The organism is Staphylococcus sp. TCBT05, assembly GCF_055179755.1.
The window spans coordinates 519,045-749,730 of sequence record NZ_JBUQDQ010000005.1; the positions used below are offsets into that span (position 1 = coordinate 519,045).

Genomic DNA, 230,686 nt, shown 5'->3' on the forward strand with positions numbered 1-230,686 from the left:
CTCAGATTCAGATGCGGACAGTGACTCAGATGCGGACTCTGACTCAGACGCAGACAGTGACTCAGATGCAGACTCAGATTCAGATGCGGACTCTGACTCAGATGCGGACAGCGACTCAGATGCAGACTCAGATTCAGATGCAGACTCAGATTCAGACGCAGACAGTGACTCAGATGCAGACTCAGATTCAGATGCGGACGCTGATGCAGATTCAGACGCAGATAGTGACTCAGATGCGGATGCTGATGCAGATTCAGACGCAGATAGTGACTCAGACGCGGACGCTGATGCAGATTCAGACGCAGATAGTGACTCAGACGCGGATGCTGATGCAGATTCAGACGCAGATAGTGACTCAGACGCGGATGCTGATGCAGATTCAGACGCGGATGCTGATGCAGATTCAGACGCAGATAGCGACTCAGATGCGGATGCTGATGCAGATTCAGACGCAGATAGTGACTCAGACGCGGATGCTGATGCAGATTCAGACGCAGACAGTGACTCAGATGCAGACTCAGATTCAGATGCGGACGCTGATGCAGATTCAGACGCAGATAGTGACTCAGATGCGGATGCGGATGCAGATTCAGACGCAGATAGTGACTCAGACGCGGACGCTGATGCAGATTCAGACGCAGATAGCGACTCAGATGCGGACGCTGATGCAGATTCAGACGCAGATAGTGACTCAGACGCGGATGCTGATGCAGATTCAGACGCAGATAGTGACTCAGATGCTGATGCAGATTCAGACGCAGATAGCGACTCAGATGCGGATGCTGATGCAGATTCAGACGCAGATAGTGACTCAGACGCGGATGCTGATGCAGATTCAGACGCAGATAGTGACTCAGACGCGGATGCAGATTCAGACGCAGACAACGAATCAAATGCAAATACAGGTAGCGATGTAGATGCAAATAGTGGTTCAAATACAGACATGAATTCTAATAATAATTCAAATAGCGATACTACTTCTAATGACAATAGCCAAAATAATGATCAACAAGATAATGGAAAACAAGATAGCAAATCTTTACCTGATACAGGTGAAACGACTAACCAAAACGGTACTATCTTCGGTTCATTATTCGCAGCACTTGGTTCATTATTATTGTTCAGAAGACGTAATAAAAAGAATGAAGACAAATAATAATTATTATTAATGTTAGGCCGGGCCTTAAGGTCCGGCTTATTTTTTGAAATAAGCAAATAAATTTGTGTTATATTATATACATAATAAATTGTTTGAAACTTAAAAGGTTAATTCATAAATAGATTATACATTTAATTGTGGAAGGTTAATAAATGAATATTGAAAGTAGGATAAAAAAACTTGTAAATCACATTGAGAAGTCTCAAATCTCATTTCAATATGCTTTTTTAAGTTTAGGAAAGCCAAACATTAAAGCGAATGTAAAGTTGCTTAAAAATCCAAGGTATTTAGAACGAGATATCTTAAAACAATGTCAAAAATTCTATAAAAAATCTGGAGAACAAGCAAAATGGGTCAAAGTAGATTTAGTAACTGAAACTGAAAATATATTATTTGATCAAGTCGTTCATCATCTCATTGAGCGACGTAGAAATTATATTGATTATGGTATTGCGCTCGATAAATTTTGGAATCTGACATTTTTACCGGAAGAAATTAATGTTAATGCTTTTGTTCGTCCATCGAAAAAAGTAAAAGGTGAATTTATTTTGTCAGAGGATAATATCAACAATTATTTAAGAAAATATACAAATCAAAAGAAAGCATTCACAATAGACTCTTATCAAGGTAAAGAGATAACAAAGTTTTATACTCAAGGCTTTATTCTAGATGAAAATGACGTTTTTGAACTAGGTGATAGAGGACTAACTAGGGGCTTAAGAAAAGTTGATAATCTACATACAGAAATTGATAAATTGATTGATCGCAGCGTAGATTTTTTAAATGGTATGATGCAAGAAAATGGTAAGTACATCTATGGTTATTTCCCGCATTTTGACAAAAATATAAATTTCTACAATAACTTACGTCACTCTTCATCTACTTATGCATTAATTGAAGGTTTAACTTATTTAAATAAGGATGTTAAAACAGCGGAAAAGGCAATAGAGTATTTAATGCGTCATTATCTATATGAGAAGGATAATGCAGGATATATTTTTGATGATACTAATGATATGAATGAGATAAAATTAGGCCAAAATGCAGCCTTTATCTTTGCTATATGTGAATATCTAAAAGTTAACCCGGGAAATAAATCATATTTAAGTGCTGCACAAAGTGTCGCAAAAGGTATATTTAATATGATTAATCAAAATACTGGTGAAACGGTGCACGTATTAAACTATCCTGAGTTAACAGTTAAAGAAGCAAACCGTATTGTATACTATGACGGGGAAGCAGCATTGGCATTATTACGTTTGTATCAAATTGACCAAAATCCACAATGGTTAGAAACAGTGAAATTATTATTTGAACATTTTATCGCAAATGACTACTGGAAATATCATGATCACTGGTTAGGCTATTGTACAAATGAATTAGTTCAAATTGAACCTGCAGAGAAATATTACCGTTTTGGTATACAAAACGTAAGTGGTTATTTAGATTATATGCAACAGCGTGAGACGACATATCCTACATTCTTGGAAATGCTTATGGCAACATACCATTTAGTTAAAAAGGCAAAAGAAACTGGGTATAATCATATTGTAGAAGAATTACTAGATGAAGAAAAATTTATGAAAACAATTCACATTCGAGCTGATTATGAAAGAACTGGTTTCTTCTATCCAGAAATTGGCATGTACTTTAAAAATCCTGCTAGAATATTAAATAGTTTCTTCATCAAACACCATGGATATCGTGTGCGTATTGATGATATAGAGCACTATGTATCTGGTTATGTACAATATCAAAAGGCATTTAAACCTTCTAATTAAAATTAAGTAATAATTCGATTTTGAGGATGATAGTATGACTGAAAACAATAAACATACAGATGAGCTAAAACAATCAAATCATGAAAAAAGTGAAACAAATGAGCCTGAAAAAAGCGCAATAGACAAAGAGATTGAAGCAGAATTACTCCAGTATTTAGAGGATAGAAAGCAAGGCAAAGCAGAAGAAAAGCCAGAAAAAAAGAAGTATAAGACATTAATGTTTATAGCTCCGCTTGTGATTGCGGCAATTTATATTTACAAATATATTGGTCATCTTTTTTAATGAAAATGTATTATGCATTTGTTAAAGTTTAATACTTATTATGACTGAAAGTAATAAAAATAATTTTTTTTAGAATAAAGCAATACACCTTAATTATAAGATTTATTAATAAAAAGAGAGTTCATCCGTAAATATTGTGGATGAACTCTTTTTTTGAAATCGGATATAATTTTTTAAGTAATATGACTTTAGGTTATTTGGTAATGTGAAAATGGTATTGTTAATTAGCAATGTCATATTTACCTAAGAATAAGTCTTCAATAAACTCGATTGTATTATCATCTACATATTGATTTCTAAGCACTTTTAATAGTGTTGGTTTAGTGTGATTGAAAAAGCGTACGGGTGCGTGTTTCCCTCTTTTTATCATATTTGTATAGCGATTTAAAAATATTGTTAAGTAATTGATTTTTTGTTCATTTGATAATTGTGTTCGACTTTTTACGAAATCATAAACAGCAATATATATTTTGACTGCATCTCTTGGAGGCGTCTTTGTATTTGTTAATGCGACTTCGTCTTGTTGTTCATAAAAGTAATAATTTTTTTCATAACCTAATATAGAAATAGAATTAACTACACTATAAACCTGCATTAAGAACCAATTATCTTCTCTAACGCGAATGTTTTCAGGAAATCTTATACGATGTTGTTCTATAATATCGCGTTTAATTAATTTACCAATAACGTTTAAACTATTATATAATTTTGTATCTTCAAATTTAAGATTACTTATTGTAGAGGGAGAGTAGAATGCCGACCGACTTAATGGTCTGTTACTATTTTTAGCTCTAAAGTATGGTAAGCAAACCATATCATCTTGAGATTTATTTGCTGTGGCTATGGCATCGGCTAATGAATACTCTGTAATATAATCATCTGAGTCAATGAAGAGTATCCATTTACCTTTAGCAATATCAAGGGCCTTATTTCTCGGAACTGAAGCGCCGCCAGAATTAACATCGCTTTCTAGAATAATTAAATTAGGAAGCTGATTAACAAAGGTTTTCGCAACGTCTAATGAATTATCTGTAGATTTATCATCTGAAATGATAACCTCAACACGATTCATATCAAAAGATTGTAAAGAAAGATTATGTAACAACCGTTGTATACCATTTGCCCTATTATACAACGGTATAATAATAGAAATTTCTATAGTGCTAGTCATTGTTAAACCTCCTTAAAATTTAATTTTTGCTTTTAGTTCTTCTAAATCTGTATATGAAGTAAAGATAATTGTTTGTTCAGCACCTCTAATAAAGCCACTTTTATAATTTAAACCAAGAATGAACATATTGTTAAATTTAAACAAATCATATTTATAGGCCTTGTATAATTTAAATAAATCTAAAACAGAGTAACATTGACGTTCTTTCACTCGGAATCTACCGGTTAAATTGATTGCGATAGAATTAGAAAGGTCAAATTTTGAAATCAATGCTTCAGTATAACGTTTACGATTAGCAAAGTTTTTAAATAAGTAATCTACCAGTTCATATGTTTCAGAAGGGTGTGGTGATAAGGTCATGCTTTCTAGTAATGTAAACAAATCAGTTTGTTTGCCAGTATAATGTTTATCATTATTTGTAACCCATTCTTGCATCGTAATCGTCTCATTATCTAATTTATCGTCCATGGCCTTGAGGTAATATAATAATGGTCCCATACCTTCGATAGTTTGCGACTGTTCCACGTTGTGTGAACTTATGATGTCGTTAGTTTTATTATCAATAATCATATAGCTCTGACCAAGATGGCTCATTTCTTCAAAAATATCACCAAAATTATCGGCAAGTTCAAAATGCGTTAAACGTTGTGGCAATGCCTTAGCTATTTCTGGGAATTCAGTACCACCACTTGAAGATTTCAGTAATGCAAGTGAATCTTCATTACAAAGATGCATTAAATCATTCATTAATAAGTCTTTATTTGGATACCATGTGATATGTTTATTTCGAATTTTGTTTACAACTGGGCGTAAGTCATTATCTAAACAAAGTATGTAATCTGCATTAGAATGAGTTAAAACATCTACTAATTCTGCGTGAACTTCGGCAGATTTGTGCCCCAAGTCATTTATTTTACCTAAGGCGATAATTTTATTGCCCGTAAAAAATTGAGTTTGACTATTAAATGCATGTATTGCATTAATCATGGCAGGTAATGATGCATTGTGAGTATCATCAATTAGTGTGACATTATGAGATAATGTTTTGATTGGTTTCATAGCTAAGATTTTTGAAAATGGCTTAAATGATTCTACATATTCAGAATTAATAGGTAAATGTAATTCTTTAAGTGTTAAAAAGGCAGCTAATGCATTTGAAACCATTCCCTCACTGATCGTGTTCAATTTATATTTCTCTATACCTTGTATTTCATCTAATCCTAGTTCAATGTATCCTTTATGGTATTGAATGAATTCAGGAGAAAAATCTGAATCCGCAGTATGTTCTTTATGGTAAGTAAGTACATTTTGCGTGGATTCTAATGCTTTATCCTTTAAATAATCTGCAAACATTGTTTCCCCATTAATAATAGCGATACCGTTGTGATTTAATCCTTTGAAAATACGCGCTTTTAATTCAGCAATTTGTTCTAACGATTGGAAAGTAGAGAAATGAGCAGCTCCAATACCCGTTACGATTGCAATATCTGGTCGTAAATAAATTGCAGTATTTTCTTTATTATTAATTGCATTCAAAGAAGTTTCAATAACTGCATAATCTGGGTTTTTAATTAGCTTTAACATATTAGCGTAAATTGCGGCTCTTATATTATTGTTTCCTCGATTTTCTAATACATGATAATCTTGTAGTAATGAACTAATTAACATTCTGGTTGAACTTTTGCCCATAGATCCAGTTATTGCAATGACTGGGTTATGGAATTGATTTCGAATATGAATGGCTAAAGTTTTGAGCGCTTTAACAGAATCGTCCACAATTAATTGTGGCACGTTATGTTCCATACCTTCTACATAATTTTCAGTAATAATTAATCCAATATTTCCATTAGACTTATCGATTAAGTCATTACCTTCAGGGGCATTCTTGCTTCTGCCTAATTCCTTAGCCCATGTCACTTTATTAGGTGAAAAATAGGCTGTATTTTTACTTTTTACAAAACCATATATAGTTTCAAAATCATTGATGATATGATTTTCTTGACCAACTGCATCCATCAATCTACCTTTTACTATTTCTGCGATTTCCTTTACATACATTGAATAATTGAACCTCCATTTGTATATTACTTAAATTATACAATAAAACATTGTAGTAAGTATAAAAAATATTTAAAACAAACGCACACAATTTATTTATGTATTACTTTACCTGATTATGAGTAAATGTTTTTATTTTTCAAACGATTTAATACCTTTAAAAAGGGTACGTGAGTACCAAAATAGTATTAAGTCACATATTTTTGTAAGCGTTTACTTAAGTGGCGTGATTTATGAGAGATGGGGGAATATCTTATGGAAGATAAGGTAATGATTGTAACAGGTGGCAGCAGTGGCATGGGGAAAGCAATGGCGAAGAAATTTGCGGAAGAAGGAGCGAAAGTAGTTATTACCGGACGTTCGCTTGAAAAGCTAGAGCAAACTAAATTAGAAATAGAAAAATTTGATGGCCAAATATTATGTATTGATATGGATGTAAGAGATCCTGAACGTGTTCAATATACTGTTGATAAAACATTAAAACAATTTGGTCAAATAGATGGTTTGGTAAATAATGCAGCAGGAAACTTTATTTGTCCGGCAGAAGATTTATCTAAAAATGCATGGAACTCAGTAGTAGATATAGTATTAAATGGAACTTGGTATTGCACACAAGCCGTGGGAAAAGTATGGATAGAAAATAATTATCCTGGAAGAATACTGAACATGGTAGCTACATATGCATGGGGTGCAGGACCAGGTGTTGTGCATTCTGCTAGTGCAAAAGCAGGTGTATTAGCTATGACGAGAACATTAGCTGTTGAATGGGGATCAAAATATGGTATTTGTGTCAATGCAATTGCACCAGGGCCAATAGAAAATACAGGTGGTGCTAAAAGGCTAACACTTTCAGAAGATGCTAGACAACAAACGTTAGAAAGCGTACCAATTGGACGAATGGGCCAAGTAGATGAAATAGCCAATTTAGCATACTTTTTATTCTCAGAACATGCGAGTTATATTAATGGTGAGTGTATTACAATGGACGGTGGTCAATGGTTAAACAAAAATCCATTTTAAATAATAGATAAATTAAATAATATATTTATAAACAGAACCACACCTGATTTTGCAGTTGTGGTTCTTTTGTTTTTGTATAAGTGTAATAAGATTTTTAAAATGAAAACAAATAAAATTTATATTGCCTTACAACATTATAATACTAAATTCTAGAAAAACAAATTTTTTATTGTAAGAAGTCTTTTAATTTTAGAATTATGTTGTATAATCATATTTGGAAAAGGAGGAGATCTTTTGAATAAAAAATACGGATTCATTCCAAACAGGTTAAATAAATATTCAATTCGTCGTTTTACAGTAGGGACAGCATCTATTTTAGTTGGAGCAACACTTTTATTTGGTCTAGGACAAGAAGCTAAAGCAGATGAAATTACAGATAGCAACAACGATAAACAATCTACACAAGCAAATTCGAACAATGATACAGCAAATACGACTACAACTAATACTGCTGCAGTAACAGAAGAAAAAGCAGTAGCACCAAGTGAAACTGAAGCAACAGAAGAAAAAGCAGTAGCATCAAATGAAACTAAAGCAACAGAAGAAAAAGCAGTAGCACCAAGTAAAACTGAAGCAACAGAAGAAAAAGCAGTAGCACCAAAAGAAACTGAAGTAACAGAAGAAAAAACAGTAGCATCAAGTGAAGCTAAAACAACAGAAGCACCGAAAACAAATAAAAATTTAGCAACTACTACAAGCTTAAGAAGTGCAGAACCAACTAATCAAGTAATGGCAGCAGAAGCTGTAGGCACTAATGTTAATGATAAAGTAAACGTCGATAACTTTACCTTTGATTCAAAAGATCTCTATCCAAATAACAGCGGATATTCAAATATGAATGCTACATTTAAGGTAGAAGGGACAGTTAGAGAAGGCGACTACTTCACATTTGTATTGCCTCATAATCTAACAGCTGATGGTGATATTGATTATTCAAATTTGAATAATACAATGGTTTTACCAAAAATAACAAATGCTAATGGCGATGTATTAGCGACTGGAACATATAATACAGAAACTAAAGTGGGTACATATACATTCACAAGTTATGTTAATGATAAAGAAAATATCAGTGGCTACTATGCTTTGCCAATTTTTACAGATAGAAAAAACACGCCTGAAAGTGGTAATTACGACTTAACTTTTGATATGGCAGGAGAAACTTACAATTCTAATATCAATATTAATTATGGTAATCCAGTTCAAGGACAACCAGGAAGTTATGGCGCAAATGTAACATCATTTATTACTGAAATTGATACAAAATCAGGTGCAAACGAGTATCAACAAACGATTTATGTTAATCCAAAAGGAAATTACATCTACAATACTAATGTCACGCTACAAGGTTATCATGATGATCCAACACAAAGTAGTACGTTATTAAACAGAGATGCTACACAATTTAAAATTTATGAAGTAGTTGACGCATCAAAATTGACAGATAGTTATTATATCGATCCAAATAGTTCTAATTATATAGATGTAACAAATGATGTTTTACCGTATGTACGAGATAATGGTGATAACACTATTACATTTAACTTTGGAAACATCAATAAAACGTATGTAATTGTAGTTGATGGTCATTATGACGACAGTGGAAAAAATGTTAAGACGCGTGTAATAGAAACAAATACAGATTACTATGGAAACTCTAGAAGTTCATATTATTGGGATAATGAAAATATAGTTAAGAATGGTTCTGCTGGTGGAGATGGCGAAAGTGATGCTGACGCAGATGCAGATGCAGATTCAGACTCCGATGCGGACAGCGATTCAGACGCGGACAGTGACTCGGATGCAGATGCCGACAGCGATTCAGACGCGGACAGTGACTCAGACGCTGACTCAGATTCAGACGCAGATAGTGATGCAGACGCGGACAGTGACTCGGATGCCGACAGCGATTCAGATGCGGACTCAGATGCAGATGCCGACAGTGATTCTGATGCAGACAGTGACTCGGATGCAGATGCCGATGCAGACTCAGATGCCGACAGCGATTCCGACGCGGACAGTGACTCAGATGCAGATGCGGACTCAGATTCAGACGCAGACAGTGATGCAGATGCGGATAGTGACTCAGATGCCGACAGTGATGCAGATGCGGATAGTGACTCAGATGCCGACAGTGATGCAGACGCAGACAGTGATTCAGACGCAGACAGCGATTCAGATGCGGATAGTGATTCAGACGCAGACAGTGATTCGGATGCAGACTCTGACTCAGATGCGGACAGTGACTCCGATGCCGACAGCGATTCAGACGCGGACAGTGACTCAGATGCAGATGCGGACAGCGATTCGGATGCAGACTCTGATTCAGATGCAGACAGCGACTCAGACGCGGACAGTGACTCAGATGCCGACTCAGACTCAGATGCGGACAGTGATTCAGATGCAGATAGTGACTCGGATGCAGATGCAGACAGCGATTCAGACGCAGACAGTGATTCTGATGCCGATAGTGATTCAGACGCGGACAGTGACTCCGACGCAGACAGTGATTCGGATGCAGACTCAGATGCGGACAGTGACTCAGATGCGGATGCAGACTCAGATGCGGACAGTGACTCAGATGCCGACTCTGACTCAGACGCAGACAGTGATTCTGATGCCGATAGTGATTCAGACGCAGACAGTGATTCGGATGCAGACTCAGATGCGGACAGTGACTCAGATGCGGACTCAGATTCAGATGCGGACAGTGACTCAGATGCAGACTCTGACTCAGATGCGGACAGTGATTCCGATGCAGATTCTGATTCAGACGCGGACAGTGACTCTGATGCCGACTCAGATTCAGATGCAGATTCTGACTCAGATGCCGACTCAGACTCAGACGCGGACAGTGATTCCGACGCGGACAGTGACTCAGATTCTGATAAAGAATTACCAGATACTGGTGAAGATAAGAATAATAATGCTACTTTATTTGGATCTCTATTCGCAGCATTTGGTTCATTATTATTGTTTAGAAGAAGAAAAACTAACAAAGAAAATGAATAATAAAGTACTTAAACTGGACCATTATGGTCCAGTTTTTTTATTAAAATTGTAATCAATATCATTAAATGTATATAATTGATGTATGTAGGGAAGACAATAATAACAGCGAATAAGTGTGAGGGGTGTTTATAATGGATGTCAGATTTCCAATAGGTGCATTAGAATTACCAGATAAAATTACATTACGCCATATAGATGAATGGTTAAATGAAATAGAACATTATATAGAAGATTTACGAGCAACCGTAATAGATTTAGATGAAGATGCTTTACAGAAAAAGTATCGTGAAGGAAGTTGGAATGTAAGAGAACTAGTGCATCACATAGCTGATTCACAATTAAATATGTATCAAAGATTAAAGCTGGCATTAACAGATGATAATCCTAAAGTAGTACCATTTAATCAAGATGAATGGATACAAACTAAAGATAATGACTTGCCGGTTCAAATATCTGTGCAGTTATTAGATGGTTTAAATAAAAGAATTGTAGCAGTTGGTAGAACGTTAAAAGAACAACAAATTAATAGAACTTTTTCATTAATTGGAGAAGGACCAATATCAGTTGGTGAAACAATTGCGAAATTATCATGGCATCAATCTCATCATTTAGCACATATCAAAATTGCATTATCATAGATAAATTAAGATACCATTTCTAAAAAGAGATGGTATTTTTAATTATTCATTTTTATATAGTGGAATATTATTTCTATTGAAAATTCCGTACTTTCATATTAGTTTTTTAAAAAAGTAAAAGAAGATTATTTTATTTACATATTACACAAATATTACAATGCACTATCCTAGAATGTAAGCAATTAGAGTTGGCATGAAAGTATTTTGAACTTTATTTGCTGTGTAGTTGAGGAAATTTTATGTAATTAGGATGTAAACTTGTGCCTGTTTTTTTCACCTCACTGTAACCTACGACCCTTTTATAGATGTTAGAGTGTAACTAGCAAATTAATCAAATAACTAATTACCTTATAGGAGGAATTTTTGAAAATGAAAAAAACATTAATCGCATCAACATTAGCAGTAGGTCTTGGAGTAACAGGAGTAGCAGCAGGAAACTCAGCGGACGCTGCTGAACAAGGAATTAATAAAGCAGAATTAGCACAATTAGCTCAATCAAATCCACAACAATTAAATGAATCTCCAATTCAAGAAGGTTCATATAACTATAACTTTACGCAAGACGGTGTAAACTATAACTTTAAATCAGACGGTGAAAACTTTACATGGAGTTACGGTGAAGGTTCAGGAGATAGCTCAAATACATCAGATCAAGCAGCACAAACTCAACAACCGCAACAAGAAGCAGCTCCACAAACTGAACAAACTCAACAACCACAACAAGAAGCAACTACACAACAATCATCAACTCAACAAGAAGCAACTACACAACAACAATCAACAAATAATTCAAGTAGTGAAGAATCAACTGGTTCATCAGTAAATGTAAATTCTCATTTACAACAAATTGCTCAACGTGAATCAGGTGGAGACTTAAAAGCTGTTAACCCATCAACAGGTGCAGCAGGTAAGTATCAATTCTTACAAAGTACTTGGGATTCAGTAGCACCTGCACAATATCAAGGTGTATCTCCAACAGAAGCACCTGAATCAGTACAAGATGCAGCAGCAGTTAAATTATATAACACAGCTGGTGCTTCACAATGGGTAACTGCATAATAATATAAAATATTTTAATATAAATCCCCTTGAACTCAATTAGAGTCAAGGGGATTTTTTTGGAAATTGTGATTTAAGAGGGAAGGGATAGTGCGTTTAATAAATAATGTTAACAAGTAAAAATGTAAATACTGATAAACAAATAGATGTAATAATGATAGCAATCAAAGGTTTGAATGCCCGGTGTCTTAAATCTTTTAAAGAAACATTAAGGCCTAATGCTACCATTGCCATAAGTAAACAAATAGTAGTTAGAAAGTTAACAACGTTCATGATTTCCGTTGGAATATTTATATAGGTGTTTATGATTGCCATTAGTATAAAACCGATTAAAAAATACGGTGTGTCAATACGCTGAGCATGATTAGTAGATTTATCTTTCACTTTCATTATAATAATCAAGATAATACTCACAGGAACTAGTAAGAATACGCGGCCTAATTTTCCTAATAAACCTATTTTTAAAGCAGTTTCACCAGAAAAATCAGCTGCTAAAATCACATGTGCAATTTCATGTAGACTTACACCAGACCACGCACCATAGATTTGTGGGGATATTGAAAATAGAGAATATATTAAGGTGTAACCTAATGAAAAAACAGTACCAATTAAGGCTATAATACCAATGCTGATTGCAGTGTCTTCTTCTTTGGATTTAAGAATTGGTGCAACTGCTGCGATTGCTGCTGCACCGCATATTCCAGTTCCAATACCTAAAAGTAAAGTAAGACTCCGGTCACCTTTGATAAGGCGATTAATTAATAGAATAAATACAATACTCAATATAATCACACCACAATCTATGATTAATAAATGACTGCCGTTGCCAATTATGTCATTTATATTTAGCTTTAAACCATATAAAATAATCGCTAATTTTAATAATCGTTTGGAAGAAAAGGTAATGCCAGAACGGTATGTTTCTGGATAACCTTTAAAATGTCGATAGGCGATAGCGATTAAAATGGCAATTGATAAAGCACCAACATTATTCAGTAATGGTAACTGAGCACACAATAAACTAATAACTGTGATAATCAATGTGAATAGTAGTCCTAAATAAAATGATTTATTATTAATAGATTTCATTTGAATGCGCCTCCTTAATAAAAAGTCTAGCACCATATATCTATAACGTTAAATATATATTATGTATGTTGCTTATAACAAAAGTGTTATAATATATCTGGAATATAGCGATAGAGGTGAGACTATGGATCCATATAAAGTGTTAACAGAAGTAGTGAAAGCACAGAGTTTCACTAAAGCAGCAGAAAATTTATATACTTCACAACCATCAATTAGTAGAGATATCAAACGTTTAGAAAAAAGATATGATATAAAAATATTTGAGTTTAATCATAGTAAGATGAATCTGACTAATGATGGTAGAAAAATTTTTCGATATGCATTAAATCGTGAACAACTGGAAGCGGAACTTTGGCATGATTTAAAGGACCAACCGAATAAAGTGGCAGGAGAATTAACTGTTGGTAGTAGTTACACCTATGGTGAATATAAGCTGTCGCAGCATTTAACAGATTTAGCTTCACAATATCCTGATTTACATATACATGTAAGGTTAGATAATTCTGAAACAATGATTGAAAATATAAAAAATAATACAATTGATTTAGGTATAGTAGAAAAAGAAATTCAAGATCACATGATAAATAGCACGCGCATTGCCAAGGATGAAATGGTACTTATACGTAATCAATCTAAACCATCAAATCGTAATACATGCTTTATTAGAGAAAGAGGTTCAGGTACAAGAGTGTACCAAGAAATTGGTTTGTCTGAATTGGGATTAAAACCATATTTAGTAGAAATTAATAATACGACATTGATCAAGCACATGGTTCATGCGGGGAATGGTTTTGCAATAGTTTCAAAATCCACGTTAACTCCTACAGATTATCAAGTATTAGATATAACACCGCTCAATATAGAACGTTATTTTTATTTGTTAACTCATAAAAATAAATATATCGACATGAATTTAGAAATTTTAATTGATAATTTACAGCATGGTTAATATCTATGAAATATCATAAATGATTTTAAAAGTTACGTATAAAAGTTCGAAATAAAGAGATTATTAGTTCCTAATATAGAGATAATAACTAGTTGTTATCTTGTATAAATTCATTAGGAATCAAAAGTCATAATGATTGACTTGGAGTGTACTCTAAGGAGTATGATAACGATAAATAAAAACAATTTATAATTTGAAGCATGTATAGATGGTAAGATTGATGAAATCTTTAGGTTACATGAATAAAGAGGTAATAAAAATATGATGATATCAGAAGTTAGTAAAAGAATGAATATTAGTGTTGATACGTTACGTTATTACGAAAAAATTGGAATTATACCTAAAATTAGACGCAATGCTAATGGTATTCGGAATTATAGCCAAGATGATTTAAATTGGGTTAAATTAGCAAAATGTATGAGACAGTCCGGATTATCAATAGATGCATTATCTAAGTATATTGAATTATATCATCAAGGTGAGGAAACAAAGGATACACGGAGAGATATATTATATAAAGAAAGAGAAATTTTATTGGAAAATATAGAAGAAATGCAAGAAACTTTAACATTATTAAATACAAAAATAGCTATGTATGATAATGAAAATGTTCGTTTTATTAAAACATCTAAAAATAATAACAAGAACATAAATAAAGTGAATGAACGATAATAACATATAAGTAGTTTATAATAGAATTGACAATACTTTAGCAATCATATACAAAAAAGGTAGACGCTACATTAATTTGTGGCATCTACCTTTTCTTATATTTATAAATATTTATTGAGGAATGATTCTATACTGTTAAATGGTATTTTATCTAAATTATCATATAAATCGGTGTGAACGGCATCAGGAACAATCATCAATGATTTGTTGTCACCTGTTAAGTTACTATATGCAGTTTCACTGAAATATCTTGAGTGAGCATTATCACCGTGAACTAACAAAACAGCACTATTAATTTCATTACTATAGTCTAGTAAGTGAGAATTTAAGAATGATAAAGGCATGGTAATGTTCCAACCATTATTAGAGTTTAGTGAACGAGAATGGTAACCACGATCTGTCTTATAATAATCATGATAGCCACTTACAAATTCTGGTGCATCATTTGGTAAAGGATCCACAACACCACCATCTACGGCATATGAACTATTAACAAAATCAGTGATACGTTGTTGATTTAAAGAATGACGTTTCTTGTCTCGTTGTGCTGCACTATCTTCCTCATCAAAGTAACCATTGGCATTTACACGCGTCATATCATACATAGTTGAAGTGACAGTAGCTTTAATACGTGTATCAATAGCAGCAGCACTCAATGCCATACCGCCCCAACCACAAATGCCGATAATACCAATTCTGTTTGGATCGACTTTATCGTGAACGGATAAGAAGTCTACAGCAGCTTGGAAATCTTCAGTATTGATATCTGGAGAAGCTACATTGCGTGGCGAACCAGTGCTTTCTCCAGTGTAAGAGGGATCGAAAGCTATAGAAAGAAACCCTCTTTCAGCCATAGTCTGTGCATATAGACCTGAAGCTTGTTCTTTTACAGCACCAAATGGACCACTGACTGCAATCGCTGGTAATTTATCTGAAGTTATATGCTGCGGTTCATATAAATCGGCAGCAATCGTAATACCAAATCGATTTATAAATGTAACTTTTGTATGATTTACTTTCGTACTTTTTGGAAAAATTTTATCCCAATCCTGTGTTAATTCTGTATTCTCATTTTTCATATCTATAAACATCCTTTCTTAAATGTCCATGTAAATAGAGTTATTGAATATCCTACAATTTATACTTGTAATAATAAGGGAAGAGAATTGATATGTTAAATGCTTATATTGTAATTGCAGATATGCTTAAAAGGCATTGGCAAACGAATTATAAACGCTGTTTATAACAAATAATCAATGATAGTTTAATTATAAAAATGTATCAGTGGATTGTAATGAAATGTAGTATTATCCAGAAATAAGTTTGAAAGTAAATAAAAGACCTAACCATACATTATTTTACATGGCTAAGTCTATAATTTATTGAGTGAAATATTAATTACTTACAAGTGCTGTTAATTCAGCTTTAAAAACGATTATATCATGTTGATTAAATGTAGTTAACAGTACGGTTAACAGACCGTTTTCTTTCTTTATAGAATGTTTGTGTGTAACTTCAGCAACGACGCGTAAAGTATCATTCGGATATACTGGCTTGGAGAATTTAACATGATTCATCTGTGTCCCAGCTACTACCTCTTCGCCATATTTACCAGTTTCTACCCATAATTTAAAGGATAAGGACATCGTATGCATACCCGATGCGATAATTCCATTAAATCGTCCCTCAGATGCTTTGTTTTTATCAATATGCATATATTGTGGATCAAATTCATGTGCAAATTTTATAATTTCTTCTTCACTAAGTTGATAACTTTTAGTATTAAAGGTATCACCAATTGAAAAATCATCGAATTTCATATGTATACTCTCTTTCTAATATATTTCTGTAACCTAACGTACTATCTATAGTTATACACTTAAAATGAACGACCTTTCAATTTATACGATTGATAGTGCAAACTGATAGATTAAAAATAGATATCTTTAGTAATTATCAAAGTTTTATATTCATAAAGAAGAATAAGTAGTAGAATATAAAACAAGTAATTATTAGAATTTTCAAAAAAAGAGAGGTTTATATATGCATGTATTGATTGTAGGTAGTGGTATCAGTGGTTTGAGATTAGCGCATTTATTATCCGATACTGATGTGACATTTAATATAATTGAAGCACGAGATAGAATTGGTGGTCGGGTATTAACAGAAACACCTTCTAACGAAAATTATTTTGATTTAGGACCAACATGGTTTTGGCCTGAAAAGGAACCTAAAATTGTTGATTTGATAGAAGAATTACAATTATCGACGATAGAGCAATATAATAATGGGCAAAGTTTGTTAGAGTTGAGTGACAATAATCCTGTAAAGTTTATTAAAGCAACTGAGGTTAACAGTTATTGTAAACGAATTGAAGGTGGCGTGAATGCTTTGGTACAAGCAATTTACCAGCGCATACCAACAATCAATATTGACCTTAATACGCGTGCTACTGCTATAAAACGAAATGAGGATCAGACATTTACTGTAACAGCAGTAAACAATCGCACAGAAGACGAGCGAACTTATGATGCTGATGCGGTCGTATTTACTTTACCGCCAAGATTACTATTTGAGAATATTGACTTTACACCTGAGTTACCAGAAACAGTTAAGGTTGATTTATTAAATAAGCCAACATGGATGGGGGCTCAGGCGAAAGCGGTTGTTACATATAATCAACCATTTTGGAGAAAGGACGAACTATCTGGTAATGTTATAAGTTGGCAAGGTCCACTGCGTGAAATTTATGACGTAACCACACCTAATGGAGATAGTGCCTTATTTGGATTTTTTGGTTTAGCACCAGCTGATCGAAAGAGAGAAACATTAGCAAGCATTGAGGATAAAGTAGTCAATCAATTAGTGAGATTGTTCGGTGAAGAAGCGCGAGACTATAAAGCATTTTATTATAAAGATTGGTCGCAGGATGACTATACGGTAACGCCAGGTGACACATTAAATATTGAAAGCTTTCCTACTTATGGGCAGCCACCTGCATACATAGATAATGTATACTTTGCTGGTACAGAATATGATGCAAAAAATGGAGGTCATCTTGAAGGTGCACTCGCCTCAGCTGAACAGACATTTAACAATTTAACACATCAAAGTATGACAAAAGAAAGATAATTTTAAACGACCTATATGAAGTTATGGTGAGTTGAACTTTTACAATTGAAATGTCTACGCAATTATATTACTATGTGTATTTGTGTTGAAAAATTTAATAAGTAAATATCTATTAGAACTTTTTAGTTGTTAGCTAAGAAGTTCTTTTTATGTTAAATAACATAATCATGAATAGACATATGTAACTTTAAACTATAAAGAAAGTGAGGCTTGTGAAGATGGTGTATAGAATACATTTGAAGAATATCTGTTTCTGTATTTTGGGGACATTTCTTATAGCGATTGGCATTAATACATTTGTTATTGCATCTAATTTAGGAGAAGGCGGCACAGTTGGCATATCATTAAATTTAAAGTATACGCTTGGTTGGTCACCAGCTATTACTTCGTTTATTATCAACGTCATTTTAATTATAATAGGGTGGAAATTTTTAAGTAAAACAACGGCAGTATATACATTGATCACTGTAATTTCTAGTTCGTTGTTTATTGGCTTGACTGAGAATCTAACACTTAATATAGATTCAGACTTTATCAATACAGTGTTTTCAGGCGTGTTGATTGGTATTGGTTCTGGTTTTGTAATTTCTGCACGTAGTACGCTTGGTGGTACATCGGTTATTGCCAAAATAATTAATAAATATTCAGAGATTAAGACTTCTCAAGCCTTATTCATTTTAGATACTTTAATCGTTGTATCATTTTTATTAGTGTTACCTGTACAAAACGTACTTTATACAATCGTGATGCTATTTATTGTAGAAAAAAGTATGTCCTTTGTAATAGAAGGATTTAATCCGAAGAAGGCAATTACGATTATGTCAGCTTATAATGCTAAAATAAGTCGTCAAATCAATCAAGAAACAGGTCGTGGCTCTACATTATTAAATGGAGAAGGCGGTTATGGTCAAAAAGAAAGCAAAATTTTATACGTAGTTGTACCTCAAAATCAATTATCACAAATTAAAAAAATCGTTAATATATATGACGAGAATGCATTTTTGGTTATTCATGATGTAAGAGATGTCTTAGGCAATGGCTTTATGAAGGTTCAATAATAAATTTATTAAAATATTGTCTAAGAGATGTCTTCAATAGTAACTGTGACTAACCGTTTTTAAAATTCAGTGAAATCATCTGTAGTAATAAAAAGCTATGAAGAAAGTAAAGATGGTAGACTTTGTTCATAGCTATTTTTATAGATCAAATAATCTAGTCCATAAAATGCTATTTTCAAATACGATAATGAGATCATTTTATGCAAGTGCGTCTAAATTAAGCAATATTATAAATAAAACAGCCAGTAAATAAGTATAGAAGCTTATTTACTGGCTGTTTATTTGATTTTTTAATAGTGATACAAATTATAAAAGTTAGCGATTATTGATTAACTAACGTGTTAAAGTTTTCTAAACGTTTTGCTTTTTCTGCATCGCTAATATTGTGTTTTTTTACATAGCGATTTCTTTCATGAGCAGCACATTCATGTGAACAAGCACCTAAATAGCGTGCTTCGTTTTCTTCAGAAACTAGAATTTGTTTGTTACATTCTGGGTTACTACAGTTGATGTAGCGTTCACAAGGTGTACCGTCAAACCATTCTTTACCGACAACTGTCTTTTCAACATGGTTTACGTCTACACTGATTCTTTCGTCAAATACATACATTTTACCGTCCCATAATTCACCTTGAACCTCTGGGTCTTTACCATAAGTTGCGATGCCACCTTCAAGTTGCGCCACATCTTCAAAGCCTTCTTTTAATAAGAAACCTGAGAATTTTTCACAACGGATACCACCAGTACAGTAAGTAACGATTTTCTTATCCATAAATTGCTCTTTATTCTCTTTAATCCAGTCAGGTAAATCTCTAAAGCGAGTAATGTTTGGTCTCACCGCACCACGGAAATGACCTAAATCAAATTCATAATCATTTCTAGCATCAATAACGATAGTATCATCATCTAATAATGCTTGTTTAAATTCTTTTGGAGATAAATATTTTCCTGTTAATTCATTTGGATTAACATCATCTTCTAGGTCTAATGCAACAATTTCATTTCTTGGGCGCACATGCATTTTCTTGAATGCGTGACCTTCAGCTTCATCAACTTTAAAGGTAATACCTTCAAAACGAGGATCGGCTTTTAAAGTTTTCATATATTTGTCAGTTGCTGCTACAGTTCCTGACACTGTACCGTTAATCCCTTCACCAGATACTAAAATACGGCCTTTTAATTCTAAATCTTTACAAAAATCTAAGTGCTCAGTTGCAAATGTTTCGGGGTCTTCAATTGTTGTATATTTATAATATAACAATACTCTGTAATCCATTTTACATGCTCCTTCTATTTAATTTTTTTATCAATTTATATTAAGATCAGCGTGAATTGAAATTAATTTGATTTATGAAGTTTTATAACTACTTTTTCTATGGAAAAAGTATGCCAACGTTGCAAGTTTGTGTAAAAACACAAAATTCTCCTCAATATATTGTAACAAAAAAGGTGTATTATTCAATTCAAAAATTTTGAAATAGGTAAAGTATCCTTTATATCATATTTTTATTGAGTATTATTTTTTAATAAATAAATATATAAAGCGCTTTAAATATATTGTGGGGTAGTTATTTTCACTTTGGTTTCTCGTTGACATTTTTTGGGCAAAATTACATAATAGATAAAGAATATAATTATCCGAATATTCAAAACATTATAGTTTGGGATGATGTATTGTGCAGAGTACAAGAGAAATATGCAATACGTATACAAATTTAACAGAAATTGAAATTTACAAAGTTGAACAGTTAGCTAAACATTTACCAGAAATAGCGAGCTTAAATAATGCATTTGTATTTATAGATTGTCCGGCTATCGAACCTGATCATTTTATTGTGGTTGCGGAAGCATGGCCTAATAGTAACAATTTGTTATATCAAACATCAGTGTTAGCTCAGAATGTATATAAAAAATTTGAACCAGCCGTTTTTAAGACGTTAGATACTGGAGAATCAGTTTATCAGCATCGAGCGGTATCACAAGAAGGCAGAGTTGTTGAACAAAATGTAACGCCGATTGCTGTGAATGAGCGAATTATTGGTGCACTTATAATGGAGAAAGATGTTAGTAATAAAGTATTAGAAGAAGACAAGTTAAAGGCACTCACAGAAGCAACGGATACATTAAGTAAAATAGTGTCCCAATCAAGTGAAAGTCGAATAGGCTTTCCTGATATGATTGAAGAAAGCATATTTAATATTGATCAAGATTTATATATACGTTATTACAATTTAACAGCAGATGAACTTGTGAAAAAGATATTACGTGTAAATTGTGAAACAGACATGTCATTTATAGAATTATTTCCAAGTATTGAAGATATGCTTACCGATGGTCAGATTATTACTATAGAAGAAAGAGAATTTGAAGGGTGCTATTTTCGTGTGAAGTGTATTAGATTATTTGAACATAATGAAGTAACTGGGCATTTAATTTTGATGCAAGATATTACCGATTTAAAGGAAAAGGAAAAAGAACTAATTTCTAAGTCTGTGGCAATTAGAGAAGTACATCATCGAGTTAAGAATAATCTACAGACAGTAGCTAGTTTGCTAAGATTACAAATGAGGAGAGGCTTGCCTGACGATAGTAAAATATATTTTCAAGAAAGTTTAAATCGAATATTAAGTATTGCATCAGTGTATGAAGTAATTCTTGATGAATCCCATACAGATAAAGTGAATATAGGAAAATTAATTAAAAAAATAGGCAATATGCTAGTATATAACGATAATTCAGAAGCATGTAGAATACATATCTCGTATCATATTAATCAAACGATTCTTTTACCGTCAAATACAGCTGTTTCTTTAGCATTAATTGCAAATGAATTAATATCTAATTGTATTAAACATGCATTTGATAATAAAGATGTTGGTAACATAGATGTAAAGTTAATTTATACAGATAGTGACAATGAAATGATATTGGTGGTACAAGATGATGGCGGGGATAGTTTGGACTTTGAAGAATCGTTTGGTCTCAATATTATTAATACGATAACTGAAAATGATTTGGGGGGATCATTTAAATTGACGAAAAATCGTATTGGCACAATGGGGAAAGTTAATTTTCAACACAAGGGGAGCAATGGTTATGAAGAAAATTATGGTGGTTGAAGACGAATCAATCGTGAGACTCGACATTGTAGAAATGTTGAAAACAGCAAAATACCATGTGGTTTCAGCAGTGAGCAATGGTGAAAAAGCCATTGAAGCTACAGCAGAGACACAGCCAGATTTAATCATCATGGATATTAAAATGCCAAAATTAAATGGTTTAAAAGCAAGTAAGATTATTAGCAAGAAATACGATATTCCTATATTGATATTGACGGCTTATAGTCAAAATGAATTTGTTAATGAAGCAAAACAGTCCAACATAGTTGGTTACATCGTTAAACCTATATCTGAATCACAATTACTACCAGCAGTAGAAATAGCTTTAACTCAGTCGTTTCGCTTAAGTAATTTAAAGCAAGAGGTCGCACAATCATATAAACAAATTGAAAATAGAAAATGTATTGAACGTGCTAAAGGACTTATAATGCAACGATTGAAAATCACAGAAGATGACGCATATCAAAAATTGAGGAAATTGAGTATGGATCATCAAGTTGAACTTGAAAAAGTTGCGGCTAAAGTAATCAAACAATTAGATTCGTAAATAATAATACTTAGAAGTGAATATATTAGAGCAAAGGTGCTTATTTGTAGTAACAAGTAGGCATCTTTTTGTGTTTTTATAGTTTGAAAACAATGGGGTGGAGTAAATGGAACATATTGGTACAGTGATTATTTATATCATTATGATTTGTGCGGTGCTTGGTGCTATTGGAGCGATTAAGGATGCTCAAAGGGGCATTGGTAAAGAGTTTATGGAAGGTATTTACACAATTGGTCCTATATTTGCAAATTCAGCAGGTATAATGGCATCTATACCGTTTATTTCCAAATTTATTGAACATGTATTTGGACCAATGTTCGACAAAATAGGTGCGGATCCAGCAATTGCAGCGACATCAATATTGGCTACAGATATGGGTGGATATCAATTAGCAGATGTTTTAAAAGAGAGCTATGAGGGTTGGATAATGGCAATGATTGTCGGTTTTATGGCAGGGGCAACAATTGTTTTTACAATTCCTTTAGGCTTACCAATGCTTGAAAAGCGTGATCATAAGTATATGGCACTAGGAATACTGTCTGGTTTATTAGCAATACCTTTTGGGGCATTTGTTTCTACTACTATTATGCTGTTCAGTCATATGAAAGTGCGTACTTTCATTGGTACAACAGGTGCAGCGACACACGTATTCTCTATTAGCTTTACGTCAGTATTGTTAAATTTGTTACCGTTAATTATCTTTGTAGTTATAACTGCAATAGGTTTATATTTCTTCTCAGATTTGATGATTAAATTGTTTATTATTTTTGGTAAGATATTGGATACTTGTATCAAACTTGTCTTTGTTTGTTCTGTAGTAGAGATTTTTACAGGATTTTTCACACACGTTTTTGGAGTGTGGGGATTTGATCCAATCATGGCGGATAAAGAGGATAATTTTAGAGCTTTAGAAAATGCTGGTAACATTGCAATTATGTTATCTGGTGCCTTTCCAATGGTTTACTTGATTAGAAAGTACTTTTCAAATGGATTAACACGTGTGGGAGGGAAAATTGGTTTGAGTGAAGCTGGTAGTGCAGGTATAATTGCGACAATTGCTAATATATTAGCAATGTTTAAATTGGTAAAGGATATGCCACCAAAAGATAAGGTGATTAATATATCCTTTGGTGTGAGTTCAGCATTTTTATTAGGAGATCATTTATCGTATACAGCCAACTTCCAACCGACATTGATTCCAGCTGTTCTTATAGGAAAATTAAGTGCAGGTATCCTATCAATAATATTTGCCTACATTTTATGTTTACCAAAAGCGAGAAAATTAGAGAGGATTGATCGACAAGCAGGTATTATTGGATTAGATGAATATAAAAATGAATAATAAATGGCTGCACATCATTGTAATTGATAAATATTATAAAAAACGAATGTTAAAATATAAAAACCTGTCCAACAAACGTTGAACAGGTTAACTTTTGTGTTGTGCTATACTATAGTACATCTCAATTAGAAATAGTTTGCAGTTATACCGCCGTCTACATTGATGTTAGCTCCGTTTGTCCAATCAGATTCATCTGAAGCTAAATATAAGGCACAGTTAACAATATCTTCAGGTTTGCCAAAGCGTCCAGAAGGTTGTCTACCTAAACGCACATTCTTAGCATCTTCATCTGAAACGAGCCACTCCATGAGTAAAGGTGTTTCTATAGGACCAGGGCTTATCGCATTTGTGCGAATACCTTTAGGTCTGAATTGAATTGCTAATGATTTTGTCAGAGAGACTACTGCACCTTTAGACGCTGTGTAAGCATCTTGAGGCACTGAACAACCCATTTCTGCGACAAATGATGCAATGTTAATAATTGACCCAGTATTATGCTTCTCCATTTCTGGAATGACGTATTTAGTCATAAAGAAAATGCCTTTTACATTAATATTCATTACTAAATCCCAAACATCTTCACTTGTGTTAACTACTGAATTGTCTGCCTCTGGCATCACACCTGCATTATTGTACAATACATCTATTTTGCCATATGTTTCGACGGTATCTTGAACGGCTTGTTTTACATCATTTTCATTGGCAATATCTACTTTAAAGAACGAAGCCTGGCCACCGTCTTGAATAATTTCATCAACGGTTTCTTTGCCTGCTGTGCTATCTCTTTCAAAGACTGCGACCTTTGCACCTTCTTTAGCAAATCGTTTTGCAGCTTCTTTACCCATGCCACCACCGGCACCTGTGATGATACAAACTTTATTTTCTAGTCTCATTGTTATTCCTCCATTCATGTTTTAGCTTTGTTCGAAATATCTTGAACGTTCCCAAGTTGTGACATAAGAGTCAAAGTCATTTTGCTCAGATTGAGCAGCGTGTAAATAGTGTTTAGCTACATCTTCGCCCAATACTTCTTTAACTACATCGCTTTCTTTCCAAGTTAAGATTGCTTCATGTAATGATGACGGTATACGTTCGATAGCGTCTTGATTATAAGCATTACCTTTTAGTTCATCAGGTAAAGGGATTTTATGTTCAATACCATATAGTCCAGCACCAATCAACGCAGAATATGCTAAATATGGATTCATATCTGCTCCGGAAATTCGAGATTCGAAACGTAATGAGTTACCACAACCGACCATACGATATCCTGCAGAACGGTTATCTCTACTCCATGCAATACTTACCGGTGCCCATGAATTTGGAGCAAATCGTTTATATGAATTTATATATGGAGCAAACATAAGTGCGAAATCACGTGTATATTTGATAATTCCGGCTAAGAAATGCTTTAATGTATCAGAAATAGGATTTTCAGCATTGTCGCCTGCATAAAAGGCGTTATTGTGTGTTCCTTTTTCCATCATACTAAGATGAATATGACCACTAGAACCGGTCCACTCAGCATAAGGTTTAGCCATAAATGTGACCGATTTATCATTTTGGATACATATTTCTTTCATTCCGTGTTTAAACATGAGATGTTGATCTGCAGCCTTGAGGGCATCTGCGTACTTTAAGTTAATTTCGTGTTGTCCTTTGTATGCTTCACCCTTAGATGATTCAATCGTAATCCCCATTAAATGCATTTGTTTACGTATTTCTTGGTAAATAGGCTCGTTTTTAGTGCCTTGTAATAAGTTATAATCTTCATTTAAGTGACCAGCAGGTTCTAATTTACTATAGCCTTTTTTATTTATATCTGAAAATGAATCATTAAACAGGTAAAATTCTAATTCACTTGCCATATGTGGTGACAATCCATAGCTTTCGGCTTTTTTAATCTGTTCTTTTAGTATGTTCCTTGGAGCAATCTTAATTTGTTCTTCTCCATCAACAGTATACACATCACAGAACACAAGAGCTGTTTTTTCTAACCAAGGTACTACTTTTAAAGTATCCCAATCTGGTTTGGCTAGATAATCGCCGTATCCTTTATCCCAATTCATGTATTCATAACCATCATCGGTATCCATTTCAAAGTTAGTACCTAAGAGATAGTTACAAAAATGAGTTCCTTCTGAAATATCATTTTCTAAGATGAAATCACCAGTAATACGCTTGCCCATTAAACGTCCTTGCATATCGCAAAAACCAAGCACAACTGTATCTATTGATTCGTTTTTTACAAGTTCTAATAATTTTTCTTTCGAAATACTGCCAGTTACATTATTATCATCATGTGTATCGTGAATTTCATTAATCATAATATCTACCCCTTTAGCATTTATTCTTGTAACGATAGTGAGATATATTTTAACTCTAAGAAACCATCTAATCCGTGGTGACCACCTTCGCGACCCATACCACTTTCTTTGATACCTCCAAATGGTGCTTGAGGTACACTAAGTTGGGTACCATTTACACCAATCATTCCAAATTCTAATTGCTCAGATATTTTGTAAATTGTATTAATATTATTTGAGAAGAAGTATGCTGCAAGACCAAACTGTGAGGCATTCGCAATTTCTATTGCTTCATCAATACTCTTAAATGTAATGATAGGTGCAACTGGCCCGAAAATTTCATCTTGAGCAATAGCCATCGAAGGATTGACGTTTGTTATAACTGTTGGTTGATAGAATAATCCATTACTTGAAATTGGAAGTTTGTGGCCACCTACTTTGATATTGGCACCATTTTGAGTAGCATCTGCAACGAGATGTTCAACTTTATCAACAGCAGCTTTATTTATCAAAGGCCCCACCTGTACGCCGTCGTCTGTACCAATACCAACTTTTAATTGTTGAACTCGAGTTGCTATTTTTTCTGTGATTTCATCTTGTATATCTTCATGAACAAGCACTGTATTTATGCCGTTACACATTTGACCTGTGTTTTCGAATTTATTTTCTACGATGGCGTCAGCTGCAATGTCTAAATTGGCATCTGGTAAGACAATAGTTGGCGCATTGCCACCTAATTCAAGTGAAATTCGTTTAACTTGATCAGCAGCTTGCTTCATTAACTGCTTACCTATTGTAGTTGAACCGGTAAATGAAATCTTTCGAATTTTAGGGTTACTAAATAGTGTATTAGAAATCATTGAAGAGCTACCTGTTACAATATTTGCTACACCATTATCGATATCAGTACGCATTAACTCATCAAAAATGGCAATCGCAATTCGTGGCGTTTCACTTGAAGGCTTAACAATAACTGTACAGCCAGCAGCTAAAGCAGGCGCTACTTTACGTGCAATCATCGCACCTGGGAAATTCCAAGGTGTAATGAGTCCACATACACCCACAGGTTGTTTAATTACTGAAATACGTTGTTGTGGTGAAGAAGGTGGAATGATTTCTCCGTAGATTCTTTTTCCTTCTTCAGCATTCCATCGAATAAATTTAGCACAAACACCAATCTCCCCATAAGCTTCTGCATATGGTTTACCTTGTTCTTCACTCATAATATGTGCTAGTTCATCTTGTTTAGAAATTAAATTCTGAGCCCATTGCTCTAAGATGTCAGCCCGATATTCGGCAGTATAGTTCGACCATGATTTAAATGCAGTGTGTGCTGCGACAATTGCATCATTGACTTCATGTTTAGAAATTTTCGGGACTTCTCCTATTACATCACCTGTAGCAGGATTGATGACTTTAATACCATCACTAGTTGTAATTTTATTTCCATTAATCCAGTTGTGATTGTAGTTATAACTCATTTAAACTTCCCCCTTTGAATATAAAAAAAGAGCTCACACAATACGACACGAAATGTCTATTGTATAAGCTCCATTGCTTTATATATATTTACTTTTAAAGAACAATAATTACTTTATGGGTGAAATATCTCCCAAGTTGATTAAATGTTACTAAATTTTCAAAACCTTGTCAATTTTCAGACAATCAATTATACTGTGAGAAAATTTTAACCTTGAAGGAGGTTCGTTTTATGTCAAAGACGATAGACTTATTAACGGATTTAATTTCTTATAATAGTTCGGATAAAGAAACTGCGAATGAAACAATTCAATACTGTTATGATTGGTTGGAAAAAGAACAATTACAGCCAGAAATTTTAACTAATGATGGATATAAAATGTTGTTATGCGAAGTCGGGGAAGGGAAACACAAACTTGTGCTAAATGGTCATGTTGATGTCGTTAGTGGAAGGCCTGAACAATTCACTCCCAAAATTAAAAATGGCAAGATTTATGGACGTGGTTCTGCAGATATGAAATCTGGAGTAAGTGCTATGATGGTAGCAATGAGCGAGTTACAACACATTGATTTAGGAGATACAACTGTTCAATTACAATTAGTTTCTGATGAAGAAATAGGCGGTAAACATTGTGCAGCATATTTAACAGAAGAGGGATTTTTAGGAGATTTTGTTATTTGTGGTGAAGCGACTCAATTAGGTATAGGATTTCAAGCAAAAGGAATTCTTCAGTTTGATATTACATTAAAGGGTGAATCTGCTCATAGTAGTAGACCATGGGAAGGAGAAAATGCTATTGCTAAGGCGCTTAAACTACATGATGATATTCTAACATTACCATTTGCTCAAGAAGCTACAGACATTTATAAAGAGCCTTCAATTAATTTGGCTAAAATAAATGGAGGGGATGTATATAATAAAGTTCCAGATAAATGTAAAGTATCATATGATATTCGATATTTGCCTTCACAAGATTATGAGGAAATACTCTCACAAATTAAAGGTATAACTAATGGAGATATTCAATTACATCTAGTAGGTCCAGCAGTACAGAATGATGTTAATCATAAGTATATAAAGCGTTTGGAAAATACTATAAAAGAATCAATGGATAGTGACAATGTAGCTGTTTTTGGACAGCATGGTTTTGCAGATACAAGGTATTTCTCAAGATTTGATGTACCTGCAATTGAATTCGGTCCGACAGGGGCTGAATGGCATGGTGATGGTGAATATGTAGAGATAGCTTCAGTAGAATCTTACAAAGATATTTTAGTAAACTTTGCTGAACATTTTGCTAAGTAATACTAATATAGATTTGAATAACAATACTAATTCGAGTAAGTTGGACTTGAATTTATATTGTTATTTGAAGATGTAGTTAGAAATTATTTTAAGTTATAGAGGTTAAAGTAGTAATTGTGTATGGGAGGCATAAGTTATGGAAACTATTTATTTAGCAGGTGGTTGTTTATGGGGAGTACAAGCTTTTCTTAAGACATTGCCGGGTGTTGTGGAGACTGAAGCGGGAAGAGTGAACGGTTCGACCAATACCCTAGATGGAGCATATGATGGTTATGCGGAGTGTGTAAAGACAGTCTTCCAGCCGGAGGTTAGTGATGTTGAGCAGTTAATGTCATATTTTTTTGAGATTATAGATCCATACAGTATCAATCAACAAGGAGATGATGTTGGACCTAAGTACCGAACCGGAGTATATAGTGAAAATAAACAACATCTTGAAGCTGCGCAAGCATTTATAAATAATAGGACAGACCATGCAGAAATTGCAGTGGAAGTCTTACCTTTGTCTAATTATGTAAGAAGTGCAGAAATTCACCAAGATCGATTAGATAAATTTCAGGATGACTATTGTCATATCCCACGAAAATTAATGGATAAATATAAATAGGACAGGATATTACAATGGATTTGTTATCAATATAAAATTATATTAAGAAAATATATTTGATGTCTTGACATATAAAAAAGATGAGCGTAATATTTTAGAATGTACATGGGGTGTACTAATTTAAAAGTAGCCCTTTTCGTAAAAAAATAATAAAAGACTTTGTATATCCAATATAGACTACCCTCGATATTGGGTGTCATTTTGCCCTTATGGTACATGGGGTGTACATTTTTAGAAAAGGAAGGTTCAAAATATGTTCAATGAGTTCAAATTTATATTTAGAAATAAGATGTTGATTGTCTCCCTTGTTTCAATTGCATTGGTATCATTATTATATGTTGCCTTTTTTGTTGGTTCAATTTGGGATCCATACGATAAGACTGACCAGTTGAAAATATCTGTAGTCAATCATGATGAATCAGCAAAGATGAATGGTAAAAAGATTACAGTGGGCGATGATTTAGTCGACAAACTTAAAGATAATGATAAGTTTAAGTTCCAAGAAGTTTCTGAAGAAAAAGCACAGAATGAATTAAATAAAGGTAAAAGTGCTGGAACAATCATTATTCCTAAAAATGCTTCTCATAATACTACAACATTATTAGATAAGCATCCTAAGAAAATTAAATTAGAGACACAAGTTAACCCTGGTTCAAGTTATACTGAGAGTCAAACTGCACAAAAAGCACTTGATAAAGTTACAACAACATTGAAAGATGATATTCGTTCAAAATATCTAAATCAATTATTTGCAGGTACTAAAAAATCACAGTCTGGTTATCAAGATACTTCTGATGCATTAGGCAAAATGTCAAATGCAGAATCACAATTAATTAGTGGTAATCAACAAGTAACAGATGGCTTAAAACAATTAGAACCAGCTGTAGGTCAACCAGCACAACAGTTAGAATCTGGTAACCAACAAGTAACAGATGGTTTAAATCAATTAAAATCAAACAATGATCAATTAAAACAACAAATTGACAATTCAATTTCACAACAAGAAGATAAATCATTCGAAAGTAAAAATGAAAAAGCTTTAAATAAAGTGACAAAAATTGACGAAAACAACCCTACAGAAGCGGATAAATACGGTGAAACAATCGTGCCATATATGGCGAGCGTAAGTTTATTCGTTGTGGCAGTTTCGTTTAGTGCAATTTATCCATTACGTAAAACTTTAAGTCGTGATATATCATCATTTAAACAAGCAATAGGTAAATTGTTATTGTATATCGTACAAGGTTCATTAGCAGCGCTATTTATGAGCTGTTGGGTTATCTTCGTTTTCGATATGTCTATAGATAATATCGGCCAATTCTTGATAACAGGAATTTTATGGGCGATTGCAGCAATAACAATTACGACATTCCTAGGCTTGTTCTTAGACAGAATTGGTCTGTTCTTATCAATGATACTGTTGATATTACAATTGAGTGCGAGTGAAGGTATGTTCCCAATTGAAATGTCAGCTAAATTCTTTAGATGGATTCATCCATTCTCACCTATGACTTATGCTATCCAAGGATATAGAGAAGCAATCTTTACAAATGCTGGTCACTTCAACTTTAGCTTTGTAATTGGTGTATTAGTTGGTATTATCGTAGTAATGATGATATTGCAATATTTAATTCTATTATGGTTTAATAAACGAGATAGACTACCATTTTCAATGCAATTTAAATAAGTATTGAAATTAAGGGGAGAAATAAATGGAAAATGTTGATAGCAAGATTGAAGAAGCTATAACAAAATTTCAAATAGTGATGTTGAGACTGAATAAAGAGATTGTTGAAGTAGTGAAGGAAACAGGTGTCAGTAACTTGCTTTCTAGGGAACAAATTGAAGCGATGAGAATTATTCAAACTGAGGGCAAGGTAACGATTAACGAACTTGCTGCGTTACAGAATATATTTAAAACAGCGGCTTCAAAACGCATTGGGAAATTAGAAGAGATGGGCTATGTTCAACGTGCATATTCTGACAATAAGCGAATCAAATTAATTCAATTAAGTGATGAAGGCGCAGAATTTTTACAAGAGGCAACTACGAAAATGACTAAAGCTGTAAAGGAACGTATCGGTGACAAATTCACATTAGAAGAGGTAGAACACTTTGTCGATCAATTATATATGATCGAGAATGCATTCAGTGAGCGTAAGCGTAAAGCATAGTAAATCAAACATTTTTAAGACAAGCTATGGAGCAATTTATGATGATAGATTGCTCCATAGCTATTTTTATAATCATAATTATAGATGTTGAGTATGATGAGCGTGACGTTAGAAGGAGTAAAATGCGTGTCGAGACCAAGAAGCTATCCATCACCTAGATGAGCGAGTAAAGCAATACTCAACTTAAACATACAAAAAATAGATGCAATGATGTCTTTAATTACTTAATAAATAGTAAGTAATGACGTATTATCGGAGATGTGAAATAGACTTCTAGTTTAGAGATTAGTATACTTGAATTAAAGCGTTTTGAAATTTAAATAGCTTATAATTTTGCATTATGTCTTTTTTTGAAATAATTAAATATGGATGTAGGAGGTACTTTATAATGAAAAGAACCGCAGAAAAAATACTCGCTTGGATTGGAGTTGCTTTACAAATTATTGGCGTTATATTTATCGGATTTATGTTCCCTTTAATCGGTACTGATGACTTTAAACAATCTGCAATTAACGCAATGCAACAAGAAGATCCAACGATTACAACGACAAATGCCAATGATGGTATGAATATGTTAGTAGGCATGTTAGGAATCGGTTTAATTTATGCTATTGTAGTGTTAATCATTGCTTTGATTGGTGCAATCTTAATAGGTAAGAAACCTAAAGTAGCAGCAATTTTATTAATTATTGCGGGGGTTCTATCGCTATTAGGAAATTGGATAAACGCAATTTTATGGATTGTTGCCGCAATTATGCTATTAGTTAAAAAGCCGAAACAACCGAATCACTATAATCACACAGCAACAACAGAAGATAATAGTGATTTGTCATCTTTTGAGTCTCTTAATAAAAAAGATTCAGATAATGACTACAAATATTAAAGTGTTTATTTAGCACAATAGTATTATCAAACGTTAAACAGAATCAGTCGCGTTTAACGACTCATATCAAGTGACTTAAAGTTATTAAATGGGCTATGATTAACTTATTCATTGTGGTATTACTCAATGAAACCGTGGGGGAGCAAAATGAAAAAGATGACATTTCGGTCGTGTATTGTAACTGACTGTAGCGTCATTTTTATATTGATCATTACACAGTTTTAAATGAGGTGAGACAAATGATGGTATTAGTAATGCTATCACCCCTTCTAGTAGTTGGTTTTATAGTGATGGCAATTTTAGAAGAGAAAAAAAGAAACCGTAAGAAATAATTTATGGTAAATATATAAATGAAATGCTGCATTTAGAAACTGATATCAGTTTTTTAGATGCAGTTTTTTTATTGATTATACTGTTACTTAGTACATCTATTATTTTGACAGCAATCACCAAGCTTATAATAAATTAAAGGTTAACTAGTGGAGCTTGATGGTTATCATGAGGAGGTAACACTGAGGGTTGTCTAACGTGAGACATGCGAGATGCTCAATAAATGTTGCTATATCAATGTTTTAGAGTTATGAGAAATGAATGATAATGTCGATGCATTATTTAGTAAATGTTTTACATGAAACATTTTTCAAATTATTGAGAAGTAGTATGTATATATTAATTGGTTTTGTCCGGTCAAATTTATGGTTATTAGGTTCCCTTTTTATTACAAACGTAACTATCTCATGTATAATTTTAAGCAAAGGGGGTTATGTTGTGAGTGAAATGTTATATATTTTAGAAACGGTATTATTGCCTATTTTTATTATGATAATTTTAGGATTTATACTGCAGCATAAATTTGATTTAGATTTAAACACTTTAGCAAAGTTAAATATTTATGTCTTTGTACCTGGATTTATTTTTGTTAAATTCTATAAGACTCACTTTGCTTTGAGTTTATTATTTTACATAGTTGTATTTTTTGTATTATACATAATTGTTTTATATATCATTGGGCGATTACTTGCTAAATTTTCAAAAGGTGACAAAGGGGAAGTAACTACTTTGACTAACAGTGTGCTCTTTTTTAATTCTGGAAATTATGGTGTCCCGGTAAATGATCTTGTATTTAAAGGGGATCCATTAGCAATGTCTGTTCAGGTATTGGTGTTATCCATGCAAAATATCTTTACCTTTTCATACGGTGTGTTCGCAATTCAATCATTGCGTATCGGAAAGTTAAAGGCACTATTGGGTTACTTTAAAATGCCTGTACTTTATGCCTTATTATTGGCAATCATCTTGAATTATGCGCATGTTCCCATCCCTAAATTTATCTGGACACCTGCAAATTACGTGGCAGACGCTATGATTGCGATTGCTTTGTTGATGTTAGGTGCACAAATTGCGAGAATTAAATTTAGCTTTAAATGGTCTGCAGCATATGCCTTTATTTTTATAAGACTAGTAATTGGACCAATTATTGCCTGGGGAATTATTGAATTGATGGGACTTGAGGGTGTGATTGCTCAAGCGTTATTCATCACTTCTGCGATGCCAACGTCTGTCAATAGTTCTGTGATTGCCCAAGAATATGATAATCACCCAGAGTTAGCAGCTGAAATTGTCTTTTTATCCACGTTATTAAGTTCTGTGACAGTTGTTGTGGTCATCTACTGCTCAAAGTTATTATTTTAAACCGAATTAATGAACTCATATGCAGTGAATTTATGCTGAATATGCAGTGTTCAAGAAATACTTAAGCATAATCTAACATAGGAATATGTACGAAAAAATGGAGTAGTATCAGTAAATCGATTTGTCCAATCGACATCTGTACTGCTCCATTTCTTTATATCTAAAGCATATGTTTAAGTACAACTTTAGATATTATATTAAAATGCTATAAATTTAAAATTTTACAACAGAATATTGCTTTAATACTTTTTTGAATGGACTTGGTTCACTTTCGCCGCTTTTAATTTTTTTATTCATTTCTTTATGTTCTTCGACGTGTTCAGGTCTTGCTACCCAAGTTTGGAAATCTTTTTTCTCTTGCCACTTACTAACAATGACATATTCAACTTCATCAGCCTTTGATTTCGTCCACACTTCAGCATCAATGAGCCCTTTAACGTTGTCGTTTAATTCAGCTAAATTCTTTTTGGCTTTATTGTATAATCTATCTTCATTTTCTTTATTTGTAGAAAATGCGACTTCTGTAATAAACATGTATTTCCTCCTAAAGTTAAATATTTATTAATGCTAGCACTTTTAAATTTTTTTCTCTAGTAATTTTAATTGAATTTGATTTTTTATTTAAACGTGTTATAAATATGTCGTATAAAAAATTAAAACGTATAACATGCTATTTTTTATCAAAAAAATACTTTGAAAAGGGACGATGCGCGTGATTGATGCAGTATTAGGAATTGATATAGGCACTGGTTCTGTAAAGGTTATAGCTGTAAGTAGGCAAGGAAAGGTCATACAAACTGTGAGCGAAGATTTAAAAATGATTCAACCTCAAGCAGGATATAATGAACAACGACCTGATGATTGGGTAAGTGCGACGATTCAGTGTATTAAAAAAATACTACAAGATCCGGAAATGGCGAATGTTAAGGTACATGGTATATCATTATCTGGTCAAATGCACAGTCTTGTAATACTTGATCAACACAATCAACCTATTCGTAATGCAATCTTATGGAACGATACTAGAACGACTGAACAATGCGTAGAAATAAGGCAGAAATTGGGGGACTATGTGTTAGAAAATCCTGTTTTAGAAGGATTTACGTTAACGAAATTATTATGGATTAAAGCAAATGAACCTGAAAACTGGGCGCAAATTGCTACATTTTTATTACCCAAAGACTATGTTAGATATAAATTGACGGGCAATCTTCATATGGAGTATTCGGATGCATCGAGCACTCTGCTCTTAGATCCTGTGCTAGAAACGTGGTCGAAAGAATTGGCCACGCACTTTACTGTAGATCACATACTTCCGAACCTGGTGGCATCAGAGGATTTTGTTGGCTATGTAACTCCAGAATTAGCTCGGAAATTAGGGTTGGAAGAGGATGTAGCTGTCTTTGCTGGTGGAGGAGATAATGCTTGTGGTGCCTTAGGGGCAGGTGTTATCAAAGACGAACAAACGCTATGTAGTATTGGAACTTCTGGTGTTGTATTAAGTTGTGATAGTAATGCAAAGACTCATTATCGACATAATTTGCATTTTTTCAAACATGTTATCCCTAATCAATCCTATGTGATGGGTGTCACACTTGCTGCGGGTGATAGTCTCAATTGGTTGCGTAGTAATATCTTGTCTGATGTATCATATGAGCAAATTTTTAAAGAGGCAAATGCATCGGATATAGGGAGTAATGGTTTGTTATTTGCGCCTTATTTATCAGGCGAACGGACACCCCATGGAGATTCGAGTATACGTGGTAGCTTTATCGGGCTCAGTGCATTGCACACTAGGGGTGATATGGCACGTGCAGTAATAGAGGGTATCACCTATTCCTTGTATGAGTCCATTTGTCTATTAAGAGCAAAGGGTAAGGCAATATCAGAGGTGGTGGCCATTGGTGGAGGCGCTAAAAATGATTTCTGGTTACAACTACAAGCAGATATGTTTAATGCTAAGGTAAAGCGATTGAAGTATGAGGAAGGGCCGTGTATGGGAGCGGCTATACTCGCGATTAAAGGTCTAAATTGGTATAACAATTTAGATGCTATCATGGAGTCATTTATCTGTTTTGAGCAAGTATTCTATCCGAATCAGAACAACCACGAACAATATCAACAATACTTTGAGGTGTATAAAAAAATATATACACAAACGCGTGAATTGACTTCAAGTTTGTTGTCATTATCAAAAAAATAAAAATTTGTTGCTTGAAAATTAAATTTGAAAACTATAGCATAGAGTTAACTTATAATTTATCAAGTGAATTAAGTTGAACTTGAAAATAAATACATAATGAGTTAAGTTTAAATTAATTATATATGTCATTTACATGTGACGTATGCAAGTTTAAAATTTCATAGAAACCACTGGAAGTGCCTTTATTAAAGGCTGAGACCGATGTAGTGACATAGGGATTCCTTGAACCTGATCCAGTTTGTACTGGCGTAGGAAAGTGGCGTTATAAACAATTAGTATTCGTTCATTCAACGTTATTTTTCTACACAGAAAAATAACGTTTTTTTATTTATTAGAGGTGAAAGGCATGTTTGTAGCGATAACAGCAGATAAATATTTAGCAAGAAAGGATATAATGCATTATTTAGCTATTGAAGCACATATTGATTATTTGATTGTTAGAACTCCAATGTCATCAGACGAATTGGTTGATTGGATTAATATGTTGCTACAGTATCAATTTCCTAAAGAAAAAGTAATTATTCATGAAAATATAGATGTTTTAAATCGTTGTGCTTTAACCGCGATTCATTTTAAAGAACATAATAATCAAGATTTATTTTTTAAACAGCGCTTTCCACATATTCAGGTGAGCAAGTCAACGCATCATAGTAGGATGGTTGCTGAGGCAGCGCAACGTGGTTTAGATTTTGTCTTGTTTAGTCATATCTTTGAAACGAAATCCAAGCCAGGCATAGCACCACGGACAACTGACGAAATTAATGCGGCATTGCAATATGATATTCCAGTGGTCGCGTTAGGTGGCATCAATCATCGAACAATTGCTCAGTTGCCAAATGGCTTTGATGGTATTGCAGGCATCTCACTTTTTGAAAAAGATAATGTTGCACATTTAGATCAATTGAAGGAGGTGTGGCATGCGTATGTATGATGTCATCATTATTGGTTCGGGTGTTATGGGCATGTCGGTAGCGAGAGCATTGAGTGAACATTCGGTCCATGTAGCTATAATTGATCGAGATATACCTGGCATGCATGCCTCGTATAAGGCTGGTGGGATGTTAGGTGCACAAAATGAATTTACTCAAGAATCAGCGCTCTATCATATCGCGCGTAAATCACAACAAATGTTTCCAACACTAGCAAGTGAATTATTGGATGAAGTCGCTTTAGATATTGAATATTTAAACAGTGGCTTAATTAAAATAAGCGCCTCGAAAGCTGATGCGCATGACATTCAATTGCAGTATCAATTTTTAAAGCAATATAATGACCAGATTGAGTTGCTAACGGATTCAAGATTATGTGAATTGACCAACGATAAGGTTATGAACAATGGCAAACAGGCGATGTATATACCGGACGATCATCAAGTCAATGCTAATCGATATACGAAAGCACTGCTTGAGTCTATAAAAAGGCGGAACGTGGAACGTTGTTATCATACGGAAGTGCATCATATTGAATCACTTAAACAAGGTTACAAAGTGAAGACACAGAATGGTTCGTTTTATGGTAAAAAGGTTATCGTCGCTGGTGGTGCATGGAGTGGTAGGTTAGTGTCACCCCACTTACAATCGCATAATGTTACAGGTGTCAAAGGTGAAGCGTTACTCGTAGAACACCCAACATTGAATTTGAATACAACGTTATTTATGACGAATGGTTGCTATATCATTCCAAAGTTACAACACCGTTACATGATTGGTGCTACAAGTTACTTTGATGATTACTCTGTCGGAGTGTCGTCGGTAGGAAGAGATTGGCTCTTACATCAAGCATCGACTATTGTACCTCAATTAAAAGATAGTCAGATGCTACATGAATGGTCCGGAATACGACCTTATAGTAAAGAAGAACGTCCAGTTATGGATGAGGTGGCGCAAGATTTGTTTGTTATCACAGGGCATTATCGCAATGGAATCTTATTATCGCCATATATTGGTGCTTTGATGTGTGAATGGTTATTAACTGGGCAACGTCCAGAAGATTTACAAGATTTTAGAATTGAGAGGAGTGTTGACAATGCAATGCATTATTAACGGTGACAGCTTTAAATTTAGCAAAGAGTTAAATATTCAAGAATTGATTCAAGAAATGGGATTAGATGAAAATCGAATCATCGTTGAACACAATGAAGAATTGATTCAACGACAACAGTTTCCTGTTCAAGTGGTAAGAGATCAAGATTGTTTAGAATTATTAGAGTTTGTAGGAGGCGGATAAGATGATTGAAATTGGTAAATTTAAATTAAATTCGAGACTATTATTAGGTACTGGCAAATTTGAGAATGAGGATATACAACAACAAGCGATACAAGCATCAGAAACTGAGGTGTTAACATTTGCAGTACGTCGAATGAACCTTTATGACAAAGATTTACCTAACCCACTTGCTCAAGTGGATTTATCAAATTTTGTGACCTTCCCTAATACTGCAGGAGCAAAAACTGCACAAGAAGCGGTACGTATTGCTGAAATTGCGAATCATGCTGGTGTATGTGACATGATTAAAGTTGAGGTGATTGGAGATGATGAAACACTGTTACCTGATCCAATTGAGACTTATGAAGCTTGTAAAATATTATTGGAAAAAGGTTATACAGTATGCCCATATATTTCTAATGATGTCGTGTTAGCTAAACGATTAGAGGAATTAGGTGTCCATGCGATTATGCCGTTAGCTTCTCCAATAGGAACGGGTAGAGGCATTAACAACCCATTGAATTTAAGATATATAATAGAACGTACAAATGTACCGGTGATTGTAGATGCTGGGATTGGTTCTCCAAAAGATGCTTGTCATGCAATGGAACTAGGCGCTGATGCAATCTTATTAAATACGGCGATATCAAGTGCAGAAGACCCAGTTAAAATGGCAGAAGCGATGAAGTTAGGTATCAATGCGGGTAGATTGAGCTTTGAAGCTGGAAGAATCCCAGTGAAATATACAGCACAAGCATCTAGTCCGACTGAAGGAATTGGATTTTTATAATGAAAAGATACCAACGTCAAGCGATTTATGCACCATTTGGTAAACATGGGCAAAGTCGACTTGAAAACACTCATATCATGATACTTGGTGCAGGTGCGTTGGGGAGTCACTGTGCGGAAATATTAACTCGGATGGGTGCAGGCAGTCTAACCATCATTGATATGGATGTCGTTGAAACATCCAACCTACATCGTCAAGCGATATTTGATGAAATGGATGCTGAACAATTGCAACCAAAAGTAATTGCCCTTGAAAATAAATTAAAGTTGATTAATAGTAATGTGAAAATCACTGCGCTATATCAAGAGCTCACTAATAACAATATTGAAAATTTATTAAAGACGTATCAACCGGATATCGTAATTGATGGAATGGATAACTTTACAATGCGCTTTCTTATTAATGAAGCATGTCATAAATGCCAAATACCTTGGATATATGGAGCGGCAGTGGGAAGTAAAGGTTCAGTGTATGCCATTGACTATACGGGACCTTGCTTTAAATGTTTATTAGAGACCGTTCCTCAAACAGGAGAGAGTTGTGCAATCAATGGTGTATTGCCACCAGTTATTTATCAGGTTGCTAGTATGGAGGTTTCTGAACTATTGAGGTGGCTATCTGGTCATGGCTTTTCTAAAAAGTTAATCACGATGGATAGCTTTACTATTGATGTGAAGACATTAAATATTAGTGGGTTAAAGCAGCATCAGTGCCCAGTCTGTAAACGACAACACTATGAATATTTAAATCAGCCAAGGACCAAACACGTTGAAAAGCAATGTGGGAATACCTATCTATTGCGTTTCAACCCTTCAGTGTTTAATTATGCAACGCTCTTACCTACTACAATTGTTAAGCAAAATGACTTTGCTAAGTTGATGACCTATCAAGGTTATCAAATGACATTATTTAAAGATGGTAGAATGAACGTTTACGGCTTAGACGAAGAAGCGGATGCACAACAACTTTTCCTTACTTTGAATAAAAGCGTTAAATAATCTATTAAATGATTGTAATCAAAAAATCGAATAGGCATTAAACACTAAAAAGACTAAACTCTACTGCTAATTTCCTATTTTCTAACTTTATGTTTTATAACATAGTGATTAAAGTATGGGAGATTGATAGTACTCAAGTATTTATTTAAATATTGACCGTGAATAATAATTGAGTGCAATCGTAGTGACTTTGTAGATAACTTAGTCTTTTTTTATTATGTAAATAAAAGAAATTTGTCATTGCAACTAAAGTTCAATAATCCTTCATAAAGTTTTGGCAAATTTGTTAACAGCCCTAATCCAGTTTGAAAACACTATATATTGTGTTTTATATTTAACTAAGACACAACATATAGGAATGAGAGGGGATCAAATGAACAAACTTGAACAAGATTTAAAACGATTAATAACAAAGGACCCAACGGTCGTTAACGAAAATGCTAATAAAGATAGTGCAACATTTTCAACAATGAGAGATTTGACGGCAGGTGTAGTCTCTAAATCCTATGCCTTAAATTATTTATTACCTGAAAATGTGGCAACTGCACATAAAAAAGGGGAAATACATTTTCACGATTTAGATTATCATCCGTTTCAGCCATTAACAAACTGTTGTTTAATTGATGCTGAAAAAATGCTGTCAGAAGGCTTTCAAATCGGTAATGCTACTGTGACATCACCTAAATCTATACAGACTGCTTCGGCACAATTAGTGCAAATTATAGCAAATGTTTCGAGCAGTCAATATGGTGGATGTACGATTGATCGTGTAGATGAATTGTTAAGTCATTATGTTATTTTTAATGAGCAAAAGCACCGCGAAACAGCAGAAAAATTTGTTACAAAGGACAATATAGATACATATATCGACGAACAGATTACACGTGACATTAAAGACGCAATTGAAAGTTTAGAATATGAAATCAATACGCTATATACTTCAAATGGTCAGACACCATTTGTAACCTTAGGCTTTGGATTAGGAACAGATTGTTATAGCCGTAAGATTCAACAAGCGATCTTAAATACACGTATTAAAGGATTAGGGAAAAATAGAATTACTGCAATCTTCCCTAAATTAGTATTTTCTATTAAAAGAGGTGTCAATTTAGAGCAACAGGACCCAAATTATGATATCAAACAATTGGCATTAGAATGTTCGACAAAGCGTATGTACCCAGATATTTTAAATTATGATAAAACTGTGGAACTATTAGGTGATTTTAAAGCACCAATGGGTTGTCGTTCATTTTTACCATCTTGGAAAGATGAAAATGGTAACTTTGAAAATAACGGACGTTGTAATTTAGGGGTCGTAACATTGAATGTACCGCGTATTGCTATTGAGTCTAATGGTGATATCGAGACATTTTGGAAGATTTTCCATAAGCGTATGGAAATTATGCATGATGCATTAGTATATCGCATTGAAAGAATTAAACAAGCAACACCAGATAATGCGCCAATTTTATATAAAAACGGTGCATTTAAATACAAATTAAATGATGAGGACACGGTATTTTCGATATTTAATAATAAGCGTGCAACTTTATCTATGGGCTATATTGGTCTTTATGAGGCGGCTACAGTATTTTATGGACCGAATTGGGAAACACAATCTAAAGCAAAGGCATTTACCTTAGATATATTAAAAGCAATGAAGTCATATCAATTAAAATGGACTGAAACTTACGATATATGGTTTAGTATTTATAGTACACCGAGTGAATCGCTTACAGATAGATTCTGTCGTTTAGATCAAGAAATATTTGGTGACATCCCAGATATTACAGATAAAGGTTATTATACAAATTCATTCCACTATGACGTGCGTAAAGATGTGAGTCCATTTGAGAAAATTGATTTTGAACAAGACTATCCAGTTTATGCAAGCGGTGGTTATATCCATTACTGTGAATATCCAAAATTAAATCACAATTTAAAGGCATTAGAATCTGTATGGGATTATGCATACGATAAAGTAAGTTATCTGGGTACTAATATACCGATTGACCATTGTCATGAATGTGATTTTAAAGGTGACTTTAAAACAACAGAAAAAGGATATCAGTGTCCAGAATGTGGTAACGATAATCCAAAAACTGTAGATGTCGTAAAACGTACTTGTGGTTATTTGGGCAATCCAGTGCAACGACCAACAATTGAAGGACGTCATAAGGAAATTTGTGCACGTGTTAAACATTTGAAAGATAAGACAGTATGACAATCTTAGATTTGATCAACGGACAAGGTTATATTGCAAGAATAGAATCACAAAGTTTCGTTGACGGTGAGGGTGTGCGATGTAGTATTTATGTTTCAGGTTGTCCATTTGCCTGTAAAGGATGTTACAACAAGGCGGCTCAAAATTTTAGATACGGTGAAAGGTTTAATGAGGAAGTCCTAGAGGAAATATTAGAAAATTGTGCTCCGGATTATATAGATGGTTTGAGTATATTAGGTGGTGAGCCATTTTGTAATTTGGATACAACATTGCGTTGTGTGCGTGCATTTCGCCAACGTTTTGGTAACAGTAAGACAATTTGGGTTTGGAGTGGTTTCTTATTTGAGTATTTAGCAAGTGGAAATTCCGAGAGACGTGCATTTTTAGAATTAATAGATGTATTGGTAGATGGCCCATTTATGGCGCAGCTTTATCGTTCAAACCTACCTTATAAAGGGTCACTTAATCAACGGATCATTGATGTACAAGCATCATTAACTAACCAACACCTATGTGAATATATAACGACCTAATAACAATGTAATTATAATGAATTGAATCGCTAATATAACGCGTTAATGAAGTGTTTAGCTTTAACATGAATACAAAAAACTGTCGTCAAATCATTGACGACAGTTTTTTTATGCTGCTTAATCGAGTGTTGTTTATTTGCTTAAATGTTTTTTAACTTCTGGTATAATTTTATCTCCGATGAGTTCGATATTTTTCATGATTTTATCGAATGGGACACCACCAAAATCAATCTGTGCCATAAAGCGTTGATGTTGATAAAGTTCATGTTGATAAAGTATCTTTTCGATAATTTGCTGTGGGCTACCAACCATTAATGCATCTCTATAATCTGGTGCCTGTTCAAACTGTTGTCTTGGATAACCTTGACCACGAATAAATGAAATACCGACATTTAAATGTGGATAATATTCATTTAATGCTGCTTGAGTTGTTTCGGCAGTGTAGAATAAACTCGCAGTAGCCACTGGTAATTTTGTTGGCGCAATATCATGACCGCTTTCTTCAGCAGCTGTACGGTAAGCATCTATTGAATCTTTAAATACTTCTGCAGGACCGCCTAATGTTGTAATCATCATTGGAATACCTTGGTGACCGGCTTTAATTGCGCTTGCTTGACCACCACCGACAGCACGCCAAATTGGTAAAGTATTATCGATTGGACGTGGGAATATCTTCATATTATTTAAATTAGGTCTGAATTTTCCTGACCAAGTTATACGTTCAGATTTATTTAATTGACGCAATAATGCGAGTTTCTCTTCATATAATTCATCATAATCATTAATATCAAGGCCAAACAATTCGAATAATCCAGTACGTGATGCACGACCTGCTACTATTTCTGCACGGCCATGTGAAATTAAATCAAGCGTTGCGAAATCTTCAAAGACTCTGACAGGGTCTGCTGCACTAATAATGGATGATGAGCTTGAAATTTTAATATTTTCAGTAGCTTGGGCAATAGCACCTAAGACAACACTGTGCGCTTGTGTTGTGAAATGTTCTTGGTGACTTTCGCCTACTGCAAACACATCCAATCCAGCTTGATCTGCTAACTTACTGGCTTCGATTAATTCTTTAATACGCTGTTCGTAACTTACTTTTGTGCCGTTATGTGGATTTAATAAGTGATCTCCCAAAGAATAAAGTCCAAATTCAAGTGGTGTGTGTTTATTCATTTCTAATTGTGCCATTATAGGTGCCTCCTTATTTTATAATTCGTGCAAATTTGCTTCTATTTCACTGCGTTGATCTTCCATAAAATCAGGTAAATTTAAATATTTACCTAAATCTTCAGGTTTAGTATCTACTGTGAACCCAGGATCTTCTGTAGCAAATTCAAATAGAATACGATTATGTCTATAATATAATGATTTAAAGAAATAGCGGTCAATAATACCTGAATTAGGTTTTGAATGTTGATTGATTGTCTCTAATACTGCATTTAAGTCGTCATCTTGCGGCGTAGTTACTGCAATATGGTGTACATATCCTTGACCAGGACGCGCACGTTCACCTTGTTGTTCTATAATAACGAAATCTGTGTACAGTCCTGCGTCATCTAAAGTCATAACAGTCATATGTGCATCATTACCAATTGTGCGGTGATGATAGTTTAAGTCTTGCGCTAAAAATTCAATCGTCGGTTTACTATCTCTAACCCTTAATTCGACTGGACCCATTCCAAGTATTTGATGGTGTGATGGCACATCTGTGTAAGGATTTCTACGCCACATTGTTGGGAGGGCATAGTCGTCATTTACTAACAAAATTAAATTTAAACCATCAGGATCTTTGAAATTAATTGCAGGTTGAGATAAATAAGTGATTGCTTCCCAGTGGACGTCATTATCATCTAAGCGAGCTTTGTAATAATCTAAAGCAGCTTGATCAGGTATAAGTAGAGACAAACGATAGATTGAGTCAGTACCAGGACGATTTTGTCCAATATTAGGAATTTCAAAGAAACTTAGTAATGTTCCCGGCGCTCCTAATTCATCGCCGAAGAATAAATGATACATCGTTGGATTATCTTGGTTAACGGATTTTTCTACTAATCGTAATCCGAGTATTTGAGTATAAAAGTCTTTATTGATTTGTGCATTTTTTGTATACATTGAAATATGATGATGACCTGTTACATGCATTTGAAAGCCCCCTAAAATTCAACTAATTAAAATGATTTAATTGCCAATTACCTTATTGAAGAAAAACAAAACATTTTATGATATAAAAAGTATACTTGATACATATAATATACTATCGATTTGTATAAAATGCAACACCTGTTGTTTATTGCTATAAAAATAGCACCACATCATCGATATATGGGTGCTACCGTTATATTTATTCTGATTGTTTGAAATCTAAATAGTATAAACTAAACTCTAAATCTTTCTTCAAATGATCCTCCAATAAAGAAACTGCTAGTTCAATGTCTCTGTTGAAAAGGGCATCTACAATTGCACGGTGTTCTTCTATTAGTCCTGGTCGTCGTTTGTTAATTACAGTTTGACTAAAGAGGTAAATAAAACTTTTATATTTTTGATAGGTATCTAATATAAATTGGTTATGTGTAGCATGCATAATTTTTTGATGAAACTTATCATTAATGTCGATAATTTTACTTTCTGCTTCATGCTCTATATCAATATCAGTATAACTCCGCAATTCAGCTAAATCGCTAGCAGTATAGACAATAGCTGCTTTTCTTAATGCATGACTTTCCAACAAGATGCGCATTTCAAATATTTGTCTGTATTCTTCTGTTGTAGGAATAAAAATATATGAGTTTTTAATAAAATATTCCAACTCTAATTGTTTTAACGCTTCTCTAACCGGAGTACGACTCACATTATACTTTTTTGCAAGTTTGGCTTCCGTTATTTTTTCATTTTTACTTAATTCACCTGAAATAATGTCATTTCTAATCTTTTCATAAATAGATAATTCATTTGTATTCAATTGATTCACCTCATCATTCATAGTGTACTATAAAAAATTATGGATTAAAATGTATACATTTTATGACTTTTGGTATACACTAACAACTGTAAGCGATTTCAGAAAGGGTGTTCAATCATGAAAGTAGGCTTTATAGGATTAGGAATTATGGGGAAACCCATGGTTAAAAATTTACTAAAATCAAATGTCACAGTATTTGTGAATGATGTAAATAAAGAAGCAGAACAAGAAGTAGCAAAGCTCGGTGCCAAACCAGTATCTTTAGCAAGCATGGCCAGTGAAGTGGAGCATATCATAACCTCACTACCTAATGGTGCTATCGTAAAGGCTGTGTTATATAGTGGAGAATCAGCATTGTTGAACTATGATGTTACTCATGTGCAATCAATTATTGATACGAGTTCATTAACACCGAATGAATCTTTAGAAATTAGTAAAGTACTTGAGCATAAACAAATTAAATATATTGACGCTCCTGTTAGTGGAGGTGAACCTTTAGCGATAAGTGGTGAACTATCCGTGATGATTGGATGTGATCCTGATGATGTAGCAACTACTCAGCAAGTTTTAGCGCCTATTGCTGCATCCGTAATACGTGTTGGAGATGTCGGTTCTGGTAGTGTCGTAAAATTGGCAAATCAAATCATCGTAAATACAAATATAGCGGCATTGTCAGAAGCAGTAGTGTTAGCTAAACGTTTCGATATTGATTTAGAGCGTATGCACGAAGCAATCAAAGGTGGACTAGCAGGTTCAAGTGTCATGGAAGCAAAGTTTCCTAAGATGATTGCAGAGGATTATCAACCAGGTGGTACATTGAATATTAATCTAAAAGATATGAAAAACGTGACATCGACAGCAGACACAGTTGGTCTTACCCTACCATTAACAAATCAAGTTAAAGAAATCTATAAATCCGAAGTTGCACATGGTAATGGTCTTAACGATCATTCAGGCATCATAAAATATTTTGAAAAAATAAATCATATGTAGGTGAAATGATGTTAACTAATGAACAAATAAACACAACTTTAAATGACCCTATAGACAAAGGATTAATCAATTTCAAATATAAGATTATTGTACTAGATGATGACCCTACAGGAACACAAACGGTTAAAGATTTACCCGTCTATACAGAGTGGTCACAAGAATTAATAGAAGATGGATTCAAACAAGATAATGCAATGTTCTATATATTAACAAATTCAAGAGCTTTAAATGAAGCACAGACGATTGAATTACATCAACAAATTAGCAAAAATATCGAAGCTGTTTCGCAAAAGCTAGACCATCCCTATATCGTGGTGAGTAGAGGTGACTCTACTTTACGTGGTCACTTTTATCTAGAACCTAAGGTGTTAAGTGAAGCGACGGATCAACAATTTGATGCAGTGTTTTACTTACCTGAATTCTTTGAGGGCAATCGCTTTACATATCATGGTACGCATTACCTAAAGGAAGGGGAGCAATACATCCCTGTTGCGCAAAGTGAGTTTGCAACTGATACTACATTTGGTTATACAGCAACAACAATGGCGGACTTCATTGAAGAGCAGAGTTTAGGTGAAATAGCAGCAAAGGACGTATACCATATTGATTTGGATACGATACGACAACGTGATCAAGCTACGATATGGAATGTATTTGACTCAGTTGCTCATTTCGATGCAGTCGTCGTAGATGCTTTGAATGATGAAGATATGAATTACTTTGTCAGTTGTTTAACGGCTTATCTAACTGAACATAATAAGCAATTTATGTTTAGAACTGCGGCATCATTTGTTAAATCAATGTGCCGAACACCAGGTGAAATCATTAATCTCAATGAACATAGTACGAATGATCATGGTGGTATTATTATCGTTGGCTCCCATGTGAAGAAGACTTCTGCACAATTAAGTCATTTAATAGAACATGCAGCGATTAGCAGTATTGAATTTGATGTAACACAAGTAACGAACGATAAATTGTCAGATTATATTCAGAAACAAGTAAATCAAGTGGAAAATTTGATAAAGCAAGGACATGATGTAGTCATCTACACCTCGAGAGATGTCATCAAAACAGAAGATCTTAACAATAATTTGAGTATATCGACAAATATTTCTGATGCACTCGTGGCAATTATTCAAGGATTGACTTTACAACCTCGTTTTATCATTGCTAAAGGCGGTATTACTTCTAGTGATGTGGCGACAAAAGGTTTAAACATTAAGAAGGCTAAAGTAATAGGGCAAATTACACAAGGTGTACCAGTTTGGTTGACTGGTGACGAAGCGAAATACAGTCATATGCCGTATGTTATTTTCCCGGGAAATATTGGCGAGGAAAGTACTTTGACAGAAGTTTATCAGATTAATTCAAAAGATAGAGAGAAATAGAAAGTAGGGGTTCATATGATGGGAGAAATTTGGCCGCTCGTTGCAGTCGTTATAGGTGTAATCGTATTGTTGATATTGATTATGGGATTGAAACTTAATACATTTATCGCTTTAATTATTACATCTATGGTGACAGGTATATTACTTGGTATGAGGCTAGATACAATTGTCACAACAATTGAAAAGGGTATGGGTGACACCTTAGGACACATCGCTATTATATTCGGTTTGGGTTCAATATTAGGGAAATTATTATCCGATGGTGGTGGTGCAACAAGAATTGCAGATACATTGATTAATGTATTCGGTAAAAAGTATGTTACATGGGCAATGATTATTGCTTCATTTATCATAGGTATTTCATTATTTTTAGAAGTTGCATTTGTACTATTGATACCATTGGTATTTACACTTGCGAAACGCATGAAAATATCGAATCTTAAAGTAGGTTTACCTATGGGAACATCGATAGCAGTAACGCATGGATTTTTACCACCGCATCCCGGTCCTGTTGCAATTTCTGAAGCGGTACATGCAAATATTGGTCATGTATTAATGTATGGAATCATTATTGGTATACCATTAGCTGCTATCGTTGGTGGAATCTTTCCAAGAATTGCTCTGAAAATTGCACCGTCTGCTTTCGAACGCTTAGGTAATCAAGCTGCAGTAGGTGAAGTAAAGGTGCTGAAACATGATCAATTACCAAGTTTTGGTATCAGCTTATTGACTGCATTGTCGCCAGTTATATTAATGTTACTCGCAACAGTTGTGCAATTAGTCACTGGTAATGAGGATGGACATGCTAAAGGCCTAGAAGGGTTTATTTACTTTATTGGAACCTCAGTAACTGCAATGTTGATCGCAGTATTATTTGCCATTTATACGATGGGTATACGCAGAAAGCAAAGTATGAAAGAAATTATGGATACAGTAACTAATGCCATTACACCTATTGCAATGTTAATCTTAATTATCGGTGGTGGCGGCACTTTCAAACAAATACTAATTGATGGTGGCGTTGGTGATACGATTTCAGAAATATTTAAAGGCAGTGAGATGTCACCACTGATACTAGCTTGGTTGGCTGCAGCATTATTACGTACTGCTTTAGGTTCTACTACCGTAGCAGCAATATCTTCAGTAGGCATAGTCTTACCTTTATTACAAACAACAGACGTAAATCTGTCATTGGTCGTATTAGCGATTGGAGCGGGAAGTATATTTTGCTCGCATGTTAATGATGCTGGATTTTGGATGTTTAAAGAATACTTTGGTTTAACAATCAAGGAAACTTTTTTAACATGGACATTATTAGAATCAATACTATCCGTTGTTGGTTTGGGCTTTATTTTAATATTAAATTTAGTAATTTAATCATACGCTTTATATTAGTGAAAATCTTTGTACACACATCATTTGAGGTACGAAGATTTTTTTAGTTACCTAGCCGATTACATTGACTTAATCTTCAGAAAATGGTAATTTATTACCTATTAAATCAATCGGAATAATAAACGATTTGGAGGAGTCAAAATGGGGAGAATGAAATTAGGTCTTTTTTTAGCAGGTTACGGGCATCATTTAGCGAGCTGGCGCCATCCAAAGTCAGTAGAACAAGGTCCAGTTGATATTGACCATATTGTAAATATCAGTAAAATTGCAGAACGTGGTAAATTCGATTTAGTCTTTTTATCAGATGCTTTATATATAGATGAAACGGCACATCCAGATTTGATGAGTCGCTTAGATCCATTCACATTAATGACGATTATAGCGAGAGAAACATCAGATATTGGCTTAGCAGCAACGGTTTCGACAACGTATTCACAACCGTTTCACTTGGCGCGTGCATTTAGTTCATTAGATCATGTCAGTGGGGGACGTGCAGCATGGAATATTGTGACTTCAGCAGTCAATAGTACAGCGCAAAACTTTAATGGTACTGTCAATGTAGAACATGGATTGAGATATGAACAAGCAGGTGAATTCGTGGATGTTGCCAATAAGTTATGGCATTCTTGGGAACAGGATGCATTTGTTAAGGACAAGGAACGCGGTGTTTTTGTCGATCAATCCAAATTACAACCAATCAATCATGAAGGCAAATACTATAAAGTGAAAGGTCCACTTAATTTAGAACGTTCACCTCAAGGTAGCCCGTTATTGATTCAAGCTGGTTCTTCATCAGCAGGTACGGATTTAGCATCACGAGTCGCTGATGTAGTATTTACTGCACAAACGAGTGCCGATGAAGCAAAGCACTTTAATGATGGCTTAAGAGATAAAATTGAACAACACGGTCGTAAACAGACAGACGTATCTATTATGCCAGGTCTATTTCCAGTAATCGGTGATACAGAAGAGGAAGCACAAGCGAACTATGAAGAATTACAAGATTTAATCTTACCTGAAGAAGGGTTAAAGTTATTATCTCCATATGTAGGAGATGTAGATTTATCCAAATATGATTTGAAAATCCCATTTGAGCAGGTGGAGTCTTCCGATGGTAACGGTATTAAAAGTAGATACGAATTGATTAAAAAAGAAGCAATGGAACAAAATTTAACATTAGAAGATGTAATGAAGAAAATTGCTGGAGCAAGAGGTCACTTTATGGTGGTTGGGACACCAGAACAAATCGCTGATACTATGCAATATTGGTACGAACAAGGTGCAGCAGATGGCTTTAATATTATGCCACCACTATTACCGACACAATTGGAATTATTTGTTGATAAAGTAGTACCAATCTTACAACAACGCGGGTTAGCACAGACAGAATACGCTGCAGGGACTTTGAAAGAAAAGTTTGGCCTGGAAAACGATTAGCGACCAGATGAAATGACGTATTTGAAAAACGATATCTAATGAATAACGCTCTCACTGCGTATGGCAGTGAGAGCGTTTTTTTGTATGATTAAATTTCAGCTAAACAAAAATCTAGCCAATCAATATAAGATTGTTCACGTAAAAGGGCCTTCTTTAATATCAAAATGTGTTGCAAATCTGATTTAGCATCCAATTGATTGTAAATTGCTTGCAAATGCATTAACTTTTCTTCCTTCTCAATTTTCTTTTGGGTGAGCAATTGATGCTTGCTTTCGTCTTCAAGACTATCAAAAAAGTAAACCTTTATTGCAAAAGGGTCTTTATTACTTTCATCTTCTTCAGCATTTTCAATCCAATGAAATAGTGTTGTTCTTCCTAAATCGGTAATGCTATAAATCTTTTTAGTCACTTTACTTGTCTCATCAATATTTGAAATATAAATATGTTCACTCTGCAGTAATTTTTTAAGCTCATTATAAATTTGACTATGTTTAGCATTCCAAATTTCACCAATGACTTCACTAAATGATTTATAAATTTCATACCCAGTCAGAGAGTGATTATTGAGTAATCCTAAAATTGTATATTGAAGCACATTTTTCATAAAGTTCCTCCTGTGTTCTTTGACAGAATCAGTGTATAGGATTATCATGTAAATGTAAACATGTAATTAATTACATGTTTTAGAAGGAGGAAATGTTTATGAATACACTAAAAGACTTTATTGGAGCACATATGATTTACACATACGACAATGGTTGGGAGTATGAAATGTATGTGAAAAATGAAAACACAATTGATTATCGAATCCATTCAGGTATGGTTGCCGGTCGTTGGGTAAAAGATCAACAGGCGGACATTGTTCAAATTATTGCAGGTGTCTATAAAATTTCTTGGACAGAGCCAACAGGCACAGACGTCTCACTCAATTTCGTTCCAGACCAAAATATTATGCACGGCGTGATCTTTTTCCCGAAATGGGTACATGAACGTCCAGATATCACAGTATGTTACCAAAATGATTATATTGATTTGATGGAAACATCTAGAGAAAAATATGACACATATCCAAAATATGTTGTTCCTGAATTCGCTACAATTACTTATGTTGGACAACCCGGTACCAACAATGAGCAAGTTATTGCTGAGGCACCATATAATGGAATGACTCAAGATATCAGAGATGGCAAATTTGCTATGTTAAATAACTAGAAAGTAGAGTTGTCTACTAATGATGGAAAAAATATTTGAAATTTCAATGCATGTTGAAGAACCAATCGTGGTTGGACAAGATGCACAAGTTGGCAGACGTCAATTGATACCGATAGTCTCAGGTACAGTGAAGAGTAACCAACATTCTGGTCACGTATTGCCAGGTGGTGTTGATAGCCAATGTATTGATCCAACAGGAAAATGTACGTTGTCCGCAAGATATGCTATTCAGTTAAATGATGGTGCGACAATTTATATTGAAAACAATGGTATTAGAACAGTACCTGAAAGTTATAAAGAAAGTGTAATAAATGGTGGATTTGTAGATTCTGAAGTGTATTATTTTCGTACTACGCCCACCTTTGAAACCTATAATACGTCATATAAATGGCTAATGGAAAAGATATTTGTCGGTTATGCGACTAGAACAACAGACCGAGTTCTATTAACGATTTATATGGTTTAATACGACAGGTTGAAATTTTATGATACAATTTCAACTTTAAAACTACATCATAATGTGTTCTATGGGTTACTATATTTAAGGATGATTACAGTGAATGCATAATGTATACGTAGTTAATCAATGAAAATATGGCAATTTCTACTAAAAATATGGTAGAGATTGCCATTTTTTATGTTGAATATTTATGGCGTACATATGAATTTGATAATGATTTATATAATAGGGTATGTGAGAAGAATATTTCTGAATAACAAGTGACAATAAAATTAAAGGTGGCTATTATAATGATTCTAGAAGCGGCAATATTAAATGTAAAAGAGGATAAAATTGGTGGTTTTGAAGAAACTTTTAGAGAAGCATCAAAAATTATCGCGACAATACCGGGTTATATTCAACATACGTTAAATAAATGTATAGAACAAGAAGGGAAATATTTATTACTCGTCGAATGGCAAAGTCTAGAAGACCATACTATTGGTTTTCGAGAATCCGAAGCATACACAACTTGGAAATCATTATTGCATCATTATTATGAACCGTTTCCTAATGTAGAACACTTTGAAAAAGTAGATTTATAAAAGCAATAACTTAATAGATGTACTAGTAACAGATGAAATAACAGGCGAAAGTTTACTCGCGCACAAATATTGACGTTCCGATAAGCATATCGGGACGTTTTTTTGATGTTGTAAAAGCTAATGTATAGGGGGTTTTGGTGGAATTTGTAAATTTAATTAAACATTTATAATTGACAGAAAGCGTTTTCTCGTTTATCTTTTACATAAGTTCTATAACAGAACAAATGTAAAGGGGTTGAGTGTATGTCATTATATTCAGATTTATTAGTCAAAGAGGAAAAGAAAGATTTTATACGTGTAGGTGTTATTGGAGCAGGACAAATGGGCCGAGGATTAATAAGTCAAATATCACAAATACCAGGTATGATTATTGGAGGAATATGTGATATTAGTGATAGTAATATTCAAGTAGCATTAGAAGGTTATCAAAAACGTAATCAACATAATCATGAGGTTAAAACATCGACTGATTTTAAAGAAGTCATAAATAGTGACCTGGTTGAAGTTATAGTAGATGCAACGGGTGTTCCTGAAATAGGCGCACAAATAATGGAGCTTTCATTAGAATCTAATAAGCATTTAGTGTTACTGAATGTTGAGGTAGACATCACAGTTGGATCGATTATGAAAAAGAAATTTGAAGATAAAGGATTAGTTTATACGGGTTCTGCTGGTGATGAGCCAGGAGTACTTGTCGAATTATATGAATTTGCTAAGTCAATGGGGTTAGAAGTTGTAGTAGCTGGTAAAGGAAAAAATAATAAATTACAACCATATGCTAATCCAGATTCTTGTTTAGATGAAGCAAAAGCTAAAAAAATGAATCCTAAGATGTTAGCTGCTTTTCAAGATGGAACAAAAACTATGGCAGAAATGAATTTATTAAGTAATGCTATAGGATTTACCGTTGATATTGATGGTATGCATGGAGTTGAAGCAAATTTAGATAATGTAAATGAAAAGTTAAACTTGAAAGAGTTTGGTGGCGTATTAAATGAATTAGGAGTTGTAGAATATGTAGACGGTTTAGCACCAGGCGTATTTGTTATCGTCAAATCTGAAAATGAAATTGTTGATGAAGAATTGAGATATTTATTAAAAGTAGATGAAAGTCACAATGATCATTACACTCTATATAGACCTTACCATTTAGCAAGTTTAGAAACACCAAATACAATAGCGAAAGTTGCTATGTATAATGATTATTCAATCAAACCTATCAGTGGTCCTATTAGTGAAACAATAGCAAGAGCTAAAAAAGATATTAAAAAGGGTGAAGCTATTGATGGTATAGGAGGTTATTGTGTAAGAGGAGAAATAACAAGTCATGAAAGTATGAAAGAAAAAAATGCATTTCCTATAGGGTTGATTACTAAAGGAACGATAGCACTTAAAGATATAAAAAAGGATGAAATTATAACTTATGAAAACACATCATTAAATAAAGATTCAACTATTTATCGTTTGCGTCAGGAGCAAGATGAGGTGTTTAAATGAGCCTGTTTTTAAATATATTAATTATAATTATGGTTATCCAATTTCTACTAGGGATGCTTCAACTGAGAACAATTAATAAAAAAATAAATGAAATAAAATCAAATTATAGTAAGCAGTACAAAATAAATATTTCAATTGAAAGGAAATTTAAGGTTTTTAAAGTTGTATTGATTACTGTATGGAAAGATGAAAGATTAATTAGCATTTACTCAATAGAAAGTAAAATATTTAAAATAAAAGTTCGTAATAATGAAAATGTTAAGAATAAAAAGATACAAAGCAATATAAATATGTATCTAAGAGGTGATACGGCATGAATATAATTGAATGGCTGGGGAAACACTTTATTGGTTTGTTTGATGAAGGTGGTAAACAATTCACTGAATTATTTACTAGTATCGTTCCTACTTTAGTTGTGTTATTAACATTCACGTACGCTATTATTAAGTTTATTGGAGAAGAGAGGGTAACAAAAGCTATACGTGTAACTTCTAAATATACAATTACAAGATATACAATTATGCCAATGTTATCCGTTTTATTATTAACAAACCCAATGGCATATACTTTTGGGAAATTTGTAGATGAAAAGAAAAAACCAGCTTTTTTTGATTCGCTTGTGACATTTTTACATCCTGTTACTTCACTATTTCCTTATGCTAACGCTGGAGAGCTATTTGTTTATTTAGGAATAGCCAATGGTATTCAAAAGGCTGGGTTAGACACCTCAGAATTAGCAGTAAGATACTTCTTAATTGCAATCGTTATAATGTTGATTCGGGGTATGATTACAGAGCGAATTACTGCGTATCTATACAAAAAAATGTAAACGTTTTCTATAAGGGGTGATTGACATGAGTAATTGTGTCAGAATAAATAAAGGTAATGGTGGTTGGGGTAAGGGTTTAACCATTGAAACATCAGAAGAAAAAGACATTATTCTTTCAGTTACTGGAGGGGGTATACATCCAGTTGCAGAAAGAATTGCTGAATTAACTGGCGGTAAAGCAGTTGATGGTTTTAAAAATAATGTCAAAGATAGTAGGGTAGCTGCAGCTGTGATTGATTGTGGAGGTACTGCCAGAATTGGTGTTTATCCAATGAAAGGAATACTAACTGTTGATTTGTTACCGACCTCACCGAGTGGTCCACTGGCAAAACATATCAATGAAGATAATTTTGTCTCGGGGGTTAAAGTTTCAAATATTGAATTGATAGAAAATAGTGAAGAAAAAAGTAGTGCCACGAAAATTTCTGAGTCTGAGAATGATAGTAGTGATAATTTAGGAAATGTAGAAACATCTAATAATCAAAGTGTAGAAAGTCAGAAAAAAGAATCATTTTTGATCAAGTTTTCTAAAGGAATTGGTAATGTAACAGGAACATTTTATCAAGCAGGTAGAGAGTCTATTGATATGTTAATAAAAAATATACTACCATTTATGGCTTTTATTAGTATGTTAATCGGTATTATTAATTATACAGGCATTGGTCAGTGGTTAGCAAAATTGATGACACCACTAGCTGGTTCTTTAATCGGATTACTAATATTAGTATTTATTTGTACAATACCTATTTTATCACCTGTATTAGGTCCAGGTGCTGTAATCTCTCAAGTTATAGGTGTATTGATTGGGACTCAAATAGGTGCAGGAAATGTACCTCCAGAATTTGCATTACCAGCTTTATTTGCTATAACTGGACAGGTTGGTGCTGATTTTATCCCAGTTGGACTTTCTTTAGGAGAAGCTGATGAAAAAACAGTAGAAGTAGGAGTACCTGCAGTTTTATATAGTAGGATGATTACAGGTGTCTTAGCAGTTATAATTGCATATTTTGCTAGCTTTGGATTATATTAAAAAGGAGAGAGAAAAATGTATAAAACAATAATTAAAGAATTTGGTAGTATGGCTTCAGCTTTCAAGGAAGATAACCTATTTGTCCTATTTGGTACTTCTGCGCCTGAAGAATTGAAAGACATTTCATATATTCATGAAGTTCAAGAAAGTAATACAAATTTTAATTTAAATAAGGTATCTAAATTAATAGTGAATGACAAAGAATTTGAAGTTGAAAAGGTTGGATCTGAAGCGCATGGCAATCTAATTGAATTAGGGCACATTTCTGTATATTTGAATAATAATGATATACTACCAGGAGCAATTTCGATCAAAGGTAGTGAATTACCGGACCTTGATAAAGGTGATATATTAATTTTTGAGTAGGGGTAACAATGTCAATATTAGATGATACACGAATAATGATAAAAATATGTAAATTATATTATCAACAGGAATTAAATCAAAGTAGAATTGCAGAAATCATGGGAGTAAGTAGACCAACTGTTTCTAAGTATTTGACTTTGGCTAAAGAAAAAGGAATTGTAGAAATAAAAATTAACGAGAATGATTTATTAGAATTAGAGACAAAGTTAGAGAATAAATTTAATTTAGAAGAGGTACTTTGCATAAAAAATACTAAACAAATAAAGAGCAAGCTAGGTATTGCTGGAAGTAATTATTTATTAAGAAGACTGTCAAATGATGATATTGTAGCTGTATCTGCAGGTACTACTATAGACCAGATTGCGAAGAATATAAACAGTAATAATAAATATCCAAATGTATTATTTGTTCCATTAGTAGGAGGAATGGGGAATGCATCAATGGACATTCATGCCAATCATATCGCAGATACATTTAGTAAAAGTTTAGGTGCAAAAAATATGTTGTTACATGCACCTGTTGTTGTCGATGATTTAGAAGCAAAGCAATTTATGATGAAACAAAAGTTTGTAAATCAAGTTACACACAAAATGCAACAAGCTAATATCGCATTAGTAGGAATCGGTGCAAATCCTGAAGAATCTACTATGGTAGCCTCTTATCGAAATGAGTTAAGCTTTGAGGATATTGAGGGTCAAGCAGTTGGAGATATAATGTATAACTTTATCGATAAAAATGGGCAGAAGGTTGATTGCGAGTGGAATAGAAGAAACATATCTCTTGATTTAGATGAGTTTAAGAAGATTCCATTAAAAATTGGCGTAGCAGGTGGAGAAAATAAAGCTAATGCTATATTAGCTGCGTTAAGCAATAACTTAATAGATGTACTAGTAACAGATGAAATAACAGGCGAAAGTTTACTCGCGCACAAATAATGACGTTCCGATAAGTATATCGGGACGTTTTTTTGATGTTGTAAATAAGTTTGTGATACTATGCTAAATATTTTTAAAAATTCAATAAATTCAGAAATTATATTGACGCTTAAAAGATAATGACCTATAATTTCATTATTCTTATTAGAATGGTAAGGATTGATAGAGGAGGATACAGATTGATTGAATTTGAGAAGGTAAATAAAGTATTTCATAAGAAAAAAGAACGTATCCACGCTTTGAAAGATATATCATTTACTGTTAATAAGAATGATATATTTGGCGTAATTGGATATAGCGGTGCCGGGAAAAGTACCTTAGTTCGATTGGTAAATCAATTGGAACGCGTGAGTGAAGGTAAGGTTATCGTCGATGGACATGAGTTAGATACATATAAAGAAAAAGAATTAAGAAATGTAAAAAAGGAAATTGGCATGATATTTCAACATTTTAATTTGTTGAATTCCAGTACAGTATATAAAAATATTGCAATGCCATTGATACTAAGCGGAGTAGATAAAGCTGAAATCAAACAAAAGGTCGAAGAAATGCTCGCTTTTGTTAATTTGTCAGATAAGATGTATCAATACCCCGATGAACTGTCAGGTGGACAAAAGCAAAGAGTTGCAATTGCCCGTGCTTTGGTTACAAATCCTAAGATATTACTGTGTGACGAAGCAACAAGTGCGCTTGATCCAGCAACGACGAGTTCAATATTAGATTTGTTAAAGCGTGTTAATGAAACATTTGGTGTAACTATTCTAATTATTACGCATGAAATGGGCGTAATTCAAAAGATTTGTAACAGAGTAGCTGTTATGGAGAAAGGGGAAGTCGTTGAGATTGGCAATGTTAAAGAGGTGTTTAGCCGCCCACAAACGACTACAGCACAAAACTTTGTCTCGACGGTTATTAATACAGAACCGTCAGAGTCTTTAAAGCATACCTTTAATCAACGTACAGATAATAATTATATTGATTATCGATTATTTTTAGAAACTGAACAGATAGAACAACCAATTATTAATGAATTAACACAACGTTATCAGGTAGAAGTAAACGTATTATTCTCATCCATGTCTACCATACAAGACGATACAGTTTGTTATCTATGGTTGCGTTTTGAAACAGATCAACATTTCAACCAGGAAACGATTGAGTCTTACTTTAAAAATAAAGCAATAACATTTGAGGAGGTGTAGTCATATGCTTGGTTCGAGTATTGATAGTGCGCAGTTATTTGAATCTTTATATCAAACCTTATATATGGTTACTGTCTCATTAATTATAGGTTCGATTATAGGTATACCATTAGGCATTTTATTAGTTGCGACGCGAAAAAAAGGTATATGGCCGAATGCAATAGTGCATCAAATTTTAAATCCAATTATTAATATTTTAAGGTCAATACCATTTATCATTTTATTGATTTCTATTGTACCTTTTACCAAATTATTAGTTGGAACTTCTATAGGAACAACAGCTGCAATAGTACCATTAACGGTTTATGTAGCTCCGTATATCGCACGACTTGTAGAAAATTCATTACTAGAAGTAGATGAAGGTATCGTCGAAGCGGCGAAAGCAATGGGTGCATCACCTGTTCAAATTATTTGGCACTTCTTATTACCAGAAGCATTAGGCTCATTAGTATTAGCGATTACAACTGCCATTATTGGATTAGTTGGAGCTACCGCTATGGCCGGTGCTGTTGGTGGCGGTGGTATAGGTGATTTAGCGCTTGTATACGGTTATCAACGCTTTGATACATTAGTCATTATCATTACAGTCGTTGTATTAGTGATTATTGTACAAATTATACAAACACTTGGAAATTACTTATCTAAAAAAATTAGACGAAATTAATGAGGGGGATTTATTAGTAATGAAAAAGTTATTAGTCTTAATTGTTTCAGTATTATTTATATTAGCAGCGTGTTCTGGTGGAAAAGAAAAGGTTACCGTCGGAGTAGCATCAAATGACACTAAAGCATGGGAAAAAGTAAAAGAATTAGCGAAAGACGAAGACATTGACTTAGAAATTAAACAATTTTCAGATTATAACGTACCAAACAAGGCATTAAGTGATGGGGATATTGATATGAATGCCTTTCAACACTTTGCATTTTTAAATGAATATAAAAAGGCTCACAAAGATGCAGATATTTCAGCAGTTAGTACAACAGTATTGGCCCCATTAGGTATTTACTCAGATGATATTAAAGATATTAAAAAAGTAAAAAATGGAGCCAAAGTCATCGTGCCAAATGATGTCTCTAACCAAGCACGTTCATTGAAATTATTAGAAGCTGCAGGATTAATTAAATTAGATAAAAACTTCGGATTAAGTGGATCAATTAAAGATATTAAATCAAATCCTAAAAATCTAAAAATTAAAGCAGTAGATGCACAACAAACAGCTAGAGCTTTGTCAGATGTTGATTTATCAGTTATTAATAATGGGGTAGCGACTAAAGCAGGTTTAGATCCGAAAAAGGACCCTATATATACTGAAGACTCAAAAAATGATGCAGTAAAACCATATATCAATGTCATTGCCACAAAAGATGACAAGCAAAATGATAAAACATACAAAAAAATCATTAAACTATATCATTCAAAAGAAGCACAACAAGCACTTAAAAAAGATACAAAGGATGGAGAATATCCTGTAGATTTATCTAAAAAAGAAATCAAGAAAATTGAAGATAGTTTAGAGAAATAAGTGTAAATTAACGACTTAGAAAATAGTGTGATTAATTTTTTAAACTATAGAATAAGGTCATAAATATATATTAAAAAAAGAGAGCTCATCCATTTGGATGAGCTCTCTTTTGATTATTGTCATTAAAAATGATTGATTAATAATATCTAAAACCAAAGAAATTCATGATGAAATCCATCCACAGTCCTCCTCTCTCTACGTTTTGTGAGTTTTATTATATCATTATATTAAAATATATCAATAAAATTGTATAACAAAATTATAGAAAATGAAGGTGGCTATATCGTGTGATATGAAATTGCCTTTGTGGAATGAATGAGTTTTTTATATAGGTTTATTTTGCCAATAATATTAGTAAGTGAAGACACTAATTCCAAGTAAACATCATAATTTCATACAGTATGCGTCTTGTCAGTAGCATTATTTAAATTAATTAGGAATGGTTGGAACTTCAGATATTAATTTTTGAGTGTATGGGGCTTGTGGATGTTCAATGATACTTTCTGCGTCATTAAGTTCTACAATAGTACCATTTTGCATTACTGCAATACGATCACACATTTCCTTTATCACACCCATATCATGTGTAATAAATATATAAGTAATTTCCATTTCATCTTGAATACTTTTAAGTAACTGAATAATTTCTTTTTGAACGGAAACATCTAATGCTGATACAGCTTCATCACAGACGATTATTTTCGGATTAATAGCAATTGCACGAGCAATACTCACTCTCTGTCGTTGCCCACCTGATAGTTCATGAGGGAAACGATATAGAAATGCTTCATCTAAACCAACCTTTAGCAGAAGTTCTTTTACGCGTTCTTTTAAATGGTGTTCATTTGTCACTAAATTATGAATTTTTAAAGGACGTCCGATTATATCGATTACTTTAAATCTAGGGTTTATCGAAGCAAAAGGATCCTGGAAAATCATTTGTATATCTTTTCGTAATGGTTGCATTTCTTTAGAATTGAATAAACTCAATGGAATATCCTTATACCAAACATAGCCGTCTGAAACAGAATTAAGTCCTACTACAGTCTTTGCCAATGACGACTTTCCTGATCCAGATTCACCAACGATACCTAATGATTCACCTTTTTTAATTTCTAAGTCAATGTGCTTAACAGCTTTAAAGGTATCATTAATTCCTATTGGATATTCTACACTGACATCTTCAAATTTTAGAATAATTTCATCGCTAATTTGTCTTGGAGTTTTGGGAGAAAGTAAATTCGGTACTGAATTTATAAGTTTCTGTGTATATGCTGATGTTGGATTATTAAAAATACTGCTTACAGAACCTGATTCTACTACTTCACCTTGCTTCATAACGATCATTTCATCGCAAAATTGATAAACGACACCTAAATCGTGTGTAATAAAAATTATAGAAGTATCGATATAATCATATAAATCTTTCATTAATTCTAATAATTGATTTTGAGTGCTAACATCTAAGGCTGTCGTTGGCTCATCTGCAATTAAAATTTGAGGTTCTAGAACAAGTGCCATAGCAATCATTACACGTTGACGCATACCACCAGAAAATTCATAAGGATACGCGTTAAAATTACGTTCTATGTCCTGTATACCAACTTTTTGTAAAATATCTAACGCCATTGCTTTTGCCTGTCGCTTATTTATTTTTTTATGTTGAAGTATGACCTCGGTAATTTGTTTTCCGATTGTAGTTCTAGGATTGAGTGATGATATAGGATCTTGGAAAATCATCGCAATATCTTTACCCCGAATTTTTTGAAAGGCTTTACTATTAAATTGAGTTAGGTTTTGGCTATTAAACGAAATCTCTCCAGATATGACAGGAGCGGGAGAATCTGGCAGTAGACCCATGATTGATTTAGCAGTAATACTTTTACCAGAACCAGATTCCCCAACTATTCCCAATATTTTTTTCTTATCTAATTTGAAACTTACATTTTTGACTGCATTAATTGAATTATTGCCTTGATTGAACGTCACACCTAAGTTTTTAACTTCTAATAATGGTGGCATGTGGCAGTCCTCCCTATTCACAAATATATGTTTTTAATCTATACTTTATATATCATACTAATCTACTCGAGTATAACTTACAAGGAGGGATATTTATCTATCGATATAGTCAGGCATTCAACTCGTTGTATAATCAACTGTTTTATCGTATTTTATTTTCAATATTGAGCTTACCCATTTTTATATATGCTATTATAAAATATTTGATTTCTGGTAATAACAGTGAAGACTTACAACAGAATTTGGCGGTTGAAAAAATTGCCCACGCATTGCAACAAAAGTATTTATATCTAAAAGAACACAAGACAAAGCAACAACTATTTAAAGAAGCTCAGCATATTTATAATAGAAGGAATCGTTACGATGATGAACAGGTAACGAATGACTTTACTTCATTTTATAAACAACTACTGTTTAATAATCATCTCATATTTAAAGTTATTTTAGCATTCCCACTTTTTATTGTTCTCAGCTTTTATTTGAATCCTATGGTTAGATATATATTTGAGAGAATAATTATGGCAATTGTGGTTATCATAGGAGTCATAACGGTCGTATTTACAATTTTGTATTTATCACCTATGGACGCTGCATATAGCATATTAGGACCGGATGCGACTAAAGATCAAATTAAACAATTTAACGAGGCACATAATTTAAATAGTCCATATTTACTTCAATTATGGGATGCGATTAAAGGTGTGTTTACTTTTGACCTAGGAACTACTTATAAAGGTAATGAAGTAGTTACGCATGCAGTAGCACAAAGAATTCCAATTACATTATTGTTAACATTAATTGCCTTACTAATTGCAATAATAATTGCTATTCCAATAGGTGTGGTGAGCGCACTAAAACGTAATAGCTGGATTGATGTTATCTTAATGACAATTGCATTAATTGGTTTATCTATTCCGAATTTTTGGCAGGGTTTATTATTTATATTAGCTTTCTCGTTAAAACTTAATATATTACCACCATCGTATATGCCAGATAACCCTTTTTCATTAATCTTACCAACACTAGTTATTGGTACGGCGATAGCTGCTTCCATTACCAGAATGACGCGTTCCTCTGTGTTAGAAGTTATGAGAAACGATTATGTTATGACAGCCTATGCCAAAGGTTTATCGACAAACCAAGTCGTAGTCAGACATATTTTGAAAAATGCACTTATACCCATTATTACATTGATCGGTTTGCTTGTTGCTGAATTACTTGGTGGATCAGCTGTTACTGAACAGGTTTTTAATATTAATGGTATAGGTAGATATATCGTTCAAAAACAACTGGTACCAGATATTCCTGCTGTTATGGGTGGCGTGGTTTATATTTCAATAGTTATCTCACTAGTAAACCTTATTATTGATATTTTCTATGCTGTGATTGACCCAAAATTACGTAGTGAAATTAAAGAAAAGGAGTAACTGTATGACTCAACAGAGATATATGATCCCATCATTATTGATTTTTTCAGTATGTGCTATATTGACATACATTTTGGTGATATTTACTGCATGTATCAATTTGTTTAAAGGTTATGTAGTAGATTCATTTTATATAACTCAGTTTATATTAATTTTATTAACGATAGTGGTTGCGTTTTTAGGTTTTGGAGTAGATTTGTGGTATAAACAAAAGGCATTAAGATACATAGGATATAGCATTTTAATTATCTTAACTGCTACTGGTAATTTATTTACTTTGTTAATGTTTATTAGTATTTTACGTTATAAAAAAACTTCGGAATTAGGCATTTATAATGGTTGGGAATCTTTCATAATTAAAATAAAATCAAATAAAATTGCTAGCATAAGTGTAGTAATATTAGTGTTTTTACTTACTATTTCAGTGATGTCGAAATACTTATTTGATACTACTTTGGCGACACAAAATCAATTTGATGACTTATTAAAAAATCCTAGTCTTGTGCATCCATTTGGGACTGATGATTTTGGTAGAGATTTATTTACAAGAATAGTTGTAGGCACAAAATTAACTTTCTTCATTTCTATTATTTCAGTTGTAATTTCAGTCATACTCGGCATGATTTTAGGAATGCTAGCGGGATACTTTGTGAAAATAGACAATCTTGTCATGAGAATATTAGATGTAGTGTTTGCGATTCCATCTTTACTTTTAGCAGTGGCTATTATCGCTTCATTTGGTGCAAGTACAACCAATTTAATCATTGCACTTAGTATAGGTAATATTCCTTCCTTTGCTAGAACAATGAGGGCAAATGTATTAGAAGTGAAACGAATGGAATATGTTGATGCTGCTAGGATTACAGGTGAAACTACACCGCGTATATTATGGAGTTATATATTACCGAATTCATTATCACCAATGATTGTTAGGTTTTCATTGAATATAGGTGTAGTTGTTTTGACGACAAGTAGTTTAAGTTTCTTAGGTCTAGGTGTTTCGCCAGAAGTACCAGAGTGGGGAAATATCTTAAGGACCGGAAGTAACTATCTTGAAACACATAGTAACTTAGCAATATTTCCTGGGTTATGTATTATGTTGCTTGTGCTTGCCTTTAACTTTATTGGCGACGCGGTACGCGATGCACTTGATCCAAAAATTCAATAGAATAGGAGGGCTGAATGTGAAAAAAATCATTGGTATTTCCATGGTTGCTTTAATGATGATATTAAGTGGTTGTAGTATACCTACTAAATCAGAATTAAAGGATTCTAAACAACATGTAAATGTTAAGGGAGAAAAACCTACTATAAAATTTTTAGGTCAGGCTAGTTATGAAAATGATATGAATATAGTTAAAGATCAACTTGAAACAGCTGGATTTAACGTAAAGATGAATATTCAACCTGATTATGGTAGTTATAGAACGCAACGTGAAGCGGGAAACTATGATATTGAAATTGATGATTGGACTACAGTATTTGGTGATCCAAATTACTCAATGAGTTCGTTATTTAGTTCAGAAGGATCAAATAGTTTAATTAAAGATGCTAATGTAGATAAAATGATAAATGATGCTAGCAAAGAGGATAAAAATAAAGCAAAAGAGACATATAAAAAACTAGAGAATGAAGTCATTTTTAAACAAGGATATATGGCACCTTTATATGGTGCTAAGAAAAATCTAGTTTACGATAATAAAGTATTATCTCCAAAAAGCGTAGGTTTACCAAACTCTCGTGCATTAATTTGGCAACAATTTGATTATAATAACAAAAATAATAGAGATACACGACCTCTTGTAATGACACAAGAAGATGGTGAGCTTCAGTCCTTAGACCCAATACGGTCAATTGCACCTTCTGTCTATGGTATAGATATGAATATGTATACTCGACTGCTAACATTAAATGACAATGATCAAATTACAACGGATGGTTCCTTAAGTAAAGATTATGCAGTTGCTAAATCCAATGATGAATTTTATTTCTTGTTAAGAGATGATGATTATTTTGCAAAGGTTGAAAAAGGTATAGCGAAGAAAACAACTGAAAGAGTTACTGCAGACGATGTGAAATTTTCTTTAGATAGGGCAAGAGACAAGCATTCAGTACCAGATAATAACACTTATAATATGCATCAACATATTAAAAATGTTGAAAAATTATCAACTGCAGATATGAATCAATTGAAAAATGTTAATAGTAAAGATGGTAAGTCAATCTATGATAAATTGATTAAAAAACATGGAGTTAAATCGTTGGTTACAAATGGTAATAAAGTAAATAACAAAAAAGGTGACTATCAGATTGTTAAGATATCTACAGATCAACCTATGCCTAAAGAAGTGAACTATCTAACACATTCTTCAGCAGGTATTTTGTCTAAAAAATATGTTACCCAAATAAATAATGATAAAAATTCACCTGATTATGGTGACGCAAGTGCGATTCCATCAAAAGATCATTTGGATAATCAGTTATATGCTAGTGGACCCTATATCATGACTAAGAAGAACAGCTATCAAGCTTCATTAATGCGTAATCCAGGGTTTAATGAAACTGAAAAAAGTGAATACGGACCTGCAAAAATTAAGCATATTACGATGAAGTTTAATGATGACCCTGATAACACGGTATCAGAAGTTAGAAATCACTCTATAGATATGGTTACTGATGTAGATCAAAAAAACTTTGATTTAATTAAATCTGATAAAGATTTAAGTATCGTTAGAAAAAATGGTCGTAAATCAGTATTTTTAATGATAAATAGTAAGAATGGCATATTTAAAGATAATGCCTCATTAAGACGAGCGGTAGTCTATGCGATTAATCAAAATCAATTTATTAAGTTTTATAGAGGGGATAAATTTAGAATTGCTTCACCAGTAACCCCATTACTAGATACAGGGAATAAGCAACATCAAGATTTAAACATAGTAGAGCAAGAAATGAATAAAAAATAGCATTAAGTATGTTATAGGTCGAACTTATAAGCATATTAACATTAGGAGATAATATGGAATAATAATTTTATTTCATTTGATAATTTGAAAATATCTCATGTTAGCTTTGGAGTTCGACCTTTTCTGCTAATATAGGAGGAACTTTAATTGAATGTAAATAATAAAGTGATAGATGAAGGTGTAACAAGTGATGAAGGTTTGATATCAATTTCTCACCCATTAGCTGCAGATGTAGGAAGACAAATTCTGGATAAAGGTGGCAATGCAATAGATGCTGTTATTGCAATGCAACTCTCATTAAATGTCGTAGAACCATTTACTTCTGGAATTGGTGGAGGCGGTTATTTACTTTATTTTGATAATAAAACTAAAAAAGTAAAAGCGTTTGATGCTAGAGAAACTGCACCTCAAAATATTGATCGACATTTCTATTTAGATGACAAGGGTAACCATAAAAGTTTTTTTGATTTAAGTACACATGGAAAAACTGTAGCTATACCAGCAATCCCTAGATTATTTGAACATCTACAGAAAAACTATAGTAATTTAACACTTTCAGAACTAATAAATCCTGCAATAGAACAAGCAGAAAAAGGACATAAGGCGAATTGGGCAACTGAAAAGTATTCCAAACATCAGATTGAGCGTATAAATAAATTCAAGGAAACACATCGTGTTTATACTAATAATGAAGGAGATTATTTTCATAAAGATGATTGGATAACATTTCCTGATATAGCTAAAACATTTCGAATTATTAGAGATCAAGGTTTTGAGGCTTTTTATACCAGTGAAATTGCTGATAAATTAGTAGATATCGTACATGAAAATGGTGGAACGATTACTAAGAAAGATTTATTGGAATATCAAATTCAAATTAAAGAACCAGTCACATCTAACTATCGTGGATATGATATATATGGAATGGGTCCTTCTAGTTCTGGTGGAATTACAGTTATTCAAATATTAAAGTTGTTGGAGCAATTTGATATAAGCGCTATGGGACCACGTTCAACAGATTATTTACATCATTTGATTGAAAGTATGCATATTGCATATAGTGATAGAGCATCATTTTTAGCAGATGAAAGCTTTTACGATATTCCAGTTGAAGCATTAATTGATGAAACATACTTGAAAGAACGCAGTAAACTCATTCACACGAATCATGCTAATTTTGAAATTGGACCGGGTAGTGCAATTCCTTCTGTTGAATCACATACTGATATAGACGAAAAACATACTGAAACTACACATTTTTCAGTTACAGATAAAGATGGAAATATTGCGTCATTTACTACTTCAATAGGAATGATCTATGGTTCAGGTATGACGATACCTGGATACGGTATTCTATTAAACACAACAATAGATGGCTTTGATGTAGTTGAAGGTGGAATTAATGAAATTGAAGCAAATAAACGTTCTTTAAGTAATATGTCTCCTACAATTGTTACTAAAGATGGGCACCCGGTATTAGAAGTCGGTGCACCAGGTGCAATCAGTATAATTGCTAGTGTTGTCCAAACATTAGTTAATGTGATTGACTTTGATATGACAATCCAACAAGCAATTGAAGAGCCGCGTATCTATACAAGTAACCCATCCAGAATAGAATGGGAACGCCAGTTTAAACAAAGTACAATACTTAAATTAATTGCCAAAGGTCATGCTTTTGAATTAACACCTGAAGATTATATTGGTGATGTACATGGGTTGCAATTTGATCTTGAAAAAGGATTAGTTAGAGGTGGAACCGATGATACGCGAGAAGGTGTAGTGATTGGGAAAAATGATAAATACGTTAGTTCACAAGAAACTCCAATAGAGCGATTAGAAGTCTCACCGTTTCAAGTATATTTAAATAAAGTCGAACTACCTTTATTTAAATCCCAGACTAAGATTATTGATAATGAATTTTTCCTTTTAACTGAAATTACTCAATATATATTTAATATTGAAGTAAACAATAAATACTCAAGAATAATAGAAGGACAAGAATTTGTAAATATCGCAGCATTTGCTAAAAGTTTGGAGTATAAAGTTATAAAAAATGAAAAAAATATTTTCTTATATAAGGATTTTGAGCAAAGAATTGATGAAAATGAAGCAGAATATTATCGATATGATAAAGAGAGTATTACACGATAATATTCTAATGGAATGCCGTTAAATCAACGATTAAATGTGTAATTATAATAAAAATATTAATTAATTGTAAGGTTATATTACTCAGTATGTAATAACTATTTACACAAATTTTTAATTTTCTGAAAACTATAATAGAATTACATTATGCTTCAAACAAGAGGAGTGATTATATGTTATCTGGATTATTAAAACCAATCGTTGATTTAGTAGCTGCATTAGGTCTGTAAGGTGTAACAGGTGTGTAAGATAGCTTTCAATAAAACAACGCCAAGTTTTATTGATCATATTGTAATCCCAAAAAATGTCTAGTTTGAACGTTGTCGGTATACAATCTTCAGTAAATTTATGTACTGGTAATACTTCCTACATAAAGCCCATTCTATTTTAATGATAGAGTGGGCTTTTGTATTGCTAGTTAGTTTTTTGTAAATAAGTTCATTTCTTGTAGAAACAATTTGATTAGCGGCTTATCCCATCCCATTTTCTTAGTTAATGCAAAGGTGTAAAAACTTGGTAATTCGCTATAAACTGGGGAGATTATTTTAAGTTGCTGATTTTGTAATTCTGTGGCAACTGTTCTGTAGGGTAATACACTAAAGCCAATGTTATCTAATAGGAATGTTTTAATTGTATGAATACTCCACAACTCAGTTGTCTTCTTTATTTCAATATTATGTGAATCAATAAATGACTCAAACGCTACTCGATAGGTGCTATCCCTTTCATTTATTACAAAATGATTGTATATAGTATGATGCAATAATTCTGGTAAAGTGTCAGGTGCTTCAGGATGCGCAACGAGAACCAACTGCTCAGTAGATAATTTGCGTGTATGAATATATTTATTACTAATTTTTTCATTTACTACAAACGCAATATCCACTTCACTATTCATTAATAAATTTTGATTATGGCTACAAGAGTTATTAAATATGTCGAGTTCTATTTCTGGATATTTTGCAATGAATGATTTAATCACATCGCTCAGTCCAGTTGTCATAATAGATTCAGGAGCAGCAATTTTTAAAGTTCCTTTATTAACATTTTGATTAGAGATATTTAATATTTCCTCATGTGTTGCTATATAATTATTGATTAAAGGTAATAATTGTATTAAAAAATCAGTAGGGACAAGCTGTTTGTTTTTATGCGTAAATAAATTATTTTGTAATTCTGTTTCTAGCTGTTGGATTTGCTGAGAAATGTTAGACTGCGTGTAATTTAGAGTACGAGCAGTATCGGTGTAACTTCGAGTGGCTAATAAAGTTTTTAAAATCGTTAGTTGTTTAATGTTCATTATTTCACCTATAAATTTTATTTATGACATAATAATAACATTAATTTTACTTATTAATATAGCAGTCATAAAATTTCATTAGAGGTGATGAATATGACTGCATTTTTAATATATGTATTTGTAACATCTATTACACCAGGGCCGAGCAATTTATATATATTAGACTCAGCTAAAGCATATGGTATAAAAGGGGCTAAGCAATTTATTTGGGGAATTTTAACAGGATTTTTATTTTTAGCAGTACTTGCTTTATGCCTATTATTTGTATTTGAAAATATGATAATGAAAATTGAAGTTATCCTACAATATCTAGGATTTATCTATTTAATTTACCTAGCATACAAAACCTATCAATCTAGCAAAGAAAATATGAATAAACATACCTACCAATCATTTAAATCAGGATTCCTTCTACAAGTTTTAAATATGAAGTCGCTATTATTTTTTACTACATTAATAGGAGCATTTATTTTACCGATAGCAAATGATTCCACAATATTATATTTATATATGATCATTACCGTGTTTATAGGCTGGATTTGCTTATTAGCATGGGGCTTTTTAGGAAGCTATTTAAAAAATTATATAGAGCAATTCGACCGTCCCTTTAAAATTGTGATGTCCTTACTACTACTATATTCTGCAATCAGTATTTTTCTATAATAAACATGACTACATCTACTGTACCTTTTATGCAAAGGTGCAGTTTTTTTATGCTTAAAAAATTAACGCTATATAACACCGTTGTAATTAAAAATTATAATAAATTTAGTTGAACAATTTTTAAAATGAATGTAAAAGATATAAATTTATATTGATAAAAATTAAAATTGACAATTAAAATGTGCAGTGATATCTTTAACTCTTAGTAGTCCAATCGGGATTTAATAAAAGTAGGTGTAATAATGGAAAATAGATATATGAAATTGGGATTATTTTTAGCAGGATATGGACATCATGTTGCTAGTTGGAGACATCCACAAGCCTCAGAAACTGGTCCAATGGATTTAGAACATTTAATAAAGGTCGCCAAAACAGCGGAAAAAGGAAAGTTTGACTTACTATTTTTAGCTGATAGTTTATTCGTTTCAGAAACCTCACATCCAAATATTTTGAGTAGATTTGAGCCATTAACTTTATTGAGTGTATTAGCAAGAGAAACGCAACAAATAGGATTAGCTAGCACGGCATCTACTACATATGAAGAGCCATTTCATTTAGCACGTAGCTTCAGCTCTTTAGATCATATTAGTGGTGGTCGAGCAGCATGGAATATTGTGACTTCATCAATTAATAGCACTGCCGAAAATTTTAATGGAACAAAGCATATGGAGCATGAGTTGCGATACGAACGCGCCGAGGAATTTGTTGATGTAACAAATCAGTTATGGCGTTCATGGGAATCAGATACATTTAAACGCAACAAAGAAGATGGTGTATTTATTGATCCTTCCAAGTTACATACCATTAATTATGTCGGAAAGCATTTTAAAGTTAGGGGCCCGCTAAATATTGAACGCTCTCCACAAGTTAGACCACTATTGATTCAGGCAGGTTCTTCAGCAACAGGAACAGAATTAGCAGCCAAAGTTGCTGACGTTGTCTTTACTGCGCAAAGTAATTTAAAAGATTCACAGCAATTTTATGAAAATATTAAAGCCAAAGCGCTTCGTTACGATAAAACAGAAAATCAAATATCAATTATGCCAGGATTGTTTCCAGTAATAGGTGACACAGAATCAGAAGCTCACCAAAATTATCAACAGTTACAGGATCTAATCTTACCAGAAATTGGGTTGAAAATTCTGTCGCCTTATCTAGGTGAAATCGATTTGGCACAATACGATTTATCTACGCCATTTGCTGATATTGACTTTGAAATAGGGAATGGGGTTCAAAGTAGATTCGAAGTAATATTAAAAGAAGCCAAAGCTAATGATTTAACCTTAGAACAAGTGATGAAACAAGTTGCTGGATCAAGAGGACATCACATTGTCATAGGAACAGCAGAGCAAATTGCAGATAAAATGGAAGACTGGTTCGTAAATAAAGCGGCAGATGGGTTTAATATTATGCCACCGTTGTTACCCACACAATTTGAAAAGTTTGTTGAACAAGTTATACCTATTTTACAGGATAGAAATTTAGTTCAAAAAACATATAAAACGGGGACGCTGAGAGAAAAATTTGGACTGAAAAATAATTAAGGAGGCTCAAATTTATGTCGATTATACGTAGAGCAACTACTGAAGATATAAATTCGATTGTTACGTTGATGTATGCTGCGTATAAGCCTATCAGAGATTTAGGTATTCATTTTGAATCAGCACATCCAACGATTGAAAAAGTTAGCAATAATGTTAAACAAAATATTTGTTATGTATATGAAGTTGATAACAAATTAATAGGAACAATATCTTTAAGAATGCCCTGGAGTCATAATCCAGGTCCATATAACTTTCCTCATATTTGGTGGCTTGCTACAAGTCCAGATTATAAAGGTCAAGGAATCAGTAAAACTTTGCTCGAATATATAGAAAAACAAGTCATCAAACAAAATTTTCATTCTTCCGCTGTCACTTTAGGAACGGCAAGCAATCATCCATGGCTTGTTGAAATGTATGAACGAAGAGGTTATCAAAAATTTGGTAGCACAAATCTAGGTAAAGGTCACATTACCCAATACTTAATCAAAGTATTAGACGAATCGTTATTTGTAGGTGAAGCAATTTTAAAACAGCAATTTACTGAAATTACATATAAGGAGGATGAATCAATTGGATTTTGATCCGATATATTTTTTAGAAAGCTTTCCTAAAATACTTCCATTTTTACCAATCACATTATATTTAGCATTAATATCATTAGTCATATCAATTGTTGGAGGACTAGTATTAGCACTGATTCTAAAAGCCAATATTCCAGTTATAAAGCAATTGGCTTTATTATATATATCATTCTTCCGGTCGATTCCAAGTTTGGTACAACTCTTTCTAATCTATTATGGCTTGCCACAATTGATACCAGATATGAAAGTTATTGATGCACTAACTGCTGCCATTATAGGCTTAAGCGTTAAAAATTCAGCCTACTTAGCTGAAATATTTAGAGCGGCAATATCCTCTGTAGATAAAGGACAATTTGAGGCAGCACATTCAATAGGCATGAGTAAAGCACGCACATATTTCTCGATTGTTTTACCTCAAGCTACAAAAAATGCGATACCTGCCACAGGAAATATTTTTGTCGGTTTAATTAAAGAAACCTCATTAGTATTCACATTAGGTGTTACAGAAATATTTGCCAAAAGTAAACTCTTAGCTTCAGCTTCATATAAATTCTTAGAAACCTTTTTAGCAGTAGCCATTGTTTACTGGTTAATAACAATAATATTTAGTTATCTGCAAAATCTATTAGAAAAACGTGTGAATAAACCATATGAAAAGTGAGGTGTCACAAATGATTAAAGTAGATCATTTGAGGAAGTCTTTTGGACAAACTGATGTATTGAAAGATATTAATTTTGAATTGAATCAAGGTGAAGTATTAACAATTATTGGCCCTTCTGGTTCTGGTAAATCTACATTATTAAGATGTTTGAATTGGTTAGAACAACCAGATGGCGGCTCAATTTCTATTAATCATATTGATGTACAAGTAGAGCAAGTAAAAAACAAACAAAAACAACAACTCATTAAACAATCAGCAATGGTTTTTCAACATTATAATTTATTTAAAAATAAAACTGTACTTCAAAATGTCACGATTGGTTTAAAGACAAATAAGCATTTAGATAACAACTCAATTCAACAGCGTGCGAATGATTATCTAGAACAAGTAGGATTATCGGAATTTAAACATAAGTATCCAGCAACATTATCAGGAGGACAGCAACAACGTGTTGGAATTGCTAGAGCATTAGCCCTTGATACACCACTGTTATTATTTGATGAACCCACATCAGCACTCGATCCTGAATTAGTAACAGGCGTATTAAACGTCATCAAATCTGTAGCTAAATTAAATAAAACATTAATTATAGTTACACATGAAATGTCCTTTGCAGAGGATATCGCAGACAAAGTTATATTTATGGAAGACGGATTTATTGTAGAAAGTGGTAGCCCTGAACAAATTTTTAATAATCCAAGACAGGAGAGAACTGCCGAATTTATTAATAAAGAATATACCGTTAAATAGAATTGAGGTGAGAGTATATCGTAAATGATACGTATCGTTTTATCCAGAGTATCATTGGGTCTGTAGATAAAATAGGTGAAACAGAATATTATGCCGCCCAAAAAGGATTGATAGACTGTATTGCTACAGCATATGCCACGAAAAATAATGAGGCAATTAATCAGTTAATACAATTGCTAAGCAAAGAACAAGGCGATGGACAAAGTCCTATCATGGCCTATGAGCAAATGTTAAAACCAAGAGACGCTGCCTTAGTCAATGGCTATTTATTACATTATTTAGATTACGACGATGTACATTCTGATGTTAGAGGACATGCAACATCAGTTATTATTCCGACACTTATAGCAGTTTCAAATCAAAATAATCAGAGTTATAGACACTTTCTTGACAGTTATATTATAGGTGTTGAAGTGACTGCACGTATTGGGCGCACGATTGGAAAGAACCATTATGAAAGTGGTTGGCATAGTTCATCGACAATTGGGATAATCGGTGCAACCGTTGCAAGTGCTCATTATCTGAATTTAGATATTGAAACGATTGCTAATGCAATTGGTATTGCTATCTCAGAAATGAGTGGGCTACGTGCTCAATTTGGCACTGATGTTAAACCTTTACATATTGGGTTGGCAGCACAAAAAGCATATATGGCAGTGAAATATAGTGAATCAAAAATAATAACTGGTCACAAAGATATGTTACCGGCTTTGTTCGAAACCTATAGTGAATTATTTTATATGCCTGACAATATAATGAGAACTGATACAGAACCTTGGGCAATTGTTAATCCAGGATTATGGTTTAAAAAATACCCATGTTGTTCAGCCAATTATCATGCTATTGATGCTGTTATGGCACTACAAAGTAAATTCAATATTGAAATAGATAATATAGAACAAATTAACGTTACATTTCCTAGTCAAGGTGATGCAGCATTGAAATACACCAGACCGATTAACGGACTAGAAGGCCGATTTAGCGTCGAATATGTTATTGCTACATTGCTTATTAATAATCGACTTACAATGGAAGATTTTTTTGAAAATAATATAGACTCAAACATTCAAAAACTAATGACTAAAGTACATCGAAATTATAATGATGAAATTATCCCAAAAACAAATGCATTGCCAAAAGGTAGATATACAATTGTAGAAATTAGAACTAAATCAGGTGAGACTTTACGAGAACGCGTGGATGCACCTAAAGGTAGCCCGAATAATCCATTATCAACAGAAGAATTAGTAGGAAAATTATCAACATTTTCGACAAAACATGCACGTAACATACAAAACTTATTCAACGTAACTGATACAGATGAATTAATCACATATATTGTGACAGGAGGATATTAATATGAAAAAACTTATAGTACTCACGTTGGTGGGACTATTTATATTAGCAGGTTGTTCTTCAGATAACAAAAAAGGGACAATCGTAGTTGGAACAACTGGACAAAGTTACCCGAATTCTTATGAAAAAGATGGAAAGCTAGTAGGCTATGATATAGAAGTTTTCGAAAAAGCAGCTAAAAAAGAAGGCTATAAAGTAAAATGGGTGAAAGCAGACTTTTCAGGAATTATGGGGCAGTTAGATTCAGGTCGAGTCGATTCCGTAGCTAACGCAGTTGCTGTAACAGATGAACGAAAAGAAAAATATCAATTTTCTAATCCTTATTCATACATTGGAAGCCAAATTGTCACTTCTCTCAATAATAAAGAAATTAACGATTTTTCAGATTTAAAAGGTAAAAAGGTAGCAGGTGTCATGGGATCTAATCACACAGAAACACTTGAAGCGTTTAATAAGAAAAATAATTACGGAATATCAACAAAAACATACGAAAATCGTGAGAGTGCCATGTTGGATCTAGATAATCAACGTATCGATGGCTACATCAATTCAAGCTCAGTATTATCAGCTGAAAAGAATAAAAAAGATAAAAAAATAAAATTTGTAGGTAAGCCAATTAATGTAGAAGCAACAAGTTTCCCATTTAAAAAAGATAATAAGGACAAAAAGAAAGATATAGATAAAGGAATTAAAGCATTAAAAGATAATGGAGAATTAAAAAAACTGTCTAACAAATATTTCGGGGAAGACACAACAAAAAAATAATATACATTGAGACACACTTTTTATTAATAAGTGTGTCTTTTTTTGAGTTTAAAATTACAATATTGTGTCATATATTTCACTAGTGTATGTTTTTTATAACATTAACCTAAATAAATATAAATTTATACAATCTTAATTTATTTCATAGTTGAAAAAATAATTCAATAGTGCATAATCTTTTTATAGTTAATACATCTTGAGTACTATCATAGAGCTTTTTTAAACAGTTAGAGAAATTTAAAAAGTTAGAGTTTTTGGGAGAAAAAATGAAAAGAGGAAGATCATGTCAAAGAGAGAAAGAGAGTTTAAGCGGAGTTTTAATGAAGAAAAAGCGCGTGTAAAACTTTACAAATCAGGTAAAAATTGGGTTAAAGCCGGCATAAAAGAGATTAAACTACTAGGGATACTTGGATTACCAATTTTTAGCAAGAGCACTGAAAAAGCGCAAGAAGAAACAAAACGCACATTTGGGGACTCAGTAAAAAGAAATACATTAAAAACCACAGGCATATTAGGTGGAGCATTTGCAGCTAACATGTTACATAATCAACAAGCATTAGCTGCTTCAGAATTACCAGTCACTTCAGAACTATCATCACAAAGTGAAACAGTAGGTAATCAAACATCAACAGCAATTAGCAAATCAGAAACAAGTGAAAGCGAAGCATCAACGTCAGAAACATCTGAAAGCGAAGCATCTACATCAGAAAAAGTAGATAGCGAAAGTGAAACTTCAACATCAGAAGAATCAGATAGCGAAAGCGAAACATCAACATCAGAAGAATCAGATAGTAAGAGCGAGACATCAACATCAGACAAATCAGATAGTGATAGTGAGACATCAACATCAGAAAAGTCAGATAGTAAGAGCGAGACATCAACATCAGACAAATCAGAGAGTGAAAACGACGCATCAACATCAGAAAAGTCAGATAGTAAAAGTGAAACATCAACATCAGACAAATCAGATAGTGATAACGAAACATCAACATCAGAAAAGTCAGATAGTAAGAGTGAGACATCAACATCAGATAAAGATGGAAGTACAAGTTCAGAAAAATCATCAACAAACGATGACAGTAAGACAAGCAATCTAAGTACATCAGAAGATTTAGGATCAAATGCGATCACTTTATCAACATCAACATCAGAATCGACAAGCACAGCACCAACACAACTAAGAACATTAAGTAGATTAGCTACAACAAGCGCATCTACATTTGCTGCGGCTGCTGCAACAACATCACAAACACAAACGTATACAGGTGCGGGGACAGATACAAGATATAACATACCTATTTATTACAAATTGGTTGTAACAAGTGATGGTCAAAATATGACTTTCACATATACAGTGACGTATGATAATCCGAATACAACAACTGTTGAAACACCGCCTACTTCTATGAGTAATAGTTATTCAATAAAAAATACTACTACAAGTAATTCACCAATGTTCACATTAGGTAATGGTTACGGTACGCCGACAACTTCTTACAACTATGTTGCAGATAAAACTGGTAAGACTGTATCAGCAGTGCCAAATGGAAATTTACCAATAACAGCAACTGGTAGTGGATATTCATGGTCAAATGACTATGCGATGAATGGTTATTATGCAAAACAAGGAGCAGGATTAGTTACAACATGGACAGTACCTATAACCGGGTCTGGAAGTAACTATACTTGGACATTTACACCATTCGCATCATCAACAACAACAGATAACAACTATTTCACTGGCACAATAACAGGTACAGATCCAGTGTCATCAGCAAGTGCGAGTACAAGTACATCAACATCAACAAGTACATCATTGAGTGCTTCGACGTCTAAAAGTACATCAACAAGCACATCAACAAGTACATCATTGAGTACATCAACATCAAGAAGTACTTCGTTAAGTACATCAACAAGTAACTCATTAAGTGCATCAACAAGTACATCGACAAGTAATTCATTGAGTGCATCAACAAGTACATCGACAAGTAATTCATTGAGTGCATCAACAAGTACATCGACAAGTAACTCATTGAGTGCATCAACAAGCACATCGACAAGTAACTCATTAAGTGCATCAACAAGCACATCGACAAGTAATTCATTAAGTGCATCAACAAGCACATCGACAAGTAATTCATTAAGTGCATCAACAAGCACGTCAACTAGTAACTCATTAAGTACATCAACATCAGTAAGTGATTCATTAAGTGAATCAGCAAGTACATCAACATCAGTAAGTGATTCAGAATCAGCAAGTACATCAACATCAACAAGTGATTCGTTAAGTGAGTCAGAAAGTACATCGACATCAATAAGCGATTCGTTAAGTGAATCAGCATCTGAATCGGCAAGTGCAAGCACATCATTAAGTACTTCAGTAAGTGATTCAGAAAGTGCGTCAACATCATTAAGCACATCAGTAAGTGATTCAGAAAGTGCAAGTACGTCACTAAGTACGTCAGTATCAGATTCAGAAAGTGCAAGTACATCACTAAGTACTTCAGTGTCTGACTCAGAAAGCGCAAGTACATCTTTGAGTACATCAGTGTCTGACTCAGAAAGTGCATCAACATCATTGAGCATATCAGTGAGTGACTCAGAAAGCGCAAGTACGTCATTAAGTACTTCGATAAGTGATTCAGAATCAGCAAGTACGTCATTAAGTACTTCAGTGAGCGATTCAGAATCAGCAAGTACATCACTAAGTACTTCAGTAAGTGATTCAGAAAGCGCGTCAACATCATTGAGTACATCAGTGTCTGATTCAGAAAGTGCATCAACGTCGTTGAGCACATCAGTAAGTGACTCAGAAAGTGCAAGCACATCATTGAGTACATCAGTGTCTGACTCAGAAAATGCGTCAACATCATTGAGCACTTCAGTAAGTGATTCAGAATCAGCAAGCACATCATTAAGTACTTCAGTATCAGATTCAGAAAGCGCGTCAACATCACTAAGCACGTCAGTATCTGATTCAGAAAGTGCATCAACATCATTGAGCACATCAGTGAGTGATTCAGAATCAGCAAGTACGTCACTAAGTACTTCAGTATCTGATTCAGAAAGTGCATCAACATCATTGAGCACATCAGTGAGTGATTCAGAAAGTGCATCAACGTCGTTGAGCACATCAGTAAGTGATTCAGCAAGTGCATCAACATCATTGAGTACATCAGTGTCTGACTCAGAAAGCGCGTCAACATCATTGAGTACATCAGTGTCTGACTCAGAAAGTGCGTCAACATCATTGAGTACATCAGTGTCTGATTCAGAAAGTGCATCAACGTCGTTGAGCACATCAGTATCAGGATCAGAAAGTGCATCAACGTCGTTGAGCACATCAGTGTCTGACTCAGAAAGTGCAAGTACATCACTAAGTACATCAGTGTCTGATTCAGAATCAGCAAGTACGTCATTAAGTACATCAGTATCTGATTCAGAAAGTGCATCAACGTCGTTGAGCACATCAGTGAGCGATTCAGAATCAGCAAGTACGTCACTAAGTACTTCAGTAAGTGATTCAGAAAGTGCAAGTACATCACTAAGTACTTCAGTATCTGACTCAGAGTCAGCAAGCACGTCATTGAGTACTTCAGTAAGTGATTCAGAAAGTGCATCAACATCATTGAGCACATCAGTGAGTGATTCAGAATCAGCAAGTACATCATTAAGTACATCAGTGTCTGACTCAGAAAGTGCAAGCACATCATTGAGTACATCAGTGTCTGACTCAGAAAGTGCGTCAACATCATTGAGCACGTCAGTAAGTGATTCAGAAAGTGCGTCAACATCATTGAGCACATCAGTGAGTGATTCAGAAAGTGCAAGTACATCATTAAGTACTTCAGTATCAGATTCAGAAAGTGCATCAACATCATTGAGCACATCAGTGAGCGATTCAGAATCAGCAAGCACATCACTAAGTACTTCAGTATCAGATTCAGAGTCAGCAAGCACATCATTAAGCACATCACTAAGTACTTCAGTATCAGATTCAGAGTCAGCAAGCACATCATTAAGCACATCACTAAGTACTTCAGTATCTGACTCAGAAAGTACGTCAACATCATTAAGTACATCAGTATCTGACTCAGAAAGCGCGTCAACATCATTGAGTACTTCAGTAAGTGATTCAGAAAGTGCAAGTACGTCATTAAGCACATCAGTAAGTGATTCAGAATCAGCAAGTACGTCACTAAGCACGTCAGTATCAGATTCAGAAAGTGCAAGTACGTCATTAAGTACTTCAGTATCAGATTCAGAAAGTGCATCAACATCATTGAGCACATCAGTGAGTGATTCAGAATCAGCAAGTACATCATTGAGTACTTCAGTAAGTGATTCAGAAAGTGCAAGTACGTCATTAAGTACGTCAGTATCTGACTCAGAAAGCGCAAGCACATCATTAAGTACATCAGTGAGTGATTCAGAATCAGCAAGTACGTCACTAAGTACTTCAGTAAGTGATTCAGAAAGTGCAAGTACATCACTAAGTACATCAGTATCTGACTCAGAGTCAGCAAGCACGTCATTGAGTACATCAGTGTCTGACTCAGAAAGTGCATCAACGTCGTTGAGCACATCAGTAAGTGATTCAGAATCAGCAAGTACATCATTAAGTACTTCAGTATCTGACTCAGAAAGTGCATCAACATCATTGAGCACATCAGTAAGTGATTCAGAATCAGCAAGTACATCATTGAGTACATCAGTGTCTGACTCAGAAAGTGCATCAACGTCGTTGAGCACGTCAGTAAGTGATTCAGAGTCAGCAAGTACGTCACTAAGCACGTCAGTATCTGACTCAGAAAGCGCGTCAACATCATTAAGTACTTCAGTAAGTGATTCAGAATCAGCAAGTACGTCATTAAGTACTTCAGTGAGCGATTCAGAAAGTGCAAGTACATCACTAAGTACATCAGTGTCTGACTCAGAAAGCGCGTCAACATCATTGAGTACATCAGTGTCTGACTCAGAAAGTGCGTCAACATCATTAAGCACGTCAGTATCTGACTCAGAAAGCGCGTCAACATCATTGAGTACATCAGTGTCTGACTCAGAAAGTGCAAGCACATCACTAAGCACATCAGTAAGTGATTCAGAGTCAGCAAGCACATCATTGAGCACGTCAGTAAGTGATTCAGAATCAGCAAGCACATCATTAAGTACTTCAGTATCTGATTCAGAAAGCGCGTCAACATCACTAAGCACGTCAGTAAGTGATTCAGAAAGTGCATCAACATCATTGAGCACATCAGTGAGTGATTCAGAATCAGCAAGTACGTCACTAAGTACTTCATTATCAGATTCAGAAAGTGCATCAACATCAATGAGTGGTTCAGGCTCAGATTCAACAAGCACATCAACATCAATGAGTGGTTCAGGCTCAGATTCAACAAGTGCATCAACATCAATGAGCGATTCAGGATCTGACTCAACAAGCGCGTCAACATCATTAAGCACATCAGATACAGACTCAACAAGCGCGTCAACATCATTGAGCACATCAGATACAGATTCAACAAGTGCGTCAACATCACTAAGCACATCAGAATCAGAATCAACAAGCGCATCAACATCATTAAGTGCTTCTGAAAGTGAAATTGTGATTGTACCAAGAAGTGGATCGATGGATGACATCGACTTAGACAGTATGTCAACATCTATGAGTACTTCTGAATTAAATTCAACAAGTGCAAGCACATCATTAAGCACTTCAGTATCAAATTCAGCATCAACAAGTGCATCAACATCAGTGAATACGTCAGAATCAGTAACATCTAATAATGGTTCTGAATCAGCAGTGAATAGTCATAAAGAAAAAGTAGAATTACCTGATACAGGTAAAGATACAGATAATAGAAATGGCTTAGTTGGTGCAACATTAGCTATGCTTGCAGGGCTTGGTTTGATTAGAAAATCAAGAAAGAATAAAAAAGAAAGCAAAAAATAAAGTATAGTTAAAACAAATAAATATTAATATCAAACAAAGAGGCTAAAACATCGTACATTAGAAAAATTAATTTTAAAAAATAAATTAATTTTTCAGGGTTAAAAATGATACATGTTTTTAGCCTCTTTGGTATAATATTTCTAAAAAAGAGGTATATTGTGGAAAATAATGTGGTAAAACGTATTTTTAAGCAAAATGAATATAGGGTCTTATATAAAAGGATATTGTTTACTTGCCTAATACTTATCATTTATATACTGGGAAGTAATATATCTATAGTTGCTCAAGAAAATACACATCAAGACGTTAGTTCATTTTACAAATTAGCCGTTTCCAATACTGGTGGAGATTTAAGCACGTTAAATATATTCTCGCTAGGATTAGGACCGTGGTTAACGGCAATGATTATTTTTACATTATTGTCTTATCGAGATATGGAAAAAGCAGCAAAGCAGACTAAGTTAGAGAAGCATTATAAAGAGAAAATATTAACGTTATTAATTTGTTTAGCACAGGGTTATTTTGTCATCAATGAATATGTAATTAAAGATAAAATACATTCAGAAAATGTCTTTTTATTACTATTAGTATTAGTAACTGGAACGATGTTCTTGGTGTGGTTAGCAGATCAGAATACGCGTTATGGTATTGCTGGTCCAATGCCAATCGTTATGATGAGTATTGTTAAGGCGCTATTTCAACAAAGATTAGCACATCTACATGCGAGTACAACTGTACTCGTATTGATTTGTGTTGTTATCGTAATTGCGTTATTAACATTACTAATTATGGAATTAATCGAATATAGAACAAATTATAAAGACATCATGAATGCTTCAAATCAAGATATAAAAACGTATTTGGCTTGGAAAATTAATCCATCAGGAAGTATATCAATTATGATTAGTATTTCAGTATTTGTCTTACTGAATAATCTTTTAAATCTATTTGTAAATAGTTTTGTATCTGAAAAGCATGTGAATATACAAACGCTCAGTTTCAATAATTGGATAGGTATAACGTTATATATTGTTCTGCAAATGATATTAGGTTATTTCTTATCTAGATTTTTATTAAATACACGAAATAAGTCTAAAGATTTCTTGAAAAGTGGGAATTATTTTGTAGGTGTGAAGCCAGGTAAAGAAACGAGAAAATATTTAAATCGCATGGCACGACGTGTGTGTTGGTTTGGTTCAATTGTTGTGACGCTGATCATTGGTTTGCCACTGTATAGCACGTTGTTAGTGCCTGAATTGTCGCAACAGATTTATTTTGCAATTCAACTCATCGTATTAGTGTATATCGGTATTAATATAACGGAAACTATTAGAGCGTATTTATACTTTGATAAATATAAACAATTTTTAACTAAGTATTGGTAAGGAGTTTATGATGAAATATTTTGTTCCAGCTTGGTATAACCAAGGTAGTTGGTGGGAAGATAAAACGACACCTTATTATAGTAAAAGTTTAGTCAAAGAATTTGATGACATGATTAGTTTAATGAATATGCATGTCAAAAATGACGAAACATTTGAGATGTTGATACTCAACTATTCACCAGATTTGCGTACATTTTTGCATAGATTTGATTTGTTTGAAGCACGTTATTGGTCTTTATTTGACGATATTCAGGGTTTTGAGTCACGGACACCATTACCGCTTGATTTCAAATCTTTGAATTGGCCTGAAGGTACTGAGTTTGTTTATACACCGTATCTTGTTCGTTGTGTTACAGGAGCAACGACGTATTCTAATGTTTACTTTAACCAAGATGGTTATATGGTTTGGATAGAAGCATTTGAACATGGCCAAAGGGTGCAACGTTCTATCTTTGATGACCGAGGATATTTATCTTCTATATTATATTTTGATGGTCAGGGCGTGCCGTTTAGACAGAAATATATGACGATTGATGGAGATTGTATTCTTACATCAGAGTTAGTTGATGGCACGGTACATGTAAGTGAACAGTATCAACACCGTTTCAATCAAACTGTATACAATAATATGGAAGATTTATTACAAGAACGTGTTGCATTATATATGAAGCAAGAGGTCAGTGTAGACTACCCAATTATTATTGCTGCGGATGAACGACATAATTATTTTTTAAGTGAAATATTAAGCGACTATCAATTGTGTTATTCAATCTTCAAGCAACGAAATAGTGAATTAACATCTTCATTACTTCAATCTATAAGTAATAGCCAATATTGGTTAGTTGATATGTTGGATAATGAGGAAACATTACAACAATATAAAATTGAACAACAATTAGACGTTGAGATTATGCGTATTACACCATTTGATGCACAGGTTCTGCCAAACAAAAGTAGTCAATATTATGAAACGTATATTGGTTTGTGGATTGATGGTATCGCTCATGATACTTTACAACAAAGTTTGCAACAGGTGATTTCGTATATGGAGCGAGTTGAAAATACAAGGATTATATTATTGACGGAACAAGACAAGAAATTATTGCCACAATGGCTGACAGAGCAAGTCCAAGCAGTAAACGATAAATATAACACGATTAATGAGGATGAAGATGGCATTAATTTGTTATTGGCTGAGGAAGAAGAATATGTCGAAGTGATTGAAATTAAGCATGTGCCTTTTGAACAGGATTTAAGAGCAGCATTGATGAATTTAAGAGTAGTCATTGATTTAAACCGCGAGCCAGATTTATTTTTACAAATTAGTTGTATTAGTGCGGGTATTCCGCAAATTAATTTGAGAAAAACAGATTATGTCGTCGATGAAATTAATGGACGCGTTATTGAACGTGTTGATCAACTTGTCGAAGCATTGCAATACTTTTTAAATCACTTAAAGAATTGGAACTATTCTTTCGCATATGCAATTAAGTTAGTAGAAACGTTTGCCTCTAAGGAAATAGTCGGACGATTGAATCGATGGATTGAAGGTGAAGTAAGTGAAGCGTAAATTTAAGGCATTGCAAATAGGTGGTAATGATTTAGAGACGCTATTTGATAGTAATAAGAAAGTGGAATGGGATTACTTTGATCCAGCTATAATGCAGTATGAAGAGAACTATTTGGATGCTGTACGAAATATTATTGATGAGCATGGACAATTTGACTTTGTCTTTGTGCAAGCGAGGTACAGTGAGCAATTAATAGAAATGTTGGCATTGGTTGGTACACCTTATAACACTTATATAGATGATACCTATTGGGATACACAGTATGAGCAGGATAATACGATTAGTGAGTTATTAGCACGTCCGTTAAGTTATCAAAGTGAAGCAGATTTACATGAAAAGTTAAAAGCAGTTACATTTTCAGGGCAATATGGGGATAAATTGTATCCGAAACACTGTATTGTCAGTCAAACATTTGATGGCGACGTTGGATTTATGGGGAACAAGTATCTCGTATTGTCTGGAGATTTCGGAGCCGAGTTAAAGCAAGTTGTATCTTGGAAGAACAACATTGTATGTGATAAGCATAAGGCTACACAAATATGGCCTGAATTTGTAGTCAGTGAAGGTGTAGAGTTAGAGTTTACATTACGTATTATTCAAAGTGGTACGGTAGATACAATTATTGACGAAATTAATTTAGATCAAACACAGTTTGATGAGCCTATTATTATCGAGAGTAGACCGTATGATGTATATGCAAGTGTGAGTTTGAAGCTACGTGGTGAAGGACAGGTTAAGGTTGGTGCGATTCATAAGCGCTGGTCACGATATGATATGGGGGAATTCTTGTTTGGCGGTCAAAGATATGTTGATAACAATAGAGAAGAGTTCTTCTATTACTTTAATCCAGGTGATTTGAAACCACCATTGAACGTTTACTTTAGTGGTTATCGTTCACTTGAAGGCTTTGAAGCGTATTTTATGATGAATAAATTAAATGCGCCATTTATTCTGATTAGTGATCCACGGGTGGAAGGTGGCTCGTTCTATATTGGTTCTGATTCGTATGAAACAGCTATTAAAGATGTGATTCAAGATAAGTTGTCCTACCTTGGATTTGAAAGTGATGAACTCATCCTATCTGGTTTGTCTATGGGTTCGTTCGGTGCGCTGTATTACGGTGCTCAGTTGAATCCTTCAGGTATTATTATTGGGAAACCCTTAGTGAATATAGGAACAATTGCTGATAATATGCGCTTATTAAGACCGGAAGACTTCGGGACTGCTTTAGATGTATTAATGACTCATGAACAAGATGTAACACCACAAGATATTGATCGTCTAAATAATAAATTTTGGAATGTCATGTCTCAAAGTAATATAGCAAACACCACATTTGCAATTGCTTATATGCAACATGATGATTATGATGCACACGCCTATGCAGAGTTGTTTCCGTTGTTGAGTAGGCAGCATGCAAGAGTGATTAGTAGAGGGGTTCCTGGTAGACATAATGATGATTCGCCGACAATTACCAATTGGTTTATAAACTTTTATCATATTTTACTGGAAACTAAATTTGGGAGAGTTAAACATGAAGGAAAATAATTATTTTGAAGTGTTTTGGAAGCAAGTTAATCCTTCAACATTCATGTATGGTTCGAAGCTAGCATTTAAAGACGGTGTTACAGTATTTGAGAATCCTTTAATGCCTTCAGGTATTATTATTCAAGATTGGGTTATGAAGACAAATTATGCTTTGGATAAAGAATTGCCGACCTTACCTATTTTGAAAAGGGGTTCTGATTATACATTCCAATTTAATTATGAAGTTGAGCCACAGGGTGCGCTGTACTTTAAGATCATATTCTATAGCAAAGACGAAACGGTACTCTCTTCGCAGATTATTAAAGACAAAGAGGTTCATGTCAATTATCCTGAAACGGCACATACGTATAAGGTTCAAATGATTAATGCGGCTGCACAAATCATTCGATTCGAAAAGTTTACTATCACTGAGCAACGATTAATCGATTCAAAGCAACGTAATTTAACAATAAGTGGTGTAACGAATGTTGATACGAATGAAGCTGTACGTAATGTGGTCTTTGTAGAGCCTTCTCAATGGTTGGACTATCCATTGTCGCAATCTGCAGTGTCACATTTAAAGAATGTAATCACTGTTGAATATTGGTCTGAAGCTGTCACGGATAATTGGAATGAAATCAAAGGCTATATCGAGAGACTTGGTGAAGATTCTGAAGTGCATTTAATCAGTTATGGTGAAAAAGGAAATGTATTTGTGTCACATTTAAGTAATTTGCTACAAGTACCATCATTTATAACAGCAGACAAGGATAAGCGATTTGATCAACAAATTAGCGAGATAATAAATGAAGAAATAACATCTGCAACAGGACCTACTGAAATATACTTTGATCCTAAAAGTGAAACGTATGATGTGGCTGATCAAGCTATTTTCACTGTGCTAAATCCTTCGCGCTACTTAAAATATCTCGATGTAGTGCGTGTGAATTATGGAGGGGCCAATGAAACAGAAAATTAATTCAACAATTAACCAAATGCGCTTAAATCGTTTGCAGAAAACCTTACGTAAAATTAATAACTATAGTGAAATGATGAAATCATATTCGGATGAACAATTACAGGACAAAACAAAAACGTTTCAGCAACAATTAGCAAATCATCAAGCTACGTTAGATGATTTATTACCAGAAGCGTACGCAGTTGTTCGTGAAGCAAGTTGGCGTGTCTTAGGTATGTATCCTAAAGATGTCCAAGTCTTAGGTGCGATAACATTACATGAAGGTGATATCGCTGAAATGCAAACTGGTGAAGGAAAGACGCTCACGGCAACGATGCCACTGTATTTAAATGCACTGACTAAAAAGGGTGCATATTTAATTACGACTAATGATTACTTAGCTAAAAGGGACTATCTAGAAATGAAACCATTGTATGAATGGTTAGGCTTAACGGCGTCTCTCGGCTTTGTTGATATACCTGATTATGAGTATCAAAGAGATGAAAAGAAACAGTTGTTCCAACACGATATTGTATATACCACAAATGGCAGAATTGGCTTTGACTATTTGATTGATAATTTAGCTGATAGTTTGGGTGGAAAGTTTTTACCAGAATTAAATTATGCAATTATTGATGAGGTCGATTCTATTATCTTAGACGCTGCGCAAACACCTCTTGTCATATCAGGTGCACCACGTGTGCAATCTAATTTGTTTCATATTGTAAAGACATTTGTTGAAACATTAGAGGAAGATGAACATATAGAAATAAATAAATCTCAAAAGGAAATTTGGTTAACAGAGCAAGGCATACAAGCTGCGAATCATTATTTCGATGTTGAGAATATTTATGAGGAAGGTTACTTCGATTTGGTGCGCAATATTAACTTAGCTTTACGAGCTAAATTCCTATTTGATAGTAATCTGGATTACTTTATTCAAAATGGAGAAATCGTCCTAATCGACCGTATTACAGGACGTATGCTACCGGGGACGAAATTACAATCTGGCCTTCATCAAGCGATAGAAGCTAAAGAAGATGTGGAAATTTCAGATGATTTGAGTGTTATGGCTACGATCACTTTCCAAAATTTATTTAAGCAATTTGAACGTTTTTCAGGTATGACTGCAACAGGAAAATTAGGTGAATCAGAATTTTTTGATTTGTATTCAAAGGTCGTGATTCAAATTCCTACGGACAAACCAATTCAAAGGAAAGATTACGGTGATAAAGTATTTTTGAATGCAGAGGAGAAGAACCGAGCTATTCTAGAGGATGTGGTTGCCATACATGAAACAAAGCGGCCTGTATTATTGATTACACGCACAGCAGAAGTGGCGGAGCAATTTTCAACAGAATTATTCCAAATGAACATTCCGAATAACTTACTGATTGCGCAAAATGTTGCGAAAGAAGCGCAAATGATTGCAGAAGCAGGGCAATTATCAGCTGTAACGGTTGCTACTAGTATGGCAGGTCGCGGTACTGATATTAAACTTGCGAATGGTGTACACGAATTGGGTGGTTTGGCAGTAATTATAAGTGAACATATGGAAAATAGCAGAGTCGATAAACAATTACGTGGACGTTCTGGACGTCAGGGTGATCCAGGGACTTCGCAAATTTATATTTCACTCGATGATTATTTAGTACAACGCTGGGGAGAAGATAAATTAAGTGATAATAAACGGTTACAATCTATGGACACATCACGCTTATCTGATAGTCGTGTGTTTCAACATAGAGTACAAAGAATCGTAACGAAGGCGCAACGTGTATCTGAAGAGCAAGGTATGACGATGCGTGAAATGTCGAATGAATATGAAAAGAGTATTAGTGTTCAAAGGGATTTGATTTATCAAGAACGTGATAAAGTGCTGAACATGCAACGCGTAGAGGATTTTAATCTTGAGCAACTAGCAAAGGATGTTTTTCGACATGACGTATCGAAGCGGCAAGATAATTTAACACAAGAACAACTAGCAGAGTATATTTATAGCAATATTAGCTTTAAGTTTGAAGGTGATACATCACAATTAAACTTAAAGCAACACGATAACGTAATCGATTTTTTATTAACAGAATTTCAAAACCAGTTAGCAGAGAATAAAGTCCAATTAAAAAATGATTATTTCTACATTAGATTTGTACAGAAGTCAATTTTAAAAGCGATAGATAGTGCTTGGATTAACCAAGTAGATAATTTACAACAACTTAAAGCAAGCGTAAATAATAGACAAAATGGCCAACGTAATGCCATTTTCGAATATCATAAAGTTGCATTAGAATCGTTTGAGCAAATGAATTATAAAATAAAGGGAAATATAATTAAAAATCTTTGTCAAAGTATTATCACTTATGATGAAGATGGCGATTTGGTCATACATTTTCCATAATTATGAGGTGTAGTGAAATGACAATTTATAATATAAACTTTGGAATTGGTTGGGCGAGTAGCGGTGTCGAATATGCACAAGCTTATCGTGCTAAATTGCTCAGAAATTCTAAGCATCAGATGAAATTTGTATTTTTAGATTTTATTCAATCTGAGAATATTCAAACATTAACACATAATATGGGGTTTTTAGATAGTGAAATTATTTGGTTATACCAATATTTTTCAGATATTAAAATAGCACCGACGACGTATACGATAGATGATATTCAGCGCCATTTAGATAACGATGTCACGCATATTGAAACAACAGGGAAGGTTAAGCGATTAATATTAAATAACAAACAAACCTTTGTGACTTGTTATTTGAAAGATAAGGATAGCGACATTGTTGATCGCGCTGAATTCGTTGTCAATGGTATGCTCATTCGCAAAGATTTTTATAGTTATGTGCGTACATTCTCCGAGTACTATGCGCCTTTTGACAATAAAGCTAAGCTGTATATGCGTCAATTTTATAATGAAAATGGCAGCGTAGCATATCGTGAGTACATCGATGGTGACTCAAGTGTCTATGTATTTAATGATGCAATTTTATATAGTAAGGAACAATTTGTTGCTTATTTTATTCAAAAACTACAACTAACAAGTAACGATATCGTTATCTTGGATAGAGCGACTCAAATTGGTCAATCTGTCTTGCAAAATAAAGGAGATAGTAAAGTTGGTGTCGTAGTTCATGCAGAACACTTTAGTAAAAGTATAATGAATGATACACACATTCTATGGAATAATTATTATGAATATCAATTTTCAAATGCACGAAATATAGATTTCTTTATAACTGCTACAGATATTCAAAATGACTTGTTAACACAACAATTTAAAAAATATACAAGTTATGTACCGAGAGTTAGAACGATTCCTGTAGGTAGTTTGGACACATTAAAGAGACCGAAAAGGAAACGTAAACCTTATACGATGATTACTGCATCTAGACTAGCTAGTGAGAAGCATGTTGATTGGATTGTACGTGCTGCGATTAAGGCGAAACAAGAAATTCCTGACTTAATATTTGATATTTATGGTGAAGGTGGAGAAAAAGGAAATATACAACAAATTATTGAAACATCTAAAGCAGAGGATTATATCCGTTTACGTGGTCATGTGAACTTAGATGATATATATAAACAATATGATTTATTTGTGTCTGCCTCAACGAGTGAAGGATTTGGATTGACATTGATGGAAGCTGTTGGCTCTGGTTTAGGAATGTTAGGATTTGATGTAAATTATGGTAATCCTACCTTTATCAATGACAAAAAGAATGGCTATTTGATTCCTATTGCATTAAATGAAGATAGTATAGATACGATTGTTTCACGTCTGGCAGACCATATGGTGTCTTATTTCAACAAAGGTTTGCGTAAACCACACGAAGAATCATATAAAATCGCCAAACCATTCAAGACAAAACATATAGAACAACAATGGAATAATCTATTGGAAGAGGTGCTCCATGATTAATTTATTTGAACATTTTGACCTGAAAACAGAGAGATTATATGAAACACTACAGTTAGCTGGACATGATAATCAGACTATAGTATTAAATGATAGTGGTTTTTTACCTGATCAAATGACATCACCATATCAATACTTTGCTAACAACAACATTACTGCAGCAGATAAGCCCAAGTTTTTTAATGAAATCAATGTACCTCCCTATTGGGTTATTGAGGGTACCAATGACAATGCAGAGATTAAAGATATGGGGAAGGTGAGAGGGCGCATACTTTACCAACCTAATTATCAAGCGAGAATCGTCAACCGTGTAGAATGGTTGGATGAAGATGGTCAAATTCGATTTGTAGACCACTATACCAAACATGGCATTAAATTTGCGCAAACAGTCTATGATAAAAGAGGCGTAGCAATATTTAAAAAATACATGGATCGAGCAGGTAAGGATGTCATCTATGAAAATTACGTAACGAAGGACATTGTTTTAGATTGGAAAGGAAAATCGCACTTCTTTGATTCAGAAGTAGCATTTATTATGTTTTATTTACAGACCTTAAATTTAGAAACACAAAACTTTGTTATTAATTCACTAGCGACATCGTTTGCAGTCCTTTATAATTTGTCTACACCAGGAAATGATATTTTATTCTGGCAAGAAGAAAGTCACGGCAATATACCAGGTAATATGCAACTGATATTAAATCATGAACTACAACGTAATATAATGATTCATATTCCTGAGCAAGATGAATATCAAACGATTACGAATCAACTTGCTGACACTAAGCGTAAACAAATTATCCCTTCAGGTTATCTGTATAAGTATAAGAAAAAGAACAGACATACGAAGGAAGCACTTATTATGACGAATTCAGATCAATTGCTGAATATTGAGCTGTTTTTAGAAAAATGTCCAGATATTACATTTCACATTGCAGCAATTACCGAAATGTCTACAAAGTTAATGAATTTAAGTAGCTATGCCAATGTTAAACTTTATCCAACTGTTGATGCTGAAACAATTGAACGTTTGTATCAAAGTTGTGATTTATATTTAGATATTAATGAAGGTAAAGAAATTATGGGTGCACTAAATAAAGCTTTTGAATATGAATTGCTAATCATGGGTTATAATGATATCGCTCATAATCAAGTGTTGACTGCTAAAGCCAATTTATTTAGTAAACAAAGCGTAGGTAGTGAGTTTATTCCTACATTGTTGAAGATTACGCAAGATAAGGCAACATTCGCCAAACACTTAACAACTCAAAAAGAACATGCTAATGAAGTAAATAAACATTATTTTAATCAGCAATTATTAAAGCGATAAATGAATTAAAGCCATGGATAGTACGATTTGTGTAGAGAACCAAAAGCGTCCTACCTTTGTTATAAAGCAATCAAAAAACAGCAGTGAAGGCCAAAGTTAAAGGCTAACACTGCTGTTTTTTGATTTGGAGTAAACGGATTGTTGCTCATGATATCGATTGAATTAGTTAAAGTGAGGCGCATTATTTTACTGGCGATTTCTGATTCGCATCATTTAAAGTGAGATGTAGCATGATGATAATTATAAATCGCCTGTTAAGAATTGAGCTTTACCATTAAAGAAACTCCAGTCTGAATCCGTATTTTCCACTAAGCTAATCATGATATCTTCTGTGCGAATACCTAATTGTGTGTTTAACGCAGAGACTAGATTGTGATAAAAGTTGGTCTTTTGTGTTTCTGTACGTGGACGTGTCACAAGTGTAAAGACAAGGACTTGATCAGAACGTTCAACACCTAAACCAGTGTCTAGAATTTGCATTTCATAGTCTTCATGTTGATTAACAATTTGATATCTGTCGCCTTCAGGAGCTTCGAAAGCTTCCAACATTACGCGATACGAAATATCTAAAATGGATTTAATTTCGTCTTTAGTTCTTCCTTTTAACATATCGATTTTTATTAGTGGCATGTGCTGATCACCTATCCTTATTTGTTTTTTGCGAAATGAACTATCACAATATTAACGATTTATCATTCCTAATACCCTAAATTGTGTAAAATAATTACCCAGGAAATAAGCATTTGTGACATATTAAAGGACGATACATTTTATTAACGATTTGGTAAGCCGATTATTTGAAATGTATTACACATGAGCGTAATATTCGTTTGGTCTTAATTTTTATTAGCTTGTTAAGTAAAGAGTTAAGCGTATAAAAGATACATGAGGAGCGGTAATATGTTCGAACAAACTAAACAATATATTAATGGGCAATGGGTTGAAAGTCATAGTAACGAAACAATAGATGTAATCAATCCAGCAACGGAACAAGCATTTGGAAAGATTGCGAAAGGGAATGCGCAAGATGTTGAAGATGCAGTTAATGCAGCAGACAGCGTATACTTAGAATTTAGAAATACTACTGTTGAATACCGTAAAAATTTATTAAACGACATCGTTAAAGAATATGAAAATCGTAAAGAGGATTTAGTTAAAGCGATGACTTTAGAATTAGGTACACCAGTAACTGCTTCAGAAAATGTACATTACGAAATGGGATTATCTCATTTTAAAGCTGCGAGAGACGCATTAGATCATCTTAACTTTAGAGAACGTAGAGGAAATAATGTAGTCATTAAAGAGGCTATTGGTGTTTCTGGTTTAATCACACCTTGGAATTTCCCAACGAATCAAACAGCATTGAAACTTGCTGGTGCATTTGCTGCTGGTAGTACAGTTGTTTTAAAACCATCTGAAGAAACACCATTTGCTGCAATTATCTTAGCTGAAATCTTCGATAAAGTAGGCGTGCCGGCAGGTGTGTTTAATTTAGTTAATGGTGACGGTATGGGTGTAGGTAATCCAATTTCTGAAAATGAAAAAATTAGAATGGTATCTTTCACAGGTTCTGGTAATACTGGTAGTAAAATAATGGAAAAAGCGAGCAAAGACTTTAAAAAAGTTTCACTAGAATTAGGTGGTAAATCACCTTACGTTATTTTAGCAGATGCAGATCTGGATAAAGCGGCAGACGCTGCAGTGCATAAGGTTGTAGATAATTCTGGACAAGTTTGTATTGCTGGTTCAAGAACAATCGTTCCGGAATCAATCAAAGATGACTTTATTGCAAAGGTAAAAGAAAAAATGGCTGCCATTCGTGTTGGCGATCCACAGGATGCTAGTATTGAAATGGGTCCTGTTATCAATGAAAAACAATACAATCAAATTCAAAAATTTATTGAAATTGGTATTGAAGAAGGCGCAACATTAGAATTAGGTGGATTAGGCAAGCCGGAAGCATTAGAAACAGGTTATTTTGTACAACCAACGATTTTCTCTAATGTAGATAACAGTATGACAATTGCTCAAGAAGAAATCTTTGGACCAGTCATGTCTATTATTACTTATAATGATATTGATGAAGCAATTAAAATTGCGAATGATACGAAATATGGTTTAGCTGCCTATGTATATGGTTCTGACATGGATACTTTACAAAAAGTAGCAACTGCGTTTGAAGCGGGTGTTATTGAAATAAATGAATATCCAAGAAGTGCAGATATGCCATTCGGTGGATATAAACAATCTGGTATTGGTAGAGAATGGGGAGACTACGGAATTGAGGAGTTCTTAGAAGTTAAAACTATTTCAGGATTCTTCCAATAATTTTCATCTTTTACTAGCACCACACATATAAATAGTAAAAATTAATTAAAGAAAGCACACATACATGAAGTACATTACATACTAACAAATTAATTAGTATGTAGCGTCTATCGATGGATGTGTGCTTTTTTTCTATAATGTCTTACTATGAACAATATTATAGCAAGATAAAGACAATATCTTAGAAACGAAGTTAAAATAGAATACTTTGCGCTCAAACAGATTGGTAACACGATATACAGCTGAGAGCCACAAAGGGTTTGGAAATGGATTGCGTAATTGAATTACTAAATTACATCATATTCATTTTTAATAAATCTAACACACCACTAGAACTGCCAGGGAAAGCAAATACCATTTGATTTAATTCTTGTGCTGTAATTTGTTTGTTGACAATAAATGTGAGCAAGTTAATTAAATCAGGCGCATCATTAGCATAAATTTCAGCACCAACTAGGTGTTTTTGTGAATCTAAGACAATATCCATTTCTGCTGTAGTTTCATTTTTATATTCGAATAGTAATTGTTTGCCAAATGGAATTGTTTTGATTGTATATTGATCTTCGTTTTGTTTAGCTTCTTCAACAGTTACACCAATTTGTGCTAATCGCGGTAATGAATATAAGACAGATGGAATAGCAGGGTATGCAATTGCTGAAGTAGTCATACCAAGAATATGAGCTGCGATATAATTAGATTCAAATGTTGCAGTTGGTGTTAATTTAGGAATTGCTTTATCCAACACATCTCCACTCGCGTAAATATTTGGTACATTTGTTCTTAAATATTCATCAACTTGTATACCTTTTGCACTGTATTCAATACCTAATTTTTCTAAGCCGATACCTTCAACATTTGGACGACGACCAGTTGAATCTAACACGTAGTCTGTCTCAATACTTTCTCCTTTAGCTGTAGTTACAATATAACCAGCATCTGTTTTACTTACTTTTTCAGGTGAATCTTCAAGATGGAATTGAACACCTTCATTAGCCAATTTATCTATTAACTTATCGACATGTTTACGGTTGAATCCAGTTAATGCTTCATCTGTATGATGGATGATTGTTATTTCGCTACCATTTTTAATAGCGATTGAAGCAAATTCGATTCCAATAATGCCTGCACCTATAATAGTCATGTGTTTAGGGAAATGTTCTAATGATAAGAAATTACGACTATCAAAAGTATGTTCTGTACCTTCGATTGGTAATTTATTGCTGTGTTGTCCTGTTGCAAGAACGATATAATCAGCAGTAAGTTGTTGTTCGTTTACTTCGATTAAATGTTCGCTAACAAGTGAACCTGCACCGTGATATACATCAATACCATATTGAGTAAACATATGTTCTAACGTACCTGATAGTGGAGAGATAACTTGTTGTTTATAGGACATAAGATTTTCCCAGTTTACAGATAATTGCTCTTGATTAATGATATTAGGATAACTTTTAGCTGCTTCTAATATTTCGTAAGGGCCTTCTAATAAAATTTTGGCATTACAACCATAGTTTGTACATGTCCCAGCAATCTTATCTTTCTCAATAATAGCTACTGATTTGTTAGCTTGCTTTAAAGTTAAAGCAGCATGCCATGCTGCATGTCCACTACCTAAAAATATAACATCATAGTTAAATTGTTCTGACATAAAAAATTCCTCCTAAATTTATTTCACGATATGATTTAATGACTGTTCTAAACGATCCATAATTTCCTTTGCGTGTTGATATTCACTTGTATCCATATGTTCTGCGACACATTGTGAAATTGCAGTATAAATTTCTTGTTCTTTATTTTTACCCATTTCGGTAAGGCTGACGAGCAATTGACGCTTATCAGATTCAATTTTCTTTCGCTCAATCCATCCAGCTTGTTCTAAGCGCTTGAGTAAAGGCGTAAGTGTATTGCTCTTTAAATTTAGTGCCTGTCCAATACGATATAAAGTTTGGTTGTCTTGTTCCCAAAGAGAGACTAAGACAATATATTGTGAATATGTTAATCCATAATCTGAGAGTACCTGTTCATAAAACTTAGAAAATAAACGGCTAACATTATATACAGAGAAACAAAGTTGATTTGTTAATTTCATTGTGTCGTCCAAATAGGTCACCTCCATGAAATAAATTAATCGTGCGCGATTGATTAAAGTGTAACGCGCTAAATATAAAAATGCAAACAATAAATTTCGTGTAATTGAAAAAAGTAATATAAAAGATAATGGAGAAATATTTTAGTAGAAAAAGTGGTAGTATCAATAGTTATAAAAAAGTGAGGTTAGAGTGCATTCAAAATGTGAATCGTGTTCATATTATGGGAAACATAACTTAATAAAGTGAAAGTTGAAGGCATAATTTATTTAATAGTGAGACATCTAACCTCGATTTCTTATTCAAACAGCATCATACAAGCTAAGATAACTAAACTAGCTGACATAATAATCTTATATTGTGTGTTGTACTTAGTCAGTAATTGTTTGAAGCAAAGCCCCATCAACGACCAAGCAATGGCGCCAGAAACACCAATTAAGGCAATAATGAGTGTGTAGCTAATCATCATAAAATAGCTAGAGCTTTGTACCGTGGCATAACTAACAATTGCAGTAAGTACATAAACAATTGTCTTAGGATTCATGTATTGTAGGTAAAGTCCATCACGCAATCTATAACAACTACGGTTGTCTTTTCCCTTTTCATGACTTTTAAATACAGAAAAAGCTAAATAAAGTAAGTAGATAAAACCTAAGATTTTGATCAGTAGGACGAAATTTTTAAAATAAAGCGTTAGATAGGTACTAAACACTAAACATATAATAGACAATGATAAAAATCCTAAACCGATACCGAATAAAAAACGTTTCGTTCCTTTGAAACCAAAACGGAGTGATCCATCTAAAGCAAGTAAATTATTTGGTCCTGGTGTATAACTCATAAATACTGTATATAAAATAAAAGAAATAAGCATAATTGTATTCTCCTTATCATTTCCTGTATGATGGATATATAAGCTAATAAATCCACAATAAAGGATAATCCTGTTAACTGGATTTTATATCCTTTAAACTGGAAAGTCAATATAAAGAAGGAGACTTAACTATGGAGTTCCATAAAATTGTAGCTAAAAATATTTATTTATATAGAAAGAAAAATAAGATTAGTTTGGAACAACTTTCAAAACTGACAGGCGTTAGTTCATCATCTTTAAATGAAATTGAAAAGGGAAATACCATACCTTCTATCAATACAGTATGGAAAATTAGTAACGGTTTGAAATTATCATTTAGTAGTTTAATGAATGAAAGTGAAGCGGATTATAAATTTATCAAGAAGGATGATATCATTCCAGTAACAGAAGAAGAGGGGAAATATAAAGTGTTTCCTTACTTTCCATTTGAAAAAAGTAAGTCGTTTGAATTCTTTCATGTTGAATTAGATCCTCAAGCAAAGCTTGAATCTGAACCACATTTATCAGGGTCTGAAGAATCAATCATTATTATTGAAGGGGAATTAGAGATGCACCTTGAGAATGAAGTGCTTACTTTAACTGAGGGCGATGCATTAAGATTTAAATCGGATATACCACATACGTATATAAATAAAGGAAATCATAGGACATTGATTTCTATGGTTATTGATTATAAATAATAGTAAAGCACTGTTGTTTCCTATAGATGTTCGCTTCTGTATGTTAGACTTTGAGTAAAACGTCTGAAGAGAATAATGGAAATACAGTGCTTTTTAAAATTTATTAAACAAAGGTATGGCTGAGGGTTGTCTTACCTCACAGTGCGCGCATAATTGTGGCGCTTATTGTTGTTGTGCTAATAATAATGGATAGACGGTATCAAGTGTCGGCGTTGCTAGTTGATGCTTACGAGCAACTTGATAGAGAAAGCCTTGAATGCCTGCAATTTCCAATGGCTTTCCTTCGATAATATCATAATACATGCTAGTTCCCATATGATCAGGATAACCTTGATAGATAGTCATAATTTCACTAATAACATCTTGGTGGAATATAACACCTTCCGCTTGAGCTATCTTCACGCCTTCTTGTAACAATCGTTCACATAAAGTTTGTATGCCTTCAACCTTTAGCACTTGAGCAGTTTGGCGACTTAATGCTGTTACTGTATTAATCGCTAAGTTAACCAATAATTTATACCAAATAGATTGATCAATATCTTCAACTAAAGTGATATCTAATTGCGTATTTGAAAATAAATGCTGAAGTTGTTGTGTTGATGGTGAATGCTGTAATATCAATTGATGATCTCTAAAATGAGTAATATGTTGTTGGCGCTTTTGCCCACTAATATAAACCACTGCTTGGAATACGTGTTTGTGTGGGATGCGTGATAATTGACCTGTGCCATTTTGCGCTAGAATAATAATGGTGTCTTCATGAATGAAGTTTGGTAATTTTTGTATTACTGCATCTAGTTGTGGAATTTTAACTGCAATAAATAAAATGTCGACAGGGTCCTTAAACTCATCAATAGCGGTCACGTTTATTATTGTCTCAGTGTTTGGTGCAGTGCTTTCTGTGTAAGTGATGGTTTGTGACTGTCTACCCACTAAAGTGAGATGCGTAAATGTTGGTAATAAATCATGTGCAATCGTACCACCGACTGCGCCAGGTCCAATAATAGCAATCTTAGTCATTTCGTGTTTCCTTTTCTAAAGAATTTCGTTAATATGTGATTATTAATACAAATATAACAAAAATACGGGGGATATAGTAATTGAAAACATTAAATCAACTACTGACAATGAAACAAGATAATGACAAAATTTCAATGGTAACTGCATATGATTATCCGAGTGCTAAGCAAGCCGAAGCAGCACAGATTGATACGATTCTCGTAGGAGATTCACTGGGCATGACGGTCTTAGGATATGAGAGTACTGTACAAGTAACTGTGGCAGACATGATCCATCATACGAAAGCAGTGCGACGTGGTGCACCTGATACCTTTGTCATTGTTGACGTACCATTCGGAGCTGTAGGTATAAGTGAAGCGCAAGATATTCAATCAGCAATTAAGTTATATCGTGAAACGGATGCCAATGCGATCAAAGCAGAAGGTGCCCACTTAACAACATTTATTAAAAATTGTAGCAATATTGGAATTCCAGTTGTTTCTCATTTGGGACTTACGCCGCAGAGTGTCGGTATTATGGGATATAAGATGCAAGCAAATACCAAGGAAGCAGCACAACAACTCATTAATGATTCATTAGAAGTGCAACATGCTGGTGCAGTGATGATTGTATTAGAAGCAGTGCCAAGTGATTTAGCAAAAGTTATTGCTGAGAAGGTAGATATCCCTGTCATTGGCATTGGAGCAGGCAATGGTACAGATGGGCAGGTATTGGTATATCACGATATCTTAAATTATGGTGTAGAGCATAAAGCGAAATTTGTGAAACGCTATGGTGATTTTTCAAGCGGTGTAGATGCATTAAATCAATATAATAGAGAAGTTAAAGCAGGACAATTTCCTGATGCAGAACATACGTATAAAAAGCAAATTTTGAGTGAGGAATCATAATGACGAAGTTAATTACTACGATTGCTGAAATGCAACAACTTACACAAACATGGCAACAACGTGGGTTAAATATTGGTTTTGTGCCTACGATGGGCGCGTTACATGAAGGTCATTTGACTATGATGCAACAATCTATCGATGAAAATGATGTTACTGTGATTAGTATCTTTGTAAATCCTTTACAGTTTGGGCCGGATGAGGACTTTGATGCATACCCAAGAAATATTGAACAAGACAGTGCTAAAGCTGAAAGTATTGGCGTAGATTATATCTTTTATCCAAGTGTAGCAGAGATGTATCCTTCAGAACCGACGATTCAAGTTAGAGCAGGTAGATTAGCATCAGTGTTAGAAGGTGCACAAAGACCTGGCCATTTTGATGGTGTCGTCACAGTGGTTAATAAATTATTTAATATTGTTCGTCCAACTTATGCATATTTTGGAAAAAAAGATGCACAACAATTAGCAATTATTGAACAAATGGTTAAAGACTTTAACCATCCTATTAAAATTGTAGGTGTGGAAATCGTTCGTGAAGCAGATGGACTTGCACGTAGTTCGCGCAACATCTATTTAACTGAGGAGGAACGTAAACAAGCACCTCATTTATATCAAAGTTTAAAGCTTGCACATGAGCGCTATATTGCAGGTGAGAAGGATAGTACTAAATTAATAGAAGCAGCATGTACTTATTTGAATGAACATACTGATGGAGAAATAGAAACATTTGCCATCTATAGTTATCCGGAACTTGTTGAACAACAAACCATAACAGGTGATATATTTATCTCTTTAGCGGTTAAGTTTAGTAAAGCACGACTTATAGATAATATTATTGTAACCGATGACTAATTAACCAATAATTATTGTATAGCATTTAATATAAATTGTTAGAAGAAATGTAACACACACATTTTACATTTTCTTAACGTTGATTTATCATTAAACGTGAGAGAGATTTATCGAGAAAACAAGTAAAATGATCAGATTACATTAATTTGGGTATATACCTAATAACATTGGAAAAATGTTTGTATTGTATCATACCATGAAATAGTAAGTGCTATTTTTGTGGGCTATTCAAAGAAGTGAATTATGAAAGGTGGTAAAAAAATGAGTGATTCAAACTCTAAAGACGTCATTTTAATTGGCGCGGGTGTTTTAAGTACAACATTCGGCTCATTTTTAAAAGATCTTGCACCAGATTGGAATATTAAACTTTTTGAAAGACTTGAGAAACCTGCAATTGAAAGTTCAAACGAACGAAATAATGCTGGTACTGGACATGCCGCATTATGTGAGTTGAACTATACAGTTGAACAAAAAGATGGTTCTATCGATATTGAAAAGGCAAAGGAAATCAATGAACAATTTGAGATTTCTAAACAATTTTGGTCTTACCTAGTTAAGACTAACCAAATTCAAAACCCTCAAGAATTTATTCGTCCTTTACCGCACATTAGTTTCGTACAAGGCGAACGTAATATTAATTTCTTGAAAAGACGTTTCGAAGCACTTTCTCCATTATCTATGTTTAAAGGCATCGAATATACGGAAGATCATGAAAAGCTGAAAGAATGGATTCCGTTAATGATGGATGGACGTAACCCAGAAGAGAAAGTTGCTGCTAGTAAGATAGATGAAGGTACTGACGTAAACTTTGGTGAACTTACTAGAAAAATGGCTAAAAACTTAAACGAACATGATAATGCTGAAATCTTCTATAAACATGAAGTTCAAGATTTCAACCGTCGTAAAGATGGCAAATGGGAAGTTAAAGTTAAAGACCTAAACACTAAAAAAGTAGAAACATATATCACTGATTATGTATTTATTGGTGCTGGTGGACATGCGATACCATTGTTACAAAAAACAGGTATCCCTGAAAGCAAACACTTAGGTGGTTTCCCAATTAGTGGTGCATTCTTAGTTTGTAACAATCCAAAGGTTGTTGCAGAACACGAAGCCAAAGTATATGGTAAAGAACCACCTGGCACACCTCCAATGACAGTACCACACTTAGATAGAAGATATATCCAAGATGAGAATACGTTACTATTTGGTCCATTTGCTGCAATTGGTCCTAAATTCTTGAAGAACGGTTCTAACTTAGATTTATTCAAATCGTTAAATACAAGTAATGTGGGTACAATGTTAGCATCAGCATTCAAAAACTTCCCATTAGTGAAATACTCTATCCAAGAAGTATTGGCTAAAAAGGAAGACCGTATGAAAGAGCTACGTAGATTTGTGCCTAATGCCAAAGACGAAGACTGGGATATTCATATCGCAGGTAAACGTGTTCAAGTTATCAAAGATACGAAAGAACATGGTCGAGGCTACATTCAATTTGGTACTGAGGTAGTTAACTCTAAAGATCATTCAGTTATCGCATTATTGGGTGAATCACCAGGGGCATCTACTTCTGTTTCTGTAGCATTAGAAGTATTAGAGAAAAACTTCCCTGAATATATCAAAGAATGGGATGGCAAGATTAAAGAAATGATTCCATCTTATGGACAATCATTAATCGAAGATTATGCTTTATTGAAAGAAATTAGACAGGCTACTGGTAATGAGCTTGATTTAATCAATAAATAATAAAGTGCTTTATGTTGTATGCTGTTGAAAAGCACTTCGGATATAAATCTGAGAAATAGAACTCGTAAATGAGTTTTATAATAAGCTCCCTTCAAATGTTTATTTTGAAGGGAGCTTTTATAATTAAACACTGCGTATTATTAATACGATTTACTAGTATAAGAATATGTCTCGAAATGCGTCTGCGATTCGTATTGTAATATCAGCAACTATGACACATTATTTTACATTAAAATATAGTAGGCTATTATCTATTCTTATTATAGTTGTAAAAATATTAAAATATAAATAATTATACATAATTTGTTGACAAAGAATTATATTAGAGTAAAAATATATTAAAAAGATAAACTATTGAGGTGTATATTTTGAAAGCGCGTATAGGATTTATTATTTTATCAGCAGTTTTGATTATTTTTACATTATTAGTTTGTGCAAAGTATTCGATAGGTGAACATGCAATTAGCTTTGAACAACCATACGAATTATTACTAAGTATTGCGACGATTTTATTATTATTTTTACCAGCACTTATCTTTGGAATCTTCAAGTATACAGCAACTGGCATCATATCAGGCATCTGGCAATTGTTCTTTGCTTTTATATTTATTATGGGTGGCTTGATACTTACATTTATATCACCGATTATCTTATTATTGTTTATGTTTTACTTAACAGGCATTGTCTTAATTGTTAGTGCCATCACATCAATGACAGTTAGATAGCTACATAATTTAGTTCATCCATTTTCACATATAATTCAAGTGAAAATGGAAAAAAATTCCTTCTGAAGAAAACGCTTACAATATTGTCCTATAGGGTATACAAGCGAATAGAGGAGGTTTTAATATGCTATATACAAATCCAACTGAGCAAGATGCGAAATACAAAGTGAAATCAACATATGCAAATTACATTGGAGGCACTTGGAAAGAACCGGAAGAAGGTCAATATTTTGATAACATTTCGCCTATTACAGGTGAAGTTTATGCACAGATTCCAAGATCAACAAAAGCAGACGTAGATTTGGCAGTTGCAGCAGCGAAAGAAGCACAGATTGAATGGGCAAAGCAATCACCTGCAGAACGTTCGCAACTATTGTTGAAAATTGCAGATAGGGTTGAGGAGAATTTAGAATATTTAGCTGTAATCGAAACATTTGATAACGGGAAACCGGTTAGAGAAACATTAGCTGCAGATTTACCGTTAGTTGTTGATCATTTTAGATATTTTGCAGGAGTTATTCGTGCTGAAGAAGGTGGTATTTCACAAATTGATAATGATACCGTTGCATATCATTACAAAGAACCACTAGGTGTTGTTGGTCAGATCATTCCATGGAACTTCCCATTGTTAATGGCGACATGGAAGATTGCGCCTGCATTAGTAACTGGAAATGCTGTCGTGTTAAAACCGGCAGAACAAACACCAGTTTCTATTTTGCACTTTATCGAATTAATTGAAGATCTATTACCAGCAGGAATTTTAAATGTAGTTAATGGCTTTGGGGCTGAAACAGGTGAAGCTTTAGCTACACATACAGAAATTAATAAAGTGGCTTTTACGGGAGAGACTACAACTGGAAAAATAATTATGAAAAATGCGAGCGATAATATTATTCCAGTGACGTTAGAATTAGGTGGTAAATCACCGAATATATTTTTTAAAGACATTATGGATGAAAATGATGAATATCTAGATAAAGCAGTTGAGGGATTAGTTATGTTTGCCTTGAATCAAGGTGAAGTCTGTACATGTCCATCCAGAGCGTTAATTCACGAAGATATTTATGATGACTTTATTGAGTTGTGCATAGATAAAGTGAACAAGATTAAACTTGGCAATCCTTTAGATGACACAACTATGGTGGGAGCACAAACTTCTAATGAACAACAAGAAAAGATTAAAAAATACTTAGATATTGGAAAATCTGAAGGAGCAGAAGTATTAGTTGGTGGGGGTATCCGTACCGAAGGAGACGACTTAGAGAATGGATTTTATATAGAACCTACAATTTTTAAAGGTACACAAGACATGAGAATTTTCCAAGAAGAAATATTTGGACCGGTACTATCTGTTGCGACATTTAAAGATGAAGCTGAAGCCTTGGAGATGGCGAATGATACAGAATACGGACTTGGTGCAGGACTATGGACTAGAAATCAAAATACTGCTTATCGAATTGGCCGTGGTATTCAAGCAGGTCGAGTATGGGTGAATAACTACCATACATATCCCGCACATGCAGCGTTTGGTGGTTATAAAATGAGCGGGATTGGTAGAGAAAATCACTTGATGATGCTAGAACACTATCAACAAACTAAAAATTTATTAGTGAGTTATGATACTAAACCAACAGGTCTTTTTTAGATTATATTTTAGGTAGAAAGCACACACAATTAAATATACTGCTTTAATTAGGAGATTGCTATTGAGCTCATCCATGAATGCCATTTTAAACGGATAAGATACGTGGTAAAGGATTAGTGATAGGAATCTCTTTTTCATTTTTAGTGGGAAAATCAATCCTTGCATATAAGTTGTGTAAAATTAAGAAAAAATGTTTTGTAATTGCCTGAAATGTATATACTATTAATAAATGATAAATAAAGTGGTGTGATTTGATGTATTTAATTGTTAGATATAGTATGGGTAATACACTTTTGTATCTAAGAAATGACAGAAAAGAGCCAATTAATTCTAGAGTCATTGCAATTTCAAATCAAGACTATATAAATCAATTAACGTTATATATTGAAGATTTAATCAAGAGCGTAGGTGCTAACGTTAATGTGATTCGCTTTATTGTATTAGAAATAAATGATATTAAATCATTACACTTAGATGCAGTGTGTATTGTTAGCCGAGTATTAGAAATGATTATAGGTACTAAAGTAATTGTAACAAATGATATTAATAGTTTTGATTATGACAAATATTTAAGAACGGCATAATTAAGATTTAAAATTAACACAAAGATTAACTCTGTGAATTAATTGTTAAAATGATTAATATAATGACATTAAAAGAGGTTTATTAGTGAAATTGAAATACTAATGAACCTCTTTTTATTGCGTTTAAAAATAGAATTAAAAAGGTGTTTTTCAATTTAAAATGTGATTTAAAGCATGCAATACGTACGCTTTGATTATGGGTTAATAAGATTGATATGTAATATTTTATAAAAATACGTTAATAATCTAAAATAAATACTTAAATTATTTATAGTATTGTTATAATATACATATTAGAATTGTTTACAATATAATAACGTGGAGGAATCTAATGAACAAAAATTGTAATAACATTTCGAGTCAAAAGAATAAATACTCGATTAGAAAGCTTACAGTTGGTACAGCATCTTTACTCATAGGTGCTACATTAGTGTTTGGATTAGGTAATGAGGCATACGCCGATGAATTAGCAAGCCAAGAAAAAAACAACACAGTTGCTAATTCAAACGAAAATTCCGAACCACATGAACAACAAGAGAGCACAACGGTAGACAAATCACAAGAGCAATCCATACAACAATCGACACAAGAGCAAACCGCATATGAAACAAAGCATATTGATGAAGCGCAACAGAGTACAAATGAAACAACGAGTAAACCTAATGCAATTCAACATGAGCACATAGATAAAGACGTTACTAACGAACACACGAGTAACGAAGAACAACAGAACAAAGAAGAAAGCATAGAGACACAAGCTGAACCAATTAACAATAAAGAAGAATCTGTGCTAACAGAACATAAACCAGAAGAAACAAAGCAACAGATTACTGAAGATGAAGCATCGACTGAAGAAAGAGAAACGTCATCGGTAGAAGCACCTGAGAATTCAAATGTAAACAATTCTATTAATAAACCACAGATTATTAGGCCCGAAGAACAAAAGAATGAAAATACAAAAGAAAATCGCAAAGTTAACGGGCAAGCACAGCCAGATAAGCAATCACAGAATAAAAAGCTTAGAAAAGTTGTTGCAACTCACGAACCATCAACACGTACATTAAAAAGAACAAAGCGCCAAACTACTGCGAACAGAGATAAGACAGAAGATGCGTCACTTGAGGCATTAAAGTACTCAGATAATTATACATTCCAAACTTTGATATTTGATCCTGAAAAATTGTTAAAGGATGATATCTTAAAAGGTAAAAATATTCCATTCAGAATTCATAGCTATATGACAGGAGCAAATTCAGGAGATCGTTTTAAGATTAATTTACAATTAGATGAAGTAATTGCGAATCATATTACTAAAATATCAGCTATTCCAGCTAACCAAACAACGCCCGTTGAATTTAACAGAGTAATTACACCAGAAGGAAAGAAAACTAATATTTGGCAAGTGAATTATATTAGAGCGAATAATGGTTTATTTGGAGGAGCTGAAATTTTAAGTCAATATACTGCTGAAGGCGGTATGATTGAATTAGACGATACAGTTGGCAATATCTTGAATGATGAAACAGATTTAGACGGCGATAAACTCAATTATTTAATTTATGTAAAAGACTCATTAGAAAATACAAAAATTAGAACATCTGAATCCAGTGGTTACTTTATAACAAAAGCTGACAAATCATTTACAAATTTAAAATTATCTACCTCAACAGCAGCGAATAGTGCATTTAAAGCAAGTTCTGGGTCAGTACAGTTTGACCCTACTATTGGCAAATATGGAGCATTCGTAGGAGACCAACAAATTTTAAAAAATGGAATATTAAATTATGGAGGACCATTATTAGATTTAGGACTCAATAAGCAGTGGGTTTATTTTTATAAAATTGATCCTAAATTAATTCCATTTGCAGAATCGATAGAATTGCACAAATATGACTTTAAAGGCCTAGCAGGCTTCGATAAAACATATTATGAAGAAACCTTAGTAGCAAAATTGCCGTTGAGTCAAAATGGTGAAGGATCAATTACTGCGTATGATTTAAACACTTTAATTGAATTTAATAATTCGCTACCTGAAACAGTTGGTATTAGAATTGTTGTTAAATTTAATCAATCACCTAATAATATTTTGATTAGAGATGGAAAGTTTGATGAAAATGGAAATATCATTCCAGGGACATCCAAAGTGAGAGAAGAATTTACGTTTTATGGTTATTTTACAGACCGTGAAGGTGGTTTAATAGAAAATACCTTTGGCACATCAACATATTATATCCAAGATAAAGATAGAGATGGCTTAACAGATAGCTTTGAAATTCATAGTTCTCATACTGATCCTGAAAATGCTGACACAGACAATGACGGAGATACAGATGGCAATGAATACATGAATTTAAGAACATCTCCATTAGTTGGCAAACCTAGAGTAGAAGCTGTCACTACAGACATGACTAAAATTCATGGCAGAGTTGATATTATGGATGGCGCTACAGAACAAGAAGTTACTATTGTTGACTCAGCTGATAAAGTGATCGGTAAAGGTAAAGTAGATATTTATGGACAATTTGATATTAAAGTATCCCATTTAACACCAGGTAAGTACACGGCTAACGTAATGTCGAAAAAATATATAAACCCCGAATCTACAACGTTTGATGTTATAGATATCACAAAGGCATTGAAGCCGACAATTGAGCCAGTAACTGATATTGATCCAAATATTGGAATACTAGGTTTGAGTGGCTCTACAATTACTGTCAAAGATGACAAAGGTAAATTTATTGGTCGCGTGGATATTGCTAAGGGTCAAACTGGCAACTTTATTATATTAAAGAAACCCTTAAAGGCAGGAACTGTTTTAATCGCTACAGCGAAGAGAGGAAAATATACTAGTATTCCTTCAGATCCTGTCACTGTTAAAGATAGTGCAGGCATAGCCCCACCAACAGTAAACCCAGTAATGAATAGAGATAAAAGTATAACTGGAACTACTGAACCAGAGACAATTGTTAGATTAATATTACCAGATAGTTCTGAAATATTATCCAAAGGTGATGAAAATGGAAGATTCGAAATCCAATTGCCAGCTGATTATAAGTTAAAAGTTGGAGAAGAACTTCAATTAGTGGCTATCAGTGGAAAAAGTATTGCATCAGAACCTACGACTGTTACTGTGGAAGGATATGTAGGATTCCCTATTGTGCAAACAGTAACGACTGAATCGAAAAAAATAACTGGTTTAGCTACTTCAGGGTCTTTGATTAGTGTGAAATTACCTGATGGCACATTGCTATATGGTGAAGTAGCAGATTCGGGAAATTTTGAAATTTTATTGCCGAGTTATATTAAATTTATTGGTGGAGAAAAAATAGATCTTTCTGCTACGAGTCAACCAGGAAACTTTGCTTTATCAACGTCAATTATAGTTCAAGATGCAACAGCGCCAGAACCTCCAACAGTCAATGAGTTTACTGATACAAGCACACAATTATCAGGTACAACTGAAGCTGGCGCAATTGTAAATGTGGAATTGCCAGATGGCTCTGAATTGAGTGGTCTAGCAGATGATCAAGGTAACTATACAATCGATTTTCCAACTAATAATAAGTTTAATGGTGGAGAAAGTATTAAGGTCACATCAACAGATGCTGCAGGAAATAAGTCTGAAGCGACAGTGATAGATGTGAAAGATACAACGCCACCAGTGGTTCCAACGGTGAGTGAAGTTACGAGCGAAAGTACACAAGTGACAGGCACAGGCGAAGCGGGTTCAACGGTTAAAGTAGAATTACCGGATGGTACCGTATTGAACGGAATCGTAGATGACCAAGGGAACTTTGAAATTGATCTTCCAACCAATAATAAGTTTAATGGTGGAGAACGCATTAAGGTCACATCAACAGATGCATCAGATAATAAGTCTGAAGAAACAGTGATAGATGTTAAAGATACAACGCCACCAGTGGCTCCAACGGTGGGCGAAGTTACGAGCGAAAGTACGCAAGTGACAGGTATAGGTGAAGCTGGCTCAACAGTTAAAGTAGAATTACCGGATGGCACAGAGATAACAGGTGTAGCGGATGACCAAGGAAACTACACAATCGACCTTCCAGCTAATATGAAATTCAACGGTGGAGAAAGTATTAAGGTTACATCCACAGATGTGTCAGGTAATAAGTCTAATGAAACAGTGATAGATGTTAAAGATACAACACCACCAGTCGCACCAACGGTGAATGAAGTTACGAGTGAAAGTACACAAGTAACGGGTACAGGTGAACCAGGAAGTACAGTCATGATAGAATTGTCGGATGCTACAGATTTATTTGGTAGAGTAGATAATCAAGGTCATTTTACGATAGATATTCCGTCAAACAAGAGATTTAGTGGGGGAGAACGTATCAAAGTCGCATCAATCGACACATCAGGTAATAAATCTAAAGAAATAGTCATAGATGTAAAAGATACAACGCCACCAGTTGCACCAACAGTGAGCGAAATTACAAGTGAAAGTACGCAAGTGACAGGCACAGGTGAACCAGGCTCAACAGTGAAAGTTGAATTGCTTGATGGTACAGTATTGGATGGAGTCGCAGATGATCAAGGCAATTACACAATCGCCCTTCCAACTAATAAGAAATTTAATGGTGGAGAAAGTATTAAGATCACATCAACAGATGCGTCAGGTAATAAGTCTAATGAAACAGTAATAGATGTAAAAGATACAACACCACCAGTTGCACCAATGGTGAGCGAAGTTACAAGTGAAAGTACGCAAGTAACGGGTACAGGTGAACCAGGTTCAACAGTTAAGGTTGAATTACCAGATGGAACAGAGTTAACAGGTGTAGCAGATGATCAAGGCAATTACGTTATTGATCTGCCAGCTAATAAGAAATTTAACGGTGGAGAAAGTATTAAGGTCACATCAACAGATGCATCAGGTAATAAGTCTGGTGAAACAGTGATAGATGTAAAAGATACAACACCACCAGTGGCACCGACGGTGAGTGAAGTCACAAGTGAAAGTACACAAGTAACAGGTACAGGCGAGCCAGGAAGTATAGTTAAGGTAGAATTACCGGACGGTACAGAATTATCCGCAGTGACAGATGATCAAGGTAACTATACAATCGATCTCCCAAGTAATAAGAAATTTAATGGTGGAGAAAGTATTAAGGTGACATCAACAGATGCGTCAGGTAATAAGTCTAATGAAACAGTAATAGATGTAAAAGATACAACGCCGCCAGTCGCACCGACGGTGAGTGAGGTTACAAGTGAAAGTACGCAAGTAACGGGTACAGGTGAACCAGGCTCAACAGTTAAGGTAGAATTACCTGATGGTACAGTATTGGATGGAGTCGCAGATGATCAAGGAAACTACACAATCGATCTTCCAACTAATAAGAAATTCCAAGGTGGAGAAAGTATTAAGGTTACATCAACAGATGCGTCAGGCAACAAGTCTGATGACACAGTCATAGATGTGAAGGATACAACACCACCAGTGGCACCAACGGTGAGTGAGGTTACAAGTGAAAGTACACAAGTAACAGGCACAGGTGAACCAGGCTCAACAGTGAAAGTTGAGTTACCGGATGGAACAGAGTTAACAGGTGTAGCGGATGACCAAGGTAACTATACAATCGATTTCCCAAGTAATAAGAAATTTAACGGTGGAGAAAGTATTAAGGTCACATCAACAGATGCATCAGGTAATAAATCTGGTGAAACAGTGATAGATGTGAAAGATACCACACCACCAGTAGCACCAACGGTGAGTGAGTTTACAAGTGAAAGTACGCAAGTAACAGGCACAGGAGAGCCAGGAAGTACGGTTAAGGTAGAGTTACCTGATGGAACAGAGTTAACTGCAATAGCTGACGACCAAGGAAACTACACAATCGATCTCCCAAGTAATAAGAAATTTAACGGTGGAGAAAGTATTAAGGTCACATCAACAGATGCATCAGGTAATAAATCTGGTGAAACAGTGATAGATGTGAAAGATACCACACCACCAGTAGCACCAACAGTGAGCGAAATTACAAGTGAAAGTACACAAGTCACAGGTACAGGTGAACCAGGAAGTACTGTAAAAGTTGAGTTACCAGACGGCACAGAGATAACAGGTGTAGCGAATGATCAAGGTAACTATACAATCGATCTCCCAAGTAATAAGAAATTTAACGGTGGAGAAAGTATTAAGATCACATCAACAGATGCATCAGGTAATAAATCTGATGAGAAAGTCATAGATGTAAAAGATACAACGTCACCAGTGGCACCAACGGTGAGTGAGGTTACAAGTGAAAGTACGCAAGTGACAGGCACAGGCGAACCAGGCTCAACGGTTAAAGTAGAATTACCGGACGGCACAGAATTATCAGCAGTCACAGATGACCAAGGAAACTACACAATCGATCTTCCAACTAATAAGAAATTCAATGGTGGAGAAAGCATTAAAGTTACATCAACAGATGCATCAGGCAATAAATCTGATGAGAAAGTTATAGATGTAAAAGATACAACGCCACCAGTGGCACCAACGGTGAGCGAAGTTACGAGTGAAAGTACGCAAGTAACGGGTACAGGCGAACCAGGCTCAACAGTGAAAGTTGAATTGCCAGATGGAACAGAGTTAACAGGTGTAGCGGATGATCAAGGAAACTACACAATCGACCTTCCAACTAATAAAAAATTCCAAGGTGGAGAAAGTATTAAAGTCACATCGACAGATGCATCAGGTAACAAATCTGATGAGAAAGTCATAGATGTAAAAGATACAACGCCACCAGTGGCACCGACGGTGAGTGAGGTTACAAGTGAAAGTACGCAAGTAACAGGGACAGGCGAGCCGGGCTCAACAGTAAAAGTTGAGTTGCCGAATGGTACAGAATTAATAAGTGTTGTAGATGACCAAGGCAATTATGTCATTGATATCCCATCAAACATTAAATTCAGTGGCGGAGAAAGTATTAAGGTGACATCAACAGATGCATCAAGCAACAAATCTAAAGAAACAACAATTGAAGTAAGAGATGTTACACCTCCTAAACCACCAACAGTGCTTCCTATTACAAGTGAAAGTACACAAATTAGTGGTCTAGCTGAACCAAATGCCAAGATTAAATTAACAATTGCAGGTGGAAATGAATTAACAGCTGTAGCAAATGATCAAGGTATTTACGTTATAGCTCTTCCGAATGGATGGATTCTTGATGGTGAAGAAGATGTGAATGTGTATGCAATTGATGCATCAGGAAATGTTTCATTACCTACTTATATAAGGGTTTTAGATGTAACAGCACCAGAAGAGCCAATAGTAAATCCAATTACTAGTGAAAGTACACAAATCACGGGTACAACTGAACCTGGAGCGACAATTAAAGTCGAGTTACCTTATGGAACAGTACTCACTGGCAAAGCAGATGACCAAGGTGACTACACTATTATTGTTGATGATGCCAACCGTTTCCGTGGTGGAGAAAAAGTGGAAATTACAGCAACAGATGATGCAGGTAATAAATCAGAAGTTATTGTAATTGATGTTAAGGATACAACACCGCCACTAGTACCAACAGTAAGTCCTTTTACAAGTAAAGATACGTTGATTAGTGGTACTGCCGAGCCAGATTCTATAGTTAAGGTATTACTTCCAGATGGTACAGAATTAACAGCTACAGCAAATCTACAAGGCAATTATTTGATTGATATTCCAAACAATCAAAAATTCCAAGGTGGAGAAAAAATTAAATTAACAGCTACAGATCAATCGGGTAATACATCACATGTAGCAACAATCGATGTAGAAGATAAGACACCACCAACACCACCTACAATCGGTAAATTAACGAGTGAAAGTATGGAAATATCAGGAACTAGCGAACCTGGAGCAAAAATAATTATGGTGTTACCTGATGATTCAGAGTTAACAGCAGTGGCAGATGATCAAGGAAATTATACAATTGATTTGTATGACACAATTTTTGCTGGAAATGAAACACTCAGAGTGACTGCGACAGATTTAGCAAGTAATAAATCAGAAGCAACAATCATACAAGTTATAGATGCTACACCACCTGAAGCACCAAAGGTAAATCAAGTTACAAGTGATGATAATAAAGTCGCTGGAACAAGTGAAGAAAATACAACAGTAACACTTACACTACCAGATGGCACAGAATTAACGGGTCAAACAGACGATCAAGGTAACTACACAATAGATATACCTGCTAATAAGCAATTCCAAGGTGGGGAAAGTATCCAATTAACTACAACGGATGCAGCAGGAAATAAATCAACAGTAACAATCATAAATGTTGCTGATGTCACACCACCTGTTGTACCAAGCGTAAATCCTATTACAACTGAAAGTACTACAATCACTGGTACAGGTGAACCACAAGCAGTAGTAAGAGTAGAACTACCAGATGGAACGTATTTAGTTCAACATATTGATGATCAAGGTAATTATTCAATAGATATACCTTCTAATACTAAATTCCAAGGTGGAGAACAACTTAAAGTAATATCAATTGATAAATCATTTAATATTTCGGAAGAGAAAGTAATAAATGTGAAAGATGTTACACCGCCAAAAGAGCCAGTTGTTTACCCAATTATTAGCTTTAGCCAAGGTGTATCTGGTTTCTCAGAACCTGATGCATTGATTACAATTAAATTACCAAGTGGAGAGTTACTTAAAGGAAAAGCTGATAATAATGGCTCCTACATGGTACCTTGGAAAGATGGCTTTGAATTACAAGGTGGGGAAGTTATAGAGGTATTTGCCACTGATGCAGCTGGTAATGATTCTACAACAGTACGTTCTACAGTCATTGATAGAACACCACCAGAGGAACCAACAGTGAATGAAATTACAAGTGAAAGTAAAGTGATTTCTGGTAATACAGAACCACTTGCGACAATAATAGTAGAAGCAGCATATAAACCTACACTTACTGTTGAAGCTGATCAAAACGGTAATTTCACATTACAATTACCTAAAGATTATGGATTACAAGGTGGAGAACAACTTAAGGTAATTTCTATGGATAAAGAGGGCAATCAATCTGATGTATTGAGAGTTTCTGTGACAGATGTTACACCTCCAAAATCGCCATTAATTGATGAAATCACAAGCGAAAGTAAAGCAATTACTGGTGAAGCAGAGCCATTGTCTATAATAGAAGTCAATATTTCAAATGGCACTAAGATTAAAGGGAAAACAGATGGATTTGGTAACTTTATAATCTTACTACCTGATAATATGAAATTAAATGGTGGAGAAACAATTGAGGCGATTGCAACAGATATCTCAGGCAATGCTTCGAAACCAACAAGACTGACAGTCGTTGATAATACACCGCCATCGATACCGACTGTAAATGATCTAACAAGTGAAGATACAATGATTACTGGTACAGGTGAGGTCGGTAGTACAGTCAGTGTTAAATTACCAGATGGTACAGTACTTAAGAAATTAGTAGATAATAAAGGTCAATATACTATAGAATTACCGAATAAAGTAAAATTTAAAGGTGGAGAAAGTCTGCAAGTTATTGCAACTGATAAAGCAGGCAATCAATCGGCTGCACTAGAAATAATAGTAGAAGATACAACACCACCTGTTATGCCAAAAATTGATTCGTTTACAACTGAAAGTAAGCAATTAACAGGTATCACAGAACCAGATGCGGTTGTGAATGTTCAATTACCTACAAGTGAAAAATTATCTATAAAAGCTGACGATAAAGGTGCTTTTGCTATAGATTTACCTTCTGGATTAGTATTTAAAGGTGGAGAAAAGCTAAGTATTACCGCAACAGATGCTCAAGGTAATGAAACATCTCCAATTATAATCATTGTTAAAGATACAACAATTCCAGAAACACCTAAAGTAAATAAAGTGACAAGTGAAAGTACTCATATTACTGGTACAGCAGAACCAGGAGCTCTTGTAAAAGTTAAACTACCAAATGGTAAAGTTATATCTACAAAAGTGGATAAACAAGGAAATTACAAAGTGAAAATTCCTAATAACTTTAAATTAAATGGTGGAGAATCATTGATTATTACAGCAACGGACGTGTCTGGTAATACATCAGAAGAAATTACTGTTAAAGTTACTGATAATACAGCACCGACAAATCCTAATGTAAATCCAATAGATAAAGATAGCAAAAATATTTCAGGAACTGCTGAAGCAAATGCAACTATTAAGATTAAATTACCGAATGGTAAAGTTTTAGTTGGAAATGCAGATAGCAAAGGTAGATTTGATATTAAAGTTCCAGAGACTGTAGATTTGATATTAAAGTTCCAGAGACTGTAGATTTGAGTAAAATGAAATCTATTAAAGTGATTGCTATTGATGCTAATGGTAATGCATCCAATGAAGTAAATGTAGACATTGAACAAACAAATCATACTCAAGATGTAAACCAGAATAATGGAACTGCAAATGACCAACAAAGTAATATCAGTCATAGTCAGGCATTAGATTATGTACAAAGTGATATTGAGCAAGACTTGAATGGACAACACGATGCAGATAAATCAATGAATTCAGATCATGAGAACGAACCAAATGGTAGCAACCACGAGCAAGGTGAATTACCATCAACAGGACAAAATGATGCTGTGAATACAACAGCTTATGGTAGTCTGATGGCACTAATTGGTTCAGCGTTATTGTTTACTAGACGCAGAAAAAACAATGACAAAAATAAGCAAGATAATTAAATAGATGCAAGTCTCCCTAACCATTAACTTGGATTAGGGAGACTTTTTTAATAAGTGATAATGGATGAGCTTTATTTTCGGATTATACTAATCCTTGAATACGCAAGATGATTTCTGCAACTAAGGCAGCACCAAGATAGGTACTGATTAACATTACAATGCCAATGATAACAGTCTTCCAACCTAATTTTGCGAAGTCGACCCAAGAGCTACCGATTGAAACGCCCGCATATGCAACAACTGGCGTGGCAAGGGACAGTAATTCAACTTGTTCAGTCCACTTTACGATATATGAGGAACCTGGCATGCCAGGGATTGTGAGTATTAAACCAATAATGCCAATGTAGGCGATACTAGGAACATTAAATGGAAGTAATTGATGTAATATTAAACCTATAAATGCGATAAACATAAGTGATAAGATACCAGGTAATGCTTTGAAAGGCATTATACTCTGTCCGATCCAATTACTGATAAGTGAAATAAACCCAACAACAATAAGTGTGAGAAACCAGTCTAAATATTTAGATGTCATTCTATTTCTTCTCCTTTGCTACTGAATTTTCCTTTTATGGCCATCATTAATTGATAGTATTTTTGTGTTAATGGGAGAGCTATAAGTATACCGATATATAATCCTGTCACTGATGTCAGTAAGTTACTTACCCCTGAAAAAGCAGTGATCGTACTTGCTTGATCTGGATACATTGAAACCAAAGGACCTAATGCGGCAGCTGTCATAACACCACTACCTACACCAGATGCCATAGCATATGCAAGTGGACTTAGTGGAACAATAGAAATGATTAATCCAGCAAATATACTAAAGAAAATAGCACCAAATATGGTTCCGAATATGTAAATAGACATAACACCGCGCCATTCAGGAGACGATATGCCGAATTTTTCAGTAATCAAAGCTAAATTTGCTTCTCTACCAATAGAATGAGTCATTCCGATAGCTTCTTTGCGTAATCCCAAAACTAAAGCTAGTGGTAATGCGAAGATTATAGTAGCTAGGTGCCCAATTTCTTGTAGTATTAAGGCTGGCCCAGCAGCGATAATTTTGGGTAAAGCTGGACCTGCTTCAACACCGAATTTCGCGATAAGTAACGCTACAGAAATAAAAACCATTGATTCCGCATGTTTAGCTTGTGTCTTTTTAATTATTGGTGTGAAATAAACGGCTAAACCTAGTAATACGGCATATACTACTGGTAATAACAGGAGTGACGTAGGACCTAAAGGGATTTTATGTGTTCCGATGAATTCAGATATAATCATTATGACGAAGACGATGCCATGTAGACGCCAATCTTTCCATAAGCTCGTTTTTGCTTTCATAGTGTATAACCTCCATATATAATTTTGAATTTTCTGACATTAATAGCGTCTATTTTATACTTATTTTTCTGAAAATTAAAGGGCGTAAAAAAGATTTTTAAAAAAGTTAGTTTCTAACGAGGTGAGCTAAGTGCAATTAATGAAAAGTGATAATGTTACAGAATATAATATATATGAAAGTAAGAGAGCCCACCATGATAGATGAGCGCTCTTGTTGCTTTGTAGAAAAACTTATTAGCATTGTGATGCTTTTAAAAAAATTATAGTTAGCGTTGCGATGCTTTTTCTAAAAATATAACTATTGGTTATTAGGAATTTAATCAGAACAGTAATTAATAATTGAATAATCAACGCTGTTTAATAGTCATCGAAATGATAAAGGCAATTGCCATAAATATAGTGATCATTGCGACGACGCCAGGCCATTGAAACATACCATAAAAATAACCTGCTAAAGTACCACCAACTGAAGAACCAATATAATAAAACAGCAAGTATAAACTAGAGGCTTGAGCTTTATGATGTTCTGCTCTACCTGCAACGACTGCACTGGCAATAGCATGACCGCTAAAAAAGGCGTAAACACTAAATGCGAGACCAAGTATTTTAAATGGAAGCGGTGGTAACAATGTAATCCAAATACCAACAATAAGTAGTAGAATACTGAATTTTAATGCATTTAATGTGCCTAATGCGCGGCGTAATTTGGCATTTAGAATTGAGGACAACATGCCAATTAAAAATAATAAATAGATAAAGCTAATAATTGTATCATGTAATTGATAAGGCTTTGAAGCTAAGACAAAGCTGATATAGTTGAAAGCAGCTATATTACAGCCCAATAATAGAAAACCAACCATAAATGGCTTCAACAATCTAACATTTTTAAGGTGTTGGCTATAACTTTTGAGTAATTCTGTAATTGAAAAGCGTTGCTTTTCAAAGTGTTGTGAAGTTGGTAATAAAAATGAAAATAAAATTGCAGCAATGACACTGATAATACCTATGGACAATAAACCGATTTGGTAACCATATATACTGGATATGATACCTGTAAATATTCTGCCGAATGCGCCACCGAAAGCATTTCCGCTAATATAAATACCCATAGCTGCTGGGAGACTTCGCGCAGATACTTCTTCGCCGATATATGCCATAGCAATAGAAGGGAGACCTGCTAAACAAATGCCTTGGATAAAACGAATAATTAGAAACACATTGAAATCTGTAATAAATGATTGCAATAACGCTAATAGTGATACTGAAATCACAGAAAATATCATTATCGGCTTTCGACCAATAACCTCTGATATTGCACCAAAAAATAGCATGGCAAGCGCTAGTGTTAATGTTGTGACAGATAAAGCTAAACTTGCTACAGTCTCACTAACATTAAATGATTTTGTGAAATGAGGTATAAGTGGTTGAACACTATACAGAATTGAAAAAATAGTGAACCCGGAGATAAAGAGTGCAATAATAATTTTTGCATATGCCTTAGTCCCTTTTTCTACGAAATTGTTTGTTTGATAATCCAATGAAATTTACCTCACTTTTAGTTGATAGATTTATCGTAGCATGTATATAATGATTTAAAAAATGCATAATTATCATATAACTTATGCGTTTATAGCATAAGGGAGGGCCTTTAAAATGGAATGGCATCATTTTGAATACTTTAAACAGTTAGCTAAATTAGAAAATATGTCTGAAACTGCGAAGATTTTAAATGTAAGTCAATCTGCATTAAGTAGAGCTATTAAAAACTTAGAAAAGGAATTAGGTGTGCCACTATTTAATAGAATCGGAAGAAAGTTGAAGCTGAACCAGTATGGTATAGACTTTTTATATACAACGAATAATATTGTGGGAGAAATGGAAATATATAAGAATCAAGTCGCACATGATACTAATATTGAAAGTGGGAAATTGACGATTGGTTTCTTGCATTCAGTAGGTGTGACATACATTTCAGATTTTCTGAAAGCCTTTAAAAAGAAATTTCCAAAGGTACGTCTGAAATTAATTCAAAATCATGCCAAAAAATTGCTAGAAATGTTAGATGATGGAGAAGTGGATATCATCGTTACTACAGTATCTGAAATAACACCTAATACTCAATTTGAACCACTGTTAGAAGAGGAATTATACATCACGTTAAATGACACACATCCATTAGCGCACCATGATCAGATTTCGATCAAAGCTTTATACGATGAAAAGTTCATACTATTAAAGCAAAATTATGTGTTGAGAGAACAGATTGATGAATTGTTTAAGCATTTTGATTTTGTTCCTGAAATTAACTTTGAAGGAGATGAAACGATAACAATTGCGGCATTCATAAGTTCAGGATTAGGGATTTCAATTTTACCGCATTTACGAAATATACAAATTGCGAATTTAAAACAAATACCAATCAGTGACTACGTAGCTAATAGAAAAATTGGACTCTGTTATAAAACTAAAAACCAATCCGTCCCGATTATCAATCAGACTAGGAAAAGTTTAATCGACTATTTTCAAAGCGTGAAATAGAGTGGTAGGGAATAGTGACAATTAGTTAGGAAAATAAGTAGACCTATGGGTCTGCTTATTTTTTTAACTAATTATGGAGAAAATAATTAAAATTTTAAAAATCTTAAGGAAACATATTGATTTTAATTAAAAATATTATAGAATTATAGAAGGTTGATTAAATAAATAATATGATGGTGTTATGCATACATGTGTGGAGGGATTAAATAAAAAGGTTTTTAATTATTATGGTTTTGGGGATTTTTGTATTAGCTGGCTGTGACATTAATTTAAATACATCTAGCGATAACAGGGACAGTGAAGAGAATTCGAGAAAATCTGATAAAGCTAAAGCAACTTCGAAAATGAAGGACTTTAAAATAGGACAAGTTATAGATGCTGATGGTGTTGATGTAAAAGTTACAAAAGTGGAATTTGTAAATGATTATGATGAATACAGTGCACCAGAAAACGGAAAAGCAATTAAAGTATATCTAAAGTTTAAAAATAACAATGATGAACAGGTGTTAGTGGATTCAACTGATTTCAGTATGAAAGTGGATAATGAAAACTATCAAGAATGGTTTGGCAATGAAGATGTAAATGATGGATTTACTCACCAATTAAACAAAGGGAATACTGCATCAGGTTATATTACATATGATGTACCAGATAGTGAAGAGTATACTTTAGAAATGGATGCTACCCCTAACTTTGAAAGTGTAAAAGCACGTTGGAAAATTAAAAAATCTGACATTAAAGAAGGTAATAAAGGAAACGTTAGTCAAACATCAACACCTGTTGAAACAGAAGATACATCTGATGAAGATACATCTGATAGTGAGGATACAGAAAGTGATGATACACCATATACTGCGGAAATGTATAACGATTTAGTTGATGAATACAATAGTTTAACAGATGGAGAAAAGATGGATCATGTGGATCATGACGTTTTAGAAATTGAATATACACAATTAGAAGATCGTATAGAAGCATTATATGACAAACAAATAGAAGAAGAAGATAAAGCTCTAGAAGAAGAATTACAGCGTGAAGAAGAAGAATATGAAAAAGAAATGGATGAAATAGATAAGCAATACGAGGAAGACATGAAAGAATTAGAAGAGGAAGAATCCTCTGAAAGTGAAGATACTTCAGCTGATGATAGTGAAATGCCTGAAGAAAATGCTAAAGGAACTACAGAATAAAGAGATATAAAAAATTTAAATAATGGAGGAATTGTGAGATGAACAATAATCATTATGTGAGACCAACAAATCGTGTTGCGGAAATGATATTAGGTATACTGGGGAGTGTATTTGGAATTCTAGGTGGTCTATTCGCTATTATGCTTGGAGGAATTGGTTCAGAATTTGGAGATGCAGATAGTGCGAGTATAGGTGGCTTAGGAACTGCTGTAATCTTAACCTGTATTATCACGTTGATACTAAGCTGTATTATCAATAAACAACGTATTGTTATGGGGATTCTGTTAATTATTGGTGGAATTTTAAATATGATATTTATCGGCTTTTTCGGAATTTTATCTGGAATTTTAATTTTGGTAGCAGGTATTTTAGCATTAGTAAGAAAATAACTCAAAAAGCGCAAGGTTTATAACAATCCTTGCGCTTTTTGATATAAATGTACTTTATTTATATCTAGTATATATGATAACTAAGCAATCGCATTTATTTTGATTATTTGTATTATCATGTTTATCATGATTATAAATAATATATTGAAGGAGTAGAATCTATGTTTACGATATATGGTCACAGAGGTTTACCGAGTAAGGCACCTGAAAATACACTTGCTTCATTCAAAGAAGCTGCTTCTACACGAGGTTTGAAATGGGTGGAATTAGATGTAGCTATCACGAAAGATGAACAATTAATTATTGTGCATGATGATTTTTTAGAGAGAACTACAAATCATAAGGGTGAAATAACGCAAGTTGCATATGACCAAATTAAATCTGCTTCAGCTGGCAGTTGGCATAGTACGGAGTTTGAAAATGAAAAGATTCCTACATTTGATGATGTGATTACATTTGCCAATGAAACGCATATGAATATAAATGTTGAATTGAAGGGGGTTTCTGGCCCGGACGGAACACGTTTGTCTGAAAGTATGGTGCAACAAGTTGCTGAGAAACTTGCTTCTCTTGAAGATGGCATTGATGTGATGATTTCAAGCTTTAACATACCGTTATTAAAGCTTGCGGAAACATACATGCCACAGTACCGTAGAGCAGTTATATTTAAGGCGGTTGCCTTTAAAGCAGATTGGCGAACAATTTTGGATTTCTGTGGATCTAAGATTGTTAATATTGAAGATGCGAAGTTGACGCAAAATCGTGTTGAAATGATTCGTAATGCAGGATTTGATTTGAATGTTTGGACAGTAAATAAAAAAGAACGTGCCAATCAACTTGCGAATTGGGGCGCTACAGGTATTTTTACTGATAAAGCTGATGCGATGATACATTTGGAAAGAGATTAATGACAAGATTGTAAGAATAGATGTATTTGACAGAAACAGCATTTAGTTAATTTAATTAAGTCGATTTAGTTAGATTTAGTTAGATTTAGTTAGATTTAGTAACAAAACCCTTAGATGAATTTGAACATTCATTTAAGGGTTATTTTTATAAAATAATATGTAATGATGTACTAAATTAAGATGCAAGCATTGAATATTTATGATTACCTTTGCTTTCATTATACGCTAAAATTTGTTTGAGAAAAAGGCTATTAGTTTTTACGTAATCGTTTTATACTCATTATCGAATAAAAATGAGGGAGTGTTGTGCGATGGCAAATAATACAGTTGAATCGGTGATTGATAATGGTCCGTTTTTTCATGGAACAAAAGCTCAATTAAATGTTGGTGATTTATTAGTGCCCAAAAGACAATCAAATTATCAAGATAGAATAATGAATCATATCTATTTCACTGCTACTTTGGAAGCGGCAAAATGGGGTGCAGAGTTAGCAGTTGCGCTTTCTAACACAGCAGAAATTCAAGATGAACGTATTTATATTGTTGAGCCGTTAGGTGAATTTGAGAATGATCCAAATGTCACGGATAAAAAGTTTCCAGGGAATCCTACAAGGTCTTATCGGTCGAAAGCACCTTTGAAGATAGTAGGAGAGTTAGCAACATGGGAACGCCACAGTGATGATGTAATCAATGAAATGCTAGATGGCCTTCAGCAATTAAGGGCAACTGGTGCCGATATTATTGAAGATTAAGCATTTATAAAAAGTGTATGTGATTCAAATGTATATATAATTAAAATTCAAATCGCTCTTTATAATTCATTCACTTACAAATCATGAAATACAATTCCTCTGAAATTTATCACTAAATTTAAAAGTTTTTTCTAAAAAATATATAAAATAAGATTATTTAGAATTTACTAGGGTAAATTGACAAAAAAGGAGGCGAATTATCATGAATAAAGTATTAAGTTCTTTGATGGGAGTAGTGGATAGTATTATTAGCTTTCTCCCTAATATCATTGGTGCATTAATATTCTTACTAATTGCATGGATAATTGCAGTTATTGTTAAAAAAGTTATAGTAAAAGGATTAGGTGCACTTGGTTTTGAAGAGTGGTTACAAAAGAAAGGTCTAGTAGATGCTGGAAAGGGCAAATCTGAATCAGAAGGTATTATTCAAACATTCGGTAAATTAGCTTATTTCTTAGTATTCTTATTATTCCTACCATCAGTATTTGATTCATTGAATATGCAATCAGTATCTAAACCAATTAAAGGTATGATGAGTAGTATACTTAATTTCTCACCTAAAATCATTGTAGCTGTCATTATATTGGTATTAGGTATTTTTATTGCCAAAGTGTTAGGTACATTAGTGAAAAATATTCTAGGTAGTCTCAATGTGAGTCGTTTTAATAAATATGTTAATTTCGGCGAAAATAAAGACAGCATTGATATACCAACTGCAACAGGCTGGGTTATTACAGCGCTAATTGGTTTATTCTTCACTGTACAAGCTTTGAATACAGTTAATTTATCAGTGTTAAATAAAATTGGTGAAGCAATCATTGGTTATTTACCATTAGTTATTTCAGCAGTGATTATCTTAGCATTAGGTTTAATTGGCGGCAATTTAATCTCTAAATTGATTAATAAATCAACAGGTAACGCAATGTTAGCTGAAATTGTTAAGTATTTAGTGATTATTGTTTCTGTATTCATGACTTTAGATCAATTAAACTTTGCGCAAAGCATTGTTAATGTTGCGTTCTTATTAATCCTAGGTGCTGTTGCTGTAGCATTTGCTATCGCATTCGGTATCGGTGGTAAATCATTTGCTGAGAAACAGTTAAATAAATTCTCAGATAAAATTGATTCAGACAAAAAACAATAATTTGCATAATTAAAATTTAACAACGCATTGTGTATTATACGTTGTTAAATACTGAAGCGTCTGGGACATCAATCCCAGCATGAAGCCCATCAAAGATCAAAACCTTTGGTGGGCTTGTTTTTGCTCACTTACATAGAGGCTAGGTCGCTCCTCGGTCACGACACGCATCCTAATCCCTCTGGTGTCTTACAAACCAAGCGCAGTTTTTATATGTTATCACTACAAAAATAAGATACTTTATAAGGAATTAATTGAAACAGAAATTATTCCAGAGATAAAAACAAGAAATGAATAACGGGTTAAAAGATGAAGATTTAAATAAAATAACATGTTCATTATTGTAATTTTAAATGATTTTTGTGTACTTTATCTTTCGATTTTGATGGATAAACTTACAAATATAGAAAAACGTGAAAGAATCATATTGTCATAACGATAGAATCAGTGTATTTTTATTATGTAAAGCGAAAATAATGGTGACTAACATTTGAAATGTCTTATGTTAGTCTTTTTATTTTCGTAGGACTGAACAATGATGTGATTATAAATTGGAGACCAAAATAGTTTGATAGATGGCATAATATAAATAAGAAGAAATATTGAATTAAAAGGAAGGTAAGCCATGCAAGAAAATAATAATGATTATGAGAATCTGTTGTTTTATTTTGCTTATAAAACATTTATCAATACAGCTGATGAAATTATTGAGGCTTATGGATTGAATCGTCAACATCATAGATTCTTATTTTTCATAGATAAAGTACCGGGGATTACTATAAAGGATTTATTGAAAAGTATGGAAATCTCTAAACAGGGTAGCCATGCTGCTTTGAAAAAGTTAAAAGACGAAGCATATATTATAGAGAAACAAACGGAACATGATAAGCGTGTTAAAGCATTATATGCTACGGATAAAGGAACAAAATTGGTCAGAGAATTAAATAAAGCTCAAAATGATTTATTTCAAGATATTCAAAAAAAGGTCGGGAATGATTGGTACGCTATCATGGAAGAATTTGCTTCTCATAGACAAGGATACGCAGAAATTAAACATCTAAAAGATGATTTTGATAAAGACTAATGCTATCGCACACTAACCCATGGTTTAAAGGTAAATTAAAGTATGATTACATTGTAAATTGTCAATGTCATACGTATCATACGTGACAAATTAAAGTTAATCTACTTAGAGATAAGCATGTCTGTCTAAATATACAGCCCATATATTAATAAGTTGGCATTATTGGTAAATATAGGGATTTACAAATCCACCATTGCATATTGGAATATGTAGGATGTTAGCCAATAAAATGCTTATTATCACATTTTTAAAGATAGAATGATCATTGATGTTGAAATAAACATCAGTGATCATTTTTTATTACTCCAGTGCTAGGTAAATTGGCAATGATTATAGTTCATTGCTTATTGATAAATGATAAGTGCAAAATAAAAAGTTTCACAATTTAAATAAGTCAATATAGTTGACCTTTTGTTTCATTTTTATTATTTTGGAAGTGTAATTCAATATAGATAAAAAGGGGAAATGAATTATGAGAAGACGTATTGGACAATATTTAATGGACTGTTTAAGTAATGTTGGCGTGGATAAGGTTTTTGGTGTTCCGGGAGATTTTAATTTAACGTTTTTAGATGATATTATCGGTAGAACGGATATGGAATGGATAGGTAATACGAATGAATTAAACGCGAGTTACGCTGCTGATGGTTATGCTAGAATGAAAGGCATTAGTGCAATGGTAACTACATTTGGTGTTGGTGAGCTGAGTGCTGTTAATGGTATTGCGGGTGCATTTGCAGAGCGTGTGCCAGTCATTCAAATTACGGGCGCCCCTACACAAGCAGTGGAACAAGCAGGGAAATATGTGCATCACTCATTAGGTGAAGGTAACTTTGATGATTATCGCAAAATGTATGAACCAATCACGACTACACAAGCATATATTACAGAGGATAATGCACAATTGGAAATTCCAAGAGTTATCAATGCCGCATTAACTGAAAGTAGACCTGTACACATACATTTACCAATTGATGTTGCAGCAAAAGAGATTGAAGTGATGGAAGATTATCACTATAAAATGAGCAAACCTGCTGATGTTTCTCAATATATCGACATGGTTCAAGCGAAATTAAATAGTGCGGAACGACCAGTGATTATTACAGGACACGAGATTAATAGTTTCGGTTTGCATGAATTATTAGAACAATTTGTGAATCAGACGGGTATTCCAGTTGCCCAATTATCATTGGGTAAAGGTGCTTTTAATGAGGAGAGTCCATATTATATGGGCATTTATGATGGTTCAATTGCTGAGGAACGTATTAAATACTATGTGGATCATAGTGATGCGATATTAAATATCGGTGCTAAGCTAACAGATTCTGCAACGGCAGGATTTTCATATCAATTTGATATAGATGATGTAATTATGTTAAATCATCGTAACTTTAAAATGAACGAAACACGAGATGATAATGTAGCTTTACAAGATTTATTAATAGGTTTACAGAGCATAGATTTTCACTTCAATGGAGATTATCCTATGTTCAAAAAGCCTGTGCCAAATGATGATGTATTAGATGATACACCGTTAACACAACAAACATATTTTAAAATGATGCAAGATTTTTTAAATCGTGATGATGTAGTGATTGCAGAACAAGGAACATCTTTCTTTGGTGCCTATGATTTAGCATTAACGAAAACGAATAAATTTATTGGTCAACCTTTATGGGGATCAATTGGTTATACTTTACCAGCAACTTTAGGTTCACAATTAGCTGATGGAGAACGACGAAATGTATTGTTAATTGGTGATGGATCGCTACAATTAACAGTACAGGAAATGGCAACGATGATTAGACTACAGTTGAAACCAGTAATATTTATTATAAATAATGATGGCTATACTGTTGAGCGTAAAATTCATGGTGAAAATGCGTTGTATAACGATATACCAATGTGGGATTATAAAGCATTGCCTAGTGCCTTTGGTGGTAACGAAACCGTATCAGTACACGAAGTTGACTCAAGTGTGAGTTTACAACATGCTTTCAATGAAATTAATCTGCAACCTAATCGTATGCATGTCATTGAAGTTAAGATGGGTATGCACGATGCCCCTGAAAAATTAAATGATATTGGTAAAGCATTTGCAAAGCAAAATGGTTAATCTAGCACATCTTGTGTTAAACAGAGCGAGCAATTTCTTTGGATAATGTAGTTTGTTTAATAGCAATATATTCTGACATGTAATTTAAAATATTAGGTCCTTAAATGAAATGTGTTTATTCATTTAAGGACTATTTTTATTGGAAAATTTCATTCAAAAGCCCGTGGTTTCGCTGTTTTGCAAATCATTTAGTGTAAAAAGAAAGAAAAATAACGATATATCGTTGACGTATTTCGATATATCGTTTATAATTTCGATATATCGAAATAAGAAAGGGAGATTAATATGTTTAGAAGACATTTTCACAAAAGACACGCACATTTTGCACATAAGATGATGAATAGAGAAGATTTTGGTTTTGGTAGAGGTATGGATGGATTTGATCCTCGTGCAATGGCAGCAATGGGTAAGGAAAGATTTTTCAAAAAAGGTAATTTACAGTTTGTAATTTTAAAAATGTTGCAGCAAGAATCAAAGCATGGTTATCAAATTATCAAAGATTTAGAAGAACAGTTTAAAGGATTCTATTCACCTAGTCCTGGATCAGTTTATCCTATATTACAAATGCTAGAAGATAGAGAGTTTGTATCAATTTCGAAAGATGGTAAGAAGAAAGTGTATACGATTACTGAAGAGGGACAAACGTTCTTAAATGAAAATATGAATGATGCAATGTTGACTCGATTAGAACAATTAAAGCATATGGATTTTGACAAAATGCAAGAATCTAGAGCACAATTACAGGATTTATTTAGAACGTTTATGCTCAAGAGTAAAGAGTCATTTAACGATGAAGAGAAAAAACGCAAATTTAATGAATTTGTCGAACGTACGAAGAAAGAACTTGAAGATTTATATTAAATCTAAATATTTGTAAGTGGGGAATACAAAATGAATCGTATTGCAATTATTGGTGGAGGTCCTGGCGGTTTAATGCTAGGACTGTTACTTCAACAACGTGGTTATCAGTTTACTATTTTTGAAAAATCTAATGGTCAAAATCATCAGTCGCAAGGTGGGTCATTAGATATACATGGGGATACAGGACAAATACCTCTGAAGGAAGCGGGGCTTATTGATGAATTTAATAAGCTTGCGCGATTTGAAGGTGAAGATACAAAGATTGTCGATGCAACTGGTAAAGTATATTATGAAGACGATGCAGATGGTCAAGGTGATCGACCTGAAATTGATCGTGGAGTGCTATGTGATTTAATTCGTAGTCACATTGATCCATCAGCAATTAAGTATGGCTATCAGTTTGAAAGTCTAAAGCAATTTGCTGATAGCAAATGTGAAGTTACTTTTTCTAATGGCTACCAAGAACAATTTGACTATGTGATTGGTTCTGATGGTGCATTTTCTAAAGTGAGACCTTATTTATCTGATGTAGATATAGAATATACAGGTATTAGCATGGTGGAGATTAACGTTGAAGAAGTGAGCCAACACTACCCGCAGTTGTTACAATACAATAAGAATGGAAAAATGATGGCTTTAGACCAAGATAAAGGTTTGTTAGCACAATTAAATGGTGATGACAGCATTAAAGTTTATGTATCTTACAGAATGGCAGAAGCTGAATTAGAAGATTATAAACAAATGTCGCACGATGAATTGAAAGCACGTTTGTTGAGTGACTTCGAACAGTGGGATGAGCAATTATTAAATTATATAAAAAATATGAGCGATAATATCTTGTTTAGAAGAATATATAGATTACCTATTGGCTTTAAATGGGAAACAAATCAATCTATTACACTAATTGGAGATGCCGCACATTTGATGAGTCCATTTGCTGGTGAAGGTGTAAATATGGCATTGTATGATGCTTATTTATTTGTGAAATCTCTAGACGAGCACACTGATAAAATGACAGTAGCTAAACAATATGAACAAGAGATGAATAAAGTATCTAAAAGTAGTGCGCAAGATTCTCAAGACAACTTAGAGCGCATGTTTACAGAAGGCGCCGCTAAAAAGTTAAGTGACATGTTCACATTTGTAAATTAATATCAATTAAATTAAAATTTAACGCGTTTAAGGATGAATTAATGCCTTGAACGCGTTATTTTTATAATAAGTGTATCATTGTGATATCATATGCGACATATAAGTAATAGATTGATTCATAGCTACACATAATCAAAATGAAAACGGGTAAATGTAATTAATATAACAATAAAATAGTACATAACATTTGGTGATTACTGCTTAAAATACAACATCTGATGAGCATATAAAGATATTAAATATAAGGTGTGTAAATATGGGGAACTTAGAAAAAGAGTATAAATATTGTCAAAAGATAATGAAAAATTATACAAAGACATTTGCGAATGCTTTTGAAAATTTATCAACTGAAAAGCGTAATGCGCTATGGTCGATTTATGCACTTTATCATAACGTAGACGAAAGTATCAAGGTGCATAAAGATATAGAATATTTAAATAAAATCAAGCAAGATGTCCAACAAATTTATAATGGGGAGACTAAAAAGTTTCATAGTAATACAAAAATAATGAAACCATTGGCACAGACGATACATTTATATAATTTGCCAAGATCCGCTTTAGAGACATTTATCCAAACAGTTGAAGATGATTTTGTATTTTCTGCAAATGACACTGATCAGCAATTAGAGCAATACTGCTATGGTGTAAGTGGTGTTATTGGAGAATTGCTTAATCCTATTTTTACTCAATCACAAATTGAAGCAACTAAGGTAGCAGAAGCAAATGCGATGAGTATTGCTTTAGGAAAGGCCCTCCAATTGACTAAAATATTAAGAAATGTAGGCAAGGACTATAGCAATGGTAAAATCTATATAAGTATTGAAAAGTTGGAATACTACAATGTTGATTTGGATTCAATTTATTATAACGGCGTAACCCCTAACTACGCACATTTATGGGAAAGTTATGCGAAACTGATAGAACGGAATTTCTCATATATTTTGGATCACTTGTATTTATTTGACGATGATATAGAGCCCATCATTGTACTGACAATTAAGACTTATCAAGGATTATTAGAAGAGGTAAGAAAGAATTTGTATGATGTAACAAAACATGCAAATTTAAGTAGTTACAAAAAATCAAAAATTTATCGCAACGTTATGGAAACATATAGTAAGTCATGACTTGTACGCTTGGATAATCATTAAGTAACAAATACCAAGTAAACATCTTACTTTTGCGATAAATTGAATTTAACTTTTATATGATATACTAACAATGATTAAGCATATATCGTTAGAACTAGGAGATTGTATTTTATGAATAAGCCTAAATATCAAGTGATAGCAGATGAAATTAAAAATAAAATTATTAGTAAAGAATTCCAAGTAGGATCATTATTACCTACTGAAAAGGATTTCCAGCATCGATATAGTGTGAGCCGATATACGATACGTCAAGCAATGGAATTATTAGTTGCAGATGGTTATATAAATAAGAGAAAAGGTTCTGGTTCATATGTAAGTTATGAATTTTTAAATTCGGAAACGAACCATAATGCTAAGAAGATTGGATTAATTGTAACCTATTTATCAGATTATATATTTCCGAGTATCATACGAGGTATCGAAACAGTATTGAGAGAGAATGGTTACTCATTAATATTAGCAAGCACGAACAATAATCATGCTGACGAGCGTCAATGTTTAGAGATGATGTTAAATCAAGGTATCAAAGGTCTCATTGTTGAACCTACGAAAAGTAATGTCTACAATCCGAACTTATCGTATTATTCCTTATTTAAACAACGTAATATTCCGATATTATCTATTAATGCGCAATATGAAGAATTGAACTTACCCTATATTGCTATTGATGATATTAAGTCAGGACATCTTGCAACGAAATATCTTATAGATAAGGGACATGAGGATATCGCTTTAATTACCAAGATAGATGACAATCAAGGTAAGTTAAGGATGAAAGGTTATTTTAATGCCTTTGAAAATTGTAACAAAGTCTTTAAGAGTGAATATATTTATACGTATGATACAGAAAGTAAATTATCTGTGTTAGATCAATTTGTGGAACACGTGGTATCGAAGCAAATACAAGCTTCGGCTGTGGTGTGTTACAATGACCAAATCGCATATTACATTATGAAAAAATTAGAAAAACTAGGTATTGCCATTCCAAATGATATGTCTATTGTGGGGGAAGATAACTCAGTATTGAGCAAATTAGAAGATGTTGATTTAACAACGACATCCCACCCTCAAGAACTATTAGGAGAGAAAGCAGCTAATTGGGTATTGAATACAATTGAAACAGGTAAGGTACAACCTTCAGAACTATTAGATACCTATATTATAGAAAGAAGTTCCGTAAAGTAAATCATATATAGCGAATGATACGATGCAATGCGTTTAGTTGAGTGGTATAACTATACTTATAGTATCGAGTATCTTTAAATAACGACAGAGCCAATCCATATAACGGAATTTGGCTCTTTTTTTTATTTCATATAACAGTCACTTGTATGGTCTACGAATTGAAATTGAGACACCTGAACGAATAGGATAATAAGAAATGAGGAGCGAGACCAAGACACAGGCCAAGGATTTAGGTAGGTGGTTCAAATAATTTAGGTTGCCCCTACAAAACTAAGGGATAAATCTTTTGAATTAGATATTGTAAGAATTTGTATAAAAGGATTACACCAATTAATATATACGGACAAAAATTATAATGTATTGACATATACGGACAAATACTTTATGATTTATTTGAAAACGATTACAAAAGAGGTGTTTGCAATGCAAAATCCTACTAATATAACCGATAGTTCTGAGTTGTCTATTGGTATTGAGCTAGGTTCAACTCGTATTAAGACGATAGCAATTGATGCGCAATTTAACACATTAGCAACAGGTAGCTTTGAATGGGAGAACAATTATATAGATGGCTATTGGACCTATTCAGTAAATGATATTTGGGTTGGATTACAACAAAGTTATCAAGATATGGCAAAAAATTTAAAAGACAAGTTTGATATAACTATACGCAAAATTAATAGCCTTGGTATTAGTGCAATGATGCATGGATATTTGGCATTCGATGAACATGAGGATCTGTTAGTTCCATTTAGAACTTGGAGAAATGGCAACACGGTTGAAGCGGCAAAAATTTTGAGAACAGCATTTAACTATAATATCCCAGAAAGATGGAGTATCGCACATTTATATCAAGCGGTTATAGATAAAGAATCTCACGTAAATCAAGTGAATTATATTACGACATTAGCAGGCTATATTCACTGGTATTTGACGGGAGAAAAGGTATTAGGCATAGGAGATGCTTCAGGGATGTTTCCGGTAGATGTTGGGCAACAAGCATACAGAACAGACTTATTAGAAGAGGCAGATATATTATTCAATACAGAAGGATTTCATAAAGCAGTTATTGATTTATTACCAAAAATTAAAGTTGCAGGTGACAATGCTGGATATTTAACAGATGAAGGTGCAAGATTGTTGGATCCTGATGGCAATTTAGAAAGTGGCTGTGTTATGTGTCCACCTGAAGGTGATGCTGGTACAGGGATGGTAGCTACTAACGCTGTTACACCACGTTCAGGTAATATTTCAGCAGGAACCAGTGCATTTGCCATGATAGTCTTAGAACAATCTTTGAAAAATGTATATCCAGAAGTGGATATCGTTGCAACACCTTCAAGTAGTGAAGTAGCCATGATTCATACCAATAATTGTACTTCTGAAATAAATGCGTGGATGAATTTATTTGAACAAGTTCTTGAAACTATGGGAGTGCGTTTTTCATCAGATGATTTGTACGGACAAATATTGAAAGAATCTGAAAAAAGTGATGATGACTTAGGTGGATTATTGTCGTATGGATATGTCTCCGGTGAAAATATTACCAAAGTTGAAGAGGGATACCCACTATTCGTAAGAGAGCCGAATCATCATTTTACGCTTGCAAATTTCATGAAAACACAATTGTTTAGTGCCTTTAGTACATTAAAAATTGGCATGGATTTATTAAAAGCAAATGAAAATATTTCAATTAATAAATTAATTGCACATGGTGGCATTTTCAAAACAGAGCGTATTGCACAATCAGTATTAAGTGCAGCTATGGATGCCCCGATTACAGTGATGAATCAAGCGAGTGAAGGTGGTGCTTGGGGCATTAGTGTATTGGCAAAATTTGCAACTATCAATAAAGATATGACATTGTCACAATTTCTAGATGATTTTGTGTTTGCCAATATAGATGAAACGACAATTGAACCATCTGCGCAAGCAGTTGAAAACTTTGATACCTATATCGATAAGACTATAAAAGGATTACCTATTGAGCGACAATTATCACATTATTTAGAAGGTGAAGCGAATGTTAGAAAAATTAAAACAAGAAGTATATAAAGCGAATTTAGAGTTACCAGAGAGAGGTTTAATTAAATACACTTGGGGAAATGTCAGTGGATTTGACCCTGAAACGCAACTGTTTGTCATAAAACCGAGTGGTGTTGATTATGCTCAAATGAAACCTGAAGACATGGTGGTTTGTAATCTAGATTGTGAAATCGTTGAAGGCGATTTGAGACCATCATCAGATATGCCTACACATGCAGTATTGTACAAATCATTTCCAAATATAGGCAGTGTTGTACACACACATTCTCCTTGGGCGACAATTTGGGCTCAAGCAGGGTTAGATGTACCGGCAATGGGGACGACACATGCAGATACGTTTTATGGTTCAGTCCCATGTGCAAGATTTTTAACAGCAAGTGAAATTAACAGAGATTATGAGTATGAAACTGGAAATGTCATTGTTGAAACATTCAAAGAACGAAATATTGATCCAAATGCAGTTCCAGCTGTTTTATTACAAGGGCACGCGCCTTTTGTGTGGGCGAAAGATTGTGAACATGCAGTGATGAATGCAGTTGTTTTAGAAGAAGTATGTAAAATGAATTTATTTACGCAACAATTAAACGCATATGCGAAAGCGCTACCAGAAGAGATTTTAAATAAACATTATGAAAGAAAGCATGGCGAAAATGCTTATTACGGACAGAAATAGGAGGAATTTAAAGATGGCTACAGAAAAGAAATTTTGGTTTGTTGTTGGATCGCAAGCACTATACGGTGATGAGGCATTAGAGCAAGTGAAGTCAGACGCACAGGTAATGACGACATATTTAAATGAACAGGCTGATTTGCCTTTTAATATTGAACTACAAACACAATTGGCAACAACAGCGGATGCTATTACAAATATTATGAAAGAAGCAAATTATAGAGATGATATTGCAGGTGTTATTACATGGATGCATACATTTTCACCAGCCAAAATGTGGATTAGAGGGACTAAACTCCTGCAAAAACCATTATTACATTTAGCAACACAATTCTATGACAATATTTCCTGGGAAAAAATTGATATGGATTATATGAATTTACATCAATCTGCTCATGGAGATAGAGAGTACGGCTTTATCAATAAAAGGTTGGGCAAACAAAATAAAATCATTTTTGGTCATTGGAAAGATAAAGCGACTCAAGAAGATATTAAGTCATGGATGCGCATCGCTCATGCTTACAATGAGAGTTTCAATCTTAAGGTGGCACGCTTTGGCGACAATATGAGAAATGTTGCAGTTACTGAAGGTGACAAGATAGAAGCACAAATCCAATTTGGTTGGACTGTAGATTACTTTGGAATTGGGGATTTAGTTGCATATATAGAAGCAGTCAAAGAAGAGGAAATTACAACTCTGTTTGCTGAATATCAGAATCAATATGATTTTGATTACAGAAATAATGATGAAGCACATTTTAATGATTCAGTTAAAGAGCAAATTAAATATGAAATTGCCATTAAACGTTTCTTAGATGCTGGTGGATACACTGCCTTTACAACAAACTTTGAGGACTTACATGGTATGAAACAATTACCAGGTTTAGCTGTACAACGTCTAAATGAACAAGGTTATGGATTTGCAGGTGAAGGTGATTGGAAAACAGCGGCATTGGATAGATTGTTAAAAATTGCTACAGACAATAAAGCGACTGGATTTATGGAAGATTATACGTATGATATGCGAAGTGATAAACAGCAAATTCTAGGTTCGCATATGTTAGAAGTTGATCCGACATTGGCAGCAACTAAACCAAAAATCGTCGTAGATTACTTAGGCATTGGCGATAAGAACGACCCAGCACGCTTGGTGTTCGATGGTCAAGCAGGCGAAGGTGTTGTTGTGACAATGCTTGATTTAGGTACCCACTATAAATTTATCGTTAATGAAATTACTGCCGAAACATTAACAGAGCCTGCTCCGAATTTACCAGTAGCAAGAGTATTATGGCAAGCAAAACCATCACTTGAAAAAGGAGTGAGACGCTGGATTGAAGAAGGTGGCGGCCATCATACCGTACTTTCGTTGACGTTAAACTCGGCACAACTAGAGACGTTAATTAAGATGTTTGAAGCAGAGTATGTAGTGATTAAATAATGGATGAATTGTTGTGACATAGATGTATGCGAAAGGTAAAAAGAGGGTGAATGGGATGAAAACAAACAGTAAGGTGTCCAATAGTTTTATTTATTTCTTTGGTGCATTTGGTGGTATTCTATTTGGTTATGACATTGGTGTAATGACTGGTGCTTTACCATTTCTTAGGGAAGATTGGGGTATAGATAGTGGCTTTATTATAGGATTAATTACATCTTCAGTGATGTTAGGTGCTATTTTTGGTGGTATTTTAGCAGGTAGATTATCGGATAAATTAGGGCGTAGAAAAATGATTCTAATTTCCGCATTAATCTTTGTGTTAGGGTCGGTGTTATCCGGCATTGCACCACATCACGGTAATTATTTCCTAATTATTTCACGTGTTATTTTAGGTTTAGCTGTAGGTGCAGCTTCGGCGCTTGTACCAGCATATATGTCTGAGATGGCACCAGCAAAATTCAGAGGTCAATTGTCTGGTTTGAATCAAACGATGATTGTATCAGGTATGTTGTTATCTTATATTGTGGATTTCTTGTTACGTGATTTACCGGTCGAATTAGGTTGGAGATTGATGTTAGGCATAGCCGCAGTGCCAGCTTTAATACTATTTTTAGGGGTATTAAAATTACCAGAATCTCCTAGATTTTTAATTAAAAATGGAAAGTTTGATGAAGCAAAGCATGTATTAATGAATTTACGAAAAGTGAAACAAGTTGATGCAGAATTTGAGGAAATTAGAAGTACGATTTTAACAGAGAATAAAGTGACAACAAATAATACATTAAGTACCTTATTTAATAGTAAATATAAGTATTTGGTAATTGCAGGATTGGGTGTTGCAGCTTTTCAACAATTTCAAGGGGCAAATGCGATATTCTATTATATTCCTCTAATCGTTGAACAAGCGACAGGTAATTCAGCAAGCTCGGCATTATTATGGCCAATTATTCAAGGCGTTATCTTGGTTCTAGGTTCATTACTATTTATTTGGATTGCTGATAAGTTTAATCGACGAACATTGCTCATGCTTGGCGGTACAGTGATGGGATTGTCATTTATATTACCTACAATTATTAATATTGTAATACCTAATGCTAACCCAATTATAATTGTGATATTTTTAAGTATCTACGTAGCCTTCTATTCATTTACATGGGCGCCATTGACTTGGGTAATTGTAGGGGAAATATTCCCGTTAACAATTAGAGGATTTGCATCAGGCGTTGCATCTTCATTAAATTGGCTAGGTTCATTTTTAGTTGGACTATTATTCCCGATTATGACGACACATTTTCCACAAGAAATGGTATTTGCGATATTCGGTATCATCTGTATTTTAGGTGTTATATTTGTTAAAAAATGTGTCCCTGAATCAAGAGGAAAAACATTAGAAGAAATCGAAACATTTTGTGGTACAGAAGAAAAAGTGAAACTTAATAATGTTAACGTTAAAGAAAGTTAATGTTGGCTAGTATAATGGCTTACATGTTAAAGTGCATGTTTAAGATTACAGTTGCAAAGATTGTGACTGTAATCTTTTTTTATTTATCCTAGATGAATGGGGGTATGCTATAGTTAAATTATTGAATGAAAGATTGAGTGCTATAAAATGAGTACTAAAGGTAAGACATTAGAGCAAATAGAAGCAATATGGAAATCATAAATTTTATAAAGTGAAATATTAATTTGTATGCTTCAGATAAATGATAACCTTCGTTTATATCTGAAGCATATTTTTATGCTTTTTAAATACTAAAATAATATGAATTGACAAATATTGTATAAAGATTATGCTTATTTATAAGTTGATTAAAAATTCAAAGGGGAAGAAGGGGTAACAATGATGAATATTGGTATTGTTGGTGCAGGGAAAATTGTTAAAGAAGCATTGCCTGTATTGGAACAAGTTTCAGGCGTTGTGTTTCAAAGTATTGTCACGACGGGAAGAAATCCACAAAATGTTAATGAATTACAAAAGCAATTTAATATCAAAGAGGTATATGAAAATTATACTCAATTTTTAGAGGATGAAGATTTAGAGGTGGTCTATATTGCCGTGCCGAATCATTTGCACTACTATTATGCACAGCAAGCGATAGAACACGGTAAACATGTCATTTGTGAAAAGCCTTTTACACTTACCAAGGTAGAACTTGAAACTTTAAAAGAACTCGCAGAAGCGAAACAAGTGATTATTACAGAAGCAATCACGAATCTTTATTTAGGCAATTATGATGTCTTGAAACATACACTCCAAGAAATTGGAGATATCAAGCTTGCCCAGTTTAACTATTCTCAATACTCTTCAAGATATGATAATTTTAAGCAAGATATCATTCAACCAGCATTTAATCCAGAAATGGGTGGTGGCGCGTTAATGGATATCAATGTCTATAATGTCCATTTAGCAGTGGGGTTATTTGGCAAACCTAAGGGTGTTGCATACTTTGCAAATGTTGAGAAAAATATAGATACATCAGGTATCTTGCAATTAGATTATGATAATTTAAAAGTAGTCTGTATCGGCGCAAAGGACTCTAGTTCTGATAATCATTCCTATATTCAAGGTGATCAGGCAACGATACACATTGAAGGTCCAACGAACGAATTACAATCATTTGAAGTTAATCACATTGGTGGCGGAACACAGCTTTACCAATTAAACCAATTTGAACATCGTATGCATGAGGAATTTGTAAAAATAATAAAAATGATTCAGGATAAAGATGATGTCTTAGCTAAACGTCAATTAGAACATAGTATAGCTGTCGTTGAAGTCCTAGAGTCAGCATTAGACAGTGCAAATATAACAATTGGACCTTCAAAGTCATAATCAAATACAATAATTATCATTGATAACATAAAACTAAGGTAGTTTACTTTCAATATCGAATGAACACTATATCAATCATAGATATGTGCTTACATTCAATAGTGAGGTAAACTACCTTATTCATTTTCATCATTTAATTGTTTAAGATATGTTGGTGAATTTCAGCTTCAATATCTTGATAAACACGCATGAATGGTATATTCGTCTGTAATGCAGCGCGTTTAACATCTTCAAATTCTGGTTTCGCTTTAATAATTTGGTTGTTTAATAAACCTAGCTTTACTGTAATAACACCATATTTTGTTGTTAGTGATTGGAACTGTCGAACTAGAGTTTGGCGTTGAATAGTGCTACTGCGCACGCCTAGTGTTGTAGTGTGCTGTAATAGATAGTCTTCAAATTCTGCAGCATCTTCAATTCTACAGATCATTGTAATTAATGTAGCTGGGCGACTTTTTTTCATAATTATAGGTGTGTAATATACATCTAAAGCCCCTTTGTTGAATAAAGCTTGTAGCAGAAAACCAAGTGATTCTGCAGTCATATCATCAATTTGACATTCTAATTGTTGAACGAAATTGGGTGTAGCATCTTTAGTTGTATTAGTAGTATTTAGTGACGCTTTATTTTCTGTAAATTCAATTACTCTCACAATGTTAGGGAAATCAAAGTCCTTGTTACCGCCACCATAGCCGATACGATTTATTGTCAGATTTGGCATAGGTCCTATATCCTTTACCAACGCTTTGATAAACCCAGCCCCAGTTGGTGTAGTTAATTCTGCAGCAACATCGAAATGTGCAAGTGGAACACCAGTTAATATTTCAGCAGTCGCTGGGGCAGGAATGGGATAAATACCATGAGCAATATTAATTTTTCCATGACCAGTCGGGATAGGAGAGGCATAGAGATTATCAATTGCTAAACTTTCTAAAGCGAGACAACTGCCAATGATATCGATAATTGAATCCATTGCGCCTACTTCATGGAAATGTACGTCATTAACATCCATGCCGTGTATTTTTGCTTCAGCTTGTGCAATAACCTCAAAGACACTGATACTGCGTTCCTTTACACGCTGTGGTAAGTCACTATTGTTAATAATTTGATATATATCTTTTGCTTTACGATGATGATGCGCTTCTTCGAAATCAATTGCTAACGTCAACGCTTGTATACCTTTCTTGTCCTTTTTAGAAAAGTGCAATTCAAAATGATTTAACGGAAGTGACTTTAACTGATCGATAATATAGTTTGCATCTGCCCCCAAGTCCACCAATGCTGAGAGAAACATATCACCTGCAATTCCTGCATGACAATCTAAATAAAGTGATTTCACCATAGCGATTCCTCCGTTTGTTGTTCTTGTTCGAGCATGTGGATCAGCATGGCTGCATTATATCCACCACCGAAGCCATTATCTATATTTAATACACTTGTACCAGGTGCACATGAATTAATCATTGCCAGTAATGTGGTAATACCATTTAAATTTGCGCCATAGCCGATACTAGTTGGTACGGCATAGACTGGATGGTCTACTAGGCCTGAAATAACACTAGATAATGCACCTTCCATGCCAGCGATAACGATAGATACTTTGCAATTACGAATGGTTTCAATATGATCAAATAAACGATGGATACCAGATACACCAACATCATATACTCGTTCAATTTCTGTTCCCATGACTTGAGCAGTCAGTGCTGCTTCTTCAGCGATAGGTAAATCAGAAGTTCCAGCACAGATGATGGCTGCCTTGTATGTTGATTTAGGTATAGATGCAATCGGTGTTGTTAGCACTTTAGCTTGTTCATAATATTCAAGTCGTGGATAGTGATTTAGGACATGGTTCGCTTTATCTGCGTCAATTCTTGTTACTAAAATAATTTCTTTATTTGATAATAATGTTTGAATGATGTCAGTTATTTGCTGTGCAGTTTTTCCTTCACCGAATATAACTTCTGGAAATCCTTGTCGATGTTTGCGATGTAAATCAACCTTTGCAAAACCAATATCATTATATTGCTTCAATTGTTTCATAGCCGATGCTACGGAGAGTGTATTAGACTGTACCGCCGTCAAAAGGGCTTCAATAGTTTTCTCGTTTTCAGTCATTTATAGACCACCTTTTTGCAATTTAAGATATGTGATAATCAGTATTGATTACTTCGTTCATACTACCTGTACGATAACCTTCTAAATCAACTGTGACATAATCGAAACCAAATTCCTTTAAGTGTAAGGCAATTTCATTTCTATGTGTTATAACTGTTTGTATCGCTTCGTCATCTACTTCAACTCGTGCAATATTATTATGATATCGAACACGGACATGCTCAATTCCGAGGCTGGCAATATATTTTTCGGCTTCGTTCACTTTATTGACTTTACTAAAGGTTAATGGCTCACCATATGGAATACGTGAAGCAAGGCTACATAGTGCTGGCTTGTTCCACACTGGAAGATGGTATTGCTTGCTAAGTTTACGAATTTCATCTTTATATAATGTAGCTTCTTGTAATACACTACGAACATTAAATTCGGTTCTTGCCTTTAGTCCAGGTCTAAAGTCAGCTAAATCATCCATAATCATCCCATCTAGCACATAATCAAAGCGATATAAGTCACGTAACCGTTCGAGCTCACCATACAGTAGACGCTTACTGTGATACCAACTTTCAGGTGTGTTTTTAATAATATATGGATCCTCTAATTCTGCAATTTCAGTTTCTATAATTTCTACATTTAAAGACTTTCCTAATGTTCTTGCTGCATTAAATTCTTCCTCTCTGAATAATTCGGATTTAACGATTACACCTTTAACATTGTACTTACCTAAGACATCTATGGCTTTCTTTAAGACGAAACTACTATCTACTCCACCTGAAAATGCAACTAAAACAGTACCTAGTGGCTTTATAATTTCTGTTAACTTTTGGTCTTTTTCTATAATTGTTTGTTGGTCCATCATTGTTTCCTCCTCAGTATAATTACTCAACGTATGGAATTGTCAATGGTCCTAAAGGCATAACACCAATAGTCATATCAGGGCCATATTTTTCTCTCAGTTGAGCTAATGTTTCCTTAATATCATTTACTGGATGTAACATAGCATCTGTAGTTTGTTGGGCGGTAAGTGTTGAATAGAGATATACATCAGCAAATGTTTGAATAACGGCTTGCTTTTGTACTTGCCATTGGTCTAGCATTCCGAATTTAGGGTCATTTATCATATCCAATAACCCTTGAGGCGAATCTGCCATATTTAAAATTTCAGCGAAGTTACCGTGGTTTGGGTAACCATCACTGCATTCAGAGAACATAATAATACTGCCACCTTCTTTAACCACTTTATGTGCAGCGCTCATCCCTTTAACTGTCTGATATAAATTTTGATCTAAAGGATAACCAGAATTCGAAGCAATCACTACATCAAACCGTTCTTGGCATTTAAACATGGCGTGTGATTTTGCATAATTACATCCAACATCATGTGCTTCGTATAGTTCACCAGCAAAAACAGCAGTGATATCTTTAGATTTATTTAAAGTGACATTGAGCATGAAATCCGGTTTACACATTGCATTAATTTCCCGGGTCATATCTTGTACTGGATTGTCTGCCATATTGCCCCATGTGGATCGCATATCTCCAATCATTTTAGCGTTATGGAAGGTCATTATTGTTTCAATACCAGCAATACCAGGCATGATTCCCTTAGGGCCACCTGAGAAACCGGCGAAAAAATGTGGTTCGATAAAGCCTGTAACTATTTTAAAGTCAGCCTCGACATAATCTTTATTTAAATATACATCACAACCATATTTACTATGACCCACTTTCTTTAAACTAGACTTGTCATTACAATGATTATGTACGATATTTACTGAGTCTACGATATCTTCGCCCAACATTTGAATCAGTTCTTCTCGGGTTTGATCTCTATGAGTTCCCGTGCCGTTAATAATGACAAAATTTTCTGTTGGAACATGCTTTAGACAATTCATAATCAAAGGAACAAGGATATGATTGGGGGTAGGTCTTGTGATATCACTAATAACAATTGCTACTGTCTGATTAGATTTAACCATTGTTGATAGTGGGGGTGTGCCTATTGGTGATGCTAATGCCTCTTGAATTACCTGTTCAGGTTGATTCAGAGCAGGTTGGTCAGTGGGTTCTATTCGAACTGTGTGATCAGGCAAATCTAATTCGACACTAGATTTGCCATATAATATATTGGCTTTCATTGGTGATGACCTCCTTATTTATCACAACAGGGTAATTCGTTGCGATTTATGTTTATGAGCTATCATTAGCACTATGTTTTGGAATAGAAAAAGGTAGAGACAATATTTTTGGTTATTCCTTGTAAAAGTTGTTCCGAAATAGCGAGTGTATCAGCCAATGATTTTGGTCCATTGACTAAACTAAATGCGCTTAGAATGCCGTGCTCGTGAAGCTTTTCTATAGCAATATCTACGGTGCCTCCAATTAAGATGACTGGGACATTAAATCGTTGTGCGCATCGTGCAACCCCTATGGGTGTCTTGCCATATAAACTTTGATGGTCAATCTTTCCTTCACCCGAGAGTATTAAATCAGCATCAGCTAAATAGGAAGTTAATTTACTGTATTCAATTACAACGTCTATACCATTACGAAATTCACACGGGAAAAAGGCTTTAAAAGCACCACCCAAACCACCTGCTGCCCCCGCACCAGGGAAATCATGGATATGAATATTTACCTGTGATTCAACGATATTAGCAAAATGTAATAAATTATTATCGAGAAGTTGTAATTCTGTATCCGAAGCCCCTTTTTGTTTACCAAAGACGAACGAAGCCCCTTCAGGTCCAACCAATGGATTGTTAACATCACTAGCGATAATAAAGGATGCTTTAGCAATTCGATTATCGAATGTAGATAAATTAATAGAATCTAAATCTGCTAGCGACCCACCTCCAAATGAGATTGCATTACCTTGTGCATCTAAGAGTTGAGCCCCTAATGCCTGTAACATGCCTGCACCTGCATCATTTGTAGCTGAGCCTCCAATTGCTAATATAAATTGTTGGTATCCTTTATTTAATGCTGATAATATCAATTCCCCTGTACCATATGTTGTTGTTTCTAAAGCATTGAGTTGCGATTCATTGAGGTGTCTGAGTCCAGATGCTTCAGCCATTTCCACTATACAAGTTTCACCATCACCTAATACACCATAAGTAGCCTGTACCTGTTCACCTATAGGTCCAGTAACAGATTCCGTAAATAGTTGACCATTGGTAGCATTGATAAGTGCTTCCATAGTTCCTTCACCACCGTCGCCCATTGGTAATGACTGCACTGTGACATTAGGATAGAGTGAGGTGATGCTGTTGTGCATTAACTTTGTAACTGTGGTAGCAGACATACTACCTTTAAATGAATCGGGTGCGAGTATGATATTCACATGCAAACCCTCCTTGAAAACGTTTACTATTGTTTGTTATTCTATTGTATCGATTTTAATTGTCAGAAAATAGAGTTAAAATATACAAATATAAAGCATATATTTTGTATATAAATGATAGGTTGTGAGTGCATGGAAATATTAACTGAGGAAATAGCGGCATTGATTGTAGAGGAAACAGTAAATCGCACAGGCAGTAATATTAATATAATGAACTATAACGGAGAAATTCTTGCTTCATATAATAAAGAAAGAATAGGGACGATACATTATGGAGCGAAACGTGCTATTGAACTAGAACAGACTATTACTTTAACTGAGGCAGAGTGTAAAGAATTAGAAGGTACACAACCAGGTATCAATTTACCAATTATTTTTCAAAATGAGATTGTGGGCGTAATCGGGTTAACAGGTAATCCTGCACAGTTAACACAAATTGCAGATGTAGTTAAGATGTCTACAGAGCTATTGTTATCACAAAGTTATTTTACTTATGAATTAGAAGGTAATATTCGTAGTCAAGAGTTACTAATTGAGGAATTACTAAAGGGCGAACCTTCGAAGACGTTTATTAGATACCTAATACAACAATTAAATGTAGAATTATTAACATTACGGAAATGTATTATCATTAATATAGAAAAGCAAATATTTTCAAAAAATAGTATAGTTCGTATGCTTTCTACGAGAATAAATAGACAATCGTTTGTAATCGCATTTACTAATTATAATCGCATTGTTATCTTAATTACTGATGATGATAAGACGAAGCTAAATGATAAAATAACCCAAATATATCAAGTGTTTACTCAATTGAATTTAACCATTGAAATGGCATCTAGTCTTGTATTTACGAGTTTAAATGATTTTAAAAAAGCATATGAAGAATGTGAATTAGTATTTATGTTAAATGAACATGAGCGAGCAGTTGTATCATTTGAAGATGTTGAAGCACAAACATTGTTATATCAAATTAATAAGGAAATTAGAATGCGTTATAGAAAAAGAATATTAGCCGATATTGATAATCAAACGATTGAAACTTTACAGTCGTTTTTCGAGCATAATTTGAATATTGCACAAACTGCTAAGGCCTTGTATATTCACCGCAATACTTTGTTGTATCGTTTAGCAAAATGTCAGCAAATCACTGGACTTAATCCAAGAATATATAATGATGCTGTTAAGTTACAACTTGCGATGTGGTGTTAATAAGTCGACTATACATACATAATCTTAGGTTAACAGTTGATAGATGTATTCCTACAATAACCTTATATAAGTTGAACATGAAAAGTGTCTTAGCTGTTATAGATTTGTTCGCTATAACCAATGATTAAATAAAAAACTGCCGACACATGTATAAAGCATTGTCGGCAGTTAAAGTATGATATAAATGGTTTAAAAATCTTGTGATGTCGTTTCTATTTCCGGTTGTTTTGCTGGAGCACGTTTGGTCTTTATCAATATATAACTCGTATTTAAAATGACAAAACCTAATCCAATAAATGCAGATATACGTGTATCTGGATTGAATAACATACCAATTACGACCGCTAATAACATAATAACTGTAATGATGTTTGAATAGGGCGCAAAAGGCATCTTAAATGGGTGATCTTTTATTTGTTCCTTTTTACGGAAGCCAATATGACTTAGCAAGATTGCAAACCATGGTACAAATCCTGGAATTACACCTGCACTGTAAACATAAACGAACAGGTTCGTATCCTTACCTAAGATTAATGGCAAGACAATACTTAATACTACGCCGCCAACGATTCCACTACATACAGCAATGACTGCGTAGTGGGGGACGCCATTCTTGTTGACTTTCTTAAAGATACGTGGCGCTTGGTCTTGTTCAGCTAGTGTATACAATAATCGACTTGTACTAAAGATGCCTGAATTACAACCAGACATTGCAGCTGTAATTACAACAAAGTTTATAATGGCTGCCGCTGCAGTAATTCCAACTTTGGCAAATGTTAATACAAATGGTGAACCAAGAGAACTTATTTCATCCCATGGATAAACTGAAACAATAATAAATATTGAACCGATATAAAATATTAGTATTCGGTAAACTACACTATTGACTGATTTTTTAATCGTTGTTTGTGGATCTTTGGCTTCTCCAGCTGTAGTACCAATTAATTCAATTCCAACATAAGAACCAAATACAATTGAAAGTGAGAAGAAGAATCCACTGAAACCATTGGTGAAGAAACCGCCATTAGACCAAAGGTTGGTGATGCCAACTGGATTAAAGCCATTTCCAAAACCAAAAATGATAATACCTAAACCAGCTACAATCATTAAGATGATAGTGATTACTTTGATTAAAGCAAACCAAAATTCAAATTCACCAAACCATTTTACAGAAATTAAATTGGCCGATAATAATATAATAACCGCAATTAACCCTGGTATCCAAATTGGTAAATCTGGCCACCAGAATTTCATATAGGTGCCGACTGCAATGACTTCACTCATCCCGACGACTATCCAGTTAAAAATACTACTACTTGCTGTTATGTATCCAAACGAAGGGTGAATGTATTCAGTCGCAAACTTAGCAAAAGAGCCAGTCTCCGGATATGTATATACCATTTCTCCAAGCGCTCTCATAATTAAAAATACAAATATTCCTGCTATCATATATGAAATTAATACCGATGGACCAGTCCACTTTATGGTACTTGAAGCTCCCATAAATAATGCAACCCCTATGGTTCCCCCTAAGGCTATCATCTGTATCTGTCTAGATGATAAATCTCTTTTTAATTCAGTTTTCATAAGAATTCTCCTGTTTAATTTATTTATATAATTATTAACTTAATAAACCCCTTTGGAAAGTTAATGTAATTATTATATCATTTGTTAAAGATATTAATCTAATATTGATATGTAATAATATGAAAAAATTACTGAAAATTTTGATTATATAAGGGACTAATGTACGTGTATTATAGTGAATTTTGAGAATCTAACAGTTTATATTCTGTAAAACAGTAAATAAATATAATTCGATATCCGTATTAGACTATAGAAAGATTATTTAGAATAAAAGCTAAAATCACTTTACAAAATTACTAGCAATAAATATAATTAAATTAAGTTATTGCTTAATAATTCTATAATTTAATTATAAATATTTTTAAGACGAAACGTTTCTATAGCATATATCAGCACAAATAATATACCGGTATTGAATTGTTGAGTAATGACAATCAAGGGTAGATGCATTTATTCCTGAATTTTATAGATTTATGAGGAGGTATGCAGTATGTAAGCATATGATTCCTATAATTGTAGTTATTTAATTAAATTAGTATTTCGATAATAGATATTTTGTACGAACTGAATATTTATTCCTCAAACGTTATGAGTTGTAAAGATAACAAACCTGCCACTTCTTCCCAATTCTAATGATTATATATGATTTATCATTTGTTATTTTTAACTCTAGCTGGTCATTTCCGAATGACAATACACTGAAAATTTTTAGACCACAAATGAATTCTATCTATTTAACTCACTCTATTTTCCATTTAATTTAACTATCAGTTTTTAACATAAGATTTCATTTTTATAGATTGAACACTTAAGCGTAGCCTTGCTTACAGTGAATTAAATAAACGATAATTAAGTTAATTTAATAAGGTGATTTTCAAACTGAGAAACGATACATGATTGAGATCATTCAGGAAGTGACGAAGAACTGATAGAAGCGACCCAAGTAGTATGTAACTTACTACTTGGGTTTTTTTATGTAATTAAATGTCACGGTAAAAATAAATCTATTGTGTGAAAATTCATCTTTTTAGTTGTTATTCATCTAATAATGTGACATACTCTATATAAATTAGTATAACATATTGACTATTAGAGGTGATTTAGTATGACACAATATATTTATGCATTTGATGAAGGTCAAAAATCAATGAAAGATTTACTTGGAGGTAAAGGTGCCAACTTAGCAGAGATGAAACGTATAGGTTTACCTGTACCAGATGGTTTTACGATTACTACAGAAGCATGTATTGAATATTTACAACATGGGTCGAAATTATCTGCTGAGTTATTATCAGAGTTAGATAACCAATTATCAGCATTCTCAAAGCGAACTCATAAATCATTTTCTGCAGATTCGGATTTACTATTAGTCTCTGTACGAAGTGGCGCAAAAATTTCTATGCCTGGTATGATGGATACAATTTTAAACTTAGGGTTAAATGATGAAAATGTTTTGACGTTGGCACGTAAGACCGATGATGCACGTTTTGCATATGATTGTTATAGAAGATTGCTACAGATGTTTGGTGAAGTTGTTTATGATATTCCAATGGCGTCATTTGATACATATTTTGAGCAATATAAAGCTCAACATGGTTATCAAAATGATGCAGACATCCCTGCCGAAGGTTTACAAGAAATATGTGATTACTACAAGGATGTTTATTTAGATGAGGCAAATAAACCATTTCCACAAGAACCAACTCAACAACTTACTGAAGCGATTGAGGCAGTATTCAAATCTTGGGACAATCATCGCGCGAGAGTCTATAGAAATCTAAATGATATACCACATGATATTGGTACAGCAGTGAACATACAAGAAATGGTGTTTGGTAATAGTGGTGCGCGTAGTGGAACAGGTGTTGCCTTTACACGTAATCCTGTGACAGGCGAAGCAAAATTGTTTGGTGAGTATTTACTGAATGCACAAGGTGAAGATGTAGTTGCAGGTATTAGAACACCATTAGATATCAATGTATTAAAGGAGCAGATGCCAGAAGTTCATCAACAATTTGTAGAGGTATCACAAAAATTAGAAACGCATTACAAAGATATGCAAGATATTGAATTTACAATTGAAAATGAACAATTATATATTTTGCAAACACGTAATGGTAAACGTACGGCAAATGCAGCCATTCATATAGCAGTTGATTTAGTCAATGAAGGTGTGATTTCTAAAGAAACTGCTGTGCAAAATGTCGATGTTAAGTCAATAGATCAATTGTTACATCCTAACTTTGATGAAGTTGCACTTGCTGAAGCTACGGTCATTTCAAAGTCAGGGTTGCCAGCAAGTCCAGGTGCTAGTAGCGGGAAGATTGTATTTTCTGCAGAAGAAGCTAAAATCCAAGCTGAAATAGGTGAGAAGGTAATCCTCATGCGACCTGAAACATCACCGGAAGATATTGAAGGTATGGTGGCAAGTGAAGCAATTGTAACGACACATGGTGGTATGACATCTCATGCAGCAGTTGTTGCTCGGGGTATGGGAAAATGTTGCGTCACTGGTTGTGCAGAATTAGAAATTAACATTAAAGACAAGGTGGTTTCTTATCCTGGAGGTAAATTGTTTGAAGGCGACGTTGTATCAGTGGATGGTGCAAAAGGTGATTTATATTTAGGAAATGTCGCTACCATGAAAGCAGAACGTAGCGAAGCATTTAATCAGTTTATGCAATGGTCAGAAGAGGTGGCTAGATTAAATGTACGCATGAACGCTGAAACGCCACAAGATATCGAAGTCGGTTATCAATTTGGTGCCACAGGTATAGGATTGGTAAGAACTGAGCATATGTTCTTTGGTCCTGAACGTTTAGTAGAAATGAGACGTTTTATTTTAGCAGATAGTCAGGTATCTCGCATTTCAGCACTCAATAAAATACGTGATTACCAATGTGAAGACTTTGAGCATATTTTGAAATTATCTGGCGATAGACCTACGATTATTAGATTATTAGATCCTCCATTGCATGAATTTTTACCTCATTCTCAAGAAGAAAAGGTGAATGTAGCAAATCAACTTGACGTTACTGTGCCAGTACTTGAACAATATATCGGTCAATTAGAAGAAGTCAACCCGATGCTCGGTCATAGAGGATGTCGCTTGGCTATAACGTATCCTGAGTTATATGTTATGCAAGTAGAAGCTATTATAGGGAGTGCGATAAAGTTAAAACAGCAAGGTGTAGATACTAAACCTGAAATTATGATACCACTCGTATCCACAGTGGCTGAGTTTGAAATATTGAAACAACAAATTATTGAGTGTATCGATCGGTTACAGAATGAGGCTGATGTTTCCATACCGTATTTAATTGGAACAATGATTGAAACGCCTAGAGCGTGTCTCATTGCTGATCAATTGGCGAAAACATGTGACTTTTTCAGTTTTGGTACCAATGATTTAACACAGTTAACGTATGGCTTTTCAAGAGATGATGCAGGTAAGTTTATCAACCAATACACTGAACAAGGTATCTTAGAGATTGACCCATTCCAAACGATAGATATTGACGGGGTTGGGGCATTAATTAAATTAGCTGTACAACAGGCAAAGGAAGTAAATCCACAGCTTAAAATTGGCGTTTGTGGTGAATTAGGTGGAGATAGTAAATCAATAGCATACTTCAATCAGCTGTCTATTGATTATGTATCTTGTTCTCCTTTTAGAGTGCCAGGAGCCTTATTATCAACAGCACAAAGTGAAGTTAAAGGCGGTAGAATCAATGTCTAACGTACAAAATAACGATAAGCTCATTATATTTGTGATTTCAGATTCAATTGGGGAAACAGCGCAGCGTATGATCCATGCAACACTGTCACAATTCCCAGATATTGCAGAAGTTGAAATTAAGAAATTCCCTTATATTAAAGGTGAAGAGGAATTACTTCAAATATTAGAAAGGGCAAACACACATGCAGCCATTGTTGTAACTACCTTAGTAAACCCAGAATTTAATCGTATAGGCCAATCCTATGCAGTAGAACATCACATTCCTTATGTGGATTATATGTCTGACTTAATTCATATTATTCAAAATCGTACACACTCAAATCCAATATTGGAAAGTGGTGCATTACGAAAGTTAGATGAGCAATATTTTAAACGTATAGCAGCGATCGAATATTCAGTGAAATATGATGATGGTAAACACTATGAAGCTATTGGCGAAGCGGATGCATTGATTGTCGGAGTGTCTAGAACATCGAAGACACCGCTCAGTATGTATCTAGCCAATAAAGGTTATAAAGTAGCGAATATTCCGTTAGTTCCAGAGGCAGAGATTCCAGATGAAGTATTTAATTTTAAAAATTTAAAGGTTTTTGGACTCACTGCAAGTCCAGAGTATATTTTAAATATTAGAAATGAACGTGTTAAGGTTTTAGGTTTACATGGACCGACGAATTATAATAGTGTCGAGCGAATTAGAGAAGAATTGCTCTATGCAGAAGAAATTTTTGCTAAATTAAATGCTCGGGTAATCAATACAGAATATAAATCTATTGAAGAATCAGCATTTTATATTGAACAATTTTTATAAAATAATAGTTTGTTGGATAAATATTGGAAATATTAGGTGATTATTAATGTTAAATGGGTAAGGATATAATGCAACATTTAAAATAAATTATCACAAAGGAGTGGGTTTTATGTTGCAAAATGTCACACCATATTTATTTTTTAATGGAAACTGTAAAGAAGCGCTAGACTTTTATAGTAAAGCGTTAGACGGAAATATAAAGGGCATAATGACCTATGGCGAAGCTAATGAAACGTCAGCAGACGATCCAGACCGTATTATACATTCGCAATTAGATATTGATGGTCAAACATTTATGTTATCTGATATTCCGAAAAATGACCAAGCGGCTATAAAGGATAGAAATGTTTATATTGTATTAGAATTTGATAGTGAAGAAGCTGTAACAACGGCCTATGAGCAGTTAAAGGAAGACGCCCAAGTTTATATTGAACTTGCAGATATGTTTTGGGGTGCAAAATATGCCAAACTAGTTGATAAATACAATATTGGTTGGGATTTAAATTACACATATCCACAAAATGAACAATAAAATAATGAGATAACTAAGTTGACGGAAATCATGTTTTTGATTTCCGTCATTTTTGTGGTAATAGCATGATTGACCGTAATTTTAATCATCATGTTGATGTAGAAAAGCTTGTACCATTTTAGGGAGATAACTATTTTTACGCCAAATTAAATTAGTTGTTGTGGTCCATGGATGACCTTCAATTTCCTTTACTACATAATGATCTAAAATATCAGGCGTAATTGAATTATAAGGTAAGATGGTCACACCAAATCCTTTTGATAATATTTGCATTAATATTGATGAATCATGGCATTCGCACAATATATTTGCTGAAAGTTGATGAGCATGAAAAGTATTGAGTATCTGTTTGTGGAGTCCTGACTCTGTATCAGAGATTAATAAAACTAGTGGTAACTGAGCTAATACTTCTAATGAAATTATCTCTTCTGTTATATGTTGTGCTATGTTTTGAGGGATAATACATACACACTGGTCGGTGTGAATATGTTTGCTGTGTATAGTATTGTTTTGTATGGTTTCGTTGATATAAGCGATATCTAATTTTCGTTCATTTAAAAGTTTAATAATATTAATGCTATCAGATTCCCAAATGTTAAAACGAACATCTGTATATAGTTGTTTGAACTGTTCAATCTGTTCAAACATTTTATTTGAACTATATATTGTAGTACCGATAGCTAATGATTGCTCTACCTGCTCATGGAATTCTTGGGTCTCCATTACTGAATCATCTATTGTATTCAAGATGAGTTGTGCTTTATTAACAAAAAATCGCCCTTGATCAGTGAGTTGTACCTTTCTTTTCTTATTTCTTTCAAATAATTCAAATCCTAATTCTCTTTCCAAATCTTTTAATTGTCTACTTAAAGGCGGTTGAGCGATGTGTAATATCTCTGCTGCACTTGAGATACTCCCTGCTTTGGCAATTGCTAAAAAATAACGTAAATGTCTTAATTCCATTTTGCCACTCCTTTTAATACTCAAAAAGTATCTAATATATATTTAATATATATTTATTGTATTATAATATGTCGGTTTATACTAATGAATGAAAGGAGTCTTTTACATGAAATTGATAATAGGTATTTCCGGAGCTACGGGTGCAATATTTGGCATTCGTTTATTAGAAGTATTAAATCAGGTAGAAGATGTTGAAACGCATTTAGTATTGTCTAAGTGGGCTGTTACTACTATTGTTGAGGAAACAGAGTATAGCGTTGATGAAGTGAAATCAATAGCTGATTATTCTTATTCCCCAAGTGATTTAGGCGCTGCAATTTCTAGTGGATCTTTTAATATTGATGGCATGATTGTTGCTCCATGTAGTATGAAATCTTTAGCTTCAATAAGTTTAGGTCTTGCCGATAATCTTATTACTCGTGCGGCAGATGTCATATTGAAAGAGCGTAAACAATTATTATTGATGACTAGGGAAACACCACTTAATGCTATTCATCTAGAACATATGCTAAAACTATCGCAAATGGGTGTATCTATTTTTCCTCCAATGCCCGCATTTTACAATCATCCTTTAGATTTAAATGAAATGATAGATCATATTGTATTTCGATTATTATCTCAATTTAACATTCATCAATTGCCTGAAGATAAAATATGGACAGGTTTTAAAAAGAGAAATTTAAAAAGAGCTATAACATAAAGAAAGGAAGTTAATAATGGCATATCAAGATTTAAGAGGATTTTTAAAAGTATTAGAAAAAGAACAGCAGTTAGTTAAAATAACTGATGAAGTTATGCCTGAACCGGATTTAAGTGCTATAGGGCGTAATGCACCGGATTTAGATAGTGCGCCAGCTGTACTAGTAGAGAATGTTAGAGGTTATCATACGCCAGTAGTATTAAATGTACATGGAAGTTGGCAAAATCATGCATTGATGTTGAATTTACCTAAAAATACTTCCATTAAGGATCAGTTTTTTGCTTTAAAAGAAAAATGGGAAAAATATCCAATTAAGCCAAAATGGATTGAACGAGAGCAATCCCCAGTTAAAGAGAACATAATTTCAGAGGAAGACGGAATTAACTTATTTGATGTATTACCTTTATTCAGAATCAATGAATATGATGCAGGTTATTATTTATCAAAAGCCTTGATTGTGAGTAAAGATCCAGATAAACCAGATAATTATGAAGAACAAAACGCAGGAACTTATCGTGTTCAAGTTAAAGGAAAGGATAAGGTAGGTATACAACCTTTACCATTTCATGACATTGCAGTGCATTTACAACATGCTGAAGAACGTGATGAACCATTACCGATTGCTATTTGTTTAGGTAATGATCCTGTACTTAGTTTTATGGCTAGTACTCCAATTGAATACGTACAATCCGAATATGATTTTGCTGGGGCACTTAAAGGTGAACCTATTGAATTAACAAAAACGGAAGACGGTCATTTAGACATACCTGCGAGAAGTGAAATTGTTTTGGAAGGTTATATTGAACCACGAAAACGTGAGATTGAAGGACCATTTGGTGAGTTTCCAGGTAGTTATTCTGGATCAAGACAACAACCAGTAGTTAAAATTACAAAAATCACTCATAGAGATAATCCTATTTTTGAAAATTTATATCTTGGTATGCCATGGACTGAAATTGATTATCTAATTGCTTTGAATACGAGCTTACCATTATATAAACAACTTAAAAGGGATTTTCCAGAGGTAGAAGCAGTTAACGCAATGTATACACATGGTATCGGCGCAATAGTTTCAACAAAATCAAGACTTGGTGGCTATGGGAAAGCTGTAGCAATGCGTTTGCTATCAACACCACATGGCATGCCTTACACAAAAATTGCCATTATTGTAGATGAGTTTGTTGATCCATTTAATTTAGAGCAAGTAATGTGGGCATTAACAACCAGAGTGAGACCCGATAAAGACGTATTTAAAGTACCACATGCTCCGGGCATGCCTTTAGATCCATCTTCAGAACCGGCTGGTATGCATACAAAGTTAGTAATTGATGCTACAACACCTGTAGGGGCTGATAAGGCACGCGATACTGAATTGCTAGGTACACCAGAAGATACTGATAAATGGAGAGAAATTTTAGATAATATGGTGAATAGGAAGGAAGATTAATATGATTTGTCCAAGATGTGAATCGAAAAGTGTGAATTTATTAACTAAGGCGCCTAAAGATGATGCATGGGAAGTTTATATTTGTGATACTTGTACATTCTCATGGCGTAATACAGAAAGTGAACACATCACTAATCCAGAAAAATATAATCCCGATTTTAAATTAAGACCAGAGACATTTACGCAGCTAGATCAAATACCGCCTATCCCAAATTTGAAAGGTAAGTAATAGGAGGTAATAGAGTATATGGTTATGCCCAAAATAGTCTATAAATTATTTAATGGAAGTCATTTAGAGGAAAAACAAGATATAGTGTTCATCTTTCAGACTGTAACCATTGACGGATACCCACATACGGCAATGCTAAGTGTAGGAGAAATTGTTGCAATTGATATGGAACATTTGCGCTTTGCATTGTGGCCAAATACTACAACAGTACAAGGATTACGCTTAAATGGTAAAGCGAACATTGTATTTGTTTATGATCAACAAGTTTATTATATTGAACTAAGTGTTCGAGAATATCAATCACAATATGAGGGGAATGATGATAGGCTAAAATTTGAAGGTGAAATTCGCAATATAAAGATAGATAGTGCAAAGTATGCGGATATAACTTCAGGTATATCCATTCAATTGCGTAATCCTAAAGACACTGTATTACGTTGGCGAGCAACAGTAACTGAGTTACTACATGATTAATTAAACATACAATAAGACATTTCAAGTAATTAGTGAAAGTCTTATTGTATGTTTATTTTTGTTTTAAAGAACTAAGTCGAAGCGGGTTTATTGATAATAAATTGTAGCAGTGAAATTCACAGGTGTGTCTTGTGGGTTTCTGTATGTGTGTGGTACATCACTTTTGAATCGTAAGGCTTGATTATGGTTAATTGAATATATTTGGTTATTTACTTCGATTTCTAGTACACCAGTATTAACGATAATGTATTCTTCTGAATGTTGATGGTGTGCTGCAGAAGTCATTTTGCCGTTACCTTGTATTTCCATTTTGAACATTTCAAATTTTTTATGCTCATCATAAGGAAAATATGGATAAATTGTTACTTTATCATCTTTGATTGGGATAATATCTGTTTCATCGATAAAGTCGATATCATTCTCACTTTCGGCAGTGAGCTGAGATAAAGACAAATGTAGGCCGTTAGCAATTTTCCATAAAGTAGTGATGGTCGGATTAGAAACACCTTTTTCAATTTGACTTAGCATGTTTTTACTAACACCAGTTAGCGTAGATAGCTTCTCTAAACTAAGTTGGTGGCGTTTGCGGTAATTGGCAATGTTTTGTGCCACTATATTTTGAATATTATACACTTCAATCGCTCCTATTTACAATATTACGTACGTATTGTACCATATAGTGTGTTGTTTTTAAAAAATATCTCTACTAAAGGTGGTTTAAATGGATAAGAGTCGTTCATTACAACCGTTTAATTGGTTGTTATTTATAAGTGTATTACTAGTGGGCGCTAATCTGAGGGCGCCAATCACCTCAGTAGGTGTAGCATTACCCAATATAAAAGAAGATTTGATGTTATCAAATAGTGCAGTAAGTGTAATCACTGTAGTACCGTTATTATCATTTGCAGTTATTTCGTTAGTTGCTGCTAAAACAAGCTATCGATTCGGTTTGGAACAGACCATATTTGGAGCATTGTGTCTTATCTTTATAGGCGTGGTAGTACGTTCGATCACAGGTGTATCTTGGCTGTACATAGGGACTATACTCATCGGTATTGGTGTAGGTTTCGGTAATGTACTCGCACCAGCAGTTATAAAGACCAAGTTTCCGCTACGTATTGGTATTATGACTGGTTATTATACCGTTGTAATGAATGTATTTGGTGGACTGTCTTCGTATACAACTGCACCACTCGTAAAGACGTTTAATTATAATATTGCTTTAGGTCTCATAGGAATTGTAACCCTGATAACAATAGTGATTTGGTCAGTACAATTAAAGGGGAAGGAACAATTAACTAAGACATATAATGAAAGTAATATTAATGTATGGAAATCACCATTATCATGGCAAATAACTATATTGATGGGCGGACAATCACTCATCTTCTATTCATTAATAAATTGGATGCCGGTATATCTATCGCAAAGTGGTTTATCCGTACATGAGGCAGGACTGTATTTATCTGTAATGCAGATTGCTATCATACCATTTACCTTTATAACACCAATATTTGCTACAAAAATGAAGTCACAGTTTGGCCTAACATGCTTTACAGGTATATTATTTGTGATTGGTGTAGCAATTATGTTGTTTATACCTAAGTATGCAATTGTTTCTACTATACTCATAGGTGTAGCTGGTGGCCTTGCTTTTGGATTAGTTAATACGTTCTTTAGTTTGAGAACAGAAGAAGGACAAACTGCAGCGAAATTGTCAGGTATGGCGCAATCTATTGGTTATCTATTTGCAGCACTAGGTCCATTGTTATTTGGTATCCTACATGATATGACAGGAGAATGGTATGCCTCATTAGCTATTCTATTAATTACAGCTATTGGCTTAACGTTATTTGGTTCTCAAGCAGGGCGAAACCGTACGATTGAACAGTCACTAAAAAAATAGCTTGGATGATTAATCTTGCTCCTATATACAGATATAGCAATTTCTTGCTTATTATTAGTAACTAATATTGAAAATAGCATGGTTTATGATTTAAAGTAATGGGGAAAGTTAATCAATATTTTATTAAAGACTTAGACCACGGGGTGAAATTATGCAGTTAATATTTGATGCTAGTGTTAGTCCGATTTATCGCGGTGTGCTCGCATTTTTCTTTGTGATGAATATAGTGCTTGCACTTATTATCGTATTTTTAGATAGAGACCGTAGAGATGCGACAGCAACATGGGCATGGTTATTCTTATTATTTGTAATGCCTATCTTAGGATTTATAGCATATATATTCTTTGGACGTGCTGTTAGGAAAAAAAGGGAAAAAGGCTTCCAACATAATCAAATAGATGATGCTTTAGAACGAGTTAAGAAACAATTAGACGATTCAACGAACCATATCGAAAATTCAGATAATCCGATTGTCAGAAAGCATGCGGATATTGCACAAACACTCATGACTAAAGAACCTTCGTTTTTAAGTAACAATAATAAAGTTGAAATTTTTACGGATGGTCATGAATTATATCGACAAATGAAAGAGGACTTGCGCAATGCACAAACATATATTCATATGGAATACTATGTTTTAGAACTTGATGGGCTCGGCACGGAAATTATCGATATACTTGAAGAAAAATTAGAACAGGGTCTAGAAGTTAAATTATTATATGATGCAGTCGGTTCTAAGACAGTTCATAAATCTAATTTCAAGAAGTTTCAACAGCTTGGTGGGCAGGTTGAAGCATTTTTCCAAGCTAAAATTCCATTCATAAACTTTAGAGTAAATAACCGTAACCATCGTAAGATTGTAGTTATTGACGGTCAAATGGGTTATGTAGGTGGATTTAATATTGGTGACGAATATCTTGGTTTGAATGATAAATTTGGTTATTGGAGAGACACTCACTTAAAAGTTAGAGGCGATGGTGTCGATGCATTGCAATTGAGCTTTATACATGATTGGAATTCACAAGCTAAACGTGAACAATTAGAGTATAATGACAAATATTTCCCAGATAATGCTAATCAAGGTGGCGACGTATCGATGCAAATGGCAGTGAGTGCACCGAGTGATAATTGGCATCAAATTGAATTTGGCTATATGAAGATGATTATGAATGCGAAGAAATCAATTTACATGCATAGCCCGTACTTTATTCCGGACAAAGGTTATATTAATGCACTACGAATCGCCGCCAAGTCGGGTGTCGATGTACAATTAATTATTCCTAATAAGCCTGATCACATGTTTGTATATTGGGCAACCATTACGAGTGTCGCACAATTGATTAGAGATGGTGTTAAGGTTTATACCTATGAAAATGGCTTTATTCATTCTAAGATGATGATTATTGACGACGAAGTATCAAGTGTGGGTTCTTCAAATATGGATATACGCAGTTTTGAATTAAACTTTGAAATTAATGCCTTTATGTATGATGAAAATGTTGCTAAACAATTGAAGGAAGCATTTTTTGAAGATTTAAAGGTATCTAAAGCTTTAACAATTGAAAGATATGAACAACGTTCAAATTGGATTAAATTCAAACAATCCATTGCTAAATTAGCATCACCAATTCTTTAAGCTGTACATAGTGTATAGGATTGCTGCAACAGATTTGATTTAGTTCATATGCGCTAAAAAGTATTCATCTTCTTAGCTATGCTTTGAGATGGAAGATGAAATATTTGTTTGAAAGCATGCATTGTTATTGTGAAAAACTTCGATAATGAAATAATTTGAGATATAAATGATGGAGAAACAACCACCCCGAAAGATAGAATCTTTCGGGGTGGTTGTCGTTATAATAAAACTGAGTATTGTTAACCTTCATTGACCTAAGGCATTGGGTCATTCCCTTGACCTCGACATGCATCCTTATAGCTCAACAGTCTCACACAATACTTAGCTGTTGAAAGTGACAACAATAACGAAGTAAGTTACTTTTTACTATTCAATCAATGTAATTAAAGCAACGTCTGTCCAATTTCGGGAGCATTTGTCCTTTTTCACTATCTTATTCAATTCCTTTTTTACTCAAACAATTTTCCAAAATGTGTTAAAGCATTTATATTTATTTATCAATGTATTCTAACTATGTGTATAATTGTTTAATTATAAGGTATTTCAAGGGGAGGATTTGTATGCAAGGTGAAACAAATCAATATATTTATCGGCAAATTTATACGCGATTAAAGGAAGATATTTTATCCTTTAAATATGAAAGTCACGAAAAGTTGCCATCTAAAAGGGGAATGGCAGAAACTTTAAATGTAAGTGTTAACAGTGTGAAATCAGCATATGAACAGTTATTAGCAGAAGGTTATATATATGCCAAAGAACGTAAGGGTTATTTTATCGAACCGCTAGATCAACTTATTGTTGACCCAGATGCACAAAAGACATTAGGGCAGTATAAAGAAGGCAAGCCACAATTATATGAATATTCCTTTTCTCATATGAGCACGGATATGTCTGAATTTCCGGTAGATGTTTGGACTAAGTTACTGAAACGTGTATTTGATAATTATGAATATTACTTATCAGCAATTCCAAATATTAAGGGGCCGATTGAATTACGTCAATCAATTGCTAAACTCGTTTCTTATCAACGAGGTATCCAGTGTCATCCAGAACAAATTATTATAGGATCTGGCACAAACACTTTGTTGAAACGCTTAATGCAACTGTTACCTACTGAGGTGAAAATTGGCGTCGAAAATCCAGGATATTCTAGATTCCGTAATTTGTTAAATGAAGGAGGAACAACAACAATTCCACTTGAATTGGATGGAAAAGGTATATCCATTAATCAAATTAATGCAACACAACCAGATGCAGTTATTGTGACACCATCACACCAATTTCCGACTGGTATTATCATGCCTGTCTCGAGAAGAATTGATTTATTGAATTGGGCGAGTACAACCAATAGTTATATTATAGAAGATGATTATGATAGTGAGTTCAAATATCAGACAGATAATATTCCGTCATTATATAGCTTTGATAAAAATGAAAGTGTGATATATTTGGGGACATTTTCAAAAACATTGATGCCAGGATTAAGACTGAGTTATATGATTCTACCACCTGCACTTGTGCAAAAATTTGAAACGCATAACTTCGATATGATACCTGATTTTTCTATGTTAAATGCACTGACACTTAATCTTATGATTAAAGAAGGATATTATGAAAAGTACGTGAAAAAGATGCACCAGCACTATGGCAGAAAAAGAGAGCAATTAATAGTAGCGTTACAACAAGCATTTCAAGATAAGGTGAATATTAAAGATACCGAAGCGGGATTGCATTTTATGATTGATGTGAAATCACCATTTACATATGAGGAAATAGAGCAACGTGCTAAAGAGGCCAAGTTAGAATTATATACGATTAATCGTTTCATTGTGAAAGCGCTTAAAGAAAATAATGGTGTTAAAACGTTGATTATAGGGTTTTCAAAAATAAAGATTGAACAGCTTGATGACGCGGTTCGTTGTCTTAAAAAAGTATTGCTCGGTTAAACTGGTTCCATTATTTTATAAAAAACTGGTACTTTACACAATACCAACTATATTTTAAATTTTTAGATAACGATAATACTTTATCGAAAGGTTAAGGGGGCTAATTATGACTGAACAATTCGAATATTATAAGACAATACGTGAACAATATGTAGCTAGAGGGGTAGGAAACGGTAATTTACATGTAGCAGATACAGCAAGTGGCGCAACGATTAAAGATATCGAAGGCAATACTTTTATTGATTTTGCAGGTGCAATTGGCACATTAAATGTTGGTCACACACACCCTGAGATTACGAAACACTTAAAGGAACAATTAGATAAATTTATACATCCTGGTTTTAATGTCATTATGTATGAAAGTTACTTAAAATTAGCACAAAAATTAGCAGAAATTACACCAGGTAACTTTGCTAAAAAGAGCATTCTTTTAAATTCTGGCGCAGAAGCAGTGGAAAACGCCGTGAAGATAGCTAGAAAATATACTGGCAGACAAGCAGTAGTTTCATTCGTTAGAGGGTTTCATGGACGAACAAATTTGACAATGTCTATGACGAGTAAGGTTAGACCATACAAGTATGGTTTTGGTCCATTTGCGCCTGAAGTATATCAAGCACCCTATCCAAATGTTTCAGAAAAGCCTAATACACTTTCTAATGCAGAATACGTAGATCAAGTTATTCAAAAGTTACATGATTTCTTTATTGAAACAGTAGATCCTAGTGAAGTTGCTTGTATTGTTATGGAGCCTGTACAAGGTGAGGGTGGATTTATAATTCCGGATCGTAAATTTGTGCAGGCTGTGAAAGCAATTTGTGAGTCTAACGGTATTGTATTTGTGGCAGATGAGATTCAAACAGGTTTTGCAAGAACAGGTAAAACCTTTGCAATAGAGCACTTTGACGTTGAACCAGATTTAATGACAGTTTCCAAATCATTAGCGGCAGGATTTCCACTCAGTGGTGTTGTAGGTAAAGCGGAAATAGTGGATAGCGCAAACCCAGGTGAATTAGGAGGTACGTATGCTGGTAATCCGTTAGCATGTGAAGCCGCATTAAAAGTTATCGAAATTATTGAAAAAGAACAACTTAATGAAAAAGCAGAGACATTAGGTCATAATATCGAACAATTCTTACAAGAATTAACGCACACTTATGACAGTATTGGTCCAATTAGACGACTAGGTGCAATGGTAGCAATGGAGATTATTAATCCAGAAACAGGAGAACCTGACAAAGTACTTACAAGCAAAATAGTAAAAACGGCAAATGAGCACGGCTTGCTATTATTGTCTGCAGGTATAAAAGGGAATGTCATTCGTTTCTTGGCCCCATTAGTAATTACTGATGATGAGTTAAACACTGGGTTAAAGATCTTACAAGATGCATTTGCAAAAGTAGCCTCTACACAACCATCGTAAAGCAGTAAAATATTTTTCAAAAAGGGTATGGCATAGTAGTGCTATGAAATTATTTTATCAAGAGGAGAGATTCAAAATGACACAATTAGATGTATTGAACCCTGCTACAAATGAAGTCATCGAAAGTATAGACTATACAAGCCATGAAGACATTGATGCAAAGATTGAACGTGCATACAATGCGTTTCAAACATGGCGGTTTGTCGATGCACATGAGCGCTCAGCAAAATTATTTAAATGGGCTGAATTAATAGATGAACATCAAGATGAATTAGCGAAATTAGTAACACTTGAAGGTGGTAAACCATTAGCTGAAGCTAAAGGTGAAATTGTATATGCTAATTCATATGTGAAATGGTATGCAGAAGAAGCCAAACGTGTATATGGTCGTACAATACCAGCAAATACTTCATCAAAAAAGATTGTCGTTGATAAATTCCCAGTTGGCGTTGTAGGTGCAATTACACCATGGAATTTTCCTGCAGCTATGATTACTCGAAAAATGGCACCAGCATTAGCGGCTGGATGTACGATTGTTTGTAAACCCGCAGTTAAAACACCATTAACAACAATTAAGTTAGTGGAACTAGCACATGAGGCAGGTATACCAGAAGATGCCATTTCTTATATTATCGCTTCAGGTAGAGATGCAGGAGACATCTTCACTAAACATCCAAGAATTAATAAAGTAACATTTACAGGTTCTACTGGTGTTGGTAAAAAGTTAATCGAACAATCTGCTGACACAGTTAAAAATGCGACGATGGAACTAGGTGGATTGGCACCGTTTATCGTGCACAAAGACGCTGATATAGATGCTGCAGTGGATGGGACGATTGCTTCTAAATTTAGAAATGCTGGTCAAACGTGTATTTGTGCTAATAGAATTTTTGTGCATAAAGCGATTGCGGATGAATATGTTCAAAAACTTACTGATAAAGTGCATGCATTAACTATTGGTAATGGATTGGAAGAAGTAGATATTGGACCATTGATCGATAATGAAGCAGTAGAAAAAGTCTTAACACATATTACAGATTGTGAAGCGAAGGGTGCAACGTTATCAAGAAGTATTGACGAAATTAAATCACTTGGCGGTAATTTCTTAAAGCCAGTCGTCATTTCCAATGCAACATTAGAGATGAAACCGATGTTCGAAGAAACCTTTGGTCCGATAGCGCCAGTAATGACATATGAAGATTTAGATGAAGTTATTGGCATCGCAAATGATACTGAATTTGGGTTAGCATCGTATTTCTTCACTAATGATTATCGAACAGGCTTGAAATTATTTAGTGAACTTGACTATGGTGTGATTGGATGGAATGACGGTGGTCCTTCTGCTGCACATGCGCCATTTGGTGGTCTAAAAGAAAGTGGATATGGTCGAGAAGGTGGAACAGAGGGCATTGAGCCTTACTTAGAAACTAAATATTTATCAGTTGGATTATAGATTACATTTTAAAATTTTGTAGTAACAACTACTTTATTAGCATTAATGTAGTTTGAATGTGAATAGGTTGGAGTGACATGCAAAATTTAGGTCATTTCAACCTATTCTCACATATTAAATTTTAAATTCATTAAAAGGGGTATGCTGATGAAATCACAATTTAATAAAACAATGAATGTAGTAGATGTCTTATTTTTAGCGATAGGCGCCATGTTAGGATGGGGATGGGTTGTTTTATCTGGAGAATGGGTGTCAACTGCAGGCTTTGTTGGTAGTATTATCGCATTTGTCATTGGTGGTATATTGGTCATCGTGATCGGTTTAACATATGCAGAACTTGCTTCTGCAATCCCGGAAACAGGAGGTGGTTTTGTATTTGTAAAGAAGGCATTTTCACCGGGGATTGCATTTATTTCAGGTTGGTCTGTACTATTTGGTTATGTTTCAGTGATTACATTTGAAGCGGTGGCACTGCCTACCGTTATTGACTATGTCATCCCATTTAAACATCAAGGTTTGATGTGGAACATTGCAGGATGGGATGTTTATTTTACATGGGTGTTAATTGGATCTGTAGGTAGCATTATATTAACATCATTAAATTACTTTGGTGTAAAACCAGCTGCAATTATGCAAACCGTCTTTACTATTTTTATTGTTGCAGTAGGTCTATTGCTCGTATTTGGTGCAGGATTTAACGGTAACTTTAGTCATTTAACACCATTTGAAAATGGACTTGGTGGTACGATGTCAGTCCTTATGATGATCCCATTTTTATTTGTTGGGTTTGATGTTATTCCACAGATTGCCGAGGAGGTTAAGGCACCTTCTAAGAAAATTGGAGGTATTTTAATATTATCCATTATCGCCTCTGTGATTTTCTATTTATTAATTGTCTTTGGTGTAGCTGCTGGACTATCGCCAAAAGCACTTACGACAAGTAATTTGGCAACTGCTGATGCAATGGTTAATCTTTTTGGACACAGTGGCTTTGGGGTGTTACTTGTATTAGGTGGTGTCGCAGGTATTATTACTAGTTGGAATGCTTTTATTATAGGTGGTAGTCGTATCTTATATGCAATGGCAAATAATGGTATGATTCCCAAATGGTTTGCTTATATTCATCCTAAATATAAAACACCAACACACGGTATTATCTTTTTAGGAGTACTTGCCTTTGTAGCACCACTTCTTGGACGTCCAGCATTAGTTTGGATTGTCAATGCAGGCGGTATCGGAGTAGTATTAGGATACTTATTAGTAGCGATTTCATTTATTAAACTACGTAAATCACAGCCAGATTTAAAACGTCCATATCATATTAGAAATGGTATGTTTGTCGGTATAGTGGCCATTGTTTTAAGTGTGGGATTCTTATTAATTTATATGCCTGGAATGCCTTCTTCACTTGCTTGGCCATCAGAATGGTTGATTGTTATAGCTTGGTATTTAATTGCACTCGTATTATACATGACACAAGGTAGTCGTAAACACAGTGATGAGCATGTAGCATTTACGAAAAATCAAGAGCAATAGTAGCTTTGATAGGAATTGAATCATAGAAAAAGTCGATTGAGCAATGAGTTCAATCGACTTTTTCGTGTTATTATAATTATTTATGCTGACTTAATTATCGTAACTAATATTTTTGTTGTACTGTTATGAAATTCTTATAACCCTATAAAATTCAATATCTTTCTTTGGTTGTATGTTTTATTTGCCTTTATTAAGATTCAAATGTTGAGTTATAGATTTCATTTTAAATATAATGGTTTCTATAGTTTGTTCGCCGCTAAACACATAACTAAAATCATGACCGGATTTGCTATATTTATGAAAAGTGGCTAGCTTATACTCAGAGTCATATTCTATGGTGTAAAACGTTTTATTCATAAATGAAATACCTCCTTATTAATAATTTTGAAACAAGAAGTTAGTTCAACATTATAACAATTAGTTATTTATATGTCGGGGAAAATGAAAGTTAGAAAAAATTAAATTGCTAATAGTAAAAATTGAATGACTCATCACTACTGTTTAATATGATTGAACAAATGAATTAATAGGAGGGAATACATTTTTAATAAAATATTAACTAGTAAAAGTTTGTTTATTTTGTATTTGAAGTTAATTCATTTTGCTATATTTTTACTTAATAGTTATAAATATTTACTATTGTTCATAAAAGGATATTAAAAAATTAAATATTTAGATAAGATTATAATTGAGCCTCATAAGAAAAAATTGCTCTCTTTTTAACTGAGGCTCTCAAAGATTCTTCCACATCAGCATTTTTGCCACCCTTCGGGGTGGTTTTAGATTAAAACAGAGTTATTTAAATAATATATAAACTAAAAAACATATATTGAAATTTAAATTCTAGAAAAAAGCCATCGTTAAAAGATTAATAAATCTTTTAACGATGGCTTTTTCGTATGAATCTGAACTATTTATGTCTCAAACAGAACGCATATTTAAAATTGTCTATTGATTTACAGTGCTTTTCATTTCCTGGGAAATGAGTATAGACAATCAATAGTTTGCAGTTCAACGATTAACCTTTATTAACTGATGCATCATAGATAGAATCGATTGTGTCACCTAAAACTTTATCGAACTCTTCATCTGATTGATTTACATTTAGATCATTGATTAATGCACGAGAGAAGCTTGCAATTAAACCATTATTTTGTTTAAGTAATGCATTAGCATCCTCTCTACTATATCCACCAGATAGAGCAACAACACGTACTACGTTTGGGTGATTGATTAATGATTCATATTGATTTGCATTTGTAGGAATTGATAATTTCAACATCACTAATTGATCTTCTGTTAAGTTGTCTAACTCTTTAGCGATTGCTTCTGCTAAATAAGCTTCGATTTCTGCCTTGTCTTCAGAGTGAATATTAACCTCTGGTTCAATAATTGGTACAAGGCCTGCAGCAATTATTTGTTTAGCAATATCAAATTGTTGTTTAACAACTGAATCTATACCATCTTTGTTGAATTTAAGGATATTTGAACGCATTTTTGTACCGAAAATCTTATGATCATTAGCACGGCTTAATAATGCATCTAAATCAGGAATAGGTTTCATAACTTGTACACCATCTTGTTCGTCAGCCAAACCTTTATCAACTTTCAAGAATGGTACAATTCCTTTGTCAGCTAAGTAATCTCCAGTATGCTTACCTTCGACTTCACGATCCATCGTTTGTTCGAAAAGAATAGCCCCTACAATTTTATCTGAAGTGAAGGCAGGTGATGAAACGATACGTGTACGCATATCGTGAACAAGTTTAAACATTTCGTCTTCACTATTATATTGATCTTCAGTAACGCCATAATCACTAAGCGCTTTAGGTGTGCTGCCGCCACTTTGGTCTAATGCAGCGATGAAGCCTTTACCATTTTTTACTTTATCCAATTGTTCTTTGTTCATTCTTACCACTCCTTTTACTTATTTCAACTATAGTATGATAAAAATTGTGTTAGAACGCAAGCCGTTAACACTTTGATACGGTAACTGTCATAAAATATCCACGAACTGTAATAACTTTAACTTTAAAGTCAGGATTTTGTGACGGCAATTAAAAATATAGGGGTAGGATTATAAAATTGATCTTGCTCTTGATAAATACGTTGGTAAACAGTTTCATCGACATGAATAGATGATAAACCAAGTTGTGTTAAAACCGTTTGGTCATAATGAGGGCGACGGTATGAATTGATTGCGATTCCGTTCTTTAATGTTTCACTTTCATGAAGCATTTGTTCACCTAGTTTATGATGTGCATGATCATTAGGAATGTCACTATAAGATTCAAAGGATGTATTACCGTAATCTGCATCAATGTTAATTAATGTACCGTCTACTTTTAACACACGTAACCATTCTGAATATGCCTTGGCAGTATTAGGCAATAACCAGGTCACATTTCGCGCAATAACAAGATCGAACGTGCAATCTTCAAACAATAATTGTTCTGCATCCATAACTTCAAATGTGACTTGCTGATTGAATTTTTGCTTATTCTCTTGAGCAGCTTTAATCATATCTGGGGAAAGGTCGATACCACATACAGTTCCGCCTGCTTGAGCACAAAGAATTGCTAAAAATCCTGCTCCAGTTCCAATATCTAAAATACGCATGCCGGGTTTTATTTTTTTAATTCTACTTATTTCATTGAGCCATTTTTGGGCATGGTGACTTTCTAATTCGGCTACTTTATCAGTGCTAAATGATGCGGCGCGTTTATCCCAATAATTAATAATATTTTTTTTGGTCATTGTAAGCTCCTTTAATTTTAATAATTATCTGTCTTTCTTCTATTATATAGTATTGGTATAAAAATGTTTGTTTATAGAATTACTTTTAAATAGGGTGAATCATACTGTTATTTTGACTGTCAGTTATAGAATAATTAAGTCATAAAATTCATGCGCTATTCTATGAGTTATTATTTGTTGATAGGGGCTAATTTATTAAAATATTCTGTTTTTTTATGCCGTAAAATAAAAAAATATAAACAAATATTTATACGTAATAAGTGCATAAAAATACACAATGTTAAGTTTGTAAGATTTGTTCATTTTGTTAAGTTTAAATTTAATACTGTGATTGTGGCGATTTTCTAAAGATGATAAATAATTACATTTATATAATTATTCATCTTTTTGAATTGTGTTTTTTGAATGTAATTTGCATTATTATTTAAAGTTCGTTAGGCTCATGAATGTGAATAATTAAATGGTTTAGCAAAAATGGACGCGAATTTCGTTAAACTTTTACATACTATTCAATTATGAGGAGTGCTCAAAAGTGAAAAAAAATAGAGTTATGGATTGGACCACTTTTATAGGGACAGTTGTTGTATTGTTATTTGCAGTTATTCCTATGATTGTGTTTCCTAAAGCAAGCCAAGAAGTTATCACTAACTTAAACAAAGCAGTTTCGAATTCTCTTGGCTCGGTATATTTATTACTTGGATTAGTAATTTTTGGTTTTGTGCTATATATAGCATTTGGTAAATATGGAAATGTCACATTAGGTAAGGCTACAGATAAGCCTGAATTTAATAACTTTAGTTGGGCTTCAATGTTATTCTGTGCTGGTATCGGCTCAGATATATTATATTGGGGTATCATTGAGTGGGCGTATTATTATCAAGTGCCACCACATGATGGAAAAGGTATGACAGATAGTGCATTAGAGTACGCAACTACATATGGGATGTTCCACTGGGGACCTATTGCCTGGTCAATTTATGTATTACCGGCGTTACCAATTGGTTACTTAGTATTTATTAAGAAAAAACCAATTTTCAAAATAAGTCAGGCTTGTCGTCCGATACTAAAGGGGCAAACTGATAAATTCTTAGGTAAATTAGTTGATATTGTATTTATCTTTGGTTTATTAGGTGGTGCAGCAACATCACTAGCATTAGGTGTGCCATTAATTTCAGCAGGAATTGAACGATTGACTGGTCTAGATGGTCATAATATGGTTATGCGCACCATTATATTATTATTGATTACGCTTGTATTTGGTATCAGTTCATATAGTGGATTGAAGAAAGGAATTCAAGTGCTCAGTGATGTGAACGTCTGGATTTCACTATTATTATTAGCGTTTGTCTTTATTGTAGGTCCGACGGTATTTATTATGGAAACTACAGTGACATCATTTGGTGATATGTTGAAAAACTTCTTCCAAATGGCGACTTGGCTTGAACCGTTTGGCGGTATTGATGGACGTAAAGATACAAATTTCCCACAACAATGGACAATATTCTATTGGTCGTGGTGGATAGTTTATGCGCCATTTATTGGTTTATTCATTGCCCGTATCTCAAAAGGTCGAACATTGAAAGAAATTATTTTAGGAACAATAGGTTATGGTACGTTAGGTTGTATGATGTTCTTTGGTATTTTCGGAAACTATGCAGTTTATCTGCAAATTTCAGGTCAATTTAATGTAATTAATTTCTTGAATAGCCATAGTGCAGAATCAACGATTATTGAAGTTATGCATCAATTACCATTCCCGAACTTAACAATTATTTTATTCTTAATCGCAGCATTCTTATTCTTGGTAACAACATTTGACTCAGCATCATATATCTTAGCAGCTGCTACGCAGAAGCATGTTATCGGTGAACCTTTACGTGCTAACAGATTATTCTGGGCATTTGCATTGAGTTTATTACCATATTCATTAATGCTTGTTGGTGGAGAACATGCGTTAGATGTCTTGAAGACGGCATCTATATTAGCTAGTGTGCCGCTGATTGCTATATTTGTAATCATGATGATTTCATTTATGCGAACATTAGAGGGAGATAGGCTGAAACTCGAAAGACGTGCGGATAAATATCGTGAAGTAGAACGTCGATCACTGAGAATTATTCAAGTTAAAGAAAAAGAAGAAGACGATAATTTATAATCCGTTTTTTAAATCATAAAACATAACAGTCACTTATTTATAAGTGTTAATAGATGCATAAGCAGGTTGGAATATTTTAAATGTTCCAACCTGCTTTTTTAGATTTAAGCGTTAGCATATAAAATAATGGATCATGTTTAAAGAGACATGTTTGTGATGAAGGTACCATATGTTTCAGCACCTTTATGCATGTGCTGAGATAAATTCGTTTGTCCCTTTATATACATTTTGTAATAGTGAGTGGCAGGTCGTGGTAATCAAAGTGGTATATATAAGTACTAAGAAGATATATTAAAGCATAAAAATAGCCCCTCAGTTCCATTGATATGAAATAGGGGCAGCGAATGCATCCTGTTAACTAAGTATCATGCAGTTAAATAAAGTAAATATGAATAGTAATACATAAAGTGTCAAAGTTAATATTTATACTTTTGTTCAGGAATAGGGTAGTGTTTATAAATTTCGCCTGTTTCAATTGCATGGCTAATATTTTCTAGCCATTCAAAGTATGGCAAAGTATCAATTAATTGCTGTTTGATATCGTTACCTTCAGCTTTTACGGCTTCGTCTATACCTTCTCTGTCATTGAGTGTGTCAATAATTGCTATTGCTTTATGAACAGCTTCTGTATTGATTACAATTTCACGACGCCATTTCCTTGGGAAAAAATTACCAAAGAAATTGAAGAAATCCTTTTCAGCTACAAAGTGTTGTTTGCGGCTACCACGAGTGAATTTTTGCTTGACGATATCAAACTCTTGTAGTCTTTTAACGCCTGCACTCATGCTTGGCTTACTCATCTGTAATTCTTCACGCATTTCATCTAGCGTCATGCTGTCTTCGAATAACATTGTGCCATAAAGGTTTCCTACACTACGATTAATGCCATATAAGTCCATCGTCTCACCAATTGCATTAATGAAAATATCTTTTGCTGTTTCTAATTGATGTTCAGGATCATTTATTTTTACCACGACATATACCTCCTACCCATTATTAAAATTTATCTATATGGGTAAAGTTTTTATGAGAACGCGTCATATGCGTTGAATTAATCATTTATACTTAAACGCGTTTGACACCCTTTCAATTACTATGCTAACATAAAATCTATAAAATTCGTTAAATAAAAATTTAACAAACTTAACGGAGGTAATTTTAATGGAACTTGTAAGTAATTTATCTCGTCGTCAATTTATCGATGGTGAGTGGGTTGAAAGCTCAAATAAAGAAACAAGAGAAATTATTAATCCATATAATCAAGAAGTGATTTTTGAAGTTGCAGAAGGTACAGCAGAAGATAGCGAACGTGCAATTTTAGCGGCAAGACGTTCATTCGAAAAAGGTGAATGGGCAAATGAAACAAGTGAGAATCGTGGCAAGAAAGTAAGAGCGATTGCTGATTTAATCGTAAAACATCGTGAAGAGTTAGCGAAACTTGAAACGCTAGACACTGGTAAAACGTTAGAAGAATCTTATGCTGATATGGACGATATTGCTAATGTATTTAATTTCTTTGCTGGTTTAGCAGACAAAGATGGTGGAGAAATTGTTGATTCACCAATTCCAAATACAGAAAGTAAAATTATCAAAGAACCAATCGGTGTTGTTACTCAAATCACACCTTGGAACTATCCATTACTCCAAGCTTCTTGGAAGATAGCACCTGCATTAGCAACAGGTTGTTCATTAGTCATGAAACCAAGTGAAATTACTCCGTTAACAACGATTCGTGTATTTGAATTGATGGAAGAAGTAGGATTCCCTAAAGGGGTAATTAATTTAGTATTAGGTAAGGGTTCAGAAGTCGGTGAGCCATTATCATCACATAAAGAGGTAGACTTAGTATCGTTTACTGGTGGTATTCAAACAGGTAAACATATTATGAAAAATGCTGCAGACAATGTGACAAATATTGCATTAGAATTAGGCGGTAAAAATCCAAATATTATCTTTGATGACGCAGATTTCGATTTAGCTGTTGATCAAGCGTTAAATGGTGGATTCTTCCATGCAGGTCAAGTTTGTTCAGCTGGTGCGAGAATTATTGTCCATAATGACATCAAAGACAAATTTGAGGCTGCATTAATCGATAGAGTTAAACGTATCAAATTAGGTAATGGATTTGATGCTGAAACTGAAATGGGACCTGTGATTTCAGCTGAACACCGTGAAAAAATTGAAGGCTATATGGAAGTAGCGAAATCTGAAAATGCAACAATTGCTGTTGGTGGTAAACGCCCAGAACGTGAAGACTTAAAAGAGGGATTCTTCTTTGAGCCAACTGTAATCACTGATTGTGATACATCAATGCGTATCGTGCAAGAAGAAGTATTTGGCCCAGTTGTAACAGTAGAAGGCTTTTCAACTGAAGAAGAAGCTATTGAAATAGCTAACGACTCTATTTATGGCTTAGCAGGCGGCGTATTTACAAATGATATTTCTAAAGCAGAACGTGTGGTAAATAAATTGAAGATGGGTACAGTTTGGATTAATGATTTCCACCCATACTTTGCACAAGCACCATGGGGTGGCTATAAACAATCAGGTATTGGTAGAGAACTTGGTAAAGCTGGCTTAGCTGAATATCAAGAAGAAAAGCATATTCTACGTAACACAAACCCAGAACCTGTGAATTGGTTTGGCAAATAATACTTTTAAGAAAATATAAATAAACACAAAGTTAGACATAAATTTTAGGAGGCAATATAAAAATGAGAAAATCTTATGATTATATTATCATTGGTGGCGGAAGTGCTGGTTCAGTATTAGGAGGCAGATTAAGTGAAGATGCTTCAAAAAACGTACTTGTATTAGAAGCAGGACGTAGTGATTATCCTTGGGACCTATTAATTCAAATGCCAGCAGCATTAATGTACCCAGCAGGTAACAAGCTATATGACTGGATTTATGAAACAAATGAAGAACCACATATGGATGGACGTAAAGTAGGCCACGCACGTGGTAAAGTATTAGGTGGTTCAAGTTCTATCAATGGTATGATTTATCAACGTGGTAACCCAATGGACTATGAGAAATGGGCTAAACCAGAAGGTATGGAGAAATGGGATTTTGCACATTGTTTACCATACTTTAAACGATTAGAAACAACTTTCGGCTCAACTAAAGATGATCCATATCGTGGACATTATGGTCCGATTAAATTACGTCGTGGCCCAGCTACAAACCCATTATTCCAAGCATTCTTTAATGCAGGAGTAGAAGCAGGATACAATAAAACACCTGACGTGAATGGTTTCCGTCAAGAAGGTTTCGGACCTTTTGATAGCCAAGTACACAATGGACGTCGTGTATCAGCATCAAGAGCTTATTTACACCCAGCAATGAAACGTAAAAATCTAGACGTACAAACACGTGCATTCGTTACTAAATTGAATTTCGAAGGTAATAATAAAGTGACAGGTGTTACATTTAAGAAAAATGGTAAAGAACATACTGTAGAAGCAAAAGAAATTATTTTATCAGGTGGGGCAATCAACTCTCCACAATTATTACAATTATCTGGTATTGGTGATTCAGAACACCTACGTTCAGTTGGTATCGAGCCACGTTTACACTTACCTGGTGTCGGTGAAAACTTTGAAGACCATTTAGAAGTATATGTGCAACATGCATGTAAAGAACCTGTATCAATGCAACCAAGTTTAAATAAATTAAAAATGCCATTTATTGGTTTACAATGGATCTTCGGACGTAAAGGTGCTGCAGCATCTAACCATTTCGAAGGCGGCGGATTCGTACGTTCAAATGACGAAGTAGATTATCCAAACTTAATGTTCCATTTCTTACCAATTGCTGTAAGATATGATGGTACAAAAGCGCCAACAGCACACGGATACCAAGTTCACGTTGGTCCAATGTACTCAAATTCTCGTGGTCATTTGAAGATTAAATCTAAAGATCCGTTCGAAAAACCAGACTTTGTATTTAACTATCTATCAACAGAAGAAGATAAACGTGAATGGGTAGAAGCAATCAAAGTTGCAAGAAACATCTTGTCTCAAAAAGCATTAGATCCATTTAACGGTGGAGAAATTTCACCAGGACCTGAAGTTCAAACAGACGAAGAAATTATCGAATGGGTTAAGCGTGATGGTGAAACAGCATTACATCCATCATGTAGCTGTAAAATGGGACCTAAATCTGATGAACTGTCAGTTGTTGACCCAGATACATTTAAAGTACATGGTATGGAAAACCTACGTGTAGTAGATGCATCTGTAATGCCACGTACGACTAATGGTAATATTCACTCTCCAGTACTAATGATGGCTGAAAGAGCAGCTGATATCATCAGAGGTAAGAAACCATTAGAACCAGAATATATTGATTTCTATCGTCATGGTGTACATGACAAAGATGCTGGAACTATTAAATAATTCCACTCACCAATAGTGATTATATAGCATATAAAAATAAAGCAGTGAAGCTAACGTTATAACTAACGTGACTTCACTGCTTTTTTGATATGGAATTTGGGTACAACAAATGATGATTGATTTAATAGACAAGCATTTAGTTACTGCTATTCAAGGTCGACTTCGTTTTATATATTATTTTATATTAAATTCTCCCAAACGATGTTATTCCTTTTCGATAAGCGTAAATTTATGTTCTAAAGTGTTTAATGCTTCTTCGATTAAGGTACTTTGTTGCATGAGATTTTGTTGGTGTAGCTTCAATATTTCAATCCTATCGTTTTTAGTTGCTGGACCTTGATGATAGAGTTCTGCAATTTGTTTGATTTGTACAATAGGCATATGTGTTTGTCTCATACACTTCACAAATTCTATCCAATAGAGGTCTTCTTCCTTAAAATCTCTATTACCATTTTGATCGCGTTCAATAAATGGAAATAATCCGGATTTGTCATAGTATCTAATTGTGTGTGCACTCATGCCAATTTTTTCTGCTGCCTGCTTTACATTCATTATAAACGCTCCTATATTGCAATTGCGGTGTTTTTTAGTTAATCATTGTTATGGTTAATTTAATAGATTTAATCTAGTTGTTATTTATACTGAATAAGAGATTGAACTAGATTATCATGATCTTGTTCAATGTAAGCACTGAAGCCGAATTTACTTTCTAAATCAGTTTTTAGTTGTGCTAATTCTGAATAATTGATAGCACTGATATCTGTGATGCTAAGTCCGATTGCTTTAATATCATCATGATATAAGTGGTTTTCGTGAGACAGTTCAATGATATACTCTGCAAGCTGGTTTACATACTCTGTTGGTTCTATTCGTACGGTTTGTTGATCAATGATTTCACCTTGCCCGTCAATGATGCTTAATTGCGTATTTGGATTTAAGAAATCTGCTACAAAATATTGCATCTTTAAAACCTCCATTTATCTTGTCGTATAACCCCCATTTGCAAATAGCGTTTGACCGTTAATCCACCAACCTTCTAAAGTGAGAAATTTGACGATTGGCGCAATATCTTCAATTTGTGTGAGTTGATTGTGTAATGCTTGCGATTTATGGAAAGCAACAGCATCGTCAGATTCTTGTGGATAAAAGAAAGGTGTATCCATTGGGCCTGGTGCCACATTATTTACAGAAATACCACGTGCCATAAACTCTTTAGAAGCAGCTCTTGTATAATGTTCTAGTGGTGCTTTTTCACCTGCATACGTTGAGTAGAAACCTGTATATGCTGCTAACAATGACGTTGCAATTGAAATGATTTTCCCGTCATCATTCATATACTGTTCTGCATATTTAATAAAAAAATATGCCTGTTTGGCATTGATAGATTGCATTATGTCGAAATCTTCTTCACTGGTATCTGCAATTGGTTGTTTTAATACTTTACCCACTGTATTGATAGCGATATCAATTTTTCCGAAAGTTTTTTCGGCAAATGCAAATAAAGCTTGGATATTTTCGATTTGAGTTAAGTCTCCAGAAAAGATTGCGCCGTTACCTCCTAAGTCTTTGACGGTTTCTAAAGTATGATTAGCTTGCTTTAAACTGTTATCATTATGATGATGAATGATAATATTTGCACCCTCTCTTGCATAGGTTTCACTTAATAAGCGACCTAGATTTTTTGCTCCCCCGGTAATGACTACGACTTTGTTGTTTAATGAAGTAAATTTACCCATCATATTACCTCCTAATTTTTATAACGTTACGTTACACCTTAGAGTACGCTCTCAAGCAAGTTATATGTGGAAGGGGGTTGATATATCAAATAAAAACCACCAACAAATTAGGGAGTATCCCATTTGTTGGTGGTTTTAGTTTAATGATCTTATTTGGAGTTTATTAATTTTAGCACAGATTTAAATAGAAATTATTTTTCAGTTATTAAGTCTGAAATTGCTTTTGAAGCCTTACCATTTTCTATTGAACAGAAATCATTATAGAATTTATCGATCTTACCTTGGTAGTCATGGGTAATTTTATCTAAGTTCTGTAAATCATCTGCTAATTGATAAGCATCCTTATAAATTGGACCTGGTAAGTCGTTGTGGAAATCAAGATAGAATCCACGTAGGTCTTGGTCATATTTATCTAAGTCATAAGCAAAGAAGATTTGAGGGCGTTTTAATACACCGAAATCGAACATAACGGATGAATAATCTGTAATTAAACAATCAGAAATTAGATATAGCTCTGAAATATCGCTGTAATTTGATACGTCTATTGCAAAGTCTTCGTAACCACGTAGGTCTAACGCATTTGAAATTAGATAATGCATTCTTAGTAATACAACATAGTCGTCGCCTAGCTTTTGTTGTAAATTATCTAAATCAATTTTTAAGTCGAATAGATATTTACCTTTTTTTACAAATTCATCATCTCGCCAAGTAGGAGCATACATAATGACCTTTTTACCTTCTGGAAGGTTTAGATTTTCTTTAATTTGTTGTATAAATGCTTGGTCATTCGCTCTGTTTACTAAGACATCATTTCTAGGATATCCAATTTCTAAGATTTTTTCGGGTGGCATCCAGAAAGCTGTCTCGAAAATTTTAGATGAATATGCATTTGGTGAGATAAGGTAATCCCAACGATTAGTTTCTTCACGGAAATTACGTTTATAATTATCCGTTGTTGTACCTGGCATACGAACGACTTTCATGTCATTTGCTAATCGTTTTAAAGGTGTACCGTGCCATGTCTGTATGTAGACTTGGTTTGGTTTTTTATTTAAATAAAGCGGTAATCTAGCGTTAGACACCCAATATTTAGCTCTTGAATATGCATCATAGTAAGCAGCAGAGCCTTTCTTTACTTTTTTAGCTGGACCAGGTAAAAAAGCTTTGTCTGGACTTTTGAATACCCAAATAAATTCTAATTGAGGATAATGTTTCATCATATATTCATAAATATATTTAGGGCTATCGCTATAATTTTTACCACCAAATGATTCAAAAACAATCGTTCTTGGATTTACTTTATCGATGTTATCGGTTAATTGATAGTGTGCACGATTTTTATTTTTCCTTTTTAGAACAACACTTTTCAATAATCTCGTATTTTTGCGTATGCGATTGACTTTAAATGCTTTATTACGTTTGTTAAACATCAATAATAGCATTTCTATAATAAATAAAGGTTTTTCATTTTTTATAATAGACGGGAATAATGAACGTACTACTTTTGGTAATAATTCACTATGTTGTTCGTAACGTTCTGGTGTCTTTCTCAATGACGGTTCGAATGAATGCTTCAGTAAGTTTTTCATTTTATTGCGAATGAATGCTTTGTTTTCTTGTCTTGACGCACGTTTGACTGAGTCACTAAAGCTATAAACATAATCGTTAAAGATTACGCCAAAGTCTTGTTTAGATAACGTCGGTTTTAAAAATGGATCATATACTTCTCCTTTAATATAGAAAGGGAAGCGACTGACACGTACGAATTTATTAGCATATTTAATAAATTCTAGTACAAATGACCAGTCAATAAATATATTTAAATCTTCATTAAACTGTATGTTGTGTCCATGGACGATAGCAGTTTTAAAGACGATATTACACGCAGAATGCTTACGTAAAAATTGATTAGAATTTTCTTTCGTATCTAAGTAACTAACTCTTACAAGATTTTGATCCACATATTGAGGAATATCAAGTGTAAATGAGTGAATTGGTGCGATTAAAGCATCAAAATGATTCAAGTTTTTCATATAGAATGATAGGGCGTAAGAAGCGAGATAATCATCTGAATCTACAAAAACGAAGTAGGGCGCTTCTACTGATTTCATTGCCACATTTCTTGCGTGTGCATGGCCCATATTTTGTTCTAAATCAATTTCTTTAACGGTAATATCCCAATCTTTAAGTATTTGTGTAGCGATGACTTTAGATTGGTCCGTTGAACCATCGTTCACTAAGATTAATTCGAAATCTTGGAATCGCTGATGTTTAAGACTATTTAGACATCTCTCTATATAATCTTCTGAGTTGTAGTAAGTTACTATAACGGATATAGACTTCATTGTTTTACCTCTTTTTCAATTTTTTTCTTAATTTTTATAAGGTAGAATGTAACAAAAAGTAAGTGGTTATTTCAAATGTTAACTTACTTTGGTCATACCTTAGTCTAGATACAGTAGTTTCTCTGTATTAAGAAATAGTAGTAGTCTTGTTGTTTGTATGAATAGTTAAATTATACCATGTAAATGTGTATTTTTTGCTTTTGAATTATGAAAATACAGCACATGGTAAAAAACCACCTCTCTTATTTTACTATAAAAATTTAATATATCTAGTGATTAAACTAAATTATAGGTAATTTTTGTAGAATATTATTTAAAATTTAATATTAGTTCTAAAAAATAAAACGTAAATATACAACAATGTTTTGTGTTATATGATTTGAGTACAATTAGAATGGTTTTAGTGTGGTTTATGGCAAAGAAAACAATCAAATAAATAGTAAACATAATAATAGAAGGAAGTGATCAAATGTCTATTAAATTAGCGACGAATAAAGATTTGAAAGTGATTTATAACGCAGTACCCTATTTGTTTAAAGAGGCTATGAATTGTCAAATAGCTGTATCTGATGATGCACTTAAAGCATTATCGAAAGAATTGGTGTCAAAAGGTGCACGATACTTTGTGTGGAAAGAAGGGGAATCGATTAAAGGTTTTATATTATTTGATACAAAATTTGATTATTTAACACAACAAGCATATGGATTTATTTATGAGCTTTACGTGTTTGAGGAATATAGAGGGATGCATATTGCAAAGGAATTAATAAACTTTATTCAAAAGTATGCACAGGATCAAGGACTTCTGACTTTAAAATTAAATGTCTTCACAAGTAATACGGTACAGCGTTTTTATACTGCGTTAGGATATCAAGTGGAGCAAATGACCATGAGTTTATCATTAGAATGAAAGACATAATAAATAGAAAGATTATATTTTAAATTAAAATTTTAAGTGACATTATTGTTGTCGTTACAAGGGTTTTTGGATTTTTAATTTTTTGAAAAATCAAATTAATTAAAAAATTATATTGACAACGCTTACAAATAGAGTTAAGTTTTCTTATGATTTAAGTGTTTAAACATGGGGGGAGCAAGGTGAAAAATTATCGATACTTTATCATTACGATGATCATCGTAATGACTATGATTAATTATGTTGATCGTGGTGCTATTTCATATGCTCAAGAAGATATTATTAAGGAATTTGGTTTTGATAATATTGCTTGGGGTGCTATATTAGGCTACTTTGGATATGGTTATATGCTTGGTTCGTTATTTGGAGGCATTACTGCAGACAAAAAAGGACCGAAGTTTGTATGGCTAGTGGCTGGAACATTATGGTCACTGTTTGAAATCGGTATGGCTTTTGCAGGTGAAATAGGCATGGCATTGTTTGGTGGATCAGCAATTGCTGGATTTGGATTGATGCGTGTATTATTTGGTGTGTCAGAAGGTCCAATCTTTTCGACAATTAGTAAAACAAATGCTAACTGGGCTGCACCAAAGGAACGCGGATTACTGTCTGCGCTTGGCTTGATTGGTGTACCATTAGGTGCATTGATTACGGCACCAATTGTATCAGGATTCTTAACGATTTCTAATTGGCGTGTATTATTTGTTTTATTAGGGCTTATTGGACTTATTTGGATTATCATATGGTATAAAGTGTTTACAGACTATCCAGAAGATAATAAACATGTGTCTAAAGAAGAATTAACGGCAATACGTTCTACTGAATCAACAGTCGAAGGTGAAAAAACTGTAGAAACAGAACACAATGCGCATGAAAAATGGTATCATTTTTTCAAGAGTCCGACGCTTGTGTTTAATATGATTGGCTACTTTGGCTTCCAATACATAAACTTTTTAATATTAACTTGGACACCAAAATATTTACAAGATGAATATCATTTTGAAATACATTCGTTATGGTATTTAGGTATGATTCCATGGATTGGGGCTTGTTTTACTGCGTATTTTGGTGGTAGACTTTCGGACTGGTTACGTTATAAAACAGGCAGTCTTAGAATTGCCAGATCCGGTTTAGCTATTTTTGGAATGACTTTAGCGGCGATTTGTTTCTTGATTATTCCAACAACTAACAATATTGCCTGGATTATGTTTTTGATGATGTTAGGTAATGCTTGTATCTTCTTACCAAATGCCGTTTATTGGGCAGTCATTATTGATACAGCACCTAAAAAGACTGGAACATATGGTGGAATGACACACTTTTTCGTGAATTCCGCTACGATTATCGCTCCGACTTTAACAGGAATCTTAGTAACATCTTATGGTTATTCATCAATGTTTATTTCAGCAGTCATTGCAGCAGTTATAGGTATTATTGCAATGTGCTTTGTTAAGCCAGGTATAAAGAAAATATCTATTAATAATTAAATGTAAATTGAATTTTTGAAGTGAATTAATAATATGATATGAAAATGCACATTTCTAATTAAAGAAATGTGCATTTTTTGTGTTTAGAAGTTATTTTTAAAGATATGTAAAATAATATTTGGTAATTTTATAAACAGATGATTTGTAATCCGTAATAAATTGAGTATAATTTGATTTTGTAAAAAATAATTAAGGAGCATTGAACATGATTAATAATAATTTTGAAGATGTAGTAATGAATAGAAAATCAGTTAAAGTATTTGATGAAACTGTTAAAATACCTCAAGCAGAAATGGACGAAATCATACAAAAAGCAACGAAGGCACCTTCTTCTGTAAATATGCAGCCATGGCGTTTCTTAGTAGTAGAAAGTGACGAAGGTAAAGATAAATTACGACCACTTATTCGCTTTAATACGAGACAAAATGATACTTCAGCAGCAATGGTAGTCATCTTTGGGGATATGCAAAACTACGAGCACGGTGAAGAAATTTATAATAGTGCTGTAGAGCATGGGATGATGCCAGAAGATGTTAAAGATGAAATGTTGGCTAAAGTATTACCATACTATAAAAGTTTATCAAAAGCAGAAATGAATGACATCATTAAAATAGATAGTAGTTTAGCAGCAATGCAATTTATGTTAGTAGCAAGAGCATATGGTTACGATACAAACCCAATTGGTGGATTTGAACGTGATCAAATTGCAGAAGCATTTGACCTTGACCCAGAACGTTATGAACCAGTGATGATTGTTGCAATTGGTAAAGAGAAAAATCCTGGTCATGATTCATATAGATTACCAGTAGATACTGTGACTCGCCACGTATAGAATATAGATAATGTAAGACCCTTAAAAGCTTAACCATTTTAGATAAAGACTGCTTAAAGTAAGATACTAAGTCAATTTATCAACGGTTGAAGTTTAAGGGTCTTTTTTATGCTTTGATATTTCTATGTTTTGTATTTTAATCAAAGCTTAATAATTACTACTAATGACAGTTATAGGTTTGCATAGAGATGAAAGCTATATAGCGGATTTAATCTTTTACACGTTTCGCTAAATCAGTCATAAACTTGAAGAACCTATCATGGTCAACGTGATAGACTACTGCGAGGGGTCTACCTGCTTGTTCATCTATATATGTTTGACCTTGGCTTGGTCCGTTTGTATATACTGATGCCATGACTGTCTTTTGTTTCACGAGGTCTGGGCATCCCGTATAAGCAGTAGTTAAGACATCCCATAGAAAATAAGTTGAGTTAGTCTGGAAGTGCGTTAATGGTGGAACAGCTGCATAGCTGACACCTAAGAAGTCTACGCCAGTGTACTGCCTTTCATTTGCCCAGGCCTGTCTAATAGCCCAGGTCAAAGGTACTTGATTTGTGCTTTCTAATGCAACCATATCAATTTTGATGTCTGTATCAAAGACGGTCTTGACTGCTTCAGGGTCCCAAAAAGCATTCCACTCTGCAGTGCCATCATGTTCAGGCTCCTCGACATTTCCCTTTGATAAGAAAGTACCGCCCATCCAAACCAGTCGTTCAATATGTTCAGTGATTGTAGGATCAACAGTAAGTGCCTTTGCCAGATCTGTTAATGGTCCAGTAAATAATAATGTAATTTTTTCTGTAGCGTTATGTAACTTTTCAATAATATCTTCGTATGCATGATGTGACAGCATCTGTGCATGTTGTGCTTTAACAGGTTCGTTTAATATCGGTAAAGCATCCATGAAAAATGCGTGCATACGCCAATCTTTAGGAAAAGGGTTCTTTCCACGCTCTACTGATGCAGCAACATCAATTGGATAATGAGCAAAGCGATTAATAATTTTTTGTGAAGCACTTACTGCAGGCTCTACATAACTATCAGCACCGATTGCACTTACACCCACCAATTTGACATCATCCATTTGTAGTAGAAGAAATAAGGATACTAAATCATCTACGCCACCATCATGGTTAAAATATATGTGTTTCATTTGGTAATAGACCTCCATGTAAAAATTAGAATTATCTATATTATATCAAAGAATTACTGTGATGATTTTTTATAAATGCTGTCGCAATATCTATAGTTGTTTTTAATTTATGCTATTTATAAAAGTGTAAATTGTTTATTAATAGTTGCATAGGTTATTTAAAAAAGTAAGCGGATTTTTAAGGGGTGTAATTTTTGTGAAATTTAAAAAGGAAAATGTTAATAAGGTAGATTCAGATCAAACTAAGAAAAGTATAGTTGCAACTGGTATAGGTAATGCAATTGAATGGTTTGACTTTGGTTTGTATGCACAATTAGCTGTAATTTTAAGTGCTAATTTCTTTGGGAACTTACCGGCACAACTACAAATTATTTCTACTTTTGCAGTGTTTGCATTTGCGTTTATTGTGCGACCAATTGGGGGGATTTTTTTCAGTCATTTAGGTGATAAATATGGGAGGAAAATCGTATTATCAACAACCATATTACTTATGGCAGCATCTACTTTACTATTAGGGCTCTTGCCAACACAGGAACAAATAGGTATTTGGGCACCAATTCTATTGTTAGTAGTGCGTATGGTGCAATCATTTTCAACTGGTGGAGAATATGCAGGGGCAATGACTTATATTGCAGAGACAGCGCCTGATAAGACACGAGGTAAGCTAGGTAGTGGATTAGAAATAGGCACATTAATAGGCAATATCATGGCGGCCCTATTGGTTGGTACGCTTTATGCATTGCTAAGTGACCAACAAATGTCTGACTGGGGTTGGAGAATTCCATTTATTTTAGCAGCACCATTTGGCATTATAGGCATTATTTTACGTTCAAGCCTTGATGAAAGCCCGGCCTATGAAACGACATTAGAAGAACAACAAGCACTAGAATATTCCTATTTAGACATATTCAAATATTATTGGAAAGACGTTATCGTTTGTTTTACAGGAGTGGCCTTTTTAAATGTGGCAAATTATATGGTGTTGTCGTTCATGCCTTCATTCTTAAATCAAACAATTCATTTAGGTGGAGCCATGGGATCCGTATTAAGTACATTGACAATGGTTATAATGATTCCAGCAGTATTTTTCTTTGGTTGGTATAGCGATAAAGTGGGTAATAAAAGAACTATCCTCTTTGGTCTAGTTGGCTTTAGTTTGTTTTCAGTCTTTGCATTTTGGCTGATGAGCATACCAATTTTACCTCTAGTCATTGTCGGTTTATTAATTATTGCTTGTTTTATGGCTACATTTGAAGGTGTGATGCCTTCATTATTACCAAGTATGTTCTATACAAAAGTGAGATTGCGCACGTTATCACTTGTGTATAACATTGGTGCTGCAATTTTTGGTGGACTTACACCATTTATTTTATCAACCTTAGTAGAGACAACTGGACAAAAAATTGCGCCATCTTACTATTTAATGTTTATCAATGTTGTTGGTCTCATTGTCTTTGTGACGATGTTTAAGTCAACTTCCAATAAATCATTAAAAGGTTCATATCCAAATGTAGAAACAGATAAAGAATATGAGGAAGTGGTGAATAACCCTGAAGAAGCCTTATGGTGGGAGCAGGAAAATAAAATAAATAACTCATCATCTTGATAACTATTGTTATTTAACTTTATTAGAGTAAAAATATTTATTAACTATAATTTTTAATAAGTATAATTGGCGATTATATATTTGAGTAACATTATAAAATGCAATTATTAACTATCTAAAGGCTCTAAAATCCATATTTAATAATTATTTATGTAAAAATACAATAAATAGTATAATATGTAACAAATAATTTGAAATCTAGGGTTAAATTCACTATGAACCGTTGATATGACAGTCTTTAACCTTTATATGAGCAATGAATTGTTGTAGATGCCGATATACTATTTATGAATAATTGAGTAACATCAATAAAAAATGCTTCATCGACTTTATATAGTGACGGGAAAGGCAATTTGTTGCGTGCTACGTTTATGCATTTTGAAGTCGTATAACGTATTAATATTCAATTGTATTCAAAAAAATAGCGATAAAATGTTGATTTGACTTGAATTTTAATATGCGTATAATAACAACATATACAAGAAAGTGTATACATTGTACATTTACCTTGATATGAATATAAAAAGATGAATAGTAGGAGTTTTTATGGGAAAACAGAAAAAGAGTGAAAAAATTAATTTGTCGCAGCTTGTACTATTAGGGCTTGGATCACTCATAGGTTCAGGTTGGCTATTTGGTGCATGGGAGGCGTCTTCTATTGCTGGCCCAGCTGCAATTATTTCATGGATTATAGGTTTTGTAGTTATAGGCTCCATCGCTTATAACTATATTGAAATTGGTACAATGTTTCCACAATCAGGCGGAATGAGTAACTATGCTCAGTATACACACGGTTCGTTACTAGGATTTATTGCTGCGTGGGCAAACTGGGTATCTTTAGTTACAATTATTCCAATTGAAGCCGTTTCTGCAGTTCAATATATGAGTTCATGGCCATGGGAGTGGGCTAAATTTACGTCCGGTTTAATGAAAGGTGGCACAATCAGTAATTCTGGATTGTTTGCTGTGTTTATTATCATCATTATCTTTTCATTATTAAACTACTGGTCAGTTAAATTACTTACTTCATTTACGAGTTTAATATCTGTATTTAAACTTGGTGTGCCATTATTAACTATTATTATGTTAATGATTTCTGGATTTGACGCAGGAAACTATGGTCATACTGCAGGTCAATTTATGCCGTATGGATCAGCACCAATATTTGCTGCTACAACAGCATCCGGTATTATCTTCTCATTTAATGCTTTCCAAACAATCATTAATATGGGTTCTGAAATACAGAAACCAGAGAAGAATATTGCAAGAGGTATTGCAATTTCACTAACACTAAGTGCCCTACTTTATATTGTATTACAGAGTACGTTTATCACATCTATGCCACAAGATATGATTCATTCTAAAGGTTGGAGTGGAATTAACTTTAACTCTCCATTTGCTGATATGGCTATCTTATTAGGTTTAAATTGGTTAGCGATACTACTTTATATAGAAGCAGTTGTGTCTCCATTTGGTACAGGTGTATCATTTGTGGCTGTTACAGGTCGTGTATTACGTGCAATGGAGAAAAATGGACATATTCCTAAGTTCTTAGGAAAAATGAACGATAAATATAAAATTCCACGTGTCGCTATTATTTTTAATGCCATTATCAGTATGGTCATGGTATCACTATTTAGAGATTGGGCAGTGTTGGCGAGCGTAATTTCAACGGCAACATTAGTTGCGTACTTAACTGGTCCAACGACCGTTATTTCATTACGTAAAATGGCGCCAAAAATGCACAGACCATTCCGTGCAAATATGTTGAAATTTATGGCACCATTCTCATTCGTGTTAGCTTCACTAGCAATTTACTGGGCAATGTGGCCAACGACAGCTGAAGTTATCTTTATTATTATCTTAGGTTTACCGATTTATTTCTTCTATGAATATAAGATGAATTGGAAAAATACTAAGAAACAAATTGGTGGTAGTTTATGGATTATTTTATACTTAATTATTCTTGCCTTCTTGTCATTTATAGGAAGTAAAGAATTTAAAGGTATGAACTGGATACATTATCCATATGACTTTGTCGTTATTATCATCGTTGCATTAATCTTTTATAAGCTGGGTACTACAAGTTACTTTGAAAGTGTGTACTTTAAGCGCGCTAAAAAGATCAATAAAGATATGCGTCAGAATTTAAAAGAAGAACAAAAGTTAGAAAACCAAGAATAAACATTGATAATTATAAAAAGAACAAACTGGACTAATTATGTACCAGTTTGTTCTTTTTTATTTCAAAGTTAAGGAATTTTTTTTGGCCTTTTAAAAGATATGAAAAAATAAAAAATTCCAAATGAAAAATATGCAAAATAAATACATCGTAATATTGTGAAGATATAGCCGTTGAATAAGAATGATATGGATTCTTAATTTTTAAAAAATCAACAGTGTAGTAAATTAAAAGATTTAAAATATGCAATTTTTTTAAAAATAATCTTTGACTAATTGCCAATATCGTTGTATGATTTTGAATATTAATTCAATTTCAGGAATAAATATAAAGGAATGAGGGTTAAGATGAACGATTTATTTGAATTAACAGATCGATACAGTTCTAACAATTACAGTCCATTAAAACTAGCTTTGACTAAAGGTTTAGGCGCTAAGGTTTGGGATGTGGATGGAAATAGTTATATTGACTGTGTATCAGGATTTTCAGTCGTCAACCACGGTCATTGTCATCCTAAAATTATTAAGGCTTTCCAAGAACAAAGTGAAAAAATAACCATGGTATCTAGGGCACTCTATAGTGACAATTTAGGTCAATGGGAAGAAAAAATATGTAATCTTGCAAACAAAGATAAGGTATTACCAATGAATACTGGTACAGAAGCCATAGAAACAGCTATAAAGATTGCTCGTAAATGGGGAACAGATGTCAAAGGTATTGAAGAAGGTAAACCAGAAATAATCGCAATGAATGGAAACTTTCATGGTCGTACATTAGGTGCACTGTCACTTTCATCTCAAGAAAGTTATAAAAAAGGGTTTACGCCATTATTAGATAATATGCATACAGTTGATTATGGAGATGTTACAACCTTGAAATCACTTATCAATGAAAATACAGCAGCTATTATCTTAGAACCTATACAAGGTGAAGGTGGTGTAAATATTCCGCCAGAGTACTTTATACAGGAAGTGCGTAATTTATGTGATCAACATAATGTATTGCTAATTGCTGATGAGATTCAAGTTGGTTTAGGCCGTACCGGAAAACTATTTGCAATTGAGTGGGAAGGTGTAGAGCCAGATATTTATTTGCTTGGTAAATCATTAGGTGGTGGACTATATCCGATATCTGCGGTGCTCGCTAATGAAGATGTAATGAATGTCTTAACACCTGGAACACATGGCTCAACATTTGGTGGAAATCCACTTGCTTGTGCTGTGTCTAGTGCAGCATTAGATGTACTAATAGACGAAAATTTAATTGAAAGATCTGCTGAGTTAGGTCAAAAATTATTAAACCAATTACAGCTTATTGATAGTGATTTAATTGTAGATGTCAGAGGTAGGGGATTATTTATCGGAATCGAACTTAACAAACCAGCGCAAACCTATTGTTTAGAAATGATTAAACAAGGTGTGCTATGTAAAGAAACACAGGGTAATATCATTAGAATCTCGCCACCATTAGTAATAGATGAAGAAGAAATCGCTACAGTAGCGAAAGTAATCACTGAAGTATTAGAACAAGCAAACCATTAATACCATTAAAAGTCCGAATATTCAGAAAGGAATGAACGTTATGATAGAAGTTGGGATTGTAGGAGGAAGTGGATATGGTGCAGTCGAACTCATTCGACTCTTAGTACATCATCCAGAAGTTAAAATTAAATATGTGTTTTCACATTCAAAGGCAGATGAACCCATAAGCAAAACATTTCCTCACTTAAATCACTTAACACATCATTACGAAGAACTAAATTATGAAACGATATCATGTGATGTAGTGTTTTTTGCAACACCTTCAAATGTTAGTAAACATATAGCTCCGAAGTTAGTAAAACAAGGAATTAAAGTCATTGATTTATCTGGAGATTTCAGATTGAAGGATAGAGATGTATATCAGCAATTTTATGGTGAAGAAGCAGCACCACAGGAACAACTGGATGATGCAGCTTATAGTATTGCTGAATGGTCTAATATCAAACAGACGGTTCCTAATTTGATTGCGAATCCTGGATGTTTCCCAACAGCGACATTGTTAGCTTTGCATCCAGTTATCGATCGACGAGTGGTCGATACAGATTCGATTATTATCGATGCTAAAACTGGTGTTTCAGGTGCAGGAAGATCACTCTCACAAAATGTCCACTATTCCGAAATGAATGAAAATTTTAGTGCATATGGTATAGGCAAACATAAACATAAACCTGAAATTGAACAATATTTATCTCAAGTTGCTGAGAAAGATATTAATGTTATATTCACGCCACACCTCGTTCCTATGACTAGAGGGATTCTGTCAACAATATATGTGAAATTAACTGAAGCATTTTCAGCTGAGCAACTGCATACAGTATATGAGAAATATTATAAAGACAAGCCGTTTGTCAGAGTTAGAGACTTAGGAGAATATCCTAAGACTAAAGAAGTTTACGGAAGTAACTATTGCGATATCGGTCTATATGTAGATGAGACGCAGCAAACAGCAGTTATTGTATCTGTAATTGATAACTTAGTAAAAGGTGCAAGCGGACAAGCGATTCAAAATTTGAATTTAATGTTTGGATTGCCAGAAACAACTGGATTAAAACAAACACCAGTATACCCATAAATTGAGAAGGAGAGATACTATGAAAGATATTGAAACAATTGATATATTAGATCAACTAAATGTAGACTTACAAGGTGATGTTAGTTCTCCGTCCGGTTTTGTAGCTGGTGGTTTCCATGTTGGTTTGAGAAAGCAACGCAAAGATTTTGGTTGGATTTATTCAGAAAATGAAGCGGCAGCAGCAGGTGTTTATACATTAAATCGTTTTAAGGCAGCACCATTACAAGTTACAGAAGCATGTATTAATAATAATCAAACGTTGCAAGCAATCGTTGTTAATTCAGCAAATGCGAATGCTTGTACAGGTGAAAAGGGATTACAAGACGCTAAAGACACACAAGCATGGGTTGCACAACAGTTAGATTTACCAACACATAATGTAGGTGTAGCATCTACAGGCGTTATAGGTTCCTTTTTACCAATGGATAAAATTCATTATGGAACGCAGAATGTAATGAAAGATGAGTATAATCATGGAGCCTATTTTAGCGAAGCCATTCTTACGACAGACACTATTACCAAGCATTTATCAGTACAAGTAGAAATAGATGGTAAAACAATAACAATAGGTGGGACAGCAAAGGGCTCAGGTATGATACATCCAAATATGGCTACAATGTTAGGCTTTGTCACAACTGATGCCAATATTGAAAGTATGGAATTATCAAACACATTAAAACAGTCTGTCGATCAATCATTTAATATGATTACTGTAGATGGTGATACGAGTACAAATGATATGGTGTTGTTTATGGCGAATGGTCAAGCTGAAAATAATACCCTCACACCGACACATCCAGATTGGCATAAATTTAATTATGCATTAAATTTTGTAACACAGTACCTTGCTAAAGCTATTGCAAAAGATGGAGAAGGTGCAACCAAATTAGTTACTGCAAAGGTTAATGGAGCAGCAGATACAGATGAAGCGAGAAAGATTGCTAAAAGCATTGTATCATCTAATTTAGTTAAATCAGCGATACATGGTGAAGATGCAAATTTCGGTAGAATTATTACAGCCATAGGTTATGCTTCACAAAATGTTGAACCAAGTGAAACATATGTCAAGTTAGCTGAGGTTCCAGTTGTTGAAGAAGGTATGGCAGTTTTATTTGATGAACAATATTTAAAAGAACAACTTCAAGGTGACAATATTGAAATAGAAGCGACTGTAGGTACTGGGGAAGGAGAAGCTGCAGCCTATGGTTGTGACCTATCATATGATTATATACGTATAAATGCTTCATATAGAACATAAGGGGTGTATAGATAGTGAGTTATATCATAATAAAAATTGGTGGTAGCACCTTAACGCATTTACATGAATCTATTATCGAAGATATTGTAACATTGAAACAACAGGGGTTAAGACCAATCATTGTACACGGTGGAGGACCGTTTATCAATAAGGCATTAGAGAACAATGGTGTAGCAACAGAATTTCAAGATGGTTTACGTGTAACGACGAGTGAAGTGTTAACTGTCACTTGCCAAACATTAATTGGACAGGTTAATCCACAATTAGTCAGTAAAATAAATCAAAATACTGCTGTAAGTGTTGGCTTAAATGGGATAGATGGTAATCTCGTTGATATCATTCCATTAAGTGAAAAATATGGATTTGTTGGTGAACCTACAGATATAAATACAGAACTGTTGGAACATATAACTGATCATTTTATACCAGTTATAGCATCTATTGGCATGAAGCATGATACTCAGCAATTATACAATATCAATGCAGATACATTTGCATATAAAATTGCACAGACATTATCTGCACCTATCTATTTGTTGAGTGATATTCCAGGTGTACTCATTGAAGCACAGGTACAACAGACGTTAAATGCTGAGCAAATTCAGAATCATATTGATAGTGAAGCAATATATGGAGGTATGATTCCTAAAGTACAAGATGCAATTCAAGCAATTGAACAAGGATGCGAGAAGGTTGTAATTGCAGCAGGAGACGAACCCCATGTAATTGACAAAATTTTAAATAGTGGGAACGTAGGTACTACGATACAACAATAAATATCTGAACAGTTGCAGATAAAAAACAGTTCGAGACAATATGCATTGTTACCATGCCTCAAAGGCAGTGGCATATACATATGTTATCTCGAACTGTTTTTTAGTGTAATACTGGTGATTATAATTCAAGCTTACAAACAATTTTAGAATTATAATCTTATGGTATATTGATGATTATTTTTCGACATAAGTAGTTAATAATTCAATGTAGAAATCGATGAATTTAAAGTACATGTCTTTTTCAACGCGTTCATTTACTTGGTGAGGTTCACTTCCAGGTCCAAACACTAGGAATGGGAAAGATTCATCTTTACCACGTAATAAATTAGAAGCATCTGTTACGCCACCAATTGGAGATGCAAGTAAATCTTTATTGAACATGCGATCACCGATTGCTTTGGCCGATTCGATAAGGCCATTTTGACCAGTTGTTAGAACTGGTTCTAGATCAAGGTATAAATCACTTTCCAAATTTGCACCTTGGCTGTTATGTTTTTCAAGTGTATCTGCAAATAATGATTTAACCTGATCATTATTATACTCAGGAATTGTACGAATATTAAAGTCAGCATTAGCAGACTCTGGTACAGAGTTAACTTGTACGCCACCTTGGATTAATGTATTGCTGATTACAAGACCTTTTAATACATCTTCAATTTCACCTTTGTCGATTGATGCAGGTAATGATGTATTGAATTTTTGTAGCAGATTAGAAAAATCTAATGATTCACCTTTAACTTCTTTAGAAATTCTAGCATATGCTTCATCTATATCTTGTATAAAATCAATTAAAGGCTTAATTGCATTGATACCAAAAATTGGCATTGAACTATGTGCAGATTTACCAATAGATTTAATTTTATAATCCATAGAACCCTTATGCGCATATACGAGCATATCTTGACATGGTTCTGCAATAACTAAAGCTTCTACATCATCCATATAGCCTTTTTCGTATAACTGTTGAGAACCTAATTGTTCCATCTCTTCACCAGTTGTAGCTAAAAATCTAATACGTCCATTTTTTAAGGCATTTGAGTTGTTAATCTCGATTAAAGCAATTGCTAATGCTGCAAGTCCTGATTTCATATCAGCAGCACCGCGACCATATAAGAAACCGTCTTCCTCAGTTAACTTAAATGGATCATATTTCCATTGTTGACGATCGCCTTCAGATACGACATCCATGTGACCAGAAATGCCGATTACAGGTCCAGCCTCACCGATTTCTGCAATTAAATTGGCACGACGTTCGTCTACTTTATCAATTGTTGAATCGATGCCATGTTCGGCGAAAAGTTTTTGAAAATACTCACAAACTTGAATTTCATTATCGTTTACTGTATTCATTTCCACAATATCAGATAATATTTGCACTTTTTCCTCATTTGAAAATGTGCTCATAATATACCACTCCTTTAACAAACTATATAAATTATACATCTGTCTTATTATTTTGATAAGAAAAATGCTTACAATTAAAATGCAAATTATATATAAGATGATATAATTTATTAATTTTTAAGATTAAAATATCAATAGCGTTGTGGTTAAAATGCGTATATTAAGAGAAAGGATAGTTGGCATTATTGTGGTATAGCATTTACTTTGATACTGGCTCTAATATCCAATTGTTATCAATGGCATAGGACAATTCGAATTGATCAGTTCGGATTGTCATCGGATGAGCCTGTGATAGTTTATCAGAAAATAACCACTTTCTTTGTTCTGGTGTTAACAAAAGATAACTTTCATCATTCATGTCGCCAATGAAATTCAACTGATTGGAATTGAACGGTTCCCCATTATGTACAGTGACATTATAGTTCAATAATGCAGGATATAATGTGTCTAGATCGTTACATACAAAGCTCATTTCACTTACTCTAGTAAATTCTGGTTCGTCTGTGATGTTGCTTGCTCTAGCAATCAATTCGACAATATTTCCTGACGGATCATTGAAATACATAGATTGTGCAACAAATGATTCACAATAGACAGAGTGTTTACCATCTTCCATTAATAAGAATAAGATGTTTTGAAAATGTTGTTTCATCTCATAAAAATAATTATATGGAATATCTATCGCAAAATGATAATAAGGCTGCATATTATCTTCCGTACGTTGAAAGCATAAAGTAGTTTCCCCAATTTTCACCTTAAAATAATCAACATTAACTTCTAACATAGGACATTCCAGTATTTCATCATAAAATTGCATTGTTTCAGAAAAATTTGATGTAAATAAAGTAATTTGTTCAAATTTCATAGGATCCCCCATCCATTCCCTTAAGTTTAAACAATATATGATTCTAATTTTATCTGTACTGTAACAGAATAATAAATAAGATGATATTATTAAGAATTTATTTTGTACAAATAAATTAATTTTAGGAGATATTGTAAATTAATGAGTAAATATTATACCTTACTGATAACGCATACAACATTGCTATTAGTGTTGCTATGATTATTTAAAATGGCTCGCCATAAGGACCGATAATAATTACAAACGAAAAAATGTGAAAATAAACGAAAATAAATTTGCATTATTAGAAAAAATGAAATAACATAACATTAATAAATGAAAGCGTTTTCTGTCTTGTTAGTAACTGCATTTGGGAATTAATCATATTTTCAAATTTGTATTTATATGTAATTCAATTTCGATGATATGGTATTTACTTTTAAAGGGGTGTGGTGTTTTATGAATCAAAAATTAGCAAAAATGGGGATGCCTCCGACGCTTTTATGGGGATATATTGGTGTCTTAATATTTATGATGGGTGATGGTTTGGAATTGGCATGGATCAGTCCATATCTTCATGAGCAAGGTTTATCTGTACAACAAACTGCATTGTTAACTACATGCTACGGCGTAACAATTGCAATTGGCTCATGGTTGTCTGGAGTGCTCGTTGAAATCATAGGACCTAGAAAGGTTATGTTGATTGGTACATCGCTATATATTATCGGACATGCAATATTTGTTGGTATTGCAATTCCGTCAATGAATTATAATTTAATGATTCCTTCTTATGCAATTAGAGGATTTGGTTATCCGTTATTTGCATATTCATTTTTAGTCTGGGTAGCTTATCGCTCGCCACAAAAACGATTAGGTGCTGCAGTTGGGTGGTTCTGGTTTGTATTTACAGGTGGTTTGAGTGTGCTAGGTGCCTTTTATTCTTCTATGGCGATTCAACTATTTGGTCATTTTGTTACTTTATGGACGGCAATTATTTGGGTAGTCATCGGTACATTTTTAGCTATTGTTGTGAATAGAGATAAATTTGAACTCGAAGATCGAGAAGAAGGATTTAAAGATCACTTAAAAGAGGTAGGAGCAGGCATTACTATATTGGCAAGAGAACCAAGAGTTGCTGTTGCTTGTATTGTACGTATTATCAACCAAGCGGCACAATATGCATTTCCGTTATTTTTACCAATTTATTTAGCAAGTAAAGGAATTGCGACGACGACATGGTTAAATATTTGGGGTACTATTTTTATAGCGAATATCATATTTAATTTAATTTTTGGTGCTTTAAGTGACAAGATTGGTTGGAAAAATACAGTTTCTTATATCGGTGGTATTGGATGTGCCATCTTCACATTAGGATTATATTTTATACCTGAATTGTTTACAGGCAATGTCTTCGTAGTTGGTACTGTAGGATTCTTATGGGGAATGTGTCTAGCAGGCTTTGTACCAATTTCAGCACTAGTTCCTTCCTTAGTGCATGATGGTGATAAAGGTCCGGCAATGGCAATATTAAACTTAGGCGCAGGTTTATGCGTATTCGTAGGACCAGGATTAGTGGCGCTCTTCTACGACAGTATTGGCGTTAAGGGTATGATGTACCTATTGTTCGGTTTATATATCGCAAGTGCAATTATGACCCGTTTCTTAAAAACACCAGAAGAACGCGAACGACTTAAAAGCAGAAAAAAAGAAATCGTTGAGTAATGTATAGAAAATGCATATTTAAAAATAAGATACTTTATTATTTACCATCATTATGAAATTCGATTTTATTTTTGTTCAAGTAAGCATATAGAACATGAATTCCGGAAGATAGCACTCAGATAATTGATTTTAATTTATCTGAGTGTTTCTTTTTTTATTCAATATTTCGCATTATTGGCTCGCTTTTTTAGGGGATAGATTTATATGAGAATAGATAGTTTATCCTAGTAATAAATACAGTACTTAGTTGAGTTAGAAATAAGTGAATGATAGTAAGTAATTGACTATTGGTTAAGTGTATAGACCTATAGTCATATACATATATTGTGCGGATAGAGAATATCATACACCAAAACATTAAAAATAAAAAAACCGTCGACAATGACTGAGTGTTTGTCGACGGTTGGGTCAATCAACCATAAAATTGATTGACCTTTTTAAAGGCAAAAATAGTATCCATTGGGATAGGTGATTTCTAATTCATTTGGGATATAGATATACTATTCAATTTTTAGAAAGGTAAGGTTGATGAATATAAAATAGTAGGTGGATTGTTATTGGGATATTTGGATTATTGGAACCCACCAGAGACAAATTGTGATAACAGTTGTTTAATTAATTCAATAATTACACCTGACATATCGTTTCACCTCCATTAATAAGGGGTTATACATATATTGTAATATGTTTATTTATTTTGTGATTAAATAGTCCTTAATTCGTTATTTGGAGTGCTAAAGTGTAGATATTGTTTTTAATTCAATTCCTAATTGCTTAGTTATATTACATAACTGTATAAATCAAAATAATAAACTAGTCTGTATTATATAAAAAAAGATAGATAAATCGGAAAATTTTCAACAATATGCACAAAACAGTATAATTATACTTGATTTTCATGCAAAATACCTTTATTATGTATATTAATCTTATAATAACATTGGAGTGATGTAATTGGGGCGTACACAACAGCATTAAAAAAATTACAATCTTTTAAAGGAAAGCATTTTTTGAAGACGTGTGACTTTTCAGCAGATGAATTAAACACGTTGGTTGATTTTACTGGTGAATTAAAGGAAAAGAAAAAGAGGGGTATACCACATCCATATTTAAAAGGAAAAAATCTGGCATTATTATTTGAAAAGCCATCAACGAGAACACGTTCAGCATTTAGTGTCGCAGCATATGATTTAGGCGCTTATCCTGAATATTTTGGACAAGGTGACATTCATTTAGGTGTAAAAGAATCTACTGCTGATACAGCAAAAGTGTTAGGCAGAATGTATGATGGTATTGAATTTAGAGGATTTCACCAAAAGGATGTTGAATCATTAGCAGAGAATGCAAATGTACCTGTTTGGAATGGCTTAACAAATGAATGGCATCCTACGCAAATGATTGCTGATTTCTTTACTTTAAAGGAAAATTTAGGCACATTATCAGGCAAAACGCTCACGTATGTTGGCGATGCGAGAAATAATGTGGCACATGATTTATTAGTTACGGGTGCAATACTAGGTGTCAATGTCCATATTGCAGCCCCAGTTAGTTTACAGCCTGATGAATCCATACAAGAAATGGCTCAGGCATATGCAGAGCAATCTGGAAGTCATATATTAATCACTGAAGATGTCAAACAAGCAATATATCAAACTGATGCAATATATACAGATGTATGGTTTTCAATGGGTGAAGATCAATCCGTGTTAGAAACACGTATCAATCAATTATTACCATATCAAGTGAATGAATCTATGTTATTGCAAACAATGAATCCAGATGTCATCGTGTTACATTGCTTACCTGCATTTCATGATTTAAATACGGAAGTCAGTCAACAAATCTATGAAACATATGGTTTAACAGAAATGGAAATGACTGATGACATATTCCAAGGAAAACATTCCGTTGTATTCGATCAAGCTGAAAATAGATTACATTCTATTAAAGCGATTATGTCCGTTACACTTGGAGATATATTCTAAAATTTAAAACCAACACACGTTCAGTAGGCAACAAGAGCGTGAAATAAAGGCTACCAAGGTCACAATGACCTTGGTAGTTTTTTTAGTGAATTAAAAAGATTGAATGAATTATAGTTATTTTTGAAAATGTTTTTCATAAATAGAATTTTAATTGATTAGAATTTTCTTTGAATGTATATTAAAAGCGATAGGGGGTTCTTGTTATGAGTAAATGGTTTGAGAAAGCACAACAATTTGGAAAGTCATTTATGTTGCCAATAGCAATATTACCAGCAGCAGGATTACTACTGGGGATTGGAGGCGCATTGAGTAATCCAAATACGGTAAAGGCGTATCCAATGTTAGATATCACATTACTGCAAAATGCTTTCACATTAATGTCATCTGCAGGCAATATTGTCTTTCAAAATTTAGCAGTTATCTTCGCGGTAGGTGTGGCGATTGGACTTGCCAAGAACGATAAAGGTACTGCTGCACTGGCAGCAATGTTAGGTTTCTTAATTATGAATGCGACTATGAATGGATTATTGACCATTACTAACACATTAGCGAATGATCAAAATTTAATATCTTCTGGTCAGGGGATGGTGCTAGGTATACAAACAGTTGAAACTGGAGTGTTTGGTGGGATTATTACTGGAGTTATGACGGCATTGTTACATAACAAATGTAATAATATCTCATTGCCAACATATCTAGGATTCTTTGGAGGCTCACGCTTCGTACCTATTATATCCTCATTATCTGCAATAATCTTAGGTGTCTTGATGTTCTTTGTGTGGCCAACAATTCAAGAAGGCATATATCAAGTCGGAGGAATCGTAGATAAAACAGGAGTGATTGGTACATTCTTTTTCGGTTTTATACTGCGTATGTTAGGTCCATTCGGTTTACATCATATTTTTTATTTACCATTTTGGCAGACGGCACTAGGAGGTACATTAGAAGTGAAAGGGCATTTAATTCAAGGGACGCAAAATATTTTCTTTGCACAATTAGGTGATCCGCATGTCACTCAGTACTTTTCAGGGATATCTCGTTATATGTCAGGGCGTTTTATTACGATGATGTTTGGTTTGTGTGGAGCAGCATTTGCGATATATCGTACAGCTAAAACAGAACGTAAAAAAGTCGTCGGTGGTTTAATGTTGTCAGCTGCATTGACTTCATTTTTAACTGGCATAACAGAGCCGTTAGAGTTTAGTTTTTTATTTGTGGCACCCGTTTTATATATTATTCATGCATTTTTAGATGGGCTAGCATTTATGATGGCAGATATTTTTAATATTACAGTTGGACAAACATTCAGTGGTGGATTGATTGATTATTTACTGTTTGGTGTATTGCAAGGAAATGCTAAAACTAATTTCTTACTAGTATTGCCTATTGGTATATTGTGGTTCTTTCTCTATTATGTCATTTTTAAATTCTTAATAATTAAGTTTAATTATAAAACACCAGGACGAGAAGACGAACCAACCACAGAAATAGTCGCAGATTCACAAAGGTCAACGACAATTGTTGAAGGACTAGGAGGCTCAGAGAATATTACAACTGTTGATTGTTGTGCGACTCGATTACGAATCACATTAAATAGGAATGAACTCGTAAATAAACAAATGCTAATGTCTACAGGTGCTAAAGGCGTAATCATAAAGGGGAAGGGCGTACAAATTATCTATGGACCACATGTTACAAATATTAAAAATGAAGTTGAACAGTTATTAGGACTTAATTAATAATTATATAATTTTACTATAGAAAGCGAAGGAAATAGAGATGAAGATAATTAATATGAAAAATGCAACACTAGCTAGCCAATATGTAGCTACTGAATTGTTTAAGGTGATAGATAATAATTCAGCTGCAGTATTGGGGCTTGCAACAGGTAATACAATGTTAGAGGTTTATCGTAATTTAAATACTTTAATTTCAGCCAATAAATTAAATTTAAAAAATGTAAAAACATTTAATTTAGACGAGTATGTTGGTTTAAATGCATCACATCCACAAAGTTATCATACTTATATGAGACAGCAATTATTTAAATATAATGATACATGGGATGAAAAGCATATATTTATTCCGAATGGTATCAGTAAAGATGTTAAAGCAGAGTGTCAGGCTTATGAACAACATTTAAATAAATATGGACCTGTCGACATACAAATTCTAGGTATAGGTGAAAATGGTCATATCGGCTTTAACGAACCAGGTGCATCATTCGACAGCATAACGAGAGTAGTGGATTTAAGTGATTCAACCATCAATGCTAATAGTATACATTTTGACAATAAAAACTGCGTACCGAAACAAGCAATATCTATGGGTATAGCATCAATTATGCAAGCGCGTCGTATTATTTTACTCGCTTTAGGTGCCTCAAAGCATACGATTATCCAACAATTATTAACGTGCGATGTTACAGAAGCATTGCCAGCGTCTATATTGCAAACACACCCTAATGTCGAAATCATTGTTGACGATGCAGTGTACTTTGGTGAATCAAATGGGGATCATAGATAAGAGATACGATTTCTAGGCTTAGTTTTGGGCATTGTTTACCTGTTGATGAATTACTAACAGATACTATTGCACTAGAAGTTATAATGAAGGTTTCGATCGTTTAGCACGTGGCGAAGCAGCGAGATTGGTCGTAATAATGTCATAGAATTAGCGTACATTTAATCCGGAAACTTTAAAGTATTTCATTGTAAATCCATATTTTATTAAACAGTGTTTTGGCGAGACTCCTTAGGGAACAGGACGAGCGGAAGACTACAGGCTGAAGCTGTCCCCTAGGAAAGCGAGCCAACAATACGAAGTATTGAATAAAAAGCTAGTAGATAAGGAATTAAACATATAATGGCTAACATTATAGATGTTATAACCAAACACAAGCAGGATACATTTAATCCGGAAACTTTAAAGTATTTCATTGTAAATCCATATTTTATTAAACAGTGTTTTGGCGAGACTCCTGAGGGAACAGGACGAGCGGAAGACTACAGGCTGAAGCTGTCCCCTAGGAAAGCGAGCCCACAGTACGAAGTATTGAATAAAAAGCTAGTAGATAAAGTATTAAACATATAATGGTTAACATTATAGTTGTTATATCCAAATACAAGTAGGATACATTTAATATGGAAATCCTAAAGTATTTCATTGTAAATGCATATTTTATTAAACCGTATTTTGGCGAGACTCCTGAGGGAACAGGACAAGCGGAAGACTACAGGCTGAAGCTGTCCCCTAGGAAAGCGAGCCAATAATACGTAATATTAAATAAAAATAACCCTCAGATAAATTGAATCATCTGAGGGTTATTTTTCTGGAATTGATATCCTAGAATTATTTTGAGTAAGTATATTTATTATCTCTGTAACCTCACTATTACCAGTATATAATCCGCTTTATAGTTGCCATGATATATTAACTTTGATCAAATGCAATGGGGAGGTGCATTTTCTATAGAACTAAGCCAATCATAGATGCGGAAATTATAGAAGCAAGTGTGGCACCTAATAATAATCTTAGTGCGAATGAGGCAACTTTATTGCCTTGGTCACTATTGATACCTTTTATTGCACCAACTATTATACCCACAGTCCCAAAGTTCGCAAAGCTGATTAGATAAACAGAAATAATACCCTGTGTACGTGTGGATAGTTCGTCCGCTATTTTTTGAAAATCTAGCATCGCTACAAATTCATTCGTAATTAATTTAGTTGCCATAATGGAACCAGCTTGAACAGCTTCGCTCCAAGGTACACCAATAATAAAGGCGATAGGTGCAAATATATAACCAATAAGTTGCTTAAAGTTTAAGTCGATTAAATGAAAAATAAGTGTTATAGCTTCCATTAATGATATAAAAGCTAACAGCATAATCGCGACAGTGATCGCAATTTTAAAGCCATCTATCGCACTATCACCAATCATTTGGAAAAATGGCGTCCGCTTTGCTTTATTTACTGTAGTTTCGTTTGAACCAGCACTCAGTTCTAAATTTTTCATGTGTGAAAGATCATCTTCCTGATTTGAAGTAGGATAAGGATTGATGATACTAGCTACTATTAGTGCACTAAAGATATTGAGCATAACAGCAGTGACAACGAATTTTGGTTCGAGCATTTGCATATATGAACCTAACATCGCCATACTTACTGCACTCATTGCTGAAGTTGAAATTGTATAAAGTTTAGCGCGTGATAATTTAGGAATCATTTCTTTAATTGTTAAAAATACTTCCGGCTGGCCTAACATAGATGTTGATATAGCAAAGTAACTTTCCAAACGACCCATACGTGTTATTTTATTGATAAGATAACCTACATATTTGATAATAAAAGGTAATATTTTAAAATGATTTAATATCCCGATTAACACAGAAATAAATACTAATGGTAGCAATACATTTAAGAAAAATGTCGAACCATTGTTATTTTGCAAATCACCAAAAACAAAGTTTATACCAGCGTTACTGATTTTAATTAAACCTTCGAAAAACGACCCTAGTGTAGTTAATATAGTTAAGCCTATCGTCGTATGCATCATAAATAATACGAGTAAGACTTGAATAATTATCATTATAAACGGTTTTTTAAAATCAATAGCTTTTTTATTGAAACTAAATAGAAATGCAATCAACAGTGCAAATAAGATACCTGTAATGGTAAACAGTATGGACATTTAATCACCTACAATTTATTAAAGGCAACAGCAATTTGTGCTCCGACAAATGCGTTGTTTTCTACTAATTTGATATTAGTTTCTAAACTTTTACCATTTGTTTGCTCTACGATGTATTTTAATAAGAATGGTGTCGAATCTTTTCCTGTTACACCTTGTTCTTCAGCTTGCTTTACAGCTTGACTGATAATGTTATTTATATAATCTTTATCTAGTGCATGTTCGGTTGGTACAGGATTAGCTACAACTATGCCACCTGATAACTTTAATGTGTTTTTTGTATGACAAATATTAGCGATACTGTGAACATCAGCTGCAGTGCTATTTAATTTAATGCCACTTTCACGTGTGAAAAATGCTGGTAATTCTGCAGTTTGATATCCAATAACGGGGACACCTTTAGTTTCTAAATATTCCATTGTCTTAGGTAAATCGAGTATAGATTTAGCTCCAGAACAAATTACCGTCACATTGGTTTGTGCGAGCTCCTCTAAATCAGCGGAAATATCCATTGTGTGTTCAACACCTTGGTGGACACCTCCGATACCTCCCGTCACGAAAAATTGTATGCCAGCTAATTCAGCACAAATCATTGTTGAAGCTACAGTGGTTGCACCGATTCTGTTAGTAGCAATGGTTTCGGCTAAATCTCTGCGTGACACTTTAATAACTTCTGAGCTTGAAGCAAGTAATTCTAGTTCATCTTCTTCTAGTCCGATTTTTATTTTGCCGTCTATTATAGCTATTGTTGCTGGGATGGCACCTTCCTTTCTAATAATATCTTCAACTGTTTTTGCCATTTTCACGTTTTGTGGATAAGGCATGCCATGTGAGATAATCGTTGATTCTAGTGCGACAATTGGTTTTCCTTGTTGTTTAGCGGTTGTAACTTCTTGTGAAAATTCAATATATTGTTCCATGTTTAAAATCCTCCACGTCTCTAAGTAATTGTTGTTTATCTAAGTTTTGTCTAACTGTGTATTGCGTTTCAATTGTTTTTAAGGCATTTACCATTCCGGCAGTTAAAATAGTATCGATGTCAAAATGGTGTATCCAACTAAAAATAACTGCACTTGAAAAGGAATCCCCAGCACCAGTTACATCGACAACACGATTTGACTTAATTACTGATTTAATGTGTTCTTCGCTGTCGCTACGGTAGATAAAATTTTTAATCCCATTCGTTATTATGACGTTTGAAACGCCAGCATCATTAAAGCGTTTAGCTACTTTACGTAAGTCAGAATCATCAGTAATGCTTGTATTGAAGTAAGATTCTGATTCATCTCTATTAATAATCAACCAATCAATTGCATGTAATGATGTCGGCATGTTTTTCATTTTTGGTGAAGAAACAGGAATAACAACGAGTTTAATATTATGCTTTTCTGAATAAGCGCATAGGAAGTCCATCGCACTTTTATCCAAATTCAAATCTACGACAATGCATTTTGCTTTAATTAATAGATGTGTACGTTTAATTAAAAATTCGGGTGTAATGTAGTTGTATACCTCCATATCTGCTAAACCATATTGCATATTACCGTTTGCATCGATAAGTGCAGTATAAGAACCGGTATTGGCACTTTCTATAGCTTGTACATGATCCAAGTTCATAAATGGGCTCGAAAGTTTATGAATCATATCCCATTCACTGTCATTGCCACAGACGGAAAGAAACGCTACCGTTTCTCCCATACGACCTAAATTCTCGGCAATATTACGTGCGACACCACCTACCGAACGAGTGGAGGTAACAGGATTTGAAGTTTCAGGCTGTAAATCTTTGATAACATTGAATTTTCTATCAAGATTAGCTGCTCCAATGCAGACAATCGGATAATCTTCATTTAATACGTAGGCTTTACCTAAAACATACTCTTTCTTAATTAAACCTGAGATGATATTAGCGACAGCAGGGCGTGATAATCCTATTGCTTCAGCTAATTCTTGCTGAGATATGAAAGGATTATTTTCGATACGTTGTAAGACCTGTTCCTCATTTTTATTCATTGACGTGCTCCTTTCTGTGCTTTTTTAAACAAAAGTTTACAAATTAAACAAATGTTTAGCTTACTACGAGATTAGCATGAGGGTTATATTATGTATACGCTTACATATGTAAAAAATATTCTTTCGATTTGTCACTTTATACAAAAATTAATAAAAATGTCTGCTTTTAATTTTCAAAAACGTTTAAATCAGATAATGTAAACTTATAAATGAAATAGGTTTACATTAATGATATAATCAAATAAATTGAAATAGGGGGAATTTAGATTGAATATTGCAAAGCGTATTTTAGAAGGTAACGCATTAACGCCGTCAGAAGCATATGAAATATATACAGATAATACTATTGATACATTAGAAATGGTGGATCAAGCATATCAGTTACGTAAACATTATTACGGACATAAAGTTAAATTAAATATGATATTAAATGCTAAAAGTGGTATTTGTCCGGAAGATTGTGGATACTGCGGTCAATCACGAGATATGAAAAAGAAAACACGCTATGGTTTAGTAGATAAAGAAAAGATTTCTGAAGGTGCAGAAGTTGCACATGATAATAATATTGGTACATATTGTATTGTGATGAGTGGCAGAGGGCCAAGTGATAAAGAGGTTAATTATATTGCTGATACTGTAAAAGATATAAAACAAGCACATCCACAATTAAAAATTTGTGCCTGTTTGGGTATTGCGAAAGATGAACATGCAGTTAAATTAAAAGATGCAGGAGTGGATCGATATAACCACAATTTAAATACAAGTGAAAATTATCATGATAATGTTGTTACGACACATACATATCAACAACGTGTTGATACAGTTGAAACAATGAAGAAACATAATATTTCACCTTGTTCAGGGGTCATTTGTGGAATGGGAGAAAGTTTACAAGATAGAGTTGATTTGGCATTTGCGCTTAAAGAAATAGATGCAGACAGTATCCCGATTAACTTTTTGCACCCTATTAAAGGTACAAAGTTTGGTGACATGGATGAGTTAACACCAATGAAATGTATGCGTATTCTAGCATTGTTTAGACTGGTTAACCCAACAAAGGAAATTAGAATAGCTGGTGGTAGAGAGGTTAATTTAAGAGCCTTACAATCGATGTCACTGATGGTTGCGAATTCAATTTTCGTAGGAGATTACTTGATAACGGGTGGTCAACCAAACAAAATGGATTTCGATATGATTAAAGATATGGGATTTGAAATTGACTATGATAACCTCGTACCTGAAGCACAACAATAGTTAAAATTATTTAGGAAGATGATTTAAAACTGAAATTGAACAGGAACCTTTGGTCCCAAGATTAAGACAAGCTCTCATCGTTTTTTATACTGAGTTTGTCTATTTTTATGTTCTATTTATATGGGTCTTACAATTAATGTGTTGGTGAAAGTAAAGGTTCATTGATGAATAGAGTACAAGAAATTCTTATGAATCAATTAATATACATACACTGCTAACTGTCTTTGAGGTTATCGAACAGCGTAGCTATTGCTAAAATACTTTAATAGATTATTTATTCTAGGATGGATTGAACAAGAAGTATGGAAATAATGCTATCAAGTGTCAGAAATACAATTGACTTAAATAAACATGACTAATGGTTAATTGAATCATAGGGGATAATAAATGTATCTGTGTTAGTTCATAGTAATTAAGGGTAGTTAAAAATTAATTACAATATTTGTAAAAAAAGTTATTGACTAAATACGATCTTAGGAATAGAATACTTTTATTCCGATTAGTTTAATAAGAATAGGGGTTAGGAAATGAAGAAAATTTTGTATAGTGTTATTACATTAGTATTAGTGCTGGCATTAGCAGCATGTGGTAATAATGATTCTGACAAGAAAAACAGCGACAGCAAGACAAAAACAGTAAGCCAAGACAAAACATTTATAGTAGGAACGGAAGGAACATACGCGCCTTTCACTTATCATGACAAAAAAGGGAAACTAACAGGTTACGATATTGAAGTAATGAAAGCAGTAGCAAAAGAAATGGGTTACAAAGTTAAATTTAAAGAAACACAATGGGACTCAATGTTTGCAGGTTTAGATTCAGGACGATTTAATGTTATTGCAAACCAAGTAGGTATTAATAAAGAACGTAAAGAAAAATACAAGTTCTCTGAACCATACACTTATTCAAAAGCAGTATTGGTTGTAAATAAAAATAATAAAGACATCAAGTCATTTGATGATGTAAAAGGTAAAAAGTTAGCTCAAACATTTACTTCTAACTATGGTAAATTAGCTAAATCAAAAGGCGCGGAACTGACTAAAGTAGACGGTTTCAACCAAGCGATGGATTTATTACAATCAAATCGCGTAGATGGAACATTTAATGATAAAGTTTCATATTTAGATTATAAAAAACAAAAACCTAATGCCAAAGTAAAAGCAATTGAAGGTGATGCTGAGAAGAGCCAATCAGCATTGACGTTCACTAAAAAAGAAGACGACAAAACAATTAAAAAAGTGAATAAAGCACTTAAAAAATTAAAAGATAATGGTGAATTAGCAAAAATAAGTAAGAAATGGTTTGGTGAAGATGTTTCTAAACCTTAATGATGAACAACAACATGCTTTGGATGCTGCGGGACAAGCCTTCTTACCTATGCTAGAAGGCTTAGTGAAATATTCTATTCCAATTACATTAGTTACTTTTGTATTGGGATTGATTATTGCACTTATCACCGCACTCATGCGTATTTCAACGAGTAAAGTGCTAAGAGGAATTGCCCGTTTTTACATTTCAATCATTCGTGGGACACCGATGATTGTTCAGTTATTCATTATCTTTTACGGTATTCCAGAATTAGGGCGTTTACTTACTAATGATTCAGACAATCAATGGACATTAGCGCCAGTCGTGGCAGCTATTATCGGTTTATCATTTAACGTTGGTGCATATGCCTCTGAAATCATTCGTGGTGGTATTATGTCTATTCCTAAAGGACAAACAGAAGCGGCATATTCTATTGGTATGAATTACCGTCAAACGGTACAGCGTATTATTTTGCCGCAAGCAATTCGAGTGTCTGTTCCAGCTTTAGGTAACACATTTTTGAGTTTAATCAAGGATACATCATTACTTGGATTTATTCTCGTTGGAGAAATGTTTAGAAAGTCTCAAGAAGTTGCCTCAACAACCTATGAATATTTAACGATTTATTGTTTAGTGGCACTTATGTATTGGGTTGTTTGTTTTATTATTTCAATTGTACAGAACTTCTATGAATCTTATCTTGAAAGAGGGTACCGCTCATGATTGAATTGAAAAATATAAAAAAATCTTTCGATGATAAAGAAGTGATCAAAGGTATCGATTTGACAGTTGATAAAGGTGAAGTAGTCACGTTGATTGGTAGATCTGGTTCTGGTAAGACAACCTTGTTACGTATGATGAATGCACTTGAATTACCTACTGAAGGTGTCGTGTATGTGAATGGCATGTCTTATAAAAATGATGACAAAAAGTCACAAATTGCAGTTAGAAAACAATCTGGTATGGTATTCCAGAACTATAATTTATTTCCGCATAAGACGGCATTGGAAAATGTCATGGAAGGTCTTGTAACGGTCAAAAAAGTCAAAAAGGCAGACGCAGAACAACAAGCACTTCGATTACTTGAACGTGTTGGACTGACAGCTGTAAAAGACCAACGACCGAATGCTTTGTCTGGTGGGCAACAACAGCGTGTCGCAATTGCCCGTGCTTTAGCGATGAATCCGAAAGTGATGCTTTTTGATGAACCAACATCAGCATTAGATCCAGAATTAGTTAATGAGGTGTTAGGTGTTATCAAGGATTTAGCTAATGAAGGTATGACAATGGTGATTGTTACACATGAAATGCGCTTTGCTAAAGAAGTATCAAATAAAACAATCTTTATCCATGAAGGCGTGATTGCTGAGCAAGGACCGCCAGAGCAAATTTTTAATCACCCAGAAACTGCAGAATTACAACGATTTTTAAATATTATACGTGAAGTTTAAAATAATAACATCCTTAGCAAAGTGGTTAGGTCCAATGCTAAGGATGTTTTTCTATATTATGATAAAATAATTTTGAATTTGCTTAATCATATATATAAATTAACGGCGTACAATAGGGCTATGTGTTATATGTAATCAGAACATAAAGTATCGTATGTCTTAAAAGGGAGATAATGAAAGTGATTTATTACACACGAAACGAGTGGCAACAAAATAACTTTTCAAAAAATATAGCAACGGAACAATTAGATTTAAATGAGATTGTGAGTCTTAATGATAAATTAACCCATAAAGAAATCAATGATATATACATACCGCTTGTTCAATTTTTAACAGAGAAGGTAAAAGCGGAGAAATCATTTATGTCATTTGTCAAAGATCATATGCTAGCTAAGAACCAGTCTATACCATTTATTATTGGTATTACGGGTGGTGTCTCTGTAGGAAAGAGTACGATGTCTAGATTGTTGTTAGAACTGATGCGTTCATATAATCCTAACTGGAAAGTAGAGTTAATTACGACGGATGGCTATATTTATCCAAAGAAAACATTGTTAGAACGTGATTTAATGTCTAAAAAAGGATTTCCAGAAAGTTACGAAACAAATCAACTCATTACTGATTTAAAGAAAATTAAAAGTGGCGAAGAGAATGTACCAACCTATACTTATTCTCATTTAACATATGATAGGCTACAAGATGCATATCACTTTATCAATCAACCAGATGTATTAATTATCGAAGGGGTAAATATTTTTCAGACAAATAATTATTCTGAGGAATTAGTCAGTGATTATTTAGATTATAAAATATATTTAGATGCAGAAATTGAACAAATGAAACAATGGTATGTACAACGTTTCTTTAAACTACAAAGTGAAGCATTTCAAAATAAACAATCCCATTTCTATCAATATAAAGATTTAAGTTATGAAGAAACACAGCATTTAGCCTTAGATATTTGGCAGTCAATCAATGAAATCAATATCAAAGAAAATATTATGCCGACACGTAAACGTGCGGATTTAGTCTTACATAAAGGGCATAACCATGAAATTGATTATTTACATTTCCAAAAAATATAACATTAGCAATGAATCTGGGACATAATTACCGAGCATTAAGCCCATCAAAGATCAAATATCTTTGATGGGCTTGTTGTTTATATCGATACGCAGTATTGTATTGCTCGCTTACCTAGGGGGCTGGGTCGAGCCATGGTCTCGACACGCATCCTGCTCCCTCAGGTGTCTCGAAAACAATACGAGGTTCATATATGTTATTACTACAAAAGAGAATACAAAAGTCAAAGTGACTTTATATGAATTGATTGAAACTGAAATTATCACTGAGATAAAACAAAAATGAATAGCGAGTTAAGTCTGAAAGACTAATGTACCAGACCTATTTTATTATGTAATTTAATGTAGCGAGCAATAAGAAATCATATATATAATAAATATTTATTTGGATTATGTTACGATAAATTAACTTTCGAATTGGATGTGCAATTTTTCGTATTTAAAGACGAATGAGATTACACATCTACAGTTATCAGAAAGCGTTTACAATAAAGGTGTAAGGAGGTTGCTGATGTGTTAAGTAAGAGACAGCAACAAATATTAACTTTCTTACTGGAAAAAGAAGGTTTTGCGACTATTCATCATTTAGCAATGCAGTTTAATGTTTCAGAAAGAACGATTCAGTATGATCTAGAATACCTGGAAAGTATGGCGCAGCAATTGTCACTTGAGATTGCACGTAATAAAAATAGAGGTATTAAAATTAAGCGTCACTCAGAATATATGAATAGGGAATCAGTTCAATTTTCTAGTATTGCTATGCATTATTCTAGGGACGAACGCGTACTCTATATTATCTTAAAGCTATTTGAGTCTATTGAACCTACATCATCTCAATCTTTAGCGTCATTGGTTTCTGTATCTCGAAGAACGATAGTGGAAGATTTGAAACGTGTACAGACTTGGGTAGAGTCACAAGGTTTAAGATTGGAATATGTTAAAAATAAAGGCTTTGTGATTAAAGGTGATGAAAGTAATTATAGAAAAGCATATGCAGATAGAGTAAATGCATACTTTCAAACACATACACATAACATTGGACATCAGTTGTTTTCGAATAAAGAGCTAGAATCTATACGGCGTACAGTAACTGAGACACTGTTTGAAACACAATATCAACTTGTTCAAAGTGCTATCGATGGTTTGATATATCATATATTAATTGCCATACATCGCACTAGAGAAGATTTTGTATTTGATATACCTACAACAGAATATCAAAAGTTAGCTCAAACAAGTCAATTTATTGTGGCGAAACAAATTCAATCACAACTGGAATCTAACTTTAATATTACATTCCCTAAGAGTGAAGCGGCGTTTATAACTTTGCATTTATTAGGAGCTAAGACATCAGATATACATGATGACAACAATGTGGTAGACGACTTAGAAATCATGGTTGAGCAACTCATTGAAAGAATGAGTGGAGATTTAGGCATTGATTTAATGGCAGATAATAAATTGTTAAATGGTTTAGTTGTTCATCTAAGACCAGCTATACACCGCTTGCAATTTGAAATGAGTCACCCTAATCCTTTAAATGATGAGATACAGAAGGAATATCAACAATTGATAGAAAGTATTCATCGTCACATTTGGGGGATTGAAGAACTTTTCCAAATTTCATTTACAGCAGATGAATTATCATATATTACCTTACATTTTGCTTCGGCAATTGAACGTATTAGTAAACGTAGTGGTCAGGCGATAAAGGTCATACTGTTGTGCGGTTCGGGTGTTGGGACATCCCAACTATTGAAAAGTAGATTGAGCCATATTTATCCTGAATTGGAAATTGTTGATGCTTACTCTATTTATGAAGTCAATGATACTTTGTTAAAGCATGAAAAGATAGATTACATTATCTCGACAGTACCTTTCGAACAATCAACAGTACCTGTAGTCCAGGTGAGTCCTTTTTTAAATAAAAGCGACCGACAACAACTCAATGAGATTATTAATCAGGCACGTGAACAGTATGTAGCAGAAACTAAACGTATTGGTCCTAATTTGATAGAGGTATTATCTGAGACTAGAGTATTAACAGAACAACAATCAGTATCACGTGATAAGGCAATTCAGCAATGTGTTGCACTATTAGAAGCGGACGGTATTGTCGATGGTGGATATGCCGATGACATCATAACGCAGTTGGAGAACTTTGGACCTTATATGGTAATTAGCCCACATATAGCACTCATACATGCAAAACATGAACATGTGAAACAGTCTGTAGGCTTTAGTTTGGTACATTACACCAATGGTATTACGTTCAATCACAGTCAATATGATCCTGTCCATATAGTTGTAACTTTAGCTACCAAACAGCCACAAATACATTTAAATGCACTGCGACAATTGAGTGAATTGATAATGGATGCGCGAGGAAGAGAGGATTTGTTCTCAGGTGACAAACGTCAAATTATGAACTGGATAAAAGATGTCAGTAAATCATAGCATGATAGAGGAGGGTAAAGCGTTTGGAAATATTAACGCTAGATAAGATACAGATAAAAGATGCAGTAGATAATTGGGAACAAGCTATTGATATAGCATCACACCCATTGTTACAGCAAGGCTATTTTGAAAAGAGTTATATTGACGCGATGATTAACAGCGTAAAGGAACTTGGACCTTATATTGTAATTGCACCAGAGATTGCTATTGCACACGCAAGGCCAAATGAAGATGTAAAGCAAGTAGGATTAAGCTTGTTGAAATTAAATCAACATATTAATTTTTCACAAGATAATCATTTCGCTAGTCTCATATTTGTATTAAGTGCAGTAGATAATGAAGGACATTTAGAAATTCTTAGAACTTTAGCTTCAACATTAAGTGATAAAGAGACAGTAAATAAATTATTAGCTGCTACAGACGTAGCAGAAATTAAACAGATATTTAAAGGAGAATGATGAAAATGAAAATTTTAGTTGTATGTGGTCATGGTTTAGGGAGTAGCTTTATGGTTGAAATGAATGCTCAAGAAGCGTTGAAACAATTAAATGCCCCAGAAGATATAAAGGTCGAACATAGTGATGTGATGACAGCCAGCCCTGATATGGCAGATTTATTTATATGTGGCAGAGATTTAGAAGAAAACACAAAAAATTTAGGTGATGTTTTAGTATTAGATAATATTTTGGACAAAGATGAATTGCAATCAAAATTAAATGATAAGTTAACGGAATTAAATATTTTATAACAAGTTGGGAGGTAGTTGAATGAAACCGATACTTGATTTTATAGTGGATGTCTTGAGTCAACCTGCAATTCTTGTTGCTTTAATTGCTTTAATAGGGTTAATTGTACAAAAGAAATCAGCTGCAGATGTGACTTCAGGAACAATTAAAACAATTTTAGGATTCTTAGTATTGAGCGCTGGTGCAAATGTAGTGACACAATCTTTAGAACCCTTTGGCAAGATCTTTCAACATGCATTTGGTGTACAAGGTGTTGTTCCTAACAACGAGGCAATTATTTCTATTGCACTAGAAAAATATGGTACTACAGCTGCGTTAATTATGGTGTTTGGGATGATTGTAAATATTATTATAGCGCGTGTAACGAACTTGAAATATATCTTCTTAACAGGACATCATACATTTTATATGGCAGCGTTTTTGGCTATATTATTATCTGTAGGGCATATTACAGGCACAATGACTGTCATTATTGGTTCTGTAATTCTAGGGCTTATTATGGCCATATTACCAGCATTGGCACAACCAACAATGCGTAAAATAACAGGCAATGATCAAGTTGCTCTAGGGCATTTTGGAACGATAAGTTATTGGGCAGCAGGGCAAATTGGTAAATTGTTTAAAGGGAAATCGAAATCTACGGAGGAAATTAATTTTCCAAAGGGATTAAGTTTTTTACGAGAAAGTACTATTAGCATTTCATTAACAATGATTATTCTATACGTTGTAGCGTCACTATTTGCCACACCTGACTATGTACATAGTGAAATTAGTAATGGTCAAAACTTTATTGTTTTTTCATTAATTCAAGGTGTGACATTTGCTGCAGGTGTATTTATTATCTTGACTGGTGTGCGTTTAATTCTTGCAGAAATTGTACCTGCATTTAAAGGTATTTCAGAAAAGTTAGTACCAAATACAAAACCGGCATTGGATTGTCCGATTGTCTTCCCTTACGCACAAAATGCTGTGTTAATTGGATTCTTTGTCAGCTTTATTGTAGGTGTGTTAGGTATGTTTGTCTTATTCCTCTTTGGGGGTGTAGTCATTCTACCCGGAGTAGTTGCGCATTTCTTCTTAGGCGCTACTGCAGGAGTGTTTGGTAATGCACGTGGCGGTATACGTGGTGCTGTTGCAGGTGCTGCATTGAATGGTCTGTTGATTACCTTCTTACCATTAATCTTCCTACCATTCTTAGGCGATTTAGGTGGTGCTGCGACTACATTCTCAGATACTGATTTCCTTGTTGTAGGTATCATATTTGGTAATATAGCAAAATACCTAGGATTAATTGGCATTATTGTTTTAATCTTATTGATAGCAGGTATTTCGATCTTATTCCAAAAACGTGTTAATCAACATGTAAACAATAAATAGGCTACTAAATTAAGCCTAAATATAATTAATAGCTAAGGGTATTAATCTTAGAAAAGTAGCATTCAGATGATTGAATTATAATTATCTGGGTGCTATTTTTATTTGCTATTTCGCATAAATGGCTCGCTTTCATAGGGGCCAGCTTCAGCCTGTAGTCTTCAGCTCGACCTGTTCCCTCAGGAGTCTCGCCAAATAATGCCTAAAAATGATGAATATACATTAAAATATTAATATACATTAACATCCTCGAAAATTAATATGTCTTGTTTGTGTTTGCAAATGCATATTTCCTTAATTACTGGCTATTTTTATTTGCTATTTCGTATTATTGGCTCGCTTTCCTAGGGGCCAGCTTCAGCCTGTAGTCTTCAGCTCGACCTGTTCCCTCAGGAGTCTCGCCAAATAATGCCTAAAAATGATGAATATACATTAAAGAGAGCTAAGACATTACGGAATAGCTCTTTTTTGTTTTGATAAAGTGAATTTACATCACAAGTATTTTTGATAGCTCGAACATAGGGATTATATTGTTTCTTGAAACGGTATTTATATCTTAATCCTCCTTAATTAATAGTAAATAAAGTATCATTTAAGTGAAAAAATAATATAAACTACAGTTATTTCTAAAATAATAATATTGTAACGTGCAAAAGTTTATAAAAATCATGCATAGCGTGTTAGAATAAAAATGTTATTTAATTTAGCGATACAAGGGAGTGGGATATAGTGTTGTATACAATTACATCGACTTTGCCACCGATACATGGTGGACGTACGAAAGCATTGTTAAGTCGTATACAGTTAATGAATAAGGAACTTTCTGCAACGAATACGATTTTAACGACGAATTATAATGCTGATTACCATCAAGTAATCGAAAGCTTTATAAGTAATGGGAAGTTAGGTGCCAACATAAAAGTAGAGAATGTATATGATTGGCTGGCAGATTATAATCTACTTTATACACCTAATTCAAAGGAAAGAAAAAAGGCTAAATATTATAAAACCAAGCGTAAAATCAAAGGTTTAAAACATAAGGCTAATGAAAATAATAATAATATTGTTCGTTACTATGATGGTGATGATTATGTTTTATATCGTAAATATAGACAAGATAGCGATGTATTAGACTTTGAGGATTTTATGACCCCTTATTGTAAGAAAAGAGTAGAACGTTGGCATTATAACGAATTTGGTCAATTACATAAGAAAACATATTATTCTACAAAGCGATATGGGAAAATCGCTGAGAAATTTTATGATAGGGATGGCAACAAATATTGCGAAAAGTTTTTTGCGGATGATGATAAAACAACCTTATTACTTATACAACTTTATAAAAAAGGCAGAATGTATAAAGCATTTTCTACTGAAAAACAATTGTTTGAATATTATTTTGAAGAACGTTTTACGGATGGGGATATTGTGTTTAACGATGCGAGACTTTTAGATAGACCATTGCTAAACCAAAAAAACAATACGAAAAACGTATTAGTATTACATAACTCACATTTAAATAATGATGAAGTAAAAGGTTCATTTAAATTTGCATTAAAGCATAGTGAAAAAGTAACGAAATATTTAGTATTAACAGAACACCAAAAGCAAGATATTCAAAGTGTTTATGATATTGAAGATGAAAAATTTGCTGTCATACCTCATTTTACACTTCAGAAAAACCCCAAATATAGCAAAGACCAACCTCAAGATCGGTTCATCTATATTGGAAGATTTGGCCACCAAAAGCAATTAGATCATCTTATTAAAGCGTATCATCGTTTTAGACAGAGGGGCTATACTACCAAACTAGTGATGTTTGGCAAAGATGAAGCAGGTCAATTACAAATGATACAAGATTTGATAGATGTATATAAATTAAATGAATTTGTTGAAATTAATGAATTTACTAATAATCCATTACTTGAATTTAACAATTCTAGAGCCTCTTTATTAACAAGTAATTATGAAGGATTTGGTTTAACGATTATGGAAAGCATAGATGCAGGCTGTCCAGTTGTTTCATATGATGTTAAGTATGGACCTAGAGAAATTATTGAAGAAGGAAAAACTGGATACTTGGTTGAACCTAATAATATAGAAGATTTTGCAGAAAAAATGATTCAAATCGTTGAATATCCACTAACGAATGTACGTACAAATGAGCGATTAAAATATAAAGCAGCTGTAGAGAATTATAAGGATTTATTACAGATATTAGCACATAAAAAGTCTAAATTTAGTAAGATTTTTGATAAAATAAAATAGTGATAACACTTTAAGTATCAGTCCATTTAAGGATTGTAAAATTTTATATGAAATAAGCACTTAAATGAATAAATAATATATAGTTTTTGTCACTTTGGAGGAGAGAGAAAAAATGAAAATTAAAAAAGCGATTATACCAGCAGCAGGATTAGGGACAAGATTCTTACCGGCTACGAAAGCAATGCCAAAAGAAATGTTGCCAATTCTTGATAAACCAACGATTCAATACATAGTAGAAGAGGCTGTAGCGGCAGGTATTGAAGATATTATTATCGTTACAGGTAAACATAAAAGAGCTATCGAAGATCATTTCGACAATCAAAAGGAATTAGAAATGATTTTAGAAGAAAAAGGAAAGCAAGACTTACTAGATGAAGTTCAACATTCTAGTAATTTAGCTAATATGTTTTACGTAAGACAAAAGGAACAAAAAGGTTTAGGACATGCAATTTGGTCAGCAAAACAATTTATCGGGAATGAACCGTTTGCTGTATTACTAGGTGACGATATTGTTCAGTCAGAAGTACCAGCAATTAAACAATTAATGAATCAATATGATGATACAGGAAAATCAATAATCGGTGTGCAACAGGTCAATGAAAATGAGACGCATAGATATGGTATTGTCGATCCTGCTGAATCAAATGAAGGTTTATTTAGTGTGAATAAATTTGTAGAAAAACCAGAACCAGGAACAGCTCCTTCAAACTTAGCAATTATGGGACGTTATGTATTAACACCACAAATATTCGACTATCTAGAGAAACAAGAAATTGGTGCAGGTGGCGAAATTCAATTGACTGATGCGATTGAGCGATTAAACAAAGATGATAAGGTTTATGCATTTGACTTTAACGGTGAACGATACGATGTTGGAGAAAAACTAGGTTTTGTTAAAACAACAATACAATTTGCTTTAAACAATGAAGAAATGTCTCAAGATGTTAAAGCATATATTCAATCATTAGATTTATAATTTGAGTTTATAAAGTAAATTGCTGCTAGTAATGTGGCATATCAATCAATGTAATTAGTAAAAAAAGAACGTCAATTTCTAACTAGAGCTGCAGAAATTGACGTTTTTTAATGACTGTTTATAATATTTTAAAGTGTAAAAGAATACGATGATTTGTGTGGAATCATGTATATATTTAAGTTTCGCAAAAATAATGAACTGCAATTTATCAATATTTATTGCAACATTTCTTTATAGACTTTATGATTTTGATAAATTGTTGTTAATAGTGGTGCTTGAATTTGATGTTGATCAGCTAATTTAAGCAAATGACCTTGTAAATGATCGGCTTCTATATTTAGACCTTTTTCCATATCACGCTGCATTGAAGTTTTGAAATGATAGGATAATTGGGTGAGTGCTTTCATGTATTTAGGAACGATTTGGTTATCTAAAGGTGCGCCTTCTGCACGCATAATAGTGGCTACTTCATTATATAATGATTCAATAAATTGAGTACCACCGACACTATCTCTTATTGGACCTATAGGTGCATGCATTAATGTTGTAACACCTGATAATACGGTTATCATTAAATATTTGTGCCACATTCCTTGTGTGATATTGTTGCTCAAGATAAATTGAGCCTTGGAATTTGAGAAGGCCTCCGCAATATGTTTGGCACGTTGACTATCCTCGCCATTTAATTCGCCGAAAAATAATTTGTCGAATGTACTTGTGTGAACAATCTCGCCAGAAGTATCAAGCGTGGTTTCAATTACGCAATAACCTCCCATGATATTACTTTTACCAAACTCAGATTGCAATGTAGGAATGTGTGCAATGCCATTAAGTAGAGGAATAATGACTGTATTATGATGTATAAATGGTTGTAAATCTTCGATAGCGTGTTCCAAGTGATATGACTTTGATGAGAGTAGTACAACGTCGAAAGCTTCGGCACGATCATCCCGAGTAATTAATTTAGGATTGAAGTTGAAATCACCATTTTCACTATGGATAGCTAAACCATTTCTTTCTAGGTATGACTTTCGTTTTGGACGAACTAAAAAAGTGACATCCTGACCACTTTCAGCTAAACGGCCACCAAAATATCCGCCAATACCACCAGCACCTAGGACTAGAATTCGCATATAAACACAACTCCCCTATAAATATGTATTATGGATGTAATAACTGTATACCACAATCATCCATAAATTACGCATATAAATCAATAACTATAAGCGATAAGCATTTTGAAAAACTATATATACAATTTAATTTTTATGTTATTTTAAAATGTGAAAGGGGGGATACAATGAAAATATCAGGAAAATATACATATAAATGGAAAGATATTAAATGGCTAGATTTTATTTTACCGGTTATCTATTTAGTTAGTACATTTGCATTGTCCTTAATTTGTTCGATTTTTGTATTTATTTTATATTTAGGAACTGAAAATAAGGCTTTTCAAATGAATGATCACATGTTGAATATGATACAGTTAATTGTAGATTTGATTGCCTTCATTATTTTATTTGGGACATGGATACTATTTTATAGACGATCCTTTAAGGACCGTTTGACACAAGGCATTAAACATATGAAACGGTATTGGAAATTAATTATACTCACGTTTATTGTGTTATTCATTCTAAAGGCAATTTATCCTGAATTGGTAGATTTATTTGCTCCGGAGTCTTGGAAATTTGACGAAACAGAAAATGATAAATTAATTGAGCAAATGTTTGCTACGCCATTTTCAACGTTTTTAGCATTTTTTTCTATTGTGATTATTGCGCCAATTAATGAAGAATTTTTATTTAGGCATTTGTTAATTGGTGAACTTGGTAAGAAATTCAGCTTTACGTTGATGTCTATCATTTCAGTTATCATCTTTGCTTCACTACATGTCACAGAAGCGAAATCACCTTTAGAAATTGTGATGTATTTAATTATTGCTATCGGTCTCGCGTATGTTTATTTAAAGTCAGGTCGAAAGTTGTCTGTTGCGATAGCGTTACATGCGTTAAATAATTTAATTGCATATTGTGCTATGGTATTTATGGGATGAACAGTATAGAAACATGCTATAAAGCTATAGGATTAAGCTGTTTCACATGGAACAAAAAGTTAATATAAAGCATATGAAATTGAAGCATACAGAAAATTCTAAAAATTAGATTGACTAAACATGACCAAAATGCTAGGATTAAATAAATTCAAATACATATTTATAACTCTTATCAAGAGTGGTGGAGGGATGTGCCCGATGAAACCCAGCAACCGTCGTAATACGAAATGGTGCTAATTCACAGAAAGTATTTAACTTTCGAAGATGAGAGAAGCAGAATGCCTTCTCTTTATTTAGAGAAGGCATTTTTTATATTAATAATAAGGAGAGATGACATGAAAAAATTTACATATGCAATTCTGTTATTGAGTTTAATTGGTGTTTTAGCTGCTTGTGGCAAATCAAATAGTGATGCAGCAAATAAAAAAATAACTATCGCCGCATCACCTGCACCGCACGGAGAGGTATTAGAACACGCAAAAAAAGCAATGGCAAAAAAGGGCTACGATTTAAAAATAAAAACAGTAAATGATTATAAAGTACCGAATAAATTATTAGATAAAGGTGATGTAGATGCAAACTTTTTCCAACATGTACCTTATCTTAAAGCAGAAAGAAAAGATCATAATTATAATATAGAAGAAGTGGGTAAGGTATTCACAACGCCAATGGGTGTTTATAGTCAAAAGTATAAAAATATTAAAGATATTCCAAAAGGATCTACAATTTATGTATCGAATAATCCTGCAGAAGAAGGTCGATTCTTATCATTCTTTGTTGATAAAGGATTAATTAAAATTAAAAAAGGTGTCAAAATCGAGGATGCTAAGTTTGATGATATAGTTGAGAATAAAAAACAACTTAAGTTTAATAATAAACAAGGTGCTGAATTTTTGCCTAAGACATACAAGAGTAAAGAAGGCGCAGCGGTTATTATGAATTCGAATTATGCAATTGATAATGGACTGACACCACATAAAGATGCGATTGCAGTTGAAGGGAAATCATCACCTTTTGCAAATATAATAGCAGTTCAAAAAGGGCATAAAGGTGATAAAAAGTATCAAGAATTATTAAAGGTATTACAATCCAAAGATATGAAGTCATTTATTAAAAAGAAATATGGACAAGATGTCATACCTTATGAAAAATAACTATTTAAAAAACATATTTTGATTTGAGTATATGCGTATTGTAAAAAGGTACTACTTGTAAAAATTATAAGTAGTGCTTTTTTATTATATAAAATAATGTTTTATTGTAACTTGCTCTTAATGTCAAATAGACCTACAATATAATTGCTGATATTAACTAAAATATAAACAAAAGCCTTGATGAAATGAGGTGTATATATGATAGAACGACATATTAAGATCATGCGTCTGTTTATACAGGAATCTGAAAATTACAAAAGTGCAGATGATATTGCAGCTATATTAAGTGTCTCTAATAGAACTGTGCGATCGGATATAAAGTATATCAATACATTGTTTAGCGATCCAGTAATCACTAGTGTAAAGGGTCGTGGCTTTAGATTGAATTTAGAGCAGTATCGTATTGAAACGATTGAACATTATATCAATGACTATGCCAATAAGGATAGTGAAATATTAATGAATTTAGGTTATCGGTTGTTAATGCAACACGATCCTACGACGACGGAACGTCTGATTGCTGACCTAAAGATAACTAAAAATGAATTTTTAGATTATTTACAAAGATTTGCTAATTGGTGTCAGTCATTTGATGTTCTAGTTGAAAGTGTTAGAAATAAAGGTGTATGTATTAAAGGAAATGAGATGAATATTAGAAATGCTATTTTACACTTGAGTCAACTAACATCTAAAAATAAATCGATTGAAGATATAATATTAGCCGATATTCCTAAAGTGCATTTAGAACAAATAACACAAATTATTAAGCGTGTCTTGATATATAACCATATTCAAGCAACACAAATACAGCTCAAACAGTTAATTATTCATTTAATCATTATTTATAAAAGACAAAATATTAGTTATAAAGCATGGGATATAAAACCAAAGTCATTTGAAATTGCTAATCAATGTATTACAGAAATTAATAATAGACTAGGATATGATTTGAATAGAGAGACAACAAAACTTTTTTCTTTCTTTATTAGTGATTATTTTGAACAACATGATCTTGGATTTGAACAATTATTCGTCAAAAGTTATATTGAACGGCTCATTGTTCAAATGGAGCAAAATATTGGTGTAGGTTTTACCCAAGATAGTGTATTGAGAGACAATATATTTTCACATTTTAGTAGGACATATCACAGAATAATTAAAAATGTATATATCAATAATCCTTTGACTCAAGATATAAAAAAAAACTATCCATTTATCTTTGATGCGTTATATGACATTGTGAAAGAGTTAGAAGTTGATGCCGATATTCATTTAGTAGAAGATGAAATTGCCTTTTTAGCATTACATTTTCAATCATCAGTTGAAAGAAACGAACAAGAAAAAATTAAAATAGTGATAGCTTGTTATTATGGTTTAGGTATTTCCAGTTTACTAGAAGCTAAAATTTTAAAGCTTGACGAACGTATCGAAGTGATAGATACCGTACAGCTGGATTCAGTTTATGATTATCACTTTGAAGGCATCGATGTATTAGTTACAACGCATGAGATAGAAGGTAATCATTTACCAAAGCGACTTTCTCAAGTAACAGTTTCACCTTTATTTTCAAATGAGGATGCTGAGAAAGTGAAGGTAATTATTAACCAAATCAATAATAACGTAATTAATCAAGCAGATTTATCATCAGTTCAAGTAGATGTGGTAGGAGGCGATGATGAGGTTACTGATATGGCTGTTGTTTTCGATAAGGCACAAAGTATATTAAATAATAATCATGCAATTACCGAAAGTTATATACCAAGTGCATTAGAAAGAGAAAAATTTGCTTCTACATTTATTGGAAATGCTATTAGTATGCCTCATGGCAACCCTAAAGAAGTATTGAAATCACATGTTATAGTGTTTAAACATGAACAGGGCTTGTTATGGAAACAAAATAAAGTCAAATTGGTGTTTTTCTTAGCCATTACTGAGGCTGATATACCGATAATGAAGAAAATTATACACAATATTGCAGATTTAACAGAAAATGATGTTGATCAATATTTATTGTTAGATGAGCAGGTGCTTCAGAAAAAAATCATGACTTTAATTAGAGAATAATTGCCACTAACAACGGCAATTATTATTTTTTTGCGATAAATGTATGCGGTTACAATGAAGTGGATAAGGAGGCAGATGAAATTATGAAAATTTTAGCTATAACTTCGTGCCCAAATGGGATAGCGCACACATATATGGCTCAAGAGAAATTAGAACAAGCGGCAGAACGTATGGGAGTAGAAATAAAAGTAGAGACGCAAGGTGGTGTAGGGACAGAAAATAAATTAACTACTGAGGAAATTAAAGAAGCGGATGGTATTATCATTGCTGCAGATCGCCAAGTTGACCTTACTAGATTCGATGGGAAGTACTTAGTTAATGAAAGTGTAAGGGAAGGAATACACAATCCTGAACAATTAATTCAGAGAATCATAAAAAAAGAAGCAAGTATTCATCATGAACAGTATGATGCTGATGCGAATCAAAGAACACAATCCGAAAATAAAAAGGGACTACAAGTCATTTATCAACATTTGATGAATGGTGTGTCATTTATGGTTCCCTTTATTGTAGTAGGTGGTTTATTGATGGCTATTGCATTAACCATTGGTGGCAAACCTTCTGCAGAAGGACTAGTCATTCCAGAAGATTCTATATGGAAATCTGTAGAAAATATAGGTAGTCTGTCATTTAAGTTTATGGTTCCAATATTAGCTGGTTATATTGCAGTGAGTATAGCCGACAAACCTGGGTTGGTTCCTGGTATGATTGGCGGTGCAATTGCAGCTGACGGTAGTTTCTATGGTAGTGATGCAGGTGCGGGTTTCTTAGGTGGTATTGTGGCAGGTTTCTTAGCTGGTTATATTGCGAAGTGGATTAAGAATATAAAGACACCTAAAGCAATGGCCCCGATAATGCCGATTATTATTATTCCAATTATTTCATCACTCATTGTAGGATTAATATTTATCTTTGTTATTGGTGCACCAATTTCAAGTATATTTGAAGGGCTAACATCTTGGTTAAAAGGGATGCAAGGTACTAATATTATTATTTTAGCCCTTATCATAGGAGCAATGATTGCCTTTGATATGGGAGGACCAATCAATAAAGTGGCATTTTTGTTTGGCTCAGCACTAATTGCAGAGGGTAATTATACAGTAATGGGCATGGTCGCAGTAGCAGTATGTACGCCGCCAATTGGTTTAGGTCTTGCTACATTTATCAATAAGCGTAAATTTAATCATGGAGAAGTTGAAATGGGTAAAGCATCGTTTACAATGGGATTGTTTGGTATAACCGAAGGAGCAATACCATTTGCTGCGCAAGATCCATTAAGAATTATACCAGCAAATATGATTGGTTCTATGATTGCAGCAGTTATAGCTGCTATCGGTGGTGTTGGTGATAGAGTAGCACATGGAGGACCAATTGTAGCAGTATTAGGTGGTATTGACCAGATATTATGGTTCTTTATTGCGGTGATTGTAGGTAGTATTGTCACGATGATTGTTGTATTGTTGATGAAACGAACGTCGCCAGCTGTTGCAGTTCATTCAAGTCCAATGGATACAGGTGTAATCAGTGAAAATCAAGCGGTGAGTGATGAAAGTATGACGACGAACCAAGAACAACTATCGCAAGAAAGTAAGATAACACACGAGCAAGCAGATGATGATAATTCTGAGCGTGTTTTTGACAAACGTGTGATTGAATTAAGTGATGAAACGATGACACGTGACACGGTGATTAATCAATTAATTGACCAGTTAGCGGATCATGATTATATTAGCAATAAGTCAATATTAAAAGAAGCGGTAATGGCACGTGAAGCAGAATCCACTACAGCAATTGGAATGAATGTTGCTATTCCACATGCTAAATCTAGCGTAGTGAAGCAACCGATTGTAGCAGTATTAAATAATAAGGCTGGTGTAGAATGGGAAAGTCTTGATGGTTCATTACCGAAGATTATATTTTTAATTGTTGTACCAAGTCAAAGTAATGATGTTCATTTAAAATTATTACAAAGACTTTCAAGAACATTGATGAACGATGATATTAGAATGCAGCTTATCAATGCACAAAGTAAAGACGAAATATATAATATACTGAAAGCAATTTAATGGAGGTATGCAGTGATGGTGTTATTTTTAGAACCAGAGTTCAAGGAACGTATTTGGGGAGGTACAGGATTAAAGGCGTTTAATTATGATATCCCTAGTGATATTACAGGGGAATGTTGGGGCATTTCGGCACATCCAAATGGACCAAATAAGATTAAGAATGGTAGACATCAAGGAAAAACATTAGATCAAGTATGGATAGAAGACAAAGCATTATTTGGAAATCCCAAAGCACATACTTTTCCATTGTTAACCAAAATATTAGATGCGAATGATAAATTATCTGTACAAGTACATCCTAATGACGATTATGCATTGAAGCATGAAGGGGAATATGGCAAGACAGAATGTTGGTATATTCTTGATGCTAAAGCGGACGCTGAGATTATTTATGGTGTAAATACAACGGATTCTAATGAATTAAATGAAATGATTGACAATAGAGAGTTTGACAAACTTTTTAAACGTGTTAAAGTTCAGCCCGGTGATTTTTATTATGTACCTGCTGGGACTGTACATGCTATAGGTGAAGGTATCCAAATATTAGAAACACAACAATCTTCAGATACGACTTATAGAATTTATGATTATGATCGAACAGATAAAGATGGAAATCAAAGAGCGTTACATCTTGAACAAAGTAAAGCAGTCATTCAATTAAATGACAATTCACCAAATAGCACACCAATATCAAAAAATATACAAGGTCAGAAATATACACAATTTGTCTCCAATACATTTTTTACAGTTGCGCGTTGGGAAATTTCAGGCAAATTAAACTACGACTTATCACGTGATTATGAACTTATATCAATTGTAGAAGGTCGTGGAACAATTGAAATAGATGGAGAGGTCCATGAATTAGTAAAAGGTGATCATTTAATATTGACCGTAGAGGATACGAATGTCGTTATAGAAGGCGATTTGATTGCAATTATCAGTTATGTTTAAGTCATCTATCAGATTTGAAATGGTTATCAACATGAGTGAGGTGGAATGATTATGTTAAAATTATGCGTTGATATCGGAGGTACGAAGACTATTGTTGGGGTAGTCAATGAACAACTTGATATCATTGCTAGTAAAAAATTTGAAACGATAAAGGAAGATCCGAAGCAACAATTTACTGAAATAATTAAACTAGCGAATCATTTTGTAACAGAATACAAAGAGGTAGATAGCAATATATTGAATATTGCTATGCCAGGTCCATGTGATTATACACAGGGATTGTTCTTAAATCCGCCAAACTTACAACAATACAATCAATTTAATGCAGGGCAATATATTGAGCAACACAGTCAATTTAAGCCGAGCTTTGTTAATGATACAGATGCTGCTGCGTTAGCGGAGTATCGATATATTAAATCAACTACATCTGATTTTGTTTATTTAACGATTAGTACTGGGGTTGGTATGGCATATGTCAAAAATGGACAGTTAGTTTCAGGTGTAGATGGCAACTTTGGTGAAATTGGTCATACTGTAATTAAAAATGATAGTGATTACCAATGTCCGGTTTGTCACCAGTATGGATGTGTAGAAAATGAAATATCTGGATTAGCCATTAGTCGAAAGGCGAGTGACCTTTTAAATCGACCAGTGACTACTAGAGAAGCTATAACGATGTATCTCGAGCATGAAGACGAAACAATTCATACTATGGTTGAAGAAGTGATTAAATTAACACAACAACTATGTATTAACATATTTAGCGTCTTTAACATTTACCATATAGTTCTAGGTGGTGGCGTAACGCAAAGTGCATTGCCATATAAGGAAGCAATAACGAATTATGTAAGTCAACACCATTTAATACAAAATAGTACGATTCAAATTGACATTAGCCATCTTGAAGCAAATGTACTGACAGGTTTATATTTCATTAATTAATGATATCAAAGACACCACACAACACTTGCTATATTAATAAAACCAGAGGTTAGACCTTTGAGTTTATGATAGTAAATGCGTGTGGTGTTTTTTTATAATCTATTACGTTTTATTGCCCATAGTTTACGGATGTTTAGTGTTTTAGACAATTGGTCAGAAATAAGAAGACCTAAGGCAATCGCACCTGCTACAAGAATTGCGCGTATAAATGTATTTGTTGCGTCGGTAAACTGTAAGGTTACAAGTTGTTGTGTTGCTCTAAATGCAATACTACCTGGAACAAGGGGAATAATACCTGGAATCATAAAAATAACAACTGGTGCTTTAAATATACGACTCATAATATGACTAAGTAGCCCCAATGTTAAACTCCCCAGTAAACTTGTATAAATACTATCCATATGAAAGCTTTCCGTTAATACAAAATACACCATGTAACCCATCGCACCTGCGAAACCAGCAGGAATAAATAACTTTTTAGGTGCGTCGTATATCACATTGAAAAAATATGATGCACAAAAGCTACAGATAAACGTGAAAATGATTGTCATCTTTAGTCCTCCTTAAAATGTTACATATGCAATAGCAATACCTGAACCGATAGCAAATGCAATGACAAGTGCTTCCAAGAATTTTGCAGTAAACATTAACATGTGACGAGCGAATAAATCTTGGATAGCAGTAGTAATCAATACACCAGGCACAATGGGCATCACTGATGCAATCATTGCAGGACCAAAGGTGTTCTCGATGTGGAAGATATGAGAACCTAAGATAATGATAGCGCCTAAGACAAATGATCCCACAAATTCTGGTATAAACATTGTTAAGGATTTGCTTTGCATAAATTCTACAATGCAAAAGCCTGTAGCACCTGCAATTAATGTAGTGAGCATTTCAGGCCATGTTCCACCTTGTAAATATAAAAAACACAGAGAAATGATGCCTGCTGCGACGACTTTCTTCCACAGTGAGATAGATACTGTACTATGCTCAATATTACTTAATTGCTGATAGGCTTCTTCTATTGAAATGTGATTACTTGTAAGTTGACGAGAAATTGAGTTTACTTGATAAATTTTTAATAAGTTTGTTATGTTTTTGTCTATACGTAAGATACGTGTGTCGTGTTCCTCACTTAGTGAGAAATTAATAAATACATTTATGACATAACCTTGACTGTGATAGTAACCCATACATATGGCCATACGTCTCATTGTATCTTCTACACGTGAAACTTCAGCACCTGAAGATAATAAAATTTTTCCAGCGAGTAAGATAGCTTGTATGGTTAATTTATCTTTTGTGCTATCCATGATTTGTCCCTCCTTTGTTTTTGAATGATTATCGTTATTATCCCAATATTATATGTGAAATTCAAAAGGAAATTTAAAAATAATAGTGAATAGGGTGAGTAACTCAGCGAGAGGTGAGACTGTCGGTTGTGTGCGGGGAGACTGCTATGTTCATTGTTGTGTGTAATGATCTACTAAATGAAAGTCACTCATAGCGAACACTTTTGAACTTTA

General features: G+C 33.8%; 185 protein-coding genes, 4 pseudogenes and 2 riboswitches (1 of these 191 running past the window's edge). Of the genes and pseudogenes, 139 read left to right on the plus strand and 50 right to left on the minus strand.

What is annotated here, in order from left to right:
* The 3 genes from ACY191_RS02385 to ACY191_RS02395 form a co-directional block, all read left to right on the plus strand.
* Window positions 1-1,156, plus strand: the 3' end of a protein-coding gene (locus ACY191_RS02385) for an Ig-like domain-containing protein (protein ID WP_463269893.1). It extends 4,253 nt beyond the left edge of the window; 1,156 of the gene's 5,409 nt are visible here — the last part of the coding sequence; the start codon falls outside the window, past its left edge; the stop codon is at window positions 1,154-1,156.
* A 155-nt stretch (window positions 1,157-1,311) separates the two neighbouring features.
* The gene (locus ACY191_RS02390) at window positions 1,312-2,940 is read left to right on the plus strand and encodes a poly(glycerol-phosphate) alpha-glucosyltransferase (protein ID WP_042739547.1); all 1,629 of its coding nucleotides are present in this window, start codon (window positions 1,312-1,314) and stop codon (window positions 2,938-2,940) included.
* A gap of 34 nt (window positions 2,941-2,974) precedes the next feature.
* Window positions 2,975-3,223 (plus strand): hypothetical protein, encoded by a 249-nt coding sequence (locus tag ACY191_RS02395; RefSeq protein WP_042739548.1) that lies wholly within the window; start codon window positions 2,975-2,977, stop codon window positions 3,221-3,223.
* Window positions 3,224-3,443: 220 nt separating this feature from the next.
* Here ACY191_RS02395 and ACY191_RS02400 read toward each other — a convergent pair whose 3' ends face one another.
* Together ACY191_RS02400 and ACY191_RS02405 are read right to left on the minus strand one after the other, a co-directional pair.
* Window positions 3,444-4,394 (minus strand): glycosyltransferase family 2 protein, encoded by a 951-nt coding sequence (locus ACY191_RS02400; RefSeq protein WP_229366677.1) that lies wholly within the window; start codon window positions 4,392-4,394, stop codon window positions 3,444-3,446.
* Window positions 4,395-4,406: 12 nt separating this feature from the next.
* Window positions 4,407-6,452, minus strand: coding sequence for a Mur ligase family protein (locus ACY191_RS02405; protein WP_229366676.1), 2,046 nt, complete (start codon window positions 6,450-6,452; stop codon window positions 4,407-4,409).
* A gap of 255 nt (window positions 6,453-6,707) precedes the next feature.
* Between ACY191_RS02405 and fadH the strand changes: the two genes are divergently transcribed.
* The 4 genes from fadH to ACY191_RS02425 all read left to right on the plus strand — a co-directional run bounded on the left by fadH (window position 6,708) and on the right by ACY191_RS02425 (window position 12,181).
* Window positions 6,708-7,472 carry a 2,4-dienoyl-CoA reductase gene (fadH, locus tag ACY191_RS02410; protein ID WP_042739551.1) on the plus strand — a complete coding sequence of 255 codons (765 nt, stop codon included), beginning with the start codon at window positions 6,708-6,710 and terminating at the stop codon, window positions 7,470-7,472.
* Between the two features lie 234 nt (window positions 7,473-7,706).
* Entirely contained in the window at window positions 7,707-10,484 is a 2,778-nt protein-coding gene (locus ACY191_RS02415) for a fibrinogen-binding adhesin SdrG C-terminal domain-containing protein (RefSeq protein ID WP_463269894.1), read from the plus strand.
* A 131-nt stretch (window positions 10,485-10,615) separates the two neighbouring features.
* Complete coding sequence (locus tag ACY191_RS02420; RefSeq protein WP_229366674.1) at window positions 10,616-11,122, plus strand: YfiT family bacillithiol transferase; 507 nt, start codon at window positions 10,616-10,618, stop codon at window positions 11,120-11,122.
* Between the two features lie 369 nt (window positions 11,123-11,491).
* Window positions 11,492-12,181 carry a transglycosylase family protein gene (locus ACY191_RS02425; protein WP_229366673.1) on the plus strand — a complete coding sequence of 230 codons (690 nt, stop codon included), beginning with the start codon at window positions 11,492-11,494 and terminating at the stop codon, window positions 12,179-12,181.
* Between the two features lie 96 nt (window positions 12,182-12,277).
* Here the strand turns inward: ACY191_RS02425 and ACY191_RS02430 are convergent, their stop codons facing one another.
* A complete protein-coding gene (locus ACY191_RS02430) occupies window positions 12,278-13,270 on the minus strand; it encodes a YeiH family protein (protein ID WP_229366672.1) in 993 nt (330 codons plus the stop codon).
* A 124-nt stretch (window positions 13,271-13,394) separates the two neighbouring features.
* Between ACY191_RS02430 and ACY191_RS02435 the strand changes: the two genes are divergently transcribed.
* Window positions 13,395-14,219, plus strand: coding sequence for a LysR substrate-binding domain-containing protein (locus ACY191_RS02435; RefSeq protein WP_042739555.1), 825 nt, complete (start codon window positions 13,395-13,397; stop codon window positions 14,217-14,219).
* Between the two features lie 261 nt (window positions 14,220-14,480).
* The gene (locus ACY191_RS02440) at window positions 14,481-14,891 is read left to right on the plus strand and encodes a MerR family transcriptional regulator (protein ID WP_229366671.1); all 411 of its coding nucleotides are present in this window, start codon (window positions 14,481-14,483) and stop codon (window positions 14,889-14,891) included.
* A 101-nt stretch (window positions 14,892-14,992) separates the two neighbouring features.
* Here ACY191_RS02440 and ACY191_RS02445 read toward each other — a convergent pair whose 3' ends face one another.
* Both ACY191_RS02445 and ACY191_RS02450 read right to left on the minus strand, forming a co-directional pair.
* Window positions 14,993-15,970 (minus strand): alpha/beta hydrolase, encoded by a 978-nt coding sequence (locus tag ACY191_RS02445; RefSeq protein WP_229366670.1) that lies wholly within the window; start codon window positions 15,968-15,970, stop codon window positions 14,993-14,995.
* Window positions 15,971-16,285: 315 nt separating this feature from the next.
* Entirely contained in the window at window positions 16,286-16,711 is a 426-nt protein-coding gene (locus ACY191_RS02450) for a MaoC family dehydratase (RefSeq protein ID WP_229366669.1), read from the minus strand.
* 223 nt (window positions 16,712-16,934) lie between these two features.
* On the opposite strand from ACY191_RS02450, the gene ACY191_RS02455 reads away from it, so the two are divergent.
* Both ACY191_RS02455 and ACY191_RS02460 read left to right on the plus strand, forming a co-directional pair.
* On the plus strand, window positions 16,935-18,023 hold the full coding sequence (locus ACY191_RS02455) for a flavin monoamine oxidase family protein (RefSeq protein ID WP_229366668.1): 1,089 nt from the start codon (window positions 16,935-16,937) through the stop codon (window positions 18,021-18,023).
* Window positions 18,024-18,241: 218 nt separating this feature from the next.
* On the plus strand, window positions 18,242-19,081 hold the full coding sequence (locus ACY191_RS02460) for a YitT family protein (protein WP_042739560.1): 840 nt from the start codon (window positions 18,242-18,244) through the stop codon (window positions 19,079-19,081).
* Window positions 19,082-19,403: 322 nt separating this feature from the next.
* Here ACY191_RS02460 and trhO read toward each other — a convergent pair whose 3' ends face one another.
* Complete coding sequence (trhO, locus tag ACY191_RS02465) at window positions 19,404-20,357, minus strand: oxygen-dependent tRNA uridine(34) hydroxylase TrhO (protein WP_229366667.1); 954 nt, start codon at window positions 20,355-20,357, stop codon at window positions 19,404-19,406.
* Window positions 20,358-20,757: 400 nt separating this feature from the next.
* Between trhO and ACY191_RS02470 the strand changes: the two genes are divergently transcribed.
* From ACY191_RS02470 to eutH, 3 genes are all read left to right on the plus strand, one after another.
* A complete protein-coding gene (locus ACY191_RS02470) occupies window positions 20,758-22,200 on the plus strand; it encodes a sensor histidine kinase (RefSeq protein WP_229366666.1) in 1,443 nt (480 codons plus the stop codon).
* Window positions 22,178-22,747 carry an ANTAR domain-containing response regulator gene (locus tag ACY191_RS02475; protein ID WP_229366665.1) on the plus strand — a complete coding sequence of 190 codons (570 nt, stop codon included), beginning with the start codon at window positions 22,178-22,180 and terminating at the stop codon, window positions 22,745-22,747. Before ACY191_RS02470 ends, ACY191_RS02475 begins: the two co-directional genes overlap by 23 nt.
* A gap of 106 nt (window positions 22,748-22,853) precedes the next feature.
* The gene (eutH, locus tag ACY191_RS02480; RefSeq protein ID WP_229366664.1) at window positions 22,854-24,089 is read left to right on the plus strand and encodes an ethanolamine utilization protein EutH; all 1,236 of its coding nucleotides are present in this window, start codon (window positions 22,854-22,856) and stop codon (window positions 24,087-24,089) included.
* A gap of 125 nt (window positions 24,090-24,214) precedes the next feature.
* Here the strand turns inward: eutH and ACY191_RS02485 are convergent, their stop codons facing one another.
* The 3 genes from ACY191_RS02485 to ACY191_RS02495 are packed head-to-tail and all read right to left on the minus strand — an operon-like array spanning window position 24,215 to window position 27,876.
* Window positions 24,215-24,982, minus strand: a complete 768-nt coding sequence (locus ACY191_RS02485) for an SDR family NAD(P)-dependent oxidoreductase (RefSeq protein ID WP_107511926.1) — start codon at window positions 24,980-24,982, stop codon at window positions 24,215-24,217.
* Window positions 24,983-25,003: 21 nt separating this feature from the next.
* The gene (locus tag ACY191_RS02490) at window positions 25,004-26,416 is read right to left on the minus strand and encodes a glutamine synthetase family protein (RefSeq protein WP_107511927.1); all 1,413 of its coding nucleotides are present in this window, start codon (window positions 26,414-26,416) and stop codon (window positions 25,004-25,006) included.
* 20 nt (window positions 26,417-26,436) lie between these two features.
* Window positions 26,437-27,876 carry an NAD-dependent succinate-semialdehyde dehydrogenase gene (locus ACY191_RS02495; protein ID WP_229366663.1) on the minus strand — a complete coding sequence of 480 codons (1,440 nt, stop codon included), beginning with the start codon at window positions 27,874-27,876 and terminating at the stop codon, window positions 26,437-26,439.
* 230 nt (window positions 27,877-28,106) lie between these two features.
* Between ACY191_RS02495 and ACY191_RS02500 the strand changes: the two genes are divergently transcribed.
* The 7 genes and pseudogenes from ACY191_RS02500 to ACY191_RS02530 all read left to right on the plus strand — a co-directional run bounded on the left by ACY191_RS02500 (window position 28,107) and on the right by ACY191_RS02530 (window position 34,536).
* Window positions 28,107-29,180 (plus strand): M20 family metallopeptidase, encoded by a 1,074-nt coding sequence (locus ACY191_RS02500; protein WP_229366662.1) that lies wholly within the window; start codon window positions 28,107-28,109, stop codon window positions 29,178-29,180.
* A 136-nt stretch (window positions 29,181-29,316) separates the two neighbouring features.
* On the plus strand, window positions 29,317-29,787 hold the full coding sequence (locus ACY191_RS02505) for a peptide-methionine (S)-S-oxide reductase (RefSeq protein WP_107511930.1): 471 nt from the start codon (window positions 29,317-29,319) through the stop codon (window positions 29,785-29,787).
* A 253-nt stretch (window positions 29,788-30,040) separates the two neighbouring features.
* Window positions 30,041-31,474: a YhgE/Pip family protein gene (locus ACY191_RS02510; protein ID WP_042739570.1), complete on the plus strand. Its 1,434-nt coding sequence runs from the start codon at window positions 30,041-30,043 to the stop codon at window positions 31,472-31,474.
* Between the two features lie 25 nt (window positions 31,475-31,499).
* Window positions 31,500-31,961, plus strand: coding sequence for a MarR family winged helix-turn-helix transcriptional regulator (locus tag ACY191_RS02515; RefSeq protein ID WP_229366661.1), 462 nt, complete (start codon window positions 31,500-31,502; stop codon window positions 31,959-31,961).
* 388 nt (window positions 31,962-32,349) lie between these two features.
* Window positions 32,350-32,844, plus strand: coding sequence for a DUF4064 domain-containing protein (locus ACY191_RS02520; protein WP_229366660.1), 495 nt, complete (start codon window positions 32,350-32,352; stop codon window positions 32,842-32,844).
* Window positions 32,845-33,086: 242 nt separating this feature from the next.
* Window positions 33,087-33,173 (plus strand): annotated as a pseudogene (locus ACY191_RS02525) (hypothetical protein); the annotation flags it as partial.
* Between the two features lie 439 nt (window positions 33,174-33,612).
* The gene (locus ACY191_RS02530; RefSeq protein WP_229366659.1) at window positions 33,613-34,536 is read left to right on the plus strand and encodes an AEC family transporter; all 924 of its coding nucleotides are present in this window, start codon (window positions 33,613-33,615) and stop codon (window positions 34,534-34,536) included.
* Between the two features lie 213 nt (window positions 34,537-34,749).
* Here ACY191_RS02530 and ACY191_RS02535 read toward each other — a convergent pair whose 3' ends face one another.
* Entirely contained in the window at window positions 34,750-35,070 is a 321-nt protein-coding gene (locus ACY191_RS02535; RefSeq protein ID WP_229366658.1) for an antibiotic biosynthesis monooxygenase family protein, read from the minus strand.
* Window positions 35,071-35,248: 178 nt separating this feature from the next.
* Between ACY191_RS02535 and xylB the strand changes: the two genes are divergently transcribed.
* The 8 genes from xylB to nrdG all read left to right on the plus strand — a co-directional run bounded on the left by xylB (window position 35,249) and on the right by nrdG (window position 43,489).
* Complete coding sequence (gene xylB, locus ACY191_RS02540; protein WP_229366657.1) at window positions 35,249-36,739, plus strand: xylulokinase; 1,491 nt, start codon at window positions 35,249-35,251, stop codon at window positions 36,737-36,739.
* A 162-nt stretch (window positions 36,740-36,901) separates the two neighbouring features.
* A riboswitch (TPP riboswitch) is annotated at window positions 36,902-37,011 on the plus strand.
* Between the two features lie 74 nt (window positions 37,012-37,085).
* The gene (locus ACY191_RS02545) at window positions 37,086-37,670 is read left to right on the plus strand and encodes a thiamine phosphate synthase (RefSeq protein WP_229366656.1); all 585 of its coding nucleotides are present in this window, start codon (window positions 37,086-37,088) and stop codon (window positions 37,668-37,670) included.
* Window positions 37,663-38,781, plus strand: coding sequence for an NAD(P)/FAD-dependent oxidoreductase (locus ACY191_RS02550; protein ID WP_229367401.1), 1,119 nt, complete (start codon window positions 37,663-37,665; stop codon window positions 38,779-38,781). The genes ACY191_RS02545 and ACY191_RS02550 overlap by 8 nt, the downstream gene beginning before the upstream one ends.
* Window positions 38,765-38,965, plus strand: a complete 201-nt coding sequence (gene thiS, locus ACY191_RS02555) for a sulfur carrier protein ThiS (protein ID WP_042739576.1) — start codon at window positions 38,765-38,767, stop codon at window positions 38,963-38,965. The genes ACY191_RS02550 and thiS overlap by 17 nt, the downstream gene beginning before the upstream one ends.
* Before the next feature lies 1 nt (window position 38,966).
* The gene (locus ACY191_RS02560; protein WP_042739577.1) at window positions 38,967-39,734 is read left to right on the plus strand and encodes a thiazole synthase; all 768 of its coding nucleotides are present in this window, start codon (window positions 38,967-38,969) and stop codon (window positions 39,732-39,734) included.
* On the plus strand, window positions 39,734-40,732 hold the full coding sequence (locus ACY191_RS02565; protein ID WP_042739578.1) for a ThiF family adenylyltransferase: 999 nt from the start codon (window positions 39,734-39,736) through the stop codon (window positions 40,730-40,732). The genes ACY191_RS02560 and ACY191_RS02565 overlap by 1 nt, the downstream gene beginning before the upstream one ends.
* A 283-nt stretch (window positions 40,733-41,015) precedes the next feature.
* Window positions 41,016-42,956, plus strand: coding sequence for an anaerobic ribonucleoside-triphosphate reductase (nrdD, locus tag ACY191_RS02570; protein WP_257211179.1), 1,941 nt, complete (start codon window positions 41,016-41,018; stop codon window positions 42,954-42,956).
* Entirely contained in the window at window positions 42,953-43,489 is a 537-nt protein-coding gene (gene nrdG, locus ACY191_RS02575; protein WP_229366655.1) for an anaerobic ribonucleoside-triphosphate reductase activating protein, read from the plus strand. Before nrdD ends, nrdG begins: the two co-directional genes overlap by 4 nt.
* 132 nt (window positions 43,490-43,621) lie before the next feature.
* Here the strand turns inward: nrdG and ACY191_RS02580 are convergent, their stop codons facing one another.
* The 3 genes from ACY191_RS02580 to ACY191_RS02590 all read right to left on the minus strand — a co-directional run bounded on the left by ACY191_RS02580 (window position 43,622) and on the right by ACY191_RS02590 (window position 46,463).
* Entirely contained in the window at window positions 43,622-44,683 is a 1,062-nt protein-coding gene (locus ACY191_RS02580; protein WP_229366654.1) for an LLM class flavin-dependent oxidoreductase, read from the minus strand.
* 18 nt (window positions 44,684-44,701) lie between these two features.
* The gene (locus ACY191_RS02585; RefSeq protein ID WP_229366653.1) at window positions 44,702-45,637 is read right to left on the minus strand and encodes a VOC family protein; all 936 of its coding nucleotides are present in this window, start codon (window positions 45,635-45,637) and stop codon (window positions 44,702-44,704) included.
* A 199-nt stretch (window positions 45,638-45,836) separates the two neighbouring features.
* A complete protein-coding gene (locus tag ACY191_RS02590; protein WP_229366652.1) occupies window positions 45,837-46,463 on the minus strand; it encodes a GntR family transcriptional regulator in 627 nt (208 codons plus the stop codon).
* Window positions 46,464-46,571: 108 nt separating this feature from the next.
* Between ACY191_RS02590 and ACY191_RS02595 the strand changes: the two genes are divergently transcribed.
* The 4 genes from ACY191_RS02595 (at window position 46,572) to ACY191_RS02610 (ending at window position 51,670) form a co-directional block, all read left to right on the plus strand.
* Window positions 46,572-47,447 carry an NAD(P)-binding domain-containing protein gene (locus ACY191_RS02595; RefSeq protein WP_107527025.1) on the plus strand — a complete coding sequence of 292 codons (876 nt, stop codon included), beginning with the start codon at window positions 46,572-46,574 and terminating at the stop codon, window positions 47,445-47,447.
* Window positions 47,448-47,455: 8 nt separating this feature from the next.
* Complete coding sequence (locus ACY191_RS02600; protein WP_463269895.1) at window positions 47,456-48,838, plus strand: four-carbon acid sugar kinase family protein; 1,383 nt, start codon at window positions 47,456-47,458, stop codon at window positions 48,836-48,838.
* A gap of 15 nt (window positions 48,839-48,853) precedes the next feature.
* On the plus strand, window positions 48,854-50,215 hold the full coding sequence (locus ACY191_RS02605) for a gluconate:H+ symporter (RefSeq protein WP_229366650.1): 1,362 nt from the start codon (window positions 48,854-48,856) through the stop codon (window positions 50,213-50,215).
* Between the two features lie 159 nt (window positions 50,216-50,374).
* A complete protein-coding gene (locus tag ACY191_RS02610; protein WP_229366649.1) occupies window positions 50,375-51,670 on the plus strand; it encodes an LLM class flavin-dependent oxidoreductase in 1,296 nt (431 codons plus the stop codon).
* Window positions 51,671-51,758: 88 nt separating this feature from the next.
* Here ACY191_RS02610 and ACY191_RS02615 read toward each other — a convergent pair whose 3' ends face one another.
* Window positions 51,759-52,274, minus strand: coding sequence for a PadR family transcriptional regulator (locus ACY191_RS02615; RefSeq protein WP_042739588.1), 516 nt, complete (start codon window positions 52,272-52,274; stop codon window positions 51,759-51,761).
* 98 nt (window positions 52,275-52,372) lie between these two features.
* Here ACY191_RS02615 and ACY191_RS02620 point away from each other — a divergent pair, with 98 nt between their 5' ends.
* From ACY191_RS02620 to gmpC, 12 genes are all read left to right on the plus strand, one after another.
* Entirely contained in the window at window positions 52,373-52,882 is a 510-nt protein-coding gene (locus ACY191_RS02620) for a phenolic acid decarboxylase (RefSeq protein WP_042739589.1), read from the plus strand.
* 19 nt (window positions 52,883-52,901) lie between these two features.
* Window positions 52,902-53,348, plus strand: a complete 447-nt coding sequence (locus tag ACY191_RS02625) for a DUF3237 domain-containing protein (RefSeq protein WP_119625257.1) — start codon at window positions 52,902-52,904, stop codon at window positions 53,346-53,348.
* A gap of 284 nt (window positions 53,349-53,632) precedes the next feature.
* Entirely contained in the window at window positions 53,633-53,926 is a 294-nt protein-coding gene (locus ACY191_RS02630) for an antibiotic biosynthesis monooxygenase family protein (RefSeq protein ID WP_107527020.1), read from the plus strand.
* 243 nt (window positions 53,927-54,169) lie between these two features.
* Window positions 54,170-55,423 (plus strand): NAD(P)H-dependent oxidoreductase, encoded by a 1,254-nt coding sequence (locus ACY191_RS02635; protein WP_229366648.1) that lies wholly within the window; start codon window positions 54,170-54,172, stop codon window positions 55,421-55,423.
* Entirely contained in the window at window positions 55,420-55,740 is a 321-nt protein-coding gene (locus tag ACY191_RS02640) for a hypothetical protein (RefSeq protein ID WP_042739593.1), read from the plus strand. Before ACY191_RS02635 ends, ACY191_RS02640 begins: the two co-directional genes overlap by 4 nt.
* On the plus strand, window positions 55,737-56,252 hold the full coding sequence (gene srlA, locus ACY191_RS02645; protein WP_119503611.1) for a PTS glucitol/sorbitol transporter subunit IIC: 516 nt from the start codon (window positions 55,737-55,739) through the stop codon (window positions 56,250-56,252). Before ACY191_RS02640 ends, srlA begins: the two co-directional genes overlap by 4 nt.
* A 25-nt stretch (window positions 56,253-56,277) precedes the next feature.
* Window positions 56,278-57,282 carry a PTS glucitol/sorbitol transporter subunit IIB gene (gene srlE / locus ACY191_RS02650; protein ID WP_229366647.1) on the plus strand — a complete coding sequence of 335 codons (1,005 nt, stop codon included), beginning with the start codon at window positions 56,278-56,280 and terminating at the stop codon, window positions 57,280-57,282.
* A 15-nt stretch (window positions 57,283-57,297) separates the two neighbouring features.
* Window positions 57,298-57,648, plus strand: coding sequence for a PTS glucitol/sorbitol transporter subunit IIA (locus ACY191_RS02655; RefSeq protein WP_042739596.1), 351 nt, complete (start codon window positions 57,298-57,300; stop codon window positions 57,646-57,648).
* Window positions 57,649-57,656: 8 nt separating this feature from the next.
* On the plus strand, window positions 57,657-58,583 hold the full coding sequence (locus tag ACY191_RS02660) for a sugar-binding transcriptional regulator (RefSeq protein ID WP_107593296.1): 927 nt from the start codon (window positions 57,657-57,659) through the stop codon (window positions 58,581-58,583).
* A gap of 179 nt (window positions 58,584-58,762) precedes the next feature.
* The gene (locus ACY191_RS02665) at window positions 58,763-59,785 is read left to right on the plus strand and encodes a methionine ABC transporter ATP-binding protein (protein ID WP_042739598.1); all 1,023 of its coding nucleotides are present in this window, start codon (window positions 58,763-58,765) and stop codon (window positions 59,783-59,785) included.
* Window positions 59,786-59,789: 4 nt separating this feature from the next.
* On the plus strand, window positions 59,790-60,449 hold the full coding sequence (locus tag ACY191_RS02670; protein WP_042739599.1) for a methionine ABC transporter permease: 660 nt from the start codon (window positions 59,790-59,792) through the stop codon (window positions 60,447-60,449).
* A 19-nt stretch (window positions 60,450-60,468) separates the two neighbouring features.
* Window positions 60,469-61,308 (plus strand): dipeptide ABC transporter glycylmethionine-binding lipoprotein, encoded by an 840-nt coding sequence (gmpC, locus tag ACY191_RS02675; protein WP_042739600.1) that lies wholly within the window; start codon window positions 60,469-60,471, stop codon window positions 61,306-61,308.
* 429 nt (window positions 61,309-61,737) lie between these two features.
* Here gmpC and ACY191_RS02680 read toward each other — a convergent pair whose 3' ends face one another.
* Window positions 61,738-63,330 (minus strand): ABC transporter ATP-binding protein, encoded by a 1,593-nt coding sequence (locus ACY191_RS02680; RefSeq protein ID WP_229366646.1) that lies wholly within the window; start codon window positions 63,328-63,330, stop codon window positions 61,738-61,740.
* A gap of 125 nt (window positions 63,331-63,455) precedes the next feature.
* Between ACY191_RS02680 and ACY191_RS02685 the strand changes: the two genes are divergently transcribed.
* From ACY191_RS02685 to ggt, 4 genes are all read left to right on the plus strand, one after another.
* Window positions 63,456-64,757 (plus strand): ABC transporter permease, encoded by a 1,302-nt coding sequence (locus ACY191_RS02685; RefSeq protein ID WP_107511948.1) that lies wholly within the window; start codon window positions 63,456-63,458, stop codon window positions 64,755-64,757.
* 4 nt (window positions 64,758-64,761) lie between these two features.
* The gene (locus ACY191_RS02690; RefSeq protein ID WP_042739603.1) at window positions 64,762-65,925 is read left to right on the plus strand and encodes an ABC transporter permease; all 1,164 of its coding nucleotides are present in this window, start codon (window positions 64,762-64,764) and stop codon (window positions 65,923-65,925) included.
* Between the two features lie 16 nt (window positions 65,926-65,941).
* The gene (locus ACY191_RS02695; RefSeq protein ID WP_229366645.1) at window positions 65,942-67,723 is read left to right on the plus strand and encodes an ABC transporter substrate-binding protein; all 1,782 of its coding nucleotides are present in this window, start codon (window positions 65,942-65,944) and stop codon (window positions 67,721-67,723) included.
* 147 nt (window positions 67,724-67,870) lie between these two features.
* On the plus strand, window positions 67,871-69,874 hold the full coding sequence (gene ggt / locus ACY191_RS02700; protein ID WP_042739605.1) for a gamma-glutamyltransferase: 2,004 nt from the start codon (window positions 67,871-67,873) through the stop codon (window positions 69,872-69,874).
* Window positions 69,875-70,289: 415 nt separating this feature from the next.
* Here ggt and ACY191_RS02705 read toward each other — a convergent pair whose 3' ends face one another.
* Window positions 70,290-71,171 carry a LysR family transcriptional regulator gene (locus ACY191_RS02705; RefSeq protein ID WP_229366644.1) on the minus strand — a complete coding sequence of 294 codons (882 nt, stop codon included), beginning with the start codon at window positions 71,169-71,171 and terminating at the stop codon, window positions 70,290-70,292.
* 93 nt (window positions 71,172-71,264) lie between these two features.
* Here ACY191_RS02705 and ACY191_RS02710 point away from each other — a divergent pair, with 93 nt between their 5' ends.
* The 8 genes and pseudogenes from ACY191_RS02710 to ACY191_RS02745 form a co-directional block, all read left to right on the plus strand.
* Window positions 71,265-71,834, plus strand: coding sequence for a LysE family translocator (locus tag ACY191_RS02710; protein ID WP_107512383.1), 570 nt, complete (start codon window positions 71,265-71,267; stop codon window positions 71,832-71,834).
* A gap of 242 nt (window positions 71,835-72,076) precedes the next feature.
* On the plus strand, window positions 72,077-73,378 hold the full coding sequence (locus ACY191_RS02715) for an LLM class flavin-dependent oxidoreductase (RefSeq protein WP_042739608.1): 1,302 nt from the start codon (window positions 72,077-72,079) through the stop codon (window positions 73,376-73,378).
* Between the two features lie 14 nt (window positions 73,379-73,392).
* Window positions 73,393-73,959: a GNAT family N-acetyltransferase gene (locus tag ACY191_RS02720; RefSeq protein WP_229366643.1), complete on the plus strand. Its 567-nt coding sequence runs from the start codon at window positions 73,393-73,395 to the stop codon at window positions 73,957-73,959.
* Window positions 73,940-74,620 (plus strand): amino acid ABC transporter permease, encoded by a 681-nt coding sequence (locus ACY191_RS02725; RefSeq protein ID WP_042739610.1) that lies wholly within the window; start codon window positions 73,940-73,942, stop codon window positions 74,618-74,620. The genes ACY191_RS02720 and ACY191_RS02725 overlap by 20 nt, the downstream gene beginning before the upstream one ends.
* Window positions 74,621-74,630: 10 nt before the next feature.
* Window positions 74,631-75,371, plus strand: coding sequence for an amino acid ABC transporter ATP-binding protein (locus ACY191_RS02730; RefSeq protein ID WP_042739611.1), 741 nt, complete (start codon window positions 74,631-74,633; stop codon window positions 75,369-75,371).
* 71 nt (window positions 75,372-75,442) lie between these two features.
* Window positions 75,443-76,729: an MmgE/PrpD family protein gene (locus ACY191_RS02735; RefSeq protein ID WP_267868283.1), complete on the plus strand. Its 1,287-nt coding sequence runs from the start codon at window positions 75,443-75,445 to the stop codon at window positions 76,727-76,729.
* A 1-nt stretch (window position 76,730) separates the two neighbouring features.
* The gene (locus ACY191_RS02740; RefSeq protein ID WP_229366641.1) at window positions 76,731-77,492 is read left to right on the plus strand and encodes a transporter substrate-binding domain-containing protein; all 762 of its coding nucleotides are present in this window, start codon (window positions 76,731-76,733) and stop codon (window positions 77,490-77,492) included.
* Between the two features lie 283 nt (window positions 77,493-77,775).
* Window positions 77,776-77,892: pseudogene (locus ACY191_RS02745) on the plus strand (KxYKxGKxW signal peptide domain-containing protein); the annotation flags it as partial.
* Between the two features lie 218 nt (window positions 77,893-78,110).
* Here ACY191_RS02745 and ACY191_RS02750 read toward each other — a convergent pair.
* A complete protein-coding gene (locus ACY191_RS02750; RefSeq protein ID WP_229366640.1) occupies window positions 78,111-78,785 on the minus strand; it encodes a hypothetical protein in 675 nt (224 codons plus the stop codon).
* Between the two features lie 748 nt (window positions 78,786-79,533).
* Here ACY191_RS02750 and ACY191_RS02755 point away from each other — a divergent pair.
* The 8 genes and pseudogenes from ACY191_RS02755 to gtfB form a co-directional block, all read left to right on the plus strand.
* Window positions 79,534-83,448 (plus strand): annotated as a pseudogene (locus tag ACY191_RS02755) (LPXTG cell wall anchor domain-containing protein); the annotation flags it as partial.
* A gap of 182 nt (window positions 83,449-83,630) precedes the next feature.
* A complete protein-coding gene (gene secY2, locus ACY191_RS02760) occupies window positions 83,631-84,833 on the plus strand; it encodes an accessory Sec system protein translocase subunit SecY2 (protein ID WP_042739373.1) in 1,203 nt (400 codons plus the stop codon).
* Window positions 84,834-84,843: 10 nt separating this feature from the next.
* Window positions 84,844-86,403 (plus strand): accessory Sec system protein Asp1, encoded by a 1,560-nt coding sequence (asp1, locus tag ACY191_RS02765; RefSeq protein WP_042739371.1) that lies wholly within the window; start codon window positions 84,844-84,846, stop codon window positions 86,401-86,403.
* A complete protein-coding gene (gene asp2, locus ACY191_RS02770) occupies window positions 86,393-87,952 on the plus strand; it encodes an accessory Sec system protein Asp2 (protein ID WP_042739370.1) in 1,560 nt (519 codons plus the stop codon). The genes asp1 and asp2 overlap by 11 nt, the downstream gene beginning before the upstream one ends.
* Window positions 87,939-88,910, plus strand: coding sequence for an accessory Sec system protein Asp3 (gene asp3 / locus ACY191_RS02775; protein ID WP_052495429.1), 972 nt, complete (start codon window positions 87,939-87,941; stop codon window positions 88,908-88,910). Before asp2 ends, asp3 begins: the two co-directional genes overlap by 14 nt.
* The gene (gene secA2 / locus ACY191_RS02780; protein WP_229366921.1) at window positions 88,894-91,287 is read left to right on the plus strand and encodes an accessory Sec system translocase SecA2; all 2,394 of its coding nucleotides are present in this window, start codon (window positions 88,894-88,896) and stop codon (window positions 91,285-91,287) included. Before asp3 ends, secA2 begins: the two co-directional genes overlap by 17 nt.
* 17 nt (window positions 91,288-91,304) lie before the next feature.
* On the plus strand, window positions 91,305-92,813 hold the full coding sequence (gene gtfA, locus ACY191_RS02785) for an accessory Sec system glycosyltransferase GtfA (RefSeq protein ID WP_232165300.1): 1,509 nt from the start codon (window positions 91,305-91,307) through the stop codon (window positions 92,811-92,813).
* Window positions 92,806-94,140, plus strand: a complete 1,335-nt coding sequence (gene gtfB, locus ACY191_RS02790; protein WP_229366919.1) for an accessory Sec system glycosylation chaperone GtfB — start codon at window positions 92,806-92,808, stop codon at window positions 94,138-94,140. The genes gtfA and gtfB overlap by 8 nt, the downstream gene beginning before the upstream one ends.
* Window positions 94,141-94,380: 240 nt before the next feature.
* Here gtfB and ACY191_RS02795 read toward each other — a convergent pair whose 3' ends face one another.
* Complete coding sequence (locus ACY191_RS02795; RefSeq protein ID WP_042740526.1) at window positions 94,381-94,770, minus strand: tautomerase family protein; 390 nt, start codon at window positions 94,768-94,770, stop codon at window positions 94,381-94,383.
* 270 nt (window positions 94,771-95,040) lie between these two features.
* Between ACY191_RS02795 and ACY191_RS02800 the strand changes: the two genes are divergently transcribed.
* Complete coding sequence (locus ACY191_RS02800; RefSeq protein ID WP_042740525.1) at window positions 95,041-96,468, plus strand: aldehyde dehydrogenase family protein; 1,428 nt, start codon at window positions 95,041-95,043, stop codon at window positions 96,466-96,468.
* A gap of 292 nt (window positions 96,469-96,760) precedes the next feature.
* On the opposite strand, the gene ACY191_RS02805 is transcribed toward ACY191_RS02800, so the two are convergent.
* The 3 genes from ACY191_RS02805 to ACY191_RS02815 form a co-directional block, all read right to left on the minus strand.
* Window positions 96,761-98,116 carry a dihydrolipoyl dehydrogenase family protein gene (locus ACY191_RS02805; RefSeq protein WP_229366918.1) on the minus strand — a complete coding sequence of 452 codons (1,356 nt, stop codon included), beginning with the start codon at window positions 98,114-98,116 and terminating at the stop codon, window positions 96,761-96,763.
* A gap of 18 nt (window positions 98,117-98,134) precedes the next feature.
* Window positions 98,135-98,584 (minus strand): MarR family winged helix-turn-helix transcriptional regulator, encoded by a 450-nt coding sequence (locus tag ACY191_RS02810; protein WP_107512371.1) that lies wholly within the window; start codon window positions 98,582-98,584, stop codon window positions 98,135-98,137.
* 269 nt (window positions 98,585-98,853) lie between these two features.
* Entirely contained in the window at window positions 98,854-99,429 is a 576-nt protein-coding gene (locus ACY191_RS02815; protein WP_042740522.1) for a LysE family transporter, read from the minus strand.
* A gap of 131 nt (window positions 99,430-99,560) precedes the next feature.
* On the opposite strand from ACY191_RS02815, the gene ACY191_RS02820 reads away from it, so the two are divergent.
* On the plus strand, window positions 99,561-100,109 hold the full coding sequence (locus ACY191_RS02820; protein ID WP_042740521.1) for a helix-turn-helix domain-containing protein: 549 nt from the start codon (window positions 99,561-99,563) through the stop codon (window positions 100,107-100,109).
* A gap of 162 nt (window positions 100,110-100,271) precedes the next feature.
* Here the strand turns inward: ACY191_RS02820 and ACY191_RS02825 are convergent, their stop codons facing one another.
* Window positions 100,272-101,129 carry an oxidoreductase gene (locus ACY191_RS02825; RefSeq protein WP_107579280.1) on the minus strand — a complete coding sequence of 286 codons (858 nt, stop codon included), beginning with the start codon at window positions 101,127-101,129 and terminating at the stop codon, window positions 100,272-100,274.
* Between the two features lie 80 nt (window positions 101,130-101,209).
* Here ACY191_RS02825 and panB point away from each other — a divergent pair.
* The 8 genes and pseudogenes from panB to ACY191_RS02865 all read left to right on the plus strand — a co-directional run bounded on the left by panB (window position 101,210) and on the right by ACY191_RS02865 (window position 118,280).
* Window positions 101,210-102,047, plus strand: a pseudogene (gene panB / locus ACY191_RS02830) (3-methyl-2-oxobutanoate hydroxymethyltransferase).
* On the plus strand, window positions 102,019-102,870 hold the full coding sequence (gene panC, locus ACY191_RS02835) for a pantoate--beta-alanine ligase (protein WP_229366916.1): 852 nt from the start codon (window positions 102,019-102,021) through the stop codon (window positions 102,868-102,870). Before panB ends, panC begins: the two are co-directional and overlap by 29 nt.
* Before the next feature lie 261 nt (window positions 102,871-103,131).
* A complete protein-coding gene (gene mqo / locus ACY191_RS02840; protein WP_042740517.1) occupies window positions 103,132-104,619 on the plus strand; it encodes a malate dehydrogenase (quinone) in 1,488 nt (495 codons plus the stop codon).
* A 368-nt stretch (window positions 104,620-104,987) separates the two neighbouring features.
* The gene (locus ACY191_RS02845; protein ID WP_042740516.1) at window positions 104,988-105,344 is read left to right on the plus strand and encodes a hypothetical protein; all 357 of its coding nucleotides are present in this window, start codon (window positions 104,988-104,990) and stop codon (window positions 105,342-105,344) included.
* 124 nt (window positions 105,345-105,468) lie between these two features.
* The gene (exaC, locus tag ACY191_RS02850) at window positions 105,469-106,989 is read left to right on the plus strand and encodes an acetaldehyde dehydrogenase ExaC (RefSeq protein ID WP_107527708.1); all 1,521 of its coding nucleotides are present in this window, start codon (window positions 105,469-105,471) and stop codon (window positions 106,987-106,989) included.
* A 254-nt stretch (window positions 106,990-107,243) separates the two neighbouring features.
* Window positions 107,244-107,573, plus strand: a complete 330-nt coding sequence (locus ACY191_RS02855; protein WP_042740514.1) for a hypothetical protein — start codon at window positions 107,244-107,246, stop codon at window positions 107,571-107,573.
* 331 nt (window positions 107,574-107,904) lie between these two features.
* Complete coding sequence (locus ACY191_RS02860) at window positions 107,905-117,870, plus strand: Ig-like domain-containing protein (protein WP_463269898.1); 9,966 nt, start codon at window positions 107,905-107,907, stop codon at window positions 117,868-117,870.
* 11 nt (window positions 117,871-117,881) lie between these two features.
* The gene (locus ACY191_RS02865) at window positions 117,882-118,280 is read left to right on the plus strand and encodes an LPXTG cell wall anchor domain-containing protein (protein ID WP_463269918.1); all 399 of its coding nucleotides are present in this window, start codon (window positions 117,882-117,884) and stop codon (window positions 118,278-118,280) included.
* An 82-nt stretch (window positions 118,281-118,362) separates the two neighbouring features.
* Here ACY191_RS02865 and ACY191_RS02870 read toward each other — a convergent pair whose 3' ends face one another.
* The 3 genes from ACY191_RS02870 to ACY191_RS02880 all read right to left on the minus strand — a co-directional run bounded on the left by ACY191_RS02870 (window position 118,363) and on the right by ACY191_RS02880 (window position 121,162).
* On the minus strand, window positions 118,363-118,815 hold the full coding sequence (locus ACY191_RS02870) for a hypothetical protein (protein ID WP_042740512.1): 453 nt from the start codon (window positions 118,813-118,815) through the stop codon (window positions 118,363-118,365).
* A complete protein-coding gene (locus tag ACY191_RS02875) occupies window positions 118,812-119,624 on the minus strand; it encodes a DUF3100 domain-containing protein (protein ID WP_042740511.1) in 813 nt (270 codons plus the stop codon). The genes ACY191_RS02870 and ACY191_RS02875 overlap by 4 nt, the downstream gene beginning before the upstream one ends.
* A gap of 347 nt (window positions 119,625-119,971) precedes the next feature.
* Window positions 119,972-121,162, minus strand: a complete 1,191-nt coding sequence (locus tag ACY191_RS02880; RefSeq protein WP_229366471.1) for an MFS transporter — start codon at window positions 121,160-121,162, stop codon at window positions 119,972-119,974.
* 115 nt (window positions 121,163-121,277) lie between these two features.
* Here ACY191_RS02880 and ACY191_RS02885 point away from each other — a divergent pair, with 115 nt between their 5' ends.
* The 17 genes from ACY191_RS02885 (at window position 121,278) to ACY191_RS02965 (ending at window position 141,080) form a co-directional block, all read left to right on the plus strand.
* Complete coding sequence (locus tag ACY191_RS02885) at window positions 121,278-122,162, plus strand: LysR family transcriptional regulator (RefSeq protein WP_229366472.1); 885 nt, start codon at window positions 121,278-121,280, stop codon at window positions 122,160-122,162.
* A 227-nt stretch (window positions 122,163-122,389) separates the two neighbouring features.
* On the plus strand, window positions 122,390-123,352 hold the full coding sequence (locus ACY191_RS02890) for a DUF4352 domain-containing protein (RefSeq protein ID WP_463269899.1): 963 nt from the start codon (window positions 122,390-122,392) through the stop codon (window positions 123,350-123,352).
* Between the two features lie 38 nt (window positions 123,353-123,390).
* Complete coding sequence (locus tag ACY191_RS02895; protein WP_229366475.1) at window positions 123,391-123,741, plus strand: DUF4064 domain-containing protein; 351 nt, start codon at window positions 123,391-123,393, stop codon at window positions 123,739-123,741.
* Between the two features lie 161 nt (window positions 123,742-123,902).
* Entirely contained in the window at window positions 123,903-124,649 is a 747-nt protein-coding gene (locus ACY191_RS02900; RefSeq protein ID WP_229366476.1) for a glycerophosphodiester phosphodiesterase family protein, read from the plus strand.
* Between the two features lie 311 nt (window positions 124,650-124,960).
* A complete protein-coding gene (arr, locus tag ACY191_RS02905) occupies window positions 124,961-125,401 on the plus strand; it encodes an NAD(+)--rifampin ADP-ribosyltransferase (protein ID WP_042740505.1) in 441 nt (146 codons plus the stop codon).
* Between the two features lie 202 nt (window positions 125,402-125,603).
* Window positions 125,604-126,545 (plus strand): mechanosensitive ion channel, encoded by a 942-nt coding sequence (locus ACY191_RS02910; RefSeq protein WP_042740504.1) that lies wholly within the window; start codon window positions 125,604-125,606, stop codon window positions 126,543-126,545.
* A gap of 622 nt (window positions 126,546-127,167) precedes the next feature.
* Entirely contained in the window at window positions 127,168-127,626 is a 459-nt protein-coding gene (locus ACY191_RS02915) for a MarR family winged helix-turn-helix transcriptional regulator (RefSeq protein ID WP_042740503.1), read from the plus strand.
* A gap of 472 nt (window positions 127,627-128,098) precedes the next feature.
* Window positions 128,099-129,742, plus strand: a complete 1,644-nt coding sequence (locus tag ACY191_RS02920) for an alpha-keto acid decarboxylase family protein (RefSeq protein WP_229366477.1) — start codon at window positions 128,099-128,101, stop codon at window positions 129,740-129,742.
* A gap of 285 nt (window positions 129,743-130,027) precedes the next feature.
* Window positions 130,028-130,603 (plus strand): PadR family transcriptional regulator, encoded by a 576-nt coding sequence (locus tag ACY191_RS02925; protein WP_107512154.1) that lies wholly within the window; start codon window positions 130,028-130,030, stop codon window positions 130,601-130,603.
* Between the two features lie 30 nt (window positions 130,604-130,633).
* Complete coding sequence (locus tag ACY191_RS02930) at window positions 130,634-131,755, plus strand: FAD-dependent oxidoreductase (RefSeq protein ID WP_229366478.1); 1,122 nt, start codon at window positions 130,634-130,636, stop codon at window positions 131,753-131,755.
* Window positions 131,756-132,011: 256 nt separating this feature from the next.
* Window positions 132,012-132,884, plus strand: coding sequence for a squalene/phytoene synthase family protein (locus ACY191_RS02935; protein WP_229366479.1), 873 nt, complete (start codon window positions 132,012-132,014; stop codon window positions 132,882-132,884).
* Window positions 132,885-133,019: 135 nt separating this feature from the next.
* Complete coding sequence (locus ACY191_RS02940; RefSeq protein ID WP_229366480.1) at window positions 133,020-134,093, plus strand: GntR family transcriptional regulator; 1,074 nt, start codon at window positions 133,020-133,022, stop codon at window positions 134,091-134,093.
* Window positions 134,094-134,516: 423 nt separating this feature from the next.
* The gene (locus tag ACY191_RS02945) at window positions 134,517-136,148 is read left to right on the plus strand and encodes a xylulokinase (RefSeq protein WP_042740497.1); all 1,632 of its coding nucleotides are present in this window, start codon (window positions 134,517-134,519) and stop codon (window positions 136,146-136,148) included.
* The gene (locus ACY191_RS02950; RefSeq protein WP_042740496.1) at window positions 136,117-136,812 is read left to right on the plus strand and encodes an L-ribulose-5-phosphate 4-epimerase; all 696 of its coding nucleotides are present in this window, start codon (window positions 136,117-136,119) and stop codon (window positions 136,810-136,812) included. The genes ACY191_RS02945 and ACY191_RS02950 overlap by 32 nt, the downstream gene beginning before the upstream one ends.
* A gap of 13 nt (window positions 136,813-136,825) precedes the next feature.
* Entirely contained in the window at window positions 136,826-138,247 is a 1,422-nt protein-coding gene (gene araA, locus ACY191_RS02955) for an L-arabinose isomerase (RefSeq protein ID WP_229366481.1), read from the plus strand.
* A gap of 55 nt (window positions 138,248-138,302) precedes the next feature.
* The gene (locus ACY191_RS02960) at window positions 138,303-139,709 is read left to right on the plus strand and encodes a sugar porter family MFS transporter (protein ID WP_232139623.1); all 1,407 of its coding nucleotides are present in this window, start codon (window positions 138,303-138,305) and stop codon (window positions 139,707-139,709) included.
* A 378-nt stretch (window positions 139,710-140,087) separates the two neighbouring features.
* Window positions 140,088-141,080 (plus strand): Gfo/Idh/MocA family protein, encoded by a 993-nt coding sequence (locus tag ACY191_RS02965; RefSeq protein ID WP_232139624.1) that lies wholly within the window; start codon window positions 140,088-140,090, stop codon window positions 141,078-141,080.
* 133 nt (window positions 141,081-141,213) lie between these two features.
* Here ACY191_RS02965 and larC read toward each other — a convergent pair whose 3' ends face one another.
* The 5 genes from larC to ACY191_RS02990 form a co-directional block, all read right to left on the minus strand.
* The gene (larC, locus tag ACY191_RS02970; protein ID WP_229366483.1) at window positions 141,214-142,422 is read right to left on the minus strand and encodes a nickel pincer cofactor biosynthesis protein LarC; all 1,209 of its coding nucleotides are present in this window, start codon (window positions 142,420-142,422) and stop codon (window positions 141,214-141,216) included.
* Complete coding sequence (larB, locus tag ACY191_RS02975) at window positions 142,416-143,198, minus strand: nickel pincer cofactor biosynthesis protein LarB (protein WP_042740487.1); 783 nt, start codon at window positions 143,196-143,198, stop codon at window positions 142,416-142,418. The genes larC and larB overlap by 7 nt, the downstream gene beginning before the upstream one ends.
* A gap of 22 nt (window positions 143,199-143,220) precedes the next feature.
* Window positions 143,221-144,051: an ATP-dependent sacrificial sulfur transferase LarE gene (gene larE / locus ACY191_RS02980; protein ID WP_371130092.1), complete on the minus strand. Its 831-nt coding sequence runs from the start codon at window positions 144,049-144,051 to the stop codon at window positions 143,221-143,223.
* 22 nt (window positions 144,052-144,073) lie between these two features.
* A complete protein-coding gene (gene larA / locus ACY191_RS02985) occupies window positions 144,074-145,333 on the minus strand; it encodes a nickel-dependent lactate racemase (RefSeq protein WP_229366484.1) in 1,260 nt (419 codons plus the stop codon).
* Window positions 145,334-145,404: 71 nt separating this feature from the next.
* On the minus strand, window positions 145,405-146,541 hold the full coding sequence (locus tag ACY191_RS02990) for a glycerate kinase (protein WP_463269900.1): 1,137 nt from the start codon (window positions 146,539-146,541) through the stop codon (window positions 145,405-145,407).
* A gap of 132 nt (window positions 146,542-146,673) precedes the next feature.
* Here ACY191_RS02990 and ACY191_RS02995 point away from each other — a divergent pair, with 132 nt between their 5' ends.
* Window positions 146,674-147,753, plus strand: a complete 1,080-nt coding sequence (locus ACY191_RS02995) for a CdaR family transcriptional regulator (RefSeq protein WP_229366485.1) — start codon at window positions 146,674-146,676, stop codon at window positions 147,751-147,753.
* A gap of 189 nt (window positions 147,754-147,942) precedes the next feature.
* On the opposite strand, the gene ACY191_RS03000 is transcribed toward ACY191_RS02995, so the two are convergent.
* Entirely contained in the window at window positions 147,943-149,340 is a 1,398-nt protein-coding gene (locus ACY191_RS03000; RefSeq protein WP_042740482.1) for an amino acid permease, read from the minus strand.
* A 1,105-nt stretch (window positions 149,341-150,445) separates the two neighbouring features.
* Here ACY191_RS03000 and ppdK point away from each other — a divergent pair.
* The 3 genes from ppdK (at window position 150,446) to ACY191_RS03015 (ending at window position 154,419) form a co-directional block, all read left to right on the plus strand.
* Entirely contained in the window at window positions 150,446-153,079 is a 2,634-nt protein-coding gene (gene ppdK, locus ACY191_RS03005; protein ID WP_229366486.1) for a pyruvate, phosphate dikinase, read from the plus strand.
* Window positions 153,072-153,887, plus strand: a complete 816-nt coding sequence (locus ACY191_RS03010; protein WP_229366487.1) for a pyruvate, water dikinase regulatory protein — start codon at window positions 153,072-153,074, stop codon at window positions 153,885-153,887. Before ppdK ends, ACY191_RS03010 begins: the two co-directional genes overlap by 8 nt.
* Window positions 153,888-153,996: 109 nt before the next feature.
* Entirely contained in the window at window positions 153,997-154,419 is a 423-nt protein-coding gene (locus ACY191_RS03015) for a VOC family protein (RefSeq protein ID WP_042740479.1), read from the plus strand.
* An 81-nt stretch (window positions 154,420-154,500) separates the two neighbouring features.
* On the opposite strand, the gene ACY191_RS03020 is transcribed toward ACY191_RS03015, so the two are convergent.
* Window positions 154,501-155,382 carry a LysR family transcriptional regulator gene (locus ACY191_RS03020; protein ID WP_042740478.1) on the minus strand — a complete coding sequence of 294 codons (882 nt, stop codon included), beginning with the start codon at window positions 155,380-155,382 and terminating at the stop codon, window positions 154,501-154,503.
* 106 nt (window positions 155,383-155,488) lie between these two features.
* Between ACY191_RS03020 and ACY191_RS03025 the strand changes: the two genes are divergently transcribed.
* From ACY191_RS03025 to ACY191_RS03040, 4 genes are read left to right on the plus strand one after another with little or no spacing between them, the layout of a single operon-like run.
* Window positions 155,489-156,082, plus strand: a complete 594-nt coding sequence (locus ACY191_RS03025) for a UbiX family flavin prenyltransferase (RefSeq protein ID WP_042740477.1) — start codon at window positions 155,489-155,491, stop codon at window positions 156,080-156,082.
* 16 nt (window positions 156,083-156,098) lie between these two features.
* Entirely contained in the window at window positions 156,099-157,529 is a 1,431-nt protein-coding gene (locus ACY191_RS03030) for a non-oxidative hydroxyarylic acid decarboxylases subunit C (protein ID WP_042740476.1), read from the plus strand.
* A 1-nt stretch (window position 157,530) separates the two neighbouring features.
* Entirely contained in the window at window positions 157,531-157,758 is a 228-nt protein-coding gene (locus tag ACY191_RS03035) for a non-oxidative hydroxyarylic acid decarboxylases subunit D (RefSeq protein WP_042740475.1), read from the plus strand.
* Between the two features lie 24 nt (window positions 157,759-157,782).
* Window positions 157,783-158,232: a PNPOx family protein gene (locus ACY191_RS03040; RefSeq protein WP_133169671.1), complete on the plus strand. Its 450-nt coding sequence runs from the start codon at window positions 157,783-157,785 to the stop codon at window positions 158,230-158,232.
* Between the two features lie 87 nt (window positions 158,233-158,319).
* On the opposite strand, the gene ACY191_RS03045 is transcribed toward ACY191_RS03040, so the two are convergent.
* Window positions 158,320-158,865, minus strand: coding sequence for a helix-turn-helix domain-containing protein (locus ACY191_RS03045; RefSeq protein ID WP_229366488.1), 546 nt, complete (start codon window positions 158,863-158,865; stop codon window positions 158,320-158,322).
* Window positions 158,866-158,953: 88 nt separating this feature from the next.
* On the opposite strand from ACY191_RS03045, the gene ACY191_RS03050 reads away from it, so the two are divergent.
* From ACY191_RS03050 to ACY191_RS03075, 6 genes are all read left to right on the plus strand, one after another.
* Window positions 158,954-160,138 carry a CynX/NimT family MFS transporter gene (locus ACY191_RS03050; RefSeq protein WP_042740472.1) on the plus strand — a complete coding sequence of 395 codons (1,185 nt, stop codon included), beginning with the start codon at window positions 158,954-158,956 and terminating at the stop codon, window positions 160,136-160,138.
* A gap of 151 nt (window positions 160,139-160,289) precedes the next feature.
* Window positions 160,290-161,774 carry a cardiolipin synthase gene (gene cls / locus ACY191_RS03055; RefSeq protein ID WP_107579438.1) on the plus strand — a complete coding sequence of 495 codons (1,485 nt, stop codon included), beginning with the start codon at window positions 160,290-160,292 and terminating at the stop codon, window positions 161,772-161,774.
* A gap of 560 nt (window positions 161,775-162,334) precedes the next feature.
* The gene (gabR, locus tag ACY191_RS03060) at window positions 162,335-163,720 is read left to right on the plus strand and encodes a MocR-like transcriptional regulator GabR (protein ID WP_229366489.1); all 1,386 of its coding nucleotides are present in this window, start codon (window positions 162,335-162,337) and stop codon (window positions 163,718-163,720) included.
* A gap of 106 nt (window positions 163,721-163,826) precedes the next feature.
* Entirely contained in the window at window positions 163,827-165,140 is a 1,314-nt protein-coding gene (gene gabT / locus ACY191_RS03065; protein WP_042740469.1) for a 4-aminobutyrate--2-oxoglutarate transaminase, read from the plus strand.
* 76 nt (window positions 165,141-165,216) lie between these two features.
* A complete protein-coding gene (locus tag ACY191_RS03070; RefSeq protein WP_229366490.1) occupies window positions 165,217-166,593 on the plus strand; it encodes an NAD-dependent succinate-semialdehyde dehydrogenase in 1,377 nt (458 codons plus the stop codon).
* A 147-nt stretch (window positions 166,594-166,740) separates the two neighbouring features.
* On the plus strand, window positions 166,741-168,129 hold the full coding sequence (locus ACY191_RS03075; protein WP_107526849.1) for an APC family permease: 1,389 nt from the start codon (window positions 166,741-166,743) through the stop codon (window positions 168,127-168,129).
* A 177-nt stretch (window positions 168,130-168,306) separates the two neighbouring features.
* Here ACY191_RS03075 and ACY191_RS03080 read toward each other — a convergent pair whose 3' ends face one another.
* The 3 genes from ACY191_RS03080 to ACY191_RS03090 form a co-directional block, all read right to left on the minus strand.
* Complete coding sequence (locus ACY191_RS03080) at window positions 168,307-168,486, minus strand: hypothetical protein (RefSeq protein WP_229366491.1); 180 nt, start codon at window positions 168,484-168,486, stop codon at window positions 168,307-168,309.
* Between the two features lie 661 nt (window positions 168,487-169,147).
* Window positions 169,148-170,038: a fructose bisphosphate aldolase gene (locus ACY191_RS03085; RefSeq protein WP_042740466.1), complete on the minus strand. Its 891-nt coding sequence runs from the start codon at window positions 170,036-170,038 to the stop codon at window positions 169,148-169,150.
* A gap of 128 nt (window positions 170,039-170,166) precedes the next feature.
* Complete coding sequence (locus tag ACY191_RS03090) at window positions 170,167-170,886, minus strand: class I SAM-dependent methyltransferase (RefSeq protein WP_229366492.1); 720 nt, start codon at window positions 170,884-170,886, stop codon at window positions 170,167-170,169.
* A gap of 532 nt (window positions 170,887-171,418) precedes the next feature.
* On the opposite strand from ACY191_RS03090, the gene ACY191_RS03095 reads away from it, so the two are divergent.
* Window positions 171,419-173,041 carry a BCCT family transporter gene (locus tag ACY191_RS03095; RefSeq protein WP_042740464.1) on the plus strand — a complete coding sequence of 541 codons (1,623 nt, stop codon included), beginning with the start codon at window positions 171,419-171,421 and terminating at the stop codon, window positions 173,039-173,041.
* A 416-nt stretch (window positions 173,042-173,457) separates the two neighbouring features.
* Here the strand turns inward: ACY191_RS03095 and cudC are convergent, their stop codons facing one another.
* Complete coding sequence (gene cudC / locus ACY191_RS03100) at window positions 173,458-174,015, minus strand: choline uptake/conversion transcriptional regulator CudC (RefSeq protein ID WP_042740463.1); 558 nt, start codon at window positions 174,013-174,015, stop codon at window positions 173,458-173,460.
* A 187-nt stretch (window positions 174,016-174,202) separates the two neighbouring features.
* On the opposite strand from cudC, the gene betB reads away from it, so the two are divergent.
* Window positions 174,203-175,693 (plus strand): betaine-aldehyde dehydrogenase, encoded by a 1,491-nt coding sequence (betB, locus tag ACY191_RS03105; RefSeq protein WP_229366493.1) that lies wholly within the window; start codon window positions 174,203-174,205, stop codon window positions 175,691-175,693.
* A gap of 62 nt (window positions 175,694-175,755) precedes the next feature.
* Entirely contained in the window at window positions 175,756-177,441 is a 1,686-nt protein-coding gene (gene betA, locus ACY191_RS03110) for a choline dehydrogenase (protein WP_042740461.1), read from the plus strand.
* 204 nt (window positions 177,442-177,645) lie between these two features.
* Here betA and ACY191_RS03115 read toward each other — a convergent pair whose 3' ends face one another.
* The 4 genes from ACY191_RS03115 to ACY191_RS03130 form a co-directional block, all read right to left on the minus strand.
* Complete coding sequence (locus ACY191_RS03115) at window positions 177,646-177,993, minus strand: MerR family transcriptional regulator (RefSeq protein WP_229366494.1); 348 nt, start codon at window positions 177,991-177,993, stop codon at window positions 177,646-177,648.
* Between the two features lie 80 nt (window positions 177,994-178,073).
* Window positions 178,074-178,403 (minus strand): ROK family protein, encoded by a 330-nt coding sequence (locus ACY191_RS03120; protein WP_107513023.1) that lies wholly within the window; start codon window positions 178,401-178,403, stop codon window positions 178,074-178,076.
* Between the two features lie 15 nt (window positions 178,404-178,418).
* Window positions 178,419-179,177 (minus strand): SDR family oxidoreductase, encoded by a 759-nt coding sequence (locus tag ACY191_RS03125; protein WP_107641982.1) that lies wholly within the window; start codon window positions 179,175-179,177, stop codon window positions 178,419-178,421.
* 191 nt (window positions 179,178-179,368) lie between these two features.
* Complete coding sequence (locus tag ACY191_RS03130) at window positions 179,369-181,522, minus strand: bifunctional glycosyltransferase/CDP-glycerol:glycerophosphate glycerophosphotransferase (protein WP_229366495.1); 2,154 nt, start codon at window positions 181,520-181,522, stop codon at window positions 179,369-179,371.
* Window positions 181,523-181,991: 469 nt separating this feature from the next.
* Between ACY191_RS03130 and ACY191_RS03135 the strand changes: the two genes are divergently transcribed.
* From ACY191_RS03135 to ACY191_RS03145, 3 genes are all read left to right on the plus strand, one after another.
* Window positions 181,992-182,432, plus strand: a complete 441-nt coding sequence (locus tag ACY191_RS03135) for a GNAT family N-acetyltransferase (protein ID WP_229366496.1) — start codon at window positions 181,992-181,994, stop codon at window positions 182,430-182,432.
* A gap of 188 nt (window positions 182,433-182,620) precedes the next feature.
* Window positions 182,621-183,925, plus strand: a complete 1,305-nt coding sequence (locus ACY191_RS03140; RefSeq protein WP_042740456.1) for an MFS transporter — start codon at window positions 182,621-182,623, stop codon at window positions 183,923-183,925.
* A gap of 205 nt (window positions 183,926-184,130) precedes the next feature.
* Window positions 184,131-184,757: a nitroreductase family protein gene (locus ACY191_RS03145; protein WP_107527296.1), complete on the plus strand. Its 627-nt coding sequence runs from the start codon at window positions 184,131-184,133 to the stop codon at window positions 184,755-184,757.
* A 208-nt stretch (window positions 184,758-184,965) separates the two neighbouring features.
* On the opposite strand, the gene ACY191_RS03150 is transcribed toward ACY191_RS03145, so the two are convergent.
* Complete coding sequence (locus tag ACY191_RS03150; protein WP_229366497.1) at window positions 184,966-185,910, minus strand: nucleoside hydrolase; 945 nt, start codon at window positions 185,908-185,910, stop codon at window positions 184,966-184,968.
* Between the two features lie 196 nt (window positions 185,911-186,106).
* On the opposite strand from ACY191_RS03150, the gene ACY191_RS03155 reads away from it, so the two are divergent.
* The 6 genes from ACY191_RS03155 to argB all read left to right on the plus strand — a co-directional run bounded on the left by ACY191_RS03155 (window position 186,107) and on the right by argB (window position 194,345).
* A complete protein-coding gene (locus ACY191_RS03155; RefSeq protein ID WP_229366498.1) occupies window positions 186,107-187,516 on the plus strand; it encodes an MFS transporter in 1,410 nt (469 codons plus the stop codon).
* A gap of 546 nt (window positions 187,517-188,062) precedes the next feature.
* Complete coding sequence (locus ACY191_RS03160; protein WP_042740452.1) at window positions 188,063-189,700, plus strand: APC family permease; 1,638 nt, start codon at window positions 188,063-188,065, stop codon at window positions 189,698-189,700.
* A gap of 345 nt (window positions 189,701-190,045) precedes the next feature.
* Window positions 190,046-191,239 carry an ornithine--oxo-acid transaminase gene (gene rocD / locus ACY191_RS03165; RefSeq protein ID WP_042740451.1) on the plus strand — a complete coding sequence of 398 codons (1,194 nt, stop codon included), beginning with the start codon at window positions 190,046-190,048 and terminating at the stop codon, window positions 191,237-191,239.
* Window positions 191,240-191,279: 40 nt separating this feature from the next.
* Window positions 191,280-192,311, plus strand: a complete 1,032-nt coding sequence (gene argC / locus ACY191_RS03170) for an N-acetyl-gamma-glutamyl-phosphate reductase (RefSeq protein WP_229366499.1) — start codon at window positions 191,280-191,282, stop codon at window positions 192,309-192,311.
* 19 nt (window positions 192,312-192,330) lie between these two features.
* Window positions 192,331-193,569: a bifunctional glutamate N-acetyltransferase/amino-acid acetyltransferase ArgJ gene (argJ, locus tag ACY191_RS03175; RefSeq protein ID WP_229366500.1), complete on the plus strand. Its 1,239-nt coding sequence runs from the start codon at window positions 192,331-192,333 to the stop codon at window positions 193,567-193,569.
* Between the two features lie 14 nt (window positions 193,570-193,583).
* Complete coding sequence (argB, locus tag ACY191_RS03180) at window positions 193,584-194,345, plus strand: acetylglutamate kinase (protein WP_042740448.1); 762 nt, start codon at window positions 193,584-193,586, stop codon at window positions 194,343-194,345.
* Between the two features lie 174 nt (window positions 194,346-194,519).
* Here the strand turns inward: argB and ACY191_RS03185 are convergent, their stop codons facing one another.
* On the minus strand, window positions 194,520-195,749 hold the full coding sequence (locus tag ACY191_RS03185; RefSeq protein ID WP_042740447.1) for an ArgE/DapE family deacylase: 1,230 nt from the start codon (window positions 195,747-195,749) through the stop codon (window positions 194,520-194,522).
* Between the two features lie 199 nt (window positions 195,750-195,948).
* Window positions 195,949-196,614 (minus strand): hypothetical protein, encoded by a 666-nt coding sequence (locus ACY191_RS03190; protein WP_229366501.1) that lies wholly within the window; start codon window positions 196,612-196,614, stop codon window positions 195,949-195,951.
* A 438-nt stretch (window positions 196,615-197,052) separates the two neighbouring features.
* Here ACY191_RS03190 and ACY191_RS03195 point away from each other — a divergent pair, with 438 nt between their 5' ends.
* From ACY191_RS03195 to nagB, 4 genes are all read left to right on the plus strand, one after another.
* The gene (locus tag ACY191_RS03195) at window positions 197,053-198,315 is read left to right on the plus strand and encodes an MFS transporter (protein ID WP_042740445.1); all 1,263 of its coding nucleotides are present in this window, start codon (window positions 197,053-197,055) and stop codon (window positions 198,313-198,315) included.
* Window positions 198,316-199,268: 953 nt separating this feature from the next.
* A complete protein-coding gene (argF, locus tag ACY191_RS03200) occupies window positions 199,269-200,300 on the plus strand; it encodes an ornithine carbamoyltransferase (RefSeq protein WP_229367391.1) in 1,032 nt (343 codons plus the stop codon).
* Window positions 200,301-200,503: 203 nt separating this feature from the next.
* Window positions 200,504-202,039 carry a PTS transporter subunit EIIC gene (locus ACY191_RS03205; RefSeq protein WP_229366502.1) on the plus strand — a complete coding sequence of 512 codons (1,536 nt, stop codon included), beginning with the start codon at window positions 200,504-200,506 and terminating at the stop codon, window positions 202,037-202,039.
* A gap of 40 nt (window positions 202,040-202,079) precedes the next feature.
* Window positions 202,080-202,826 (plus strand): glucosamine-6-phosphate deaminase, encoded by a 747-nt coding sequence (nagB, locus tag ACY191_RS03210; RefSeq protein WP_042740442.1) that lies wholly within the window; start codon window positions 202,080-202,082, stop codon window positions 202,824-202,826.
* Between the two features lie 942 nt (window positions 202,827-203,768).
* Here the strand turns inward: nagB and ACY191_RS03215 are convergent.
* Genes ACY191_RS03215 through ACY191_RS03225 form a run of 3 tightly spaced genes read right to left on the minus strand, consistent with a single transcriptional unit; the run spans window position 203,769 to window position 207,005 of the window.
* The gene (locus ACY191_RS03215; protein WP_229366503.1) at window positions 203,769-204,992 is read right to left on the minus strand and encodes a NupC/NupG family nucleoside CNT transporter; all 1,224 of its coding nucleotides are present in this window, start codon (window positions 204,990-204,992) and stop codon (window positions 203,769-203,771) included.
* An 8-nt stretch (window positions 204,993-205,000) separates the two neighbouring features.
* A complete protein-coding gene (locus ACY191_RS03220) occupies window positions 205,001-205,912 on the minus strand; it encodes a pseudouridine-5'-phosphate glycosidase (RefSeq protein WP_042740440.1) in 912 nt (303 codons plus the stop codon).
* Window positions 205,896-207,005, minus strand: coding sequence for a carbohydrate kinase (locus ACY191_RS03225; RefSeq protein WP_042740439.1), 1,110 nt, complete (start codon window positions 207,003-207,005; stop codon window positions 205,896-205,898). Before ACY191_RS03225 ends, ACY191_RS03220 begins: the two co-directional genes overlap by 17 nt.
* 267 nt (window positions 207,006-207,272) lie before the next feature.
* On the opposite strand from ACY191_RS03225, the gene bioB reads away from it, so the two are divergent.
* From bioB to galU, 11 genes are all read left to right on the plus strand, one after another.
* Complete coding sequence (gene bioB / locus ACY191_RS03230) at window positions 207,273-208,259, plus strand: biotin synthase BioB (protein ID WP_463269901.1); 987 nt, start codon at window positions 207,273-207,275, stop codon at window positions 208,257-208,259.
* Between the two features lie 527 nt (window positions 208,260-208,786).
* Window positions 208,787-209,587 carry an amino acid ABC transporter substrate-binding protein gene (locus tag ACY191_RS03235; RefSeq protein WP_042740437.1) on the plus strand — a complete coding sequence of 267 codons (801 nt, stop codon included), beginning with the start codon at window positions 208,787-208,789 and terminating at the stop codon, window positions 209,585-209,587.
* On the plus strand, window positions 209,571-210,290 hold the full coding sequence (locus ACY191_RS03240; RefSeq protein ID WP_042740436.1) for an amino acid ABC transporter permease: 720 nt from the start codon (window positions 209,571-209,573) through the stop codon (window positions 210,288-210,290). The genes ACY191_RS03235 and ACY191_RS03240 overlap by 17 nt, the downstream gene beginning before the upstream one ends.
* Window positions 210,287-211,018, plus strand: coding sequence for an amino acid ABC transporter ATP-binding protein (locus ACY191_RS03245; RefSeq protein ID WP_229366505.1), 732 nt, complete (start codon window positions 210,287-210,289; stop codon window positions 211,016-211,018). The genes ACY191_RS03240 and ACY191_RS03245 overlap by 4 nt, the downstream gene beginning before the upstream one ends.
* A 179-nt stretch (window positions 211,019-211,197) precedes the next feature.
* Window positions 211,198-212,103 carry a type I pantothenate kinase gene (gene coaA / locus ACY191_RS03250; protein ID WP_229366506.1) on the plus strand — a complete coding sequence of 302 codons (906 nt, stop codon included), beginning with the start codon at window positions 211,198-211,200 and terminating at the stop codon, window positions 212,101-212,103.
* Window positions 212,104-212,613: 510 nt separating this feature from the next.
* A complete protein-coding gene (locus ACY191_RS03255) occupies window positions 212,614-214,557 on the plus strand; it encodes a BglG family transcription antiterminator (RefSeq protein WP_229366507.1) in 1,944 nt (647 codons plus the stop codon).
* 23 nt (window positions 214,558-214,580) lie between these two features.
* On the plus strand, window positions 214,581-215,015 hold the full coding sequence (locus tag ACY191_RS03260; RefSeq protein ID WP_042740432.1) for a PTS sugar transporter subunit IIA: 435 nt from the start codon (window positions 214,581-214,583) through the stop codon (window positions 215,013-215,015).
* A 5-nt stretch (window positions 215,016-215,020) separates the two neighbouring features.
* Entirely contained in the window at window positions 215,021-215,305 is a 285-nt protein-coding gene (locus ACY191_RS03265; RefSeq protein WP_042740431.1) for a PTS sugar transporter subunit IIB, read from the plus strand.
* A 19-nt stretch (window positions 215,306-215,324) separates the two neighbouring features.
* Window positions 215,325-216,680 (plus strand): PTS ascorbate transporter subunit IIC, encoded by a 1,356-nt coding sequence (locus ACY191_RS03270; protein WP_042740430.1) that lies wholly within the window; start codon window positions 215,325-215,327, stop codon window positions 216,678-216,680.
* Between the two features lie 726 nt (window positions 216,681-217,406).
* Entirely contained in the window at window positions 217,407-218,945 is a 1,539-nt protein-coding gene (locus ACY191_RS03275; RefSeq protein WP_107641934.1) for a glycosyltransferase, read from the plus strand.
* A 112-nt stretch (window positions 218,946-219,057) separates the two neighbouring features.
* On the plus strand, window positions 219,058-219,921 hold the full coding sequence (gene galU, locus ACY191_RS03280) for a UTP--glucose-1-phosphate uridylyltransferase GalU (RefSeq protein WP_042740428.1): 864 nt from the start codon (window positions 219,058-219,060) through the stop codon (window positions 219,919-219,921).
* Between the two features lie 215 nt (window positions 219,922-220,136).
* On the opposite strand, the gene panE is transcribed toward galU, so the two are convergent.
* Window positions 220,137-221,054 (minus strand): 2-dehydropantoate 2-reductase, encoded by a 918-nt coding sequence (gene panE, locus ACY191_RS03285; RefSeq protein ID WP_042740427.1) that lies wholly within the window; start codon window positions 221,052-221,054, stop codon window positions 220,137-220,139.
* 167 nt (window positions 221,055-221,221) lie between these two features.
* Between panE and ACY191_RS03290 the strand changes: the two genes are divergently transcribed.
* From ACY191_RS03290 to ACY191_RS03315, 6 genes are all read left to right on the plus strand, one after another.
* The gene (locus ACY191_RS03290; protein WP_119625038.1) at window positions 221,222-221,980 is read left to right on the plus strand and encodes a CPBP family intramembrane glutamic endopeptidase; all 759 of its coding nucleotides are present in this window, start codon (window positions 221,222-221,224) and stop codon (window positions 221,978-221,980) included.
* A 166-nt stretch (window positions 221,981-222,146) separates the two neighbouring features.
* Window positions 222,147-222,251: riboswitch (SAM riboswitch) on the plus strand.
* Between the two features lie 64 nt (window positions 222,252-222,315).
* Window positions 222,316-223,134, plus strand: a complete 819-nt coding sequence (locus tag ACY191_RS03295; RefSeq protein WP_042740425.1) for a MetQ/NlpA family ABC transporter substrate-binding protein — start codon at window positions 222,316-222,318, stop codon at window positions 223,132-223,134.
* Between the two features lie 198 nt (window positions 223,135-223,332).
* Window positions 223,333-225,198, plus strand: a complete 1,866-nt coding sequence (locus ACY191_RS03300) for a BglG family transcription antiterminator (protein ID WP_229366509.1) — start codon at window positions 223,333-223,335, stop codon at window positions 225,196-225,198.
* Between the two features lie 83 nt (window positions 225,199-225,281).
* Complete coding sequence (locus tag ACY191_RS03305; RefSeq protein WP_229366510.1) at window positions 225,282-227,264, plus strand: fructose-specific PTS transporter subunit EIIC; 1,983 nt, start codon at window positions 225,282-225,284, stop codon at window positions 227,262-227,264.
* Between the two features lie 15 nt (window positions 227,265-227,279).
* Window positions 227,280-228,215 carry a mannose-6-phosphate isomerase, class I gene (gene manA / locus ACY191_RS03310; RefSeq protein ID WP_229367393.1) on the plus strand — a complete coding sequence of 312 codons (936 nt, stop codon included), beginning with the start codon at window positions 227,280-227,282 and terminating at the stop codon, window positions 228,213-228,215.
* Between the two features lie 51 nt (window positions 228,216-228,266).
* Window positions 228,267-229,157 (plus strand): ROK family protein, encoded by an 891-nt coding sequence (locus tag ACY191_RS03315; RefSeq protein WP_042740421.1) that lies wholly within the window; start codon window positions 228,267-228,269, stop codon window positions 229,155-229,157.
* 92 nt (window positions 229,158-229,249) lie between these two features.
* Here the strand turns inward: ACY191_RS03315 and ACY191_RS03320 are convergent, their stop codons facing one another.
* Complete coding sequence (locus tag ACY191_RS03320; protein WP_042740420.1) at window positions 229,250-229,708, minus strand: threonine/serine exporter family protein; 459 nt, start codon at window positions 229,706-229,708, stop codon at window positions 229,250-229,252.
* A gap of 12 nt (window positions 229,709-229,720) precedes the next feature.
* Window positions 229,721-230,473 carry a threonine/serine exporter family protein gene (locus ACY191_RS03325; RefSeq protein ID WP_042740419.1) on the minus strand — a complete coding sequence of 251 codons (753 nt, stop codon included), beginning with the start codon at window positions 230,471-230,473 and terminating at the stop codon, window positions 229,721-229,723.
* Between the last annotated feature and the right edge of the window lie 213 nt (window positions 230,474-230,686).

Coding starts and splice junctions, on each gene's coding strand:
- ACY191_RS02390 (WP_042739547.1), top strand. CDS start 1,312: ATGAATATTGAAAGTAGGATAAAAAAACTTGTAAATCACATTGAGAAG.
- ACY191_RS02395 (WP_042739548.1), top strand. CDS start 2,975: ATGACTGAAAACAATAAACATACAGATGAGCTAAAACAATCAAATCAT.
- ACY191_RS02400 (WP_229366677.1), bottom strand. CDS start 4,394: ATGACTAGCACTATAGAAATTTCTATTATTATACCGTTGTATAATAGG.
- ACY191_RS02405 (WP_229366676.1), bottom strand. CDS start 6,452: ATGTATGTAAAGGAAATCGCAGAAATAGTAAAAGGTAGATTGATGGAT.
- fadH (WP_042739551.1), top strand. CDS start 6,708: ATGGAAGATAAGGTAATGATTGTAACAGGTGGCAGCAGTGGCATGGGG.
- ACY191_RS02420 (WP_229366674.1), top strand. CDS start 10,616: ATGGATGTCAGATTTCCAATAGGTGCATTAGAATTACCAGATAAAATT.
- ACY191_RS02425 (WP_229366673.1), top strand. CDS start 11,492: ATGAAAAAAACATTAATCGCATCAACATTAGCAGTAGGTCTTGGAGTA.
- ACY191_RS02430 (WP_229366672.1), bottom strand. CDS start 13,270: ATGAAATCTATTAATAATAAATCATTTTATTTAGGACTACTATTCACA.
- ACY191_RS02435 (WP_042739555.1), top strand. CDS start 13,395: ATGGATCCATATAAAGTGTTAACAGAAGTAGTGAAAGCACAGAGTTTC.
- ACY191_RS02440 (WP_229366671.1), top strand. CDS start 14,481: ATGATGATATCAGAAGTTAGTAAAAGAATGAATATTAGTGTTGATACG.
- ACY191_RS02445 (WP_229366670.1), bottom strand. CDS start 15,970: ATGAAAAATGAGAATACAGAATTAACACAGGATTGGGATAAAATTTTT.
- ACY191_RS02450 (WP_229366669.1), bottom strand. CDS start 16,711: ATGAAATTCGATGATTTTTCAATTGGTGATACCTTTAATACTAAAAGT.
- ACY191_RS02455 (WP_229366668.1), top strand. CDS start 16,935: ATGCATGTATTGATTGTAGGTAGTGGTATCAGTGGTTTGAGATTAGCG.
- ACY191_RS02460 (WP_042739560.1), top strand. CDS start 18,242: ATGGTGTATAGAATACATTTGAAGAATATCTGTTTCTGTATTTTGGGG.
- trhO (WP_229366667.1), bottom strand. CDS start 20,357: ATGGATTACAGAGTATTGTTATATTATAAATATACAACAATTGAAGAC.
- ACY191_RS02475 (WP_229366665.1), top strand. CDS start 22,178: ATGAAGAAAATTATGGTGGTTGAAGACGAATCAATCGTGAGACTCGAC.
- eutH (WP_229366664.1), top strand. CDS start 22,854: ATGGAACATATTGGTACAGTGATTATTTATATCATTATGATTTGTGCG.
- ACY191_RS02485 (WP_107511926.1), bottom strand. CDS start 24,982: ATGAGACTAGAAAATAAAGTTTGTATCATCACAGGTGCCGGTGGTGGC.
- ACY191_RS02490 (WP_107511927.1), bottom strand. CDS start 26,416: ATGATTAATGAAATTCACGATACACATGATGATAATAATGTAACTGGC.
- ACY191_RS02495 (WP_229366663.1), bottom strand. CDS start 27,876: ATGAGTTATAACTACAATCACAACTGGATTAATGGAAATAAAATTACA.
- ACY191_RS02500 (WP_229366662.1), top strand. CDS start 28,107: ATGTCAAAGACGATAGACTTATTAACGGATTTAATTTCTTATAATAGT.
- ACY191_RS02505 (WP_107511930.1), top strand. CDS start 29,317: ATGGAAACTATTTATTTAGCAGGTGGTTGTTTATGGGGAGTACAAGCT.
- ACY191_RS02510 (WP_042739570.1), top strand. CDS start 30,041: ATGTTCAATGAGTTCAAATTTATATTTAGAAATAAGATGTTGATTGTC.
- ACY191_RS02515 (WP_229366661.1), top strand. CDS start 31,500: ATGGAAAATGTTGATAGCAAGATTGAAGAAGCTATAACAAAATTTCAA.
- ACY191_RS02520 (WP_229366660.1), top strand. CDS start 32,350: ATGAAAAGAACCGCAGAAAAAATACTCGCTTGGATTGGAGTTGCTTTA.
- ACY191_RS02535 (WP_229366658.1), bottom strand. CDS start 35,070: ATGTTTATTACAGAAGTCGCATTTTCTACAAATAAAGAAAATGAAGAT.
- ACY191_RS02545 (WP_229366656.1), top strand. CDS start 37,086: ATGTTTGTAGCGATAACAGCAGATAAATATTTAGCAAGAAAGGATATA.
- ACY191_RS02550 (WP_229367401.1), top strand. CDS start 37,663: ATGTATGATGTCATCATTATTGGTTCGGGTGTTATGGGCATGTCGGTA.
- thiS (WP_042739576.1), top strand. CDS start 38,765: ATGCAATGCATTATTAACGGTGACAGCTTTAAATTTAGCAAAGAGTTA.
- ACY191_RS02560 (WP_042739577.1), top strand. CDS start 38,967: ATGATTGAAATTGGTAAATTTAAATTAAATTCGAGACTATTATTAGGT.
- ACY191_RS02565 (WP_042739578.1), top strand. CDS start 39,734: ATGAAAAGATACCAACGTCAAGCGATTTATGCACCATTTGGTAAACAT.
- nrdG (WP_229366655.1), top strand. CDS start 42,953: ATGACAATCTTAGATTTGATCAACGGACAAGGTTATATTGCAAGAATA.
- ACY191_RS02580 (WP_229366654.1), bottom strand. CDS start 44,683: ATGGCACAATTAGAAATGAATAAACACACACCACTTGAATTTGGACTT.
- ACY191_RS02585 (WP_229366653.1), bottom strand. CDS start 45,637: ATGCATGTAACAGGTCATCATCATATTTCAATGTATACAAAAAATGCA.
- ACY191_RS02595 (WP_107527025.1), top strand. CDS start 46,572: ATGAAAGTAGGCTTTATAGGATTAGGAATTATGGGGAAACCCATGGTT.
- ACY191_RS02600 (WP_463269895.1), top strand. CDS start 47,456: ATGTTAACTAATGAACAAATAAACACAACTTTAAATGACCCTATAGAC.
- ACY191_RS02605 (WP_229366650.1), top strand. CDS start 48,854: ATGATGGGAGAAATTTGGCCGCTCGTTGCAGTCGTTATAGGTGTAATC.
- ACY191_RS02610 (WP_229366649.1), top strand. CDS start 50,375: ATGGGGAGAATGAAATTAGGTCTTTTTTTAGCAGGTTACGGGCATCAT.
- ACY191_RS02615 (WP_042739588.1), bottom strand. CDS start 52,274: ATGAAAAATGTGCTTCAATATACAATTTTAGGATTACTCAATAATCAC.
- ACY191_RS02620 (WP_042739589.1), top strand. CDS start 52,373: ATGAATACACTAAAAGACTTTATTGGAGCACATATGATTTACACATAC.
- ACY191_RS02625 (WP_119625257.1), top strand. CDS start 52,902: ATGATGGAAAAAATATTTGAAATTTCAATGCATGTTGAAGAACCAATC.
- ACY191_RS02630 (WP_107527020.1), top strand. CDS start 53,633: ATGATTCTAGAAGCGGCAATATTAAATGTAAAAGAGGATAAAATTGGT.
- ACY191_RS02635 (WP_229366648.1), top strand. CDS start 54,170: ATGTCATTATATTCAGATTTATTAGTCAAAGAGGAAAAGAAAGATTTT.
- ACY191_RS02640 (WP_042739593.1), top strand. CDS start 55,420: ATGAGCCTGTTTTTAAATATATTAATTATAATTATGGTTATCCAATTT.
- srlA (WP_119503611.1), top strand. CDS start 55,737: ATGAATATAATTGAATGGCTGGGGAAACACTTTATTGGTTTGTTTGAT.
- srlE (WP_229366647.1), top strand. CDS start 56,278: ATGAGTAATTGTGTCAGAATAAATAAAGGTAATGGTGGTTGGGGTAAG.
- ACY191_RS02655 (WP_042739596.1), top strand. CDS start 57,298: ATGTATAAAACAATAATTAAAGAATTTGGTAGTATGGCTTCAGCTTTC.
- ACY191_RS02660 (WP_107593296.1), top strand. CDS start 57,657: ATGTCAATATTAGATGATACACGAATAATGATAAAAATATGTAAATTA.
- ACY191_RS02670 (WP_042739599.1), top strand. CDS start 59,790: ATGCTTGGTTCGAGTATTGATAGTGCGCAGTTATTTGAATCTTTATAT.
- gmpC (WP_042739600.1), top strand. CDS start 60,469: ATGAAAAAGTTATTAGTCTTAATTGTTTCAGTATTATTTATATTAGCA.
- ACY191_RS02680 (WP_229366646.1), bottom strand. CDS start 63,330: ATGCCACCATTATTAGAAGTTAAAAACTTAGGTGTGACGTTCAATCAA.
- ACY191_RS02690 (WP_042739603.1), top strand. CDS start 64,762: ATGACTCAACAGAGATATATGATCCCATCATTATTGATTTTTTCAGTA.
- ACY191_RS02705 (WP_229366644.1), bottom strand. CDS start 71,171: ATGAACATTAAACAACTAACGATTTTAAAAACTTTATTAGCCACTCGA.
- ACY191_RS02710 (WP_107512383.1), top strand. CDS start 71,265: ATGACTGCATTTTTAATATATGTATTTGTAACATCTATTACACCAGGG.
- ACY191_RS02715 (WP_042739608.1), top strand. CDS start 72,077: ATGGAAAATAGATATATGAAATTGGGATTATTTTTAGCAGGATATGGA.
- ACY191_RS02720 (WP_229366643.1), top strand. CDS start 73,393: ATGTCGATTATACGTAGAGCAACTACTGAAGATATAAATTCGATTGTT.
- ACY191_RS02725 (WP_042739610.1), top strand. CDS start 73,940: ATGAATCAATTGGATTTTGATCCGATATATTTTTTAGAAAGCTTTCCT.
- ACY191_RS02730 (WP_042739611.1), top strand. CDS start 74,631: ATGATTAAAGTAGATCATTTGAGGAAGTCTTTTGGACAAACTGATGTA.
- ACY191_RS02740 (WP_229366641.1), top strand. CDS start 76,731: ATGAAAAAACTTATAGTACTCACGTTGGTGGGACTATTTATATTAGCA.
- ACY191_RS02750 (WP_229366640.1), bottom strand. CDS start 78,785: ATGTTATATCTTGTATCTGTCCCCGCACCTGTATACGTTTGTGTTTGT.
- asp1 (WP_042739371.1), top strand. CDS start 84,844: ATGAAATATTTTGTTCCAGCTTGGTATAACCAAGGTAGTTGGTGGGAA.
- asp3 (WP_052495429.1), top strand. CDS start 87,939: ATGAAGGAAAATAATTATTTTGAAGTGTTTTGGAAGCAAGTTAATCCT.
- secA2 (WP_229366921.1), top strand. CDS start 88,894: ATGAAACAGAAAATTAATTCAACAATTAACCAAATGCGCTTAAATCGT.
- gtfA (WP_232165300.1), top strand. CDS start 91,305: ATGACAATTTATAATATAAACTTTGGAATTGGTTGGGCGAGTAGCGGT.
- gtfB (WP_229366919.1), top strand. CDS start 92,806: ATGATTAATTTATTTGAACATTTTGACCTGAAAACAGAGAGATTATAT.
- ACY191_RS02795 (WP_042740526.1), bottom strand. CDS start 94,770: ATGCCACTAATAAAAATCGATATGTTAAAAGGAAGAACTAAAGACGAA.
- ACY191_RS02800 (WP_042740525.1), top strand. CDS start 95,041: ATGTTCGAACAAACTAAACAATATATTAATGGGCAATGGGTTGAAAGT.
- ACY191_RS02805 (WP_229366918.1), bottom strand. CDS start 98,116: ATGTCAGAACAATTTAACTATGATGTTATATTTTTAGGTAGTGGACAT.
- ACY191_RS02810 (WP_107512371.1), bottom strand. CDS start 98,584: ATGGAGGTGACCTATTTGGACGACACAATGAAATTAACAAATCAACTT.
- ACY191_RS02815 (WP_042740522.1), bottom strand. CDS start 99,429: ATGCTTATTTCTTTTATTTTATATACAGTATTTATGAGTTATACACCA.
- ACY191_RS02820 (WP_042740521.1), top strand. CDS start 99,561: ATGGAGTTCCATAAAATTGTAGCTAAAAATATTTATTTATATAGAAAG.
- ACY191_RS02825 (WP_107579280.1), bottom strand. CDS start 101,129: ATGACTAAGATTGCTATTATTGGACCTGGCGCAGTCGGTGGTACGATT.
- panC (WP_229366916.1), top strand. CDS start 102,019: ATGACGAAGTTAATTACTACGATTGCTGAAATGCAACAACTTACACAA.
- mqo (WP_042740517.1), top strand. CDS start 103,132: ATGAGTGATTCAAACTCTAAAGACGTCATTTTAATTGGCGCGGGTGTT.
- exaC (WP_107527708.1), top strand. CDS start 105,469: ATGCTATATACAAATCCAACTGAGCAAGATGCGAAATACAAAGTGAAA.
- ACY191_RS02855 (WP_042740514.1), top strand. CDS start 107,244: ATGTATTTAATTGTTAGATATAGTATGGGTAATACACTTTTGTATCTA.
- ACY191_RS02860 (WP_463269898.1), top strand. CDS start 107,905: ATGAACAAAAATTGTAATAACATTTCGAGTCAAAAGAATAAATACTCG.
- ACY191_RS02865 (WP_463269918.1), top strand. CDS start 117,882: ATGAAATCTATTAAAGTGATTGCTATTGATGCTAATGGTAATGCATCC.
- ACY191_RS02870 (WP_042740512.1), bottom strand. CDS start 118,815: ATGACATCTAAATATTTAGACTGGTTTCTCACACTTATTGTTGTTGGG.
- ACY191_RS02875 (WP_042740511.1), bottom strand. CDS start 119,624: ATGAAAGCAAAAACGAGCTTATGGAAAGATTGGCGTCTACATGGCATC.
- ACY191_RS02885 (WP_229366472.1), top strand. CDS start 121,278: ATGGAATGGCATCATTTTGAATACTTTAAACAGTTAGCTAAATTAGAA.
- ACY191_RS02890 (WP_463269899.1), top strand. CDS start 122,390: ATGGTTTTGGGGATTTTTGTATTAGCTGGCTGTGACATTAATTTAAAT.
- ACY191_RS02895 (WP_229366475.1), top strand. CDS start 123,391: ATGAACAATAATCATTATGTGAGACCAACAAATCGTGTTGCGGAAATG.
- ACY191_RS02900 (WP_229366476.1), top strand. CDS start 123,903: ATGTTTACGATATATGGTCACAGAGGTTTACCGAGTAAGGCACCTGAA.
- arr (WP_042740505.1), top strand. CDS start 124,961: ATGGCAAATAATACAGTTGAATCGGTGATTGATAATGGTCCGTTTTTT.
- ACY191_RS02910 (WP_042740504.1), top strand. CDS start 125,604: ATGAATAAAGTATTAAGTTCTTTGATGGGAGTAGTGGATAGTATTATT.
- ACY191_RS02915 (WP_042740503.1), top strand. CDS start 127,168: ATGCAAGAAAATAATAATGATTATGAGAATCTGTTGTTTTATTTTGCT.
- ACY191_RS02920 (WP_229366477.1), top strand. CDS start 128,099: ATGAGAAGACGTATTGGACAATATTTAATGGACTGTTTAAGTAATGTT.
- ACY191_RS02925 (WP_107512154.1), top strand. CDS start 130,028: ATGTTTAGAAGACATTTTCACAAAAGACACGCACATTTTGCACATAAG.
- ACY191_RS02930 (WP_229366478.1), top strand. CDS start 130,634: ATGAATCGTATTGCAATTATTGGTGGAGGTCCTGGCGGTTTAATGCTA.
- ACY191_RS02935 (WP_229366479.1), top strand. CDS start 132,012: ATGGGGAACTTAGAAAAAGAGTATAAATATTGTCAAAAGATAATGAAA.
- ACY191_RS02940 (WP_229366480.1), top strand. CDS start 133,020: ATGAATAAGCCTAAATATCAAGTGATAGCAGATGAAATTAAAAATAAA.
- ACY191_RS02945 (WP_042740497.1), top strand. CDS start 134,517: ATGCAAAATCCTACTAATATAACCGATAGTTCTGAGTTGTCTATTGGT.
- ACY191_RS02950 (WP_042740496.1), top strand. CDS start 136,117: ATGTTAGAAAAATTAAAACAAGAAGTATATAAAGCGAATTTAGAGTTA.
- araA (WP_229366481.1), top strand. CDS start 136,826: ATGGCTACAGAAAAGAAATTTTGGTTTGTTGTTGGATCGCAAGCACTA.
- ACY191_RS02960 (WP_232139623.1), top strand. CDS start 138,303: ATGAAAACAAACAGTAAGGTGTCCAATAGTTTTATTTATTTCTTTGGT.
- ACY191_RS02965 (WP_232139624.1), top strand. CDS start 140,088: ATGATGAATATTGGTATTGTTGGTGCAGGGAAAATTGTTAAAGAAGCA.
- larC (WP_229366483.1), bottom strand. CDS start 142,422: ATGGTGAAATCACTTTATTTAGATTGTCATGCAGGAATTGCAGGTGAT.
- larB (WP_042740487.1), bottom strand. CDS start 143,198: ATGACTGAAAACGAGAAAACTATTGAAGCCCTTTTGACGGCGGTACAG.
- larE (WP_371130092.1), bottom strand. CDS start 144,051: ATGGACCAACAAACAATTATAGAAAAAGACCAAAAGTTAACAGAAATT.
- larA (WP_229366484.1), bottom strand. CDS start 145,333: ATGAAAGCCAATATATTATATGGCAAATCTAGTGTCGAATTAGATTTG.
- ACY191_RS02995 (WP_229366485.1), top strand. CDS start 146,674: ATGGAAATATTAACTGAGGAAATAGCGGCATTGATTGTAGAGGAAACA.
- ACY191_RS03000 (WP_042740482.1), bottom strand. CDS start 149,340: ATGAAAACTGAATTAAAAAGAGATTTATCATCTAGACAGATACAGATG.
- ppdK (WP_229366486.1), top strand. CDS start 150,446: ATGACACAATATATTTATGCATTTGATGAAGGTCAAAAATCAATGAAA.
- ACY191_RS03010 (WP_229366487.1), top strand. CDS start 153,072: ATGTCTAACGTACAAAATAACGATAAGCTCATTATATTTGTGATTTCA.
- ACY191_RS03015 (WP_042740479.1), top strand. CDS start 153,997: ATGTTGCAAAATGTCACACCATATTTATTTTTTAATGGAAACTGTAAA.
- ACY191_RS03020 (WP_042740478.1), bottom strand. CDS start 155,382: ATGGAATTAAGACATTTACGTTATTTTTTAGCAATTGCCAAAGCAGGG.
- ACY191_RS03025 (WP_042740477.1), top strand. CDS start 155,489: ATGAAATTGATAATAGGTATTTCCGGAGCTACGGGTGCAATATTTGGC.
- ACY191_RS03030 (WP_042740476.1), top strand. CDS start 156,099: ATGGCATATCAAGATTTAAGAGGATTTTTAAAAGTATTAGAAAAAGAA.
- ACY191_RS03035 (WP_042740475.1), top strand. CDS start 157,531: ATGATTTGTCCAAGATGTGAATCGAAAAGTGTGAATTTATTAACTAAG.
- ACY191_RS03040 (WP_133169671.1), top strand. CDS start 157,783: ATGCCCAAAATAGTCTATAAATTATTTAATGGAAGTCATTTAGAGGAA.
- ACY191_RS03050 (WP_042740472.1), top strand. CDS start 158,954: ATGGATAAGAGTCGTTCATTACAACCGTTTAATTGGTTGTTATTTATA.
- cls (WP_107579438.1), top strand. CDS start 160,290: ATGCAGTTAATATTTGATGCTAGTGTTAGTCCGATTTATCGCGGTGTG.
- gabR (WP_229366489.1), top strand. CDS start 162,335: ATGCAAGGTGAAACAAATCAATATATTTATCGGCAAATTTATACGCGA.
- gabT (WP_042740469.1), top strand. CDS start 163,827: ATGACTGAACAATTCGAATATTATAAGACAATACGTGAACAATATGTA.
- ACY191_RS03070 (WP_229366490.1), top strand. CDS start 165,217: ATGACACAATTAGATGTATTGAACCCTGCTACAAATGAAGTCATCGAA.
- ACY191_RS03075 (WP_107526849.1), top strand. CDS start 166,741: ATGAAATCACAATTTAATAAAACAATGAATGTAGTAGATGTCTTATTT.
- ACY191_RS03080 (WP_229366491.1), bottom strand. CDS start 168,486: ATGAATAAAACGTTTTACACCATAGAATATGACTCTGAGTATAAGCTA.
- ACY191_RS03085 (WP_042740466.1), bottom strand. CDS start 170,038: ATGAACAAAGAACAATTGGATAAAGTAAAAAATGGTAAAGGCTTCATC.
- ACY191_RS03090 (WP_229366492.1), bottom strand. CDS start 170,886: ATGACCAAAAAAAATATTATTAATTATTGGGATAAACGCGCCGCATCA.
- betB (WP_229366493.1), top strand. CDS start 174,203: ATGGAACTTGTAAGTAATTTATCTCGTCGTCAATTTATCGATGGTGAG.
- betA (WP_042740461.1), top strand. CDS start 175,756: ATGAGAAAATCTTATGATTATATTATCATTGGTGGCGGAAGTGCTGGT.
- ACY191_RS03115 (WP_229366494.1), bottom strand. CDS start 177,993: ATGAATGTAAAGCAGGCAGCAGAAAAAATTGGCATGAGTGCACACACA.
- ACY191_RS03120 (WP_107513023.1), bottom strand. CDS start 178,403: ATGCAATATTTTGTAGCAGATTTCTTAAATCCAAATACGCAATTAAGC.
- ACY191_RS03125 (WP_107641982.1), bottom strand. CDS start 179,177: ATGGGTAAATTTACTTCATTAAACAACAAAGTCGTAGTCATTACCGGG.
- ACY191_RS03130 (WP_229366495.1), bottom strand. CDS start 181,522: ATGAAGTCTATATCCGTTATAGTAACTTACTACAACTCAGAAGATTAT.
- ACY191_RS03135 (WP_229366496.1), top strand. CDS start 181,992: ATGTCTATTAAATTAGCGACGAATAAAGATTTGAAAGTGATTTATAAC.
- ACY191_RS03145 (WP_107527296.1), top strand. CDS start 184,131: ATGATTAATAATAATTTTGAAGATGTAGTAATGAATAGAAAATCAGTT.
- ACY191_RS03150 (WP_229366497.1), bottom strand. CDS start 185,910: ATGAAACACATATATTTTAACCATGATGGTGGCGTAGATGATTTAGTA.
- ACY191_RS03160 (WP_042740452.1), top strand. CDS start 188,063: ATGGGAAAACAGAAAAAGAGTGAAAAAATTAATTTGTCGCAGCTTGTA.
- rocD (WP_042740451.1), top strand. CDS start 190,046: ATGAACGATTTATTTGAATTAACAGATCGATACAGTTCTAACAATTAC.
- argC (WP_229366499.1), top strand. CDS start 191,280: ATGATAGAAGTTGGGATTGTAGGAGGAAGTGGATATGGTGCAGTCGAA.
- argJ (WP_229366500.1), top strand. CDS start 192,331: ATGAAAGATATTGAAACAATTGATATATTAGATCAACTAAATGTAGAC.
- ACY191_RS03185 (WP_042740447.1), bottom strand. CDS start 195,749: ATGAGCACATTTTCAAATGAGGAAAAAGTGCAAATATTATCTGATATT.
- ACY191_RS03190 (WP_229366501.1), bottom strand. CDS start 196,614: ATGAAATTTGAACAAATTACTTTATTTACATCAAATTTTTCTGAAACA.
- ACY191_RS03195 (WP_042740445.1), top strand. CDS start 197,053: ATGAATCAAAAATTAGCAAAAATGGGGATGCCTCCGACGCTTTTATGG.
- ACY191_RS03205 (WP_229366502.1), top strand. CDS start 200,504: ATGAGTAAATGGTTTGAGAAAGCACAACAATTTGGAAAGTCATTTATG.
- nagB (WP_042740442.1), top strand. CDS start 202,080: ATGAAGATAATTAATATGAAAAATGCAACACTAGCTAGCCAATATGTA.
- ACY191_RS03215 (WP_229366503.1), bottom strand. CDS start 204,992: ATGTCCATACTGTTTACCATTACAGGTATCTTATTTGCACTGTTGATT.
- ACY191_RS03220 (WP_042740440.1), bottom strand. CDS start 205,912: ATGGAACAATATATTGAATTTTCACAAGAAGTTACAACCGCTAAACAA.
- ACY191_RS03225 (WP_042740439.1), bottom strand. CDS start 207,005: ATGAATAAAAATGAGGAACAGGTCTTACAACGTATCGAAAATAATCCT.
- ACY191_RS03235 (WP_042740437.1), top strand. CDS start 208,787: ATGAAGAAAATTTTGTATAGTGTTATTACATTAGTATTAGTGCTGGCA.
- ACY191_RS03240 (WP_042740436.1), top strand. CDS start 209,571: ATGTTTCTAAACCTTAATGATGAACAACAACATGCTTTGGATGCTGCG.
- ACY191_RS03245 (WP_229366505.1), top strand. CDS start 210,287: ATGATTGAATTGAAAAATATAAAAAAATCTTTCGATGATAAAGAAGTG.
- ACY191_RS03265 (WP_042740431.1), top strand. CDS start 215,021: ATGAAAATTTTAGTTGTATGTGGTCATGGTTTAGGGAGTAGCTTTATG.
- ACY191_RS03270 (WP_042740430.1), top strand. CDS start 215,325: ATGAAACCGATACTTGATTTTATAGTGGATGTCTTGAGTCAACCTGCA.
- galU (WP_042740428.1), top strand. CDS start 219,058: ATGAAAATTAAAAAAGCGATTATACCAGCAGCAGGATTAGGGACAAGA.
- panE (WP_042740427.1), bottom strand. CDS start 221,054: ATGCGAATTCTAGTCCTAGGTGCTGGTGGTATTGGCGGATATTTTGGT.
- ACY191_RS03290 (WP_119625038.1), top strand. CDS start 221,222: ATGAAAATATCAGGAAAATATACATATAAATGGAAAGATATTAAATGG.
- ACY191_RS03295 (WP_042740425.1), top strand. CDS start 222,316: ATGAAAAAATTTACATATGCAATTCTGTTATTGAGTTTAATTGGTGTT.
- ACY191_RS03300 (WP_229366509.1), top strand. CDS start 223,333: ATGATAGAACGACATATTAAGATCATGCGTCTGTTTATACAGGAATCT.
- ACY191_RS03305 (WP_229366510.1), top strand. CDS start 225,282: ATGAAAATTTTAGCTATAACTTCGTGCCCAAATGGGATAGCGCACACA.
- manA (WP_229367393.1), top strand. CDS start 227,280: ATGGTGTTATTTTTAGAACCAGAGTTCAAGGAACGTATTTGGGGAGGT.
- ACY191_RS03315 (WP_042740421.1), top strand. CDS start 228,267: ATGTTAAAATTATGCGTTGATATCGGAGGTACGAAGACTATTGTTGGG.
- ACY191_RS03320 (WP_042740420.1), bottom strand. CDS start 229,708: ATGACAATCATTTTCACGTTTATCTGTAGCTTTTGTGCATCATATTTT.
- ACY191_RS03325 (WP_042740419.1), bottom strand. CDS start 230,473: ATGGATAGCACAAAAGATAAATTAACCATACAAGCTATCTTACTCGCT.